A 230,686-nucleotide genomic window follows, 5' to 3' on the forward strand; every position below is an offset into this window, starting at 1 on the left:
CCCCGTGCACGACGTGAACCCGGCGCGACGCACCCCGTGGGTGACGTACGCGCTGATCGCCGCCAACTTCGTCGTCTTCCTCGCCTTCACGCCCGGCGTCGCCGACTCGCTCACCGGCGGCAGCAGCAGCCTGGCCGAGCTGTGTCACCTCCAGGCGTTCCTGGAGCGTTACGCGGCGGTCCCGCAGGAGCTGATCCACCACCGGATGCCGAACCTGGTGCCCACCGGCGACACGGGCGTGGGCCCCCAGGGTCCGGGATGCGTGGTGGACCGGCCGGGCTACGACAAGTCCCCCGAGCTGAGCGTCCTCACGGCGATGTTCCTGCACGGCGGCTGGCTGCACCTGCTGGGCAACATGCTGTTCCTGTGGATCTTCGGCAACAACGTCGAGGACCGCATGGGTCACGTGCGGTACCTGCTGTTCTACCTCGTCTGCGGCTACGCCGCCGCGTACGGCTTCGCCCTCCTCGACGCCGGCTCGGGCGACCCCCTGATCGGCGCCTCCGGAGCCGTCGCCGGGGTCCTGGGCGCCTATCTGGTGCTCTACCCGAAGGCCCGCGTCTGGGTCCTCGTCCCCTTCCTGATCTTCCTGCCGCTGCGGCTGCCGGCCTGGCTCGTCCTGGGCTCCTGGTTCGTGCTGCAGGCGTTCTACTCCGCCGGCCAGGGAGTGTCCGACGCCGGCACCGTCGCCTACGTGGCCCATGTGGCCGGCTTCGTCGTCGGCACGCTCCTCGCCTGGCCGCTCAGACCCGGCACCCCGCCACCACCGGACCCGCACGGCGTCCGCTTCGGCCGGCAGGCGCGGCGGACCTGATAGCTCAACCGGCTAGCCGGGGAGCCCGCCGGACGCCCCCGGACCGCCGGGCACGCGCAGGGCGATCAGGGCGACGTCGTCGTCGTTGTCGACGGTGAGCTGGTCGGTGAGGACCGTGTCGCAGAACGCCTGCAGGGGCCGGGTGACGGCCTCGGCGGCGTGCCGGCGCAGGCGTTCCAGGCCGGCGGTGAGGTCCTCGGTGCGGCGTTCCACGAGGCCGTCGGTGTAGAGCAGCAGGGTCGAGCCGGGCTCGAGCGGCTGCACGGCGCTGTCGTACTCCGGGTGCGGGACCAGGCCGAGCATCGGGGAGCGGGCCGCGGTCAGGAAGCGCGCGGTGCCGTCCGCCCCGACCAGCAGGGGCGGCGGGTGGCCGGCGACGGAGTAGTGGAGCCGGAGGCCGCCGGCGTCCCCGGGTTCGACGCGGGCCAGGACGCAGGTGGCGGTGCATTCGAGGTACAGGGTCTGCACGGCGATGTCCAGCCGGCGCAGGATCGTCCCGGTGGGTTCCTGGCGGTCCAGCGTGAGGCCGCGGAGCATGTTGCGCAGCTGGCTCATGACGACGGCGGCGGGCAGGTCGTGGCCGGCGACGTCGCCGATGGTGAGGACGGTGGCGCCGTCGCGCAGCGTGAAGGAGTCGTACCAGTCGCCGCCGACCTCGGCGGCCGCGGTGCTGGGCCGGTAGCGGACGGCGATGTCCAGGCCGGGCACGTCGGGCGGGTCGGTGAGCAGGCTGCGCTGGAGGGCCAGGGCCACCTGCCGGGTGCGCTGGTACTCCATGGCGTTGCGCAGGGGGGTGTGCGCCTGTTCCAGGAGGGTGCGCAGCAGGCTGATCTCGGCCTGGCCGAGGGGCGGGCGGTCGCCGCTGGCGGAGGCGGTGACCAGGGCGGCCGTGACGCCGTCGACGACGACGGGGAGCAGGACGACGCTGTTGGCGCCGGGGGGCAGCCACGGTGCGGCGCCGGGCGGGGAGAGGTCCGGCGGGGGCTCTCCGGGCGGGAAGACGGCGTGCACGGGGTCGCGTCCGTCGGCGGCGCGGGCGAGCGGACTGCCCGGGCCGAGGTGCTCCTCCTGGTGCGGGGGCAGGTCCGGCAGCCCGGGGCGGCTGACGGCGGCGACCCGTTCGGCGGTGAGCGGGGTGCCCGGCGGGCGGTGCAGGGCGTGCGGCAGGAGGTGGACGGTGCAGTTGTCGGCGATGTCCGGCACGATCACCTCGGAGAGGGCGGCGAGCATGTCGTCCAGCCGTGCGATGCCGGCGGTGACGGTGGTGGCCCGCGCCAGCAGCTCCTCACGGCGGGTCTCCTGCCACTCCTGCTCGACGTCCGTGCAGGTGCCCACCCATTCGATCACCGTGTCGCCGTCGCGCACCGGCGCGGCGTCGACGGCGAAGTGCCGGTACCCGCCCGTGGCCAGCCGCAGCCGGTAGGTGTGGGTCCAGCGCGGCGTCGGTTCGGTCACCGCCCGGTGCCACGATTCCACGGCGGGGGCACGGTCGTCGGGATGGAGCGCGTCGATCCAGCCGTCGCCGCGGAACTCCTCCCAGCTCTGTCCGGTCACCCGCTCCCAGCCGGGGCTCGGCTCGGTCACCCCGCCCTTGGGGCCGGTCACCCACACGATCTGGGACCCGGCGTTCACCAGGCTGCGGTAGCGCTGCAGCGCGCGGCGGCGCTCCTCGGACAGGACGCGGATCCGTTTCGCGGCGGTGACCTGCTCGGTGACCTCGACCAGCACGCCGAGCACCCCGTGCCGTCCGTCGCTCATCGTGGCGTGGGAGATGCTGAAGGTGAAGTACCGCGTCTCCCTGGAGGGCGCGCCGGGATAGATCAGGTCGACGGGTACGGCGGTGAGCACCTCGGCCGTGCCCGTGGCGAAGACGCGGTCGAAGATGTCGAAGTAGCCGGACTGGGCGAGGTCCGGGAACGCGTCGCGGACGGTCCGGCCCAGCGGGCGGTCGCCGAAGGTCCTGCGGTAGACCTGGTTGGTGTACGCGAGCCGGTGGTCCGGCCCCTGGGTGACCACGACGCCGATGGGGGCCGGGTCGAACATCGCGAGCCTCATGGTGCCTCCACCTGCCCGGTCCCGGGAGCGATCGGTGGGCAGCGTAAGGGCCCAGTACCCCGCCCCCGGGGTCCGACGCGCGCGGGGCGCACGCGGTGGCTCGGCGCGCGGTGGCTCAGCGCGCGGTCTGCGTGTGGACGTACTCCACGAGACGGGTCAGGGCGTCCGCGTCGGTGTTCGGCATGACGCCGTGGCCGAGGTTGAAGATGTGGCCCTCCAGGTCCGCGGCCGAGTCCAGCACCTCCCGCGCCTTGGTCTCGACGGCCTCGCGGCCGGCGAAGAGGACGGTCGGGTCGAGGTTGCCCTGGAGCGCCTTGCCGGGTCCGACGCGGCGGGCGGCCTCGTCCATGGGGACGCGCCAGTCGACGCCGACGACGTCCGCGCCGGCCTCGCCCATGAGCCCCAGCAGTTCGCCGGTGCCGACTCCGAAGTGGATGCGCGGGACGCCGAAGCCGGCCACCGCGTCGAACACCTTCGCGGAGGCGGGCAGCACGGAGCGCCGGTAGTCGGCGGGGGCGAGCGCGCCGGCCCAGGAGTCGAAGAGCTGGACGGCCGAGGCGCCGGCCTCGATCTGCACCTTCAGGAACGCGGACGTGATCTCGGCGAGGCGGTCGAGCAGGTCGGCCCAGAGCTCCGGGTCGCCGTACATCATCGCCTTGGCGTTCTCGTACGTGCGGGACGGGCCGCCCTCGACGAGGTAGCTGGCGAGGGTGAACGGGGCGCCGGCGAAACCGATCAGCGGGGTGGGGCCGAGTTCCCGGGTCAACATCCCGATGGCCTCGGTGACGTAGGAGACGTCCTCCGGGGTGAGGTCGCGCAGCCGGGCGAGGTCGGCGCGGGTGCGGACCGGCTGCTCGACGACCGGGCCGATGCCGGGCTTGATGTCGAGGTCGATGCCGATGGCCTTGAGGGGGACGACGATGTCGCTGAAGTAGATCGCCGCGTCGACGCGGTGGCGGCGGACCGGCTGCAGCGTGATCTCGGTGACCAGTTCGGGGCGCATGCAGGAGTCGAGCATCCCGATGCCCTCGCGCACCTTGCGGTACTCCGGCAGTGAGCGCCCGGCCTGCCGCATGAACCACACCGGCGTGTGCGGCACCGGCTCGCGGCGGCACGCCTTGAGGAAGGCTGAATCCTTGACCGCGTCGTTCTTGACCCCGCCGGGGGTCGCTGTCGGCGTCTGGCCCGTCGGGCTCGCGTTGGCACTCACACCGGCCAGTCTCGCACGACCGGCCCGGCCGTCCGGACCCGAGGTCGTCCGGTACGCGGTGCACGTGGGGCGGGATCCGGACACCCCCGGGCGGCACGGGTGTCCCTCCCTGCGCCGGGGGCCCGTTCCGCTTAACCTTCCCCGCATGGCTGCGGCTCAGGGACGACTGTCGGACGGTGCTGGCGGAATGGACGAACCGAAGGACACCGGGGACGACCTCGGGCACGGAGGGGCACCTCCGCCGCCCTTCCGGGCCGCTGTCGACGCGCTGCGGGGCACGCGGCTGCGGCCGCAGATCGAGATCGATCCCGCCCCCGCGCCGAAGCGGCTCGCCCCGTACGCGTACGCGCTGGAGGCCGCGGTCGTGGACGGCGAGGAGGACCTGGCCGACGGGCGGCTGGTGCTGCTGCACGACCCGGCCGGGCACGACGCCTGGCGGGGCACCTTCCGCCTGGTGACGCTGGTGCGCGCGGAACTGGAACCGGAGATGGCCGCGGACCCGCTGCTGCCGGAGGTGTGCTGGTCCTGGCTGACCGGCGCGCTGTCCGCGCGCGGGCTGGCGTACGGCGAGCCGAGCGGCACGGTGACGCGGGCCGGCTCCCACTACTTCGGCGGACTGTCGGCACGGCCCGCCGCCTCGCAGATCGAGATCCGCGCCTCCTGGACGCCCCGGGAGGGGCTGGGCGGGGTACCGGACACCGGCACGCACCTGGTCGCCTGGTGCGATCTGCTGGCGCAGGTCGCCGGGTTGCCGCCGGCCGCTCCGGGGGACGCGTCGGTCGTGACGCTGCCGCAGCGCCGGGGGCCGCAGTCGCGCTGAGCTTCCCGCTCCGGGCTCCACGCAATCATCGATCGGGATCACTTTGTCGATACGGCCACTTTCGGAAGCGTTGCGACGCAGACCGAAACCGTTCGATCTTCGAATGATCGACCGTGCGTCCGAATTGCCCAGATTGTTACTCACTACTTCGTGATCATTCCCTAAAGGACTCCAGGTTTGCTGCCGAAGACGACTGTGACCTTGAAAGCACGGTTCGTCCCCCAGCACCCCCCACGAGCCGGCCCCGTCCCGCCCCCCAGGAGGCCTGGTGTCCGTTCTCCTCGAGCAGCCCGCAAGCCTGGTCGCCTACCGCCCGAACAAGCCGACCGCCATGGTGGTCGTGGCCGACCCCCGCGTGCGTTCCACCGTCACCCGCCACCTGTGGGCGCTCGGTGTACGCGACGTCATCGAGGCCTCGTCCGTCGCGGAGGCTCGTCCCCGCGTCGGCAACCCCCGTGACATCTGTGTCGCCGAAGTCCATCTGCCGGACGGCTCCGGCCTCACCCTTCTCTCCGAGACCCGCGCCGCGGGCTGGCCCAACGGCCTCGCGCTGTCCGCCGCCGACGACATCGGCGCCGTGCGCAACGCGCTGGCCGGCGGAGTGAAGGGATACGTCGTCACCGGCACCCGTACCAACCTCGGGCTCCCCACCCGGCCCGGTGCCGCCCCGATCGGCGCCGCCGCCGCCCGGCTGCACCGCCGCCCCCCGGGTGCCCCGAGCCACCCGGGCGGCTACCGCGAACTGTCCGGCCGCGAGGTCGAGGTGCTGCGCCTGGTGGCGGAGGGCCAGTCGAACAAGGCGATCGGCGTCTCGATGGGCCTGTCCGCACTGACCGTCAAGAGCCACCTCGCGCGCATCGCCCGCAAGCTCGGCACGGGCGACCGCGCCGGGATGGTGGCGGTGGCCCTGCGCACGGGCATCATCCACTGACCCTCCGATTCCCCGCCCGCTCCCCTCACCGGCCCCCCTTAGAAGCCCGCGCAGGGCGCCCGCCGACCGGCACGGTCGGCGGGCGCCTTCGCGCGCGCCGCGCTCCGGCCGTCCGCCGAGGCCTGTTTTCGCTGGCCGGCGTGGACCTCGCGCGCGCGGGCAGATCGGGCGCCGGGCCGTACGGATACTCTTGACAGGTGACCGACGCCCACGACACCGCAGCAGACCGTTCACTGCGAACCACCGGAGGCGCCCCTCCGGACGACGGCGGATCTTCTGTTACGGAGGCGCCGACTCCGTTGCTCGAACCGCGCGAGGGCATTCCCCCCGTGATCGCCGACGAGGCCGCCCTCGCGGAGGCGGTCGCCGCCTTCGCCGCGGGCCGCGGCCCCGTCGCCGTCGACGCCGAGCGCGCCTCCGGCTACCGCTACGGCCAGCGCGCCTACCTCGTCCAGCTGCGCCGCGAGGGCGCGGGCACGGCGCTGATCGACCCCGTCGCCTGTCCCGACCTGTCCGGTCTGGGCGAGGCGCTGTCCGGCGTCGAATGGGTGCTGCACGCCGCCACCCAGGACCTGCCGTGCCTGCGCGAGATAGGCATGCGGCCGAGCCTCCTCTTCGACACCGAGCTGGCCGGACGGCTGGCCGGGTTCCCCCGGGTCGGGCTCGGCGCGATGGTGGAGAACGTGCTCGGTTTCGTCCTGGAGAAGGGCCACTCCGCCGTGGACTGGTCCACCCGTCCGCTGCCCGAGCCCTGGCTGCGCTACGCCGCCCTCGACGTCGAGCTGCTGGTCGACCTGCGGGACGCGCTGGAGAAGGAACTGGACCGGCAGGGCAAGCTGGACTGGGCCCGGCAGGAGTTCGACGCGATCGCCTCCGCGCCGCCGCCGGAGCCCCGCAAGGACCCCTGGAGGCGCACCTCCGGCATGCACAAGGTCCGCCGGCGCCGGCAGATGGCCGTCGTCCGGGAGCTGTGGGAGGCCCGCGACCGGATCGCCCGCCGCCGGGACGTCTCCCCGGGCAAGGTCCTCTCCGACGCGGCCATCGTGGAGGCCGCGCTGGCCATGCCGGCCAACCACCACGCCCTGGGCGCGCTGAACGGTTTCGGGCAGCGCGTGGGGCGGCGCCAGCTGGAGCAGTGGCAGGCCGCCGTCGACCGGGCGCGGTCGCTGAGCGAGGACCGGCTGCCGCAGCCCGGCCAGCAGGTGGCCGGTCCCCCGCCGCCGCGCGCGTGGGCGGACAAGGACCCGGAGGCCGCGGCGCGCCTGACGGCCGCGCGGGCCGGGGTGAACGCGCTCGCCGAGCGGCTCGGGATGCCGGCGGAGAACCTGATCACGCCGGACACGGTGCGCCGGGTGTGCTGGGAGCCTCCGGCGGTGGCCGGCGAGGAGTCCGTGGCGGCGGCGCTGACCGCGCTCGGGGCGCGGGCCTGGCAGGTCGAGCAGGTCACGCCCGTGCTGGTCGCCGCGCTGGCTGCCTAGTCGCCGTCCGGCGGGTGCCGTCCGGCGGGTGCGGCCGCGTCGTGGCCGCCCGCGCGGTTCCCCGCGCCCCTGGGGGTGCTCGACCTGCGGCACGTCTACTTGGTGGCTCCTCTCATGAAGCCGTTGTAGATGAAGCGCTGGAGGAAGAGGAAGACGATCAGGGTGGGGACGATGACCAGGACCGCGCCCGCCGAGATCGTCTCCCAGTGCGCCCCGAAGGGTCCCTTGAAGCGGAACAGGGACGTCGAGATCACGCCAAGATCCTCGGAGGGCATGTAGAGGAAGGGGATGTAGAAGTCGTTGTAGACGTTGATCCCCTTCACGATGACCACCGTCGCGATCGCCGGTTTCAGCAGCGGGAGGATCACCTTGCGGTAGACGGTGAAGGCGTTGGCGCCGTCCAGGCGGGCCGCCTCGTCCAGGGAGACCGGGATGGAGCGGATGAACTGCAGGAAGATGTAGATCGACACGATGTCCGTGCCCATGTAGAGCGCGATCGGCGCCCACAGGCTGTCGAACATGCCGAGGCTGTCGACGATCTGGAAGGTCGCCACCTGGGTGGTCACCCCGGGGACCAGCGCGGCGAGCAGGAACAGGGCGACGACCACCTTCCGGAAGCGGAAGCGGAAGCGGTCGATCGCGTACGCCGTCATCGAGCCGATGAGGATCGTGCCGCCGACGGCGACGACGAGGACGAGGGCCGTGTTGCCGAAGGCGGACAGCATCTGGCCGTCGCGGAAGGCCGTCACGTAGTTGCCGAAGTTCAGCGGGTCGTCGGGCGGGGCCAGCGCCCCGCTGCCGTCCGCCATCTCCTCCGAGGACTTCAGCGAGGTCAGGAGGACGACGGCGAGCGGCAGCAGCACCACCAGCGTCGCCAGCAGCAGCGACAGGTACACCAGGGCGCGGGCCGCGGCGCGGCGGGTCATACGAGGTCCACCTTCTCGTCGGGGACGATGCGCCGCTGCACCCAGGTGACCACCAGGACGATCAGCAGCAGGACGACGGCGGCGGCCGAGGCGAGCCCCGTCTTGTTGAACTGGAAGGCCAGCTTCACCGTCTGGATCACGAAGGTCTCGGTGCCGGTGGCGCCGCCGGTCATGATGTACGGGATCTCGAAGACCGACAGCGAGCCGGAGACGGCCAGGATCACGCTGAGGCTCAGGATCGGTCTGATGCCGGGCGCGATGATGTACCGGAACTGCTGCCACCGGCTCGCGCCGTCGAGCTCGGCCGCCTCGTACAGCTCTCCCGGGACGGACTGGATGGCGCCGAGGAACAGGACGAAGTTGAGCCCCAGGTGGCGCCAGACGGAGACGCCGGCGAGCGAGGTGTTCGCGGAGAACGGCGTGCCCAGCCAGGCGTGGTCGGTCCGCACGCCGAGGAGGCCCAGGACGGAGTCGAGGGTGCCGCCGTCCTGGAAGAAGTAGAGGAAGACGAAGCCGATGGCCACCCCGTTGATCAGGTACGGGAAGAACAGCACGCCCTTGAAGAAGTTCCGGAAGCGGACGTCGAAGCTGAGGACCGTGGCGAAGTACAGCGCGAGGGCGATCTGCGCCACGGACGCCACGAGGTAGTAGCCGCTGACGAAGAAGACCTCGAACAGCTCGGACCGGGTGAGGAGTTCGGTGTAGTTGCCGGCGCCGGTGAAGTCGAGCTGCGGGCTCACACCGTCCCAGTCGGTGAAGCTGTACGCGATCATGTTGGCGATCGGCGCGTAGGTGAAGGTGAGCAGCAGGGCGAGCGGGGCGAGCAGGAAGAGCCAGGGAGTGAGGCGGCGCGCGGGCCGCGCCGCCGTGCCGGTGGTGTCGGTCATCAGGACCCCAGCGAGCCGCGTGCCTCGTTCCAGCGCTTGCCGAGGCCGGCGAGGAAGTCGTCGAGGTTTCCCTTGCGTGCGCCGCGGGCGAGGTCGACGATCTCCTGCCGGTAGTCGGGCTTGAAGATGCCGACCTCGGAGTGGTTGTCGATGGACTTCACCTCGGCGCCCTTGCTGTCGTCGAGGTCGAGGAGCCTGACGCCGGCCTCCTCGTACGGTTCGAGGATGTCGGGCAGCGGGGCGTCCTTCAGCGGGGAGAGGGCGAGATCGGCCGCGGCGTAGCCCGACTCGTCGGTGAACCAGTCGATCCAGGCGCGGGCGGCCTCCTTGTGGTCGGAGTTGACGTTGACGGCCTGCTGGTAGTCCGGGGAGGTCACCGCGCAGAAGACGCCGTCCTTCTGCGCGGGGAAGGGCATGAAGCCGATGTCGGCGGGGTCGGTCCCGGCCTGCTTCGCGGCGTCCCGCATCTGCACGACGGCCCAGGAGCCCAGCCACATGGTGGCGATCTCGCCCTTGGCCAGCTTCGGCTTGGACGCCTCCCAGTTGGTGGTGGTCGGGTCCTTCTCGGCGAGGCCGCCGCGCACGATGTCGTACAGCAGGGTGTCGGCCACGCGGAGGTCGGAGCCCTCGGCCCAGGGGTCGCCCTCGGCGAGTCCGCTGGTGGCCTCCGGGTCGCAGCCGACGGAGCCGTTGACGTTGGTCCACGAGGTGAGCGGCCACATGTCCTTGAAGTTGGTGTAGTAGGGCACCGCGTCCGTCTTGGACTTGACCGCCTTCAGGTCCCGGAGGAACTCCTCCGGCGTGGTGGGCCAGTCGGTGACGCCGGCCTCCCTCCAGACCCTCTTGTTGTAGACGAAGCCGGGGACGGTGCCGATGGGGCTCTGGCCGTAGACCTTGCCGTCGACGGTGGAGTAGTCGGTGAAGCGGTACTTGGCGGCGCGCTCCTCCCGGGTGCCGAGCGAGGCGAAGAACCGGGGGTAGTCCTTCTTCTCGATGACCGCGGGGATCATCAGGACGTCGCCGTAGTTCTCCGTGTTCATGCGGATCTTGACCTCGCCCTCGTAGTCCGTGAGGGCGTCGAACTCGACCTTCACCCCGGGGTGGGTCCTGTTGAACGCGGCGGCGTACTTCTTCATCGTCCCGTCCTGCACCAGGTCGGTCCGGTGGGTGAGGACCGTGATGGAGCCCTTGACCTCGGACGGGTCGTCGGGGGCCTCGGCGTCCGCTCCCTCGCTGGAGCCTCCCGTGCCCGTGCAGGCGGAGGCCAGGAGGGCGAGCAGGGCGATCGATCCGGTGAGTGTCGTGCGGCGGTTCGGGTGCATCACGGCTCCGTTCACGGGCGGACGAGCACGGGTGGGATGGCTGGTTCGGCACTCTGGCAGCACTCACTGAACCGGTAAAGTCTCAATTGCGCCAACGATGCCAGAACCTTGCTGTCACCGACCTCAACCGGTTTAGGGAGTGTGCATGCGTCAGGTCACACCGCTCACCGACGGATGGATCCTGCGACACCCGGACGGCACGGGGGACGCGCTCCCCGCCTCCGTCCCGGGGTGCGTGCACACCGATCTGCTGGCGGCCGGTCTGATCCCCGATCCCTTCCTCGGGCGCAACGAGGCGGAGGTGGCGTGGGTGGGCCGGCGGGACTGGACGTACGAGACGGAACTGCGCGCCGGGCCGGGCGCGTACGAGCAGACGGACCTCGTCTTCGACGGGCTCGACACCGTCGCCGAGATCCTGCTCGACGGCCGGCCGCTGGGCCGGGTGCGGAACATGCACCGCTCGTACCGCTTCGACGTGACCGGGCTGAGCGGGCGGCTCGCCGTGCGGTTCGCCTCGGCCCACGCGGAGGCCGAGGCGGTGCGCGGCAGACTGGGCGAGCGGCCCGGCGCGTACCCCGAGCCGTACCAGTACCTGCGCAAGATGGCCTGTTCGTTCGGCTGGGACTGGGGGCCGACGCTGGTGACGGCCGGGATCTGGCGGCCGGTGCGGCTGGAGCGGTGGTCGACGGCCCGGATCGCCCGGGTGCGCCCGCTGGTCACCGTCGAGGACGGCGCGGGCCGGGTCGAGCTGGCGGTGGAGGTTGAGCGCTCCCGGGTCGAGGCACCGCTCGCCGTCGAGGCGACCGCCGGCGGTGTGAGCGCCCGCGCGGAGCTCGACGGGACGGCCGGGACGGTGCGGCTGCGGGTTCCGGACGCACGCCTGTGGTGGCCCCGGGGGTACGGCGACCAGCCGCTGTACGACGTGCAGCTGACGTTGCTGCACGGCGAGGAGGCGCTGGACTCCTGGCGGCGCCGGATCGGGTTCCGGACCGTGCGGCTGGACACCTCGCCCGACGCGCACGGCACCGGGTTCACCCTGGTGGTCAACGGCGAACGGCTGTTCGCGCGGGGGGTCAACTGGATCCCGGACGACGTCTTCCCCTCCCGGATCACCCGCGACCGCTACCGGCGGCGGCTGGAGCAGGCGGCCGGCGCGGGCGTGGACCTGGTGCGCGTGTGGGGCGGCGGGATCTACGAGAGCGAGGACTTCTACGACGCCTGCGACGAACTGGGGCTGCTGGTCTGGCAGGACTTCCCGTTCGCGTGCGCCGCCTACCCCGAGGAGCAGCCGCTGCGCGGTGAGGTGGAGGCGGAGGCCCGGGAGAACGTCGTACGGCTGATGCCGCACCCCTCGCTGGTGCTGTGGAACGGCAACAACGAGAACCTCTGGGGCTTCCGGGACTGGGACTGGGAACCGGCGCTGGCCGGGGACTCCTGGGGAGAGGGCTACTACCTGGGTGTACTGCCGCGGGTGGTGGCCGAGTCGGATCCGACCCGGCCCTACACGGCGGGCAGCCCGTGGTCGGGTTCCTGGCGGCACCACCCGAACGACCCGGCGCACGGTACGCACCACTCCTGGGAGGTGTGGAACCGCGCCGACTACGCCGACTACCGGCTCGACGTCCCGCGCTTCGTCGCCGAGTTCGGCTGGCAGGCGCCGCCCGCGCACGCCACGCTGCGGCGGGCGCTGCCCGGTGAGGAGCTCGCCCCGGACTCCCCCGGCATGCTGCACCACCAGAAGGCGGACGACGGCAACGGCAAGCTGGAGCGCGGGCTGGCCCGGCACTTCGCCGTGCCGGAGGGCGACTTCGACCGCTGGCACTACCTGACGCAGGTCACCCAGGCGCGCGCGGTCGCCGCCGGCGTCGAGCACTGGCGCTCGCACTGGCCGGTGTGCGCGGGCACGGTGGTGTGGCAGCTCAACGACTGCTGGCCGGTCACCTCGTGGGCGGCGATCGACGGGGACGGGCGGGAGAAGCCGCTCTACCACGAGCTGCGGCGGCTGTACGCGGACCGGCTGCTGACGGTGCGGGCCGACGGGGACGGGCTGGTGGTGGCGGCGGTCAACCAGGCCGCCGGGGACTGGCGGGACACGCTGCGGCTGCGCCGGATGTCCGTGGACGGCACGGTGTTCGCGGAGGCGCGGCCGGAGCTGACCGCGCCGGGGCGGACGGTGGGCACGGTCGCGCTGCCGGCCGGTCTGGTGCCGGCCGGGCCCGGGGAGTTCCTGGTCGCCGACGCGGGAGGGCTGCGGGCGCTGCACTTCCCGGCGGCGGACCGGGACATCCCCTATCCGCGCCCCGAGTTCGAGGTCGCGGTGGTGCCCGAAGGGATCACGGTCACGGCCCGCACCCTGGTACGGGACCTGCTGTTGCAGGCGGACCGGCTGGATCCGGAGGCGACGGCCGACCGGGGGCTGGTGACGCTGCTGCCCGGGGAAGAGGTGACCATCGGGGTGCGGGGCTGGAAGACTCCGGACCCGCAGACCGCCCGTTCCGCCCTGTACTGCGTGGAGCCCACTCGATGACGGCAACGCCGACCCCCCGCGTCACCATCAAGGACGTCGCCGCGCGCGCCGGTGTGTCCAAGGGGGCCGTGTCCCTCGCGTTCAACCGCAAGCCCGGCCTGTCGGAGGCGACCCGGGACCGGATCTTCGCCGCGGCGCGCGAGCTGGGCTGGGCGCCCAGCCCGACCGCGCGCACGCTCGCCGGGTCGCGGGTGGACGTGGTGGGTCTCGCCATATGCCGGCCCGCCCGGCTGCTGGGCCTGGAGCCATTCTACATGGAGTTCGTCTCCGGCGTGGAGAGCGTCCTCGTCGAGCGCTCCTGCTCGTTGCTGCTGCGGCTGCTGCGCAGCCCGGAGGAGGAGTCCGGGCTGCTGGAGTCGTGGTGGAGGGGACGGCAGATCGGCGGGTCGATCCTGGTGGACTTCCGGGACGGCGACCCGCGTCCCGCGGTGGCCGGGCGGCTGGGGGTGCCGGTGGTGGCGGTCGGGCATCCGTCGCTGACGGGCGGGCTGACGTCGGTGTGGACCGACGACGCCTCGGCGGTGGGAGAGGCCGTGCGGTACCTGGCGGCGCTCGGGCACCGGCGGATCGCCCGGGTGGGCGGGGCGGCGGCGCTCGGGCACACGTCGATCCGGACGACGGCGTTCGACGAGGCGGTGCGGGGGCTGGAACCGGCGGGGCGGGCGTGGCAGGTGGCGACGGACTTCTCCGGGGACGCGGGGGCGCGGGCCACGCGCTCGCTGCTGACGGCCGCGCCGGGCGAACGGCCGACGGCGATCGTGTACGACAACGACATCATGGCGGTGGCGGGGCTGTCGGTGGTGGCGGAGATGGGGCTGCGGGTGCCGGACGACGTGTCGCTGCTGGCCTGGGACGACTCGCAGCTGTGCCGGCTGACGCATCCGACGTTGTCGGCGATGAGCCATGATGTGCACGGTTTCGGTGCGGAGGTGGCGCGGACACTGTTCGGTGTGATCTCCGGGGACGATCCGGCGTCGCACCCCGTGCCGACTCCGGTGCTGACCCCGCGGGGGTCCACGGCCCCGCCGTGACGGGTTCCCGCCTGCCGGGCGCCGCCGGACGTGTGATGTTCGCCGCTCCACGCAGCGGGACTGGGCAGTCACGTTACCCGCAAGTAGCATGGGCCGTAAGCAAGCGCTCAGCATCCCGTACCTGGAGGAGAGCCATCGTGCCTCGTACCGTCAGGGACGTCGTCTTCGTCGACGGCGTCCGCACCCCGTTCGGCAAGGCGGGCCCGAAGGGCATCTACCACGAGACCCGTGCCGACGACCTCGTCGTGAAGGCGATCCGGGAGCTGCTGCGCCGCAACCCCGGTCTCGACCCCAAGAAGATCGACGAGGTCGCCGTCGCCGCGACCACGCAGATCGGCGACCAGGGCCTGACCATCGGCCGCACGGCCGGCATCCTCGCGGGCCTGCCCACCTCGGTCCCGGGCTACTCCATCGACCGCATGTGCGCCGGCGCCCTGACCGCCGTCACCACGGTCGCCGGCTCCGTCGCCTTCGGCGCGTACGACGTCGCCATCGCGGGCGGTGTCGAGCACATGGGCCGTCACCCGATGGGCGAGGGCGTGGACCCCAACCCGCGGTTCGTGTCCGAGAAGCTGGTCGACGAGTCCGCCCTGTTCATGGGCATGACCGCGGAGAACCTCCACGACCGCTACCCGACCATCACCAAGCAGCGCGCCGACGAGTACGCGGTGCGCTCGCAGGAGAAGGCCGCCAAGGCGTACGCCAACGGCAAGATCCAGGCCGACCTGGTGCCGGTCTCGGTGCGCCGCACCAACGAGGAGGCCGGTGAGACGGGCTGGGGCCTGGTCACCGCCGACGAGCCGATGCGCCCGGGCACCACGCTCGAGAACCTGGCGAACCTCAAGACCCCGTTCCGCGTGCACGGCCGGGTCACCGCCGGCAACGCGGCCGGTCTGAACGACGGCGCCACCGCCTCCCTCATCGCCTCCGAGGACTTCGCCCGCGAGAACAACCTCCCGGTGAAGATGCGCCTGGTCTCCTACTCCTTCGCGGGTGTGGAGCCGGAGGTCATGGGCTACGGCCCGATCCCGGCGACGGAGAAGGCCCTCGCCCAGGCGGGGCTGTCCATCTCCGACATCGGTCTGTTCGAGATCAACGAGGCCTTCGCCGTCCAGGTCCTCGCCTTCCTGGAGCACTACGGCATCGCCGACGACGACGCCCGCGTCAACCAGTACGGCGGCGCCATCGCGTTCGGCCACCCGCTCGCCTCCTCCGGCGTCCGTCTGATGACGCAGCTGGCCCGCCAGTTCGAGGAGCAGCCCGAGGTCCGTTACGGCCTCACCACCATGTGCGTCGGCTTCGGCATGGGCGCGACGGTCATCTGGGAGAACCCGCACTTCGAGGGGGACAAGTGAGCACCACCGCAGAGCTTCTGAAGGGTGCGGCCGAGCTGTTCCCCGGCGAGGTCGTCACCAGCGCGCACGTACGCCACTTCGACCTGCCGCTCGGCGCGGGCCGGTTCGCGCTGATCACGCTGGACAACGGTCACGACCACACCAAGCCGACCACGCTCGGCCCGCAGTCGCTGGCGAACATCGACGCCGCGATCGACCGGGTCGAGAAGGAGGCCGCGGACGGCGAGATCGTCGGCGTCGGCGTCACGGGCAAGCCGTTCATCTTCGCCGTCGGCGCCGACCTCAAGGGCGTCGAGCTGCTGAAGCGGCACGAGGACGCGCTGGCCATCGGCAAGGGCGGCCACGACGTCTTCAAGCGGCTGTCGCAGCTGGCCGTGCCGACCTTCGCGTACTACAACGGCGCCGCCATGGGCGGTGGCGTCGAGGTCGGCCTGCACTGCACCTACCGCACGGTGTCGGCCGCCCTCCCCGCCTTCTCGCTCCCCGAGGTCTTCCTCGGTCTGGTCCCCGGCTGGGGCGGCTGCACCCTGCTGCCGAACCTGATCGGCGCCGAGAAGGCCGTCACGGTCATCATCGAGAACAGCCTCAACCAGAACAAGCAGCTCAAGGGCGCGCAGGTCTACGAACTCGGCATCGCGGACGCGATCTTCGAGGGCGCGGACTTCCTGGAGCAGTCGCTGATCTGGTCCGCGGCCGTCCTCAAGGGCGAGATCACCATCGAGCGCCCGGCGATCGACCGCGGCGAGGCCTGGGACCAGGCCGTCGCCAAGGGCCGCTTCATCGCCGACTCCAAGGTGCACGGCGCCGCCCCGGCCGCCTACCGCGCCCTGGACATCATCGCCGCCGCCAGGAACGGCGACCTCCAGCAGGGTTACGACGCCGAGGACCAGGCCCTGGCCGACCTCATCATGGGCGGCGAACTGCGCTCCGGCATCTACGCGTTCAACCTGGTGCAGAAGCGCGGCAAGCGTCCCGCGGGCGCCCCCGACAAGTCGCTGGCCCGCCCGGTCACCAAGGTCGGTGTCGTCGGCGCCGGTCTGATGGCCTCGCAGCTCGCGCTGCTGTTCCTGCGCCGCCTGGAGGTGCCGGTCGTCCTGACCGACATCGACCAGGAGCGCGTCGACAAGGGCGTCGGCTACGTCCACGCCGAGATCGACAAGCTGCTCGGCAAGGGCCGGATCAACCAGGACAAGGCCAACCGCCTCAAGGCCCTGGTCTCCGGTGTGCTGGACAAGGCCGAGGGCTTCGCGGACGCCGACTTCGTCATCGAAGCGGTCTTCGAGGAGATGGGCGTCAAGCAGCAGGTGTTCGCCGAGGTCGAGGCGGTCGCCCCGGCGCACGCGATCCTCGCCACCAACACCTCCTCGCTGTCGGTCACCGAGATGGCGTCGAAGCTGAAGCACCCCGAGCGGGTCGTCGGCTTCCACTTCTTCAACCCGGTCGCGATCCTCCCGCTCCTGGAGATCGTCCGCGGTGAGCAGACCGACGACGCCTCGCTGGCCACGGCGTTCGGTGTCGCCAAGAAGCTGAGGAAGACCGCGGTGCTGGTCAAGGACGCCCCGGCGTTCGTCGTGAACCGCATCCTCACCCGCTTCATGGGCGAGATCCAGAACGTCATCGACGAGGGCACCCCGGTCGAGGTCGCCGAGAAGGCCGTCGAGCCGCTCGGTCTGCCGATGTCGCCGCTGGTGCTCCTGGAGCTGGTCGGTCCGGCGATCGGCCTGCACGTCTCCGAGACCCTCAACCGGGCGTTCCCGGAGCGGTTCACCGTCTCCCCGAACCTCAAGAGGGTCGTCGAGGCGGGCAAGCGCGGCTTCTACGTCTACGACAGCGGCAAGCCGGAACTCGACCCCGAGGTCGCCGCGCTGCTCGAGCAGGGCGACACCGTCCTCACCGAGGAGCAGGTGCGGGCGCGGGTGCTGGACGCGGTGGCGCAGGAGATCGGGCTCATGCTCGACGAGGGCGTCGTCGCCGAGGCGCAGGACGTCGACCTGTGCCTGATCACCGGCGCCGGCTGGCCGTTCCACCTGGGCGGCATCACGCCGTACCTGGACCGTGAGGGTGTCTCCGAGCGCGTCAACGGCAAGCGGTTCCTGGAGCCCGGCCTGGCGAGCGTTCCGGCGTAACGGCCGGCGGTCCCCGGACGGGGGGTGGGTCGCACGGATAACGATCCGTGCGACCCACCCTCTTTCGTCCCGGGCGTACCGATAGGATCTCCACACCATCTGACCACTTGTTTACATGCTTGACGTTTTGTTCTGCTGAGGAGTCCCCGTGGCGTCCACCCGCCGCCAGCCGGCCCGCAGTCGGGTGTGGCCCAAGGTCCGGCTGCTGCTGATCGTGGCCGTGATCGCCGCCGGCGCCACGGCGCTCTATCCGGTGTGGAAGAAGGCGAACCCGGATCCGCCGGACCTGCTGGTCCGCTACCGGACCGACACCCCGGCCACCGCCCCGGTCGCCAAGCCGTCGCTGGAGGTCTTCAACAAGACCGACAAGCCCCTGCCGTTGAGCGACGTCTCGCTCCGGTACTGGTTCACCGCCGACGAGGGCGCCTCGTACGCGTTCAACTGCGTCAACGTCACCTTCGGCTGCTCGAATCTCGCCGGGCGCGTGGTCGAGATGGACAAGCCCACCGACACCGCGGACCGCTATCTGGAGATCCGGTTCACGGAGAAGGCCGGCACGCTGGCGCCGGGCGCCAACAGCAAGGGCATCGACCTCCAGCTGTTCCGCACCGACCACAAGGAACTGAAGCAGTCCGACGACCGCTCCTTCGACGCGCGGACGAAGAGCTACAAGGAGGCCGAGCAGGTCACCGCCTACAAGCGGGGCGTGCTCGCCTGGGGCGAGGAACCGGACGGCACGAAGCCGGACCCGGAGAAGAAGGACACGAAGGCGGCCACCGCGCCCGACCCGCTGCCGGCCCCGCCGGAGGGCGTCCTCTTCGACACCTTCGACTACCTCGGCGCCAAGGACCCGGCCCTGTTCAAGCACGGCTGGCTGGTCCGCACCAGCAAGGGCGGCCCCGGCATCGAGAACACCTGGTCGGCGGATGGCGTGACCTTCCCCGGCGACGAGGAGGCACTGGAGAGCGGGCAGGTGCTCCAGCTGCGTGCCAGCACCGACGGCACCGAGGCGGGCACCAAGCAGGCGAGCCTCGGCACCGCGGCGAGCAAGTTCCGCGAGGGAACCTACGCCGCCCGCCTGCACTTCACCGACAAGCCGTCCTCCGGCGACGCGGGCGACCACGTCAACCAGACCTTCTACACCATCGGCGGCAAGGGCTCGACGTACAGCGAGCTGGACAACGAGTACCTGCCGAACGGCGGCTGGGGGCGGCCCGGTCCCAAGCTGGACACCGTGACGTGGTACGACCACGAGACGAACGACCGTCTCTACACCACCACCAACAAGAGCCTCGACGACTGGCACACGGTGATGATCCGCGTGAAGGACGGCGTGGTCGCCTACTGGCTCGACGGCAAGAAGCTCTTCGTCACCAGCGGGAAGTTCTACCCGCGCTCCGACATGTCGGTGAACTTCAACCACTGGTTCATCGACCTGCCCTTCAAGGGTGAGCGCGCCTGGGACATGAAGGTCGACTGGCTTTACTACAACGCGAACGACACCTTGTCGGCCGAGGAGGTCCAGGCCCAGGTCGAGGACTTCACCGGCAAGGGGATGAACTACTTCGACACGGTTCGGGAGTCCTAAGTGGGCAAGAGGCGGTCCACCTCACACAGCCGCGCTGACGCGGGTGAGAAGCCGGTGGTGAGCCGGCGGTCGGCACTGTTGCTGGGCGGCGCGGGAGGCGTCGCCATGGCGGGCGGGGGTGCCTGGCTGGGCAACGTCGTCGCACAGCCCGCGGCGGCCCCGGCGGCCGAGGGCGCCATCGGCGGCCTCTCCACGCCCCCGCCGTACGCGCCGTCGGGCCGCCGGCCGAAGAACCGGCGGGCCACCTGGTCCCAGCAGTTCCAGGCGTCGCACGGCTGGAGCGCGGGCGGTGCGGGCACCCAGTCCGCCGAGGTGAACGACAAGGCGCAGTTCGTGCGCGGCACCCAGGCCGTGCGGGTGACCACCAACGGCAGCGGCAAGCAGTCCTACGTCCGCAGGTCCGGCATGGACGCCATGGACCTCAGCGGCAAGATGATCCGGCTGGTGTTCCGCGTCGACGACGTGACGGACCTGGCCAAGATGGTGTTCTACCTGGGCAGCGGCGGGCTGAAGAACTACTTCTCCTGGACCTTCCACTCCCACTCCAAGACGGCCGCCAACTACGTGCAGTCCGGCGAGTGGGTGACGGTCCACCTCCAGTGGGCGGACGTCAAGAGCGCCGCCGGCACCTACACGGTCTCGGCCGACGGCAAGCCGTCCACCACGACGGACTTCACCGACATGTCGTTCGCCGTGTACGACAACGCGGCCGGGCCGGTGACGTACCGGCTGCAGGCGGTCGAGCTCATACCGGACACCTCCGAGGCCTTCCCCAAGGGCGTCGTCTCCATCACCTTCGACGACTCCCACAAGTCGATCCACGACCTGGCCCGCCCGATCATGGACTCCTTCGGCTTCCCCGGCACGTCGTACAACATCGCCGACGCCATCGGGACCGGGAACTTCATGACGGTCGACCAGATGCGCTCGATGCAGAACTTCTCCGGCTGGGAGATGGGCGGACACGCCTACGCGAACGCCACGCACACCGCCAGCTACCCCAAGCTGACCGCGGAGCAGGCCGACGAGGACTTCCGCAAGCTGCGTGAGTGGCTGGTGTCCAACGGCTTCACCAGCGAGCACTTCGCCTATCCGCACGGGGCGTTCCAGAAGACGTCCGACGGTGTGCCCGTGGACCTGATCGCGAGCCGGCACTTCACCACGGCCCGGTCGATCATCTCCGAGACGATCGAGTCGTTCGCCCCGGCCAACCCGTACCGGCTGAAGTCGCTGACCGGCATCACCGACGGCACGGGCATCGGCGGCGCGCCCCTGGCCCGGCTGACGGGCGAGGGGGGACAGCTGGACCGGTGCAGGGAGAGCGGTGACTGGCTGATCCTGTGCCTGCACAAGATCGTCGAGGGTGCACCGAAGACCAGCACGGAGATCGGCACGGCCGGCCTCACCACGCTGATGCAGGAACTCGCGGACCGGGACATCCCGGTGGTGACCGTCGAAGAGGCGATGGCCTACTACCAGTAGGCCCCGGAACGGGAAAAGGAGGGGGCGGCCCGTGCGGGCCGCCCCCTCCTCTCCTGTCCGCGCCGTCCTGCGCGCCGCTCTACCAGCCGTCGCCCCTGCCGTTCTGCTGCGGGGGCCAGTCGGTGTCCTGGTAGTGGCCCTGGCGGCCGTCACGGCCGGGACCGGGCTGCTGGGGCGGGTACTGCTGCTGCGGGTACGGCTGCTGCTGGTACGGCTGCTGCCGGCCGCCGTACGGGTCGCCCTGGCCGCCCTGCCACTGCTGGGGGGCACCGCCCTGCCACTGCTGCTGCCCGCCGTGGCCGGCCTGCGCCGGTTCGGGCTCGGGCGTGCCCCAGCTGACGGGCTGCTGGGGCACGTTCTGGTGGTGCTCCTCGTCGTAACCGGGCAGCGGCTGCGGCTGGCTGGGCACGTAGGCCGCGCGCGGCCTGGTGCGCAGGGCCACGCCCTCCAGACGCATCAGCTGGAGCGTCTCGGTGACCTTCTTGTCGGAGTAGGGGTCCTCCTCCTCCCAGATCTCCGTCATGTCGGCCTCGTGGTCGCCGCCCACGGACACCTCGACACCGGCCTGGCGGGTGCCCCAGCTGCCCTTGTGCAGGGTGAGCAGGGCGTAGAAGCGCAGCGGCGTCAGCAGGAACAGCTGGATCAGGCCGTACAGGGGGGCCAGCAGGAACATGCCGAAGCGCCTGATGAAGCCCATGCCGCGGCGCGGGAAGTCGAGGTAGCGGACGTTGCGCAGGTAGCCCATGAGGACCATGAACAGCGCGTAGTCGCCGATGTGGTCGACGAACCGGGCCGGCTGCATGATCGGCAGGATGACCATCGAGTAGAACATGGCCGTGCCGAAGACCAGCCACAGGCCGAGCTCCATGCAGGTGAGCCAGAACGCCGGCCGGTACTTCTTCTGGTGCCGGAAGGCCCACAGGGACTCGCGGAAGAAGGACTTGTTCCAGCGGACCTGCTGGCGCAGGAAGTGCGGCAGCTTCTCGGGGACGGCGGTGTAGCCGACGGCGGTCTCCTGGAAGACCACCTGGCCTTCCATCAGGCAGTAGTTGGTCATGCGGCGGTCGTCGCCGAAGACGGCCGGCTTGCCCAGGAACTGCTGGTTGAGGAAGTCCGGCAGGTACTTGCGCACCAGGGTGCCGCGGTACGCCGAGAGGGCGCCGCAGCAGCAGAGCACGGACTTCAGCCGCGAGTAGGCGGCCCGCTCGAAGAGGAAGGAGTTGCCGTAGCGCAGGTCCTGCAGGCGCGTGAAGATGTTGCTGTCGTGGTTGAGGGCGAGCACCATGCCGGTGGAGGCCATGATCTTCTCGTCGGCCAGCGGCAGCAGCAGCTCGCGCACGGTGTCCCGGGAGAGCACGGTGTCGGAGTCGACGCACAGGAAGATGTCGGAGTACGGCGCCGCCTCGAAGCCCAGCGCGAGGGCCTCGCGCTTGCCCTTGTTCTCGGGCTGGACGCTGACGGTGTACTTGACGCCCAGGGCCTCGAACTCGGGCCGCATCCTCTTCGCCGTGCGGATGCCGCCGGGGTCGGCGCTGCAGTCGTCGATGATGTGGATCTCGTTGGGGAGCCGGCTCTGGGCGAGCAGGGAGCGCATGCCCTGCTCGAACATGACCGGGTCCTCGTTGTAGATCGGGATGACCGCGGTGACCCAGCAGTCCTCCAGGTACTCCAGTTCCTCACGGCCCGCCTTGGCCGGCCGGTAGAACAGGGCGCCGAACATCTTCAGGGCCAGCAGGCCCATCGCGCCGATGGAGTACAGGTGCAGCGAGTCCGAGTCGAGCCGGGTCGCGATGACCGCGGCGATCGCGAGGAAGAAGAAGTACGAGACCTTCAGGTGCCGGCGTTTGCGGTGCCCCCGGCCGTCGGAGTCGACGGCCCCCGGTATGTACGTGTCCTCGGTCGTCACAGCTTGACCACCCGGGGGTGATCGGCGGACTTGCCCCGGGTGTCGAACAGCTTGCGGGCGCGGTCGGCCAGCTGGTCGAGGTCTATCTCCCGGTGCGGCTGGAGCAGGATGGTGAGGTCCGCGGCCTCGGCGCCGGCCAGGTAGTCGTCGGCACGCTCGACGGGAACGCCGTCGACGGCCCAGTCGTCGACCTTGGGGTCGAAGTAGACGAGTTCCGCGCCGCGGGCGAGCAGGTTCTCGGCGACCGCCTGGGCCGGGCTCTCCCGCTGGTCGGAGATGTCCGGCTTGTAGGTGACGCCGAGCAGCAGCACGCGGGAGCCGCGGACGGCCTTGCCCTCGTCGTTGAGCAGATCGGCGGCCCGGTTGACCACGTGCACGGGCATGCGCTGGTTGATCTCCTGCGCCAGCTCCACGAACCGGAACGGTATGCCCAGCGAACGCACCTTGTAGGAGAGGTAGTTGGGGTCGATCGGGATGCAGTGCCCGCCGACGCCGGGGCCGGGGTAGAAGGGCGCGAAGCCGAACGGCTTGGTGGAGGCGCAGCTGATCGCGTCCCACAGGTCGACGCCGATCTCGCGGCAGAACATCGACATCTCGTTGACGAGGGCGATGTTGACGTGCCGGTACGTGTTCTCCAGCAGCTTGGCCATCTCGGCCTCGCGGGTGCCCTTGGCCTCGACCACGCGGGACACGAAGCGCTCGTAGAGGGCGCGGGCGGCCTTGGTGCAGTCGGCGGTGACGCCGCCGACGACCTTGGGGGTGTTCTCCAGGCCGTAGGACGGGTTGCCCGGGTCGATCCGCTCGGGCGAGAAGGCCAGGTGGAAGTCCTTGCCGACGGTCAGACCGCCGGCCTCCAGCCGGGGGCGCACGATCTCGTCGGTGGTGCCGGGGTACGTCGTGGACTCCAGCACCACGAGGGTGCCGGGCCGCAGGTGCGTGGCGATGTCCTCCACCGCGGCGTGCACGGCGCCCAGGTCGGGGGCGCCGTACTCGGTGAGCGGGGTCGGCACGCAGATGACGACGGCGGCGGCGTCGGCGATGACCTCGGCGCGGTCGGAGGCGGTGAAGCCCTGGCCGAGCATCGCGCCGACCTCGGCGTCGGAGATGTCGTCGACGTGCGAACGGCCGTTGTTCAGCCCTTCGACGACGGCACCGCTGCGGTCGAGACCCACCACCCTCAATCCGGCGGCAGAGGCGGAGCGGGCCAGTGGCAGCCCCACGTATCCGAGTCCGACAACGACAAGATCCGTCGTGGAGGATCTGCTCACGACACCATTCCCCAACCCCGTTGCACGGCCCCGGGCAGGCCGGACGCGGGCAGCACAAGCCGCCCGAGTAAATCGAACAAGTGCGAGGAGGCTAACAGAACCTTCACCTTTTCACCCTGCTCACAACAAGTGCGGCTTGTCACGCGCACCTCGCTACAACCCTTGGCGCGGCTTGCGTGTCTCCCGTCACCACAACGGAGTTCGCCCGTGTGGGAACCCCGGGCGACCAGCCGATTCACGCGAACCGGAGCGACATGAGTCACACCAGCACCCCGGCGGACGGCCCCCGTCCCGGCAGTCGCCGGCGGGCCCGCACCCGCACCCGTGGCAGCAAGTTCCGCCGCGTCGTCCTGCCGGTGCTGCTCGTGCTCGTCCTCGCGGCCGGCGGGAGCGTCTGGTGGGTCTACCAGGGGCTGGACGACAATCTCAAGGACGGGGCGGTCGACCTGGAGCAGGCGCTCGGCGACGAGAAGAACCGCCCGCGGCGCGAGGCCGTCGCCGGTGACGCGCTGAACCTGCTGCTGCTCGGCTCGGACTCCCGGGCGGGCGCGAACGGCGCGCTCGACGGCGGACGGCCCGGCGGGGCGCGCTCCGACACCGCGCTGCTGGTGCACATAGCCAAGGGGCGCACCGAGGCCGTGGCGGTGAGCATCCCGCGCGACACCCTGGTCACCCGGCCCGAGTGCACGGCCCCCGACGGCACGGTGCTGCCGTCCGCCCGGCGCGTGATGTTCAATTCCGTCTACGCGCAGGCGGGTTCGGCGTGCACCGTAAAAACGGTGGAACAGATGAGTGACGTACGGGTGGACCATCTCGTGGAGGTGGACTTCGCCGGGTTCAAGGGCATCGTGGACGCGATCGGCGGAGTGACCGTACGACTGGACGAGCCGATCACCTCGGGGCTGCGGCTGGACGCCGGGGAGCACCGGCTGGACGGCGACGAGGCGCTGAAGTTCGTGCGTACCCGGCACGGTTACGGCGACGGCAGTGACCTGGGGCGGATCGAGCTCCAGCAGAAGTTCCTGGGCGCGCTGCTCGCCGAGGTCAAACGGCAGGACCTGCTGGGGAGTCCGGCGAAGCTGTACCGGATCGCCGACCGGCTGACCGAGTCGCTGACCACCGACTCCGAACTGGCCTCGCTGACCGCGCTGGCGGAGTTCGGGCGGAGCCTGGAGGGCATCGACCCCGCGGCGATGGACACGGTCATGCTGCCGGTGGCCTACGACAAGGCGGACCCGAACCGGGTGGTGGCGGTGGAGCCGGCTGCGTCCCGGCTGTGGGAGGCGATCCGGACGGACGCCGAGATCCCGGCGTCGGTCCGCGACTCCCCCGCCCGCGGCTGAGGTCCCGGGTGGCTCAGACCTCCTGCCACGCCCTGAGGGCGAGGCCCGGCTCGTCCTTGCGGCGGGTGAGCAGCAGGGTGCCGGTGGCCGGGTCGAGGGAGGCCGCGACGACCTCGCCGTACTCGTCGAGGGCGACGGACACGACGGCGCCCGCGGCCAGTCGGGGACCGGACTCGGTCCACCAGGCCCCCGCGGGCTCCTGCTCGGTGGGGTAGGCGGCGAAGGCGACACGTCCGCTCGCCGAGGGCTGGGCGAGCACGGTGCAGTCGTGTCCCTCGATGACGCAGCGCACCGCGGACACCGGTCCGGGGCCGGCCGCGGCGAGGAGCCGCACCGGATCGCTGCCGGGACGCCAGGCGCACAACTGCCCTTCCTGGTCGGTGAAGAAGAGCGTGGTGTGCTCGGCGGAGGTGGCCAGGGCGCGCAGGGTGCCGGACCGTGCCCGTACGTCGGTGCCCTCCGCCCGGCCGGGCGGCTTGCCGGGCTCCTCCTGACGCCAGCACAGGATGCCGTCCGGGCCGGCCGCGTACAGCTCGACACGGCCCGACCGGCCGGTGACGGCGGCGAGTTGCCCGACGTCCTCGCCGCCGAGGTGCTCCCACGGCGTCCAGCCGCCCTTCTCCTTCTGCGCGACCGTGCCGACCCCGCCGCCGCCGTCGCGGACGAAGACGTGGGCGCGGCCCTCCGCGTCGACGGCGACGGCGGGCGTGCCGGTGCGGTCGCCCTTCTTGTCGGGGTGGCCGATCGGGTTCCAGTCCAGCGGGGCGAGCCGGGGGCGGAAGTGGGTGGAGTGCACCAGGCCGGACTCGCCCTTCACCGTGGGCCGCCAGGCGACCAGGTGGGCGTAGCCGTCGGCGCCCTGGCCGACGGCGGGTCCCGGGTGCAGCCGCTGGTCGCCGCCGATCCTGCGAGGTGCCTCCCAGGGGCCGCCGGGGGCGAGTTCCGCGCGGCACAGGACGGCGTCGTCCGACGGCAGGTAGACGGTCAGGCGGCCGTCGCGGCCGCGGAGGAGCCAGTCGCCGTTCACCACTTCACCTTATGCACTGCGGTTTCGCACGCGCGGGCGGGGCGGCCCCGCCGGTGGTCCCGCGTGGGACGCTGGCGGTATGAACGACACCGCCGCCCTGCTCGTGATCGTCGACGCCGCGAACGTCGTCGGGTCGGTGCCCGACGGGTGGTGGCGGGACCGCCGGGGCGCCGCGGAGCGCCTGCGCGACCGGCTGGCCGCGGACGGTGTGCCGGACCGTCCGGGGCCGCTGGAGATCGTCCTGGTCGTGGAGGGGGCGGCGCGCGGGGTCGAGCCGGTGCCGGGGGTCCGGGTGGAGTCCGCCCCGGGCAGCGGCGACGACCACATGGTCGGGCTGGTGGCCGGGGCGGGCGACCGTCCGGTGCTGGTCGTCACGGCCGACCGCGAGCTGCGCCGCAGGGTGACCGCCCTGGGCGCGGAGGTCACCGGCCCGCGCTCCGTACCCCGCTGACCCCGCCCGTCGGCCGTGTGCCGCCCCGGACGCGGCCACCCCCGGGGGCCCGTGCCCGCCGACCGCGCCCTGCCGGCGGCGGGCACGGGCCCCGGGTCGCGGGAGTGACGGCCCACAAGGGCGTCGCACGGGGAGTGGTGTCGCGTCCGCGTGCCGGACGCCGCCGCCGGTGAGGCGGTGCCGGGCGTCCGGCGGCTGCGCGTCCTGGTCCGGTGGGACCGCGCCCTGGGGCGTGTCGGCCACGGCCGCCGGGGCGCTGGGGGCCCTGGGGCCCTGGGCCCTGGGGGCGCTGGGGCGCTGGGGCGCTGGGGGCCGCCCGCGCCCGGGTCAGCTGGAGTCCGGGCCGGGGCGTCCGAGGGACGCCCCGGGCTCGCTCTCGCCCTTGGCCAGGCGGCTGTGCTTGCGGCTGTAGAGGAAGTAGACGACGACGCCGACCGCCATCCAGACGCCGAAGCGGACCCAGGTCTCGGCCGGCAGGTTCAGCATGAGCCACAGGGAGGCGGCGACCGACACGATCGGCAGCGCGGGCACCCACGGGGTGCGGAACGCCCGGTGCAGGTCGGGCCGGGTCCTGCGGAGGATGACCACACTGATCGCGACGATGACGAAGGCGAATAGGGTGCCGATGTTCACCAGCGCGGCGAGCTCGTTCAGCGGGGTGAAGCCCGCGAGGATCGCGATGACGACACCGAGCAGGATGGTCGGCCGGTGCGGGGTCCGGAACCGGGGGTGGACCCGGGAGAAGAACCTCGGCAGCAGTCCGTCGCGGCTCATCGCGAAGAACACCCGGGTCTGGCCGAGCAGCAGGATCATGCAGACGGTCGTCAGGCCGACGGCGGCCCCGAAGCTGATGAAGCCCGCGAACCACGGATGCCCGGTCGCCTTGAAGGCGTCCGCCAGTGGCGCGTCCACGGACAGTTCGCTGTAGTGCTGCATTCCGGTGACGACGAGCGACACCAGCACGTACAGCACGGTGCAGATGAACAGCGAGCCGAGGATGCCGCGGGGCATGTCGCGCTGCGGGTTCTTGGTCTCCTCCGCGGCCGTGGCGACGATGTCGAACCCGATGAAGGCGAAGAACACCACGGAGGCCGCGGTGAAGATGCCCATCACGCCGAAGTTGGCCGGGGCCCAGCCGAACATCAGCTGGATGAGTGGCGAGTCGAGGCTGTCCCCCGCCGGCACGGGCTTGGCGTCCGGGATGAACGGGTCGTAGTTGTCCGCGGTGATGAAGAAGGCCCCCGCGATGATCACCACGAGGACCACGGTCACCTTGATGGCCACGACCAGTGAGGTGACGCGGGCGGACAGCTTCATGCCGAGGACCAGGATGCCGGTGAGCACCAGCACCAGCACGGCCGCGAGGATGTCGAACCCGAAGACGTCGGATCCCTCCCGGCTGCCCAGCACCGCGGGCATCTGCCAGCCGGCGTTGTCCATCAGCGACTGGATGTAACCCGACCAGCCGACGGCCACCACCGCCGTGCCGAGCGCGAACTCCAGGACCAGGTCCCAGCCGATGATCCACGCGGGCAGTTCACCCAGAGAGGCGTACGAGAACGTGTAGGCGGAGCCCGCCACCGGGACGGTGGAGGCGAACTCGGCATAACAGAGCGCGGCCAGCGCGCAGACGACGCCGGCCACCACGAAGGCCAGGGCGGTGGCCGGTCCGGCATTGTCCTTGGCGACCGTGCCGGTGAGGACGAAGATGCCGGTGCCGATGATGACACCGACGCCGAAGACCGTCAGGTCCAGCGCGGACAGGGATTTCTTGAGCGAATGCTCGGGTTCCTCCGTGTCACGGATGGACTCTTCGACCTTCTTCGTCCGGAAGAGGGGGCTTGTCACGGGTACCTCCCACGCTTGTCGTCCTCGACATGATCGAGAGGGGGCGTAGGTCGTATGCCCCGGCGCGGGCGCTCTCACGCGAACGGGCCGCGCGCGCCACTCTTCACAGTGGCACGGGCGGCCCATCCGGGCGACGCGTGGGCGACGTCAGTCGCGGGCGGGTTGCACCGAGTCGACGGCGTCCGCGGAGGAGTGCTCGTACTTCCCGTCCAGCTTGGCCACCAGACCGGTCACCTGACGGGCGACGTCGGGGGCGGTCAGCCCGATCTCGGCCAGCACCTCGGCGCGCGAGGCGTGGTCGAGGAAGCGCGGCGGGATGCCGAAGTCGCGCAGCGGCACGTCCACACCGGCGTCGCGCAGCGCCTGGGCGATCGTCGAGCCGACGCCGCCGACCCGGGAGTTGTCCTCGACGGTGACGACCACGCGGTGCTTCTCGGCGAGCGGGGCCATCGCCTCGTCGACGGGCTTGACCCAGCGCGGGTCGACGACGGTGGTGGAGATGCCCTGCCGGTCCAGCAGCGAGGCGATCTCCAGGCACATCGGCGCGAGCGCTCCCACGGAGACCAGCAGCACGTCGGGGGTGTCCGTGCCGGGCTCACGCAGGACGTCCATGCCGCCGACGCGGCCCACGGCGGGCACGGCCGGCCCGACGGCGCCCTTGGAGAAGCGCACCACGGTGGGGGCGTCCTCGACGGCGGTGGCCTCGCGCAGCTGGGCGCGGACCTGGTCGGCGTCGCGCGGGGCGGCGAGCCGCAGGCCGGGCACGACCTGGAGGATCGACATGTCCCACATGCCGTTGTGGGAGGCGCCGTCGGTGCCGGTGACGCCGGCCCGGTCGAGGGCGAACGTCACGCCGCACTTGTGCAGGGCCACGTCCATCAGCACCTGGTCGAAGGCGCGGTTGAGGAAGGTGGCGTACACGGCGAAGACGGGGTGCACCCCGGCGTGGGCGAGGCCCGCCGCGGAGACGGCGCCGTGCTGCTCGGCGATGCCGACGTCGTAGACCCGGTCGGGGAAGCGCTTGGCGAACTTGTCGAGGCCGACCGGCTGGAGCATGGCGGCGGTGATGGCGACGATGTCCTCGCGCTCCTCGCCGAGCTTCACCATCTCCTCGCCGAAGACGCTCGTCCAGTCGGCGCCGGAGCTGGCGATCGGCAGGCCCGTGTCGGGGTGGATCTTGCCGACGGCGTGGAAGCGGTCCGCCTCGTCCTGGAGGGCGGGCTGGTAGCCGCGGCCCTTCTCGGTGAGGCAGTGCACGATGACCGGGCCGCCGAAGCGCTTGGCGCGGGTCAGGGCGGACTCCAGGGCCTCGATGTCGTGGCCGTCGATGGGGCCGACGTACTTCAGGCCGAGGTCCTCGAACATGCCCTGCGGGGCGATGAAGTCCTTCAGTCCCTTCTTGGCGCCGTGCAGCGTGTCGAAGAGGGGCTTGCCGACGACCGGGGTGCGCTCCAGGAGGTCCTTGGTGCGGGTCAGGAAGCGCTCGTAGCCGTCGGTGGTGCGCAGGGTCGCGAGGTGGTTCGCCAGGCCGCCGATGGTGGGCGAGTAGGAGCGCTCGTTGTCGTTGACGACGATGACGAGCGGGCGGTCCTTGGCATCGGCGATGTTGTTCAGCGCCTCCCAGGCCATGCCGCCGGTGAGCGCGCCGTCGCCGATGACCGCGACGACGTGGCTGTCGCGCTTCATGATCTGGTTGGCCTTGGCGATGCCGTCGGCCCAGCCGAGGACGGTGGAGGCGTGGCTGTTCTCGATGACGTCGTGCTCGGACTCGGCCTGCGAGGGGTAGCCGGACAGGCCGCCCTTCATCTTCAGCCTGGAGAAGTCCTGCCGGCCGGTCAGCAGCTTGTGCACGTAGGACTGGTGGCCGGTGTCCCAGAGGACCTTGTCCCTGGGCGACTCGAAGACCCGGTGCAGGGCGATGGTGAGCTCCACCACACCGAGGTTGGGGCCGAGGTGGCCGCCGGTCTTGGAGACCGCCTCGACGAGGAAGGTCCGGATCTCCCCGGCCAGCCGGTCGAGCTCCTCCGGGCCGAGCCGGTCCAGATCGCGCGGTCCCCTGATGCGGGTCAGCAGCGGCACCCGTGCCTCCTTGCAGTAGAGCTGATCGAGCTGTTACCGGGCGGGTCGAGTCTAATCTTCCGCTCCGGACGGACGACTCCGGGCGGTGCGTCGTGCGTCACCCGGTCAGCAGTACCCCGAATGCGCCCGTCCTACGACACGGCTGTTGCCCGGCGCCTTCCCAGGCACCGGGCAACAGCGGCGGGAGCGTACCGGGAGCTAGGCGCGCCCGGCCGTCTTCTGCGTCTTGCGGGTGACCGCGTCGATGACGACCGTGGCCAGCAGCACACCACCGGTGATCATGTACTGCACCGGCGAGGCGATGCCCTCGAGCGCCAGGCCGTACGTGATCGAGATGATGACCATCACACCGAGCAGCGCGTCCCACGTGCGGCCGCGGCCACCGAAGAGCGACGTGCCGCCGATGACGGCCGCGGCGATGACGTTCATCAGGAACTCGCCGGTGCCCGCGCCCTGGTTGGCGGAGGCGATCTTCGAGGCGACGAACAGGCCGCCGATCGCGGCGAAGGTGCCGGCGATCGCGAAGACCGAGATCCGGACCATCTCCACGTTGATGCCCGCGCGGCGGGACGCCTCGACGCTGCCGCCGAGTGCGAAGACCTTGCGGCCGTAGGCGGTGCGGCGCAGCACGAAGTCCGTGAGGACCAGGAAGGCCAGGAAGATCACCACGGCCAGCGGCAGGCCCTTGTACTGGTTGAAGACGATCGCGACGGCGAAGGCCAGGACCGCGAGCAGCACGGTCCGCACGATGATCTCGTTCAGCGGGCGGGACGGCACCCCGGCGGCCTCGCGGCGGCGGTTGTCGAAGAACGCGAGGAGGAAGTACCCCACGGTCGCGACGATCGCCAGGCCGTACGCGGCGGCCACGTCGGAGAAGTAGTAACTGGTCAGCTTGACGACCAGGCCCTCGGAGTCGAGGTTGATGGTGCCGTTGCTGCCGAGGATCTGCAGCATGAAGCCCTGCCAGAACAGCAGTCCGGCCAGGGTCACGGCGAAGGCCGGGACGCCGATGCGGGCGAAGATGACGCCGTGGATGGCGCCGGCCACCGTGCCGGTGAGGATCGCCAGCACCAGGGCCAGGATCTCGTTCATCCCGTGGGTGACGCTCATCACCGCGAAGGCGGCGCCGGCGACACCGCTGACCGAACCGACCGACAGGTCGATCTCGCCGAGCAGCAGCACGAAGACGATGCCGACGGCGATCATGCCGGTGCCGACCATGGCGACGGACATGTCGGAGAAGTTGCCGGCGGTGAGGAAGTTGGGGTTCAGGCTGGTGAAGATGGCCCAAATGATCAGCAGGCCGACCACCACGGGGATGGAGCCGAGGTCACCGGCCTTCATCTTCCGCTTGAACTCGTTCCAGTAACCGAGGAAGCCCTGCTCGCGGACCAGCAGCCGGGGGTCGACCACGGTGACCGCGGCGGGGGCCGCCTCGGGGTTCTCCACGGCGTGGTCCTCGGCGGGGGCGGGGGTCTTGTCGATGCTCACTTCTTGATCTCCCCATTGGTGCGCGCCGCACGACGGGTCACGGCGTTGTCCGTGGCGCCCGTGATGGCGGAGATGATCTCTTCCTGCGAGGTCGACTTGACCTCGAAGACGCCGTTGTTGCGCCCGAGGCGCAGAACCGCGACCTTGTCCGCCACGGCCTTCACATCGGCCATGTTGTGGCTGATGAGGATGACCGCGTGACCGCGCTCGCGCAGCCGCTCGACCAGGTCGAGGACCTGCGCGGTCTGCTCGACGCCGAGGGCGGCGGTGGGCTCGTCGAGGATCACCAGCTTCGGCTCGCCGAGCATGGACCGGGCGATGGCCACGACCTGGCGCTGACCGCCGGAGAGCGAGGCGATCGGGATCCGGACGCTGGGGATGCGGATCGAGAGCGTGTCGAGGAGCTCGCGGGAGCGGCGCTCCATCTCCACCTCGTCCAGGACGCCGCGCCTGCGGAGCTCCCGGCCCAGGTAGAGGTTGCCGACGACGTCGATGTTGTCGCACAGCGCGAGGTCCTGGTAGACCGTCGCGATGCCCAGGTTCTGGGCGTCGTGCGGCCGGTTGATCTGGACGGCCTTGCCGTCCCATTCGATGACGCCCTCATCGATGGGGTGCACGCCGGCGATCGTCTTGACCAGCGTGGACTTTCCGGCACCGTTGTCGCCCACCAGGGCGACCACCTCACCGGCGTGGACCTCAAGCTCTACGTCGGTGAGCGCCTGGACGGCACCGAAACGCTTGGAGACCCCGCGCAACGCCAGCACGGGCGTAGCGGACACGTGAACCATCTCCTTCGCCGCCTGACCCGGCGGGAGGTTGTGCAGAGAATTTGGGGGGTGTTCCGTCCGGCGCCCCGCGTAGCTTGCGGGGCTGATGTGTGCGGGGCGCCGGCGGAAGCGCGTGGCAGTCGGTCCCGGGCGGGAGTCCGGGTCACGGACTCCCCGCTGTGTCACGGGACTCGGGGACTGCTTACTTGAGGCCGATCTTGTCGCAGGCGGCCTTGTACTTGTCCGTGCAGATCTCCTGGACGGTGTAGATGCCGTCCTTGATCACGGTGTCGTTGATGTTCTCCTGGGTCAGCGAGATGACCGGGACGAGAACGGACGGGACGGCCTTGGTGGTGGGGCTGTCGACCTTGTCCTTGGCGATGGAGTCCAGCGACTTGCCCTGGGCGAGCAGGACGGCCAGCTCCGCGGCGACGTTCGCCTCCTGCGGGAACGGCTTGTAGACGCTCATGAACTGCTCACCGGTGACGATGCGCTGCACGCCCGCGAGCTCGGCGTCCTGGCCGGTGACCGGGATGTCGGCGATGCCGGCGGCCTTCAGGGCGGTGATGATGCCGCCCGCCATGCCGTCGTTGGCGGAGTAGACGCCGACGATCTTGTCCTTGCCGAGGGCGGAGATGGCGCCCTCCATGTTGGCGTTGGCGTTCTCCGGCTTCCACTCCTTGGTGTCGTACTCGCGGCCGATCTTCACCTTGCCGTCGAGGACGGAGTGCGCGCCCTGCTTGAAGAGGGCGGCGTTCGGGTCGGTGGAGGACCCGTTCATCATGACGATCTGGCCGTCCTTGGCCTTGTCGCCCAGCTTCTCCAGCAGGGCCTCGCCCTGGGTCTTGCCGACGGTCACGTTGTCGAACGAGGTGTAGGCGTCGATCGGGCCCTCGGCGAGGCGGTCGAAGGCGACGACCGGGATGCCGGCGTCCTTGGCCTTCTTCACCGAGCCGGCGATCGCCTTGGCGTCGACCGCGTCCAGGATCAGCACGTCCACCTTGTTGGTGATCATCGTGTCGACCTGCTGGTTCTGCAGGCTGGCGTCCTGCTTGGCGTTGGCGTAGACCACCTCGCCCTTGTTGTTCGTGAGCTCCTTGACCTTCTTCTCGATCAAGGGCTTGTCGAACTTCTCGTACCGCGCGGTCTGGTTCTCCGGAAGGAGCAGGCCGACCTTGATGTCGTCGCCCTTGGCGGCGGAGTCGCCCGAGTCCTTCTTGTCACCGGACTCGGCGGCGCTGCCACAAGCGGCGAGCGAGACGGCCATCGCACCTGCGGCAACGGCAAAGGCAACGCGACGCATACGCGTGTTCATTCAGAAACCTCCCTGACGAGGCCGCGTCGTTGCGGCCGAGGTGGCTGGAAGTCAACTCGGCCACACGTGCGACGTCAAGAAGTAAATCCTTAACGAGATGGCAACGGTGCCATCCGTTCTCTAAGTGAAGGCAGGGCTGGCCGTCTTGAGTGACCGCGTCGCAGTTCCGTCGAGAAGGGTCGAATCGCCCATCTCGCTCAGGGCGAGGGCGAGGGCTCCGAGGACCTCCGCACGGCCGCCAAGTGCCCCGGGAAGGACGGAGAGTTGGCGCGCCGCACTGGGGATCGCGTAGCGGCTCACGGACTCCCTTATCGGCCCCAGCACCAGCTCGCCGGCCTCCGCGAGATCGCCGCCGAGGACCACCCGGCTAGGGTTCAGCAGGTTGCAGAGATTGGCCACTCCACTGCCGATGTGGCGGCCGACGTCGGCGATCACCCGACGGCAGCCCGGGTCACCGTCCCGCGCCAGCCGGACGACGCCTTCCATCGTCAGGTCGGTGCCGTGACTGGGCTGGAGCAGCGGGAGCACGTAGCGCGCGGCCGTGAAGGTCTCCAGGCAGCCGCGGTTGCCGCAGCGGCACACGGGGCCGGATTCGTCGAGTGTAATGTGTCCGATCTCACCCGCGGTGCCGCCCGGTCCGCGGTAGATCTTGCCGCTGATCACCAGACCCGCGCCGACGCCGCTGGCCACCTTGATGTACGCCAGGTCGCGCACGCCGCGGCCGCTCCCCCAGACCATCTCGCCGAGGGCGCCGAGGTTGGCGTCGTTGTCCACGTGCACCGGCACGCCGAGCCGCCCCCGCAGCTCCTCGGCGGGCTTGGTGCCGGTCCAGCCGGGCAGGATCGCGGTCGAGCCCAGGGTGCCGGACTCCACGTCGATCGGACCGGGCACGCCGAGGCCCACGCCGGCGACCTTGGAGCGGTCCACGCCGGTCGCCTCGATCAGCCGGCTGACCAGCTGTTCCGCCCGGTCGAAGCCCTGGGTCGAGGAGGCGTCCACGTCCAGGGGCTCGGACTCCTCGGCCAGCACCTGGTGGGCGAGGTTCCCGACCGCGACCCGCAGGTGGGTGTGCCCGAAGTCGACCCCGATGACGATGCCGGCGTCCCCGCTGAGCGAGACGCTGCGGGCCCGGCGTCCGCCCGACGAGGTCGGGGTGACCTCGACCGTCCCGCCGTCCTTCAGTTCCCGGACGATGTTGGAGACCGTGGCCGCGGACAGGCCGGTCGTCCTCGCGATCTCGGCCTGGGTGAGGGAACCCGCAAGACGTACTGCCCGGACGACCCGCTCCAGGTTGGCTCGGTGCAGCGACGACTGCGACCCCGGAGTCTCCACGACGACCTCCTGCGCGCGGGGCCGCATCGGTGAGGCCCCTCTCATGTCCAACTAGTGAACTCTAAGATGAGCCGTTCGGGTTGCCTCCCGTCAAGAGGTTGAACCGTTTCCGGGTGCATGGACACACGCGGACACGCCGCTCCCTGCGGCGGGAGCGGCGTGTGAAGACCGGGTTCCGTAGCGTTACTTCAAGGTTGCGGAGGTCAGGCCGGCCTGCACCTGGCGCTGGAAGGACAGGTACACGACCAGCATGGGCACCATGGCGATGGTCACACCGGCGAAGAGGACCGGGAGGTCGGAGGCGTAGCCCTGCTGCTGCTGCAGCTGGATGAGCCCCTGGGTCAGCACGTAGCGCTCCGGGTCGTCACCGCTCTGCGGCTGCATCAGCACGGTCGGCAGGATGTACTGGTTCCACTGGCCCAGCGTGTTGAAGATGCCGACGCTCAGCAGGCCGGGCTTGGCCATGGGCATCATCACCTGGAAGAAGGTCCGGGTGTGCGAGGCCCCGTCGAGGATCGCCGCCTCGAAGACCGCCGACGGCAGGGTCCGGAAGAAGGCGTGCATGAAGAACACCGTGAAGGGCAGCGAGTAGGCCACGTAGACCAGGGCCAGGCCGTGGTAGGTGTTCAGCATGTCCAGCCGCTTGACCATGAAGAACAGCGGCACCAGCGCCAGGAAGACGGGGAACATCGCGCCCGCGACGAAGAAGTAGTACAGCAGGCGGTTGCCCCAGAACTCGTAGCGGGCCAGTACGTAGGCGGCCATCGCGCCGAGCAGCATGGTCAGCGGCACGGAGATCACCAGCACGATGACCGTGCTGGTGAAGTAGTCGCCGATGCCCTTCTCCCAGGCGCGGGAGAAGACGCCCAGGTCCCAGTTCTGCGGCCAGCCGAAGGCCGAACCGCCGATCTGGGCGTCGGTGCGGAAGGAGCTGAGCACCAGCCACAGCAGCGGCAGGACGATCATCACCGCCCACACGGCGAGGAAGCCGTGCGAGAAGACGTTCAGCGCGACGCCTTCGCCGCGCCGGTCGCCCGGCCGGACGGTGCCCTTGCCCACCGGCGGCGGGGGCGGGGTGGGGCCCCCGGTGGGGGCGGTTTCCTTGAGAGGTGCGCTCATCGTCGTTGCTCCGCCTCAGAACTCGATGCGCTCGCGACGGGTGGCGCGCAGCATGACCACGGACACGATCAGGGTGAGGACCAGCATGACCACGCCCATGGCGCAGGCGTAGCCGCTCCGGCCGTACAGCAGGAAGTTGCGCATCATCACGGTGGACATGACCTCGCTGTGGTGGTCCGGGCCACCGCCGTAGTCGCCGGCGGTCATGGTGGAGACCAGGATGAACATGTCCATCGCCGCGATGCCGAGGTAGACCCAGGCGGTCTGCACGGAGTCCCACAGCAGCGGCAGGGTGATGCGGAAGAAGGACTGGGTGCGACTGGCCCCGTCGATGAGCGCCGCCTCGTAGATGTCGCGCGGGATGGACTGCATGGCGGCGGAGAAGAGGACCAGGTAGAAGCCGACGCCGTGCCAGACGACGACGGCCATCAGGGCCCACAGCACGACGTTCGGCTCGTTGAGCCATTCCACCGGATTCTGGCTGTCGACCAGTCCGATCCCGATCAGGACGCCGTTGAGCATGCCGCCGCCGTCACTGCGGTAGACGGCTCCGAAGAGCACCGCCAGGATGGCCAGCGACAGGACCTGCGGGAAGAAATAGACGACCCGGTAGTACTTCGATCCGGCGACTCCGGAAACCCCTCCGGAACGTCCGCGTCCGCCCGCGTTCAGCATGAAGGCGAAGAACAGCGCGAGCAGAATGGTGATCACCGGGATGAACACCAGGAACAGGATGTTGTGCCAGATGGCACCCATGAAGACGTCGTCCTCGAACAACGCCGTGTAGTTGTCCAGACCGACGAAATCGAAGCTCTGCGACTGCCCCTTCCAGTCGGTCAGTGAATAACCGAACGTCTGGATGTACGGCCAGATCACGAAGATCAGATAGAGCGCCACGGGAAGGAAGAGGAATCCCGCGACGAACCGGTGCTGCCCTTTGCGCATGACGTCCTGCCCCTGGGTGTGGCCGCCGCGGGCCGGGACTCCTCCCGGCCCGCGGCGGTCGTCGGTCGAGCGAGATCAGTCGCGGCGGTTCTTCTTCGAGGCCGGGTCCTTGGCCTGCTTGTCGACCGCGGCCTGGGCCCGCTTGAGCCACTCCTTGGGCTGGATCCGCTTGGCCATCAGCTCGTTGGAGGCGTTCTCGATGGCGGTGCCCATCTCGCTGTACCACTCGGTGTACAGGAAGCGGAAGGTGTTGTCGCCGGCCGCCCGGGAGGCCTCGACGGTGGACTGGGTGCCCGGCCGCAGCTGGACGTTCGGGTCGACACCGTCCTTCAGGATGGTCAGCGAGTTCGCCTCCTTGGCGAACATGGTCGCCCAGTCCTTGGAGAGCATCATCCGCATGAACTCCTGGGCCGCGGGGAGGTTCTTGGCCTTGGACGGGATGATGAAGGGCTCACCGGAGCCGGCCCGGATCGCCTCGAAGGGCAGCGCGCTGTCCGCCAGCACCGGCATCGGCAGGAACTTCATGTCGAAGTCGTCCGGTGTCGTCTTGAGCTGCTCGTTCTCCAGCCAGGAGCCGCTGGTGATGAAGGCGGCCTTGTACTGGTTCCAGCGGGTCTGCGACTCGGTGTGGGTCAGGCCGTTCGTGCCGGGCATCAGGTAGCCCTTCTCGACGACCTCGTAGATCGCCTCGATGGCCTCGGTCGCGGCGTCGGAGCCGACGAACGCCTTGGGGTCGAGGTTGTCGATCGCCTTCATGGCGTCCAGGCCGCCCTTCTTGGCGATCAGGTCCATGATGGCGACGTTGATGTAGTACGGGAACTTGCCCTGGTGCGCGAGGCCGCCGATGCCCTGGGCCTTGGCGTCCTTGCAGACGGCGAGGAAGTCGTCCCAGGTCTTGGGCGCCTCCCAGCCCTTGTCCTTGAAGAGCTTGCCGGAGTACCACAGGCCCCACACCGTGTAGATGTAGTTGAGGGCGACGACCTTGCCCTCCTGCATGCCGGCGTCGATCGTGCCGGGGATGAGGGTGTCGCGGACCTTCTTGGACGGGTCGTCGACCGACGGGGCGTCCAGCACCTTCGCGAGGTCGAGGAGCTGGCCGTTCTTGTGCAGCACGTCGATCGGGATCTGCTGGGCGCCGGAGTCGTCGACGATGTCCGGCGGGTTGCCGGCGTTGAACCGGGGCTGGAGTTTGCCCGTGATCTCCTGGGTGCCGGTATGCACGGAGGTGACGCCGTGCTTCTTCTCGAAGTCCGCTTCCCACGCCTTGGCGTAGGCGTCGCCGTAACCGCCCTTGAAGATGACGACGTCGAGCTTGGTGCCCTTCTTGACGCCGAAGGGATTGGATTCGGACGTCTTGCCCTCGTTCTGACCGGAGTCGTCGTCCCCGCCCCCGCTGGCACACGCGGACAGGAAACCCATGGCCGGCACCGAAACCAGGCCGAGTGCGGCGGACCGCTTGATCAGTGCGCGGCGCCCCACACCGGTGGTGCCGTTCTCACCGGTGCCGTTGTTCTCGCCGGAAGTGGATCCCATGCTCAAGTCCTCGCCTTCTCCAGGACTCAGGCGGTGAACCGGATCCTTGCCGGCACCGCGTTCGGGTCACGCTGGGTCGTGCAGGAAGTGCGGCCGTGCTGGGGTCGGGTGCGGTGAAGATGCCCCGGAGTGCCGACAGGTATAGTCCACTTCACGCCGACGGAGCAAGATCGAATGCAAGGTTCCCCTCCTGTCTTTTCCGAGTTGAGACCTCGCGGAAATACTGAGCCCCCCAGGCGTCGCCCGGCGGAGAAATCACCGCCGCCGCACTGGAATGCCGCATTCAACCCTCTTGACATCAACGACCACTTGGCGCACTACTGGACCTTGCGCATCTCGACTGACAACGTTGTCCAGCACAGGGAGGGTGCTCGCGCATGCAACGTAGGGTCCGGCACAGATGGGGAACGGCGGTCGTCGCGACGACCGCCTTTGCTTTGGCCGTGGGCTCGCAGGGCGTCGCGGTCGCCCTGCCCGCGGCACCGGAGAAGGCGGACCGGGCGTTCGCCTCGTCCTTCGAGGCCGGTCAGCCGGCCCCGGACTGGCTGAACACCGTGGACACCGCGCCGGGTGGCGGCAAGCGCGCCTCGGGCGTGGACGGCGGCTTCTCGTCCGGCATTCCCGGCAATGTCACCGACCACGTCACCGACGTCCGCGCCAGCGGGGAGAACGCCGGCGCCAAGGAGGTGAAGGGGAACCTCTTCGACGGCGAGCCCGCCACCAAGTGGCTGACGTTCGCACCGACCGGCTGGATCGAGTTCGAGCTGGACGAGCCGACGAAGATCGTCAAGTACGCCCTGACCTCGGCCAACGACCACGACGAACGCGACCCCGTGGACTGGACGCTGAAGGGCTCGGCGGACGGCGAGGACTGGCGGACGCTGGACACCCGCTCCGGACAGTCCTTCGCCGAGCGGTTCCAGACCAAGGCCTACGACCTCGCCGAGGCGGCCGAGTTCCGGTACTGGCGAGTGGAGTTCACCAAGAACAACGGTGCGGGCGACGCGCTCCAGCTGGCCGAGATCCAGCTGTCCACCGGCATCGCGGACCCCATACCGGAGGACATGCTCTCGCTCGTCGACCGGGGCCCGAGCGGCTCACCGACGGCGAAGGCGGACGCCGGCTTCACCGGCAAGCGCGCCCTGCGGTACGCGGGCCGGCACACCGCCGACGGCCGGGCGTACTCGTACAACAAGGTCTTCGACGTGAACGTGAAGGTCGAGCGCCGCACGGAGCTGTCGTACAAGATCTTCCCGTCGATGGCGGACCGGGACCTCGACTACGACGCCACGAACGTCTCCGTCGACCTGGCCTTCACCGACGGCACCCACCTGAGCGACCTGGGCGCGACGGACCAGCACGGCTTCCCGCTGTCGCCGCGCGGCCAGGGCGACTCCAAGGTGCTGTACGTCAACCAGTGGAACAGCGTGCGCTCCGCGATCGGCTCGGTCGCCGCCGGCAAGACCGTCGACCGGATCCTGGTGGCCTACGACTCCCCTAAGGGCCCGGCGAAGTTCCGCGGCTGGCTGGACGACGTGGCGCTGAAGCGGGTGGAGCCCGAGCGGCCGAAGGCCCATCTGTCCGACTACGCGGTGACCACCCGGGGCACCAACTCCAGCGGCGCCTTCTCCCGCGGCAACACCTTCCCCGCGACGGCCGTGCCGCACGGCTTCAACTTCTGGACGCCGGTCACCAACGCCGGTTCCACCAGCTGGCTGTACGACTACGCGAGCGGCAACAACGACGACAACCTGCCGACGGTCCAGGCGTTCAGCGCGAGCCACGAGCCGAGCCCCTGGATGGGCGACCGGCAGACCTTCCAGGTGATGCCGTCGGCCGCCTCCGGCACCCCGGACACCGGCCGTGAGGCGCGCGAGCTGGCCTTCCGGCACGAGAACGAGACCGCCCGGCCGTACTACTACGGGGTGCGGTTCGAGAACGGCGTGAAGGCCGAGATGGCGCCGACGGACCACGCCGCGATGATGCGCTTCACCTTCCCCGGTGACGACGCGAGCGTGCTGTTCGACAACGTCAACGACCAGGCGGGGCTGACCCTCGACAAGGAGAACGGCACCTTCACCGGCTACTCCGACGTCAAGTCCGGGCTGTCCACGGGCGCGACCCGGATGTTCGTGTACGGCGAGTTCGACCGGAAGGTCACCGACGGCGGCGCCGAGGGCATCAAGGGGCACCTGCGTTTCGACGCGGGCGCGAACCGCACGGTCACGCTGCGCCTGGCCACGTCCCTGATCAGTGTCGACCAGGCGAAGGACAACCTGCGCCAGGAGATCGGCCGGACCACCACCTTCGACAAGGTCAAGCGGGACGCGCAGCGCCAGTGGGACCGCATCCTCGGCAAGGTCGAGGTGGAGGGCGCCACACCGGACCAGCTGACCACGCTGTACTCCAGCCTCTACCGGCTGTACCTGTACCCGAACTCGGGCTTCGAGAAGGTCGGCGGGAAGGACCGGTACGCCTCGCCGTTCTCGAAGATGGAGCGTCCCGACACCCCGACGCACACCGGCGCGAAGATCGTGGACGGCAAGGTGTACGTCAACAACGGCTTCTGGGACACCTACCGGACCACCTGGCCGGCGTACTCCTTCCTGACGCCCTCCAAGGCCGGTGAGCTGGTCGACGGGTTCGTGCAGCACTACAAGGACGGCGGCTGGACCTCCCGCTGGTCCTCCCCCGGGTACGCGGACCTGATGACCGGCACCTCCTCGGACGTGGCGTTCGCGGACGCGTACGTCAAGGGGGTCGACGGCTTCGACGCGGAGGCCGCCTACGACGCGGCCGTGAAGAACGCCACCGTGGTGCCGCCGTCGTCCGGTGTGGGCCGCAAGGGCATGGCGACCTCGCCGTTCCTCGGCTACACCGGCACCGAGACGCACGAGGGCCTGTCGTGGGCGCTGGAGGGATACCTCAACGACTACGGCATCGCCAGGATGGGCGAGGCCCTGTACAAGAAGACGGGCGACAAGCGGTACCAGGAGGAGTCCGCCTACTTCCTCGACCGCGCCCGGGACTACGTCAACCTCTTCGACTCCGAGGCCGGGTTCTTCCAGGGCCGCGACGCCAAGGGCGACTGGCGGGTGGAGTCCTCCAAGTACGACCCGCGGGTCTGGGGTTACGACTACACCGAGACCAACGGCTGGGGGTACGCCTTCACCGCGGCGCAGGACAGCCGGGGCCTGGCGAACCTGTACGGCGGCCGGAAGGGACTGGGCGACAAGCTCGACGAGTACCTGTCCACGCCCGAGACGGCCTCACCGGAGCTCAAGGGCTCCTACAACGGGGTCATCCACGAGATGATCGAGGCGCGGGACGTCCGGATGGGCATGTACGGCCACTCCAACCAGGTCGCCCACCACGCCCTGTACATGTACGACGCGGCCGGGCAGCCCTGGAAGACGCAGAAGAACGTGCGCGAGGTGCTGTCCCGCCTCTACACGGGCAGCGAGATCGGCCAGGGCTACCACGGCGACGAGGACAACGGCGAGCAGTCGGCCTGGTACCTGTTCTCCTCGCTCGGCTTCTACCCGCTGGTCATGGGCAGCGGTGAGTACGCCATCGGCTCCCCGCTGTTCACGAAGACGACCGTGCACCTGGAGAACGGCCGCGAACTGGTCGTCAAGGCGCCGAGGAACAGCGCGAAGAACGTGTACGTGCAGGGACTGAAGGTCAACGGCAAGCGGTGGAACTCCACGTCGCTGCCGCACTCGGTGATCGCCCGGGGCGGGGTGCTGGAGTTCGACATGGGTCCGCGCCCGTCGTCGTGGGGAACCGGCAAGGACGCGGCGCCGGTGTCCATCACCCAGGACGACAAGGTGCCCACGCCCCGCAAGGACGCCCTGAAGGGCGCGGGCGCGCTGTTCGACGACACGTCGGCGACCGGCGCCACGGTGACCGCCGTGGACCTTCCCGTCACCGGGGCCACCGAGGCGGTGCAGTACACACTGACCTCCTCGGGCCGTGCCGGGGCCCCGACGGGCTGGACGCTGCAGGGCTCGGCCGACGGGGAGACCTGGACCGACCTGGACAGCCGGACCGGTGAGTCCTTCCGCTGGGACCGGCAGACCCGCGCCTTCTCGGTGGCGAAGCCGGGGTCCTACGCCCACTACCGGCTGGTGCTGAGCGGCGAGGCGACCCTGGCGGAGGTGGAACTGCTGAGCTGATCACGGCTCCCGGTTCCCGGGGCGGGTCCGGACGGCGTCCGGGCCCGCCCCTTCCGGGCGGACGAGGCGGGAGGGTCCCCGCGGCGGGTTCCGGTCCGATCGTGGGAGCGCTCCCACCTCGTCCGAGGGGACGGTATCGCCGCCTGCCGCCGTTGTAAACGGCCGGAGCGCGGCCGTCGCCGCCGGTGCGGCCCTCGTGGCGGGGTGTGCGGGGGGGGGTCGGTCGCCGCGCCGACGGGGTGCGCGCGCGGTCGGTCGCCGCGCCGGCGGGGTGGCGGGCCCCGCTGCCGGGGGACCCGGCGCCGGCCCGGCGCGGGCCGGGGCGGGCGTGTGCTGGGGCGGGCGTGGGCCGGGGCCGGCGTGGGCCGGGTCGGGTGTACGCCCGGGCAGGCGTGTGCCGGGGGGGTGGGTGTAGGCCCGGGAGGGCCTGTGCCGGGTCGGCCGTGTGCCGGGTCGGCCGTGCGCCCGGTCAGCCGTGCGCCCGGTCAGCCGTGTGCCCGGGGGTCTCCGTCCGGACGGAGCCGGTGTTCGATCTCGGTGGCGGTCCGCTGTCCCTCGAAGAGGGCGACGGTCGACAGCAGCGCGCGCTGTCCGTCCGGCCGGCGCAGGGCGGCACGCGCGATCGCGACCACGTCCTCCCGCTGCCGGACGCCCCTCAGGTCGATCCGGCGGTCCAGGAACTGCTCCAGCGCGGTGGCGAACTGCTGACGTCCGGGCGCGTCCTCCATGCACGGCAGCCCGGCGAGCGCCTCGGTGAGCAGCAGGAGCACCGCGGGTGCGGGCGGCGGTGCCGCGGGGACCGGACCGGGCGGCGGAGGGGGCGGCGTGCCGCTCCCGGGGGTGTCCGGCAGGGGCCCGCGGACCGACCGCGCCACCACGACCCGGTGTTCCACCTCGGCCCACAGCTGCGGGCGCTGCCCGGCACCGGCGTCCCGCAGCTCCTCGTAGACGAAGTCGTAGAGTTCGCGCACGTCGATCACGCCGTCCCGGTCGCGGTCCGCCTCGCCGGTGCGCAGGCCCCTGACGAGGGCTCCGGTGAACCGGGAGGGCTCGGGGTCCAGTTCGGTGATCCGCTCGCCCTCCCAGGCGTACTCGGTGCGGTTGGTGGCGGTGAGCACCACGCGGCCGTGTCCGCCGAGTTCGTCCCTGACGTGGACCGCGGTGTCTCCCTTGGTACCGGTCAGGAAGGCGCCGCTGTAGCAGCAGTCCAGGACCAGGACGATCGACCGGGCCCGGCACCGGTTCATCTGCCGGCGCACGAACTGGGCGGTCACCGAGGTGGAGGCGAGCAGCCGGCGGTCGGTGTCGGCGGCGGCGAAGTGCAGTTCGCCGTTGTCGTTCTTGAGGCCGTGGCAGGACAGGTGCAGCAGGAGCAGGTCGTCGCGGCGGCGGTCGAGGAAGAAGCGCTCGACGGCCCGGGTGACCTCTTGGTGGGCCCCGTCGACGATCGTGTCGACCTGGAAGTCGCCGATCCGCGGGTCCCCGAGCACCTCCGCCAGGGCCGGGGCGTCCCTGGCGGGCGACCGCAACTGGCCCAGGGTCCAGTCACGGTAGGTGCCGGTGGCGACGAGCAGGGCGTGGCGGCCTGCGGACATGGCCGGCGCGCCCGTCAGCCGTCCTGGCCGTCGGCCGGTTCCCGCTCCTGGTCGCGTGCGGCCAGGAACGCCTCGATGAGCCGTTGCTGGTCCGCGGGGGAGACGGCCTCCAGTTCCAGGCTGTCCTCGCCCAGCGTGATGCTGACCGTGCGGACCGGGCGGGTCTCGATCCAGGTGCGCACCAGGTCGACCGCCGAGCGCAGCACGAAGGGGGCGGCGGTCACGACGAGCACCCCGACGGCGAGGGCGTCGGCCGGCTTGGCTCCGGCGGGGACCGCCCCGGAGCGGTCCAGTTCGACGCGGTCGACGTCCAGTTCGAGCAGCCGCTCACGCAACTGGAGTGTCAGCGCGTCGAGTTCCTCCTGGTCGCTGTCCCGGCCACCGGCCAGGACAAGATGCATGCGCTGCGTGCGGCTCACCGCCACCCCCGTCGTCCGGCGAGGTTTCAGCGTACCGCCGGGTGCGACGACGGGGGCCGCATCCCCGACAACGGGAATGCGGCCCTCGACTGCCGTGCGCTGCCGCCTACTTGCGGATCAGGCTGCGCAGCACGTACTGCAGGATGCCGCCGTTGCGGTAGTAGTCCGCCTCGCCGGGGGTGTCGATGCGGACGACCGCGTCGAACTCGACGCCGGTGTCGGTGGTGACCTTCACCGTGCGCGGGGTGGTGCCCTCGTTGAGCTCGGTGACGCCGGAGACGGAGAAGCTCTCCTCGCCGGTCAGGCCGAGGGACTCGGCGGTGTGGCCCTCGGGGAACTGCAGCGGCAGGACGCCCATGCCGATGAGGTTCGAGCGGTGGATGCGCTCGTAGGACTCGGCGATGACGGCCTTGACGCCGAGCAGCGCGGTGCCCTTGGCGGCCCAGTCGCGGGAGGAGCCGGAGCCGTACTCCTTGCCGGCCAGGACGACGAGCGGGATGCCCTGCTCGATGTAGTTGCGGGAGGCGTCGTAGATGAACGACACCGGACCGCCGTCCTGGGTGAAGTCGCGGGTGTAGCCGCCCTCGGTGCCCGGCGCGATCTGGTTGCGCAGGCGGATGTTGGCGAACGTACCGCGGATCATGACCTCGTGGTTGCCGCGGCGCGAGCCGTAGCTGTTGAAGTCGCGGCGCTCGATGCCGTGCTCCGTGAGGTACTTGCCGGCCGGGGTGTCGGCCTTGATGGCGCCGGCCGGGGAGATGTGGTCGGTGGTGACCGAGTCGCCCAGCTTGGCGAGCACACGGGCGCCGGTGATGTCCTCGACCGGGGCCGGCTCCATGCCCATGCCCTCGAAGTACGGGGGCTTGCGCACGTAGGTGGACTCGGCGTCCCACTCGAAGGTGTCACCGGTCGGGATGGGCAGCGCCTGCCACTGGGCGTCACCGGCGAAGACGTCGGCGTAGGACTTGGAGAACATGTCCTCGCCGATGGCGTTCGCCACGACGTCGTTGACCTCGGCCTCGGAGGGCCAGATGTCCTTCAGGAAGACCGGGTTGTTGTCCTGGTCGTGGCCGAGGGCCTCGCGGGTGATGTCCACCTTCATGGAGCCGGCGAGCGCGTAGGCGACGACCAGCGGCGGGGACGCCAGGTAGTTCATCTTGACGTCGGGGTTGATCCGGCCCTCGAAGTTGCGGTTGCCGGAGAGCACCGAGGTCACCGCGAGGTCGTGCTCGTTGACCGCCTGGGAGACCTCGTCCGGCAGCGGGCCGGAGTTGCCGATGCAGGTGGTGCAGCCGTAGCCGACCAGGTTGAAGCCGACCTTGTCGAGGTAGGGGGTCAGGCCCGCCTTCTCGAAGTAGTCGGTGACGACCTTGGAGCCCGGGGCGAGGGTGGTCTTGACCCACGGCTTGCGGGTCAGGCCCTTCTCCACCGCCTTCTTGGCCACCAGCGCGGCGGCGACCATGACGTACGGGTTGGAGGTGTTGGTGCAGGAGGTGATGGCCGCGACCGTCACCGCGCCGTGGTCGAGCGTGTAGGTCGTGCCGTCGGGGGCGGTGACCTCGACCGGGTGGGAGGGCGCGCCGTTGGAGATGGCCGGGGCGTCGGAGGCCGGGAAGGACTCCTTGCTGGCCTCGTCGACGTCGCCGCCGTCCTTGACGTAGTTGCGCACGTCCTGGGCGAACTGGGCCTTGGCGTCGGCGAGGACGATGCGGTCCTGCGGGCGCTTCGGGCCGGCGATGGAGGGGACGACCGTGGACAGGTCCAGCTCGAGCTTCTCGGAGAAGTCCGGCTCGGCCTTCGGGTCCAGCCAGAGGCCCTGCTCCTTGGCGTACGCCTCGACGAGGGCGACCTGCTGCGGGGAACGGCCGGTCAGACGCATGTAGTTGAGCGTCTCGTCGTCGATCGGGAAGATCGCGGCGGTGGAGCCGAACTCCGGCGACATGTTGCCGATGGTGGCGCGGTTGGCCAGGGAGGTGGCGGCGACGCCCTCGCCGTAGAACTCGACGAACTTGCCGACGACGCCGTGCTTGCGGAGCATCTCGGTGATGGTGAGCACCAGGTCGGTGGCGGTGGTGCCCGGCTTGAGCTCGCCGGTCAGCTTGAAGCCGACGACACGCGGGATCAGCATGGAGACCGGCTGGCCGAGCATGGCGGCCTCGGCCTCGATGCCGCCGACGCCCCAGCCGAGGACGCCGAGGCCGTTGACCATGGTGGTGTGCGAGTCGGTGCCGACCAGGGTGTCGGGGTAGGCCTTGCCGTCACGGGTCATGACGACGCGGGCCAGGTGCTCGATGTTCACCTGGTGGACGATGCCGGTGCCGGGCGGGACGACCTTGAACTCGTCGAAGGCGGTCTGGCCCCAGCGCAGGAACTGGTAGCGCTCCTTGTTGCGGCCGTACTCCAGGTCGACGTTCACCTTGAAGGCGTCGTTCGTGCCGAACTTGTCGGCGATGACGGAGTGGTCGATGACCAGCTCGGCCGGCGCCAGCGGGTTGATCTTCGCCGCGTCGCCGCCGAGCTCCTTGACGGCCTCACGCATGGTGGCGAGGTCGACGACACAGGGAACGCCGGTGAAGTCCTGCATGATCACGCGCGCCGGCGTGAACTGGATCTCCTGCGACGGCTGCGCCTGGGAGTCCCAGCCCCCCAGGGCACGGATGTGGTCGGCGGTGATGTTGGCGCCGTCCTCGGTGCGGAGCAGGTTCTCCAGCAGCACCTTCAGGCTGTAGGGAAGGCGCGCGGAGCCCTCGACCTTGTCCAGCCGGAAGATCTCGTACGACTCGTCGCCCACCTGCAGCGTGCTGCGGGCGTCGAAGCTGTTCGCCGACACGACAGTCTCCTTCATTGATGTGCGCGTACGTCCCACCGCATCCTGCCGCCACGCCGCCCTGGCCGATCCGCTAAGGTAAGGCTAAGTTAGGTAACCCTCACCAGGGTGGCGGCTGCGGTGCGCCTCGGCAGATATCTCGATGTCGAGATAACTCTAGTACACGTGGACGGAATGGTCATGCCCGGGCCCGGCCGACGGCCCCCGCCGCGCGCGGCCCGGCCCGGTCGTACGGACTGCTGCCGCCAGTCAACCCGCTCGCGGACGTGATCGCACCGGAGTCCGGAGCCCCCGGCCCGCGCACGGCCGGCCCGCGGCGGAGCCGCCTCACCCCTCCGGGTACCCGGAGAGCGCGCGGACATGGTCGCCGCCCTCACGCACGGCGGCGGAAGCCGGTCGCCTGTCACACGTCCGCACCTCCACTCCCCCACCTCCACTCCCGGCGGGAGCCATCCGCCAGCCATCAGTACGCCCGGACGGGGTAAGCGACTGAGACCGAGTCAGTTACCACGCAGAGGAGGCAGGGATGCCGCTCACGTTCCGCAAGAGCTTCCGGATCCTTCCGGGGGTGCGGCTCAACATCAACAAGCGCTCGTGGTCCATCACCACCGGCGGCAAGAACGGCCCCCGCCACACCCGCAGCAGCACGGGACGTCGTACGACATCGATGGATTTGCCCGGACCTTTCGGGTGGCGCCGGACCACGCGGTCCCGCTGAGGCGGGGGCCGCTGACGTCACATCACCCGAACGGACCCCCCAAGAGGCGCCATCTCATATCTGAGATAGCCTCAACCTCATGGCAGACGACTACCTCGTACGCATCGGCAAGCTCATCCGCGACGCCCGGCAACACCGCGGCTGGACGCAGACGCAGCTCGCCGAGGCGCTCGGTACCAGCCAGAGCGCCGTCAACCGCATCGAGCGCGGCAACCAGAACATCAGCCTTGAGATGATCGCCCGTATCGGCGAGGCGCTGGACAGTGAGATCGTCTCCCTGGGCTACGCCGGGCCCATGCATCTGCGGGTGGTGGGCGGCCGCCGGCTCTCCGGCTCCATCGACGTCAAGACGAGCAAGAACGCGTGCGTGGCACTGCTGTGCGCCTCGCTGCTCAACAGCGGGCGCACGGTGCTGCGCCGCGTCGCCCGCATCGAGGAGGTCTACCGCCTGCTCGAGGTGCTGCACTCCATCGGCGTGCGCACCCGCTGGATCAACGACGGCGTCGACCTGGAGATCGTGCCCCCGGCCGAGCTGGACCTCGCCGCCATCGACGCGGACGCCGCCCGGCGCACCCGCTCCATCATCATGTTCCTCGGCCCGCTGCTGCACCGCACGGACCGCTTCATGCTGCCGTACGCCGGCGGCTGCGACCTCGGCACCCGCACCGTCGAGCCGCACATGATCGCGCTGCGCCGCTTCGGCCTGGACATCGCGGCGACCGAGGGCCAGTACCACGCGGTGGTCGACCGCTCCGTCGCCCCCGACCGCCCGATCGTGCTGACCGAGCGCGGGGACACCGTCACGGAGAACGCGCTGCTCGCCGCCGCACGGCACGACGGCACCACCGTCATCCGCAACGCATCCTCCAACTACATGGTCCAGGACCTGTGCTTCTTCCTGGAGGCTCTCGGCGTCAAGGTCGACGGCATCGGCACCACCACGCTCACCGTGCACGGTGTGCCCACCATCGACGTCGACGTCGACTACTCCCCCTCCGAGGACCCGGTCGAGGCGATGAGCCTGGTGGCCGCGGCCGTCGTGACGGAGTCGGAGCTGACCGTCCGCCGGGTCCCGATCGAGTTCCTGGAGATCGAGCTGGCGGTCCTGGAGGAGATGGGCCTCGACCACGACCGCACGCCCGAGTACTTCGCCGACAACGGCCGTACGCGCCTGGTGGACCTCACCGTCCGGCCCTCCAAGCTGGAGGCGCCCATCGACAAGATCCACCCGATGCCGTTCCCCGGCCTGAACATCGACAACGTCCCGTTCTTCGCGGCGATCGCGGCGGTGGCCCAGGGCCAGACCCTCATCCACGACTGGGTCTACGACAACCGCGCCATCTACCTGACCGACCTCAACCGCCTCGGCGGGCGCCTCCAGTTGCTGGACCCGCACCGCGTCCTGGTCGAGGGCCCGACCCGCTGGCGCGCCGCGGAGATGATGTGCCCGCCGGCCCTGCGCCCGGCCGTCGTCGTCCTGCTCGCCATGATGGCGGCGGAGGGCACGTCCGTCCTGCGGAACGTGTACGTCATCAACCGCGGTTACGAGGACCTGGCGGAGCGGCTGAACTCGATCGGGGCGCAGATCGAGATCTTCCGGGACATCTGAGCCGAAGGCGCCGCCGCGGCCATGACGGCGGCCGGCCGCTCGATCAGGACGCTCCGGGGACGTTCCCCGGGGCGCCGCGAGCCAGGCCGCAGGTGTCGGAGTGCGATGCTCCGTCCCGGCCCTCCAGGCGTACGAGGACCTGGCCGTCGGCGTCCCGGTTGTAGGCGATGGTGCAGGTCAACTGGCGCAGGGCGGTGCTGTCCAGGTCTTTCAGGGCGAGGGGCAGGCGGGTGCTGACGCCGCCGTCCGGGGAGGGCTCGACCGCCACGCTCCCGCCGGGGCGGACCGCAGGGAGGGCGGTGCCGAGGCCGGCGGCCCGGTCCTCCTCGTCCGGGCCGGCGAGCAGAGTCGTGACGACCTTCTCCGTGGGCACCGGACCGGCGGTGTACGCGGAGTCCGACCCGGACGCGTAGGCGTCGCCGAACCCGGCCGAGGGCTCGGCCGGCCGGATCACCGGGCTCAGTCCCCCGTCGGGGGCACGGAAGAAGAGGAGCATCTCGGAGTCGAGGTCCAGGAAGGCCTGGACGGAGGCGGGACCGCCCGCCTCGACGACGTCGGTCGCCCGGATGCCGCAGGCGCCGAGCAGCGGTACGGCCGCCGCGAGGACCACCGCCGCACGGCTCCGGGTCCGGGCACGCCTCATCCGCCGGCCTCCTCCGCGTGCAGCGGTATGTCGACGGTGAAGACGGCACCGCCGCCGGGCCGGTTCCCGGCGCTGATCGTGCCGCCGTGCAGCTTCACGTTCTCCAGGGTGATCGCCAGCCCCAGGCCGCTGCCTGCCGAGCGGGTGCGGGCCGCGTCGGCCTTGTAGAAGCGGTCGAAGACGTGCGGGAGGGCCTCCGGGCGGATACCGGGACCGCCGTCCGTGACCTCGGTGATCAGTACGGTCGTGCCCGGGGAGCGTGCCTCGGTGCGCAGGGTCACCGTGACGGGCGCGCCGCCGTGTTTCAGGGCGTTGCCGACGAGGTTGGCGATCACCACGTCGAAGCGGCGCGGGTCGAGCCGGGCCCGGATGCCACCGGGCAGTTCGGCGCGGACCCGGTCGTCGGTCCAGTGGCGCTTCTGCAGGGTCTTGCGGACGGCCTCGCCGACGTCGACCTCGTCGACGTTGAGTTCGGCCGCGCGGGCGTCGAAGCGGGAGATTTCCATCAGGTCCTCGACCAGCACGGCGAGCTTCCCGGTCTCCGCGCTGACCAGCCGGACGGCGCGGGCGGTGTCGGCGTCCAGGCCGTCCGCGTCCTCGTCGAGGACCTCCGTGACGGCGAGCATTCCTGCGAGGGGGGTGCGCAGTTCGTGGGAGACGTCGGAGGCGAAGCGGCGGGCCCGTTCCTCCGCCTCGCGCAGTTCGCGTACGGACCGTTCCAGTTGGCCGGTCGACTCGTTGAAGGTGCTCGCCAGGTCCGCCAGTTCGTCGCTGCCGCGGACCGGGATCCGGGTGTCGAGCCGGCCGCTGCCCAGGCTCCGGGCCGCCCGGCGGAGGTCCCGCACCGGGCGCAGCACGCTCCGGGCCGCGATCAGGCCGGGTATCAGCGCGACGGCGAGGCCGGGCAGTGCGCCGTCCCGGGCGGCGACGAGAAGGGCGTCGACGTTGACCTGCTCGTCCGTCATCCGCATGACGGCGTAGAGGACGAGACCGCTGGGCAGCAGGCTGTCGGGGCTGGTCCTGAAGACGGTGGGCATGGCGATGGTCAGGTAGGGGACGCCGTCCTTGACGACCCGTTCGAAGCTGCCGCGGGGGTTGGCCCGTGCGGCGGCGCGCAGCTCGGGGGTGATGACGGTGGAGACGGGGTTCTCGCCGGAGGAGGCGCGGAGGGAGCCGTACTCGGCGAACACCACCCAGGGGCGCGGCTTGCCCTTGCGGGCGAGGTCGCGCAGGACCTCCTCGATGCCCTCCTCCCGCACGGGCAGGGCGAAGGCCGTCTGCTGGACGTGGTCACGGAACGACGAGACCGCGGTGTCCTGGGCGGTCTTCAACAGCGCGGTGCGGGCCTCGCGGTAGGTCAGCGCCGCCGTCGTCCCGGCGCTGACGGCGGCGACCAGCAGGAAGGCGAGCATCAGGCGGGTGCGCAGCCCGAACGCCCTGATCGGGAACCGCCTGTCGGTGGGCCTGTCACCGCGCCGTCCCCGGTCCTCGGCACGGCGCGCACGGCGGGGACCGGGGCCGGTGGTCACAGGGGTCCGAAGCGGTAGCCGAAGCCCCGCAGTGTCTGCACGTAGCGCGGGCTGCCGGCCTCGTCCTCGATCTTGCCGCGCAGCCGGGCGACACACGCGTCGACCAGCCGGGCGTCGGCGTGGTAGCTGTGCTCCCAGACGTGCTCCAGCAGTTGCTGCCTGCTGAACACCTGCTCGGGGGCGGCGGAGAGGTGCAGCAGCAGCTTGAGCTCCGAGGGGGCGAGCGCGAGCGGCCGGCCGGCTTTGGTGACGGTCAGTCCGGTGCGGTCGATGGTGAGGGCGCCGTGGACCTCGACGGCCGGACGCCCCGTTCCGCCGTCGTCCAGGCGGCGCAGTACGGCACGGATGCGGGCCTCGATCACCTCCGTGCGGGCGGGCTTGACGATGTAGTCGTCGGCACCGGCTTCCAGGCCGATGACGACGTCGAAGTCGTCGCCGCGTGCGGTGAGCATGATGATCGGCAGCTGGCTGCGCTCACGGACCTGCCTGCACACCTGCACGCCGTTCATGCCGGGCAGCATCAGGTCCAGCAGCAGCAGGTCGGGACGGAACGCGGCCAGGGCGGCGAGGCCGGCCTCGCCGGTGGCGGCAGCCCGTACCTCGTGGCCGCGGCGGCGCAGCCCGAGTTCGACCCCCTCGCGTACGGAGGGGTCGTCCTCGATGAGGAGCACGCGGGGCATCGGTGGTTCTCCCTCGGTGGTGGTCAGGTCCGGGTCCGTCTCCGGCGCAGGCGGGTCAGGAGCCCGTGGAGTTCGGCGAGCCGCAGCGGACGGGCGAGCAGGACGAAGGTCAGCGTGACGGCGGTCGCGCCGGCAAGGGAGGAGACCACCACTCCGGCCGGTGCGGTTCCCCGGACCGCGAGGTTGCCCAGCGCGGCGGCCGGGACGGCGGCGAGCACCAGCCGGGCGTGGGCACCGGCGGCGGACGACCGCCATGGGTGGGCGACGGCGAGCCGGCGGCTCAGCTCCCGGCCGGTGACCGCCCAGCCCGCGCACAGTGCCACGGAGTACGCCGCCGCCATGCCCGTCACGGCCCAGCGGGCCGGCAGCAGCTGTGCGGCGGCCACGGACAGTCCCGCGTTGAGGACGACGGTCACCAGGTTGAGCAGGAAGGGCGTGCGGGTGTCGGCGAGCGCGTAGAAGGCGCGGGAGAGGATGTACTGGCCCGACAGGGCGACGAGCCCCGGGGCGAAGGCCATGAGGATGCCGGCCATGGCGGCCGTGTCGGCGGCGCTGGTCCTGCCGTGTCCGAAGACGAGGGCCGTCACCGGCTGGGCCAGGGCGAACAACGCGCAGGCGGCGGGTACGACCGCAGCGGCGCAGACCCGCAGGACGTGGGAGACGTCCCGCCGCAGGGCGGCGGTGTCCCCGTCGGCGGCGGCCGCGCTCATCCGGGGCATCAGCGCGGTCACCACGGAGACCGTGATGATGCCGTGCGGTACGACCCACAGGACATACGCGTTGGTGTACGCACCGTATCCGGGACCGCCGTCGAGGCCGGCGCCGGTGGCCAGCCGGGTGGTGACCCCGTAGGCGGCCTGGTTGGCCAGGACCAGGAGCACCAGCCAGCCGGCCGACCGCAGGGGGCGGGTCAGTCCGCTGCCGCGCCAGTCGAAGCGGGCCCGCCAGCGGAAGCGGGCCGCGCGCAGCGCGGGGATCAGGGCGAGCGTCTGCACGGCGATGCCGGCGGTCGTACCCCATCCGAGCACGGCGGTCTCGGTCGCGGTGAGCGTGTACCGCGAGGTGTGGGTGTCCCCGCCGCCGCCCGTGGCCGACGCCAGATAGAGACCGAAGACGGTGATGACGACGACGTTGTTCAGGGCCGGCGCCCACATCGCCGCGCCGAACCGGCCCCGCGCGTTGAGCACTTGTCCGAGCAGCGTGAACAGACCGAGGAAGAGGATCTGGGGCAGGCAGTAGCGGGCGAACGCGACGGTCATGGCCGCCTGCCGGCCGGTGTAGTCGGTGTACGCGCCGACCAGGACGGGGGCCGCCCACACCGCAGTCGCGGTGATCGACAGCAGGGCGACCACGCAGACGGTGACGAGCCGCTCGGTGTAGGCGGCACCCCCGTCGTCGTGCTCCTTGGCGGCCTTGACCAGTTCGGGGACGAAGACGGCGTTCAGCGCGCCGCCGAGGAGCAGCATGTAGACGACGGCGGGCAGGGCGTTGCCGACCGCGTAGCCGTCGGCGGTCGGCCCGATGGTGCCGAGCGCCGCCGCGACCACGGCGGACCGGGCGAAACCGGTGGCCCGGGAGACGACGGATCCGGCTGCCATGACGGCACTGTGGCGTCCGGTGGAGACCGCCTCGGTCGTTCCGGCGCCGTCCCGGCCCGCCGGGGTGGCCCGCACCGTCCGCACGCTCGGCGTCGAGCCGTTCACCGGCGGTTCAGGTAGGCCTGGAAGGCACGGTGGAGGGTGTGGTTGGCGCTGCCCCCCAGGGCTGTCTCCCACTCCCCCAGCGTCTCGACGACGCGGCCTCCGGTACCGAGCTTCCAGCGCAGCAGTCCGTAGGCACGTTCCGCGGGGTCGAGGGTGGAGGGCACCCCGCGCATGTCGTAAACGTCGGCGCCGAGGGCGTGGGCATCCGACAGCATGCGCCACTGCAGGGCGTTGGAGGGCCGGACCTCGCGGCGGTGGTCGGCCGAGGCGCCGGTCTGGTACCAGGCCCGGCGGCCCACCGTGATCATCGTGTGGGCGGCGAGGACCTCTCCCCCGTGACGGGCCAGGTACAGCGTCATCCGGCCCGGCTCCTCGGCGTTGAGCGCCGCGTACTGACGCTCGTAGTAGGCGAGCGAGCGGCCGAGCCGGAACCCGTCGCGTCGCTCGGTGATGCCGAGCAGCCGGTGGAACTCCGGGAGTTCGGCCGCGCCGCCGACCACCACCTCCACTCCTTCCCTGGCGGCCCGGCGCACGTTGCGGCGCCACTCCTGGTTGAGCCCGGACCACAGGTCCTGCGTGGTGCGTCCCGCGAGCGGCACGCGGAAGACGTGCCGGGGCTGGGCGTCGCCGTCCGCCCCGGTCCCGTCGCCACCCGGGCGACGCCAGCCCCGGGCCCGCAGCCGGTCGGCGACGGCGGTGCCGAGCGGGTCGACCTCACTGGCGAGGACGTCGCCCAGACACCGGCCGGGGGCAGCGAGCGGCTTCAGCAGGGCGGCGTCCCAGCTCCGGTAGGCGGGCGAGGGACCGATGCGTACGGCGAAGGCTCCGGCACTCCGCAGGTGTTCCAGCAGCGGGTCGAGCCAGCCGTCGAGGTCGGGGTCGCTCCAGTCGGCGACGGGCCCTTCGGGCAGGTAGGCGAAGTACTTCCGTGTACCTCGGAGTTGACGGAGCAGCACCAGCGCCACGCCCTCCAGGGCGCCCGCCTCCGGATCCGGCCCCCAGCCGAGCAGCTGGGCCCGCCAGTCCTCCTTGACGTCGGCCCAAGAGGGAAGTTGCAGGAAGCCCGCGCCGAGGGACGCCCCTTCGGGGGACGCGAGGAAGGCGCGGTACGTCCGCGCGGTGATGGTGCGCAGGGTCGTGCCCCGGCCCCGTTCACGACCCACACGGCCGGGCGGAACAAGCAGCGCTGACACAGTCCGAGCCTCTCCTTCTCCCCGGGCCGGGCGGCGGGGACGCACAGGATGCTCACAGCGGTCCGTGACCGCTCCGTGCGGCGAATGTGACCGGACGACGACCGTTCCCCACCAGCCGCCGTCACACTGCCCCGTAGCGGCTGACCTCGGGTTTTCCGGCTCTACAGTCACGACATCGGCGCAACGCCCCGTCCCTTCCCGCCCTCCCCGGAGGTTCCGTTGTCACGCATACCCGTACGCACCCGTGCCCTCGTCGGAGCCGCCGTCGCGGCCGGCATGCTGGCGCCGCTCGCCGCCTGCTCCCCGGGCGGCTCCGCCGACGGCCCGAAGACCTCGGCGCGGCCGGGCGCCGCCGACCGGCCCGTCACGGTCACCGTCACGCCCAGGGGAGAACGGGCCCCGGCGGGCCGGCCCGTGCGCGTCGAAGCCGCGGGCGGCAGGCTCACCTCGGTGACCGTCACCGACACCGACGGGGGCCGGCTCGCCGGCCGGGTCGCCGCCGACGGCCGGTCGTGGGTCTCCCACCGCAAGGCCGTACCCGGCACGTCGTACGCGGTGACGGCCACGACCCGGACCGAGGGCGGCACCGAGGGCAGGAGCAGGGCGCGCTTCACCACGGCTCCGGCGGACAAGGTCAACAAGGTGGACTGGCGACCGGGCGCGCACACCACCGTCGGTGTCGCCCAGCCGGTCTCGCTGGTCTTCGACAACCCGGTCGAGGACAAGGCCGGCGTCGAGCGGCAGCTCAGGATCACCACCTCGAACGGCACCAAGGGCTCCTGGGGCTGGATCCGCGACTGGTCGGGCCGGGACCGGGTGGACTGGCGGCCCGCGACCTACTGGAAGCCCGGCACCCGGGTCACGCTGAACGCCGGGCTGAGCGGCACCGACTCGGGCGCGGACGGCGGCTGGTTCGTGCGCGACTACACGACCACCTTCACCATCGGCGCCCGGCAGATCGTCGAGGTCGACCTCGACACGCACCGGCTCACCCTGGTGCGCGACGGGGAGACGGTCCGGCGCATACCGGTCTCCGGAGGCACGCCCGGCGGTGACAAGCGCTCCTGGCGGGGGACGGCCGTGCTCATGGCCAAGGAGGGCACCATCAACATGAACTCCGAGACGGTGGGACTGGGCGACGCCTACGACAAGATGGTCGACCACTCGATGCGACTCACCTGGTCGGGCATGTACGCGCACGCCGCACCGTGGAACGCCCGCCACTTCGGCAGGGCCAACCGCAGTTCCGGCTGCATCGGAATGAGCGACGCGGACGCGGCCTGGTTCTACCGTCAGGTACGGCCCGGCGACCCGTTCGAGATCACCGGTGAGGACACCAAGGGCGTGGTCGCGCCCGGGAACGGCTTCGGCGCATGGAACCTCTCGTGGGCCGAGTGGCAGCGGAGGAGCGCACTGCGCTGAGAGGCGCTCGCACGGTCCCCCGCCCCCTCCCCGGGCTGTCGCGGCCGGCGGTCGGACAGTGCCCGTTCACCGTCCGCACCGCCCCTCGTTGGGCGGGGGAACAGTCCTGCGTCCGGGACGCCCGGGGCCGCCCCCGGGTCTGGTTGACTCCCCGCCCACCCCCCACCCCGTACGCGCACCCCTCCCGGGGTGCCGGACCGACGTGAGCGGAGCCATCCCATGTCCTTCGGACCGCAGCCCTGGCAGCACGGGCCGCCGCATCCCGGTGAACCCACGGCCCTCGCGCACCCTGCGGCGGAACACGAGCGGCAGGACGCCGACGAGGCGGCGCGGCTGGCCGTCGGACTGCGGCTCGGCCTGCGGATCGCCGCCGTCTGGCTGCTGTGGGTGCTGCCCGCCGCCGTCGCACCGGGCGTGTACGGCACACCCGTCGCCGGACCCGTGAGCCTCGGCGTGCTGCTGGCGGCGGTGCCGCTCGCGGTCGGGGTGCACGCGCTGGTGGCGTACGGGCGACGGGTCGACCGGATCGGGCCGCGGCCGGGCGCCCGGAGGTGGCCGTGACCGCGCTGCTCGATCCCTCCTCCCGGTCCCTGGTGTTCGCCGTGTTCTCGGTGTTCGTCGTGGTCTGCCTGATGCTGTGCGTCGTCACCGGCGCCGACGAGGACGACCGGGCACTCGTACGGTCCGACAGCCGCCGGCTGCGTTCCTGGCAGCAGGGCGTCGCGATGGGCGGCGACACCACCACGGTCGCCACGGTCACCGTGCTGGTGGGCATGGTGGCCACGTTCGGCTTCGACGGCCTCGGCGTCATGCTGGGCAGCCTGGTCGGGGTCATGCTGTTCCTGGTGCTGGTCGCCGAACCGCTGCGCAGGCACGCCTCGCTGACCGGCGCGGACCTGCTGGACGCGCGCGGCAGCGGCGGGCCCGCGGTGCGGGTCTCGTGGGGTCTGGTGACGCTGGTCGTCTGTTTCCCGCTGCTGGTCGTGCAGTTGGTGGTGGTCGGCAACGTCGCCGCGGCGCTCCTCGGCCAGCCGGGGATGCGCGGCGGCTGCATCGTCGTCATCGGCTGTGTGATGACGGCGCTGGCCGTCAGCGGCGGGATCAGGGGCACGGGTGTGGTGATGATCGCGAAGTCGGCGATCGCCCTGCCCGTGCTGGTGCTCGCCGCCGTGCTGGTGCTCGACCGCTTCGGCGGCGACGTCGGGCGGCTGCTCGACGCGGCCGCGCACGGCTCCGGGATGGGCGAGGCGTACCTGCGTCCGGGCGGCTACACCGGTGACGGGTGGGAGGGGGCCGTGAACCGGATCGGGCAGACCGTCGGCATGTCGATGGCCACGCTGGCGATGCCCGCCGTGCTGATGCGGGCGATCTCGACGAAGAGCCCGCGCGGAGCCCGCTCCGGCGGCCGCTGGATGCTGGGCGAACTGGTCCTGCTGTACGGCGCGCTGGCCGTCGTCGGTGTGGGCGCGGCGGCCCTGGCCGGCGAGGCGCTGCGCGAGGCCGGTCCGGCGGCGCAGGTGTTCACGCCGCTGGTGCTCGGGCGGGCGCTCGACAGCGGGGGTCTCCTCGTCGCTGCCCTGGCCTGTGTCCTCTTCCTCACCGCGCTCGCGGCCGTGGTGGACGTGACCCTCGCCGCCGGCATCGCCCTGGGACGGGACGTGCTGGGGGCGTACGGCACGACGGACGGTGCCGCTTCCCGGTGGTCGGCCGCCCTGACCGGGGCGGTGTGCTCGGTCGTGGCGGTCGTCGTCGCCGACTGGAACCTGGTGGTCGTCTCCACGCTCTGGCTCGCCGTCTGCGGCGCCGCCCTCGCACCCGTCCTGCTGTACGCCCTGTACTGGCCGGGGTTCACCGCCCGGGGCGCGCTGTGGTGCCTGTGGGGGGCGACGGCGCTGAGCATCGTGGCGCTCGCCCTGTCGCCGTACGTGTCCGGCGCGCCGGGGTCGATCTTCCCGGAGCGCGACTTCCGGATCTGGGACGTGACGATCCCGGGCCTGGTGACGGTGCCGGCCGCGTTCCTGCTGGGCTGGCTGGGCAGCGTCACGGACCCGCGCCGGGCGGCGGGCGGGGCGGCGGGGCCGGGGCGCCGCGAGGCGCTGGACACCGTCTGAGGCGTTCGTGTGCCGTCCGCCGGTGGCCTCCGGCGGACGGCAGGGCCGTCCGGGCGGTGCCGACGGCTCCGGACACCGGGGGCGCAGTCCGCGTGCCGCCCGCCGATGACTTCCGGCGGGTGGGACGGTCGTATCCGGTACACGCACCCGGATGTGGAGGACACCATGCCGCGGAAGATCACCGCCAGCCTGTTCATCTCGCTCGACGGCGTCGTCGAGGCGCCCGACCAGTGGCACTTCCCGTACTTCAACGACGAGATGGGCGCCACCGTGGACGCGGGCCTGACCACCGCGGACGTCATGCTCTTCGGCCGCCGGACGTACGACAGCTTCGCCGGTGCCTGGCCCGGGCGGGAGGCGGCCGGTGGCGAGGACGCCGGCTTCGCCAAGAAACTCGGCGACATGCGGAAGATCGTGTTCTCCCGTGGCCGGCTCGCCCCGGAGTGGCGGAAGACCGAGCAGGCGCGGGGGGAGGTCGCCGAGGTCGCCGCCGCGCTGAAGGGCGAGCCGGGCGGTGACATCGCGCTGAGCGGCTCCGTCTCCGTCGTCCGGCAGCTGCTGGCCGCGGGCCTCCTCGACGAACTGCACCTCCTCGTCCACCCCGTCGCCGTGCGCAGGGGCATGCGGCTGTTCGACGAGGGCGAGCCGTCGATCCCGCTCCGGCTGTTGATGTCCCGGACGTTCACGACGGGCGTGCTGCACCTGGTGTACGGGCCCGACACCGCGCCGCCGACGGGCGGTTACGAGGAGGCCGTCGCCACGCTCGGGGAGTGAGGGCCGGGGGCGGCTCCGGGGGGCGCCGCCGAAGCGGGGCGCGTCCGGAGGACGAACTCCGGCGTCCCGGGCAGCCGGGAGGAGTGCGGAGCCCCGGGCCCTGGGGACGCGGCGTACGGAGTCGTCCGGTGTACGCCGCTGGGTTCTCGGGCTCGACCGTCGACGACCCGACCAAAGCGCGGCTGACCAGCACCGGCGTCCGCCGGCACGGCCCGTCACCTGGGGGCGGAGCAGTTCCGCGCCGTGCGGGTCGCCGCCCCGGCCGGCCTCCATGCGCTCGGCTGCGTCCTGTACGGACTGCTGACAGGGGGCCACCGTTCTCCGCCCGGACCCCGTGTGGGCTCTCCGAGCACCACCTGCGCGCGACGGCCGCCCCCGCCCGGGCCCATGAGGCAGCACTGGCCCCTCTCACGCTCACGCCGGACGCCGCGGCCACCCTGCTCACTCCGCATCGGCAGGCGACGGACCGAACGCCCCTCGTACCTCGCCCTCGCCCTCGCCGTGGTGACGTGCTCCCCTAACCGCACGGTCCCCGAACCGGCCTGCCCGGTCGCGTAGCCGGCGGGCGGGCGCGCCGTACGGGCCGGATTCCGGTGACGGCCGTTCACCGTGCGCCGACGACCGGCCGTCACGTCCACGGCCTATGCCGTCACCGGGCTCGGGACGCGGGTGTGATGGAGAAGACCTGCTTCGCGCTCCCGTCGCAGGGCTCCGTCACCGCGGGTGCCGCGACGGACCTCCTGGCCCCGCTGATGCCCACGCAGCCACCGCCGACCACGTGGAGCACGTACTGATCGCCTCCGCCGGAATCGGACGGCTCGACGCGGAACCTGCTCGTCTTCTCGCAGGCGGTCCAGGGTTCCAGCAGGGCGGCCCCGGTGCGGGCGGTCACCGCGTTCAGACACCCCTTGTCGTGGTCGGGGTGGAACCACTGCACGCGGAACGTGCCTCCCCCAGCGGGGATCAACTCGGTCTCCTGGGGCGCGACGTCCTCGCACGGACGCTGCACGGCCACCAGCGAGTCGTACCCTTCGGCGAGCCCGTCGGTCAGACACAGGCCGTCCGCCACGACCGGGCGGATCTCCACGGGACCCCGCGGCAGGACGATCCGCTTTCCCGGAGACGCGGACGCGCCCGCTCCGCCCTTCCCCGGACCGTCCGAACCGCCGGGCGGGCCGACGATCCACACGGTGGCGGCCACCAGGGACAGCACGACGAACCCCAGCAGGGGCAACAGGGGCACCCGGCGCCACCCCGGTCCACGAGGGGCGTGCGGGCCCGGTGCCACCGGCTCGTCCCGGTCGCCGGCCGAACCCGCCCCGCGGCTGACGGCTCTCTCCCGGGCCTCCAGCCACTCCCGCTCCCGCTCCCCGTCCCCGCAGGCCCGGACGAACGCGGCCACCAGCTCGGGACGCGGCGTGACCTTCCCGCCGAGGACGTCCGCCAGCGTGCTGCGCGCCAGTGTCTCCCCGCGCTCGGCGGCGCGTTTCTCGAGCTGCCGGTACGTCAGCCCCGACCGCCTCTTGAGGTGCCGCATGGCAGCGGCCAGCTCGTCCGTATCACCGACCCGCTGCGGATGAATCTCCCCCGTGTGCGCCATGCGTCCAGCGTGTGCCGTCCCGCCGCACGCGGACAATACCGATTCCGGTCCTTCGCCGCGCGTGCCGGACAGGATCCGGACAAGCCTCTGACCTGCCCGGACAGCGAAAACTTGTCCGGGACAGATCTTGCTGTTGCCGCGGCCGGCTCCGTACCCACAAGCTCGGATCAGTCCGGCGGCGGGCCCCGACGAGGTCCGCGCACCGACCGATGCCGCGCCGTACGCGGAACGGAACCGAGCCGGGCGATCCCACGCACCACACGAAGGAAACGGAGGACAGGCATGCTCGTACAACTGCGGACGATCTCGGACCGGCTGCTCGACAAGGTGGCCCCGACGACGAGTGCGTCGGCGGCCGACTGCTGGCAGAGCGAGTGCATCTACCGCCGCTGCGAGGGACGCACCACCACGCTGATGTGGTACGAGCTCTGCGAGGACTACCAGCGGGTCGGTTACTGCGGCTGCCGCATGTAACGGGCTCTGCCCATCACGTACCACCGCACCTGCAAGGCACCGGCTCCGCCCGGCCCACACCGGGCGGAGCCGGTCCGCGGGGACCCGCCGGTCCTCCGCCCCAGCGCCCCAGCGCCCCAGGTGCTCAGTCGACGGGAGGGGTTCTCGTTCCGATGAACTACGTGATCGTCAGCGGCCGGGTCCTGCTGGGCCTCGTCTTCCTGTGCTCGGTCGTCGGCAAGGTCCGCTCCGCGGAGGCGTACCAGGCCTTCCGGCTCGCCGTGGCACAACTCGCCCCGCCCCTGCGGCGCGGGACGAAGGCTGTGGCGCCCCTGGTGATCGCCGCCGAGGCAGCCGTGCCGGCGGCGCTCGTCGTCCCCGCGACCGTGAACCTCGGCTTCGCGACGGCCACGGCTCTGCTCCTGGTGTTCACCCTCGCCCTGGCCGGGGTGGTGCGGCGGAAGGGAAGCGCCGCTTGCCACTGCTTCGGCGGCTCGGAACCCGTGGCCCCCCGGCACGTGGCGCGCAACGTGCTGCTGGTGGGCGTGGCCCTCGCCGGACTGGTGGGAGGGTTCACCACGGCGGAGACGGCGGCCGGCTCACCGGCGGGACTGCTCCTGGCCGTCGGCGGCGGGGCACTCCTGGCGCTGTTCACGGTGACCCTCGACGACCTGGCCCACCTGTGGGGCCCGGTGGACATCGAGGAGGCCGGAGCATGACGTGGGCTCCCGCCGTACTCACGGCACTCGGCGTCGGGTGCGCGGTGGCCGGCGCGGTCGCGCTGGTCCGCTGCCGGTACGTCGTCGTCACCGTGGAGGGCGACAGCATGACCCCCACCCTCGCCGACGGGGACCGGGTCGTGGTCCGCCGCACCCGGCTCGCCGCGGTCCGCAGCGGCCAGCTCGTCGTGTCCGGGCCACCCACCGGTGAGCGCTGGAACCACCTCCCCCTGCCCGCGTGGCTGATCAAACGTGCCGCCGCCGTCCCCGGGGACCGCGTGCCGAAGGACGCGGGGCCCGCGCTGCGGGTCCTGGCCGAGGACCGCGTGCCGGACGGACGACTCGTGCTGCTCGGGGACAATCCCCGGCGCAGCCTGGACTCCCGCCACTGCGGCTACTTCACCTCCGGCCAGCTCCTCGGCGTCGTCGTCCGCCGGCTCCCGCGCGCGGCGGCCGGTGACGGCCGTCCCCTCCCACCGCCCGGCCACGACGGCCGGACCGTTCCCGGAAGGATCAACCCGCCATGGCGTACCTGACCGCCGTCGTGACGCTGTTCGGCCTGCTGAGCATCGCCAATCTGATACTGACCCTGGGGGTCGTCCGACGGCTGCGCGCCCAGCGGGACGGCTCCCCGCCCGCCGCGAAGGGCGACCCGTTCCAGGGTTCGGGACTCTCCGTCGGTCAGCGCGTCGGCGGCTTCTCCGCGCACGACACCGAGGGCAGGCCGTTGACCAGGGACAGCCTGCGCGAGGGAATGCTCGTGGCGTTCCTGTCCCCGGGCTGCCTTCCCTGTGAGGAACTCCTGCCGAGCGTGGTGGAGTCGGCCCGGGCGGCGGGACCGGGCCGGGTCCTGGCCGCCGTGGTGCTGAACGAGGACGACGGAGCGCGGCCCGACGCGTTCGTCGCCGCGTTGTCGCCGGTGGCCACGGTCGTCGTGACGCGCCTCGACGGCGAACTGGCCCGGGCCTTCGACATCCAGGGCATGCCGACCGGCGTCCGCATGGGCCGCGAGGGCCGCATCGCGGACAGTGGCCGCGCCCTGCTCCGCGTTCCGCACCCGACGAGGGCCGGTGCATGAGCGGGCGGACCGGCAAGGGACCGGGCCGGCGGACCGGCGGCGACGAGGGGCGTCGCGCGGACGGCGGGAAGGAGCAGCTCGCGCCGCGCGAAGCGGTCGCCGCCGCCCGCGGTGCGGCGGCGCTCGCCTGGCGGTCGGCGCCCGCGCATCTGACGGGCCTCGTGGCCGTCGCCGTGGCTGCCGCCGGGGTGCCCGTGGCCGTGGCCTGGCTCACCCGGCTCGTCCTGGACCGGCTGACCGGTGCCGGCCAGGCGACTCTGCTCGGGCTGGCCCTGGGGCTCGGGGCGCTGGGGCTGATGGCGGCACTGCTGCCGCATGTCAGCCAGTACCTGGGCGCACGGCTCAACCGGGCGGCGGGGACGCGGGCGGTGGACCGGCTCTTCACGGCCGTCAACTCCTTCGGCGGACTGGCCAGGTTCGAGGATCCGCGGTTCCAGGACCGGCTGCGGATGGCCCAGTCCGCGGGCAGTCAGACCGTCGGCCGCGTCGTGGAGACCGGGCTGAGCATCGCCGGCGGGACCCTGGGCGTCGTCGGGTTCGTCGTCGCGCTCTTCGTCATCAGCCCGGCGATGACCGGGCTCGTCGTCGCGGCGGCCGTGCCCGCGCTGGTCGCCGAGCTCCGGCTGTCCCGCCGCCGCGCGAAGAGCGCCTGGCGCATCAGCTCGGCGCAGCGCAGGGAGTTCTTCTACCAGTCCCTCCTGTCGAGCCTGGACGCGGCCAAGGAGATCCGGCTGTTCGCGGCCGGGGACTTCTTCAAGAAGCGGATGCTCGACGAAAGGCGCACGGCCGACGCCGAACGGCAAGCAGTGGAGCGCAGGGAGCTCGTCACCCAGTCCGGTCTCGCCCTGCTCGGCGCGTTCGTCGCCGGCGGCGGACTGGTCTGGGCGGTACTCGCGGCGCGGCAGGGGCGGTTGACGGTCGGCGACGTCTCGATGTTCGTGGCCGCCGTCGTCGGCGTGCAGGGCGCGCTGTCCGGCCTCGTCGGTTCCCTCGCCGACGGGCACCACCAACTCCTGCTGATGAAGCACTACATGGCGGTCCTCCGGGCCGACCCCGATCTCGGGCCGCCGGCCGGCCTCACTCCCCTGGACCGGCTCCCCGCACTGCGCCGGGGCATCGAGTTGCGCGACGTCTGGTTCCGGTACGGCGACGACAGCCCCTGGGTGCTGCGCGGCGTGAACCTGTTCATCCCCGGCGGCACGGCCGTCGCCCTGGTCGGGCACAACGGCGCCGGGAAGAGCACCCTGGTCAAGCTGCTGTGCCGGTTCTACGACCCGACCCGGGGCGAGATCCTGTGGGACGCGGTCGACATCCGCCGGGTACCCGTGGACGCCTTGCGCCGCCGGCTCGGCGCGGTGTTCCAGGACTACATGAACTACGACCTCACCGCCGGGGAGAACATCGCCGTCGGTGACGTGCGGGCGCTCGGTGATCCGGCGAGGCTGGCCACCGCCGCGCGGGAGGCCGGTGCGCACGACGTGGTGGCGAGGCTGCCGCACGGGTACGACACCATGCTGAGCCGCGTCTTCGCCGCCGGCGGCGCCGAGGACGACGCCGGGGCCCTGCTCTCCGGAGGCCAGTGGCAACGCCTCGCCCTGGCCAGGGCGTTCCTGCGCACGGACCCGGACCTGCTCATCCTGGACGAGCCGAGTTCGGGCCTGGACGCGGAGGCCGAGCACGACATCCACCTGCGGCTCCGGCGGTACCGGGCGGGCCGCACCAGTCTCCTGATCTCGCACCGGCTCGGCGCGGTCAGGGACGCCGACCGGATCGTGGTGCTGGCCGGGGGCCGGATCACCGAGGAGGGCTCCCACGCGGAACTGCTCGACGAGGACGGCACGTACGCCCGGCTCTTCACCGTCCAGGCCGACGGCTACCACCGCTGACGCCTCCCGCACCATGGTGGAACCGACGGCGCCCGACCCGGCCCGGTCGGCGCGGGCACGAGGGCGGAGCGGCGGTGCTCACCAGACCTTCGCCGCCTCCTCCACGGACCGCGTCCCCGCCCCCGCCCCCCGCGGACACCGGACCACTCAGCACCACCGGACGCGGCCCGACCCCCGGCACCACATGGGCCGACAGTGGGACTGTGTTGTCCAGCCGCCTGGCGGCAGGACCGTCCGGGCGGACCTGCTCGACACCAGTCCCTGATCACTTCGACGGCCAACCGCGCCGGGTTGAGTCGCGGAACGATATTCAGGGCCTTCGCCCGCGACCGCGCTGGGGCCGCACCCTTACTCCGCTGCCCTTAGGCCTCCACGGGCAGCGCGGGGAACACGACCACCGAGCCGTCCCGGTCGCGGGCGATCTCGATCGCCACGTCCGTCGGGCGGCCGTTGAGTGCGACGCCGTCGCCCAGGCGGCGGATCTGGTATGACGCGCGCAGGAGCCGGTCGACCTCACCGGTCGTGAAGACGGGGCGCTTGCTGTTGGGGCGCGCCAGCTCCAGCGTCGACAGGCGCACCAGCACACTGGCGATGCCCGACTCCAATGCTTCGAGACGCAGTTCGTCATCCTTCAGGGCGCGGGCGAAATTCTCGAACAGGTTGTCGGGCTCGCTCTGGGCTCGCTCCACCGCCTGAAGGACGTTGACGCGCCGCTTCAGCGCGATGGCCAGCGAGGCCAGTTCGAGGTGGGTGCGGAACGTACCGCCCTGGTCGTCCACGCCGGGGAACGAATCGGCCAGCGTGCCGATCTCGACGGGCTCGCCGGCGGGCAGCTTGCCGAGCGCGCTCCGCCAACGGGCCAGACGGATGTCGGCCTTGCTCAGTGCCGTGTCGATGGTGTGTACCGCCGAGTCGAGTCCCAGCGAGACGCCCAGCTTGCCTTGGTCGAGCAGGATGGCCGTGGCCTTGTCGACGGCGGGACGGCAGCCGTTGAGTGCGCTGTGCTCGTCGTCGAGCTTGTCGGCCTGCAGCTGCTCCAGCAGGTCCGTGATGTGCGCGATGGCCTGCTGCCGCTTGCGGTCGGCGTGCGCGCTCACCCCGACGGCCACCGCCATCAGCACGAGCGGAGCGGCCACAGTGAGCACCGCGCCACCCGCGGCCGCGGCGCCGGCGGTCGCACCCGCGCCGCCGACCGTGCCCGCCGCCGCCGCTCCGCTGACCGGCACAAGTGTCGCTTTGGCGGCGATCTGGCCCGTCGCCGCATGCACGAGGGTGCCGTAGAACTCGCCCGTGGACCCCTTCGGCTCCATCCAGCGCACCAGCCCCTGTCCGAACTCGGCGGCGACCTTCGCCGGGACCACCATGCGGCACAGGATTTCGCCGGAGGCCGTGGCCTTGGCCGCCGTGGCGGAGGCCTTCGCCGACTGCGTGAGGAGCTGCGACAGGTGCTGCGCCAATGGGCTGGCGGCATCGAGCGGGATGCCCTTGCTGCGGTCGAGCTTGTCGGGCAGCGGGTGCGCCTCGAGCGTGGCGATCGGCTGGTCGGCCAACGCGGCCAGTACCCCGCGCAGTTCGGCCAGCCGCTCGGTCGTCATCGGCCCGTCCCCGATCACCGCCGGCACCTGGACGTCACCTGTCGCCAGCGTCCAGACCGGAACGTTCGGCGTCTTGCGATAGTCGATCATCGTCCCCCCGACTCATCCCCACGTCAGCCTGCGTCTGACGTCCCAGCAGAACGGTATCGCCGAATCACGACGCCGTGTGTCACTCGGCTGTCCGGCGTCGTCCCCACCGCGGCAGCCATGCTGGACGCCGTTCGTCTTCGGCAATCGCGCGCCACGTCAGGGTGAGGCCTACGCGTACGCCACGGTGCGCATCCGGATGCGATGAGCTACCGGCACGGGGTCGTGGGGAGGGCGGGGCCGGTCAGGCGGTCGGGTGGATGACGAGCTTGAACTCGGCCAGGACGATCTTCCGGGCCACGCTGTCGTCGTGGGTGGCGCGCAGGGCGAGGGGGACGGCCGGGTCGACGAAGATGCCCCACTGCTTCGTCCAGCACTGCATGCCGATGCTCGGCGGCCGGTGCTCCGTCGCGGTCGTGTCGTTGGGGGTGGGGGTGAGACCGAGGGGGTCGCGGACGAACTGGTCGCGCAGTTCGTCGTAGCCGCCCGCCTCCCACTGGATCATCGCGTAGAGGTCGCCCCACCCGGCGGTGCTGGGCCATATCAGCCCGGAGCGGGCGTCGGTGTCCCAGCTGGTGACGGTGTAGCCGTCCGGCTGGTTGACCTGGTGCATGGTGAAGACGTCGTAGGACTCCGCGGTCCCGAAGGGGAACCGGATCACCGTGTAGGGGCTGTTGGCCGGGACCGTCTGCGGGGTGTCCCGCTTCAGGGAGCAGACCTGCACTCCGGCCGACGCCGTGGCATGTGTAGACATGTTGTCAGATATGCCCGTCGCGGACGCGCCCGATGTCGTCCCCCCTCGCCGTTCGGATCCCAATCTCCGTTCGACGTACAACCGTTCGAGGGCCTGGTCCGTCTTCTCCGGTGACCGCCTTGGTCGCATGTACGAGGAGACCGTCATTACCGCCATACGCAAGACCCTGACCGCCACCGCCGTAGCCGCCGCGGTGCTGGCCGGTTCCGCCGCCTGCGGCACCGTGGAGAACCTGTCCGCCGGGCAGAAGCTGGACAACGCCTTCGACAAGCTCGGCGAGGAGCGCTCGCTCTCCTTCGAGCTCGACCTGGACACCGACGTCGCGTCGCTGAAGGCGCTGGACGCGGAGCTGGCGGAGCCGGGCGACAAGATGACCGACGAGGTCGCCGAGCTGCTCAGCGGGGCGAAGATCTCCGTGTCGGTGACGTCGAAGAAGCCGTTGGAGAAGTCCGGCGAGAAGGACTTCAGCGCGATGGCGATGAAGTTCAGCAACGCGGACGGCGACCTGTTCGAGTACCGGCTGGTCGGCGACTACACCTACGCGCGCGTCGACGCGGAGGCGCTCGGCAGGATGTCCGGCGCCCCCATGCCGTCGGCCGACGAACTCCCGGACAGCGCGGGGGCGTTCAAGAAGCTGCTCGCCGGCGAGTGGATCAAGCTGTCGACGAAGGAGCTGGAGAAGGCCGGCGGTCCGGCGGGTCCCGGGGGTGAGGAGCCCTCGGCGGAGCCCACGCTCGACGCCAGGACGCAGAAGAAGCTCACCGAGGCGCTGCGCCAGGTGATCGCCGCCGAGGTCGACTTCAAGACCTCCGGCGGGTCGGACGGCACCGAGCACATCAAGGCCACGGCGCCCTTCCGCACGCTGATGACCGAGCTGTTCGACGAACTCCGGCCGCTGCAGAAGGAGCTGCCGGAGATGGCCGAACTGCCGACGGCCAAGGACTTCGCGGATGCCCCGAACGAGAAGGTCACCGCCGACTTCACGCTGAAGAACGGGGAGCTGACCGAGGTCTCCGTGGACCTGGCGAAGCTGGCGGAGACGGCGAAGGTCAAGAAGCTGGCGCTGGTGCTGCGCGTGGGCACGGGCAAGAAGACCACGGCGCCGGCGGGTGCCACCGAGGTGCGCATCGACGAGCTCATGGAGGGCTTCTTCGGCGGTGCCGCCGGAGCGGCCTTCGGGGAAGAGGAGTTCGAGGGGGAGTTCGAAGAGGACTTCCCGGTCGCGTAGCGGAACCGGCGGTCGGGCGTACGGTCCGGGGCCGCCCCCGGGCCGTCCGGGCCGGGGGCGGCCCGGACCGTACGCCGGATGGGACGGGTGGGACGGGCGGCGGGTGGCGGCCGGGGGTCAGGCGGGTGTCTTCGCCGCGGCCGGCGTCACCGTGTCCCAGTGGACCGTGCGGTCGCACCAGCGGTCGATGAGGGTCTGGTCGTGGCCCACCGCGAGGAGGCCGGCCCCGGTGGCGGTGCGGTAGTCCTCCACGACACGGACCAGCGCGGCCGTGGTCGACGCGTCGAGCATCGCGGTCATCTCGTCGCAGATCAGCCAGCGGGGGCGCAGCACCAGGGCGCGGGCGACGCAGGCGCGCTGGAGCTGGCCGTCGCTGACCTCGTGGGGGCGGCGGGTGAGCAGGTCCGGGGTCAGGCCGACGGTGTCGGCGAGTTCGGCCACGCGGGCCGGGGCCGACGCACGCCGGCCGGTCGCCCGCAGGGGCTCCGCGATCAGGTCGGCGAGGCGCAGGCGGGGGTCGGCCGAGAGTCGGGGCTGCTGGAAGACGACCCCGATGGCGGTGCGCCGGGCGCGGGGCGCGCGGTGGCGGTAGCGGTGGACGGGGGTGCCGTCGAGGACGACCCGGCCGGAGTCGGGCCGGTGCAGGAGCGCGGCGACCCGGGCGAGGGTGGACTTGCCGCAGCCGCTGGGGCCGAGCAGGCCCACGGCCTCACCGGGGGCGACGGTGAGGTTCGCGTCGCGTACGACGGGGGCGCGGCGGTCGTAGCCGGCGGTGATGGCGTGCAGTTCAAGCACGGAGGTCCTCCGGGGTGCGGGCCGGGGCCGGGTGGTGGCAGGCGACCGAATCCGTGAGGGGCGGGAGGGTCGCGCAGATGCCCGTGGCGCGGTCGCAGCGGGGGGCGAAGGCGCAGCCGTCGGGGAGGCTGCCGAGTTCGGGGGGCAGTCCGGGGATGGGCGTGAAGGAGCGGTCGGGGAGGGCCTCCAGCAGGCCCCGGCTGTAGGGGTGGCGGGGACCGGGAGCACCGAAGAAGGCGTCCGCCCCGGTGATCTCGACGATGCGGCCCGCGTACATGACGGCCACCCGGTCGGCGACGCGTTCCGCCGCCGCCAGATCGTGCGTGATGATCAGCAGGGCGCGGTCGGCGTCGACGTGGCGGCGCAGTTCGTCGACGGTGCGGTCCACGAGGTCGCGGTCCAGGCCGGTGGTGGGCTCGTCCGCCAGGAGCAGGGGGGCGTCGCCGATCAGGGCGAGGGCCGTGGCGGCCCGCTGGGCGAGACCGCCGGAGAGTTCGTGGGGGTGGCGGTCGAGGTGGTCCAGGGGGAACCCGGCTCGCCCGGCCGCCTGTTCGGCGGCGGTGCGCAGGGTGGAACGGTTCCGCTCGCCGGTGAGCTGCGCGACCGTCTCCTCCATCTGGGAGCGGATGGTGCGGACGGGGGTGAGGTGGGCGGCGGGGCTCTGCGGGATGAGGCCGATGCGGCGGCCCCGTACGGTGCGGGCGAGGGTGCGTTCACCGGCGGTGAGCAGGTCCAGGTCGCCGAGGTGGGCGCTGCCCGCGGTCTGGGCGTTGGCCGGGAGGAGGCCGAGCAGCGCCGAGGCCAGGACGGACTTGCCGCAGCCGCTCTCGCCGATCAGGGCGAGGCACTCCCCCGGTGCCACGTCGAAGTGGGCGTCGGTGACGGCGGCGATCCGGCGGCCGCCGGGCAGCAGGAAGCGGACGGACAGTTCGCGCACCGACAGCACGGGGGCCCGCCCGGCCGGCCCGGCAGCCGCCGCGGGCGCGGGGAGGTGCCCGGTCACGGCACCGGCCTCCCCGGTCTCGGACACCGGCACAGGACCCGGCCCGGTCACGGCGCCGGACTCCGCGGCACCGGGCGCGGGAACGCGCTCGGTGCCGGCGGCGGGCGTGGTGGCGGTGGCCGGCGGCTCGGGGGGCGGCTCGGTGGTGGTGCCGGACGTCGGGGTGGAGGGTCGCTCGGTCACAGCATCAGCTCCGATCGGCGGCGGGGGTTGATCCGCTCGCGCCAGACCCCGGCGAGGCCGGCGATGGCGAGGGTGGGGATGATCAGGAACAGGCCGGGGAACAGGGTGGGCCACCACTGCCCGGCGAGCAGGGAGCCGCGGGCGCCCTGGATGAGGGTGCCCAGGCTGGCGGTGTGGGTGGGCAGGCCGAGGCCGAGGAAGGACAGGGCCGACTCGTGCCACATGGCGTGCGGGACCATCAGGACGGCGGCAAGGCCGGCCTGCGGCAGCACGCCGGGCAGGAGGTGCCGGACCGTGACCCGCCACCGGGACGCGCCCCCGGAGACCGCCGCGTCGATGTAGGGGCGGGAGCGCAGCGAGAGGACCTCGGCGCGCACGATGCGGGCGGTGGACAGCCAGTGGGTGAGGGCGACGGAGACGATTACCGGCCAGACGCCCGGCCGGAACATGGCGATGATGAAGATGCCGAGCAGCAGGTGCGGCACGGAGGACAGGGTGTCGACCAGGCGCATGATGAGCCGGTCCGCCCAGCCGCCGAGCGCTCCGGCGGCGGCGCCGACGGCCGTGCCGATCACGGTCGCGGTGAGCGCGGCCACCACGCCCACCAGCAGCGAGACCCGGAGCCCGTAGACGCAGCGCAGCAGCAGGTCGCGGCCCACGTCGTCGGTGCCGAAGGGATGGTCCCAGCTCGGCGGCAGGAGTTTGGCGGCCAGGTCGACGGCCTGCTGGTCGAGCTGGACCAGGGGCGGTACGAGCAGGACGGCGAGGGCTGTCACGGCGACCAGGCCGGCGGAGACGCGCAGGCGCAGGGTGTGGGTGGAGCGGCGGGCGGTGCCGTGCGCGTGCCACACCGTGAGGGCTGCGCGCCCGGCCGTGCCCGTCTTGGTGACGGCGGGGTCCGTACCGGCGACGGCGGGGTCCGTCTTCGTGACGGCGGGGTCCGTCTTGGCGACGGTGGGGTCGGCCACGGCGGTCACATCTCCTTCAGCTGCACCCTCGGGTCGACCAGTCCGTAGAGCAGGTCGGCGAGGAGGTTTCCGGCGAGGACGGCGGCGGTGGCGAGGGTGGTGAGCGCGGCCAGCAGCGGGAAGTCGACGGCGGTGGCCGCCTCCACGGTGGCCGCGGCGATGCCGGGCCAGCTGAAGACGCTCTCCACCAGCAGGGCGCCGGTGATGAGTTCGGGGACGCGGGAGCCGATCAGGGTGAGCACGGGCAGCAGCCCGGAGCGCAGGGCGTGTCCGAGCAGGACGGTGCGCTCGCTCAGGCCGCGGGCCCTGGCCCCGCGGACGGGGTCCTCGGCGAGGGCGTCACCGACGCCCTGACGCACGTAGAGCGTGAACCAGGGCAGCTGGGAGACGGCGAGCACGCCGGCGGGCAGGATCAGGTGACGGGTGACCTGCCCGAAGGTGACCCGGTCGGCACCGGTGTCGGTGAGGCCGCCGGCCGGGAGGACGTCCAGTTCGAGGGCGAACAGCCACACGGCGAGCAGGGCGATCCAGAAGACGGGGGCCGCCTCCAGGGAGTACGCGAGGGAGGTGACCGCGCGGTCGAGGAGGGAGCCGGGGCGGCGGGCGGCGAGCACGCCGAGGACGGTGCCGAGCAGCACGGCGACGGCGAACGCGACGGCGCACAGCAGCGCCGACCAGACCAGGCGCTCGCCGATGACCTCGGCCACCGGCTGGCGCATGACGGTGGACTGGCCGAAGTCGCCGCCGAGGGCGGAGGTCAGCCAGTCCCACCAGCGGGCGGTGAACGGCCGGTCCGCACCGAGGTTCTCCCGCAGCCGGTCCAGGGTCTCCTGGTCGGCGCCGAGCGCGGCGGTGCCCGCGTACGCCTTGACGGGGTCGAAGGGGGAGGCGGCGGCCACGGCGAAGACGCCGAAGGTGACGATCAGGAGCACCGGCACGGCGTACAGCGCACGCCGTGCCGTGAGCCGTGCCATCGCTCCCCAGGGAGCACGTCTCATGCCGCGGGCTGCCAGTCCTCGACGTTCCACCAGGGGCCGCTGGCGAAGCCGTGCTCGTGCGGTTCGGTCTGGGTGGTGAGGTCCTTCCAGCGGTCGTCGAGGACGTACAGGTGGTCGATGTGGGTGAGGAAGGTGTAGCCGGGGTTCTTGACGAGCTCGCGCTGGAGACCGTCGTAGGCGGCCTTGCGGGCCTTCGGGTCCTGGCTGCGGCGGCCCGTGTCCAGGGCCTCGTCCACGGCCGGGTTGTCGTAGCGGGCCATGTTGTTGAAGCCGTCCCCGGCGAGGGAGGAGTGCAGCAGCGTGTAGAGGCCGAAGTCGGGGTCGCCGGTGGAGCCGAAGCCGGCGAGGACGGCGTCCTGCTTCATCCGGGGTTCGATGACCTCCCAGGTGGCGCTCTCCACCCGGACGTCGATGCCGGCCTTCTTGGCGTCGGAGGCGTAGGCGAGGGCGTGGTCCTGGCGGACCTTGTCGCCGGAGGGGTAGTACAGGGTGAAGCGGGCGGAGCGGCCGTCCTTGGCGCGGACGCCGTCCTTGCCGGGCTTCCAGCCGGCCTCGTCCAGCAGCCGCCCGGCTTCGGCGAGGTCCTGGGAGCGTTCGACGTCCTCGGCGAACCAGGGGTCGTCGACCGGGAGGGGGCCGTAGGCGGGGCGGCCGGCGCCGTCGAGGATCTTGTCGACCATGGCCTCGCGGTCCACGGCGAGGTCGAGGGCGCGGCGGATCGCGGTGTCGCCGGTGACCGGGTTGCCGGTGGGCAGGGTGACCGCGCGGAAGTCGTACGAGGTCGCCCGGTGGGTCTTCCTGCCGTCGTCGTCCTTGAAGGTGGCGGCGAGGTTCGGCGGCAGGGTCGCGCCGTCGAGGTCGCCGGAGCGCAGCCGGGTGGCGCGGACGTCGTCGTCGGCGATGATCGCCATGGTGAGCTTCTTCACCTTCGGCGCGCCGCCCCAGTAGTCCGGGTTGGCCTTGAAGGTGAGCTTCTCGCCCTTGCTCCAGCCGGTGAGGACGTACGGCCCGGTGCCGACGGGCTCGGTGTTGAAGGCGCCGGTGTTGGGGTCCTGCTCGCCCGCGACGTGCTCGGGGACGACGGGCAGTACCGTGCGGGCGGCGAAGCCCGCGTAGGGGTAGTCGAGGGTGAAGACGACCTTGTCGTCGCCGTCCGCCTTGACCTCCTTGATCGCGTCCAGTTCGCTCTTGGCGGTGTTGTTGGTCCTGTCGTCCAGGACGGTGCGGTACGTGAACACCACGTCGTCGGCGGTCAGCGGCTCGCCGTCGCTGAACTTCACGCCGTCACGGAGGGTGTACGTGTAGGTGCGGCCGCCGTCGGTGATCTCGGGGAGCGCCTTCGCCAGGGCGGGCTTCAGGCTCAGGTCGGCGTCGCGGGCGAGGAGCCCGTCGAAGATCTTCGAGTTGCCGTCCTTGCCGTAGCCGAGCAGCGGGCTGAGGGTGTCCGGTTCGGAGGAGACCCCGATCACCACGGACTCGGCGGCCGTGCCGCCGTCCGCGTCGCCGCTGCCCGGTGCCGAGCACGCGGTGACCGCTCCGGCCATCGCCATCGCGGCGGCGGCGCCCCGTATTCGTCGGGTCGTCATCGAACCTCACATCCATCGTGCCCTGATATCGCTGTTGCATATTAGTTGCAGCAAGGGTCTGCCCAGCACGGCGGTCCCCCAGTCCCCCCTTCTGCCGGACGGCGCCTCCGGTGCCGAGTACGCAGGTGTGCGCGGTGCCGTGAGCCGTCGGGCGCCGCCCGCACGCCCTCGGTGACCGCTTGTCACCCGGCCGGTACGGGCACTACTGTCACCACGCCTTGGTGACGGGAAGTCGGTGCGATACCGGTGCGGCCCTCGCCACTGTGATCGGGAAGTCCGGCTCCGGCCCTCACGGGCAGCCACTGGGTTCTTCGGAACCCGGGAAGGCGGGGCACGGGCGGTGGTACCCGTCAGCCAGGAGACCGGCCAAGGCGCGTCAACCATCCACGAGGTGCTGGAGAGGGTCTGCTGAGCCATGCACATAGCCGAGGGTTTTCTGCCACCGGCGCACGCGGTCGCCTGGGGCGCCGCAGCGGCGCCGTTCGTCGTCCACGGAGCCCGGTCGCTCATCCGTGAAGTGAGGGAACACCCCGAGAGCACCCTGCTGCTGGGCGCCTCGGGAGCGTTCACCTTCGTCCTGTCCGCGCTGAAGCTGCCGTCGGTGACGGGAAGTTGCTCCCACCCCACCGGTACGGGACTCGGCGCCATCCTGTTCCGCCCGCCGGTCATGGCGGTGCTGGGCACCATCACCCTGCTGTTCCAGGCGCTGCTCCTCGCCCACGGCGGGCTCACCACGCTCGGCGCCAACGTCTTCTCGATGGCGGTCGTCGGCCCGTGGGCCGGGTACGGCGTCTACCGGCTGCTGCGCCGCACGGGTGTGCCGCTGATGACCGCCGTGTTCTTCGGCGCGTTCGCCGCCGACCTGTCGACGTACTGCGTGACGAGCGTGCAGCTGGCGCTCGCCTTCCCCGACCCGGGCAGCGGATTCGTGGGCGCGCTCGGCAAGTTCGGCTCCATCTTCGCCGTGACGCAGATCCCGCTGGCGGTGAGCGAGGGCCTGCTGACCGTGCTGGTGATGCGCATGCTGGTGCAGTCGAGCAAGGGCGAGCTGACCCGGCTCGGGGTGCTGGTGACGACGGCGGCCGGGCGGAAGCCGGCGGAGCCGGCCGGGGCGGTGACCCGATGAGCCGCAACGCGAAGATCAACGGCCTGCTGCTGCTCCTGGTGGCCGCCCTCGCCGTGCTGCCGCTGGCGCTCGGGCTCGGTGACCACAAGGAGGAGCCGTTCGCCGGCGCGGACGCCGAGGCGGAGACGGCGATCACCGAGATCGACCCGGACTACGAGCCGTGGTTCTCCCCGCTGTACGAACCGCCCTCCGGCGAGGTCGAGTCGGCCCTGTTCGCCCTCCAGGCGGCGATCGGCACGGGCGTCCTCGCGTACTACTTCGGACTGCGGCGCGGACGGCGGCAGGGCGAGGCGCGGGAGCGCGAACGGGCCGGGACGGACCCGGGCTCCGGTACCGGTGCCGGTGCCGGTGCCGGTGCCGGTGCCGGCCCGGACGACGACGTCGCCGGCGCCGGCGCCGGACGGACGGTCTGACCGGCCGTGCTGCCGATCGACGCGGCGGCGCACAGCAGTCGCTGGCGCCGCCGCCATCCCGTGGACAAGGCCGTACTGGGGCTCGGCCTCACCGTGCTCGCGGTCTCGCTGCCGCCGTGGCCGGGCGCGGCCCTGGTGCTGGTGACCGCGCTGGTGGTGCTGCTCGGCCCGGCGGGAGTGCCGGCGCGGCGGCTGTGGCGGGCGTACCGGGTGCCGCTGGGCTTCTGCGTCACCGGCGCGCTCACCCTGCTGGTGCAGGTGGGCGGGGAGGGCGGCTGGGTGTCGCCGGCCGGGGACGGGCCGCTGCGCGCCGGGGAGTTGCTGCTCCGTACCTCGGCGGCGTCCCTCGGGGTGCTGCTGTTCGCGTTCACCACGCCCCTGTCGGACCTGCTGCCGCGTCTGGTGCGGGCGGGCGTGCCCGCGCCGCTCGTGGACGTGGCGCTGGTGACGTACCGGATGAGTTTCCTGCTGCTGGACTCGGTGCGCCGGGTCCGCCAGGCGCAGGCGGCCCGCCTGGGGCACACCACCCGGGCGGCGACGTGGCGCTCGCTCGGCGGGCTCGGCGCCACGGCGTTCGTGCGGTCCTTCGACCGGGCGGCGCGGCTGCAGTCCGGGCTCGCCGGACGCGGCTACGACGGCACCCTGCGTGTGCTGGTGCCCGAGGCCCGGGTCTCGGTGCGGTTCACGGCGCTGAGTGTGGCGCTCCTGGGGGCGCTGGCCGCCCTCACCCTCGTACTGGAAGGGCCCCTGTCGTGAGCGAGTCCGTGCTGGTGGCGCTGCGGGACGCGTCGTTCGCCTACGAGGAAGGACCGCCCGTGCTCACCGGTCTCGACTTCGAGGTGCGCGAGGGCCGGGCGCTGGCCCTGCTGGGGCGCAACGGCAGCGGCAAGACGACGCTGATGCGGCTGCTGAGCGGCGGACTGCGGCCGGACTCCGGCGAGTTGAGTGTCGAGGGCCGGCCGGTGCGCTACGACCGTAAGGGGCTGACGGCGCTGCGCACCACCGTGCAGTTGGTGGTGCAGGACCCGGACGACCAGTTGTTCGCCGCGTCCGTCGGGCAGGACGTGTCGTTCGGGCCGCTGAACCTGGGCCTGTCCGACGGGGAGGTGCGGGCCCGGGTGGCGGAGGCGCTGGCCGCGCTGGACATCACGGCCCTCGCCGACCGGCCCACGCACCTGCTCTCCTACGGGCAGCGCAAGCGGACGGCGATCGCGGGCGCGGTCGCCATGCGGCCCCGCGTCCTGATCCTGGACGAGCCGACCGCCGGCCTCGACCCGGACGGCCAGGAACGGCTGCTCACCACCCTGGACGGACTGCGCGAGGGCGGCACCACCGTGGTGATGGCCACCCACGACGTGGATCTCGCGCTGCGCTGGGCCGACGACGCGGCCCTGCTGACCCCGGCGGGGGTCGGCCACGGTCCCGTCGCGGACGTGCTGGCCCGCACCGATCTGCTGAGGGCCGCCGGTCTGCGGCTGCCGTGGGGTGTGGCGGCCGGGCTGTTCCTGCGGGCGCGGGGACTGGCGGCCGGGCCGGCCGGCGGTCCCCGCACCCCGGAGGAGCTGGCGGCCCTGGCCGCCCTTCCGGCCGCCGGCCGCCGGACCCCTTAGACGGCCGAGCGGAAGGCGGGCAGGTATCCGCCCGACTGGCCGACGGCCTTCGGGTGGTAGGAGTTGCCGATCGGGAAGGTCACGCTGTGCAGCCACGCGTCGCCCGAGCAGAGTTCGTGCCCGGTGAACTCGTCCACCACGCTGGAGTAGGCGAAGCCGGCGTTCGCCGCGCGCTTGGCGATCACCCCGTTCAGCACGTCGGCGGCGTTGTTGATCGCGCCGCGCTCGGTCTCGCTGAGGCCGGCGATGCAGCTGCCCGACAGCTTGTAGAAGCGCGGGTATCCGAGGACCACGACACGCGCCTGCGGGGAGCGGGAGCGGATGCCGGAGTACAGGGAGTCGAGCCTGCCCGGGAGGGTGTTCTGCATCTGGGAGACGGCGGTGTTGACCCGGGAGACACAGGTGGCCTCGCTCTGCAGCACACAGGTCTGCATGACGTCCGCGAAGCCGACGTCGTTGCCGCCCGCGGTGACGCTGACGAGGGTGGTGGAGGAGGACAGCGCGCTCAGCTGGGTGCCGGCCACGCTCGTCGTCGTGGCGCCCGAGCAGGCGACGAACCTGAACGACGCCGGGGCGTTGGCGTTCTTCCACAGCTGGGGGTACGCAGCGGTGCTGCGCTTGCAGTCACCGCTCTCGGACGTGTAGCTCCCGGCGCCCACTCCGGAGGAGTAGGAGTCGCCGAGCGCCACGTAGCTGTGGCCGGCGGCCGCGGCGGGTTGCGCCAGGCCCAGTACGGTCGCGGCACCCAGGACGAGGGTGGCGAGAGTTGCTCCGAGGGAACGCGTTGACACGTGTTTCCGCCCTTCACGAACGAAACGCACAGCGGTAGTTGAGGAAGCAAGAAGGGTTGTAGCAGGCTTCTGTACCACTCAGTAACTGCCGCGCAGGAAGTCTTCCGGAATGACCCGAATACTGATTTCGCCGCATCGGCTCCGCGCGTAGATAAACCCCCGGCTCGCCGTCCTGACGACGAATTTCCGGCAAGTCCACGGGGCCGCGGCGGGCCGGCCGGGAGGCGTCAGGGGCCGGCGGCGCGGGTGATGGCCGACTCCACGGCGGCGATGCGGTCGCCGAGGAGGGTGAGCGCGGCCACCGCGCGGGCCAGGGCGTCCCCGTCGGCGCCGCCCGGCGTGGTGGCGCGGACGTGGGCGGCCTTCACCTCGTCCCAGCGGGCCGCCTGCGCGGGGGTGAGCGTGCCGCGCAGCCCGGCGAGCTTGAGCAGGCTCGCCTCGGCCCCGGTGGTGAGGGTCTGGGCCTCGGCCGTGTAGTGGTCGTCGACGACGGCGGCCAGCTCGGCGTCGTTCATGACGGGCTGGATGCGCTGGGCGATCCGGTTCATGTTGCGGTAGGAGCCCTGGAGCCGGAACGGCGGCTCGGTGCGGGCTTCGTCCGACTGCGCGGCGGAGGCGATGTAGGCGGCGTTGACCGCGAGGACCGTACGGCGGGCGGTGAGCAGGTGTCGCAACACGGCACGGACCGCGTCCAGTTCGGTGGGCGCGTACGGGTGGGTGAGGCGGTCGGGGCGGGCCGTGGGGTCGTTCGCGGCGAGACGGATCAGCAGGTCCAGGTCGGCGCGGTCACGTCCGGCGAGCGGGGCGAGCACCGCGTTGGCGGTGAGGGCGTTCTCCACGAAGCTGAGCGCGAAGACGTCCTCCTTGCCGGTGAGGACGTCGCCCAGGTTCCACACGTCGGCCCGGTTGGCCAGCATGTCGGGGACGCGGAAGACCTCACCGGACTCGGTGTAGGGGTTGCCGGACATGCAGACGGCGAACCGTTTGCCGCGCAGGTCGTAGGTGCGCGGTCCGCCCTCCCACACACCCTCCATCCGGCGGGTGGCGTCGCACAGCGGGATGAACTTCTGCAGCAGTTCGGGCGAGGTGTGCTGGATGTCGTCCAGGTAGAGGAGGGTGTTGCTGCCCGCGGCCAGCGCGAAGTTGATCTTCTCGACCTCCTGGCGGGCGGTGGCGTCCGGTGCCTCGGCCGGGTCCAGGGAAGTGACCGCGTGGCCGAGCGCCGGGCCGCTGACACGGACCAGGACCAGGCCGAGGCGGTGGGCGACGTACTCCATGAGGGTGGTCTTGCCGTAGCCGGGCGGGGAGACCAGCAGCAGCAGTCCGCCGGTGCCGGCGCGGGCGGACTCCCCGGTGGTGCCGAGCTGCTTGGCGAGGCTGTCGCCGACCAGCGGCAGGTAGACCTCGTCGACCAGCCGGTTGCGGACGAACGACGCCATCACGCGCGGCCGGTGGTCGTCCAGGCGCAGCCGGGTGCGCTCGGCGGCCACCAGGGCGGTGCGGCGGCGCTGGAAGGCGCGGAAGGCCGGTACGTCGTGTGCCCTGAACTCCTCGGTGCGGGCGAGGAACTCGTCGAGGCGGACGGTGAGGCGGCGGTCGGTGATCCGGGGGTGGGTGGCGACCAGGCCCTCGACCGTGGCGGTCAGCGGCGCGTCCGACTCGTGGCGGCGCAGACCGGGGCAGAGTTCGGCGGCCACGGCCTCCGCGAGGTCGCCCGGCGCGACCTCGTCCCCGGTGGCGGTGGCGTACGCGGTCAGCCAGGCCTCGACGAGCTGACGGCGGGCGGTCAGGCCGGCGAGGGCGGGCAGGTCCTCGTCGTAGGCGCCGGTGGCGACCGTGCGGCGGAACTTGTCGAGCAGGGTGCGGGCACGGGTGCTGAGGACGAAGCCGTCGGGGCCGCTGGTCAGTTCGTCGAACAGGTACGCGGCACAGGCCTCGGGACGGGCCGTGGCGTCCGGGTCCCAGTCCCGTACGGCGCGGGCGAGTTCGGCCCGCAGCGCGTCGAGCGCGGGCGGCGGGCCGAAGGCGTCGCGGACCCGGGCCAGGGAGCGGGCCCGGCGGGTGAGGTCCTCGCGCTCCCGGTCCGTGGTGCCGTGCGCCCAGTACAGCAGCGCGTGGGCGCGGGCGGCCGGGGCGTGGCGCAGGGTCCCGGCGCCGGCGTACAGGGGCAGCAGGGCGGTGAGGAGCAGGGTGGCGTCGTGGTCGTGGACGCCCCGCTCGTGGCCCTCGTCGTAGGCCTCCTCGGCGGCGCCCCGGACCAGGGCGGCCAGGTCGTCGGCGCCGGCGAGGGCGTCGGGCCCGTGCTCGTGCAGCAGGCGGGCGGCGAGGTGTTCGGCGCGGCAGACCCCGGGCGACTCCGACGGCAGGTGCCGGTCCCACAGCGGGCGGTCGGCCAGCAGGGCGGGGTCGGTGACGGGGGCGCGGTAGTCGGTGCCGGTGAGGGCGACGGCGAGGCCGTCGCCGTGCGGGACGACGGTGAGGTCGAAGGGCTGGGTGGAGACGGCGAAGCGGTGGCCGCCGAGGCGGATGGTGCGCCCGCCGTCCGCGTAGAGGTCGGTGCGGTCGCGCAGGGCGCGGACGGCTTCCTCGTGGGCGGAGCGCAGCCGCCCCTCCAGTTCCTCCGCCCGTACCCGCTCGCCGAGTTCACGCAGCTCGCCGGCGGTGCGGCGGACCTTGGCGACGAGCGGGTCGGAGGCGAACCAGGTGCTCACCGCGTCCGGGTCGGCGAGCGCCGAGGACCGGCGGGCGATCGTCGTCAGGACGCGTCCCGCGGCGGTGGCGAGCTGTTCGGCGCGGCGGGCGCGGGCGTCGGTGAGGCTCTGCTTGCGGGCGGAGAACGTCTCGTAGATCTCGGTGCGCCGGGCGGCGAGTTCCCCGAGGACGTCGTCGAACTCCGCGAACCGGGACTCCAGCGCCTCCAACTGGGTCAGGACGTTCGTCAGCTGGTCGTCGCAGCTCTCGGGGTCGCCTGCGGCGGCGAGGGCGCCGGTCACGGTCTGGCCGAGCAGGGCGAGTTCGGCGGCGAACCCGGCGCGCGCCTCCCGGTCGAGGAGGCCGCGGCGGTGGCTGTCGAGGGTGGCGCGGGCGCGGTTGACACCGCCGAGGGTCTCGGCGACCCGTTCCAGGACGGCCGTGCGGACGGTGGCGTCGGTGATGTCGAGCCCGGCGACCACCTCGGTCACCGTGCGCAGCCCGTGGGCCAGTTCGTCGAGGCGGGCGGCGACCGGGGCGGCCCCGGCGGTGGTGGTGACCGACTCGATGTCGGCGTGCAGCCGCTCCAGTTCGGCGTGCTGGGCGGCGAAGGCGTCCTCGCGGGCCAAGAAGGCGATCGCGCGCTGCCCGAACGAGGCGAGGTCCGTCCCGGCCTGCTCGGCCAGGGCGTCGATACGGTCGCGGTCGGCGTACCGCATGTCCTTCAGGGTCAGCAGATGGCCCTGGGCGTTGCGCAGTTCGGTGAGGCCGGTGACCCAGGCGGCGGCCTCGCGGGGCTGTTCCCCGCGCAGCCTGCGCACCACCGAGGTGATCCGGTCCGCCGCCTCGTCGAGCGCCCCGGCGGCCCTGCGGCCGAGGTCGCGTACGGTCTCGAACTCGGCGAGGACCTGCGCGGCGGTGGCGCGCACCTCCTCCAGCGGGGTGCGCAGGTCGCCGGTCTCCGGGTCGCCGAGCCAGTGGTGGGTGTCCAGGGCGCGGACGCAGGCGGCCGTCAGGGTGGTGTAGATCTCCGCCGTGGGGGTGGTCTCGACGGCGGAGCGGGCCAGCGACAGACAGTCGGAGATGCCGCGTACGAGGTCGGCGTTGCCGACCCGGGCGAGCGGTCCGTCGCCGGCGGGCTGCGCGGCGGCGAACGTGTCGGAGGCGTAGGGCGAGTCCCAGAGCTGGACGGGGTGGACGCGGGCGGGCTCGTCGCCCTCGGGGCGCAGCAGGACGAGGTGTCCGTCGTCGAACAGGGCCCAGCCGTGGCAGGTCATCGGGGTGGCGACGGCCTCGCGGATCTGGTTGTACGACAGCAGCAGGCCGCGCCCGCGTCCGGGGGCGTGGAAGGCGTACAGCACGTCCTCGCCGTGCGGTGAGCGCACCTCGCGTTCGAACCGCATCCCGTCGGTGTCGAGTTCGTAGGTCTTGTGGGTGCCGGTGGCGAGGCAGTAGCCGCCGGGGAAGACGATGCCCTGGTCCTCGGGCAGCCGGCGGCAGCCCTGTCCGATGCCGTCGAGCCGGACGACCGTGCGGGTGAGGGTGTGGAAGACCAGGTGGCGGTGGGCGGTCTCCTTGTAGGGGAGGATCCGCAGCAGGATCAGGGGGCCGACGCGGGCGTGGGAGATCTCGGCGTCGGCGAGGGACTGCAGGGGCTCGTCGACCGGCTCACTGTGGATGCCGTCGGCGGTGCCGGTGTCGTCGTCGGCCTTCACGGTGAGGGTGCCGCCGAGGGTGTCGACGAAGACCTCGCCCCGGACGGAGACGTGCGGGTGGCGGCCGAGGACGTGGTCCTCGCGGGTGGTGGGCGTCCAGTCGATGCCGTCGGGCTCGGTGAGCGCGTGGTCGCGGTCGCCGCGGGCGTCGAGGAAGACGGCGCGGCCGTCGTCGGCGACCGACCAGCGCAGGACGCGGATGTCGCCGGGCTTCTCGCCGGTCTGGAAGACGGCGAGCAGCTTGCCGGGGACGCGGCGCAGCCGCAGCAGGCGGGCCTGGCGGTAGTAGCGGTGCAGGGCGGCGAACTCGCGGACGAACGCCGGGTCGTCGAGCAGCCCGGGTACGGCGTCGTCGGGCAGGCGGTTGAGGTCGCGGTCGTGCGGGGCGAGGACGTCGCCGACCGCGGTGTCCCCGTCGGGCCGGGGCCGCGCCTCGTAGCCGAAGAGGAGCACGTCGCCGACGGCGACGACGTCGCGGGGGACGGCGGTCCGTCCGGTGCGCAGCCGCTCGGTGCCGGTGAGGCGCAGTCCGGGCGCGCCGAACTCCTCGGCGCGGCGGCGGTTGAGTGCCTCGGCGCGGCGGGCGAGTTCGGTGGCCTGTGCGGTGAGGCGGTCACGCAGTACCCGGTAGGCGCCGCCGTCGACCGTGGCGGGGGCCGCGGTGGGGTCCGGCGCGGGGCCACCCGCGCCGGGGGCGTGACGGACGGCGGACTCGTGGGTGCTGCTCATGGCTGCCTCTCGGGAAGGGAGGGCCGGGAGCCGCCGTCCCCTGCGCGGCGGCTCCCGGCCCGGTGGGTGGGTCAGGCCCTGGCACGGCCGTTCAGCTCGGCCAGCGGTGTGTCCGAGAGGCCCAGCTCACCGGCTTTCTCGATCAGTTCCTTGAACCGGCCGGTGTTCTCGCCGCCCTGCCGCATCAGGCGCATCAGCAGCGCCGAGACCGTGAGGTTCTGCACGTCGGCGGTGGAGACGGAGCCGAGGACGCGGCCCAGGTCGTCGGTGAAGCTCGCGGAGCCGTCCAGCCAGGGCCCGGCGAGTGCCTGCGCGGTCTCGGAGCTGCGGACGAAGCCGTCCACGCTCTTGCCGAGCGCGATGGAGGACACCAGCCGGTCGAGGAACACCGACTCCCCGCCGACGATGTTGATGTCCGCGTTCTCCAGTCCGGTCGCCAGGACCGTGGCCTGCGCCTCGGCGACCTGCCGCTGGACGTCCAGTCCGGCGAGCCGGATGTCCTTCTCGGCCTCCAGCCGCAGCCGGTACTCCTCGTGGCCGCGGGACGCGTCGTCCAGGGCGGCCATCGCCGCCGCCTTCTCGGTGAGGCCGGCCGCCTCCGCGCGGAGCCTGCCGCTGATGGCCTCCGCGTCGGCGAGGGCCTTGGCCCGCGCGCCCTCGGCCTCGGCGCGCAGCCGGGCCTCGGTGGCCCCGGCCTCGGCGCGGCCCGCCTTCTCCAGGACCTCGGCCTCCTTGTCGCGGACCCGCACGGCGGCCAGTCCTTCGGCGGCGGACTCCGCCTGGATGCCCTCGGCGAGGCGCAGCTTGGCCTGGGCGTCCAGGTCCGCCGTCTTCAACCGGGCTTCGGCCAGGGTGAGTTCCTCGGCGGCGCGGTGCGCGGCGGCCTGCTCGGCGGCCTCCGCTGCCTTGATGTCCTTGACCAGCTTCTCCTGCGCCTCCGCCTCCGCGGCGATGACGACCGCCTGCCGCTGCCGCTCCGCCTCCTCGACGGCACGGAGCTTCTTGATGGACTCCTCCTGCTCGGCGACCGTGCGGTCCACCGCGACCCGCTCGCGGACGACCTCGGCGATCTCCCGCTTCTCCGCCTCGACCTCCTTGTCGGCGGCGATCCTGGTCAGCTGGGTCTCCCGCTCCCGGGCGATGACCTCGAGCAGGCGGTCCTTCTCGATGCGCTCGCTTTCGACGGCGATGACCCGTTCGCGGTTCTTGGCGGCGACGGCGACCTCGCGGGCCTGGTTCTCGCGCTGGATGCCGAGCTGTTCCTCCGTGCGCAGGAAGGCGCTCTGCGCGCGCAGCCGCTCCTCCTCCACCACCCGGGCGGTCTCCGCCTCCTCGCGAGCCCGTACCGTCTCGATCTCCCGGCGCTGCTTGATCTCGGCGTCCGCCTGGCGGCGCTCCAGTTCCAGGATGGCCTCGCGCGCGTCGACGTCCTGCCGGGTGATCTCCTTCTGTTCGTTGCGCTGGGCCTCGTTGGTGCGGACGTGCTCCACGGCCGTCAGCTCGGTGATCTTGCGGATGCCCTGTGCGTCGAGGACGTTGCCCGGGTCGAGCTGGGCGAGCGGCGTCTGCTCCAGGTAGTCGATCGCGGCGTCCTCGAGGTGGTAGCCGCTGAGGTCGACCCCGATGACCTCGATGATGCGGTACCGCAGTTCCTCGCGCTTGGTGTAGAGGTCGGTGAAGTCCATCTGCTTGCCGACGGTCTTCAGCGCCTCGGAGAACTTCGCGTGGAACAGCTCCTGGAGCGTGTTGCGGTCGCTGGCCCGCGCGGTGCCGACGGCCTGGGCGACCTTGATGACGTCGTCGACGGTCTTGTTGACCTTGACGAAGAACGTGATGCGGATGTCCGCGCGGATGTTGTCCCGGCAGATCAGGCCTTCCTTGCCGGCCCGGGTGATCTCGATGGTCTTCACCGAGATGTCCATCACCTCGGCCTTGTGCAGGACCGGCAGCACGACCGACCCGGTGAACGTCACGTCGACCCTGCGGACCTTGGAGACGATCAGCGCCTTGCCCTGTTCCACCTTGCGGAACAGCTTGGTGACGAGCAGCAGACCGATGAGCACGAGCAACAGGGCGACGCCGGCGAGTACGGCGATGCCCACGGTGGCGGCATCCATGGGACACGTCCTTCTGGGCTGAAAAACTGGCAGAAGTCAGGTGGGAGAAGGCCTCGTGGGCGAGGCGGGTGAAGGTCCGGTGGAGAGGGAGACGGCTCAGCCGGCGCTGCGGTTCTGCGCCGCGCGCGGACGGATGCCGTCCGCTCCCGGGCGCACCGCGCGCGCCACCCCGTCCCGGTCCGCACCGCGTCCGCGCGGGGACCGGGACGGCCCGGGTTCGTCCGGGCGGGGGTGGTGCAGCGGCCGTACGAAACGGGGGGCGGGGCCCGTGTGGGTGTTCATCTCCGCCCCCTCCCGTCTGGCACGCGTCGTCTCCGGACAGCGCTGCCCCCGGTTCCGGCGCGAGACACCTGCCGGTGCCCGGCACCGGAACCTTTCGCAGTGCTCCCCGCGGCCCATGATGGCCGGGGAGGGCGTGGGCGCGCATTGCCGGTTCCCGGCAAGGTTCATTAGGGTCTGCATGCCGGTGCGTCAACATGAGCGCATCAGGGACGCGTCAAGACCTGGGGACCGCGTGACGGAACGAGAGATTCCGGAGGAGTATCTCGACGGCTGTGCCCAGATCCTCATCGACGTGGCGACCACGGGCCGGCGTCTCACCCGGGACGAGATCGCCTCGCGCCGGGCCCTGGGGGAACGGGCCGCGGAGGCGGGGTTCGGTCTGCGCTCCCTCGTCAGCGCCCATCTGTCGGCGGCCCGTGGGGCGTGGCCGCGCGCCGCGGACTCGGCCGAGGGCGCCCTTGCGGCCGTGCAGCAGGTGGTGGACGCGTTCGCCGAGGGATTCGAACGGGCGCAGCGGCTGGCGGTGCGTCAGGAGGAGGCCGCACGGCGGGAGTTCATCGACGACCTGCTGTACGGACGCAGCGATCTGGGACGGCTCGCGGAGCGCGCCGAGCGCTTCGGTCTGCGGCTGTCCCACGAACACGCGGTCGCCGTCGCCCAGGGGCCGATCGCCTACGACGAGGGCGACCCGGTGCCGCGGCAGGTGGAGCGCGCCCTGATAGCGCGCTTCGGTGACCGCAGCATCCTGCTCACCACCAAGGACGGCCGGCTGCTGTGCATCGCGCCCGGACACCAGGGCGAGGTGCTCACCCACTTCGCCAAACAGGCGCACGCCGCCACCGACGGCGGGCAGGTCGCCATCGGCCGCCCGCAGTACGGCCCCGGCGGGGTCGTGCAGTCGTACGAGGAGGCGCTGAGCTTCCTGGAGATCGCCGAACGGCTGGGGATGGACGATCCGGTGCTGCGCGCCTCCGACCTGCTCGTCTACCCGGTGCTGGCCCGTGACCGGCAGGCCATGGCCGACCTGGTCCACAACACCCTCGGCCCGCTGACCACGGCCCGCGGCGGCGCCGGGCCCCTCCTCGACACGCTCACCGCCTACTTCGACTCCGGCTGTGTCGCCGCGGAGGCGGCACGGCGGCTGTCGCTGAGCGTGCGGGCGCTGACCTACCGGCTGGAGCGCATCCACAAGCTCACCGGGGCCAACCCCTCCGACCCGGCGCACCGTTACATGCTCCAGACGGCGGTCATCGGGGCGCGCCTGCTGGACTGGCCGGACGGCGTCCTGTGAGCCGGTGACCGCCCCCGCGGGCCCCGGCGCCACGAACGCGCGGCGCCGGGAACGGCACCTGGGGCGCGCGGGCGCGGCACCCCGGGGCACGGGCGGGCGGGGGGCCGCACGGCGGCCGGACCCCGACCGCGTCACCGCGGGACCGGCGTTACGGACCGGCCCGGTGCGGCTCCCGCCCGCGCGGCGGCACCGCCGCCGGGGCGTTTCCGGCTCCCGGCGGGGCGCGGGGCCGGCGGCAGGGCAAAGGGCCGGCCCGACAGGGCAAAGGGCCGGCCCGACAGGGCGCGCGGGGCCGGTCAGTCCCGGACCAGGGTGATGTCCTGCTTCCCGACGGCGTGGGGGACGGGCAGCAGGACGATGCCGCTGGGACGCAGCTCCATGATCGTGGCCTCGACGTGCGCCGGTCCGGCCTTCACCCTGTCGCCGGAGACACGGCCGGTGTTCTCCCAGCGGTGCGTCTTCCCGTCGCACACCGCGTGGGTGCCGCCGATGCCGTAGCTGAGGGTGTCCGTGGCGGCGCGGCTCACCGAGGAGCCGACGAAGGCCGCGCCGCCGCCGGCGAGACAGCGGTAGGTGCCGGAGAGGGTGATCGTGCCGTCGTCGGTGATCCGTCCCTTCGCGTCCACCGTCACGACCTCGGCGGGGTCGGCCGGCGCGGCGGCCGAGGGGGCTGCCGCACCGGTGCCGAGCAGCAGGAGAGCGGCGCCGGCCGCCGCGCCGAGAAGGGGTCGTACGGGCATGGGATACCTCCGGGAACGAGCGGGATGGGGCTCTCCACCAGTACCCGGCACCCGGGTCCCCGGCCACTCGGAGTCACCCTTCGGTGGCCGGGCGGTACCGGCGGTCGGGGAACCGTCCCGGGAATGTCCGGGAGCTGTCACGTTCCGCGGCGGGCCGTTCCGGTGGCTCCCCGGCCGGAGCATGGTCGGTGTACGACCCGTTCGGACCGTTCCACCGATGTGGAGGCGCGCCATGTGTGCTCACCCGTCTTCCTGCCCGCGGACCGACTCCCCCGCCCCGCACGTGGTGGCCGCCCACCCCGAGCAGGGCTGGAGCCTGCTGTGCGACGGTGTGATCGTCTTCGACGACACCGGCGCCCTGCTCCCCGACGGCCGGGTGGTGGCCCCGCACCGGACGCCCGCCGGCCGTCTCGTGACCGCCGCCTGACCGCCCCCCGGCCGCGCTCACCCCTCTGCGACGAACCACCGCAGCAGGGAGGCGAGCCGCTCCGGGCGGTCCTCGGCGATCAGCGTCCGGGTGCCGCGGATCTCCGCCAGCCGCCCGCGGGGCAGCAGTTCGGCCAGCCGGCGCCCGTGCTCGCGGGGCATCATCCGGTCCTCGACGGCCCAGACGACCAGCGCGGGCCGGTCGAAGTGCCGCAGGCCCTGCGCGGCTTCGAGGAGTTCGGTGCGCCGGACGTGGGTGCCGTAGTGCCGGAAGTCCCGCCGGATCGCGGGGTCGGTGCGCAGAGGGCGCAGCCAGCGGTCGACGATCTCGTCCGGCACGGGCCGCCTGGTGAGTGCGCCGAGGCCCACCGGCAGTCGGCGCAGCGGTTTCCAGCCCAGGGTGCGGACCATGAGCGGGATGCCGCCGGGGATCCGGCAGGCCGCGCCGATCATCCTGCCGGGCAGGCCCGGCGGGTAGTTGTCGAAGGCCTCGCAGGAGATCAGCACGAGCCGTGCCAGCCGCTCGGGGTGCCGGGACGCGACCGTCTGGGCGCGTCCGCAGTCGCTCTCGACGAGGGTGACGTCCCTGAGGTCCAGCCGGTCGAGGAACTCCGCGATCAGTTCGTTGACCAGGTCGGGCGTCGGCGGCCGGGTCATCGGTCTGCGGTGCGACCCGTAGGGCAGGGTCGGTGCGACGAGCCGGTGGCCGTCCCGCAGTCCTGCGATGACCTTCCGCCAGACGGACGCGTCGTGCAGCAGCCCGTGCAGCAGCACGACGACCGGCCCCTCGCCTCCCGTGTCCTCGTACTCGACGGTGCCCGCGCTCAGCTCGATCTCCGGCATACGGCCACGCTAGGGCCTGTGCCGCCGGTCAGGGCAGCAGGGCGAAGCCGTCGAGCTCGACCAGGGCGCGTTCGTCCCACAGACGGACCACCTGGACGACCGCCATCGCCGGGTAGTCGCGGCCGGCCAGTTCCCGCCAGCGGCGGCCGACTTCGCGGGCGTGGGCGCGGTAGTCGGCGACGTCGGTGGCGTAGACGGTGACGCGGGCCAGGTCGGCGGGGGTGCCGCCGGCGGCGCGCAGGGCGGTGAGGAGGTTGGCGAGGGCCCGGGTGAACTGCTCAGGCAGGGTGTCGCCGACCACCTTGCCGTCCGCGTCGAGGGCGGTCTGGCCGGCCAGGAACACCAGCCGGGAACCGGTGGCGACGACCGCGTGGGAGAAGCCGGCCGGCGGGGAGAGTTCGGGCGGGTTGACGCGCTCGGCGGTCACCGGTCCTCCAGTGTCTTGTACAACTCCTTGGCGATGATGCCCCGTTGCACTTCGCTCGCCCCCTCGTAGATCCGGGGCGCGCGGACTTCCCGGTAGAGGTGTTCGAGCAGGTGCCCGCGTTGCAGGGCGCGCGCGCCGTGCAGCTGGACGGCCCGGTCGACGACGTACTGGGCGGTCTCGGTGGCCAGCAGTTTCGCCATCGCGGCGCGCCGGGGTACGTCACCGGCGCCCTCGTCGTACGCCGTGGCCGCCGCGTACACCATCAGCCGGGCGGCCTCCGTGCGCAGGGCCATCTCGGCGACCTGGTGGGCGACGGACTGGAGGTCCTTCAGCGGGCCGCCGAACGCCTCCCGGCGGGCGGTGTGCACGAGGGTCGCGTCCAGGGCGGCCTGGGCCATGCCGACGGCGAAGGCGCCGACGCTGGGCCGGAACAGGTTGAGGGTGTCCATGGCGACCCGGAAGCCGCCGTCCGGGTCGCCGAGGACGTCGTCGGCGGTCACCGGTACGGCGTCGAAGCGGAGGGTGCCGATCGGGTGCGGGGAGAGCATGTCGAGGCGGCTGCCGGTGAGGCCGGGCCGGTCGGCGGGGACGAGGAAGGCGGTCACGCCCCGGGCGCCGGCGCCGGGGGTGGTGCGGGCGAAGACGGTGCAGAAGTCGGCGTCGGGGGCGTTGGAGATCCAGCACTTCTCCCCGGTGAGCCGCCAGCCGGAGGGGCCGTCCGGACGGGCGGCGAGCGACAGCGCCGCCGCGTCCGACCCGGCGCCCGGCTCGCTGAGCGCGAACGCGGCGACCGCGCTGCCGTCACTCACCCGGGGGAGCCAGCGCTCACGCTGTGCGGGGGTGCCGTGGGCGTGCACCGGGTGGGCGCCCAGGCCCTGGAGGGCGAGCGCGGTCTCCGCCTCGGCACAGCCGCGGGCGAGGGACTCGCGCATCAGGCACAGGTCGAGCGCGCCGGAGGTGAAGAGGCGGGACAGCAGTCCCAGCGTGCCGAGTTCGGCGACCAGGGCGCGGTTGACGCGGCCGGGTTCGCCCTTCTCCGCGAGTGGCCGCAGCCGGTGCTCCGCCAGCGCGCGCAGCTCCGCGCACCAGGCGATCCGTGCCGGTTCGAGCGAGAATGCGGCCATCGCCGGTCCCTTCCCTCGCCGCTGGGGCACTCCCGAGGTTATCGCGGACCGTTGACTGCCGTCACCAACACGATACGCTCCTGGTGCGAGCCCACCACGCCAAGGGGGCGAACCGTCATGAATCCACGGGCCACCGCGCACGTCGACACCTTCGCCCGCGACCACCTCCCGCCACCGGACCAGTGGCCCGAGCTCCGCTTCGACCTGCCGGAGCTGGACTATCCCGAGCGGCTGAACTGCGCCGCCGAGCTGCTGCACGGCCCGCCCGGCGACCGCCCCGTCTTCCGCACGCCCGACGGCACCCCGTGGACGTACGACGAGCTGCGGGCCCGGGTCGACCGGCTCGCGCACCTGCTCAGCGGGGACCTCGGGGTCGTCCCGGGCAACCGGGTACTGCTGCGCGGGCCCACCACGCCGTGGCTGGCCGCGTGCTGGCTGGCGGTGCTGAAGGCGGGCGCGGTCGCGGTCACCGTGCTGGCCCAGCAGCGTCCGCACGAGCTGAGCACGATCTGCAGGATCGCCCGGGTCGGCCACGCCCTGTGCGACGCGCGGTCGGTCGACGACCTCGCCAAGGCCGGGGTCCCGGGCCTGCGCATCGCCACCTACGGCGGCGGCTCCCCGGAGGACCTGCTGAACCGTCCGGCGCCCGGCACGCCGTACGAGGCGGTGCCGACCGCCGCGGACGACGTCGCGCTGATCGCCTTCACCTCCGGCACCACCGGGCGGCCCAAGGGCTGCATGCACGTCCACCGGGACGTGCTGGCGATCGCGGACACCTTCTCCCGGCACGTCCTCAAGCCGGTGGCGGACGACGTGTTCGCGGGCAGTCCGCCGCTCGGCTTCACCTTCGGGCTCGGCGGGCTCGTGGTGTTCCCGATGCGTGCCGGAGCCAGCGCCCTGCTCCTCGAACAAGCCCACCCCGGGCAGCTGTTGCCGGCGATCGCGCAGCACCGGGTGTCGGTGCTGTTCACCGCGCCCACCGCCTACCGGGCGATGCTCGGCGAGGCGGACGGCCACGACCTCTCCTCGCTGCGCCGCTGTGTGTCCGCGGGCGAGAACCTGCCCGCCGCCACCTGGCACGCCTGGCACGAGCGCACGGGGCTGCGCATCATCAACGGCATCGGCGCCACCGAGCTGCTGCACATCTTCGTCTCCGCCGCCGACGAGCACATCCGGCCCGGCACCACCGGGGTCCCGGTGCCCGGGTGGCAGGCGCGCGTGCAGGACGCGGACGGCACCCCCGTGCCGGACGGGGAGCCGGGCCTGCTCGCGGTGCGCGGCCCCGTCGGCTGCCGCTACCTCGCCGACCCGCGCCAGCGGGAGTACGTGCGCGGCGGCTGGAACATCACCGGGGACACCTATGTCCGCGACCCGGACGGCTACTTCCGGTACGTGGCCCGCGCCGACGACATGATCATCTCGGCCGGGTACAACATCGCGGGCCCGGAGGTGGAGGACGCGCTGCTGCGCCACCCGGACGTCGTGGAGGCGGCCGTGGTGGGACGGCCCGACGAGGCGCGCGGCCAGGTCGTGGTGGCGTACACGGTCCTCAGGGAGGGCGCCGGGTGCGACGCCGAAGCCCTGCGGGCCTTCGTGAAGTCGGAGCTGGCGCCGTACAAGTGCCCGCGCGAGATCGTGTTCCTGGACGCGCTGCCCCGCACGGCCACCGGCAAGCTCCAGCGGTTCCGGCTGCGCGCCCCCGCGGGCACCGTGGACGACCAGCGCTGATGCCGGGGAACGGCGCCCGCGGGCACGACTTAAGATGATCAACGTGTCCGACCAGCATGCTCCACGGTCTCTGATCGTCACCTTCTACGGCGCGTACGGCCGCTTCGCGCCGGGCCCGGTGCCCGTCGCCGAGCTGATCCGGCTGCTGGCCGCGGTCGGCGTGGACGCCCCGTCCGTGCGCTCCTCGGTGTCCCGGCTGAAGCGGCGCGGACTGCTCCTCCCCGCGCGCACCGCCCGGGGCGCCGCCGGTTACGCACTGTCGCCCGACGCACGCCAGTTGCTGGACGACGGCGACCGCCGCATCTACACCACCGCGTCGCCGGCGGACGAGGGCTGGGTCCTCGCGGTGTTCTCCGTGCCCGAGTCCGAGCGGCAGAAGCGGCACGTCCTGCGCTCCCGCCTGTCCGGCCTGGGGTTCGGCACGGCGGCGCCCGGTGTGTGGATCGCGCCCGCGCGGCTGTACGAGGAGACCAGGCACACCCTGGAGCGGCTGCGTCTCGACGGATACGTCGACCTCTTCCGCGGCGAGCACCTCGGCTTCGCCCCCACCGCGGAGGCGGTCGCCCGCTGGTGGGACCTGGCGGGGATCGCGGGGCGGCACGAGGCGTTCCTCGGGCGCCACGCGCCGGTGCTGCGGGCCTGGGAGCGGCGCACGGACACCCCGCCCGAGGAGGCGTACCGCGACTACCTCCTCGCCCTGGACTCCTGGCGCCACCTCCCCTACGCCGATCCCGGCCTGCCCGCCGCGCTGCTCCCCGCCGACTGGCCCGGTACCCGCTCGGCGGCCGTCTTCGGCGCGCTGCACGAGCGGCTCCGTGACGCGGGAGCGGTCTACGCGGACCTGGAGACGGACGGCTGACCCCGGCGCCCGCTCCCGCGTGCCCACGCGGTCAGTCGCCCAGCGTGAGCCGGGGTTTGGGGGCGTCGGTGCGTCCGGTCTGCGGCCGTCGGCTGCCCGCCCGGTACGGCAGGGGCCAGACGACGCCCGGGCCCTCGTAGCCCTGTTCGGCCGCCGCGTGCAGCGTCCAGTGCGGGTCGTAGAGGTGGGGCCGGGCCAGCGCGCACAGGTCCGTGCGTCCGGCCAGGAGCAGCGAGTTGACGTCGTCCCAGGAGGAAATGGCACCCACGGCGATCACCGGCACCCCGGCCTCGTTGCGCACCCGGTCGGCGAACGGCGTCTGGTACGAGCGGCCGAACTCCGGCTTCTCGTCGGCGACGACCTGCCCGGTCGACACGTCGATCGCGTCCGCTCCGTGCGCGGCGAAGGCACGGGCGACGGCGACGGCGTCCTCGGCCGTGGTGCCGCCCTCCGCCCAGTCGGTGGCGGAGATGCGGACGGTCATGGGCCGGTCCCCGGGCCACACCGCGCGCACCGCGTCGAAGACCTCCAGCGGGAACCGCAGCCGCTTCTCCGGTGAGCCGCCGTAGGCGTCGGTGCGGTGGTTGGTCAGCGGGGAGAGGAAGCCGGAGAGCAGGTAGCCGTGGGCGCAGTGCAGTTCCAGCAGGTCGAAACCGGCCCGGGCGGCGCGGACGGCGGCGGCCGCGAACTGTTCCCGCAGGTCGGTGAGCTGGGCGCGGGACAGCTCCCGGGGGATCTGGCTGCCCGGCTTGTAGGGCAGCGGGGAGGCGGCGACGAGGGGCCAGTTGCCCTCGTCGAGCGGTTCGTCCATGCCCTCCCACATCGGCTTGGTGGAGCCCTTGCGGCCGCTGTGGCCGAGCTGCACGCCGATCGCGGTGCCGGGTGCCCCGGTGTGCACGAAGTCGGTGACGCGCCGCCACGCCTCGGCCTGCCGGCCGGTGTAGAGGCCCGTGCAGCCGGGGGTGATGCGGCCCTCCGGGCTGACGCAGACCATCTCGGTCATCACCAGCCCGGCACCACCGAGGGCGCGGGAGCCGAGGTGGACGAGGTGGAAGTCGCCGGGGACGCCGTCGACCGCCGAGTACATGTCCATGGGCGAGACGACGACCCGGTTGCGCAGGGTCAGCCCGCGCAGCCGGAACGGGGTGAACATCGGGGGCGTGCCGGGCGGGCAGCCGAACCCGCGCTCCACCGCCTCGGTGAAGCGGGGGTCGCGCAGCCGCAGGTTGCCGTGGGTGACGCGGCGACTGCGGGTGAGCAGGTTGAAGGCGAACCGGCGGGGCGGCTGCGCGAGATGGCGGGACAGGTCCTCGAACCACTCCAGGCTGGCCCGGGCCGCGCGCTGGGTGGAGGCCACCACGGGCCGGCGCTCCTCCTCGTACGCGCTCAACGCGGCCTGCACGGTCGGTTGTTCGCGCAGACAGGCGGCGAGGGCGAGGGCGTCCTCGACGGCGAGCTTGGTGCCGGAGCCGATGGAGAAGTGGGCGGTGTGGGCGGCGTCGCCGAGGAGGACGACGTTGCCGTGCGACCAGCGTGCGTTGACCACCGTGCGGAAGGTGGTCCACGCCGAGTTGTTGGACTTCAGCGGACGTCCGCCGAGCGCGTCGGCGAAGATCTTGGCGCAGCGCCCGACGGACTCCGTCTCGTCCATCGCGTCGAAGCCGGCCGCGCGCCAGACCTCTTCGCGCATCTCGACGATCACGGTGGAGGCGTCGGCGGAATAGGGGTAGCCGTGGAGCTGCATGACGCCGTGCTCGGTCTCGACGATCTCGAAGCGGAAGGCGTCGAGGGCGAAGTCGGCGGCGAGCCAGATGTAGCGGCAGCGGTGCTCGGTGATGCGGGGACGGAACACGTCCGCGAAGGCCTGCCGGGTGGAGCTGTGGACCCCGTCGGCGGCGACGACGAGGTCGTGCGTCCGCGCCAGCCGGGCGGGGTCCGGGGCCTCGGTGCGGAAGCGGAGCTCGACGCCGAGGGAGCGGCAGCGCTCGTGCAGGATCTCCAGCAGGCGGTGCCGGCCCAGCGCGGCGAAACCGTGTCCTCCCGAGGTGTGCAGGACGCCCCGGTGGACGATGTGGATGTCGTCCCAGCGGGTGAAGTCCCGCTGCAGGGCGGCGTGGACGACGGGGTCGGCGTGTTCGATGCCGCCGAGGGTCTCGTCCGAGAGGACGACGCCGAAGCCGAAGGTCTCGTCGGGGGGGTTGCGCTCCCAGAGGGTGATGTCCCGGGCGGGGTCGAGCCGTTTGAGCAGTGCGGCGGTGTAGAGCCCTCCGGGGCCGCCGCCGATGACCGCCACGCCGAGGGGGCGGGCCGGCTCGTCGGACCGCCGCGGGCCGTCCGCCGCCGGGCGCGCCCGCCCGGCGGTGGCCCCGGGCGCGGGCCGGCCCCGCTCCCCCGCGGTCGGCGCGGGCTTCCCGGCCGGGGGCACGGCTACCTCCCCCGCCACTTCGGGGGGCGCTTCTCGGTGAAGGCCGCGTGGAATTCCGCGTAGTCCTCGCCGTTCATCAGGAGGGCCTGGGTGGAGGCGTCCAGTTCGACCGCCGCCGCCAGGGGCATGTCGAGTTCGGCGGTGAGGAGGGCCTTGGTCTGGGCGTGGGCCAGGGCGGGTCCGTCGGCGAGGCGGCGGGCCAGGGACCGGGCGGCCTCGTCGGCGTGGCCCTCGTCCGTCAGCACGCTGATCAGGCCGATGCGCTCGGCCTCCGGTGCGCGGACCGACTCCCCCAGCATGAGCAGCCGGGTCGCGTGGCCGAGGCCCACCACCCGGGGCAGCAGATAGGCCGCGCCCATGTCGCCGCCGGAGAGGCCGACCCGGGTGAAGAGGAAGGCGAAGCGGGCGCCCGCGTCGGCGACCCGGAAGTCGGCGGCCAGGGCGAGGACCGCGCCCGCGCCCGCCGCCACCCCGTGGATCGCGGCGATCACCGGGAACGGGCACTCCCGGACCGCCCGCACCACCTGGCCGGTCATCCGGTTGAAGTCGAGGAGCTGGGCGGTGTCCATGGAGAGGGTCGCGCCGATGATCTCGTCGACGTCGCCGCCGGAGCAGAACCCGCGCCCCTCGCCGGCCAGCACCATGGCCCGTACCGCGCGCTCCCGGGACAGCTCGGCGAGCAGGTCGCGCAGGTCGGCGTAGGCACCGAAGGTGAGCGCGTTGAGCCGGTCGGGGCGGGCGAGGGTGACGGTGGCGACGCCGTCGGTGAGATCGACGCGCAGATGCTCCCAGCGGGCGGTACGGGCGGCGGAACCGGTGAAGGGACTCATGAGGGCGGCCTCCTCGGGCGGGCACTGCGCTGCTCACTGAGGTCTGCCCCACGAAGTTATCACCGATCGGTGACTGTCGTCACGGTCACGCGATACGCCGTTCGCGGCGGGCGGCGCGGACGGGCGGGGACCGCGCGTCCGTCACGAGTCGTCGACACGCCGGTAACGGTGGGGCCGGGCGTGCGCGGCGGGCCCGCCGCGCGGGTAGGCCGCCGGGTGCCGGGGCACGCGCCCCGGACGGCGCCCGGGCAGGGCCCCGGTGCCGCCCCCGAGCGGGGCGGCACCGGGTGCGCCGTACCATTGACCGTTGAATGCAGGAGCACCCGCTCCATGAACGGACCCGCTGTGCACGAACCCTCCGCCGCCTCCTCCTCCTGGCGCGTCGCGCTGCCGCACTCCACCGCGGCAGTGCCCGTGGCCCGTGCCCTGGTCCGTACGGCGCTGGCCGAACGGGAGCACACCGCCGACTGCGACACGGCGGAGCTGCTGACGGCGGAGCTGGTGGCCAACGCCGTGGAGCACACCTCGGGGAGCACCCCGATCGAGCTGGTGCTGCGGCTGCTGCCGGCCGGTTTCCAGGTCGAGGTGCACGACGCCGACCCGGCGCCGCCCGGCGACCTCACCCGTCCGACACCCGGTGCGCCCGACCCCTGGCAGGAACACGGGCGCGGGCTGCTGCTGATCCGCACGCTGAGCTCGTCGTGCGGTCACCGCCCCACCGAGTCCGGCAAGGCGGTGTGGTTCCGGCTGCCGGGCCAGCGCCGCCCGGTCTGAACGGGCTCCTCAGGCGAGGGTGGCCACCAGGACCGCCTTGATCGTGTGCATGCGGTTCTCCGCCTCGTCGAAGACCACCGAGTGCGCCGACTCGAACACCTCGTCGGTCACCTCCAGCGACTCCAGGCCGTGCGCCTCGTACACCTCGCGGCCGACCTCGGTCCCCAGGTCGTGGAAGGCGGGCAGGCAGTGCAGGAACTTCACGCCGGGGTTGCCGGTGGCGCGCAGCACGTCCATCGTCACCGCGTACGGCGCGAGGGCGGCGATCCGCTCGTCCCAGACCGCCTTGGGCTCGCCCATGGAGACCCACACGTCCGTGGCGACGAAGTCGGCGCCCGCGACGCCCTCGGCGATCTCCTCGGTGAGCGTGACACGGGCCCCGCTGGACACGGCGAGCTCACGGGCCCGGTCGACGACCTCCTGGGCGGGCCAGTAGGACTTGGGGGCGACGATGCGCACGTCCATGCCCAGCAGGGCGGCGGTGACGAGGTAGGAGTTGCCCATGTTGAAGCGGGCGTCGCCCAGGTAGGCGAAGGCGATGTCCGTGAGCGGCTTGGCGCTGTGCTCGGTCATCGTGAGCACATCGGCGAGCATCTGCGTGGGGTGCCAGTCGTCGGTGAGGCCGTTGTAGACGGGCACCCCCGCGTGCCGCGCCAGCTCCTCCACCTTGGCCTGGCTGTCCCCGCGGTACTCGATCGCGTCGTACATCCGGCCCAGGACGCGGGCGGTGTCCTTCACGGACTCCTTGTGGCCCATCTGCGAGCCCGACGGATCGAGGTAGGTCGTCGAGGCGCCCTGGTCGGCTGCCGCGACCTCGAAGGCGCAGCGCGTCCGCGTCGAGGTCTTCTCGAAGATCAGCGCGATGTTCCTGCCCCGCAGGTACCGGTGCTCGGTCCCGGCCCGCTTGGCGGCCTTCAGCTCGGCGGCCAGCTCCAGCAGGCCGCGGAACTCCGGCGCGGTGAAGTCCACCTCCTTGAGGAAGTGGCGGCCGGCGAGGGCGGTCGGGACAGTCGCCATGGGGCTCTCCAGGGACGGGGACGCGAACCCTTGGAAGTGTATACGAAGATTTGCATTTCTATACGGCGTCTCGCTCCACGGGACAGCTCATGCAGCGCGGCCCGCCCCTCCCCCGCCCCAGCTCGCTGCCCGGGATCTCTATCACCTCGATGCCCTGCTTGCGCAGGTGGGTGTTGGTGGTCGCGTTGCGCTCGTAGGCGACGACGACACCCGGCTCGACGGCCAGGACGTTGCAGCCGTCGTCCCACTGCTCGCGCTCGGCCGCGTGCACGTCCTGGGTGGCGGTCAGCACCCGGATCTCGCTGAGCCCGAGCGCGGCGGCGATCGCGCGGTGCATGTGCTCCGGCGGGTGGTCGGTGACCTTCAGCTCCTTGTCGTCGGAGCCCGGCTCGATGGTGTACGACCGGAGCATGCCGAGCCCCGCGTACTGGGTGAAGGTGTCCCCGTCGACCATGGTCATCACGGTGTCGAGGTGCATCAGGGCGCGTCTCTTCGGCATGTCGAGGGCGACGATCGTCCGGGCCGAGCCGGCCGCGAACAGCTTGTGCGCGAGCATCTCCACGGCCTGCGGGGTGGTGCGCTCGCTCATCCCGATCAGCACCGCGCCGTTGCCGATGACCAGCACGTCACCGCCCTCGATGGTGGACGGGTAGTCGGCCTGCCCCTCGGACCACAGGTGGAAGGAGTTGCCGCGGAACAGCGGATGGTGCCGGTAGATCGCCTCGAAGTGCACCGTCTCGCGCTGCCGGGCCGGCCACCGCATGGCGTTGATGGACACCCCGTCGTAGATCCAGGCGGAGGTGTCGCGGGTGAAGAGGTGGTTGGGCAGCGGGCGGAGCAGGAAGTCGTCGAGCTCCATGGCGTGGAAGCGCACGGAGACCGGCTCCGCGTGGGAGTCCAGGAACTCCCGCTTGGTCGTCCCGCCGATCAGCACCTCGGCCAGGTCCGGCGCCGGCAGCGTCTCGAAGGCGGCACGGAGGTGGTCGGTGGCCAGCGGGCCGTACTCCTTCTCGTCGAAGACCCGGTCCAGGACGAGCGAGCGTGCCGCCGGGATCTCCAGCGTCTCGGAGAGCAGGTCACCGAAGAGGTGGACGGTGACGCCGCGGTCGCGCAGGACGTCGGCGAACCCGTCGTGCTCGGCGCGCGCCCGGCGCACCCAGAGCACGTCGTCGAAGAGCAGGGCGTCCTTGTTGCTGGGGGTGAGCCTTTTGAGCTCGAGATCGGGCCGGTGCAGGATGACGCGGCGCAGCCGCCCGGCCTCGGAGTCGACGTGGTAGGTCATGCCTTCATCCTGACCACCCGGCCGCCCGTTCACCCCCGGTTCGGCACATCCGCGGCGCGGCTCGCGGTCACCCGGGGGCCGGCGACGCGCAGCAGCAGCTCCGGCCGGGCCAGCGTCCGCCGGGCGTCCCGACCCGGTCGCAGGGCGGCCCGGGCGACGATCCAGCCGGCGAGCAGGTGCGGGTCCCCCGGCTGCCGTTCCAGCCCTGCGGCATACCCGTCGAGGGCGGTCGCCGGGTCGCCCGCGGCGAGGTGCTCGTCGGGGGTGCGGGGGCGGACGGGGGGCACCGCGAGGACGTGGGTGCGCAGGTCGGGCCAGGTCGTGCGGTCGGGGCGCAGACGGAGGTGCCCCGTCCCGTCGTCGGACGGCACCGGGTGCCGCCCGGGTCCGGATCGGACCGGCGCGGCGACGTTGCGCAGCCGCCATTCGGTGCGGTGCAGGGCGGCGGCGGTGCGGGCGCGGGCCAGGGCGGCCGGGGGCACGGGCTCGCGCAGCCAGGCGTCCAGGGTGCGGGCGAGGCCGGAGACCAGGGCCTGCCCGGTCCGCGAGAGGCGACCGCTGTTGCGGAGGGTGCGGACGACGAGTCTGCTCTGCGTCCGGCGCAGGGCGAAGTGGTAGGCGGCCGTCCCGGCGTGCTCCGGCTCGGACATCCGGTCCCGCCAGAACCCGGCGACGCCCGTGAAGGCGTAGGCGCCGTGCAGCAGGCCGGTGAGGTGGCGCGGGTCCGGACGCCAGGGGGCGTAGTAGCGCTCGGCGCGGTCGTCGCGCACGAGCGGGAAGAGGTGGAGCAGCGCGGCGAGCTTGCTGTGCTGGAACTCGTGGACCAGCGCCTCGGCCAGGGCGAGCGGCTCGGAGGGGCGGGAGATGATCATCGCGCCGTAGGCGTCGCCGCTGGACGCGGACACCCGCACCTCGGGGGGAGGCGGGGGCAGCAGACCGGTCCTGGCCCACGGGACGACGGACCGGATCACGGCCGGGTCGAGCCGCCCGGGCCGCGTGGTGTCGGCGGCCGCGAGGATCGCGACGGCCCGGTCGAACATCCGCTGCCAGGCCGTGGCCTCGTCGGCGTCCAGCCGTGCGGGTGGCAGCGGTTCGCCGAGGTCGCGGTACGGGTCCAGGTCCTCCAGCGGGACGGCGGCGGAGCCGGCCCTGAGCGTGCGCAGGGGCAGCCAGCGGGCGTCGTCGGCGGGCGGTGCCGCGTCCACCGGCACGGGCGCGGGGCGGCAGGTCAGCGTCGCGTGCCCGCCGTCGCGTCCCGGCCCCGTGAGGGTCAGTTCTCCGGCACGGGTGCGCGCCGTTCCCGCCGACGGACCGGCCGCTCCCCCGGGAAGCCGGGCCAGCCCCAGTCCCGGCAGGTGCAGCGCCCCGTCCTCCAGCGCCACACGCAGGGACACCTCCATGCCGGCGTGCAGCGCGGCGACCACCGCGAGGGTGTTCAGCCGGGCCGTCTCCACCCACAGGGCCGGTCCGTCCGCGGTGCCGTGCGTCCGGCGCAGCAGGTGCGCGATCCAGGCGCCCGTCGTCGGCGCCTGGATCAGCCGTTCGACCGGCTCGGGCGCCCGGCCCGCCGCCTCCGTGAGGACCCGCCAGGCCTCCCCGGCCGGGGTGAGTGGCGTGGTCACGTCCTCGATCCGCGTCAGCAGCGTGCGCAGCAGCAGCAGCCGGCGCGCCCGCTCACCCCGTTCGAGGAAGGCGACGGCCCTGCCGGAGCCGCCGCCGGCGGCGAGTTCCGCGAAGAGCGGGGCGGGCAGGCGGAGCGTGCCGGGCACGGGTCGCTCGCTGGTCGTCACCGGGACCTCCGGTCGAGGACGGGTGGGCGGGACCCGTACGGGGGCTCCCGCGCACGGAGGGGCGGTTACTCGGCCCGGCCGGGCTCACTGCCGCCGCTGATGCCGCCGCGGGAGCGCAGCACCTCGGCCAGCAGGCGGGTGTCGGAGCGGAGGGGCGCCAGACTCTCGACGGCCGACAGGGGGAACGACGTGAGGTCCGCCAGATCCGACTCCCACCCGGGGGCGTCCGGCACGGTGTGCTCCCGGCGGGCGGACGCCGCCGCCTCGCGCGGAGCGGGTGGCTGATCCACGGTGTGTGTCCCCCTTCTCGCACGGTGACACCCGATGCCCCGTGCCCCCATTCCATCATGGCCGTCGCCGCCGGCCACGGCTTCGCCCGCTCACGCTACTCGATCACCACCGGCGGACCGGGGCACTAACTCGCCGGTGCCGTCGACACGTTCCGACCCGCTCGGCCTACAGCGGCATGGGCGCCAGGTCGCACTCGATACGGCGGTGCAGACGGGCCGCGACGAGCCAGGGGTGGTCCGGGCGGACCACCCGGGTGAATCCCGCGACCGCCGTGCGCTGCGCCTCGTCGGCCTCCGGTCCCCGGGCCAGGCCGCGCAGGTCGAGGGCGAGATTCGCGGTGCAGGCCAGGGTCAGCGGGTGCTCCTGCCCGACGGCGGCGGCGAGCAGCGCCAGGTTGGCCCCGTCCTTGCGCTGGGCCTGTTCGAAGTCCAGGCGCGCGTAGGCCGTGTTGGCCTGCCCGATCGCCACGGTCAGCGTCATCACGTGCCGGGGTCCGAGTGTGGCCGCCATGCGCCGGGCCGCCGTGTCCTCCATGTCCTGTGCGGCGTCCAGGTCGCCCAGGGCGCGCAGGGTGGCGGCCAGGTTGGCCCTGGTCTGGAGCGTGTACGCGTGGTCCTCCCCGAGCCGGGCCGCATAGCGCCGGGCGGTCTCCTCCCCCAGCTCGCGGGAGCGTTCGAGGTCCCCGGCGAGACGCAGGTCGACGGCGAGGTTGGCCGCCGTGGACAGCGAATCGGCGTGCCGGCGGCCGTACCGCGTCACGAAGCGGCGCAGGGTGTCCTCGGACAGGGCCAGGGCCTCGTGCAGGGCCCCGTCGCGGCGGCGGCCGACGGCGAGGTTGCGGGCGATGCGCAGCGTCAGCGGGTTGTCCTCGCCGAGCGCGGCGCGGGCGCGGACGAGGACGTCCTCCTGGAAGTCCCGGGCGCCGGGGTAGTCACCGCTCTCCCGCATGTCCATGCAGAGCGCGTTGAGGCTGTTCAGGGTGAGGAAGCTGGCCGTCCCGAACATGAGCTCGCGCAGCCGGGCGTTCTCCTGGTCCAGCGGCAGCGCCTCGGTGAACTGCCCGCACAGCCGGAGGTCGACGGTCAGGCTGTGGGTGGCGCGCAGGGTGATCGGGTCGTCCGGCCCGAACAGGGTGCGCGCCAGGTCGGTGGCCTCCCGGCTGAGGTCCCGGGCCTCCGTGAACCGTCCCTGGTAGCGACGGGCGTCGGCCATGGCGCACAGCGAGTCGACGAGGTCCTCGGGGTCCGCGTCGATGCGCCGGGAGACCTCCAGGGCCCTCTCGTCCAGCCGGATGGCCTCCTCGATCTGGCCGACCTGGAGCAGGGTGAAGGCGAGCGTCTTCGCCATGCGGATGACGTGGATGTCCTCCTCGCCGGACTCGGCGAGCCAGGCGGTCCAGGCCTGCCGTGCGAGGTCCGCGGCGCCGTCGTGACTTCCCCAGTAGTAGAGGAAGAACACCGTGTCGGAGATGAGCTGCCGCACATAGGTGTCGGAGCTGGTGAACGCCTGGGAGGTGAGCAGGTGCGGCAGCAGCGCCTGGTAGGCGGGCCATTCCCGCGACGAGGCGAAGTGGCCGAGCGGGGCGGCGGACAGCAGCTGGTGGGCGGCTTCCCGCATGTGTGTGCGCTGTTCGGGACCGAGTTTGGCGAGGAGCACCGTCTGCAGCAGGCGGTGCATCTGGAGGGTGTCGGACCGGGGGTCCACCTTGATCAGGGAGAACTGGCTGAGGTCGCGGATCGCGCGGTTCATCCTGATCGACTCGCGCAGCAGCGGGTCGACCTCGGGGGTGATGCTGATGCCGCGGCTGCCCCGCAGGATGGACCTGGGGATGGGTTCGGGGGCCATGCCGGCGCAGATGTCGAGGAGCTGACGGGCGCCGGGGTTGTTCTCCTGGATCCGTTCCAGCGAGATGTCCCAGGCGGCGGCCACGGAGACCGGGTAGTCGGGGGCGGGGTCGAGTTCGAGGATCTCGGGGCTGCGGCGGGCCAGCAGGTCGAGGTACTCGTCGACGAGCATGCCGGTGACCGCGCGCCAGGCGCCCGCCTGTTCGACCGCGAGGGGCAGGTCGCCGAGGGCCTCGGCGAGACGGTCGGCGTCCTCGGTGGAGAGGTCGGGTGACCGCTTGCGGAGCAGCTCGACGGACTCGTCGCGTTCGAAGACGTTGACCGGCAGCGGGGTCGCGACCCGTTCCCAGGCGCGGTTGCGGGACGTGACGATGACCTTGCCCGGCCCGTTGGTGGGGAAGTACCGGCGGGCCACGTCGACGTCCTCGGCGTTGTCGAAGACGAGGAGCCACTTCTCGTGCGGGACACCGGTGCGTAACGCCTCCAGGGCGGCCGGCACGGCCGTGGCCGCCGCCGGGGACCCCATCGACTCCTGACCGGCCGGTGTCACCCCCAGGGCCGTCGCGAGGGAGGTGAGTGCCGTCAGGATGAGGGTCTCGCGTTCGGCGGGGATCCAGCAGATCACGTTGTAGTCGTACTGGTGCCGGTAGATGTACTCGAGGACCAGCTGGGACTTGCCGACGCCGCCCAGCCCGTACAGGGCGTTCGGGAGCACCGCCGCCGTGTCCTGCTCCTCGAGCTGCTCCTCGACCGCCCGCAACAGGGCCGTGCGGCCCACGAACGACGTGTTGCGCAGCGGCACGTTCACCAGCAGGGCGGGCCCGCTCGTCGAGGTCGTCTGCATGCCTGGCCTTGCCTCCGTGTCGTCACCGGACGGTCGCGAGGTCACCGAGTCCGTGTATGCGGATGTTGCCCGGTCCGGCGCCTCGCCACCGGAGCTGCCGGACGCGGGCCGGTCGTCGCCGGCGGTGCCGGCCGCCGGCTCCAGGTCCGCCGCGATCCGGCGGGCACGCTCGGCGTAGGGCCCGGACAGCGCCCGCATGACGGCGAGTTCCGACTGCTGCCATCCCCCGGCGGACGCGTCGGGCAGACCGGCTCCCGCCGGGTCCCGCAGGGCGGCGCGCAGGGCCACGCCGTGGGCTCCCGCGGCCGGCAGGTCGCCCAGGATCGAGACGGTCCTGGCCAGTTGGCCGCGGGTCGTGGTGGCGAGGAGTGCCTCCCGGGCCCCCTCGGCGAACTCGGGCCGGCCCCGGCCGTCGTCGCCCCAGTCGATCAGGCCGCCCATCAGGATCTCCGCCAGGTGCTCGGGTCCGGCCTCCGGGACGGTCCTGCGGCGCACCTGCTCCACCAGGTCGAACTCGAAGGGGACCGCGGCCAGCCGGGTGGCGAGCCGCCGGGCGACCGGGGTGGTCAGCGACAGGAAGCGGTGGACCGCCGCCGCGGCCGCGCGCGGCGACCGCGGAGCGCGCAGCCCGGGTGCCGGCGCGCCCCGCGCGAGGGTTCCCGGCAGGACGACGGGCAGGGCCCGGCGCACCCCCTTCTCCCCCGTGACGAGCGCGGCCCAGGCGGAGATCGACCGGGGTTTCAGGGACAGCACGGGCACGGGCGGGACGTCGTCGCCCGCGGACGGCAGGGGACGCATCGGGTCGGGGCCCTGGGGCGGTGGCCGCAGGGCGACGCGGTCGTTGGCCGCGCCCGGGCCGCCGGCCTCGAGGACGGCGGGGTGCGGGCGGAGCGAGGAGCGGTGCCGCATGTGGGGCGGCAGCAGGTGCGTCACGGCCGTGGGTCCGGCGCGTCCCAGCCGGTCGAGCAGCGCGTCCGCGGCGGGACGGGCCCAGCCGTGGGCGAGGCCGTCGGTGACGACGACGAAGAGGCGGTCCCTCCTGCCGTCCAGGAGCTCGCCGATGCGGGCCGGGGTCCGTGCCCCGCTCCAGCGCAGCGAGGCGGGGCCGGACCGGGGAAGGGTCAGGGCCACGGTCCGCACCCCCCGGAACGCGCCGCTGTGTTCGGCGGCCGCGGCCAGGCTCGCCGCCTCCTCGTGCCAGACGGCCATGGTGGGGGCGTCGTCGACGAGGAGGACCAGGTCGAACGCCCGGACGTGGGCTGGCCGGAACCAGGGCAGCCACAGGCCGTCGGTGATCCCGCGCTCCGCCGTGACCTCCTCGTCGAGCTCCGCCGCGGTGCGGGAGGGCACACGGCGCGCCAGCCGGTGCAGGGCGACCGCCAGACGGGCCGAGCGGCGGCCGGAGACGGGTGCGGGTCTGCCGGGGTCCGGCAGGGCGGGCGGGTTGAGCCGTATCCGGCCCGTCCCCTCGGGGTCGGGCACGGGCAGGGTCACCGGGGCGGCGCCGGACCCGTCCTCCGGCGTCCCGGGCCGCTCGGGACCGGTCGCGGGGGCGCCGGGCGGCGGTGCGTCCCGGGCCGGCCGGTGCTCCCCGTCCGGGTCGGTCACGGACAGCGCGGGGCCCTCACCCGCCCGCGACCGGTACGCGGCCAGCCAGACGGCGTCGGCCAGCTCCTGCCAGTGCGGGACGTACACGCCGTCGGCGTCGTCGGGGGGAGGGGCGGGTCCCGTCCCCGGACGGCCGGGCCCGGCGCCGGGTGCGCCCTCCCCGGGCGACCCGCTCATCAGCGGCCCTTGGCGAGGTCGCGCAGCAGTGTCTCGATCAGTCTCCGGCCCTCCCCGTCGGTCCGGAAGCCGTCGACCGTGGTCAGCCGTGCCGCGTTCAGCAGCTGGTCGAGCGAGTGCGTGCCTCCCTCCCGCACCTTGTGCAGGAACACGTCGACCATGGCCTCCGCGTCCGGCGGCAGACTCCCCAGGTGCCCCGACACGATGGCCAGGAGCTGCTCGCGCGTGGGGGCCTGCATCTCCAGCGGCAGACACCGCCTGCGGAAGGCGGCCGGGAACTCGCGCTCGCCGTTGCTGGTGATCAGCACCACGGGGAACTCACGGCACTCCACCCGCCCCGCGTCCACCCGTGCCGAGCGGCCGGGGTCGTCGGTGTGCACCCGGGCCGAACCGGCCGGGTCACGCACCAGTTCGGGGACGTCGTAGCTGCCGTTCTCCAGGACGTGGAGGAGGTCGTTGGGCAGGTCGATGTCGCTCTTGTCCAGCTCGTCGACGAGGAGGACCCGGGGGCGCTCGTACGGGAGGAGCGCCGTGCCCAGCGGCCCGAGGGTGACGAAGTCCCCCAGGGCCGGCGGACGCCGGTCCTCGTCCCGGCCGGCGGCGGGCGTCCGTTCCGCCGGGGTGCGCTGCTCCACGGCCTGCCACGCCGCGATGGCCTGGGCCCGTCCGATGGCGTCGTAGGCGTACAGGCCGTCGCGCAGCGCCGTGCGGCTGACGATGTTCCACTGCAGGACCCTGCCCAGTCCGAGTTCCCGGGAGAGCAGGTAGGCGAGGGTGGACTTGCCGATGCCGGGCGATCCGGTGATCAGCAGGGGGCGGCGCAGCAGCAGGGCGGCGTTGACCGTGTCGATCTGTTCCGGGCCGAGCTGCGGGACGTGGTCGCCGGGTCCCAGCCGGCGCAGCGCGGCCTCGGGGTCGTCGGGCGGCGCGGGCTGGAGCAGGGTGCCGCCGAACCGCCGCCAGGGCGGGGGCTCGGGCAGCCGGGGCGGCGGCCCGCCCGGGGCGCGGCCCGTCGCCCGGAACACGCGCCAGTCGGTGCCGTCGGTGGCTTCCGGCCCGCTCATCACCAGGTCTCCTCGCTGTCGTGGTCGTCGAAGCCGTAGTCGGCGGCGGTCTGGATGTCGACCAGCCGGTGGGGGTCGTCCCAGAGGAAGGCGATGTGCCGCCCCAGGAGCAGGGGTCCGGCCACGTCGAGGCCGGCCGTGCGCCGCAGCCGGTGGATGGCGACCGGTATCTGGGTGGGCGTGGGCACGGCGGAGAACACCGCGGTCACCACTTCGCGGCGCTCCTCGCTGAACTCGCCGCGGCGGTCCCAGACGGCGAGCCCGATGCCCTCGGCGATGGCGGCCTTCACCGCGTCGGTCGCCGCGCCCCCGTCCGGGGCGTCGAGCACCGCGGCGGTGCGGCTGGGTTCCGAGGCCAGCCGCGCCTGCCAGGCGTCCGCTCCGGTACGGTCCGCCGTGCGCCAGCCGTGGACCGCGACCCCCCGGGTGCGCAGCGTCTCCCACCGCTCCAGCCACTGCGCCCTGACCATCAGGTCGTCGGCCCGCATCCGTTCCAGGCTGCGCAGGTGGACGCCGTACTTCAGTCCGAGGGGCTGGGGCCTGCCGTCCGCCGATCGGACGGTGAGCCCGGCCATGTCGTGGTTGAGCAGGTCGTAGGGGAGCACGAACTCCACGTAGGGCGGCGGCTGTCCGGCTGTCGGGGGGACCGGGGGATGCGCCGTGGGCGACAGCCGTACGACCTGCCGCAGGGCGCGCTCGACGGCCCGGCCGAGGCGGTGCAGACTCGTCGTCTCCGGTTCGGCGGCCCGTGGCTGCCAGCGGCCGGGGACGGTGTTCAGCCACGGACGCACGACGATGTCGTCCGAACCGTCGCGGGCCGGCTCCACGGCCACCACCAGACAGCGCGGGATCGCCGGGTCCACCGTGCTCGCGGCGGCCCGCTCGGCCCGCCGGTGCTCCAGCGCGGTCAGCAGACCGGCCCGCCGGGCCCAGCCGGTCACCCAGGCGGACAGGGCGAGCCGCCGGTCAGGGGACGAGGTCAGCTCCGCGGCGAGGTCGATCAGGAGGACCGCGGGCGGCAGGCCGTCCGGCTGTGCGTTCAGCTCCGTGGCGTAGGTGAGGAGCTGGGCCGGTGACAGGCCGGGCGGCGGGTCGAGGTGCAGGTCGCCGGCCAGCGCGTCGCGCAGCGCCCCGGCCGGGAGCGTGCCCCGCACGGTGCGCAGCAGCGCGGAGGCGGTGTCCAGGTCCTGCTGGTCGAGGGGGCCCGGCAGCACGTCGGACTGCGGGTCGCCGGGACCGATCAGTTCCTCGAACACGCTCGCGGCGGCGACCCCTTCGAAGACGCGCACGACGTCGACGAGCACCCGCTCCCCCGCCTGCACGCTCAACGCCGCGCGCACCAGGGCCACGGCGTCCTCCCGCAGTTTGGTGCCGCGCAGGTCCACGTGCCGGTTGAGCTCCTCGCCCAGCATTCCGGCGAAGTACGTGCGCCCGGCCTGGTCCTCGAGGCAACTCAGCCCGCAGAGTGCCTCGGTCAGACGGAACAGCAGATCCCTGGCCGGCGCGCGTCCCGTCCCGCCTGATTCCGACGCTGTCTCCACCGACCTTCCCCCGTGAGCCGGTTCACCTGACGGACCAGCGAAGCTAGCACGCGAACTGCCGTGAACCAAGGGACCTCGACCCACCCGGCCCCGGTCCCGGCGGGCACCGGGCGGCCCTTCGCGGGCCGGGCCCGGTACCTCGCCCGCCGGTCACAGCCTGGGGTCGACCGGTTCCGACTCCAGGGCCAGGACGGCGAAGACCGGCTCGTGGACGCGCCACAGCGGTTCGCCCTCGGCCAGGCGGTCCAGTGCCTCCAGGCCGAGCGCGTACTCGCGGATCGCGAGGGAGCGCTTGTGGTTGAGGAAGCGGCCGCGCAGCCGGGCCAGGTTCTCCGGGCGGGTGTATTCGGGGCCGTAGATGATGCGCAGGTACTCGCGGCCCCGGCACTTGATGCCGGGCTGCACCAGGCGGCCCGAGGCGTCGCGGACCAGCGCGTCGACCGGCTTGACGACCATGCCCTCGCCGCCGCGTCCGGTCATCTCCAGCCACCAGTCGACGCCGGCCCGCACCGACTCGGGATCGGTGGTGTCGACGTGGAGGCGGCGGGTGGTGCGGAGCAGTCCGGTGGCGTCGTGCTCGGTCATGCGGTCGATGAGGGCGAGCTGCCGGTCGTGCGGCAGGGCGGCCAGGCTGCGGCCCTGGACGGCGAGGAGCTGGAAGGGCGCCAGGCGCACCCCGTCCAGACCGTCGGTGGTCCAGCAGTAACGGCGGTAGGCGTCGGTGAACGCCGCGGCGGAGGCCGCGCGTTCGCGCTGCCGGTCCAGCAGGTCCCCTACCTCCACCCCGCGGGCCGCCGCGCTCTCCAGGGCGGTCAGGGCGCCCGGGAAGACCGCGCCGGAGGCGGCGCCGACCGCGGCGTACTGCGAGCGGAGCAGGCCGGACGCCTTGAGGGACCACGGCATCAGCTCGGCGTCCAGCAGCAGCCAGTCGGTGTCGAGTTCTTCCCACAGACCGGCCTCGGTGACGGCGGTGCGCAGCCGGGCGAGGATCTCCTCCGTGACGGACGCGTCGTCGAAGAAGGGCCGGCCGGTACGGGTGTAGAGGGAGCCGGTCTCGCCGCCGGCGACGCCGAAGCGCCGGGCGGCGACGTCGGCGTCGCGGCAGACCAGGGCGACCGCGCGCGAGCCCATGTGCTTCTCCTCGCACACGACGCGGGTGACGCCGTCCCGCTCGTACTGGGCGAAGGCCTCCACCGGGTGTTCGAGGTAACCGTCGAGGTGCGAGGTGGCGGTGGGTGCCATCGTCGGCGGGAGGTACGGCAGCAGCCGCGGGTCGATCGCGAAGCGGCTCATCACCTCCAGGGCGGCCGCCGCGTTCTCCTCGCGGACGGACACCCGGCCGGTGTGCCGGGTCTCGACGACACGGCGGCCGTGCACGTCCGCCAGGTCCAGGGGGCGTCCCTCGTGGCCGCCGGGGGCCTCGGTGCGCAGCGGGCGGGCCGGCTCGTACCAGACCCGCTCGGCGGGTACGTCGACCAGTTCACGCTCCGGCCAGCGCAGGGCGGTGAGCTTGCCGCCGAAGACCGCGCCGGTGTCCAGGCAGATGGTGTTGTTGAGCCAGGTCGCCTCGGGGACGGGGGTGTGGCCGTAGACGACGGCGGCCCGGCCGCGGTAGTCCTCGGCCCACGGGTAGCGCACGGGCAGGCCGAACTCGTCGGTCTCGCCGGTGGTGTCGCCGTACAGGGCGTGGCTGCGGACCCGGCCGGAGGTGCGGCCGTGGTACTTCTCCGGCAGTCCGGCGTGGCAGACCACGAGCCTGCCCCCGTCGAGGACGTAGTGGCTGACCAGGCCGTCGATGAACTGCCGTACCTCGGCGCGGAACTCCTCGCTCTCCGCGTCCATCTGGGCGACGGTCTCGGCGAGTCCGTGGGTGTGCTGGACGTTCCGGCCCTTGAGGTGGCGGCCGAACTTGTTCTCGTGGTTCCCGGGCACGCAGAGGGCGTTGCCCGACTTCACCATGGTCATCACGCGGCGCAGCACGGCGGGGCTGTCGGGGCCGCGGTCGACGAGGTCGCCGACGAAGACGGCGGTGCGGCCCTCGGGGTGGACGCCGTCGGCGTACCCCAGCTTGCCGAGCAGCGCCTCCAGTTCGGCGGAGCAGCCGTGGACGTCGCCGATGATGTCGAAGGGCCCGGTGAGGTGGGTGAGGTCGTTGTACCGCTTCTCGGTGACGACGACGGCCCGCTCGACCTCCTCCACGCCGCGCAGCACGTGCACCTTGCGGAAGCCCTCGCGCTCCAGGTGGCGCAGGGAGCGGCGCAGTTCGCGGGTGTGCCGCTGGATGACCCGGCGCGGCATGTCGGCGCGGTCGGTGCGGGCCGCGTTGCGTTCGGCGCACACCTGCTCGGGCACGTCGAGGACGATGGCGATGGGCAGCACGTCGTGCCGCTTGGCCAGGTCGACGAGCTGCCGCCGGGCGTCCTGCTGGACGCTGGTGGCGTCGACGACGGTGCGGCGGCCGGCGGCGAGGCGCTTGCCGGCGATGTAGTGCAGCACGTCGAAGGCGTCGCGGGAGGCGCTCTGGTCGTTCTCGTCGTCGGCGACCAGGCCGCGGCAGAAGTCGGAGGAGATGACCTCGGTCGGCTTGAAGTGCCGCCGGGCGAAGGTGGACTTGCCGGAGCCGGAGGCGCCGATCAGCACGACGAGGGAGAGGTCGGTGACGGGCAGGGCGCGAGCGCCCTCGGTGGCGTCGGCGGTGGTGGTGTCGGTGGTGGTCATGCGGCCTTCTCCTCCTTCGCGGACCCGGTGCGGAACACGGCCATCTGGGTGGGCGGACCGACCTCGGGGTCGTCCGGTCCCACGGGCACGAACTCCACGGTGTAGCCGTGCCGTTCGGCGACCTTCCGCGCCCAGGCCCGGAACTCGGCGCGGGTCCACTCGAAGCGGTGGTCACCGTGCCGGACGTGGCCGGCCGGGAGGCTCTCCCAGCGCACGTTGTACTCGACGTTCGGGGTGGTCACGAGAACCGTGCCGGGGCGCGCGGCGCCGAACACGGCGTACTCCAGGGCGGGCAGCCTGGGCGGGTCGAGGTGCTCGATCACCTCGCTGAGCACGGCGGCGTCGTAGCCCTTGAGCCTCTTGTCGGTGTAGGCGAGGGAGCCCTGGAAGAGGCTGACGCGCGCGGACTGCCGCTCCCCCATGCGGTCCAGTCTCAGCCGCCGGGAGGCGATGGTGAGGGCCCGCACCGACACGTCCACGCCGGCGATCTCGGTGAACGAGGGGTCCTTCAGCAGCTGCTGCACCAGCTGGCCCTGTCCGCAGCCGAGGTCCAGCACCCGGGCGGCGCCGCAGGAGCGGAGCGCGGTGAGGATCGCCTCGCGGCGCTGCACGGCGAGCGGGGTCGGCCGCTCCTCCTGCTCGGTCTCCGCCCCGACGGCGTTGTCGATGGCCTCGACGTCGCTGTCGTCCGCCTCCGCCAGCCGGACCAGTTCCAGGCGCTCCCTGGCCTGCCGGGTCAGTGACCAGCGGCGGGAGAGGTAGCGGCTGGTGATCAGCTGCTGTTCCGGGTGTCCGGGGAGCCAGCCCTCGCCGGCCCGCAGCAGCTTGTCGACCTCGTCGGAGGCGACCCAGTAGTGCTTGGCGTCGTCGAGGACGGGGAGCAGGACGTAGAGGTGGCGCAGGGCCTCGGCGAGGGTCAGCGTGTCCGCCTCCAGGCGCAAACTCACGTAGCGCGAGTCGCCCCACTGCGGGAACTCGGTGTCCAGCGGCACGGGTTCGGCGGTGACCGTCCAGCCGAGCGGTGCGAAGAGCCGGCCGACGAGCCCGGGTCCGCCGCGCGCGGGCAGCGCGGGGATCTCGACGCGCAGCGGGCGCGGCTGCGCCGGGAGGTGCGGGCGGGCGTTGCAGACGCCGCGCATGGCGCTGGAGAAGACGCCGCTCAGCGCGACGGCGAGGAGCGAGGAGGCCGCGTAGGGGCGGTCGTTGACGTACTGCGCGAGGGCGGCGTCGGGTGCGCCGCCGCGGCCCTTGCCCTTGCCGCGCCGGACCAGTGCCACCGCGTCCACCTCCAGCAGCAGTGCCGCCGTGCAGCGCTCGGCGTCGGCCTCGGGGTAGAGGACGTGTGCCGTGCCGTAGGAGGTGGAGAACGCCTGCGCCTTCTCGGGATGCTTGTGCAGCAGGAAACCGAGGTCGGTCGCCGGGCTCTCGGCGGAGCCGGTGGTACTGATCGTCAGGAACACGGTGGTTACACCTCGAACACCTTCTGAACTGCGGATACGCGCCGGGATTCCGGCGCGTGCGCTCAACGTACAGGGAAGGTGTCGCGAGGTCGCACGGAATTTCGAGCCCGGTCGCGCGGGTCCGCCGCCGGGCGGGGGCGGACCCGTTCGCCGGGCGGGGGCGTTACGACAGCTGGGAGCCCACCTGGGTGGAGATCAGTTCCAGGTGGTCGAGGTCGGACAGGTCGAGGACCTGGAGGTAGATGCGCCGGGAGCCGGTCCCGGCGTAGCGGCCGATCTTGTCGACGACCTCGGCCGGGGAGCCCGCCAGGCCGTTGGCCTTGAGTTCGCCGACCTCGCGGCCGATGGCGGCGGCGCGGCGGGCGACCTCCCGGTCGTCCTTGCCGACGCAGACGACGAGGGCGTTGGAGTAGACGAGGTCGTCCGGGTCGCGGCCGGCCTCCCGGGCGGCGTCACGGACCCGGCCGAACTGGCGGGCGGTGTCCTCCACGGAGGCGAAGGGCATGTTGAACTCGTCCGCGTACCGGGCCGCCAGGCGGGGGGTGCGGGTCGCGCCGTGGCCGCCGATGAGCACCGGCACCCTGGCCTGGGCGGGCTTGGGCAGCGCGGGGGACCCGGTGAGGTCGTAGTAGGTGCCGTGGTGGTCGAAGGTCTTGCCGGGCTCGGTGGCCCACAGTCCGGTGACGATCTCCAGCTGTTCCTCGAGGCGGCCGAACTTCTCCTTCGGGAAGGGAATGCCGTACGCCTTGTGCTCCTCCTCGAACCAGCCCGCGCCCAGGCCGAGTTCGATGCGGCCGCCGGACATCTGGTCCACCTGGGCGACCTGGATGGCGAGCACGCCGGGGAGGCGGAAGGTGCCGGCCGTCATCAGGGTGCCGAGCCGGATGCGCCTGGTCTCGCGGGCGAGTCCGGCGAGGGTGATCCAGGCGTCGGTCGGGCCGGGCAGCCCGTCGCCGGAGCCCATGCTGAGGTAGTGGTCCGAGCGGAAGAACGCGTCGAAGCCGAGGTCCTCGGTGGCCTTGGCGACGGTGAGCAAGGTGTCGTAGGTGGCCCCCTGCTGGGGCTCGGTGAAGATGCGGAGATCCATGTCTCCATCCTGCACGTTCCCGGCCGGGGACGGCTCCGCCGGCCCTCCGGCGCGCCCCGCCCCGGACCCGCGAACGGGTGGTACCGGGCGGGGCCCGGCGGGTGCGGGAGGCGGTGTGTTCAGCCGGCCTCCCGCACCGGCAGGGCCTCCTCGCGGTCGGCCAGCCTGCGCAGCATCTCCACGACGCGGTCGCGCGACTCGTCGGCCGCGTCGATGGCCTCCATGCACTGCCAGTACGTCGCCTCGTCGTCCACGGAGCAGGCGATGCCGACCAGGGCGATGCCGACCTCGCCGAGCAGTCCGCCCAGGCACAGCAGCGCCTGACGGGCGTCACCCAGTTCGGTCAGCTGGGCCGCGCGCAGTTCCTCCGGGGCGATCTCCGGGGCGTCCAGCACGCCGCAGCCGCGGCCCGCCAGCTCGGTCAGCCCCAGGGCCTCTCCGCGCAGTTCGGGTGGTCCGAGGACCGCGAGCCGGCTGCCCATCGCCTGTGCCAGGGCCTGCGCCTGCCACACCTCGGCCAGCATCTCCGGCACGCCGCCGCTCGCGGCCAGCGCCCTTCTGCTTGTCACGATGAGCCGCACAGCGTCCATGCGCTGCCCCCGTCTGTCCGACGCGCTGCCCACGCGTCCGCATCCGTCGCTCTCTCCTGTTCACTACCCAGAGTGAGGGGGCGTGAGACAAAAAGCCAGAGGAAGACCGAAATCTGCGGACAACAATTCGATCGCGACCCGCTTTTCGTATACGGAGAGTGAAAACGGAGCCGGCGGCTCCCTACGTGCGGGGAGCTTCCCTACGTGCCGGGCGGCTTCCCGGCCGGGAACCTGAGCTCGTTCCGGTCGATCTTCGCCTCCAGGGCGGCCAGCGGATCGACGCCGAGGACCTCGCAGAACTGGAGGAGGTAGGCGAGGACGTCGGCGACCTCGTCGGTGACGCGGTGCGCGGTGCCGGGGTCGTCCATGACCCGGGCGGACTCCTCGGGCGTCAGCCACTGGAAGATCTCCAGGAGTTCGGAGGCCTCCACGCTGAGTGCGGCGGCGAGGTTTTTCGGGGTGTGGTAGGGCTGCCAGTCGCGGGCGGCCGCGAACGCGGCCAGGCGGTGCCGGAGTTCCGTGAGACCGGGCGGGCGCGGGGCGTCGTCGTCGTGCGGATCAGTCACGGTCCAGGTGTACCACCGTCGTCCCGCCCGCCCCGGCGGCCGGCCGGGGAGACCCCGCCCACCGCTCCGGCCGGGCGGATGCGCCGGCACCTCCGCGCCGCCGGACCGTGTGCCCCGCGAGGGCCCCTGGTCGGTCAGGTGCCCGGGAGGCCCATCCCCTCCATCAGCCCCGTGACCTCCGTGCCGGACGGGGTCAGCAGGAAGACGTTGCGGTCGACGCGGTGCATCCCGCTCGCCAGGCCGAAGACGACACCCGTGCTGAAGTCCAGGACGCGTTTGGCGACGTCGGGTTCCGCGCTGGTCAGGTCGAGCAGCACGGGTATGCCGGACATCAGGGTCTCGGCGACGTCGCGGGCGTCCGCGAACACGTTCACGCGCAGGACGACGAAGCGGCGCCGCGCCTCCGTCTCGGCCTCGGGCAGCGCGCGGTGGCCCACCGCGGACGGCCACGCGTCGCGGCCCCGCAGCGGAACGACCTGGGCGAGCCCCTCCCACTGCTCGTCGGTGACGTCGTGGCTGCTCACCGGCATGCTCCATCCCCTGTCGCGCTGGCTTTCTGCATCGGGCAATTCTTACTCATGGTCACCCGATCGGCCGAATACGACACGCTCCGCCATCGCACCGCACCCCCTCCCGCACCCACGCGAGGGAACCCGACTCCCCTGCGTCGCAGCCGCGTTGACCCGGTCCCGCCCAGCATGTCGCATGCACACATGACTGGTGACACGGAGGGTGTGGCGGGGCCGGTGCGCGCCTTCGGGATCCGGGAGGACCGGGAGGCGTACCCGGAGGAGCACCACGAGGACGCCGGCGGGGTGTGGGTGAAGATCCCGCGCAAGGGGTCCGGGATCGCCGGGACCGACTACGCGACCGCGCCGGAGTCGGCGCTGTGCCACGGCTGGATCGACGGCCACGAGAAGGAGCCGGCCGGCACCCACCGGCTCCGGCGCTTCACTCCGCGCCGCCCGCGCAGCAGGTGGTCGGCGGTCAACCGGCGGAAGGCCCTCGACCTGATCGCCCGGGGACGCGTGCGGCCGCCCGGCCTGCGCGAGGTGGAGAGGGCGCGGGCGGACGGCCGCTGGGAGGCCGCGTACGCGAGCCGGAGCAGGGCGACGGTGCCGGACGATCCGCGGGCCGCGCCGGACGCGGTGCCCGGCGCCGCCGCGTTCTCCGGCACCCTCGACAGCCGCAACCGTTACGCGATCCTGCACCGGGTCGGGGAGGCGAAGCGGCCGCGGACCCGCGCGGCCCCGATCGAGAGGTTCGTCGCCGTGCTCGCCGAGGGCAGGAAGCCCCACCCCTGAGCGGTGGCGGGCGGCGGCCGGCGCGGATCAGCCCGCGACGACCGCCTCGGCCGCCGCGACGCCGCAGACGCGTGCCGCGCCGTGGGTGGCGATGTGCGGGGCGCCGCGCGGGGCGGACTGCGGTACGCCCATCTCGACCACCACGGTCCGCGGGTCGGCGGCGAGCAGGGTGTCGACGGCCGTGCGCATCCACGGGTGCCGGTGCTCGTCGCGGACCACGGCGACGACGCGCAGGCCCGCCGCCGCCTTCAGTGCCGCCTCGCCCGCGCCGGGGCCGGTGAAGTGACCGGTGAGGGTGCCGGGCAGCAGCCGCTCCAGTTCCTCGCCGACACCCCACGGGGTCTCGTCGCCCACGGCGATGTTCGGGGCCGGGTTGAAGGTGGCCACGTACACCGGTCCGGTGACCGGCGCCGGGTCCGCGGACCGGGTCACGGTCACCGCGCGGCGGGCCGCCGTCAGGCCGATCTCCGGCCGGGGGTCGGCGGTCGCCGCGGGGGACCGCCGCACACCGGCGGTCCACTCGGCGAGCGCGCGCACCCGGGCGGCCGCGTCGGCGAGCCGCTCCTCCGGCAGCTCACCGGAGCGTACGGCGCTCACCAGCGCGTTCTGCAGGTTCCGCACCGTGTCCTCGTCGCACAGCCCGCCGCCCACGCAGATCGCGTCGGCGCCGGCGGCGATGGCCAGGACGACCCCGTGTTCGAGGCCGTAGGTACCGGAGACGGCGCGCATCTCCATGCCGTCGGTGACGATCAGGCCGTCGTAGCCGAGTTCGCCGCGCAGCAGGTCGGTGAGGATGCGCCGGGACAGTGTGGCCGGGCGGTCCGGGTCGAGGACCGGCACCCGGATGTGGGCGCTCATGACGGCACGCGTGCCGGCCGCGATCGCGGCCCGGAACGGCTGCAGTTCGCGCTCGTGCAGCGTGGTGGAGTCGAGGTCGATCTGCGGCAGCGCGTGGTGGGAGTCGACGCTCGTGTCGCCGTGGCCGGGGAAGTGCTTGGTGCACGCGGCGACGCCGGTGGACTGCAGGCCCTCCACGTAGGCGGCGGTGTGCCGGGCGACCAGGGCGGTGTCCCGGCCGAAGGAGCGCACGCCGATCACCGGGTTGTCGGGGTCGGCGTTGACGTCGGCGGAGGGGGCCCAGTTGAAGTTGACCCCGCACTCGGCGAGCCGGCGGCCCAGTTCGCGGGCGACGCCCCGGGTCAGGTCCGTGTCGTCGACCGCGCCCAGAGCGTGGTTGCCGGGGAAGGAGGAACCGGTGCGCACCTCCAGGCGGGTGACGTCGCCGCTCTCCTCGTCGATGGCCACCAGCAGGTCGTCCCGCTCGGCCCGCAGTTGCGCGGTGAGGGCGGTGACCTGCTCGGCGGTGGCGACGTTGCGGCCGAAGAGGGCGACGGAGGCGAGGCCCTCGCCGAGCCGGCGGCGTACCCAGTCGGGCGCGGTGGTGCCGGCGAAGCCCGGCTGGAGCACGGCGAGCGCGTCCCGGGTGAGGGTGTCGGTGCCGGTGGTGAATGTCGTCATCGGGTGGCGTTATCCCTTCACGGCGCCCGCGGTGAGACCGCTGACGGCCCTGCGCTGCAGGAAGACGAAGAGGATCAGGATCGGGATGGCGAAGAGCGACGAGGCGGCCATCGTGGCACCCCAGTCGTTGCCGAACTGGGTCTGGAAGCTGGACAGCCACAGCGGCAGGGTCTGCGCACCGCCGGATTCCTTGCTGAGCACCAGGACGAGGGGGAACTCGTTCCACGCGGTGATGAAGCCGAACATGGAGGTGGACATCAGACCCGGCGCGAGCAGCGGCAGGATGACCCGGCGGAACGCCTGGGCGCGGGTGCAGCCGTCGACCATCGCCGACTCCTCCAGCTCCTTCGGCACGGCGGCGACGAAGCCGCGGAGCGTCAGGATGGTGAAGGGCAGGATCATCATCATGTAGAAGGCCGTGAGCGGCACCAGGCTGTTCAGCATGGAGGCGTCCCGCACGATCATGTAGATCGCGATGACCATGACCTCCCAGGGCGCCATCTGGGCCAGCATGAAGCCGATGACGAAGCCGCGCCGCCCCTTGAACCGCATGCGGGCCAGGGCGAAGGAGCCGGCCAGCGCGATGAGCAGCGAGAACACGACGGCCAGGCCGGTGACGGTCAGCGAGTTGCGGACGTAGGTCCAGAAGTGGTCGGCGTCCGTCGCGGTCCTGAAGTGCTCGAACGTGATGTTCGTGGGGAACCACACCGGGTTCTCCGCGATGATGTCGCCGGTCGGCTTCAGGGCCGTGGCGAACATCCAGTACACGGGGAAGACGCAGGCGATGAACACGACGACGGCCGTGGCGTTGGGCCACACGCGGCCGAAGAGCGAGCGCTTCACAGCTCGTCCTCCTCTTGCTTGAGCACGATCCTGAGGTAGTAGGCGGTCAGGCCGAGCATGATCAGGATGGTCAGGACGGCGATCGCCGCGCCCATGCCGTAGTGCTGGTTGCCGACGCCCTCGACGTAGGCGTAGACCGGCAGGATCTCGGTGAGCCGGTCGGGGCCTCCGCCGTTGAAGGTGAAGACCTGGACGAACGCCTTGAAGATCCAGATGATCTCCAGGAACGTCGTCGCGTAGAGGAACGGCCGCAGGAACGGCAGGGTGACCGTGGTGAAGCTGCGCCAGGCGCCGGCGCCGTCCAGGGCGGCGGCCTCGTACAGTTCGCCGGGGATGGTGGTGGTCGCCGCGTAGAGGTTGATCGCGACGAACGGGACGGACATCCAGACGATCAGCAGGGTCACGACGAAGAACGTCGACATCTGGCTGCTGGTCCAGCTGTAGTCGGCCATGGAGTGCCAGCCGAGTTTGTCCAGGACCCAGTTGACGACACCGAACCGCTGCGCGAAGAGCCACTGGTACACGGTGGTGGCGGCGACCACGGGCATGGCCCAGGCCAGCACCAGGCCGATCAGCAGGGTCAGCCGCATCCGCTTGCCGAGGCGGGCGAGCAGCAGACCGGTCAGGGCGCCCAGGACCATCGTCAGGACGACGTTGACCGCCGTGAACAGGATGGAGCGGAGGGTGACCCGCCAGAAGTCCTCGCCGGTGAGGACCTCCTTGTAGTTGTCGAAGCCGTTCCACTCCGTGACGTGCTGGATCAGCTGCGCCATGTTGAGGTTCTGGAACGACAGCAGCAGGTCCTTCAGCAGCGGCCAGCCGAGCAGCAGCACGGTGGCCGCGCAGGCGGGCAGCAGCAGGAGGTAGGGGGCGAGCGCGCCGGCGCGCGACGCGGCTCTCGGTTTCGGCCTGCCGGGTCCTGTGTCGTCCGCCTTGCGGACGTCCGCCGGGCCGGAAGGCGGCCGTTCGGTCTGCACGGTCATGCTCGCGATCTCTCTTCTCGGCGTGCTGAACGCGGGGCGGGGGCCGTCGCGTCGGTCGGCCCCCGCCCCGGTCGGAGCGCGTGCGCTCCTACTGCTGCTGCGCCAGGCGCTTGTTGAACTCGCCCTCGACCTGCTTGGCGGCCTCGGCCGGGGACTTGCCGTTCAGCACGGCGGTCAGGTACGTCTTGATCGGGTTGGGCGCGTTCTCGACCGCGGCCCACTCCGGGATCAGCGGCGTGGTGCCGCCGACGGCGGCGGCCGGTGCGGCGGCCTCGGCGGGGGCGTTGCCCTTCAGGTTGCTCTGCAGCGACTCCTTGTTGGGGATGACGCCGTTGAGCTTGGCCAGCTGGCCCTCGAACTGGTCGGAGAGGGCGATCTTCAGGAACTCCTTGGCCAGTTCCTGCTTCTTGCTGCCGGCGGCGACGGCGAGGTTGGAGCCGCCGAGGAAGACGCCCTCGGGCTTGTCGGCCGCGGCACCGGGGATGGTGAAGTAGCCGATGTCCTGCTCGATCTTCGGGTTGGCCTTGATCGCGATGCCGGCTTCCCAGCCCATGCCGATGAACGCGCCGACGTTGCCCTTGGCGAAGACCTCACCCTGCTGCGGGGTGGCCTCGTCCTTGTCCTTGGGCGCCTTCGACAGCGCCTGGAACTTCTTGTACGTCTCCGTGGCGGCGGCGACCTTCGGGTCGTCGAGGTTGGAGACGTACTTGTCGCCGTCCTTCTTGACGAGTTCGCCGCCCTCGCCGATCACGAGGCCGACGAAGTGGTACCAGTTCTGGCCGGGCAGGTAGATCGGCTCGGCGTCGGTCTTGGCACCGATGGTCTTGAGCGCGGCGTAGAACTCGTCGCGGGTCTTGGGGGTGTCCTTGAGGCCGGCGTCCGCCCACACCTTCTTGTTGTAGAGGACGACGCGGTTGGCGAAGTACCAGGGCGCGGCGTACTGCTTGCCCTCGAAGACGGACGACTCGTTGAGCGACTCGGTCCACTCGCCGCCGATCTCGGACTTGAGGTCGGCGAGGTCGGCGAGCCCGCCGGTCTTGGCGTAGGCCGGGGTCTGCGTGTTGCCGATCTCGAAGACGTCCGGCGGGTTCTCCTCGGACAGCGCGGTGGTCAGCTTCTGCTGGATGCCGTTCCACTGCTGGACCTCGAACTTGACCTTCGCCTTGGTCTTCTTCTCGAACTCGGCGGTGAGGTCCTTCTGCCACTGGTCCGGCGACGAGCCGTCCATCACCCACACGGTGAGCGTCTCGCCGGCGTAACCGTCCGCTCCGGCCTTCTTGTCGCCGTCGCCGCTGTCGCCGCCGCACGCAGCGACGGAGAACAACATGCCCGCGACCCCGATCGCGGCTATCAGCTTGCGCTTCACGCGCCACCCCTCCTCAGGAATGCCTTCCACACCCACGCCCTCGGCGGTGACCCTGACAACGGCGCAACGGCTCGGGGGGCTGGGACCCGGCTTCCTCTAAATGGTTTAGACCAGCAAGGGGAGCTTGGCCTAGACCTATGGCTCTGTCAAGGGTCGTGGACTCACGCCTCGGTAACGGCTCGGACACCCCTGACGGGCCGCAGAACTCCACCCAAACGGGGACGGGTTGAGGGTTGGACTAGACCAAAGCGAGAGCACACCGTTATAACGGGATCGCCGAGCGTGCGGCGCCGAACCCGGCCGTCCGCCGACGTGCACCGCGGCCGGCTCCCTGCCGTCCGCGCGCCGGACACCGCAGCCGGAAGGCAGGTCATGAGCACCGACGTCGTTAGCGCCCGGGCCGGAAGGGGGGCGCCGGACCCCATCGGTCGCGTCCCGAAGTACTACCGCATCAAGCAGCGGTTACTGCAGATGACCGACGAGCGGGCGCCGGGCGCCCCGATGCCGGCCGAGCGCCTGCTCGCCGTCGAGTTCCGCACCTCCCGCACCACGATCCGCAGGGCGTTGCAGGAGCTGGTGGGCGAGGGCCGGCTGGACCGGATCCAGGGCAAGGGCACGTTCGTCGCCCGCCCGAAGGTCTACCGGACGCTCCAGCTCACCTCCTACACGGAGGACATGCGGGCCCAGGGGCTCAACCCGACCTCGCAGGTACTGGACATCGGGTACGTCCCCGCCGACGCCGAGCTCGCGGCCCTGCTGGAGGTGGAGCCGGAGGACAGGGTGCTGCGCATCGAGCGGCTGCGGCTGGCCGGCGGGGAGCCGATGGCCATCGAGGCGACCCACCTGTCCGCCCGCCGATTCCCCCACCTGCGCCGCAACCTCTCCCGTTACACCTCGCTCTACACCACCCTCGCCGAGGTGTACGGGGTGCGCCCGGCGGAGGCCGACGAGACGATCGAGACCTCCCCGGCGACCCCGCGGGAGGCCGGACTGCTCGGTACGGACGTGGGGCTGCCGATGCTGCTGCTGTCCCGCCACGCGCGGGACGAGTCCGGAACGCCGGTGGAATGGGTCCGCTCGGTGTACCGCGGCTCGCGCTACAAGTTCACGGCGACCCTGACCCGCCCGACACCCTGACTGGCGCCTTCGTCTTCAACCTCCTTTATATAAACATAAGTTGAAAAAGGTGTTCCTTGACAGGGCACATTGGTCCAGTCCACGATCCCCATGGTCTGAACCACTCGCGGGGCACGGTCGTCACAGCCGCCGCGTGCACAACCCCGCACGGAGGTCCCCGCATGGCCGAGAGCAGCCGCCCGCGACTGCCGCGGTGGACGCACTCCGTGCGCCGGCCCCCTTCCGGGAGGACGCAGGCGCCGGGCCGGATGCCGGCGCGACCGTCCGGTCCGGGGGGCGACATCGATGTCACCCCCGGCCTCCCGCGCCCGGCGTCCGGGGTGCGCTCCCGCTCCCGCGGGGCGCACCCCGGAGTCGTTTCCGGGCGCGCCGCCGTCCGGCCGTAGCGGACCCGTGCGGCGCCGGCCGGTCACCGGCTCCGTCGCCCGCCGCGTCCGCCCCTTCTTCCTTCCTCCTGTCCGCATGCCGTGAGCGATCCCGATCTCCGGAGTACCGCATGACGACGAAGCACCGTTTCTTACACCGCGCCGCCTCCGAGCGCCCCTACTTCAGCGCCGACGGTGAGACGTACCTCGCCGAGACGCAGCTGAGGCACCTGAAGAAGGACCTGCCGCTGCGGGTGCTGACCGAGGAGCAGTTCGCGTCCTGGCAGGACCACGGTCACGTGGTGGTGCCGGAGGCGATCTCCCCCGACGCGGCCAAGCGGCTGCTGGAGTTCGCCTGGGAGTTCCAGGGCCTCGACCCGCAGCGGCCCGACACCTGGTACGAGGAGCGCGCCTTCCGCTCGGACCTCGACCGGGACCTGTACGTGTACGGCTTCGTGGAGGCGTATCACCACCAGCTGATCTGGGACAGCCGGCAGTCGCAGCGGGTTCACGACGCGTTCGTGGACGTGTGGGACTGCGAGGAGCTGTGGGTGACGCTGGACCGCCTCAACCTCAACCCGCCGAATGTGCGGAACCGTTCGCGGTCCCTGATCGACCCCACGGACGAGGGGTTCGACATCGAGCTGCACTGGGACGTGGACACCACGGCGAGCGTGCTGCCGCAGCGGGTGCAGGGCATCATCGCGCTCACCGACACCGAGGACGACCACGGCGGTTTCCAGTGCTCGCCGGAGCTCTTCCGCCGGTTCGACGCGTGGCGGACGGGGCAGCCCGCCGGGCGGGACCCGATCCGGCCGGGCACCGACCCCGCTCAGTTCCCGGTGGTGCGGCCCCGGTTGAAGGCGGGTGACCTGCTGATCTTCAACGGGATGCTGGCGCACGGCGTGGCCGGCAACTCCTCGGCCGACGGGGTGCGGGCGGTGCAGTACCTGTCGATGATGCCCGCCCTGGAGGAGCACGAGGAGCTGCGCCGCTCGCGGGTGGAGTCCTGGCGCACGCTGAGCACGCCCGACTGGAACGCGACCCTGCTCGGCGACGCGGTGAAGCACGAGTCGCTGCGCTACGGGACGGCCGAACTCAACGGTCTGGGCCGCAGGCTGCTGGGCCTCGACGCCTGGCACGAGCGGACGCGATGAGGCGGGGGGACGACGTGCACCGGATATGCCTGGCACTCCCCACCGACCGGGAGTGCTCCGCGACCATCACGGCCGTCGGCGCGGAAGCCGCCTACGCCGTCCGGCACTTCGACGTCGAAGTGCGTCTGCTGGTCCTCGACTCCTCCGACGCGGCGACCCGGGCGGCGCACGCCCGGACGGTCGCCGCGCTGCCCGAGGTGCCGCACGTCGTGGTGCACCACCTCGACGAGTCCGCCCAGCGGGACTTCCTGCGCGGTGCCGTCGAACGGGCCGCGCTCCCGGAGCCGGAGCGGATCCTGCGCCTCATGCTCCCGGACGCGCTGTCGTACGGTGCCTGCACCAACCGGGCGTTCCTGATCGCGGCGGCGCTGGGCTGCCGTTCGGTGCACCGGCGCGACTCCGACTGCGCCTACCAGGTGTTCGGGGGCTCGCCCGTGTACCCGGTGCACCACGAACTGGCCTCCCTGGGCAAGCGGGCCGCCGACGCCTTCTCCGGGGTGTCGGAGGTGGCCCTCGACCCCGCGCTCGCCCACCGGCCCGTGTCCCTGGTGGGTGCCTCCTTCATCGGGGAGCTCTCCGTCGACATCGGCGGGATCCGGGAGCTCGACAAGGAGGTCTACGAGGAGGTCGTCGGCCTGTGGGCGCCCGGCCACTGGACCGACGAACAGCGGCGGGAACTGGCCGAGGAGTCCTTCACGGGCGCCGGACTGCTGCCCTTCACGGGCGACCACTCGACGCTGACGCTGGTCGACCCGATGCGCGTCGACATGTGCAACATCGCCTTCGCCCGGGACGTGTACGAGCGGCTGCCGCTGCCGCCCGCCACCGCGACCATCGGCAGCGACTACTTCCTCATCCACGCCGTGTACGACGCCTCCCTGCCCGGCGTCCTGCACAACCGGCACATCGAGAACTACTACACCGGGGAGCGCCGCACCCGTGCGGGGTTCCTGGCGTACCAGACCCGGTTCGTGAAGTTCCTGCTGTCGATGCTGTACTTCCACCACGTCTACGAGCGGATGGCGGACGCGGGTGACGCGTTGCTGGACGACGACGGCCGGCTGGACCCGGCGCCCTTCGCGTCCTTCCTCGCCGAGAGCGTGGGGCTGGACCGCGCGGAGAACGAGCGGCGGCTGGACACCGTGGCCGAGGCGTACGGCCGGCTGGGCGGGAAGTACGCCGAGTTCGCGCGCGGCATGACGGCCGAGCGGGAACGGCTGCTGGACGAGGCCGCGCGGGACACCGCGGACTTCGTGGCCCTCATCGGCGCCTGGGAGGCCCTCGTGCACGCGGGCCGGGGCGCGCTGCGGTGAGCGGGAACCTGCGCACCGCGCTCGCGGCCGCGACCGAGGACGCGCTCGTCTACGACCTGGACGGGATCGCCGGCCGGCTGGCGGCGCTGACCGGCGAACTGCCCGGCGTCGACGTGCGGTTCGCCATGAAGGCGTGCCCGGTGGACGAGGTCCTCGCACTCCTGGCGGACCGGGGCGCCGGCTTCGACGCGGCGAGCCCGGGGGAGATCGTCCGGGCGCTGGCGACGGGGGTGCCCGCGCACCGCGTGCACTACGGAAACACGGTGAAGTCCGACCGTGACATCGCCGAGGCGTACCGGCTGGGCGTGCGGGACTTCGCCACGGACAGCACCGAGGACGTGGCGGCGCTCGCCGTACACGCTCCGGGCGCGCGCGTGTTCTGCCGGCTGGCGACCACGGGCGAGGGCGCGCTGTGGGGGCTGAGCCGGAAGTTCGGGTGCTCGGCGGACGACGCCGTGCGGGTGCTGGAGACCGCCCGGGACACGGGTCTGGTCCCCGCCGGGCTGTCGGTGCACGTCGGTTCGCAGCAGATGACCGCCGAGGCGTGGCAGCAGGCCTGCGCGGTCCTCGCCGAGGTGCTCACCGCGCTGCACGGCCGCGGGATCGTGCCGGACCACGTCAACCTGGGCGGGGGGCTGCCCGCGCTCGGCTACGCGGACCGGCGGGGCGAGCCGCTCGACCCGCCGCTGGACAAGATCTTCGCCGTGCTGCGCGAGGGCATGGACCGGCTGGCGGAGCTGTCCCCCCGGGGCCTGGACTTCGTCGTGGAGCCGGGCCGCCACCTGGTCGCCGACCACGGCGCGGTCAGGGCCCGGGTGGCCCGGCTGACGTCCCGGCGCCGGCCGGACGGGGAGCGCGAGCACTGGCTGTACCTGAGCTGCGGCAAGTTCAACGGCCTGTACGAGATGGACGGGGTGCAGTATCCGCTCGTCTTCCCCTCCCACCCCGACGTGACCGACGCCGACCTGGTGCCGGCCGTCGTCGCGGGCCCCACCTGCGACAGCGACGACGCCTACGCGTCCGGCCACCGGGTGCGGGTGCCGAGGGCGGCCGCCTCCGGCGACCCGGTCTGGGTGCTGTCCGCGGGCGCCTACGCCGCCAGTTACACGACCGAGGAGTTCAACGGCTTCGGCCCGCTCCCCCGCGTCTGCGTCCGCGCCGCCGCCCCGGAGGTGCGCGTCCGTACCGTCCGCGAGGACGACTGGCCGCGGATCGCCGCCCTCGAGGAGGGGGTGTACGCGCCGGTCTCGCTGTCCGAGGGGATCGACGCGCTGCGCTCCCGGGGCCGGGCGTCCCCCGGGACGTGCTTCGTCCTGGAGACCGGTGACCGCGTCGCGGGCTACGCGCTCGCCCTGCCCTACCCGCGCCACCGCTACGCGGATCTCCACCGGCCCGAGGAGGGGACGTACGACTCGCGCAACCTGCACCTGCACGACCTCGTGATCGCCGACGACCTGCGCGGCCGGGGGCTGGGCAGCCGGCTGCTGCGGCGCCTCACCGACACCGCCCGGCGGTCGTCGTACGAGCGCATCTCGCTGATCGCCGTCGGCGGGACGGAGCGCTTCTGGGCCGGGCACGGCTACCGGCCCGACCCGGGGGCCGAGCTCCACGGGGATTACGGCGACGGTGCCGTCTACATGTCCTGCCCGGTCCGCCGCGACCGCTCCGGCGGTCCCGAAGAGGGGTCCTGACCACTCATGCTGCCCAACCCCGGCGATTTCCGCCGTGACCAACTGGCGACGGCCGCGCTGTTCTGCTTCCTCGGCTTCCAGTACGCCACGTGGGCCTCCCGGCTGCCCGCGCTCAAGTCCCGCTTCGACCTCGGTGAGACGCAGCTGGGGCTGCTGCTGATGATCTGCGGGGTGGGGGCGGCGGTGTCGTTCCCGCTGGTGGCGCCCCTGATGCGGCGGCTCGGCACGCGCGGCCTTGCGGTGTGGTCCGCCCTGGCGCTGGTGGCGGTGCTGCCCGCGCTGGCCGTGGCCGGCAGCTACCCGCTCGCCCTGGCGGTCGTCTTCGTCGATGGTGTGGCGGTCGGCTGTCTGAACGTCGCCATGAACGCGCGGGGCGCCGCCCTGGAGGAGCACTACGGCCGGGCCGCGATGGCCCAGTTGCACGCGATGTTCAGCGGCGGGGCGTTCGGCGGCGCGCTGCTCGCCTCCGCCACGAACGCCGTCACCCACTCCCTGACCGCGCACTTCGCGGTGGCGGCGGCGCTGCTGGTGCTGCTGCTGGCCGCCTCCAGGCCGCGGGTCCTCGCCGAGGGGCAGGCTCCACCGCCCGTGCGGGAGCCGGCGGCCGGCGGCGCGAAGGGGCTCAGGAGCCTGACCGGGGCCTCGCGCACGGCGCTCTGGCTGGGGTGCGCCATGGTGTTCGGCACGGTCACCGAGGGCGCCATGAACGACTGGTCCGCGCTCTACCTGACGGAGGAGACGGGCGCCTCGGGGCGGCTGGCGCCGCTGGGCATCGCGTTCTTCTCGGTGATGATGGTGGTGGCCCGGCTGCTGGGCGACGGCTGGCGGAGCCGGTGGGGTGACGCCCTGCTGGTGCGTGCGGGCAGTGTGCTGGCCGGCACCGGCCTCGCGCTCGCCCTGCTGTCCGGCGGCACCTGGCCCGCGCTCGTCGGCTTCGCCTGTGCGGGCCTGGGCATGGCCGCGGTGACCCCCTGCCTGTACGTGGCCGCCGCGGCCGAGGGACCCGGCGCGCTGGCCCTGGTCGCCGCCATGGGCACCACCGGTCTCCTCGCGGGCCCGGCGGTCATCGGCTTCGTCGCCGGCCACACCGACCTGACCGTCGGCATGGCGGTGGTCGCGGCCTCCGCGGTGCTGGTGGCGGTGTGCTCGTGGCGGGTCGGACACAAGGCCCCGGAGGCGGCGGCCGTACCGCGGTGACGCGGCACCGCGGATCGCACGGTGGGGGGCGGTCGCTCCGTCGCGGCGCGCGGCGGGGGGAGGGCGTGCTCCCGTCGCTCCCGGCCGTCCGGGACGGCCGGGAGTGGCCCGGGTTCAGCCCCGCCGGGGCCGCAGGACCGGGGCGAGCACGATGACGAGGAGCCCGGCGAGGGGCACCACGAGCAGGCCCGCGCGCAGGCTGGTGGCGTCGGCGACGAGTCCGACGACGGGCGGGGAGCACAGGAAGCCCAGGCGCATCAGCCAGGAGACGATGGTGAGCCCCGACCCCGGCTTGAGACCGGGCAGTTCGTCGGCCTCGTGCATCGCCGCCGGTACGAGGGTGGCCACGCCGAACCCGGCGGCGGCGAAGCCGAGGATCGTGCCCGGGACCGTGGGCACGGCCAGGGCCAGGCCCATGCCGGCCAGCACGATGAACCCGCCGGCCCGGGCCACCTGCCGCTGCCCGAACCGGTCCACCAGCCGGTCGCCCATCAGGCGGCCGGCGAACTGTGCCCCGACCAGGGCGATGAACCCGCAGGCCGCCAGCGTGACCGACGCGTCCAGCGACTCGGAGAGGTACAGCGTGGCCCAGGAGTTGCCCGCGTCCTCGACCAGCGTGCCCGCGGTGGCGATGAGGACGAGGGCGGCCAGCACGTACGCGGTGCGCCGCGACCTCACCCCCGCCTCGCCCCGGCGTCCCGGGTCGAGGTCCGTGCCGCCCGCCTCCTCCGCGGCCGGCTCGGTCTCGGGGCCGGGCAGGCAGTAGCGCAGCGCCACGCAGGCGGCGGCGCCGAACAGCACGCCGGAGACGAGCAGGTGCTGTCCCCGGGAGAGGCCGAGGGCGATGGCACCCGCGGCCATGGCGCCGCCGGTGACGGCGCCGATGGACCAGATGGCGTGGAAGGAGTTGATGATGCTGCGTCCGTAGCGGCGCTGCACCCGCAGACCGTGGGCGTTCTGCGCGACGTCCGTGATCGCGTCCATGGCTCCGGCGAGGAAGAGCGCCCCCGCGAAGAGGGCCACCGAGCCGGCGACTCCCGCCGCCAGGACCGCGGCGCCGGTCAGCAGGGTGCCGAGGACGGCCACGCGCGCCGACCCCAGCCTGCGCACGAGGACCCCCGCGGCGAGGCCGGCGACGATGGCGCCGGTGGGGAACGCCGCGACGGCCAGGCCGTAGGCGGCGTTGCCGATGCCGAGGTCGTCCTTGATCTGGGGGTAGCGCGGCAGCAGGTTGGCGAACAGGGCGCCGTTGGTGAGGAACAGCACCGCCACGGCCGCGCGGGCCCGCCGGTCGGCCCGGGTGGGCTCCCGCAGTACGTCGACAGTCATGCGCGGAGCCTACAGCGGGAGCGTACGTTCGTACATTCCAGGTGCTGGAAGGACTCGCGCGGGAAAGGCCACCGCCCGGCTCGCGTGCGGGCCCGACACGGATGTGCGCGAATCGTGGGCGAGGTGCGCCGAGACCGCGTGTGACGCATGAACATCGTGATTCACCTCATGCGGTTTGCCGGAGCGTGGCTGCAAAGAAACACGGCACACTTCGGCGCATACCCCCCACAACGCCCCGCCGATGAGGGGCTCAACCGGTGATCGTCGGCGTTCACATCACCGACGGGAGCAGCGGCTCCGCCCTCCCGGCGGCTTTAGGATCAAGGGACAGGCCGTCCTCCCGTACCGATGTCCTGCTCCCTGCGCTCTTGGCATCCGCGAACACGGCGTGCCCGGCGAGCCGCGGGGAGGCATGGGTGAAGAAAGGTGAACACCATGGTCCTCGGACTGCTGCGCCGCCTGCGTCCGCACGGCGAACCCGACGCCGCGTCCGGCCTCTCGGTCCCCCTGCCCGACGGCGCGGGGGCGTTCGGCTGCGAGGCCGTCGACGTCCTGGGGCAACCGCTGGGCGGAGCCGAGGTGACGGTGACCGCGCTGGACAGCCACCGCGTCGCGGCACGCGGCACCACCGACCCGTACGGCTACTTCATGGCGGTCCTGCCCCCGGGCACGTACAGCGTGATGGTGGCGGCGGAGGGCCTGTCGCCGGTCCGCGAGACGGTCGACATAGCCCCGGGGGTGGCTCTCGCGCCCGCCCGCGTCGTGCTGGAACCCGGACGCCGGCTGGAGCTGCCGCCCGCCGGCACCTGGATGTTCGACCCTCCGCACACCGCGATCCGCTTCATCGCCAAGCACGTCGGCATGGCGCACGTCCACGGCCGCTTCACCCGGTTCGACGGCGGGATCCGGGTCGCGGAGAACATGGCCGACTCGCAGGTCTCGGTGCGCATCGACGCCTCCAGCCTCGACACGGGCAACCAGACCCGCGACAACCACCTGAGGTCGGCCGACTTCCTGGACGTCGAGAACTACCCGTTCATCGATTTCGTCAGCACCCGGTTCGCCTACCGGGGCGGTTCCAGGTGGACCGTGCACGGCACCCTCACCATGCACGGCACCACGCGCTCGGTCGGCCTGGACACCGAGTACCTCGGCACGGTCAACGGCGGTTACGAGCAGGAGCTGCGCTGCGCCGCCCTCGCCAAGGCCGAGCTGCACCGCGAGGACTTCACCCTCAACTGGCGTTCCATGCTGGCGCGCGGGATCGCCGTCGTCGGCCCGACGGTGCAGCTCGCGCTCGACGTCCAGGCCATGTACCGGACCCACGACACGCCGACCCCGCCCCGCTAGGGGTCAGCACCCCCTAGGACGGGCCCTGGGCGTACATCGACTCGACGGTCGCGGCGTGCAGCCGGCCGACGGCCTCGCGCCGCACGCCCAGTACCGGGGTCAGTTCGCCGGACTCCGGGGTCCAGGGTCCGGCGAGCACCCGGTACTTCCTCACCCGTTCGGGGCGGGAGAGTGCCGCGTTGGCCTCCTCGACGGCGGTGTCGAGGGCCGCGAGCACCTCGGGGCGGCGGGCCAGTTCCTCCAGGCCGCCGTCGCCGAGTCCGCGGGCCTTCGCCCAGAGCGGGGCCGCCTCCTCGTCGAGCACCAGCAGCGCGGTGACGTACGGGCGCCGGTCGCCGATCGCGACGGCGTGGGCGACCAGGGGGTGGGACCGCAGCAGGGACTCGATCCGGGCCGGGACGATGCTCTCGCCGCCGTGGGTGAGGACGAGGTCCGTCTTGCGGCCGGTGACGGAGACGATGCCCCCTGCGTCGACCGAGCCGGTGTCGCCGGTGGGCAGCCAGCCGGCGGCGTCGGTGACGGGTTCGATGCCGCCGTCGGCCCGCAGGTACCCGGGGGCGACCACCGGGCCGCGCACGAGCAGCTCCCCGTCGCCGGCGGTCCTGACCTCGATGCCCGGACCGGGGAGGCCGCACGCGCCGGGGGTGAACGCCTCAGGGGTGCCGACCGTGACCGCCCCGGTGGTCTCGCTCAGACCCCACACCTCGTGGACCGGCAGTCCCACGCTCGCCAGGGTCTCCTGGACCGCGGTGGGGAGCGGCGCGGCTCCGCTGCGGGCGCGGTGACAGTCGTCGAACCCGATGGCGGCCCTGACCGGCCGCAGCACCTGCGCGTCGAGCCGGTCCAGGCGTGCGGCCAGGTCCTCCGGGACGTCCTTGCCGTCGGAGCGCAGCCGGAACGCCTCCAGGGCGAGGCGGCGCGCCTGCGCGACCGTCTCGGCCCGCTCCCCCGTGAGGGTGTCGAGCCGCTCCCGCAGACCGGTGGCGAGTCGCTCCCACACCCGGGGCGTGCCGAAGAAGCCGTGCGGGCGCACCCGGAGCAGCGTGGGCAGCAGCAGGGCGGGGTCGGCGCAGAGGGTGACGTGACCGGCGTCGCAGACCGGCAGGTGGATGCCGAGCACCTGCCCGGCGACGTGCGCCACCGGCAACTGGGCCACCGTCCGCGCATGCCGGGGGACGGCGGCGGGCCGGTCGTGCATCAGCGACTGGTGGATCACGTTGCGGTGGGTGAGCACCACGCCCTTGGGCTCGCCGGTGGTGCCCGGGGTGTACACGACGGTCAGCGGCTGGTCGGTGGTGACTCCGTCGGTGAGGGCGTCGAGGGCGGCGTCGTCGAGCGGTCCCGCCCCGCGCACGGCCGGGTAGCTGACGAACCGGGCGTCGCCCTCCGGGGCGGCCCCCCAGTCGAGGAGGACGACGGCGCGCAGGTGCGGCAGGTCGTCCAGGGCCGGCTGCCAGCGCCGCAGTTGTTCCTCCCCCTCCACGACGAGGACGGTGGCCGCGCTGTGCCGGGCGACGGAGCGGATCTGCTCGGTGTCGAGGGTGTCGTAGGTGCTGCAGGGCAGGGCGCCCAGGTGGATCGCGGCCAGGGCGGTGACCCAGTGCTCCGCCCGCTGGGACATCGCGATGAGCATGCGCTCGCCCCGGTTCAGGCCGACGGCGGTGAGACCGCGGGTGACGGCGGCGACCTCGGCACGCAGCTGGAACCAGGTCAGGGTTCCGTCGTCGGGGCCGATGCCGGTGGTGAGCGCGGGCAGGTCCGCGAACTGCCGGGCGTTGCGGCGCAGCAGCCGGGGGATGGTCGATCCCTCGACGGCCTGGTGCGGTTGCTCTGGCGATTCCACGGGCGGGGCTCCCTCCATCGCGGACCACGAGCGGATGCCTCGGGGTTCCTCGGACTCCTCGGGCGGCACACAGTGGACCCGTTGTTGACTGGGTGTCAATAGGCTGTGCGACGGCCACCGGGCGCCGGCCAGGTCACGGGAGGGCGGGCGTCACGGGGGTCAGGGACGCGGCGGTTCGAGCATCGGCACGAGGAACTGCCGGGCCACCGCGCGCAGCCGCTCGTCGTCGTCGAGGTCGACGACATGACTGGGGATGACCAGGAACGACGCGGAGATGCGCACCATCATCTCGGCGACCAGGTCCACGTCGACGTCCGCCGAGACGGTGCCCGCGTGCTGCTCCCGGCGCAGCCTGCCCGCGAGGAACCGCCGGACGGTGGCCAGGGTGCGGCCTCCGTCACTGGTCATGGACGGTACGACGACGTCCGGTTCGGCCGTCATCAGGCCCCCGATGAGCGGGTTGCGGCGGATGGTGCGCAGGGAGCTGACGAAGCCGAGGACGACCCGGTCGGCGACCGTCTCGGCGTCCTGGATGTCGAGGATGAACCGGTCGAAGTACCGCCGGAACTCCCGCCGTACGACCTGCTCGACCAGCACGTCCTTGGTGGCGAACCGGCGGTAGACGGTGATGCGGGAGACACCCGCCAGCCGGGCCACGTCCGCCATGGTGGAGCGTTTGATGCCCATGCGGCAGAACTGCTCGTACGCGGCGTCGAGCAGGCGGGCGGCGATCGCGTCGTCCGGATCCGCGCCCTCGACCGCCTCGGTGAAGGCGATCTCCAGCAGCGACGGGGGGTCGGAGGGCCTCATGAGGGCCGACAGTACCGCCTCCTCGTTCACCTTCCCCGTGTCCACGGGTCCCTCCCTGATGCCGTCGCGCCTCTGGCGTTCATGCCGCGTCTGTGCTCCCCTGGGGGCACAGCGGAGAAACAGCGATACCCGATGTGTTTCACCGTACCAAAACGGCGTGGGCGCGGCAGCGGAGCTCGAGGAGGAGTCCGGGGTCATGGATGTCAGCAGGCGCAGGATGTTGGCCGCGGGTGGCGCGCTGGGGGTGTTCGGCGCGGTGGGCGCGGCGTCACCGGCCCGGGCGCGTTCCGTGTGGACGTGGTCGCCGAGCGGCTCGGTGGCCGGCCGGGGTGCGGGCGTCGACCCGGACTGGGTGTGGGACGAGGAGGCCGACGCACTGGTCGCCTCCGTGATCGACCGGGGCGATGTGCCCCGGGTCAACCGGGAGTTGTCCCAGTGGACGCGCAACGGCCAGCCGTTGCCCAGCGGTCTGCCCGCCGACGTGCGGGAGTGGATGGAGCGGGCCCGCCGGATGCCCTCCTGGGCGGACCGGGGCAAGCTCGAACGGGCGGCCGACTTCAACGAGCGCAGGGGCCTCTACCTGAACCTGCTCAACGGTGTGGGCGGCGGCATGCTCAGCACCGCCATCCCCCGGGAGGCGCGCGCCGTCTACTACTCCAAGGGCGGCGCCGACATGGAGGACCGGGTCGCCAAGACGAGCCTGCTCGGCTTCGCCGTCGGCGATCTGAACGCCTACCGGCCCGACGGCAAGGTCGTCGTGGAGGCCGTCAAGACCCGCATGGTGCACGCGGCCGTGCGGCACCTGCTGCCGCGGTCCCCCGGCTGGTCCCGCACCAGCGGCGGCCAGACCGTCCCGATCAGCCAGGCCGACATGATGGTCACCTGGCACAGCCTCCCCACCTACACCATGCGCAAGCTGCTCGAGTGGAAGGTGCCGGTCCCGGCGGCCGACGCGGAGGCGTACCTGCACCTGTGGCAGGTGAGCGCGCACCTGCTCGGCATCCGCGACGAGTACATCCCCGCCACCTGGGACGAGGCGAACGCCCAGTCCCGGCAGGTCCTCGACCCGGTCCTGGCCCCGACGCCCGAGGGCGTCGAACTCACCGACATCCTGCTGCGCCAGCTCGCCGAGCAGACCAGCCCCGGCGGCATCGACCGGCCCCTGTGCAACGCCCTCGCCCGCTACCTGGTCGGTGACCGGGTCGCCGACTGGGACGGCATCCCGCGCGAGCCGTTCTGGGAGCGGGCCATCGCGACCGCCTGGCCGAAACTCGTGATGTTCCGCGAGAAGTTGATCCCGCTCCCGCTGGTGCCGCCGCTGGCCTGGACGATCGACGAGGCGATCCGCCAGTACATCCTCTTCTACCTGACCAAGGGCCGGGGCACGCAGATCGACATCCCCGACACCAACCGTCCCACCGACCGGTGAGAAGCGAGAAGGAGTGCACACCATGGCAGACATCAACCGGCGCAGATTACTGGTCGCCGGCGGCGCACTGGGCACGTTCGGGGCCCTGGGCCTCGCCTCCCCGGCCCGGGCCCGGTCCCTGTGGACGTGGTCGCCGGCCGGCTCGGTGGCGGGCAAGGGCGCGGGACTCGACCCGGAGTGGGTGTGGGACGACGAGATCGACGCGATCATCGCCCAGGTGATCGAACGGGGACAGGTGCCCCGGGTCAACGACCTGCTGCGCGGCTGGGTCCGCAACGACCAGCCGCTGCCGGACGGACTCCCCGGTGACCTGCGCGCCTGGATGGAGGAGGCCCGCAAGCTGCCCTCCTGGGCGGACCCGAAGAAGCTCCAGGACGCCGTCGACTTCACCAGGAAGAAGGGCCTCTACACCGGGGTCCTGTACGGCCTGGGCAGCGGCCTGCTGAGCACCGCCATCCCCCGGGAGGCGCGCGCCGTGTACTACTCCAAGGGCGGCGCGGACATGAAGGACCGCGTCGCCAAGACCGCCCAGCTCGGCTACGACGTGGGCGACCGGTACGCCTACAAGCCGCAGGGCGGGATGATCGCCACCTCGGTGCGGACCCGGCTGGTGCACGCGGCCGTACGGCACCTGCTGCCGCAGTCCCCCGGCTGGTCCCGCACCAGCGGCGGCCAGACCGTCCCGATCAGCCAGGCCGACATGATGGTCACCTGGCACAGCCTCCCCACCTACGTCATGGGCAAGCTGCGGGACTGGCGGGTGCCGATCACCGCCACCGAGGCGGCGGGCTTCCTGCACGTGTGGCAGGTGAGCGCGCACATGCTCGGCATCCGCGACGAGTACATCCCCGCCACCTGGGACGAGGCGAACGCCCAGTCCCGGCAGGTCCTCGACCCGATCGTCGACCACACCCCCGAGGGCGCCGCCCTGACCGACGCGCTCCTCGGCATCATCGCCGAGGTCGACGCCGGTCTCACCGAGCCGCTGATCAACGCGTTCTCCCGGTACATCGTCGGGGACCGGGTCGGCGACCTGATCGGACTCGACCGGGAGCCCCTCCTCAAACCCGTCATCAGCGGTGCCTGGCCCCTGGTGGTGGCCTTCCGCGAGGGCCTGATCCCGCTGCCGGGGGTCCCGTCGATCGCGTGGGTCCTGGAGGAGGCGCTGCGCAAGTTCGTGCTGCTCTTCATGTCCGAGGGCAGGCCCATCCACCTGGAGATACCGGACGCGAACCGTCCGCTCTGACCGCTCCCGGCGCCTCGGGGACGCGGGCCCCGCCGCCCCACTCGGCGGTGCCCGCGTCCCGGCGCCGGCGCGGGCCGGGGGACACGCCCCCTTGCCGTACCAGCGGGCGCACGGCAGGGTGTGCGCCCCCGAACCCCTATGCCGAGAGGGACACTTGACGAGCATGCGCAGTGACGGGACGCCCCCGACACCGGAATCCGGACCTCCCGCACCGCCCGGCCCCGGGAGGCGCCGCTTCCTCGGATTCGTGCTGGCGGCCCCGACCCTGGTGGCCGCCGCCGAACTCGCCCCCGCGTCCCGGGCCGCGGCCGCCGACATCCCCTCCCCCGAGATCACGGAACTGCTGGACCTCAACGACGTGATGACCGCGGCCGCCCTGCCGACGTCCGGCCTGATCAGGGTCGAGGTGCACGGGGACGGCACCGTGTCCTTCGCGCTGCCGCGCGCCGAGGTCGGGCAGGGCATCACCACCTCGACCGCCATGCTGATCGCCGAGGAGCTGGACGTCCCGGTGGAACGGGTGCGGGTCACCCTGGCCGACGCCCGGCCGGAGCTGCTGTTCAACCAGCTCACCGGCGCGTCCAACACCACCGTCTCCACCTACACCCCGGTCCGGGTCGCCGCCGCGGTCGCCCGGCAGCGGCTGCTGCGGGCCGCCGCCACCGAACTCGGCGCTCCGGTCGACGCGTTGTCGGTGAAGGCGGGAGTGGTGACCGCCCCCGCCGGCCGGAGCGTCGGCATCGGGGCGCTGGCGGCGAAGGCCGCCGTGGCGCGGACCGAGCAGGCGTCCGTGGAACTCAAGCCGCGCGAGCGGTTCACCGTCATCGGCCGCCCGCACGGCCGCGTCGACGCGCTCGCCGCCGTCACCGGACGCAAGAGGTTCACCCTGGACCTCGGCGTCCCGGACGCCCGGCCGACCATGGTGTGCCGCCCGCCGACCATCAACGGCAGGCCCGGCACGGTGGCCAACCTCGCCGCGGTGCGCGCCATGCCGGGGGTCACCGACGTGGTGGTGATCTCCACCGGGGTGGCGGTGCGGGCGGGGACGTTCGGGCAGTGCATCGACGCCGTCCGCGCCCTGCGGGTCTCGTGGCGCCCCGGGACCGCGGAGGGCAAGTCCGACGCCTCCGTCCAGAAGCAGTTGCGGGCCGCCGAACTCCCCATGGGGCTGCCGCCGTTGACCCCGAGCGTGGAGGGCGAGTTCACCTTCGCGTTCCGCAGCAACAGCGCGCTGGAGCCCAACTGCGCGATCGCCGACGTCCGGTCGGACCGTGCCGAGATCTGGTCGTCGCTGAAGTCACCGATCGTCGCCCAGCAGACCATCGCGGCCAAGCTGCGGCTGCCGGTCGGCGCGGTCACCGTCCACGTCACCGAGGGGGGCGGCTCGTTCGGCCGCAAGCTGTTCTTCGACGCGGCGCTGGAGGCGGCGGAGATCTCCCAGAAGGTGGGCAAGCCCGTCAAGCTGATGTGGCACCGCGCCGACGACTCCCGGCAGGGCCGCGCCCACCCGATGGCCCGCTCCCGGGTCCGCATCGCCTACGCCGGTGACACCGTCCTCGGCTACAAGCAACGGCACACCAGCGTCGCCACCGACCTGGGCCACGGACTCGGCGAGCTGTTCACGGCCATGGCCGCCCGACTGCCCGTCGGGGACGCCGCCTTCTCCCAGACGTTCTTCCAGCTCTCCCAGTCGATGCCGTACGACTTCGGCGCGAACAGCCGCCTGCTGAACGAGACCGACAAGGGCTTCAACACCGGCAGCATGCGCAACGTCTACTCCCCCGACGTCACCTGCGCCCGGGAGCTGATGGTGGACCGGCTCGCCGCGAGGACCGGCCGGGACCCGTACGAGCTGCGCCGCCGCTTCCTCCGCGACGACCGCGCCCGGGCCGCCCTGGACAAGGTCGCCGAGGCCGGGGACTGGGGCCGGTCCATGCCGGCCGGCACCGCCCAGGGCATCGCGCTGCACACCGAGTACCACGCGGTCAACGCGGTGCTGGTGGAGATCGACTGCCGCCCCGAAACCGTGAACCGGCCCGTCCGCGACGGGGTGACCGGCCCGCGCGTCACCCGGGCGGTCGTCGCCGTGGACGTCGGCCTCACCGTCAACCCGCGCGGCCTCCAGGCGCAGATGATGGGCTGCCTCATGGACGGCATCGCCCTGACCCTCACCTCCGGCCTGCACCTGCGCGACGGCCACTTCCTCGAGGCGAGCTGGGACAACTACTTCTACACCCGGCAGTGGAACACCCCGCCCGAGCTGGAGATCGTCGTCATGCCGGACACCACCGGCGAGCCCGGCGGGGCCGGGGAACTGGGCGTCGCCGCGTCCATGGCCGCGGTCGCCTGCGCCTACGGCCGGGCCACCGGCACGATGCCCACCAGCTTCCCGATCAACCACGACACGCTGTCCTTCACTCCCAAACCGACCGTCCCGCCCATCCCCGCGTCCCCCACCGACGGCCTGGACCACGTCCGCTGAACCCCCGGGAGAACCCGTGCCCAAGCACACTTTCCGCCTCAACGGCGAACAGGTCACCGTCGACGTCGCGGACGAGGAGCGGCTGCTGTGGGTGCTCCGGGACGTCCTGGGCGTCACCGGACCCAAGTACGGATGCGGCATCAACGTCTGCAAGGCCTGCACCAGCCACCTCAACGGCCGCGCCGTCAACCCGTGCGCGGTCCCGGTGGGCGCTCTGAAGCCCACCGACGAGATCACCACCATCGAGGGCCTCGCCGACACGGCCGGCGCCGAGCTGCACCCCATGCAGCAGGCCTGGCTCGACCTGGACGTGGCCCAGTGCGGCTACTGCCAGCCGGGCCAGATCATGGCCGCGGTCGCCCTGGTCCGCCGGGTCACCGAGGAGGGCCGCGACATCACCGAGGCCGACCTCGACGGCATCCGCAACATCTGCCGCTGCGGCACCTACCCGCGCATCCGCGCGGCGATCAGGGCGGGCGCCGCGAGGATGTGACGGGCGGCGGTCAGCCGAAGCGCAGGATGCGGGGCACGAAGGTGCCCTCGGGGCCGTCGGCCCGGCCGGCCGACCACACCGTGTCCGTGCCGGGCACCGGTGCCAGCGTCAGGGTTCGCGATCCGCCCTCCCCGGCCACGGCCGGTTCGCCGTACTCGGTGAAGGACTGCCCGTCCCGGGCGAGGAAGTCCGGCCCGGGGACCATGGCCGGCCAGGTCTCCGGCGGTCCCCACTTCATCGAGGAGCTCACCGCGACCCAGCCCAGTTCCCCCGTGGGGGTGGGTGTCAGGGCGCTGACGGAGCCGAAGTCGGTGGGGACGGTCACCCTGGTCCACCGTTCACCGTCCCAGCGGGCCAGCAGGGGCGGGATCGGCCTGCCCACCGGGCCGCCGACGAAGCCGGCCGTGCCGCCCGCCCACACCTCCGTCGGCGAGACGGCGAGGACGCTGCCCACGGCCGAGCGCGGGAAGCCGTCCACGACCGTGAGAGTCCAGTCCTGCCCGTCCCAGTGCGACACGGCCGCACCGGAGGCGGTGGCGCCCGCGGCCCAGACGTCGTCGGCTGCCAGGACGTGCAGGCCGTACACGGACTGGTCCGGTACCGGGACGTCCTGCCAGCCGTTGCCCGCCCGGCGCAGCAGCGCCTGCGCGCCGTCCCGGGAGCCGATCAGCCAGGTCTCCCCGCCGCCGGTGACGACCTGGGTCAGCAGGACACCACTCGGCGGCCGGCTCTCCCGCCAGGCGGTCCCGTCGAAGCGGAGCAGCCGGGCGGCGCCCGCCGTGTCACGGCCGACCGCCCACACCTCCTCCGGTGAGACCGCGGCGACGGAGAGCAGTTCCCCCTGCCAGCCCCTGCCGGGCAGGTCCTGCCGGTGCCAGGCGGTGCCGTCCCAGCGCAGGAGCAGCGGGAAGCCCGGCGCCGTGCGGCCGACGGCGTCGGCGCCCACCGCCCAGGCCCGGTCGGGCCCGAGGGCCACGGCCCCGGTGAGCCGGGCCTGCGGACGCACCTCGTCCGGCACGGGGACGTGCTGCCAGGACGCGGTACCGGCGGCGGCCGGCACCATGAGGGCCGTGACGGCCAGGGCGGCGGCGAGGAGCGCGACGAGAAGTCTGCGGGTCATGACCGGCCTCCCAGCCGCTCGCTCATCAGGTTCGGTTGCGAGCCGAAGATCTCGGCGGTCCCGAAGGACAGCAGTGAGGACCCGGCGACCGCCAGGGCCTGCGGCTTCACCTCGATCGCGTTCGGGCGTTCGGGACCGTAGGAGAAGGTGGTGCGGGCGCCGTTCACCCGCGCGTACTTCGACTGGAACGCCCGGTCGCTGACCACCGGCAGCCACAGCGCGCCGTCGGGGCCGCGCGTCAGGGCCTCGGCGGAGGTGTCGCCCAGCGGCGGGTACGTGGTGCGCCAGGTGGAGCCGGTGCGGGTCGTCAGGTACGTGCGGGCCACGCCGTCGGTGTACCGGCTGCCGCCGATGGTGACCCGGCCGGACGGTTCGGGCAGGATCGTGTGGACGTTGCTGTCCGGCGGCAGGGGCACTCCGGCGTCCCGCCAGGCCGTGCCGTCCCAGCGCAGGATGCCCGCCCCGGTGGTGGTGTCCGCCCAGGCCCAGACGTCGGTGGCCGTGCGCGCGGTGATCCCCATCAGGTAGTGCACGCCGTCCGGGACGGACTGCTCGCTCCAGCCGGAGCCGTCGTGGTGCAGCACCGTGAGCCCGGTGTCGTCCTCACCGACCACCCAGGCCGCGCCCGGCACCGCGGCGAAGTCCTGGTACGTCCACAGCGTCCGCGGCAGCGGGAGGGTGCTCCACCCGGCCGCCGACCACCGGAGGATCTGCGCCGCCCCGTCCCTGCCGTGGAGGATCCACACCTCGTCACCGACGAACTGCACCTTGCCCAGGTGGCCGGACTCACCCGCGCCGGGGAAGGAGGTGTCCCTGCTCCACGCCGTGCCGTCCCACCGGTGCAGCACGGGCCGCATGAGACCGTCGACGTACTCGTTCCCGGTGGCCCAGGCGTCCCCGGGCCCCCGGGCGGCGAGGTCGGACACGTACACCGGCGACCGTGCCGCCGGCACCTCCAGCACCGACCAGTCCGGTCGCGCCGCGGCGGCCGGCGCCAGGGCCGCGACACAGGCGATCACCAGACCCACGACGACTGCACGAAGTCCGTTCACGAGCCCCCCAGGACGCGAAGGCCGCACACGCTAGGGGCATGTACCCGCCCCGCACCAGGCGGCATCCGGCCAAGGAGGGATCGCCGGCGCGCCCTGCTCCGCCGGTGCCGTCAGGGGCGCTCCGCGGTCCCGCCCCCGCGGTCACCCGAGCGCGGCTCCAGACGGACGACGATGCCCTTGTACGTCGGCGTGTTGCTGGTGTCGGCCACGCTGTCCAGCGGCACCAGGACGTTGGCCTCCGGGTAGTAGGCGGCCGCGCACCCGGCCGTCGTGGGATAGGAGACGAGCCGGAAGTCCTCGGCACGCCGTTCGGTGCCGTCCGGCCAGACACTGACCACGTCCGCCCGGCAGCCGTCCTCGAGTCCGAGGGCGCGCAGGTCGGCGGGGTGGACGAGCACCACGCGACGCGAGCCGTGGATGCCCCGGTAGCGGTCGTCGGTGGTGTACGGCACCGTGTTCCACTGGTCGTGGGAGCGCAGCGTCTGCAGGAGGAGATGCCCGCGGGGAGCGCGCAGCGACTCGAAGCGGTTGACGGTGAACAGCGCCTTGCCGGCGGGGGTGGGGAAGACGCCCTCGTTCACCGGGTTCGGCAGGGTGAAACCGCCCGGCTTGCGCACCCTGCTGTTGAAGTTCTCGAAGCCGGGGACGACCCGCGCGATGCGGTCCCGGACGGTGCCGTAGTCCGCCTCGAAGTCCTCCCAGGGCACGGGCACCTTGTCGGCCAGGGTCCGGCGGGCCAGCCGGCTGAGGATCGCGACCTCGCTGAGCAGGTGCTCCGAGGCCGGGTCCAGGCGGCCGGACGAGGCGTGCACCTGGCTCATGGAGTCCTCGACGGTGATGAACTGCTCTTCACTGTTCTGGCAGTCCCGCTCGCTGCGGCCGAGGGTGGGCAGGATCAGCGCGGTGTCGCCGCAGACGGTGTGGGAGCGGTTCAGCTTGGTGGAGATGTGCGCGGTGAGGCGGCAGCGGCGCACCGCCTCCTCGGTCAGGTCGCTGTCGGGGGTGGCCCGTACGAAGTTGCCCGCGAGGCCGAGGAAGACCTTGACACGGCCTTCGAGCATGGCCCGGATGGAGTTCACCGCGTCCAGGCCGTGACGGGTGGGCGGCGTGAAGGAGAATTCGCGTTCGAGGGCGTCCAGGAAGCCCTGGGGCATCCGCTCCCAGATGCCCATGGTCCGGTCCCCCTGGACGTTGCTGTGTCCGCGCACCGGGCAGACGCCGGCTCCGGGCCTGCCGATGTTGCCCCGCAGCAGCTGGAAGTTCACCAGCTCGCGGATGGTGGGCACGGCATGCTTGTGCTGGGTGAGTCCCATCGCCCAGCAGACGATGATCCGCTCGCTGGCCAGGACCCGGTCCCGCAGTTCCTCGATCTGGCCGCGGGTCAGGCCGGTGGCGGCCAGGACGTCCGGCCAGGAGACGGTGGAGCGGATGTGGGCGGCGAACTCGTCGAAGCCGCTGGTGCGCCGGTCGATGAAATCCCGGTCCAGCACGGTGCCCGGCGCGGCGTCCTCGGCCTCCAGCAGGAGCAGGTTCAGCGCCTGGAAGAGGGCCAGGTCGCCACCGAGCCGGATCTGCAGGAACTGGTCCGCGATGTTGGTGCCCCGGCCGACGACCCCGCGTGGCTTCTGCGGGTTCTTGAAGCGCATGAGGCCCGCCTCGGGCAGCGGGTTGACGGCGACGATCTGCCCGCCCCCGCGTTTGGTCTCCTCCAGCGCGGAGAGCATGCGGGGGTGGTTGCTGCCCGGGTTCTGCCCCAGGGTGATCACGAGGTCGGCGTGCTGGATGTCCAGCAGGCTCACGTTGCCCTTGCCGGTGCCCAGCGTCTCGTACAGGGCCGCGCCGCTCGACTCGTGGCACAGGTTGGAGCAGTCGGGCAGGTTGTTGGTCCCCAGGGCCCGGGCGAAGAGCTGGAGCACGAAGGCGGGCTCGTTGCCGGCCCGGCCCGAGGTGTAGAAGACCGCCTCGTCGGGTGAGTCCATGGCCCGCAGCTCGCCGGCGATCAGGCCCAGGGCGTCGTGCCAGCTGATCGGCTCGTAGTGATCGGCGCCCGGCCGCTTCACCATGGGCTGGGTGAGCCGCCCCTGCTGGTTCAGCCACCGGTCCGAGCCGCGTGCCAGTTCGGAGACCGGATACCGCCGGAAGAAGTCGGGGGTGACGCGCCGCGTGGTGGCGTCGTCGTTGGCGTGTTTGGCGCCGTTCTCGCAGTACTCGTTCGTGTGGCGCCTGCCCGGCGCGGGGTCCGGCCAGGCGCAGCCCGGGCAGTCGAAGCCCTCGGTCTGGTTGATGTCGAGCAGGTTCAGTGCCGTACGGCGGGGCGACGTCTCGGCGAGGGAGTACCGCACCGCGTGGGCCACCGCGGGCACACCCGCCGCCCATGTCTTCGGCGGAGTGATCTTCGCCCGCTCGCCGCCCGGATCACCGTTCGATGACTCTCGCACCGCGTCCACCTTCCGCTCCGTTCCCCTCGCCCGTTCCGTTGTCCGCCGACCGGGGAACGGACGAGTGTGGGCCTTCCATGACATATCACCTCGGGCGAGGTGGGGCGTCGCGGCGGTTCTCAGCCGACCGGCCAGTTCGGCACCTCGCGCGGCAGCCGGCCGGAGTCCGGTTCGACGTGTCCGCCACTGATCGTTCCGCGCCACTGCCCGCTCTCCCGGCCCTGGCCCTCGATGTACTCCTTGAAGCGCGCGAAGTCCTCCCGCGCCTGCCTGCGGACCAGCCCCAGGGCGTCCCCCACCCGCTCGGCCGCACCCCGCGGGGTGAAGTCGACACGGAAGGCGACGCGGCAGCGGTCCTCCCCCAGCGCCCGGAAGGTCACCTCGCCGATCAGGCGGGGTGTCCCCACGGAGCGCCACACGATGCGCTCGTCGGGACGCTGCTCACTGATCTCCGCGTCGAACTCGCGGGTCACGCCACCGAACCTGGTCACCCAGTGCGTCATGGAGGAGCGCGACCGCTCCACCCGGCGCACACCGCGCATGAAGACGGGGAAGCACTCGAACTGGGTCCACTGGTTGTAGGCCATCCGGACCGGGACGTCGATGTCGGCGGCGCCTTCGATGACGCTCATGGGCGTTCCTCCTCTCCGCCACGGCCCAGGGGCCATGGACGTACGCCCCGTGCGGCCGGGTGCCCTCCTCGCGGGCCCTCAACCGCCGACCGGGCGGAGGGCACCACGGAGGGCGGCGGCGTCGCCCCGCTCCCGGCGGACGGCCGGGCCGGCCGCCCCGGCCTCACAGGGGGCAGCCGGGAGGTCCGCCCCGGGCACGCCCAGGCACCCCCTTCAACAGGCCGGACGCCCATGTCTACGTCAACTATCAGCCCTTGAACACAAATTGCACACAACCCCTCTTCATATCAGCCCCTCATGGTCTAGATTGACCGTGCTTCAGATGTTCGGGCACGAGGCGACCAAAATGATCTATGGGTCCGGCGTTGTGGAAAGCACGTGGTCACATCCCCGACGCCCGGCGTGGGGGTGATCAATTCTTGAGCCCGCCAGGGGCTTCGGGTGCGGGGAGCAGCCGAGGTCTCCAAGGGTTTTCCCGGCACCTCGAACGTTCGGCGGTAAGGCGAGTCGCTGCCGCCGGGGTGGGGTGATCAAGCAGTTCTGCGTCAGTCGGCACGTCATGCGCGGAGGCGGGGGCCTCACGCGGGGAGGAACGGCGCGGCACGGGGGGCGGGGGCCTTCCGTGGGTGGGGAGGAACAGTGCTAGGCGAACACGTCGAACCACTGGGGACCTGGGGGGTTCTGTGCGGCAAGGGGGATTACTCAGCCCGTTTCCGTCGACGCGCGGGCGTCCGGCGGACGGGACCATCAGCCGGCCCGCGACCGACTGGGAACAGCGGTACCGCCGTACGGTGATCACCGGCGATGCCGTGGCCACGGCCTTCGTGGTGGCGGGAATCGGCAACTTCTTCGGGGCGCGGGACGCGGCCGACTGGCACGAGAAATGGGGAATTCTCGCATTCGGCACCTGGCTGCTGGTGCTGGGGGCGCTGGCGGTGAGCCGGTCATGGGCTCCGGCGGTTCTCGGCCAGGGCGCGGAGGAATTCCGCCGGCTCGGCCGCTCCCTGTTCATGGCGACCGTCATCCTGGCACTCGGCGGAATAGCGCTCACCTCGCGCAACATCAAACTGTGGATCTTCGTGGCGATTCCCGCGATCGCGGTCGTCACCATGACGGAGCGGTATCTGCTGCGCCTCCGGCTGCACAGACAACGCAAGGAGGGCCGGTGTCTGAGACCGGTGCTGGCCGCCGGCAGCCCGGCCACCGTGCGCGACCTGATCACCCGGACCCGCAAGTTCCCGCACCTCGGCTGGCGGGTGGACGCCGTGTGCACCACGTACGGCGCGGGGGCCGACGGTGACCGGCTCGACGGAGTGCCGGTCGTCGGCCGGCTGACGGACGTCGCGGGCCACGTCCACCGCGACGGCTACCGCGTCGTCGCCGTCACCCCGGACCCGCACTGGTCGCCGGAGCGGCTCCAGCGGCTGGCCTGGAGCCTGGAGGGCAGCGACACCGAGATGGTGGTGGCCCCCGTGCTGATGGAGGTGGCCGGTCCGCGGCTGCACATCGACGCGGTGCTCGGCATCCCGCTGCTGCGGGTCAGCATGCCGACCTTCAGCGGCGGCCGCCGCGCGGTCAAGGGGGTCGTCGACCGGCTGGGCGCGGCGCTGCTGCTGATCCTGTTCGCGCCGCTGATGGTGTGCGTCGGGCTGCTCGTGGCCACGGACAGCCGGGGCGGGGTGTTCTACCGCCAGCGCCGCGTGGGCAAGGACGGCCGCGAGTTCACCATGCTCAAGTTCCGCACCATGGTCGCCGGGGCCGACCGGGCCCGCGCGGAGCTGATCCACCGCAACGAGGGCGCGGGGCTGCTGTTCAAGCTCCGCAGGGATCCGCGGGTGACCCGGGTGGGGACGGTGCTGCGCCGGTACTCGCTCGACGAGCTGCCGCAGCTGTTCAACGTGCTCACCGGTTCGATGTCGCTCGTCGGTCCGCGGCCCCCGTTGCCGGAGGAGTCCGCGGCCTACGGTCCGGACATCCGCCGGCGGCTGCTGGTCAAGCCCGGCCTCACCGGCCTGTGGCAGATCAGCGGACGCAGCGACCTGTCATGGGAGGAAACGGTCCGCCTGGACCTGCGGTACGTGGAGGACTGGTCGCTCGCCCTGGACACGGTGATCCTGTGGAAGACGCTGCGCGCGGTGATCCACGGGCAGGGGGCCTACTGATGCGGGGCGGCCGAGGACCGGCCGGCGCGCGGACAGCAGGCCGCGAGGGCCTGCCTGGGGGGAGGAACGGGTCATGAGAATCAGCGTGTTCGGGCTCGGCTACGTGGGCTGTGTGTCGGCCGCGTGCCTGGCCGACATGGGGCACAGCGTCGTCGGGGTGGACGTCAACCAGGTCAAGGTCGACCTGGTCAACGACGGCAGGGCCCCGGTGGTCGAGGAGCGGATCGGCGAGCTGATCGAAGGGGTCGTGCGGACCGGGGCGTTACGCGCCACCGGCGACGTCCGCGAGGCGATCCGGGACAGCGAGGTGTCGCTGGTCTGCGTGGGCACCCCCTCGGAGCCCAACGGCAGCCTCTGCACCACCTACCTGGAGCGGGTCACCGAGCAGATCGGCGCGGCGCTCGCCGAGCGGGGCGGGCGGCACACCGTGGTGTTCCGCAGCACCATGCTCCCCGGCACCTGCCTCGACCTGCTGGTGCCGATCCTGGAGAAGTACGTCGGCGGCACGGCCGGCGTGGACATCGGGGTCGCGGTCAACCCGGAGTTCCTGCGCGAGGGCACCAGCGTGCGGGACTTCTTCGACCCGCCCAAGACCGTCATCGGTGAGCTCGACCCGGCGAGCGGCGACGTGGTGGCGGCGCTGTACGACGGTCTGCCCGGCGAGGTGTTCCGGGTGCCGATCCCCACGGCCGAGGCGATCAAGTACGCCGACAACGCCTTCCACGGCCTCAAGATCGGCTTCGCGAACGAGCTGGGCGCGGTGTGCCAGGCCCTCGGGGTGGACTCGCACCAGGTCATGGACGTGTTCCTGGCCGACCGCAAGCTGAACATCAGCCCCGCCTACCTGCGGCCCGGCTTCGCCTTCGGCGGCTCCTGCCTGCCCAAGGACCTGCGCAGCCTGGTCCACGCGGCCCGGCGCGCCGACGTCTCGGTGCCCATCCTCGCCCACGTGCTGCCCTCCAACGCCGACCACCTGCAACGCGCGGTGGAACTGGTGGAGCGCACCGGCAAGCGCCGGGTCGGGATGTTCGGGCTGTCCTTCAAACCCGGCACCGACGACCTCCGCGAGAGCCCGCTCGTCGAACTGGCGGAACGTCTCTTCGGCAAGGGGTACGACCTGCGGATCCACGACGCCAACGTGAGCCTGTCCCGGCTGCTCGGCGCGAACCGCGAGTACATCGAGAACCGGCTGCCGCACCTCGCGCAGCTCCTCGCGGACTCCGTCGACGAGGTGCTCGAACACGCCGAGGTGTGCCTGGTCGGGACCCGGGACCCGGCCGTCCTGTCGGCGCTGCCCCGTGGCGGCGGTGGCCCGGTGATCGTCGATCTCGTCCGCCTTCCCGACGCCGAGGCGCGCCGGACCGAACCGGGGTACATGGGCCTTGCTTGGTGACACATCGTTCACGGACCCGGCCGGCGGCGGCCGCACGGACCGGCGCGCACTGATCCTCGTGGAGAACCTGTCGGTGCCGTTCGACCGGCGGGTGTGGCAGGAGTGCGCCACCCTGCGCGACGCGGGCTGGGAGGTGCACGTCATCTGCCCGCGGGGCACCAAGCGGGACACGGAGCCCGAAGCGGTGATCGACGGGGTGCGGATCCACCGCTACCCGCTGCGCGCGGCCACCGGCGGCCCGGCCGGCTACCTGCGGGAGTACGGATCGGCGCTGTGGCACACCGTACGGCTGGCCCGGAGGGTCGGCCCGGTCGACGTGGTGCACGCCTGCAACCCGCCCGACCTGCTGTTCCTGCCCGCCCTGTGGATGAAGCGGCGCGGCGCGCGGTTCGTCTTCGACCAGCACGACCTGGTACCCGAGCTGTACCTCTCCCGGTTCGGCCGCGGGAAGGACCTGCTGTACCGCGGCGTGTGCGCGCTGGAGCGGATGACCTACCGGGCCGCGGACGTCGTGCTCGCCACGAACGAGAGCTACCGGGACGTCGCGGTGCGCCGCGGCGGGCGGCGGCCCGAGGACGTGTTCGTGGTGCGCAGCGCCCCGGACACCGGCCGCTTCCACCCCGTGCCGCCCGAACCGGAGCTGAAGCGCGGCAAGCCCCATCTGCTGTGCTACCTGGGTGTGATGGGGCCGCAGGACGGCGTCGACTACGCCCTGCGGGCCCTGGCGAAACTGCGTGACGAGGTCGGACGGACCGACTGGCACGCGGTGTTCGTCGGCGGCGGCGACACCTTCGACGCGATGGTGGAGCTGTCCGGGCGGCTCGGACTCGCGGACCAGGTGCAGTTCACCGGCCGTGTCCCGGACGCCGACCTGGTGCGCTACCTGTCCACCGCGGACGTGTGCCTCTCCCCCGACCCGCACAACCCGCTCAATGACGTGTCGACCATGAACAAGGTCCTGGAGTACATGGTGATGGGCCGTCCGGTCGTCTCGTTCGACCTCCGTGAGGCGCGCGTCTCCGCCGCAGACGCCGCCGTCTACGCGCCCGCGAACGACGAGGCGGAGTTCGCCCGGCTCGTCGCGCGGCTGCTGGACGAGCCGGAGACCCGCTCCCGGATGGGCAGGATCGGCCAGGAGCGGATCGGCGGACCGCTCTCCTGGCGCCATTCGCAGGCGTCGCTGCTCGCCGCCTACGCCGCCGCCTGCCGCGACCGGCCTCCGGTGCGGGCGGCCGGTCCGGGCCGGGCAGGGAAGAGGCCGCGTCGTTGAGCGAGGACACGATTCGCCTGGTCACGATCGGGCGGCTGATCCGCCGCCGCCGGCGGCTGCTCGCCGTCCTCACCGTGCTGGGCGCGCTCGTCGGCTACGGCGCCTCCCTGGTGTTCCCGCCGCGCTACACGACGTCGGCGTCGGTGCTGCTGCCGGGGGCGTGGGAGGAACGCGAGCTGCTGACCCAGGTGGAGATCGCGACGAGTTCGGTGGTGGTCGACCGCGCCGCCGCCGAGCTCGACCGGGACGGGGCCGGGGGAGGCGACCTGCGGGACCGGGTGTCCGCCAGGGCCGCCGACGGGAACATCATCGAGATCTCGGGCACCGCCGACACCCCCGGGCGCGCCCAGCGGCTCGCGGACGTGATGGTCGAGCAGTACGTCACCTTCACCGCGCGGGTCGTCGCCGACACCGCCGACCCCGTGGCGGCGGCACGGCCCGAGGAACTCCGGCAGCTCGTGCTGCGGACCAGCCGCCGCATCACCGAACTGGCCGACGCGGCCGACCCGGGGCGGACCGTGGAGAGCGTGCAGACCCGCACCGAGCTCGCGAAGCTGCGCACCGCGCTCCAGGAGGCCGTCACCAAGCTGGACCAGGCCGGCCCCGCCGCGGCCGGGACCGGTCTGGTGGTCATGGGTCCGGCGGCCCGGCCGGACGGCGAGGCACCGCCGACCAGGCCGCACCTCGTCGCCGCCGGAGCCCTGTCGTTCTTCCTCCTCGCGGTCGTCGGCCACCTCACCGCCGCCCGCGTGAACCGCCGGCCGCGCACCGCGCCGGAGATCGCCGCGGCGCTCCGCACGACACCGCTGGGCACCGTCGACGTACCCGGTGAACGCCCCGCGCACCGGCCCGGGGAGCACGGCACACGGGCCCGGATCAGCCGGCTGCTCGGCACCGGCACCCGGTGGGACGCGCCCGCCCCGCGGGCGTCCGGCGACGAGACCGGCCGCCGGCTCCGCTACCGGCGGGTGTGCGCCCGCCTCCGTGACCGGCTGCCCGCCCCCCGGCGGCTGCTGGCCGTGGTCCCCGACGGCGACGTGACCGCCCTGCGGGCCGCCGAGCGGCTCGCCGCCGAGGCCGGGGACGATCCGCGCCTGCGGGTGGTGCGCGTACCGGTGCCCCGGCCGGTCGTGCCGGACCACGACGACGCGTCCGGCGCCCTCGTCGTGCTCGGCGCGGGCGACTGGACCACCGAGGAACTCACCGGCCTCGCCGAGGCGTGCGCGGACGCGGGGCACGAGGTGGTCGGCGTCGTCCTCGCCGACCCGGTGCCCACCCCTGCGGCACGGGCCGCCGACCGCCCCCGGGACGCCGCGGCGCCGGCGCTCGCGGTGGGCGACGGCACGACGGGAGGTCCGGCGTGACGACACCCGCCGCACCGGACGCACCGGTCTCCGCCCCGCTGCTGGACCTGCACTCCCTGGTGGTCGCGGTACGCAGACGGCGGCGCCTGTGGTGTGCCCTGGCCCTGTTCGGGCTGCTCGCCGGCACGGCGGTGGCGGTGCTCCTGCCCCCGCCGCCGACCGCGGTGACCCAGGTGCTGGTCGCCCACCAGCAGGACCAGCCGAACGACCCCGGGACGCTCATCCGCACCGACGCCGCCCTGCTGCACACCACACGGATCGCCGGTGCGGCGCTGAAGTCCCTCGGGTCCCCGGAGAAGCCGGAGGACTTCATGGCGGACTACGAGGGTCTCGGTCTCACCAACAACCTGCTCCGGATCACGGTCACCGGTGACACCGACGCGGAAGCGGTCGCCCGCGCCGGTGCCCTGGCCGACGCGTTCGTCACGGACCACGTGCGGCGCATCAGGGAAGCCGCGAACGCCGAGGCCGAGACGCTGCTCGAACAGCGGGACCGCATGCGGGAGGAGCTCGACCGGGTCAACGAGACGATCGGGGACGGACCTCCCGAGAGCGATCCGCGGGATTCGGCGGACATGGAGTCGCTCTTCGCCCGCCGGGCCGAACTCACCTCCCGCATCACCGACTTCGGCCAGCGCGCCGCGGAAGCACGCGTCGGCACGCCCCGGCTCGTGGCCGGCACCCAGGTCGTGGACGCGCCGCGCGTGGTGCGGCACTCCCTGCCCAGGACGGCCGCCACCGACGGAGCGATCGGTCTCGTCCTCGGGCTCGCCCTCGGACTCGCGGTGGCCGCGGTCACCTCGGTGGTGGCGGACCGCCCCGTGCTGCGCCGGGACATCGCGGCGCACCTCGGTGCCTCGGTCGTCGCCGAACTGCCCCGCCGGACGGCCGCGCCGTGGCGGCGCCGCCGGACCCGGACGGCACGCACCCGCCTCACCACGTCCCTGACCCGCACCGTGCGCTCCTCCGCGGAGCCGCTGTCGCTGCTGGAGCTGGGCTGTGCCCGCGCCGCGGGTGACATCGCCCTGGACCTCGCCCGCGCGCTGGCGGCGGAGGAACCCGTGGCCGTCGTCGACGGTCTGCCGGGCCCGCAGCTCTCGCGCCGCCGCCCGCGGCCCGGGGACCCGGTTGTGATCGACGGCGGACGGGCCGCGGACGTGCCGCCCGGGCAGCGCGGCATCGGCGTCGGCTCGGTGGCGCCCGGCACGGCGTGGACCGACCTGCGGTACCTCGGCACCCGGACCGTGCTGGTCGTGCGGGCGGGGCACGGCAGCACCGCGTGGCTGCACACCGTGGCGCGGCAGCTCGCGGAACAGCGTGTCGCGGTGATCGGCGTGGTGCTGATCGACCCGGACCCGCGGGACCGGACCGACGGCACCCTGTGGGACGGCCCGCCCACCGGCCCGTACCCCGGTCCGCGCGGCCACGGCGAGCGGGCGGCCCGGCGGAACGGTGGGGGTACCTCCCGCGCCGTCCAGGCAGTGGGGGACGGCCCGCGGCGGGCCGAGCGGCAGCCGACGGCGGCGGCCCGGGTCCAGGACAGCGACCAGGAGGCGCGGTAGTACATGTGTGGCATCTCAGGCACGTACCGATGGCCGGACGGGAAGGCCGTCACCGACCGGCTCACCGACACCCTCGCCCACCGCGGGCCCGACGGGGCGGGCCGGTACAGCCACTCCCTGGGGGACGGCGAGGTGCACCTCGGGCACCGCCGGCTGGCCGTGATCGACCTGTCCGGGACCGGCGCCCAGCCGATGGTCTCCGGCGGCCTCGTCCTGACGTACAACGGGGAGCTGTACAACGCGCCCGAGCTGCGCGCCGAACTGGAGTCCGCCGGGGTGCGCTTCCGCGGCACCTCCGACACCGAGGTGCTGCTGGAGGCGTGGCGGCGCTGGGGCACGGACTGCCTTCCCCGGCTGCGCGGCATGTTCGCGTTCGGGGTCTTCGACGAGCGGACCGGTGAGCTGGTGCTCGCCCGCGACCAGCTCGGCGTCAAACCGCTGTTCCTGCTGCGGCGCGGCGAGGGCCTGGTGTTCGCCTCCGAGCTCAAGGCGCTCGCCGCCGTGACCGGCGGGTCGCTGGAGGTGGACCACGCGGCCCTGGTGGCCTCACTGCTCTACTACTGGGTCCCGGACTCGCGGTGCGCGTTCCGCGAGGCGGAGAAGCTGCCGCCGGGCAGCTGGCTGAGGTGCCGGCCCGACGGCCGGGTGGAGCGTGGCCGGTACTGGAACCTGAGGGACGTCGCCGCCGAGGCCCGGGAGCGGTCCCTGGCCGGGGAGCAGCCGGACGTCGCCGCCGTCGTGGAGGAGTCGACCCGGCGTCACCTGCTCTCCGACGTGCCGGTGGCGACCTTCCTCTCCGGCGGCCTGGACTCCAGCTACCTGACCGCGCTGGCGGCCCGCGACCGGCCGGGGATCGCCGCGTACACGATCGGGTTCCGCGCCGAGGACGCGAGATTCGAGGCGATGCCGGACGACCTGCGGTACGCCCGGCAGGTGGCCGAGCGGTTCGGCGTCGACCTGCGCGAGATCGAGATCGCCCCGGACGTGCTCGACCTGCTGCCGCGGATGACGTACCACCTGGACGAGCCGATCGGCGATCCCGCCGCGATCAACACGTTCCTGATCTGCTCGGCCGCCCGGGAGGCCGGGGTGAAGGTGATGCTCTCGGGGATGGGCGCCGACGAGCTGTTCGCCGGATACCGCAAACACCTGGCCAACCTGCTGGCACTGCGCTACCAGCAGGTCCCGGGGCCCCTGCGGCGCGGGGTGTCCGGCGCCGTGGACCGGCTGCCGGTGGCCACCGCCCGCCGGGGGTACCGGTCGGTGCGCTTCGCGAAACGGTTCCTGTCCTTCGCCGGCCTGCCGGAGGAGACCGCCTTCCGGCGCAGCTACACCCTCTACGACCGGCACGAACTGCTCGGCCTGATCGACCCGGACCTCGCCGGGACGGTCGACGACGTACTGACCGAGCACGCGGACGTCTACGCGGACAACGGCCTGGACGACTTCGTCAACCGCATGTGCCTGGCCGACACCCGCATGTTCCTGCCGGGGCTGAACCTCGCGTACACCGACCGCTCCAGCATGGCCGCCTCGACCGAGGTGCGGGTGCCGTACGTGGACGTCGAGGTGGTGAAGGCGGCGTTCGCCGTGCCCGGCCGCCGCAAGATCGCCGGACGGCAGGGGAAGGCCGTCCTCAAGGAGGCGGCCGTCTCGGTCCTGCCCCGGGAGATCGTCCACCGGCCCAAGGGCCTGTTCAGCGCCCCGCTGCGGGCCTGGATGAGCCGGGACCTGGCACCGCTGGTGCGCGAGGTGGTCGACGACGGCGAACTCGTCCGCTCCGGCTTCCTGCGCCGCGACGCCCTCCAGCGGCTCGTCGCCGCGGACGCCGCCGGACAGCAGGACTACTCCAAGCATCTGTGGCACGTGCTGACCCTCGAGTACTGGTACCGCGGCGCGACCTCCGGGTCCGGCCAGAACCCTCCGACGGCGTAGAGAACAAGAGGACTTCGGTGAAACAGGTCGTACAGAACTACAAGACCGGCGAACTGGCGCTGCTCGACGTGCCGGTGCCGGGGTGCAAGCCGGGCGGGGTGCTGGTGCGCACCGCCTACTCGCTGATCTCCACCGGCACCGAGCTGATGAAGGTGTCCGAGGCCGGCATGTCGATGCTGGGCAAGGCCCGCTCCCGCCCGGACCAGGTGGCCAAGGTGGTGCAGAGCGTCGCCGTCAACGGCGTGCCCGCCACCTACCGCAAGGTGATGGGCAAGCTGGACTCCTACACGCCGCTCGGCTACTCGCTGTGCGGGGTGGTGGAGCAGGTCGGTGACGGGATCGACGACGTCAAGGCCGGCGACCTGGTGGCCTGCGCCGGGAACGAGCACGCGCTGCACGCCGAGCTGAACTGGGTACCGAAGAACCTCTACTCCCCGGTGCCGGACGGTCTCGCGCCCGAGCACGCGGCCTTCGGCACCGTCGGGTCGATCGCGCTGCAGGGGGTGCGCCGGGGCGAGCCGCAGCTCGGCGACGTCGCCCTCGTCATCGGCCTCGGGCTGATCGGCCAGTTGGTGGTGCAGCTGCTCGCCGCCTCGGGCGTCCGGGTCGTCGGGGCCGACCCCGACCCGGTGCGCTGCGAGCTCGCCGGGCGGCTCGGCGCGACGGCCTGCGCCGACCCCGGTTCCCCGGCCGTGGAGCAGGCCGTGGCCGAACTCACCGGCGGGCTGGGCGTGGACCAGGTGTACCTGGCCGCCGGCGGCGACAGCAACCAGCCCGTCGAGCTGGCCGCCCGGCTCTCCCGGGACCGGGGCCGGGTGGTCGACATCGGCAAGTGCCGCCTCGACCTGCCGTGGAACGCGTACTACGAGAAGGAACTCGACGTCCGGTTCTCCCGCAGCTACGGCCCCGGGCGCTACGACCCGGAGTACGAACTCCAGGGCCGGGACTACCCGGTGGGCTACGTGCGCTGGACCGAGCGCCGCAACCTGGCGTGCTTCCTCGACCTCGCCGCCCGGGGCCGCGTCGACGTGGGGCCGCTGGTCTCCCGCACGGCCGACTTCGACGACGCCGTCGAGACGTACCGGAGCCTGCAGGACGGCGGCCTGAAGGCCGTGGCCGTGCTGTTCCGTTACCCCGGGCAGGCGGTGGAGGCGCCGGCCCCGGAGGTGGCGGTGCCCGCGGTGCGCCGCGGCGGCCCGGTGTCCGCCCCGGCGCGGGCCGCCGGGACGCCGGTGCGGCTGGCGTTCGTCGGCGCGGGCAACTACGCCACGTCGATGCTGCTGCCGCACCTGGTGGGGCGCGAGGGTGTCGAGCTGTCCGCGGTCGTCACCACGACGGCGCTGTCCGCGGCCAACGCGCAGCGGAAGTTCGGCTTCGCCGGGGCGACCACCGATCTCGACGCCGTGCTCGGCGACCCGGCCGTCGACGCGGTGTTCGTGGTCACCCGGCACAGTTCGCACGCCGGCCTGACCCGCAAGGCGCTGCTGGCCGGCAAGGCGGTGTTCGTGGAGAAGCCGCTGGCGCTCTCCGGGGACGAACTGGCGGGCGTGCTGGCGGCCGTGGAGGAGTCCGGCAACGACCGGCTCCAGGTGGGCTTCAACCGCCGCTTCGCGCCGCTGCTGCGGGAGGCGATGGAGAGGTTCGGCGCCCGGAACGGGCCGGGACACGTCCGCTGCCTGGTCAACGCGGGCCGTCTCGACCACGGCAGCTGGTACCTCCAGCAGGGCACGGAGGGCTCGCGGTTCGTGGGCGAGGGCGGGCACTTCATCGACACGGCGAGCCGGCTGCTCGGGGCCGACCCGGTCTCGGTGTACGCGCTCACCACGCCCGGCGGCGAGGACCTCCAGGTCGTGCTGCGCTACCCGGGCGGGTCCACCGCGAGCATCGGCTACGTCACCACGGGACCGGCGGGCTTCCCCAAGGAGACCATCGACCTGGTCGCGGACGGCCGGGCGCTGCGCCTCGACGACTTCGTCCGTGCCTCGGTCTACGACGGCCGCAAGCGGTGGGTCAGCTCGCGGCTGCCCAAGGCCCGGGACAAGGGCCAGTCGGCGCAACTGGCCGCCTTCGTCAGGGCGGTGCGGACGGGCGGCCCGATGCCGGTGCCGCTGGAGTCGCTGGTCGCCACCACGGCGGCGACCCTCGCCGTGCCGGCCGGCCTGGCCGCGGGCGTGCCGGTGACGCTGGCGGGGGCGCGATGACCGTGCGCGCGGGCAGTCGGGGATGGTACCTGCGGCGGCTGTCCCGGATGGGGCCGCGGGAGGTCGGCGGCCGGGTGGGTGACGCGGTGCGCAGGCGGCGGTGGCGGTCGGCGCCGCCGCCGGACTGCCCGGACGTGACCGGCGCCCGGTTCACCGCCGTCCTGCCCGCCGGGACGGTCGACGCGGTGCCGCCGGACGCCGCGAAACGCCTGGTCGCCGAGGCGGACCGGCTGATGGCCGGGCACGGCGGCTTCTTCGGGGTGGAGCGCGACGACCTCACCGACCCGGACTGGTGGTCCGACCCGAAGACCGGGCGCCGGGCCCCGGGAGGCTACGCCTTCGACGTGCCGTACCGGGACGAGGACGCGGTCGGTGACATCAAGCAGATCTGGGAGCCCTCCCGGCACCAGTACCTCACCGTGCTCGCCGCCGCCCACGCGGTCACCGGGGACGAGCGGTACGCCGAGCGCGTCGCCGGGCACCTGCGGTCGTGGTGGGCGGCCAACCCGCCGCTGCGCGGGGTGCACTGGACCAGCGGCATCGAGCTGGGCATCCGGCTGCTGTCCTGGGTGTGGATCCGGCGGCTGCTGGACGGCTGGCCGGGCGCGGCCGGGCTGTTCGAGGACAACCCGGTGGCACGGAACCAGATCTGGCACCACCAGCGCTGGCTGGCCGCCTTCCCCAGCCGGGGGTCCTCGGCCAACAACCACGCGGTCGCCGAGGCGGCCGGACAGCTCGCCGCCGCCTGCGCGTTCGGCTGGTTCCCCGGCTCGGCGCGGCTGCGGGACGACGCGCTGCGGTCCCTCGACCGGCACCTGCGCGGCAACACCTTCCGCTCCGGCCTCAACCGCGAGCTGGCCACCGAGTACCACGGGCTGGTCCTGGAACTCGGCCTGGCCGCCGTCGCCGAGGCCGACGCCGCGGGCGTGCCGGTGCCGGCGACCGTGCGGCTGGTGCTGCTGCGGATGACGGACGCGCTCGCGGCCGTCGTGGACGACCGGCTGCGGCCTCCGCGCCAGGGGGACGCCGACGACGGGCACGGTCTGGTCCTGGACGGGGCGGGCACCGACCGCTGGGGTTCGCTGCTGGCCACCGGGGAGGCCGTGTTCGGCCGACTCCCGTGGTGGCCGGAGGTGACCGGCACGGACGTGCGCACCCCGCTGCTGGCCGCTCTGGTCCGGCCCGGAACCGGCCCGGACCTCTCCCCCGCTTCCGCGGCCGGCGCGCGCCCCGGCCGCCCGGCGTCCCCGGGCGGGTCGCCGCGCCCCGGGACGGTCCCGCGTGCCGGCCGCGGAGCGCTCCCGGACCGGTGGCTCCGCCGTCCGTCCGGCGCCGCCGGGCTCGTACGGCCGCCGGACGGCGGGACGGTCCGGGCCGGTTCCGCGCCGGCCGTGTCCCGGCCGGCGCGGAGGCCGGACCACTTCGCCGACGCGGGGCTCACCGTCCTGCGCGGCCCCGGAGGGATCTGGTGCCGGTGCGACGGCGGCCCGCACGGGTTCCTGTCCATCGCCGCGCACGCCCACGCGGACGCGCTGTCCGTGGAGGTCCGGCACGACGGGGTCGACGTGCTCGCCGACCCGGGGACCTACTGCTACCACGGGCAGCCCGAGTGGCGGCGGTACTTCCGGTCGACCCTCGGCCACAACACCCTGGAACTGGACGGCACCGACCAGTCCGTCTCCGGCGGCCCGTTCCTGTGGACCCGGCACGCCCGCAGCCGCGTCCTGTCCGTGGACACCTCCGGCGAGGAGGCGGCCCGCTGGTGCGCCGAGCACGACGGGTACGGGACGTCCGTGCACCGCCGCCGGGTGGAACTCACGTACGCGACCAGGGAACTGAGGGTGGTCGACGAGGTGAGCGGCCCCCGCCGGGCCGTCCGGCTGGCGTTCCACCTCGGGCCCGCGGTCACCGCGGACCTGGCGGGCGACCGGGCGGTGCTCACCTGGGCCCGGGACGGCGAGGACCGCTCCGCGGTGCTCGACCTGCCCGCGGCACTGGAGTGGCGGGCGCACCGCGGCGAGAGCGACCCGCCGCTGGGCTGGTACTCCCCCGGCTTCGGCCGCAGGGAGCCCGCCACCACGCTGGTCGGCACCGGCTTCACCGACGGCACGGAGGGCTTCACCACCGTGCTCGGCTTCCAGGACTGAGGGGAGGAGGGCAGGTGGGAGGCACGTGGCGGCGCCGGGCGGCACCGGCGGCACCGCTGGCGCTGGCGCTGGTCCTGCTGGCGGCGACCGGCTGCGACGGCACGCCGGACGCACGGCCGGAGCCGACCGCCGCGCCGTCCGCTCCCGTGCCCCGGGTGTGCGACCGGCCGGCCCCCGGACCGGCGAAGGCGCCGGCGGGCGCGGTGACCGTCGACCCGGCGGTCACCGGCGACCTCGCCGCGAAGACCAGGAGCAGTCCCCCGGGCACCACCTTCTGGCTCCGGCCGGGCACGCACCGGCTCGGCCCGGACCGCTACGCCCAGGTCGTCCCCAAGGAGGGCAACACCTACCTCGGGGCACCGGGCGCGGTGCTCGACGGCCGCACGACCAACCAGTACGCGTTCGGCGGCGCCGCCCGGGACGTCACCCTCCGCCACCTGACGGTGCGCGGGTTCGTCGCGCCGCACGACGAGGGCGTGGTCAACCACGACTCCGCCGACGGGTGGGTGATCGAGCACACGACGATCCGCAACAACACCGGCGCCGGGCTGATGGCCGGCGCCCGCCAGCGGGTCCGCGCCAGCTGCCTGCGCGACAACGGCCAGTACGGCATGAACGCCTACAAGGCCGGTGACCGCATCACCGGCCTGGTGGTCGAGGGCAACGAGATCACCGGCAACAACACCGGCGACTGGGAGCGGAAGCGGCCGGGCTGCGGCTGCACCGGCGGCATCAAGTTCTGGGCCGTGGACGGCGCCGACGTGCGCGGCAACTGGGTGCACGACAACCGCGGGGCCGGGCTGTGGGCGGACACCAACAACAACGACTTCCGCATCGAGGACAACGTGCTGGAGGCCAACGACGGTGCCGCGCTGATCTACGAGACCAGCTACAACGCGGTCGTCCGGGGGAACACGATCCGCCGCAACAACTGGGTCGAGGGCCGCAGGTACGCCGACCGCGGCGACACCTTCCCGTTCGCGACGGTCTACGTGTCCGAGTCCGGCGGCGAACCGCGGGTGCCCGCCCGCACGGACCGGATCGAGATCCACCGGAACGTGCTGGAGGACAACTGGTCCGGCATCACCCTGTGGGAGAACGCCGACCGGTTCTGCAACAGCCCCGCCAACACCTCCTCCGGCGACTGCACGCTGCTGGTGAAGGACACCGCCCGCTGCGCGCAGCCGGGGATCGCCGCCGCGCCCCTGCACTCCGACTGCCGGTGGAAGACCCAGCGGGTGGACATCCACCACAACCGCTTCCTGCTGGACAAGTCCGTCGTCGACTGCGCGGACCGGTGCGACCGCATGGCGGTGCTGGCCAACTACGGCACCTACCCGGACTGGTCGCCGTACCAGGGCGAGCGGGTCGCCGAGGCGATCACCCACGGGCAGGACAACCGCTGGCACGACAACGTCTACGTCGGAGCGTGGAAGTTCGTCGCCCACGACCCGAGCCGGGTGCTGGACCGCGGGCAGTGGCAGGGCGCGCCGTACCGGCAGGACGCGGGCAGCACCTTCCGTACCCGGGACGGTGGCTGACATGGGTGCCGACCGGATGCCGCGGGCCGTCGGGACGGCCTGGGGGCTGCTGGTCCTCAACACGCTGGGCTCCGCCGGGGCGAAGACCATCGTGCCGCTGCCCCGCTCCCTCATCCAGATGGTCACCATGGGCGCGCTGGTCGCCGCGTTCACGCTGGCGCTCGCGGTCAACCTCCGGCTGCGCGTGCGGCCGAGCGCCTTCCTGTTCCTGCTCACCCTGCTGCTGGTGCCGAGCGTGCTCGCCAGCGCGAGCCTGGAGTCGGGACTCGGCGCGCTGTTCCGCTGTGCCCGGCTGACCGTCTTCGTCGCCACGCTGTGGCTGCTCAGCCGCTGGTGGGACGGCGGTACTGCCTTCGTGCGGCTCCACATCCGGATGTACTTCCTGGTGCTGTGCTCGGTGGCCGCCGGGCTCGCCGTCTCCCCGGGCGCCGCCCTGCCCGACCTCTACGGCGGCCGGCTGGTCGGCGCGCTGTGGCCGCTCACCCCGCCGCAGATCGGACAGTACGCCGCCGTGATCACCGGGCTCTGTGTGCTGCTCCTGCTGGGCCGCCGCACCGACCGGCGCGGCGCGGCCCTGGTCGTCGTGCCGGCCCTGGTCCTGCTCGCGCTGACCCACACCCGTACCGCCACGCTCGGTCTCGTCGCCGGGCTGGCGGTGGCGATCGGCTCGCTCGTCCTGACCAGCGCCGCCGCGCGCCGGTTCTTCACCTGGGCGGTGCTGGTGGCCGCCGTGGCCGCGGTGGGGTTCGGCTCCCTGCTGCAGGCGTGGTTCCTGCGCGGGCAGAGCCAGGAGAACTTCACCAGCCTCACCGGCCGGGCCAAGGTGTGGGACGCCCTGCTGGCGGCACCCCGGACGACCTCGGAGTACCTGTTCGGCGCGGGCCTGGGCGACAAGTCGTTCGGCGGGCTGCCCATCGACAACAGCTGGCTGGCCGTCTACCACGAGCAGGGGATGACCGGGGTGACCCTGGTCGCCGCGATGATCGCCGTGCTGGGCGGTGTCGCGCTGCTGCGGCCGCCGTCGCTGTCGAGGGCCTGCGCGCTGTTCCTGATCAGCTACTGCGCGATCGCCTCGTACACCGAGGCCGGGCTGGGCGACGCCTCGCCGTACCTGCTGCACCTGACCGTGGCCGCCTCCCTGCTGGTGGCGCCCGCGGCGGCCCCCTCCCGCCCGGCGCCCGCGGTCCCCCGGCGGCGCGTCCCGCGGTGGGCCCAGCGATCGGAGGTGACCTGACATGCACGTCCTCGTGGTGCACAACCGCTACGCCTCGGCGCAGCCGAGCGGGGAGAACAACGTCGTCGACCAGGAGGTGGCGCTGCTGCGCGGGGCCGGCCACCGGGTGGGGCTGTTCGAGCGGCGCAGCGACGACATCGCCGGCCGGTCCCTGCCCGGCAAGGCCGCGCTGCCGCTGCTGGTGCCGTGGAACCCGGCGGTCCGCAGGGAGCTCGCCGCGCGGCTGCGGGACGAACGGCCGGACGTGGTGCACGTCCACAACGTCTTCCCGCTGCTGTCGCCGGCGGTGCTGGCCGCCTGCGCCGACGCCGGGGTGCCCGCCGTCGCCACGCTGCACAACTACACCCAGGTCTGCCCGCCCGGCACGCTCCAGCGGGACGGCCGGCCGTGCACCGAGTGCGTCGGGAGGACGCCGCTGCCCGCCGTCCGGCACGGCTGCTACCGCGACTCCCGGCTGGCGACGGTGCCGCTCGCGGTCAGCCTGTCGGTGAACCGGCGGCGCTGGTGGTCCGGCGTGGAGCGGTTCTTCTGCATCTCGGCGGCGCAGCGCGAGGTCCTGGTGGGCGCCGGCCTGCCGGCGGGACGGCTGGCCGTGAAGCACAACTTCGTGCCCGACCCGGAGGTCCGCCGGTCGGGTGACGGGGAGCACGTGCTCTTCCTCGGCCGCCTCGCGGAGGCCAAGGGCGTGCGGCTGCTGATGGCCGCCTGGGACGAGATCGCCGCCGGCGGCGGTGCGGGCGTGCCGCTGGTGATCGCCGGCGCGGGGCCGCTGGAGGCGGAGGTGGCCGCCTGGGCGGCGGGCCGGGACGACGTCCGGTACGCCGGCCTGTACGACACCGCCCAGTGCCGGGAGGCCGTCGCGCGGTCGGTCGCCGTGGTGGCCCCCTCGACCTGGCTGGAGACGTTCGGCCTGGTGGTCGTGGAGGCCATGGCGGCGGGGGTCCCGGCCGTCGCCGCCGGGCACGGCGCCTTCACCGAACTCGTCGAGGACGGGCGTACGGGGCTGCTGCACCGTCCGGGCGACGCCGCCTCGCTCGCGGACGGCCTGCGGCGGGTCACCGCCGACCGGGTTCGCAACCGGGAGATGGGGCGGGCGGCCCGGCGCCGCTACGAGCGGGACTTCAGCCCGGCCGTCGGGCTGGAGCGCCTGCTGGAGGGGTACCGCGCCGCGGTCGCGGGGCGGTTCGGCGGCGGGGTCGGCCCGCCGCCGGGGGACGGAGACACGGGCTCGCGGCGGGGTCACCCGCGCGGGCGGGATGGGGGAAGCAGATGACACGATGCCGACTCTGCGGCTCGGCGGCGCTCGCGAGCGTCGTCGACCTGGGGGCGACTCCGCCGTGCGAGAGTTTTCTCGCCGCGGACCAACTGGACCGGCCGGAGCCGGCGTACCCGCTGCACCTGCGGGTGTGCACGGAGTGCTGGCTCGCGCAGATCCCTCCGCTGATCACGCCGGAGGAGACGTTCACCCAGTACGCGTACTTCTCCTCGTACTCGACCTCCTGGGTGGAGCACGCGCGCACGTTCGTCACCGACGCGGCCGCCCGGCTGGGGCTGGGCGCCGGCTCGTTCGTGGTCGAGGTCGCCAGCAACGACGGTTACCTGCTGAAGCACGTGGTGGACCGGGGGATCCGCTGCCTCGGCATCGAGCCGTCGGTGAACGTCGGCGCCGCGGCGCGGGACGCGGGCGTGCCCACGCTCACCGCGTTCCTCGACCCGGCCACCGGCTCGGACGTGCGCGCCGAGCACGGCCCGGCGGACCTGGTCGTGGCGAACAACGTGTACGCGCACATCCCCGACGTGGTCGGCTTCACCCGGGGACTGCGCGCCCTGGTCGCCGACGACGGCTGGGTGTCGATCGAGGTGCAGCACCTGCTGACCCTGATCGAGGAGAACCAGTACGACACGATCTACCACGAGCACTTCCAGTACTACACGGTCGCGGCCGCGGCCCGGGCGCTGGCGAGCGGCGGTCTGACCCTGGTGGACGTGGAGCTGCTGCCGACGCACGGCGGCTCGATCCGGCTGTGGGCCCGGCCGGAGGGCGTGGCCGGTGAGCCGTCCCGGCGGGTGGCCGCGGTGCTGGACCGGGAGAAGGCCGCCGGGCTGCAGGAGCTGTCCGGGTACGCCGAGTTCGCCGCCCGGGTGGCCAAGGTGCGCCGGGACCTGCTGCGGTTCCTCATCGAGGCGGCGGAGCGCGGTGAGACGGTCGTCGGCTACGGCGCGCCGGGCAAGGGCAACACCCTGCTCAACCACTGCGGCATCCGGCCCGACCTGCTGCCGTACACGGTCGACCGCAACCCCTACAAGCACGGCAGGTTCACCCCCGGCACCCGCATCCCGATCCTGGCGCCGGAGCGGATCGCCGCCGACCGGCCGGACTACGTCCTCGTGCTCCCGTGGAACCTGCGGGCCGAGCTGACCGAGCAGCTGTCCTTCGTGCACGAGTGGGGCGGACGGCTGGTCTTCCCCATACCGGAACTGAGCATTGTCGAGGTCGAGCGATGAAGGTCGTACTGTTCTGCGGCGGTTACGGGCTGCGGATGCGCAGCGGGACCTCCGACGACGTGCCCAAGCCGATGGCGATGGTCGGGCCGCGCCCGCTGATCTGGCACGTCATGCGCTACTACGCGTACTACGGGCACACGGAGTTCATCCTGTGCCTCGGCTACGGGGCGCACCACATCAAGGACTTCTTCCTCAACTACGAGGAGACGACGTCCAACGACTTCGTGCTGCGGGGCGGGCGGACCGAGTTGCTGTCCACCGACATCGCCGACTGGACGATCACGTTCGCGCAGACCGGCATCGAGTCCCCGATCGGGGAGCGGCTGCGCCGGGTGCGGCACCACCTGGACGGCGACGAGATGTTCCTCGCCAACTACGCCGACGTCCTCACCGACGCCCCGCTGCCCGAGATGATCGACCGGTTCGCCCGGCGCGACGCCGGCGCGTCGATGATGGTGGTGCCGCCGCAGTCCTCGTTCCACTGCGTGGACCTGGGCGAGGACGGCCTGGTGGGGGGCATCACCCCGGTGAGCGAACTGCCGCTGTGGGAGAACGGCGGCTACTTCGTGCTCCGCCAGGAGGTCCTCGACCACATCCCCGAGGGCGGTGACCTGGTCGCCGACGGGTGCGGCGGGCTGGCCAAGCAGGGGCGGCTGGTGGCCTACCGGCACCGCGGCTTCTGGAAGCCGACCGACACCGTGAAGGAGCGGGCCGCGCTCGACGAGGCCTACGCCCGCGGCGACCGCCCGTGGGCGGTGTGGGAACGGGACGGTGCGGGCGCCGGGGTGAGGGCGTGATCCGGCTGCGCACCGGTGGCCCGGACCGGGTCGTCGCGGTGGGCGCGCACTGCGACGACATCGCCATCGGCGCCGGCGGCACGCTGCTGACGCTGTGCCTCGCCCGGCCGGGGATCCGCGTCGACGCGCTGGTGCTGTCCGGCGGCGGCGGTGAGCGGGAGCAGGAGGAGCGGGCCGCGCTCGCCGCCTTCTGCCCCGGCGCCGACCTGCGGCTGACCGTGCTGAAACTGCCGGACGGCCGGTTGCCCGCGCACTGGGAGGAGGCCAAGGCGGCGGTCGAGGAGCTGCGCGCCCGCACCGAGCCGGACCTCGTGCTGGCCCCGCGCACCGAGGACGCCCACCAGGACCACCGCGGCCTGGCGCGGCTGATGACCACGGCGTTCCGGGACCACCTCGTGCTCGGCTACGAGATCGTCAAGTGGGACGGCGACCTCGGCCGGATGACGGCGTACCAGCCGCTGTCGCCGGAGACCGCCGAGCGGAAGGTGCGGCTGCTCCAGGAGCACTACCCGTCGCAGCGGCACCGGCCCTGGTACGACCGGGAGGCCTTCCTCGGTCTCGCCCGGATCCGCGGCATCGAATGCCACGCTCGCTACGCCGAGGCGTTCGCCGTCACCAAACTCACTCTCGACCTGGGGGAATGAACGTGCGCGTACTGCTGACCGGACACCAGGGGTATTTGGGCACCGTGATGGCCCCGGTCCTCACGGCCGCCGGCCACGAGGTCGTCGGCCTGGACGCCGGCCTGTTCGCCGACTGCGTCCTCGGCCCGGCGCCCGCCGACCCGGCGGGACACCGCGTGGACCTGCGGGACGTCACGGCCGAGCACGTGGCCGGGGTGGACGCCGTGATCCACCTGGCCGCGCTGTCCAACGACCCGCTGGGCTCGCTGGCGCCGGAACTCACCTACGACATCAACCACCACGCCTCGGTGCGGCTGGCCCGGCTGGCCCGCGACGCGGGGGTCCAGCGTTTCCTGTACGCGTCGACCTGCTCGGTGTACGGGGCCGCCGGCGGTGACGACCTGGTGGGCGAGGACGCCCCGCTGCGCCCGGTGACGCCGTACGCGGAGTCCAAGGTGCGGGTGGAGGACGACCTGCGCGCGCTGGCCGACGGCGACTTCAGCCCGGTGTACCTGCGCAACGCCACCGCGTTCGGGTTCTCCCCCCGGCTGCGCGCCGACATCGTGCTGAACAACCTGGTGGGCCACGCCCTGCTGTCCGGGGAGGTGCTCGTGCTCTCCGACGGCACCCCCTGGCGTCCGCTGGTGCACGCCGCCGACATCGCGCGCGCCTTCACCGCCGCGCTGACCGCGCCGCGGGTGGCGGTGCACGACCGGGCCTTCAACATCGGCACCGAGGACAACAACGTCACGGTCGCGGAGATCGCCGGGCAGGTCGCCGAGGCGGTGTCCGGCTCCAAGGTGGTGATCACCGGGGAGACCGGTGCCGACCCGCGCTCCTACCGGGTGGACTTCTCCCGCTTCCGGGCCGCGGTGCCCGGCTTCGCCTGCGAGTGGTCCGTGCGGCGGGGCGCGCTGGAACTCGCCGACGCCTACCGCGCGCACGGGCTGACCCAGGACGACTTCGAGCAGCGCTTCACCCGCCTCGCCGTGCTGCGCGCGCAGTCCGACGCGGGGACCGTCGGCGACACCCTGCGGTGGCGCCGGTGAGCGAGGTCGGCGAGGAGATGCACGCGCTGGTGCGGCGGCTGTACCCGCTGTGCCGGAGCATCACCGGCGACGGGGTGCGCGCCACCCTGGACATCGTCGGTGAGTACGTCCCGCTGGAGGTGCACGAGGTGCCGACGGGGACCGAGGTCCTCGACTGGACGGTGCCGCAGGAGTGGAACATCCGCGACGCGTACGTCGCCGACGCCTCCGGCCGGCGGGTCGTCGACTTCGCCGCGTCCAGCCTGCACGTCCTCGGCTACAGCGTGCCGGTGTCGGCGACCATGCCGCTGGCCGAGCTGCGCCCGCACCTGCACACCCTGCCGGACCACCCGTCCTGGGTGCCGTACCGCACCAGCTACTACACGCCGGAGTGGGGGTTCTGCCTGGCGCAGGAGACCCTGGACGCGATGCCGGACGGCGACTACGAGGTGCGGATCGACTCGACGCTCGCCGACGGCCACCTCACCTACGCCGAGCACGTGGTCCCCGGACGGGTGACCGACGAGGTGATCGTCTCCTGCCACGTCTGCCACCCGTCGCTGGCCAACGACAACCTGGCCGGGATCGCGGTGGCGGTCTTCCTGGCCCGGGCGCTCGCGGAGCGGCAGCCGCACTACACCTACCGGTTCGTCTTCGCCCCCGGCACCATCGGGGCGATCACCTGGCTGGCCCGCAACGCCGAGCGGGTGGAGCGGGTCAGGCACGGTCTGGTGCTGGCCTGCGCCGGCGACCGGGGTGAGCTGACGTACAAGCGGAGCAGGCGCGGCGACGCGGAGATCGACCGGGTGCTGCGGTACGTGCTGGCCGCCTCCGGACGCCCGCACCGCGTCACCGAGTTCACCCCGTACGGCTACGACGAGCGGCAGTACTGCTCCCCCGGGTTCGACCTCGGCGTGGGCTCGCTCAGCCGGACCCCGTACGCCGGGTACCCCGAGTACCACACCTCGGCGGACGACCCGGACTTCGTCTCCCCGGAGGCGATGGCGGACACCCTCGCGGTGTGCCGCGAGGCGTTCGGCGTCCTCGACCGCAACCGGCGGTACGTCAACCTCAGCCCGTACGGGGAGCCGCAGTTGGGCCGGCGCGGGCTGTACGAATCGCTCGGGGGGCGCAGCGACGCGAAGCAGGCGCAGATGGCGATGCTCTGGGTGCTGAGCCTGTCCGACGGGGAGCACGGCCTGCTGGACGTCGCCGAGCGGTCCGGGCTGCCGTTCGACACCGTCGCGGCCGCCGCCGACGCCCTGCACGGTGCCGGGCTGCTCAAGGCATGACGCCGATGACCACCGAGGGGGAGAGGACGAGGCCGCGGGCGGCGTCGGCGAGGCGGGCCGTCGTCGGCCGGCTGTCCTGGGGACTGGCCGACCAGGCGGCCTCCAGCGTGAGCAACTTCGTGGTGGGCGTCTACGTGGCCCGCTCGCTGGGGGTGACCGCGTTCGGCGTGTTCAGCCTCGCCTGGGTGACCTACGGCGTGGTGCTCAACGTCTCGCGCGGGGTGGCCACCGACCCGCTGGTGGTGCGCTTCAGCGGGGTGCCGGAGGCGTCCTGGCGCGGGGCGGTGGCCCGGTCGTCGGGGGTCGCGCTCGGTGTCGGCGCCGCCCTCGGCGCGGCGTCCGTGGCGGTCGGTCTCGCCGCCGGCGGCCCGGTGGGCACCGCGTTCGCCTGCCTCGGCGTCGTCCTGCCGGGGCTGCTGCTCCAGGACGCCTGGCGGTTCGCGTTCTTCGCCGCCGGCGCCGGACGCAAGGCGTTCGTCAACGACGTCGTGTGGGGGGTGGCGCTCGTCCCGGCCCTGGTGGTGGCGGCCCGGGTGGGCAGCGTGTCCGCCTTCGTGCTCGCCTGGGGCGGGTCCGCCGCCGTGGCCGCGGCGTACGGCTGTGTCCAGTCCGGCATCCGGCCCCGCCCGTCGGGCGCGCGCACGTGGGTGCGCGAGCACCGCGACCTCGGCTACCGCTACCTGGTCGAGAACGTCAGCAACAGCGGCGCGAGCCAGCTGCGGGCGTACGGGCTCGGCGCGATCGTCGGGGTCGGCGCGGTGGGGGTGATCCGGGGGGCGGAACTGCTGCTCGGCCCGTTCCTCGCCCTGCTGATGGGCCTGTCGCTGGTCACCGTCGCGGAGGCGGCCCGGGTGCTGCGGCGGGCCCCGCACCGGCTCGGCGCGTTCTGCCTGCTCCTCGGCGGCGGGCAGGCCGTCGCCGCGCTGCTGTGGGGCGGGGCGCTGCTGCTGGTGCCGGACCGGCTCGGCGAACTGGTGCTCGGCGGCGTCTGGGGTGCGGCCGCCGCCCTCGTCGTGCCCGTCACGCTCGGCGTCGCGGGCGCGGGCCTGGGCACCGGCGCGGCGGCCGGCCTGCGCGCGCTCGGGGCGGCCCGGCGCAGCCTGCGCAGCCAGCTGTTCGCCTCCGCCTGCTACGTCGCCGGCGGGCTCGGCGGGGCGGTCCTGGCCGGCACGGCCGGCTCCGCCTGGGGCGTCGCCGCCGCGACCGGGTGCGCTTCGGCCGTGTGGTGGCTGCACCTGCGGTCCGCCCTGCGCGAGCACCACCAGAAGACCATCCGTGAAGTGAGGACCTCATGACCGCGCAACCCAGGCTGAGCATCGGCCTGCCCGTGTACAACGGCGAGGAGTACCTCGCCGAGGCGTTCGACGCGCTGCTCGGACAGACCTACGAGGATTTCGAACTGGTCGTCTCCGACAACGCCTCGACGGACGGCACCCGGGACATCTGCCGCCGGTACGCGGCGAAGGACTCCCGCATCCGCTACCTCCGGCTGACCCGCAACATCGGCGCCGCCCCGAACCACAATCACGTGTTCACCGAGTGCCGGGGCGAGCTGTTCAAGTGGGCCTCCCACGACGACCTGTACGCCCGGGACCTGCTGAGGGCCTGCGTCGAGGCGCTGGACGAGCGGCCGGAGGTGATCCTCGCGCACAGCGGCCAGGCGGTCATCGACGGCGACGGCAAGGTGAAGGTCCCCTACGCGTACGGGCTCGCCACCGACTCCCCGCACGCGCCGGAACGCTTCCGCAGCCTGCTGTTCGAGCCCGGCGGCGACGACTTCTACGGCGTGATGCGGGCCGACGTGCTGCGCCGGGTGAAGCCGCACGACAGCTACCACCACGCGGACCGCACGTTCGTCGCCGAGATCACCCTGCACGGGCCCTTCCACCAGGTGCCGGAGCTGCTGTACTTCCGCCGCGACCACCCCACCCGCGCCGAGCGGGCGAACCCCTCCAAGCGCTCCCGGTGCGTCAACCTGGACCCGCGCCGGGCCGGGCCGCTGCACCCGACGCCCCGGCTGCTCGCCGAGTACGTGTGGGGCTTCGTCTCGGCGATCCGGCGGGCGCCGCTGTCCCCGGCCGACCGGCGCGCCTGCTACCGCCACCTGGCCGCCTGGATGACCTCCCGGGCCCGGCCGGGCTCCGGTGAACGGGTCGAGGACCGGGCCCCGGTCGACCCGGACCGGCTCACCGTCTCCGTCGACGCGCTCGTCGCCGGCCGGGAAGGACGGCGGGCGTGAAACAGGTGCGCGTCGGGGTGTTCGGCCTGCTCGGCTCCGGCAACCTCGGCAACGACGGGTCGCTGGAGGCCGTGCTCGGCCACCTCCGGCGCACCCGGCCCGAGGCGGTCGTGGACGCGCTGTGCGGCGGGCCCGAGGTCGTCACCGCCCGGTACGGCATCCCCGCGACACGGCTGCACTGGTACCGCGGGGAGTACCGGACCGCGTCGCGGGCGGGCGCGATCGCGGGCAAGGGACTGGGCAAGCTCGTCGACGCGGTCCGCACCGCCGCCTGGGTGCGCCGGCACGACGTGGTGATCGTGCCGGGCATGGGCGTCCTGGAGGCCACGCTGCCGCTGCGGCCCTGGGGCTTCCCGTACGCGCTGTTCCTGCTCTGCGCGAGCGGCAGGGTGCTGGGCACGAAGGTGGCGCTGGTCGGTGTCGGGGCGGCCCCCATCGGCAGCCGGCCCACCCGGGCCCTGGTGCGCTGGTCGGCGCGGCTCGCCGCCCAGCGGTCGTACCGGGACACCCTGTCCCGTGACGCGATGCGGGCGATGGGTGTGGACACCACGCGCGACGCGGTCCACCCCGACCTCGCGTTCGCCCTGCCGGCTCCGCCGGCCGGGGAGGGCCGGCGGCCGGGTCTGGTCTGCGTCGGCGTCATGGACTTCCACGGCGGCGACGACGACCGCGCCCGCGCCGGGGAGATCCACCGGCGCTACCTCGACGGGACCACCCGGTTCGTGCGCACGCTGGTCGAGGAGGGCAGACCGGTCCGGCTGCTCACCGGCGACGCCTGCGACGCGCGCGTCGTCGAAGCGATTCTCGACGCGGTGGACTCACCGCTGGTCACCGCCGCCGAAGCGACCTCGCTGACCGAGCTGATGCGGGAGGCGGCGGCCGCCGACACCGTGGTGGCGACCCGCTATCACAACCTGGTCTGCGCCCTGAGGGCCGGAACGCCGACGCTCGCCCTGAGTTACGCGGCGAAGAGCGACGCCCTCATGTCCCGCATGGGCCTGGAGGCGTACTGCCATCCGGCCCGGGAGGTCGACACCGACCGGCTGCTGGAGCAGTTCCGGGAGCTGGAGAAGCACTCCGCCGAACTGCGGCGGACCCTGGCCGAGCGCGGCCGCGACACCACCGGGGAACTCGACCGCCGTCTCGCCGCGTTGACGGCGGCCCTGTTCCCGGCCACCGACCCGACCCACGCCGTACGGGAGACACCTTGAAGGCGACCGAAGTCCCGGCGATCGCCGGCACGTACCTGTTCGAGCCGACACCGCACGGCGACGAACGCGGCTTCTTCTGCCGCACCTTCGACGCCGGCGTGGTCCGCTCGGTGGGCCTCGACCCGGACGCCTTCGTCCAGGACAGCCTGTCCCGCTCGGTGCGGGGCGTGCTGCGCGGCCTGCACCTGCGCTCCGGCGCCGGCGAGGCGAAACTCGTTCGCTGCTCGTACGGGAGGATCTTCGACGTCGTCGTGGACCTGCGGCCGGACTCCCCCACCTATCTGGGCCTGGCCACGTTCGAGCTGTCCGGCGAGACCCAGGCGACCCTGTACGTTCCCGCGGGGTGCGCGCACGGCTTCCAGGCGCTCACGGACACCGCCGACACCTCCTACCGGATCGACCGGCCGCACGACCCGGCCGAGGACGTGACGATCGCCTTCGACGACCCGGACCTCGCCATCGACTGGCCGCTGCCGGTCACCTCGATGTCCGAGCGGGACCGGCAGGCGCCGAGCCTCGCCGAGGTGCTGAAGCAGAGGGAGAACTGAGGCGTGACCACCGAGGAATTCCGCCTGCCCCGCTCGCGGGAGGCGAACGAACGCCTGCACGCCCTGATCCCCGGGGGCGCGCACACCTACGCCAAGGGCGACGACCAGTACCCCGAGGACCTGGCCCCGGTCATCAGCCACGGCCGCGGCGCCCACGTGTGGGACGTCGACGGCAACCGCTACGTCGAGTACGGCTCCGGCCTGCGCTCGGTCAGCCTCGGCCACGCCCACCCGCGCGTGCTGGAGGCGGTGCGGCGCGAACTGGACCGCGGCGGCAACTTCGTCCGCCCGTCCCTCCTGGAGGCCGAGGCCGCGGAACGCTTCCTGGCCACCGTGCCGACCGCCGAGATGGTGAAGTTCGCGAAGAACGGCTCCGACGCCACCACCGCCGCGGTGCGCCTGGCCCGCGCCGCCACCGGCCGCCCCCGGGTGGCCCTCTGCGCCGACCACCCGTTCTTCTCCGTCGACGACTGGTTCATCGGCACCACCCCGATGTCCGCGGGCATCCCGGCGGCGACCACCGACCTCACCGTGCGCTTCCCCTACGGCGACCTGGCCGCCACGGAGGAACTGCTCACCCGGTACGAGGGCGAGGTCGCGTGCCTGATCCTCGAACCCGCCACCCACACCGAGCCACCGCCCGGCTACCTCGCCGGCCTGCGCGCCCTGGCCGACCGGCACGGCTGCGTGCTGGTCTTCGACGAGATGATCACCGGTTTCCGCTGGTCCGAGGCGGGCGCCCAGGGCCTGTACGGCGTCGTCCCCGACCTCTCCACGTTCGGCAAGGCGCTGGGCAACGGGTTCGCCGTCTCCGCGCTCGCCGGGCGCCGCGAGCTGATGGAGCGCGGGGGGCTGCGCCACTCCGGGGAGCGGGTGTTCCTGCTGTCCACCACGCACGGTGCGGAGACGCACTCCCTGGCCGCCGCGATGGCCGTGCAGACCGCCTACGCCGAGGAGGGCGTCACCGCGCGGCTGCACGCCCTCGGCGAGCGGCTGGCCGCCGGGGTCCGGGAGGCCGCGGCCGCGATGGGCGTCGGCGACCACGTCGTCGTCCGGGGCCGGGCGAGCAACCTGGTCTTCGCCACCCTCGACGACGCCCGCCGCCCCTCGCAGGAGTACCGCACCCTGTTCCTGCGCCACCTCCTCACCGGCGGGGTACTCGCCCCCTCCTTCGTGGTGAGCGCCGCCCTCACCGACGCCGACATCGACCACACCGTCGACGTGGTGGCCCAGGCGTGCGCGGTGTACCGCAAGGCCCTGGACGCGGGTGACCCGACACCGTGGCTGGGCGGACGCCCGGTGAAGCCGGTGTTCAGACGGCGGGCGTGACGCGACGTCAGGACGGTCTCGTCCGAACGGCGTCGACCACCCGGTCGACCAGCCACGCGGCCGCCGGTGTCACCGCCGACGCCGTGCACCAGCCGCCGAGGACATCGGTCGGGTAGTGCGCGCCCAGGGCCACCTGCGCCCAGCCCATGGCGGCGCCGGCGGCCAGGGCGGCGCCCAGCACCAGTGCCGTGCCGGCCGTCCTGCCGAGGCCGAGCCGGCCGGCCACGAGCAGCGCCGCGGTGAGGGCGAACGCGGTGAGGAAGGCGGTGTGCCCGCTCGGGTAGGACAGGTTGTCGTCGCCGTGGATGGTGCGTCCCACCAGTGGCTTGAGCAGCGTCGTCGCGGCCACGGCAAGCCCTGGGCCGGCCACGGCCAGCACCGCCGCGCGAGGCCACCGGAGCAGCAGACAGCCTGCCACGGCGGCGCCGACCAGCACCGCCGCACCCACCGGCTCCCCGAGGAAGTCGACGGCCAGGGCGACCTTCCGCCACCACGGCCCCCCGCCTTCCGCCGCCGCGGACACCCGCGCGTCCACCGTGCCGGGCTCGCTGTCGCCCGCGTACAGGATCCCGAGCAGGGCGACCAGGAGCGCGGCCGGCACCGCGCCCCACCCCAAGGGCCCTCGCAGCGGCGGGGACGGCAGTACGCGCCCCGACCGACCGGTCGCCCCGCCACCACGCACGCTTCGGCCGTCCGGTGCCGCGGCCGGGGCGGACGCCCCGCCACCCACCGCCGATCCCCTGCCGCGGCCCATAACTCCCCCGTACGCCGCCCGACTTGGCCGGCCCGGCACGCGGGCCCGCTCCGGCCAGGCGATCGTACGTCACCGGCGCCGCCCGGAAATAAGCACATGATGCCCGCCGGTGCGCGGCCGTAGTGTGGTGACGACGGAGCGGACCCCACCTCACCAGGAGCCGGACGTTGACACCCGATCCCATGGCCCTTCACCCGCTGCCGGCCCACGACAGGGTGGTGTTCCTCAAACCCCTGGTCCGCTCCCCGAAGATCGTCGTCGGCGAGTACACGTACTACGACGACCCCGAAGCCGCCACCGACTTCGAGCACCGCAACGTGCTCTACGCCTACGGACCGGAGCGGCTCGTCATCGGCAGGTACTGCGCCATCGCCATGGGCACCCGGTTCCTGATGGCCGGGGCCGAACACCCGACGATGGGCGCGTCCACCTTCCCGTTCACCATGTTCGGCGGCGAGTGGGCCGAGCGGACCCTCGACGTCGTCACCGGCATGCCCAGCCGGGGCGACACCGTCGTCGGCAACGACGTCTGGCTCGGCCACGGCGTCACCGTCATGCCGGGCGTACGCATCGGTGACGGCGCCATCGTCGCCGCCGGAGCGGTCGTCACCGCGGACGTCCCGCCCTACACGGTCGTCGGCGGCAACCCGGCCCGCCGGATCCGGCAGCGGTTCGACGACGCCGACGTCGACCGGCTTGTGAGGGCCGCCTGGTGGGACTGGCCGGCGGAGCTGGTCACGGAACACGCCCGCACCATCATGGCCGGCACCCCGGCCGACATCGCCCGCATCGCCGCCGACCACGGCCCGGGGAAGGCATGACGAACGTGTCGATCGAGGAACACCCGGTGGGTGGCGGCGGACCGTACGCGATCACCACCGGTCCGGACGGCGCCCTGTGGTACACCCTGGTCCACAGTGGCCGGATCGGCCGGCTCGTACCCGGCGGCGAACCGGACAGCCACCGGCTCGACCCTGACTGCGGGCCGACGGTCATCACCGACGGTCCGGACGGAGCCCTGTGGTTCACCGAGTACCGGGCCCACCGCATCGGCCGCATCACCACCGGGGGCGAGGTCACCGAACACCCCCTGCCCACCGCCGGGTGCGGACCGTTCGGCATCGCGGCAGGGCCCGACGGGGCGCTGTGGTTCACCGAGACCACCGCCGACCGCATCGGCCGCATCACCACCGGCGGTGAGGTCACCGAGTTCCCGCTCCCGGTCACCGGCACGTTCCCGTCCGCGATCACCGCGGGACCGGACGGCGCCCTGTGGTTCACCATGAACCAGGCCGACGCCGTGGGCCGGATCACGACCGACGGCACCGTCACCGTCCACCCGCTGCCCACCCCGGGCTCGGCACCGGTCGGCATCACCCTCGGACCCGACGGTGCCCTCTGGTACGTCGCGATCGCCGCCGGTCACATCGGCCGCGTCACCACCGACGGCGGGATCACGGAGTTCCCGCTGCCCGACCGCGCCGGACGGCCGCACGCCATCACCCCGGGCGCCGACGGTTCACTGTGGTTCACGGAGTGGGGCGGCAACCGTGTCGGCTCCATCACCACCGCAGGCGTGATCGCGGTGCACGACCTGCCCACGCCCGGCTCGGAGCCGCACGGCATCGCCCTCGGCCCCGACGGCGCCGTGTGGGCGGCACTGGAAACCGGCTCCCTCGCCCGCATCACCCCGGCACCCGCCGCCGCCCGGTGAGCACTCCGCTCCGTACGCGTACTCCGCCCACACTGTCTTGCCCGGACCGTCGGGCCGTAGGTACCAGCCCCAGCGGGCGGCGAGCCCCGCGACGAGGAGCAGCCCCCGGCCGCCGGTGTTCTCCGCACCGGGGACGTGCAACTCCGCGGGGTCGGGCGGCGTGCGTTCGCTGCGGGTGTCGGTGACCTCGATCCTGGCCGTACGCGTGGGTGCGCACACGCGCAGGAGCAGGTGGAAGTCCCGGCCGGGGACCTGGCCGTGCCGTACGGCGTTGGCGGTCAACTCGCCGAGGACCAGCACGATCTCCTCGTGCGGGCCGGTGCCGTACGGGATGCCCCAGGTGTCCAGCCGGTGCGCGGCCAGTCGGCGGGCGAGACGCGCGCCACGTGGGGTGGAGGTGAAACGCATCTCGAAGGTGTGCTCCGAGTCATCGGCGGGAGTCGTGGGCTGGGAGGTGCTGACGGTGCTGGGGAGTTGGTTCGTCATGCCGCCAACGGTGCTCCCGGTCGCATAGCGTGACCAGTGGTGACTCAGCGACGCGGTCCGTTGTACGCGCGGCGGCGGTGCCGGTACGAGGCGTGCGGCGTGACGAGGCAGCCGGGGCGGCGTTGAGCCAGGGAGGCGATGGCGATGAACGAAGATGTGGGCGAAGGGGCCGGAGCCGTGACGGCAGACGACGCGGAAGGGTCGACGGCGGACACGACCGGACAGGCTGTCGTCGTCGCGTTCGGGCAGACGATGAAGACGCTGCGGGTGCGGGCGGGTCTGGAGCGCGAGGAGTTCGGACGGCGGATCGGATACTCCGCGTCCACGATCGCGTCGTACGAGCAGGGGCGGCGGATCCCGTCGCCCAGGACCATCGAGCGGGCGGACGAGGTCCTGGACGCGGGCGGATTGCTGACCGTGTGGAAGGAGCAGGTGGAGCGGGCTCAGTATCCGGTGTTCTTCCAGGGGATGGCAGCCCTGGAGAAGGCGGCCATCGAGTTGCTTTCGTACGACACGCTGGTGGTCAAAGGCCTGCTTCAGACCGAGGAGTACATGAGGGCGGTGCTGGCCATGCGACGGCCGCCTCTGGACCAGGAGACGACCGAGCAGCGGGTTGCAGCACGGCTTGCTCGTCAGGACATCTTCGACCGGCAGTCTGCACCGCTGTTGAGCTTCGTGATGGACGAGTCGGTATTGCGGCGTCGGCTCGGCGGAACGGACGTGCTTCGTGGGCAGTTGGAGCACCTGTTGCTCATCGGCCAGAAGCAGAACGTCGAAATTCAGGTCATTCCTCTCGACTGCGAGGAGAGCGCAGGCGTGGACGGGCCGTTCACGGTCGTCACGCGTGACGACGGCAAGAAGTTCGCTTACACCGAAGCCCAGGGAGCAAGCACTCTTCAGACCGACCCGCAGCAGGCAGCGCTCGCTGCCGCCCGTTATGGGATTATCCGATCACAGGCTCTCACTCCGCGAGAGTCCCTGGAGTTCATCGAGAGGTTGCTGGGAGAGCTATGAACACCGCTGAGTCCTCGGCCGTCGCGTCCGGCCTCGCCTGGTTCAAGAGCAGCTACAGCGGAGCGGAGGGCGGCGACTGCGTCGAGGTCGCCGCCAACACGGGAGTCGTGCACATCCGGGACTCCAAGGCCGTGGCCGGACCCATCGTCCGCGTGTCACGTGAAGCGTGGGCCGGGTTCGTCAGGGAGGCCTGACAGTCACGCGTAAAGCAAGAGCCCTGCCGTCCCCTCGGGCGGCAGGGCTCTCGCACACCCCTGCCTGAAGGCCATCCGCCCGGGTAGGACGACATCCTCAGTCCGAGCGCGGACGCTCCGACGTCACTGGCTCCTCGGAGAGGGAGAGAGCGCGGCCCACCGGCCGCTGGGCACGGATCCAGGCCACCCCCGTGAATTGTTTGACCCTGACGTCCGTGCGGAGGAATCCCGCGGGCGACAGGCCCTCGTACCCGTGCACCACCAGGTCCTGGTACGTCCGGTCGGGGAAGGCGACCACGAGGTCGGTGGACGGGTCGTCGGCCAGCAGCGTGCGCAGCGGGTCGCAGTCCAGCACGCGGAAGAGTTCCACGACCGCCGAGCCGGCGTAGCCGCTGTCCCCCTCGTGGACGATGCCGTGGTGGAAGGCCGCGCGCATACGGATGCCGGTGCCGGGTTCCCGGTTCACCGTGGCCAGCGCTTCCGTGAGGCCCGCCAGCAGGAGGGGCACCGCCCGCGTGTCGTCGGTGTCCGGCGGCAGCACCAGGAGGTAGCCGTCCCCCTGGGCCTGGCGGCCGCAGGCGTCCCAGTCGACCGCGGCCCGGGCGCAGGCCGCGCGCACCACGCGCAGCAGGGCACGCTGCGCCCGGATCATGTCCGCGTTGCCGCGGGCGCTGTACCTCTCGATGTCGACCGCCAGGCACAAGTGGCGGCGGCCGGGGGGCAGTCGGTCGTCCGGCGGACCGGCCTCCCCGAGGCCGGCGAGGGCCAGGGCGGCTGGGCCCGGCGTCGGCCGGGCGAGGGGCGCCCCGGTCCAGATGTCCGCACGGGACAGGCGGAAGGGCACGTCGTCGCGTGTCCGTACCTCGCCCTCCGCCCGGGTTCCGCTCAGCAGCGGGTGCTCGATCACCCCGCCCACCCGGACCCGGCCGGAGATCTCCGTGAGCGGGACCGGCGAGGCGAGGACGGCCTGGGCCCAGCGGCCGTCCGGCGCCAGCGTCGCGCCGGTGTGCCGTGCCCGGAAGGTCCAGCGCGGCCGGTTGCCGCCGATCCCGGACGCGGTGGCGCGCGCTCCGTCGGGGCCGGCCCACCCGGCTCCGGGGTGCAGATCCAGCGCTCTCAGGTTCTCGTCGTCGAAGAGGACCTCCAGTCCGACCTGCCGGTAGCCGCACCCGGCGGGCAGTTCCTCCAGGTCGAAGGGGAAGCAGAGCAGCACCGTCGTACCGGCCGTGTGGGCCGGCGGCAGGGTGTACGCCAGGGGGCGGCCGAGGGCGACCCCGGCGCGTGGGGGCCGCCCCCTGGGGCTGAGCGCACCGGCGGTCACCAGGTCCGCGGTGGCCAGCAGGTCGTGCGGCACGGTGCCGGGAGGCACCTCGTGCGGTGCGGGTTCGTCGGCGTCCATCGGCCGGCCCCTTCCTGCGTCTCTCGGTCGGTCCACGGGTCTCGGTCGGTCCACGGGCTTCACGGCGAGGGCGGCCCGGGCGGGGACGGCGGCTCGACGACGGCGTGCCAGCCGAACACCCGGTAGCGCAGCGCCCCGACGGCGTCCGGCAGGCGTGAGTCCCTGACTCCCTCGCACACCTCGTCCAGCAGCGCGCTCAGCGCGGCGGGCTCCGCGCCTCGGCGGCGTGCGGTGCCGCCCAGCGGGCTCAGATCCATCTGGCGGTCACCGACCAGCAGCAGCACGCTCTCCGGGCGGCCGCCGCCCCCGGCCGGCACGTCCTCCGGCCACCACAGGTCCACCGGTCCGGATTCCCAGTGGAGCAGCCCGGGTGTCCCGGCCGACGGTTCCATGGCGACGCCGCCGGGCTGGTCGTGGGTCACCAGCGACGTACGGCCGCTCAGTCCCACGCCCAGCAGCCAGACGTACAGCGGGACGTCGGCGCGGCCGGTCACGGAGACCCGGTAGCGGTCCCCCGCCCGCAGCGCCCCGCCCTGCCGGAACGCACGGAAGTCGAAGCTGTGCGGTGTCGTCTCCACCTCGACGCGGGCTGCCAGGTCCCGTGCCGGGAAGTCGTCCGTTCCGGGATCGAGGGCGAGCCGGCGCAACCGCTCGCCCCGCGCGACCGTCTCCAGCAGCCCGACGATCCTGCGGGCCGCCTCGGACGGGGTCTCCGCCGGGCCGGGCCCGGCCCGGTGACGGCGGTAGGGGCGCCCGTCCCCGTCGGTCACCTCGAGCCGCCCCTCCTCCGCCCGGACCCGGCACAGGGCCTCCCCGCGACGGCCGGTCTCCTCCAGCCTCGGGGACGAAGCGAGCCGCTTGCGGACGGCGTCGGCGGCCGGACCGCGCGCCTCGACGTGGACGGCCTGACGCGTGTGGATCCGCAGGGGCAGCGCGTAGGAGCCCGGGGGCAGCGGGCCGTCGGGGGCGCCGGGCGGCGGCTCCAGGACGGCGTCGGCCAGGTCGACCGCCGTGACCCGTGCCTCCGCCTCGCCCTCGGGCCGCGTGCCGCCGGCGGGAAACACCAGCCGCACGCGGTCCATGGCCCGAAGCCCGAACAGGGCGCCACCGGTGACGCGCAGGCCGCCCGCCTCCGCCCGCAGCGGCAACCGCTCGGACCAGGCGGGTGTCCGGAGCGAGAAGGGCAGCCGCCCCGACGGGCCGCCCGCGTCGGGCCGTTGGAGCGCCCCCGTGAGTCCGACGTGGTCACGGACGCGGGCCATCAGCACGGACCAGGGGACGGGACGGGAGCGGAAGTCCTCCAGGGCCCGCGCCAGCGCGGCGGTGAACAGGCCCTGCCGCTCGTCCTCGTAGGCGACGCCCAGCCGCTGGCAGGCGAAGAGCCGCACGACCCGCGGGTCCGGCAGGCTCACCGCGGTGGTGAGTCCGGCCGACCGGGCCACGCCCGCGTCGGCGGGGACGTCGCTCCTGACGGACCTGATCCGCCGCCTGCCCGGGGCACGGGCCATCCCGCCGGAGTGGCAGCAGTCCAGGACGCAGGTGACGTTCGGGGTGACCGAGGTCAGGCGCCGCAGCACCGCGGTGAGTTCCTCGGCCAGATAGCCGCGGAAGTCGGTGGCGGTGCTGTCGTCGTGGTCGCTGGGCACCAGGTACTGCAGGTGGGCGGGCGTGCCGGGCCGTCGCTCGCGCAGGTCCCGGGGAACGGGGAGGAGTGAGCCGTGCCCCGAGTAGTAGACGACGACCGCGTCGCCCTCCTTCGTCTCCGCGGCCAGTCGCGCCAACGCCTGCTTCATGCCGTCGTAGGTCGTCTCCCCGGCTGTCCGGCGGACGCGCAGGTCGGTGAAGCCCCGGCCGGCGAGCAGCCGTTCCATGACGGCGACGTCCCGGCCCACGCCGCTCAGGCCGTAGGTCTGGGCACCGATCAGCAGGGCACGCTTGGTCACGTCGGTCTCCTCGTCTGTCCGCGGCGGATCTCGGGGCGCCGGGGTGTCCGGGACGCCGGTCCGCCGCTCATGGGCCCACGTGGACGAAGGGCGCCCAGTGGTTCGGGTGGTTCGGGTCGGTCGTTTCCGGGACCGTGCGAGGGCCGCTGTCACGGGCCCGGGTGCGGGTGCGGGGGCCGGTGGCGTCCGCCGCGTGTCCCGCCCGCTCGGCGAGCCGGGCGTACTCCTCCTCCCGCTCGTCGAGGGAGGCCGCGCGGACCTCGCGCTGCGCACGGGCCAGCGCGGTGCCCACCGGCGGGCGGTCCGCCGAGGTCAGGTGCCGGTACATGCGTGTGATCACCAGGCATCCGGTGATGTCGTCGACCGGCCAGAGGGAGACCACCGCGTGGCGGGCCCCGCTGATCACGGCCGTGCGGGTCAGCCCCAGTACGTCGCCGCCGGCCGTCGCGGTGCCGCGTCCGGTGTCGCAGGCGGACATCACGACGAGTGCGGGGTCGAGGTCCGGGCCCAGCAGGTCGTCGACGCCGAGGTGGTCGGGTCCGGCGAGCGCCATACGGCTGAGGTAGGGGGTCAGTTCCCGGACGTCGCCATGGGTCGCCAGGTGCAGTACGGCACAGCCGGCGCCCTGTGCCAGGACGCTCCGCCGGTCGGCGTCCGGCCCGGTGAGCACCCGGTGGCGGGGGAGCATCCGGGCGAGGGCGGTGACCTCCGTCAGGGTGCCGGGCAGAGGGGCGAGTCCGCGTTCGGGGGCGGTGGCGGGGGCGCCGACCAGCAGCGCCGGCGCCTCCCGCCAGTCGGGGTCGGGGTCGGGCGGGCGGTGACCGGGCCGGGTGAGCAGGGAGGCCGCGGGCAGGTAGGAGACGTCGTGGGTCAGGCCGAGGACCTCGCCGTCCCGCAGGGGAAGTGCGTGGAAGGGCACCAGGGCCAGCGGGGCGGGCGGCACGACCAGGACCCGGTGGTGCCGCGACAGCAGCGGGGTGCAGAAACCGAGCAGGGCGTCGGCGAGCACCCGCCCGGCTCGCGTCACGTCGGTGCCGGACGCGCACGCCGCGTGGAAGCGGCGGGCCGTGGCCACCAGGTCGTCCGCCGGACACCGGCGGCGGGCGGCGTGCAGCCCGCCGCCGGTCACCGCCCAGCAGAGCAGGTCCGCGTCGGACAGGTGGTACTGGAGGAGCACGGTGTCCGGTGGCAGAGCCCGCGCCACGGCGTCGGCGTCGGGCACCGCGCGGTGCCCCCATCGGGCGGCGAGGGCGGCCGGGGCGAGCCGGCGCACCCGGTCCTCGGCCGCGCCGAGGTCCTGTTCCGCCTCGGTGAGGTGGGGCCCGTACGGTGCACCGCTCGTGCCCGCCTCGCCCGCCGGCTCCGGGCGGTGCGGTGAGGCGCGGCCCGTCCCCTCGTCACGCAGGGCGTCCGCCGCCTCCTCGAACCGGGCGGCCCAGCGGGCTTCCGCCTGGAGCCAGCCCCGCACCGCCCGTCGCGCGGCGGGCTGTCCGGCGGCGCTGTCCAGGGTGTGCACGGCTTCGAGGAAGCCGGAACGGGTGCGCTCCACGGTGGCGAAGGCCAGGGCCCGCCCGCCGGGGAGGTCCCACTGGGACAGCACGGCCGTGTGGTGGAGGCGGGCCACCACCGGGTCGTCGGCGGACGCCGCCCGCAGGGTGTCCCGGCCCATCCGGGACCGGTGTTCCTCGAAGACGCCGATGGCCTCCGCGGCCCGTCCGGCGGCGCGCCCCGGGTCGCCGAGGGCGAGTGCCGCCTCCGCCTCCACCGCGAGCACTTCCCAGGGCCTGCCGGGTCCGCTGCCGCCGGATCCGGTACCGCCCGGCCCGATGCCGTCGGGTCCGGTACCGCCGTACCCGGCGTCTCTGGGCCCGGTGCCGTCGAGTCGGGTACCTCCGTACCCGGTGCCGCCGCCGTACACGGTGCCGCCGCCGTGCCCGGTGCCGTCCACTCCCGTGCGCCGTCGCGCCGTGGCTGCCCGCTCGGGCTGTCGCAGCCGTAACCGGAGTGCCGCCGACTGCAGTGCCGTGAGCGCCCCCCGGGCCTCCAGCTCGTCCGCTTCGGCGCGCGCCTGCTCCAGCCGGCCCAGCTCCACCAGGAGCGCACAGCGCGCTGACGACGCCGGGGCGCCCCGTGCGACCAGCGCGGCCGCCTCCCGGGCGGTGTGTTCCGCCGCCTCCGCCGGCAGCCCCGCCGCCCGGTGGCGGCGCAGCCGGTGCAGGATCTCGACGGCGTGGGTGGAGTGCAGACCGGTGCGCACCGCCGCGAGGTGCTCACGCACGACCCGCTCCGCCGCCGCGCCCGCGTCCGTTCCGCCCCGCAGCCGCTCGCCGAGATCGATCACCCGCGCGAGGCGGGGCCGCGCGGCCGCCACGAGGTCCGGGTCGCCCAGTCCGACCGCCTCGTGGAGGAACAGTTCGGCCGCGAGCACCGTCGACAGCCAGCTGCTGACCATCGGGACCGTCACCCGGCCGCGCGCGGCGCCCGGCCCGCCGGCGGCCCAGATCTCGTCCTCCAGTTCTCCCTCCCGGCCGCGCAGGGCGAGGTCGGCGTGGACGAGGGAGGCCAGGCGGTGCCGGGCGTCGTGGTACGTCCCCGGCGAGCCGGTCATCGGTCCGCCTCCGAGCGGCCGGCCGTCGGCCGGGGGCCACCCGCGGCGCGGGGGACGGACCGGTCGCGCGCCCGCCGCCGGGACCGCCTCCGCGAGCCGAGCCGCCAGGTCGCCGGCCTCCCGGCCCCGGACGGCGTACCCGTGCCGGGTCCATTCGCGGGCCCGCGCGGCGACCAGGCCGGCCGTCCCCCTCAGCCAGGAACCGCTGCCCGCGGTCCCCGCCCAGTGGCGGACCTCCTCCACGTCCGGGCCGGCGTGCGGCCGGCCGTCCTCCACGGCGTCCAGCACGCGGTGCACCCGGAGCAGTGCCGCGCACGCCCCGTCACCGGCCGCCGCGGCCAGGGTGAGTGCCCGCTCCACGCACGCGGCACGGTCGTCGGGCCGCCGGCGCAGCCGGGCCACATGGGCCAGGCGCAGCGCGGCCGCCGCCCGGCCGCGGGACGCTCCGGCCTCGCGGAACAGGGCGTCGGCCGTCGCGTAGTACCGGGTGGCGCGGTCGAGTGTCCTTCGCCCCGCGGGAACGGGCAGACGGCGTTCCGCCGCTCCGGGCGTCCCGAGTTCCGCGTCGCCCGCCAGCAGCGACGACAGCGCGGCGAAGGCCGGGTCCCCCGGGACGAGCCGCAGCGCCTCCCGGCTGAGCGCCTCGCCCCGGCGCCGGTCCCCGGCCCGTGCCCGCAGGTCTCCCGCGACCAGCAGGTGGTAGGCGACCGGGGCGGCGAGGCCACCCTCGCTGATCTCCACCGGCACCTCGTCGAACCAGCGCGGGGCCTCCTCCGCCTCCGCGGCTCCGCCGACCGCCTCGACCACCTCGGACGGCTGGGCGTCGATGATCCGTCCGTTCTCCACGACGGCACGCGCGACGAACACGTCGGGCAGGTGACGGGTGGCCAGGAACGCGGCGAGCCGCAGTCCCGGATCCCTGGCGAGGACGGCCAGACGGCCACCGGTTCCACCCACCGCCCCCAGCAGGGCCGCCTCGTCCCCGGGCGGCAGGGCCCAGGTGACCGCGCCCCCGGGCGCCCAGTTGACGTCCGTGGCGGTGGCCGCGGTCCGCAGGGCGCGTGTCACCAGGTCGTCGTAGGTCTCCTCGGGGACGGGGTCGTCGAGCGCGGCCAGCGCCCGTTTGGGCTCGCCGGCGGCGAGGGCGGCCCCCGCCGTCAGCCAGCCGCGCACGGGCTCGGCCCAGGCTTCCGGCCGGACGGCGACGGGATCGACGCCGCGCAGGTCGGTCATCAGGAGCTGGACGAGCAGCCGGATGCCGTCCGCGGTGTGCGCGCCCTCGTAGGTCACTTGAGCTTCCTGACGAGGAAGGCGATCAGGGCGCTCAGCACGACCGCTCCGGCGGTTCGCGCCAGCCGCCTCCCCGGTCCTTTTCCGCCTTCGCCAGGCGGTTCAGATGATGATCCAGCCACCTTTCCACCTGCTCCCGGTGCTGCTCCCCGGCGGCCAGCAGGCTGTCGACCAGTGCGCAGACCGAGAGCCGACCGGAGAGCGGACAGCACGGCCGGGACGAGTCGCCGGAGCCACGACGGTCGAGGGGCCCGAAAGGGCGGCAGTGTGCTCACCGCCTTCGGATACGGATCGAGGTCCTCGATCCGCAGGGTCTCCCCGGTCTCCGGGGCCTCGAACGACGGGCAGGGGGTCACCGGACGTGCGGCCGTGTCGGCGTCGAAGAACGCCCGTACGTCGGCCACGCACCGCCGGTGCACTTCGTCGAAGAGCTCCCGCGTGGCCGGCGGACCGGAGGGCGTCCTGCAGACGACGCCCTCGATCAGCGGGGTGCGCCGGGGCCCGCTCATCGCGTACTCGCCGTCCCGGCCCACGTCGGCGGCCTTCAGGTGGACGATCCGGTACAGCAGGAACAGCGGTACCGCCCCCGCTCCCCGGTACTCACGCCGGTAGACCGCGTCCTCCGTGGGCTCACCTTCCGTCACGTCGTGCAGCAGCGCGTGCCGGTGCGCGTCCACCAGGAAGTCCGGGGCGGCCACGACGCGGAAGCCGGTGTTCACCGACCGGGTGATGGCGAACGGCCAGACGTGTACGGGCGCCGAGTGCTTCATGCCGTGCGTGCCGTCGTCCACGACGCCTCCCCCTCGACGATCCGTGAGCCCGGGTACTCGGCCTCGAACGCGGTCAGCCTGGCGTGGAACACGTCGACCAGGCCGTTCAGCGCCTCCTTCTCGGAGGTGGCCCTCAGCAGGTGGTCGCGCAGCTGCGTGATGTCCTGTTCGACCCGTTCGCCGTAGGCGGCCACCTGTGTCTCCACGTAGTGGAGCACCGCGTCGGCCATGTGGTCCCGTACCAGCCGCATCAGGGGCGACCGCATGGCGGCCGTGTGCAGGACCGTCCGTACCAGCGGCATCCTGTCGGCGACCATGCGCACCCACGCGAGCCGCCGGCCGCGCTGGTCGATCTGCTGCGACTCGGGCGGCGCGTGCCGCTCCATCTCCTTCAGCTGGGCCTCGAAGAGGTCCAGCAGCACCGCCATGAACGGGATCTCCACGTTCAGCGGTGCGGGGAATCCTCCCTTCTTGACCATGGTCATGCCGTCGGAGGCGAGTGCGGCGAAGTCGAGCCCCACGGAGCTGACGGGAATGAAGCGCACCGTCCTGGTCCTGTCCAGCGACAGCAGGGTCTCGACGGTGTCCCGGAAGTCGGGGTGCCGCATGAGGCGGTCGCGGACGGTCCGCACCGTGTGGCCCGCCCCCGCGAGGACGTCCCACTTGGTGATGACGAAGTGCACGACGGCCCGGCTCCTGAGCATGTGACTGAAGACGGCGACGAGGTCCTCCATCAGCCGCAGGTCCCCGTCCAGGAAGCGCAGCACCTTGACCCCGTCCAGCAGGACGAGGAGGAACTCGGACTCCTCGATCCGGCCGAGGACCCGGTCCCCGGCTTCCACCCGGCCGTCCGGCTCGGTGAGGTGCTCACCGGAGTAGTCCAGGTAGGTGAGGGAGAACGGGCTGTAGGTCTCGTCGCGGGCGGTGCGCACGGAACAGGTGAACTCCCACTCCGATATGTCCGCACGACGTTGGGGGTCCGGCCAGGCGTCGGGGCTGGTGATCCGCTGGTAGACCTTGTTCAGCCTGGTCGACTGCTCCGGCGGCAGCTGGACGTGGAACCCCAGGTCCGGTCGGGGGATGGCCAGTCTGCGGAACAGACTGGCGAGGTAGACGGTCTTGCCGGACTCGGCCGGGCCGAGCACGGTGACGGGAATGGTCGGCATGCGGTGCCTCGCAGTGGCTTCGCTCGCTCAGTGATCTCGTTGGCGCACCAGCGAATACGGCGAACCGTGCGCGACGCTCCCCCGTACTCCTGGCAGTAGTGAAGCGACCCGGCGGCCGCGCGAACCGGTCGCAGTGCGGGTTCGGGGCGACTCCGTCCGGGAAAACGTTCCGGCCGGGCGTGCCGCACGCTCAGGGCAGGCCCGCGATGCTCCGCAGGGCGGGAACGGAGTGGACGGTGAGGCGGCGGCGTCCGTAGCCGATGGCTCCCGCGGCCCTCAACTCCCGCAGGGCGTGCTGCACACGACGCTCCCGCGCCCCGATGAACTCGCCCCACTCGGCCTGGCTCAGCCCCGGTCTGACCGACGTCCCCTCCGGTGTCGGGACCCCGTACTGCTCCGTCAGGTCCAGTACCGCACGGCACAGCCGGGCGATGACGGGACCACGCGTGAACTGCGTACGGCGACGGACCGCGGTGCGGCTGCGATGGGCCAGGCTCCGGCTGACGGCCGTACCGGCGATCCGGTGCCGGGCCAGCCAAGCCAGCCACTCGTGCTGCGAGACGCGCCGCACGGACACCCGCTCGGCCGCCGTGACCGTGGCCGAGCGGGGCTCGTTGTCGAACGCCGCGGTCTCGCCCGTCACGTCACCGGCGGCTCGTATGTCCACCAGGGAGCTGACCCCGTCGTCGTCGGTCGTCGTCACCTTGGCGAAGCCCTTGAGGAGCACGAGCACGAACGTGTCGGCGGCGCCTTCGAGCAGCATGATCTCGCCGGCCTCGTAGGTGCGTGCGGTGCCGGCCCGCAGCAGGGCCGCCTCCGCACGGCCCGCGGAGCCCTCCCGCGCCCCGTCCGGACCCTGCAGCTCCCCCAGGAGCGTGCCCCGCACATACCCGGCCGGTGCCCGCCCCGTCTCCCACCCGTGCTCCCCGCCCGTCTCCCGCACACCGAGCACAGCGTCCCCCTCCCAGATGGCCGGCTCCGCGAGGAACCGTATCCGGACACCGGGACATACTGCATGAGATGTGAACTTACGTATGAGATGGCGCGGTTCTGTCCGGCTGGGACGCCGAAGCCGACCGGTCCGCGACCGTCCGCCGCACACGTCCGACGCGACGTCGAGCCGGACGGCCGATCTCACCTGCCAGAGCCGACATTTGATGAACTGTCAACATATAGTCTCAGATTCAGCTCAAAATTTGATCTTGCGCTGGTTACGGTGCCGATCATCATGATTATCTGATCTTGCACGGGATGCCGGGGGGCATCGCGCCGCCGCGGCCGACCGGTCGCGGCACCGAACCGTGCCGAATCATCCGGGCCTGAGCCCGAATCCCCTGACCAAGGACCTGATATGAAGCTGTCTCGCCACACCGCGCTCGTGTCCGTCGTCTGCGCCGCGGCCGTCGCCTTCGGCGGCATCGGCACCGCCCATGCCGCCGGCCCGGCCCCCAGCACCGCGGCAGTCGCCACGGAGGAAATCCCTCAGCAGCAGATCGACGAGCTCGCGAAGTACCTCGAGGCGATTCACGAGGGGGAACTGCGCACGGCCGACGGCCAGTTCGACCGCGCCGCCGCTGTCTCGTCGTTCGGCGTCGAGTTCGCGAACGCCGTCGAGGCCGAACTGAAGAACCGGAGCACGGCATCGTCCGCCACGAAGACTCCCACCATGAGCGCGGCCGCCGCCAAGAGCAAGGACAGCTACGGCAAGTGCCTGCTCAAGGCTGTCGGTCTCGGCGGCCTCGGCGGGGCCACGTCGGCCATCATGAACAAGCTGTCCGAGAAGAAGTGGTCGGACGCGGCGCGTCTGATCACCAAGGAGGCCGCCAAGCGCGGCGTCAAGATAGCCGTGAAGGGTGGAGTCGTCGGCCTGGCCGCCACCCTCGCGGCCAGCGGCATCTGGTGCGCCACGCCGTGGGCGTGAGCCCCCTCGCGCTCGCCGCGCCGAGACGCCGTCGACAGCGCGTGGCCTGAGAGCGTGAACGGGTGGACCGGAGCGGGCTCCGGTCCACCCGTCCGGGCGGGACGGCCGTTTCCCACCTCACGCGTACGGGCTCACGCGTACGGGGTCATCGGCCGAGGTCCGACTGCACGACCTTGCGCAGTTCCCCGAGGTACTCCTCGAACCGCTCGCGCCCCGAGGGCGAGAGCCGGACCCTGGTGACCGCGTGCCGGCGTTCCCGGAACTTGGCGATCTCCACGAGACCTTCCTTCTCCAGGATCCCCAGCTGGCGGGACAGCTCCGACGTCGACAGCTCCAAGGCGGCCTGCAACTCGGAGAAGTTGACCTGCTGCACCTGGCGGAGCGCACCGAGAATGGCGAGCCGGTTCGGCGAATGCATCACCGTCGACAGACGGGTGCGCGGCTGCGGTGTCACGCTAGCGCCTCCAGCGCAGGACGAGGTAGACCGCCAGCACGACCGCCGGCACCGCCGCCGACACGAACGCGGCAGTGGTGTCCGCGGGGTTGTCCCACAGCACCTTGAGCCCGGGGATCGCCAGCGTCACCGGCGCGAAGAGGAACACGGCCTCCTCGGCCCTGGTGTGCGGCCTCCGGCCCGGCGCCCTGAGGTGGAACCACCGCCAGCGCAGTACGAGTGCGAGCGCCCCCGCGAGGACGGCGCAGCCGAGCAGTACGGGAACGCGGTTCACGCTCGACACCGCGAGCACCGCAAAGAGTGCGACCGCCGACAGCACCCCGAGCGCGCGTTCGCCCGGTGAGCCGGCCTTCGCCAGCGCCGGAGCCTCGTCGATGACCCGCAACTGCTCTGCGGCGTCCGGTTCCTGCCCCATGGGCGACCTCCATCCATTGCGTTACGTCACCAGAGTACGCATCTAGTTTCCAAAAGTGCAACTGGATGCGTTCAGTGGAACCGGACGAGGTCCGCGCCCTCCGTTCCGCCCGGCGTCACGTACCGCGCGCCACTCGACGCGGGCATGGGCCAACTCCGGCTGCCGGTGCGCACTTTTTGGACAAACTGGGGGCCGTCCGAGCGGGTGGAGTCAACCCGGAGGGCGCCCGCCGCCTCTCACGGTCCGAACGAACGCAGCGGCCTCGTCAGCCAGTTGGGGTCGCAGGGCTCATCCAGGTTCGACATCGCACCCGAAAGCCGGAAGCACGAGGACTGATGACCAGACTCCAGCAGAGCCGCACCAGCCGTCTGACCCGCCCCTCCCTCGCCATCGCCGCGGCCATCGCCGTGACCGCGGGCGTCGTCGCCGCCGCGCCCGACGCGCAGACCGCGGAGCCGACGCCGAAACTCAGCCTGATCGCCGCGTCCACCTCGGTCACGCTCGACTCGTGGAAGGAGGAGCCCGGGGTCTACCTCGACCTCGGGACGTACCTCACCTCCGAGAACGGCGCCTTGGAACTCAAGGTGACCCGCAAGTCCTACAAGGACCCGGTCGTCGCCGCGCAGATCCTCCGCGACGGCAAGAAGACCCGGACCAAGGCGCTCCCGGCCGGGCTCGTGAAGGACTTCACCGGACTGCCGGACTTCACGCGGATCACCCTCACCGACGCGGCCGGCGCGAAGGTGCTGGAGACGACCGAGGCGTTCTGCCCGAACAACGCCTCCGGGCGGGTCCGGCCCGACGCCCCCGCCAACTCGAAGTATCCCGAGAGCTGCCCGACGAACCCCTTCACCCTGGGCTCGGTGTGGGGCGTCGAGAACGGCTGGGCGTCCAACACCTACGCCGGGTACTACACCAAGCCGGTCCAGCTGGCCGCCGGCACCTACACCGCCGAGATCGGCGTGACCGAGAAGTACCGCAAGCTCTTCGGCATCGCCGACAAGCCGCAGACGGTCAAGGTCGTCGTGCGCGAGCGCAGTTGGGAGGACCCCGCCGGTTCCGCGGCCCGTGGTGCGGCGAAGTCCACCACCTCCGGGCACGACGCCCACGCACAGCACGGCGGTCACGCGCAGCACGGCGGTCACGCGCGGCACGACGCGCACGCCCGGCACGGCGCCGCGGCCGACGCCCCGGCCCCCGGTGCCGCGACGAGCGGCGCCGGCCCCTCGTTCAACGCCGGCCACGGGCCCTACCCGTCGGCTCCGCCCGCCCTGCCGTGGGCGCTGAAGCGGAAGTCCCTGGGGCGGCAGGCCCTCACCGCCGCCGAGCCCGGTGACGGTCCCGGAAGGACCGACGGTTCCCGGCAGGCTCCGGGCGCCCTGCCCAACGCGAAGCGCCCCACCGGCAAGGCGTCCGTGCCCGACGTCCCGAAGCCCGACCTGCGCTCGCTGCCCGCGTACGGCATCACCGTCAGCGACGGCTACGAGGAGGTGCCCGGCAGGGACTACCTCGCCTTCAGCGCCAACGTGTGGAACGCGGGTCCGGCCAAGCTCGTGGTGGACGGCTTCCGCTCCCCGGGCAAGGAGGTGATGGACGCCTACCAGTACTTCTACGACGCCGACGGCAAGCAGGTCGGGTACACCCCGACCGGCGGCATGGAGTGGGACCCGCGTCCCGGTCACGAGCACTGGCACTTCCTGGACTTCGCCAGTTACCGGCTGCTGTCGGCCGACCAGAAGGAGACGGTGCGCTCCGGAAAGGAGGCGTTCTGCCTCGCCAACACCGACGCGGTCGACTACACGGTGAAGAACGCCTCCTGGCACCCGGGCAACACGGACCTGTCCACCGCGTGCGGCTCCGAGAACTCCATCTCCGTCCGCGAGGTGCTCGACGTCGGCTCCGGTGACACCTACACCCAGGACCTGCCCGGCCAGTCCTTCGACATCACGGACCTGCCGAACGGCACGTACTACATCCAGGTCCTCGCCAACCCGGAGAACCGGCTCAAGGAGACCGACCACGGCAACAACAGCGCGCTGCGGGAGGTGGTCCTGGGCGGTGAGAAGGGCGCCCGTACGGTGACCGTTCCGCCGCACCACCTGGTGGACGCCAACTGACCCGCCCGTGACGCACCGGGGCGGCTCCGGCCGCCCCGGTGCTGTCCGGGACGGCCGGTGCGGTCCGGGACGGGCCGGTCAGCGCCGCAGGGTGAGGACGCCCGGCCGCCACGGCAGCCGGTTGTACTCGCCGCCCGCGTTGGGGTCCTTGCCCTGGTACAGGAACTGCAGGTTGCAGGGGTCGACGGTCATGGTCTGGTCGGGGTTGTCGCGGACCAGGTCACCGTGGCTGATGTCATTGGTCCAGGTGGCGCCGCTGTTGGCCTTGCCCGCGAAGGGGTTGCTCTCGCTGGCGGCCTGCGGGGTCCACGACCCGTTCAGGCTGGAGGCCGTGAAGGAGCGGAAGTAGCGCCCGTTCGCGCCCATCGCCTCGACGATCATGAGGTACTGGTTCTGGCCCTTGACCTTGTAGACCTGCACGCCCTCGAAGAGGTTGGCCTTCGTGTCGCTCATGATGGTCGTGTACGACGAGCCGAAGTTGCCCGGGAAGTTCCCGATCGGCATGCTCGCCCGGTAGATCTTGCCGTTGTCACCGGCGAAGAACAGGTACATGTTCTGGCCGTCGGCGATCAGGGTCTGGTCGATCGGGCCGGTGTCGGAGCCGGAGATGCTCCCGGTGAACAGCGGCTGCGGTGCGGACCAGCCGTTGGGGTTGGTCGGGTCGCTCGACGTGCGGTAGATGAAGGGCCAGGAACCCCACTGGTACGCCAGCACCCAGATGTTCTTCGGAGCGAAGTAGAACAGCGTGGGCGCCACCGCGGCCTGGTTCATCCCGGTCTGGCGGGCCGACGCCATGTCGGACCAGTTGGTGAAGGGGCTGAACATCATCGAGCCGTAGGTCGATCCCGACACGTTCGACGCGTAGACCAGGTGCCTGCCGTTGTGCGTCACGGTGGTGAAGTCCTTCACGGCGGCCCACCCGTTCGCGGGCTGGGCCAGGACACCCGTCGACGACCACCGGTACGTCGACGGCAGCGCGCACCCGCCGTCGGTCGGCGGGTTCGGCGCCAGACCGGTCCACTTCTGGTGGGCACCGCCGTTGCACGTCCCGAGCTGCACCGCCGTGCCGTTGGCCGTGCCGGAGCCGGCGGCCTCCAGGCACAGCCCGGACTGCACGCCGACGACCGTGCCGTCGGAGTTCACCCGCCACTGCTGGTTGGCGCCGCCCGAGCAGCTCCAGATCTGCACCCGGGTGCCGGGCGTGGTGGCGTGGCCCGGGACGTCCAGGCACTTGATGCCGTACACGGTGAGCCGGCCGTCGTCCGTCGACGTCCACTGCTGGTTCGTGCCGCTCCAGCAGTCGTAGAGCTGCAGGGACGTGCCGTCCGTCTGGCCGGCGCCCGTCACGTCGAGACACCGGTTCGAGCCGGCACCGCGTAAGGCGCCGGTGTCGGCCGCCTGAGCCGGGGTGGAGACGAGCAGCGCCGCCAGCGCCGCGAGGGCGGCGACGACGGCGGCGAGCACCGCGGACGGATGCCTGCGGCGGAAACTTCGACTGGGCATGGGCCTTCCCTACCTCGAGTGGCTGCATTTCTCATGGACATGACATAAACACGTTCGACCTGTCGAACAAAGTCCGATCCATCGAGCAACCCGAGAATAGGGATCCGGCGACCGGCGTCAACCCTTCTCGCAGGATTCGCCTGCACCCTCGAAACATTCGCGCGTCCCGGGGAGCCGCCCGGTCCGGGAAGAGAGAGCGCGCGCCGGCCCCGGCGGACGGTTCACACGCGTCCGCCGGGGCCGGTCCGCCGGCCGGCGGTGTCAGCTCTCGTCACGCACGTCGTCCGGGCCGAGCCCGGCTTCCTCCATCGCCTCGCGCAGGGTGCGTCCGGTGGCGCCGTCGCCCTTCTCCGCGGTCGTCTTCTCGTCCGACGTGTCGATGACCTCGTCGGTGGACGTCGTCTTCGGGCGGTTCTCCTCGGGAACGGTCACGAGTTCTCCTGGTCCGGTGTTCCGCAGGACGGTGCTCAGGCCGGGTGGTCCGGCTGCTGCTCGGGAGGCGTACCGCCGCCCTCGCCTCCGCCCTTGTTCCCGCGGTCCGTGCCGTGGGCGCGGCCGCCGTCCCCCTGGCCGGGCTGTGCCGCCTTGCGGGACTGGCTGTCCTGCGGAGTGCCCGCCCCCTTGTCACTGCGCCGCAGTTCGGGCTGTTGCGGGTTCGACATCGGCTCTCCTCCTTGTTCCACCTGTTCGCCGGAGCGCTTGCCGGTCACCCGGGTACCGCGCCGCCCGCGTCCGATGCGTGCACCGGGGAGTTCCCGGCTCGTTCCCGCTACTTGGGGGTCCTGCCGGTCGCCGGTCCGGCGTCCGGCTCTCCGGTCCCGGGTTCCGCCAGCCGTCGGTGGGCCGCCGCCTTGACCCCGTCGGGCAGCACCTTCCCCGCCAGTTCCTGCGCCTTCGTCTTGAGCGACCCGGTCACGGTCTTCGTCTCGCCCTTCACGATCGCCTCGAACGCCTGCTCGGCCACCTGCGCGGGATCGTCCTTCTTCATGGTGCCGACGCGGGTGTCGTCCGCCATGCCCGCCCGGCGGAAGAAGTCCGTGTCCGTGGGGCCCGGCATGAACGACGTGACCGTCACGCCGGTGCCCTTCACCTCTTCCGCCAGCGCCTGGGCGAAGGACTGCACGAACGCCTTGGAGGCGTTGTAGACGGGCTGGAAGGAGCCGGGCATCGTCGAGGCGACGGACGAGGTGAAGGCGATCCGGCCCACGCCGCGCGTGACCATGGCCCGCAGCAGCGGCTTGGCCAGCCGGACGGTGGCGGTGACGTTGAGGTCGATGACCTCCTGGTCGTCGGCGAGGTCGGTGTCGACGAAGGCGCCGCCCCGGCCCACCCCGGCGTTGAGGGCGGCCACGTCGACCGTCAGACCGTCCAGCGCGTCGAGGAGCCGGAACCGTCCCTCGCCGGACCGCAGGTCGGCCCGCACGGCGCGGACGTCCGCACCTGTCTCCCGCAGTTCCTGCGCGGCGCTCTCCAGCCGCTCGTCCTCGGCGTTCACCACGAGGTCGTAGCCGTGGAGCGCGAACTGCCGTGCCAGTTCACGCCCGATTCCGCTGGACGCACCGGTGATCAGGGCGAGTGGGCGTGTGTCAGTCATGGCGGACGGGTATCCGCCGCACCTCCCGCCACGCCTCCGCGGCGGCGTTTCCCGCGGAGCCGCACGGTTACCCAGGGAGTGTCGTGTCCCCACGCGCCCCGCGCGGGGACGCGTGGCGCACCGGCGGGAACGGAAGCGGAGTCCGCAGACGGGACAGGGAACGGAGCTCGTATGGCCAGCACGAAGGTGTCCGACTACATCCTCCAGCGGCTGCGCGAGTGGGACGTCGACCACGTCTTCGCCTACGCGGGCGACGGCATCAACGGGCTCCTGGCCGCCTGGGGACGGGCGGACAACCGGCCGAAGTTCGTACAGGCCCGGCACGAGGAGATGTCCGCGTTCCAGGCCGTCGGCTACGCGAAGTTCTCCGGCAAGGCCGGCGTGTGCGCGGCGACCTCCGGACCGGGCGCCATCCACCTCCTGAACGGGCTCTACGACGCCAAGCTCGACCACGTCCCGGTCGTGGCGCTGGTCGGGCAGACCAACCGCAGCGCCATGGGCGGCTCCTACCAGCAGGAAGTGGACCTCGCCGGGTTGTTCAAGGACGTCGCCTCGGACTTCTGCGAGACGGCGACGGTGCCCGAGCAGTTGCCGAACCTCATCGACCGGGCCTTCCGCACCGCGTACGCCAGGCGCACCGTCACCGCGGTCATCCTCCCCGGCGACGTGCAGGAGCTGGACTACAGCCCGCCCACGCACGCCTTCAAGATGGTGCCCTCCAGCCTCGGCCTGGGACGGTACGCGCCGGTCCCCGCCGACGAGGACCTCCAGCGGGCCGCCGACGTGCTGAACTCCGGCGAGAGGGTCGCCGTCCTCATCGGCCAGGGTGCCCGCGGCGCCCGCGCCGAGGTCGAACAGCTGGCCGACGTGCTGGGCGCCGGCGTGGCCAAGGCGCTGCTCGGCAAGGACGCCCTGCCCGACGACCTGCCCTACGTCACCGGCGCCATCGGGCTGCTGGGCACCCGCCCCTCCCACGAGCTGATGCAGGAGTGCGACACCCTGCTGATGATCGGCTCCAGCTTCCCGTACACGCAGTTCCTGCCGGAGCTGGACCAGGCGCGGGCGGTGCAGATCGACATCGACCCGCACATGATCGGCCTGCGCTACCCGAACGAGGTCAATCTCGTCGGCGACGCCCGCGAGACCCTGCGGCGACTGCTGCCCCGCCTGCACCGCAAGGACGACCGCGCCTGGCGGGAGAAGATCGAGAAGAACGTCGCCCGCTGGTGGGAGGTCATGCAGCGCCGCGCCGCCGTCGGCGCCGACCCGGTCAATCCCGAGTACGTGGTCCACGCCCTGGACGGCAGGCTGCCCGACGACGTGATCCTGAGCGCCGACTCCGGCTCGGCCGCCAACTGGTACGCCCGGCATCTGCGGCTGCGCGGCCGGATGCGCGGCTCCCTGTCGGGCACCCTGGCGACGATGGGGCCCGGGGTGCCGTACGCCATCGGCGCGAAGTTCGCCCACCCCGACCGTCCCGCCATCGCCCTGGTCGGGGACGGCGCCATGCAGATGAACGGCATGATGGAGATGGTCACCGCCGCGAAGTACTACCGGGAGTGGTCCGACCCGCGGCTGATCGTCGCCGTGCTCAACAACGGCGACCTCAACCAGGTCACCTGGGAGATGCGCGCGATGTCCGGCGCCCCCCAGTTCGAGGAGTCGCAAGCCATCCCCGACCTGCCGTACGCCGACATCGCCCGGAACATCGGCCTGGACGGCGTCCGGGTGGAGAAGCCCAAGCACGTCGAGTCCGCCTGGGACCAGGCCCTCGCCGCCGACCGGCCCTTCGTCATCGACTTCCGCACCGACCCGGCCGTCCCGCCGATCCCACCGCACGCCTCACTCGACCAGATCGAAGCCGCGGCCACCGCGATCCTCAAGGGGGACAGCGACCGCGGCTCCATGGTGAGGCAGGGCTTGAAGGCGAAGGTCCAGGAGATGCTGCCCGGCACCCGCCACCGCGCCGACCGGCCCGGCGCCGGCCCGCACGACAGCGCCGGATAGGACGCGCGACCGGCAAGCGTGGGGTGCCCCCCTTTGTCCGCCGGACAGAGGTCAGCCGCTGACGGTGATGTTCGAGCTTCCGCTGCTCCGGTAACCCTCGGTGGCCATGATCATGTAGTACCTGAACTGGCCCATGTTCATGCCCGCGCGGGACCACGCGTCGAAGTGGTTGCCGGTGGTGATGGTGCCGGAGCCGCTGGTCACCTTCGACTGCCGGACGCTCCAGTACTGGTCGAAGGTACGGGTGCCCTCGACGGAGGGGGCGTTGTACCGCGTCGTCTTGTAGATGTCGTACGTGCCGCCGTCGCTGTGGACGGTGCCCCGGTACTCGCCGGTGGGCCGGTAGCTGCCCCAGTTGTCGACGATGTAGTACTCCACCAGCGGGTTCGAGGTCCAGCCGTAGAGGCAGCCGTAGCCGTTGCCCGACGGGTTGAAGTAGCCGGTGTAGCGGACCGTCCTGCGCCCGCCGGTGTTCCAACCCTTGCCGGCGACGAAGTTGCCGCAGTTGGTCCACCGGGTGCTGTAGCTGCCGCCGCCGTTGAGCGTCATGGAGACGGAGCCGCCGCCGTCGGTCCAGAACGAGTAGTACATGCCGTCGTAACCGGTCTGATTGGTGGTGATGGTGGTGGCGGCGTGGGCGGTACCGGGCAGCAGCAGTCCGGACGCGGTGGCGAGCGCGACGGTGCCGGCGCCGCCAAGGAAGCCTCGCCGGCTCAAGCCGCCGAAGGAAGCCGGGTTCTGCTGGTTCTGGTCACGCTGCATGCGTCCTCCCGATGAAGGCTGGTGGGGGGCGAGCGGCTTGTGCTGCCCGCTGCCTTGCTTGGAACACGGCGGGGTTCACCCGTCGTCGTGCCGCGACGACCGGCCGCCCTCGCCGCTCACCTGACGCGGAAGGAACGACGGTCTCCTGTCGCTCGGTGGCCACAGTTTTCGTAGCACGCCATGCCCCTGTCAACGCTTTCGACAAGCTTTCGGAAACTTCACCCTCACCCCGGAAGCTGTCAGTACGCGCCTCTTCCCTGTTCAGACCACCTGTCACGCCAACCTGTACGAGGGGCGGAGCGAGTGGAGAAAGGGAGACAGCGAAAGCATGGGCATGCCACTCGAATCTTTCGAACGCTCACGAGGGTGACCACGGCAGTCCTCACGGGGAGTCGCACGCATGGCGGGACTCTCGGCGTGTGTTCCGCCGCATGGACCCTCTCGAGGCCGCACACGGGGTGGTGTGGGCGCCCGGCCGTGCTCGTGCCCCCGGCCCGCCCGCGGCCGGATGCTGAACGGAGCTACGGCAGGTGCCCGGACTCAGGCGACATCGGCCTCGGATGTGAGACTGGCGGGAATGCGCCGTCGGTGTCGTGGCTGTGCCGACCATGGTGCCCGGGCCGGGCCGGACATGGCCGTCGTGGCCGGACGGGCCGCCACCTCCGGCTCTGGTCGGTGGCGGACCGGTCCGGTGAGCAACGTCCTCCAGCCCCGGACCGCGGTGCTCACCGCGGTCCGGGCGCAGCTCAGGACCCCTTGGCCGCGGGTTCGAGGATCGCCACGCACTCCACGTGGTGCGTCATCGGGAACAGGTCGAAGACGCGCAGCGTCCGCACCCGGTACCCGCCGTCCCGGAAGTACGCCAGGTCCCGGGCGAGGGCCGCCGGGTCGCAGGCGACGTAGGCGATGCGGCGGGCGCCCAGCGACGACAGGTGCTCCACGGTCTTGCGGCCGGCGCCCGCGCGGGGCGGGTCGAGGACGACGAGGTCGACCTCGGTGATGCCGGTGCGGGGCAGGACCGAGTCGACCTTGCCCTGCTCGATGCGGACGCGGGGGAAGTCCGCGAGGTTGTGGCGGGCGTCCTCCACGGCGCGCTTGCCGGACTCGATGCCGAGGACCGCGCCCGTCTCACCGACGCGGTCGGCCAGGGCGCCCGCGAAGAGGCCGACGCCGCAGTAGAGGTCGAGGGCCATGTCGCCCTTGCGGGGCAGCAGGCCCTGCATGACGGCGGTGACGAGGGTGTCGGCGGCCTTCGGGTGGACCTGCCAGAAGCCGCCGCCGGCGACCCGGTGGGTGCGGCCGTCGGCGCGTTCGCGGACGAAGGGGCGGCCGTGGACGCGGTGCAGCTGCCCGGAGCGCTCGTCGACGCGCATGACCGAGACGGGGCGGTCCAGCTCGACCAGGGGGAGGCGGGCGCCGGGCTTGGGGGTCAGGACGACCTGGCGGTCCTGGGAGCCGGTCGCGGCGATCGCCTCGACGGAGTCCATGCCCGTCCAGTCCCGCTTCTCGATGCCCAGCTCGCTGACGCCCTCCGCGGCGATCATGCAGTGGTCGATCGCCTCGACCTCGTGCGAGCGGTGCCGGCGCAGTCCCGCCCGGCCGTCGGCGGTGACGGCGTACTGGACGCGCGTGCGCCACGCCGGGACCTGGCCGGCGGGGACCTTGTCGCCCTCGGCCGGCATCACGGTGCCGTCCCAGCCGGCCTCCTCCGGAGTGAGCCCGGCCAGGCGCTGGAGCTGCTCGGCGACGACCTCGCCCTTGAGGCGCCGCTGGGCGCCGGGCTTGGCGTGCTGCCAGTCGCAGCCGCCGCAGCGGCCGGGGCCGGCGAACGGGCAGGGGGCGTCGATGCGGTCCTTGGAGGCGTCCAGCACCCGTACCGCGTCGGCGCGCAGGAAGCGGGCCCCCTGCTCACCCTCGGTGACTTGGGCGACGACCCGCTCACCGGGCAGGGCGTGCCGGACGAAGAGGACCTGGCCCTCGGAGGTGCGGGCGATGCAGTGGCCGCCGTGGGCGACGGGGCCGACCTCGACCTCGTACTCCTCCCCCACCAGTGATTTCCTCGGTTCTGCCTGCATGGCGGGGTGACTCCACAACATCGGGAACGGGCGGGCCCCGGGGCGGTGGGCCCCGGGCGGCAACAGCCCACCAGTCTACGTGTGCGGGGAGGAGTCCTTCGCCCGCTCCTTCGGGCCGCGGCGCACCGAGCCGGGGGCGGCCCAGTCCTGCCGCTTGCGGGCCCGCTTCTTGGCGGCCTCGGAGGATTCCAGCTGGTACGGCACCGAGGTCACCATCACCCCGGGCGTGAACAGCAGCCGGCCCTTGAGGCGCAGCGCGCTCTGGTTGTGCAGCAGGTGCTCGTACCAGTGGCCGACCACGTACTCGGGGATGATGACGGACACCACGTCGCGCGGGGCCTCCTTGCGCAGGCTCTTGACGTACTCGATCACCGGGCGGGTGACCTCGCGGTACGGGGAGTCGAGCACCTTCAGGGGCACGTCGATGCCGCGCCGTTCCCACTCCTCGCGCAGGGCCCTGGTCTCGTCCGGGTCCACGTTGACGCTGAGCGCCTCCAGGGTGTCGGAGCGCATCAGCCGGGCGTAGGCCAGCGCGCGCAGCGCGGGGCGGTGGATCTTGGAGATGAGGAGGACCGAGTGGACGCGGGAGGGCCGCACGCTGTCGTCGGTCGGGGTGTCCGGGGCCGCGATCTCCTCGGTGACCCGGTCGTAGTGCCTGCGGATGGCCGTCATCGTCGCGTAGAAGATGCACATCCCGAGCAGCGCGACCCAGGCGCCGTGGGTGAACTTGGTGACGAGGACGACGACCAGGACCAGGCCGGTGAAGAAGGCCCCGAAGGTGTTGATGGCCCGCGACCGGATCATGTGGCGGCGCTTGACCTGGTCCTTCTCGGTGACCAGCAGGCGGTTCCAGTGCCGGACCATGCCGGTCTGGCTGAGGGTGAAGGACACGAAGACGCCGACGATGTAGAGCTGGATCAGCCGGGTGGAGTCGGCTCCGTAGATCCACACCAGCAGTCCGGCGGCGCCCGCGAGCAGCACGATGCCGTTGGAGAAGGCGAGGCGGTCGCCGCGCGTGTGCAGCTGGCGGGGGAGGTAGCGGTCCTGGGCGAGGATCGAGCCGAGCAGCGGGAAGCCGTTGTAGGCGGTGTTCGCGGCGAGGAACAGCACCAGCGCGGTGGCGGCGGCGAGGATCATGAAGAGCAGGCTGCCGTGGCCGAAGACGGCCTCCGCGACCTGGGAGATGACCGGGTCCTGGACGTAGTCGGGGCCGAGCGGGACACCGTCGTGGATCAGGTCCTTGGCGGGGTTCTCTGCCATGCGGACGTCGGTGGCGGCGGCCAGCGCGATGATGCCGCAGAACATGGTGACGGCGAGGGTGCCCATCATGGCGAGCGTGGTCGCCGCGTTGCGCGACTTCGGCTTGCGGAAGGCGGGGACGCCGTTGGAGATCGCCTCGACGCCGGTGAGCGCGGCGCAGCCGGAGGAGAAGGCGCGCAGGAGCAGGAAGACGAGGGCGAAGCCGGCGAGGCCGGGGTGCTCGGGTTTGATCTCGAAGTCCGCGGTCGGTGCCCGCATCTCGTCGCCGAGCACGACCGCGCGGAAGGACCCCCACGCGATCATGAGGAAGACGCCCGTGACGAAGACGTAGGTGGGGATCGCGAAGAGTGTGCCCGACTCCCTGACCCCCCGCAGGTTCATCAGGGTCAGCAGCACGATCACGCCGACGGCGCAGGCCACCTTGTTCTCGACGACGAAGGGGACCGCCGAGCCCAGGTTCTCGATGCCGGCGGAGATCGACACGGCGACGGTGAGGACGTAGTCGACGAGCAGGGCGCTGGCGACGGTCAGGCCGGCCCTGGGGCCGAGGTTGGTGGTAGCCACCTCGTAGTCGCCGCCGCCGCTCGGGTACTCACGGACGTTCTGCCGGTAGGAGGCGACCACGGTGAACATCAGCACGACGACCGCCACGGCGATCCAGGGGCTGAAGTGGTAGGCCGACAGGCCCGCGATGGACAGGACCAGCAGCACTTCGCCGGGGGCGTACGCCACGGAGGACAGCGGGTCGGAGGCGAAGACGGGGAGCGCGACGCGCTTCGGCAGAAGCGTTTCCCCGAGCCGGTCGCTGCGCAGTGCGCGCCCGATGAGAATGCGTTTGGGCACGTCGGTCAGTTTGGACACAAGAGTGGATCGTAGGCCGTCGGACGACGGGCGGCCCACCCGCCACCCAGATCCATACGGGGTCCATACGGCCTCTGCTCTCCGGGTGAATTCACCGGGGCTCGGGGTGCGGATTCCGCAGGTCGCGGAGGTTCCATGCCTATATGACTAACCCGGCCGCAGCGCCACTCCACGTGGAGGTCCCATGCACACGACCGCAGAACTGATCGGCGCGGCGGCCGCGCTCGTCGTCCTCGGTGTCCTCACCGTGGCGAGCGTGCGCAGCTTCACACGGCGCTGACCTCTCCGCTCCTCACGCCCGGCCGGCCCCGGCGAGCAGGTCCTCGGGCCCGATGGCGGCCACCCGGGTCGAGGGCACCGTGCAGGCGTAGGCACCGGCCACCGCCCCGAGGCGGGCGCAGCGCAGGGGCGGCTCGCCGCCGAGCAGGCCGTAGAGGAACGCGGCCGCGAAGGCGTCGCCGGCCCCGTTGGAGTCCACGAGGGGTGCCGGGGGGACGGCGGCGGGGACGTGGGTCAGTTCGCCGTCGGCGAGCAGGAACGCCCCGTCGGCACCCGCGGTGACGACGACGGTCCGGGCCCGGCCCCGTGCGGTGATCCGGCGCATGGTGGTCTCCGGGTCCGGCAGGGCGGCGGCGGAGAGGAACACCAGGTCGGCGGCGAGGGCGAAGGGCTCGTGATACGGGTCGCGGCCGTCCCAGTCGTGCAGGTCGGTGGAGATCGTCACGCCGGGCTCGCGCAGCAGGGGCAGGGCGTCCGCGCAGGGCTGGGTGATGACCACGTGGGCATGGCGGCTGACCGCGGCGAGGTCGCGCACCGTCCGCTCGGGCAGCCGGTCGCTCTCCGCCCAGCGGGTCGCGTCGTACAGGGAGAGCCGCCGGCCGTCGGGGCCGACCAGGTTGACGGCGCGCTTGGTGCCGCGCGGCTGCGGCAGGGCGGTGAGCGCTATGTCGTGGTCCCGGTGCAGGGCGCGGACGAGGTCGCCCTCGTGGTCGTCACCGATCAGATCGAGGTGGTGGGTGCGCAGGCCGAGGGTACGGGTACCGAGGGCGACGAAGTCGCCGCTCTGTCCCGCGCGGGTGACGATGCCCGGCCGGATCATGTGGCTGTCGGCGAGCGGCACGGGCAGTCCGGGCACGTGCACCACGGTGTCCACGCCCGCGCCGCCCAGGACGAGGACGTCGATCTCGGTGGTCATGGCTGGTCGGCTCCTTGTCCCGAACCCCGTGGGTTCGCCGGCGGTGCGGATGCGGGGACCGGGCGCGCGGACGCGGCGGCCGGACCCCGGAGGGCGTCAGGACCGCGATCCCCCGGCATGATGTTGCCTGGCGGCCCGTTCTCCGGCCGCGATGTTCCGCCTGGCGAGCCGAAAGAGAGACATGAGCACGAAGGTCATGAAGGTCGAAGGGCCTGCAGGAAGCACGGTGTGACGCGATGCATATTGTCATCATGGGCTGCGGACGGGTGGGGTCCGCTCTCGCCCAGAACCTGGAGGAACAGGGCCACACGGTCGCCGTGATCGACCAGGACCCCACCGCCTTCCGCCGATTGGGCTCCTCGTTCGGCGGGCGCCGCGTCACCGGCGTCGGCTTCGACCAGGACACCCTGCGTGAGGCGGGCATCGAGGACGCGGGCGCCTTCGCCGCGGTGTCCAGCGGCGACAACTCCAACATCATCGCCGCACGGGTGGCCCGCGAGATGTTCGGCATCGAGAACGTGGCGGCCCGCATCTACGACCCCCGCCGCGCGGAGGTCTACCAGCGCCTCGGCATCCCCACGGTGGCGACCGTGCGCTGGACGGCCGACCAGATGCTGCGCCGGCTGCTGCCCTCGGGCGCCGAACCGCTCTGGCGCGACCCCACCGGCGGCGTCCAGCTCGCGGAGGTGCACACCTCCACGGCCTGGGTGGGCCACCGGATCAGCAGACTGCAGGACCAGACCGGTGTGCGGGTGGCCTTCCTGACCCGGCTCGGTGAGGCCGTACTGCCCAGCTCGCAGACGGTGCTTCAGGAGGGGGACCTGGTGCACGTGATGATGCGCACCGACGAGATCGACCGGGTCGAGGCGGCGTTCGCCAAGGGACCCGAAGAGGAGGGCGGTCACTGATGAGGGTCGCCATTGCCGGAGCCGGCGCGGTCGGCCGCTCGATCGCGGGCGAGCTGCTGGAGAACGGCCACGAGGTCCTGCTGATCGACAAGGCGCCGACCGCCATCTCGGTCGAGCGTGTCCCGATGGCGGAGTGGCTGCTCGCCGACGCGTGCGAGATCACGTCACTGGACGAGGCGGCGCTCCAGCGCTGCAACGTCGTCATCGCCGCGACGGGCGACGACAAGGTCAACCTGGTCGTCTCGCTGCTCGCCAAGACGGAGTACGGCGTGCCGCGGGTCGTCGCCCGGGTGAACAACCCGAAGAACGAGTGGCTGTTCAACGAGTCCTGGGGCGTGGACGTCGCCGTCTCCACGCCGCGTCTGATGTCGGCCCTGGTGGAGGAGGCGGTCAGCGTCGGCGACCTGGTCCGGCTGCTGCGCTTCAGCCACGGCGACGCCAACCTGGTCGAGCTGACCCTGCCGGAGGAGTCGGCGCTGGCCGGGACCCAGGTCGGGGACGTCCAGTGGCCGCAGGACACCTCGCTGGTCACGATCATCCGCGGCACCCGCGTGCTGACGCCGACGCGGGAGGACTCCCTGGAGGCCGGCGACGAGCTCCTCTTCGTGGCCGCCCAGGCCCGCGAGGAGCAGCTGGAGGACCTGCTGTCGGTCCGCAAGGAGTCGTAGGTCCCGGTCCGCGCACGGCGAAGGGCGCCCGGACGGAACTCCGGGCGCCCTCGTGCTCCTCGGGCCGGGACGCGCGTCCCGTACGGGGCTAGGACTCGCGGCGGTGGCGGCCGGCCGGGGCCGCCCCGCCCTCGCCCTGCGCGGCGGCGGCCTTGCGCTCCTCCTCCGCGCGCTCCTCCGCCTCCATCTCGGCGAACACGTCGATCGGCGGCGGCGCCTTCGCCAGGAAGACCCAGGTCAGATAGACCGCGAGCAGGAACGGCGGGATCTTCAGCGCGACCAGCACCCAGCCCAGCTGGGTGGTGTCCGCCCACCAGTACAGCGGGAAGAGGATGGCGCTCTTGCCGAGCAGGATCAGCCCCCAGGCCCAGCTGGCCTTGGTGTAGGCCTTCTTCCGCCCGGGGTTGCGGGTCCGCCAGGAGAGGTTCTCGCGGAAGACCGGGCCCAGCATCAGACCGATCAGCGGGACGCCCGCCATCGCGGTCACGATGTACGCCAGGGCCAGGCCCAGCGTGTAGAGCATGCCCGGCAGGTAGAAGTCCTTGGCGTTGCCGGTCATCATCGCGAAGACCACGCCGAAGCCCACGCCGAAGACACCGCTGAAGGCGTGCTTGACGGTGTCCTTGCGGGCCAGCCGGACCACGACCATCGCCAGCGCCACGGCGAGCGCCGCGATCGCCGACATGTGCAGGTCCTTGTTGACCGTGTAGATGCTGACGAAGAGGAGCCCGGGAAGCACCGTCTCGACCATGCCCCGCACCCCGCCGAACGCCTCGAACAGGGCGGCCTCCGTCACCGCCCGGGCGTCGTCCGCGGATGTGTCTTCGGTTGTCGGCTTGTCGAGCGACGTCACCGGCTACTCCCGTCCGAGGGGTCTCAGTTCGTATTTCGGGTTGAACAGCACCCGGCGGCCCCGGCTCATCGAGATCCGGCCCGATGCGATCAGCCTGCGGCCCGGCTCGATCCCGACGATGGAGCGCCGTCCGAGCCACACCACGTCCAGCGCGGCGGTGCCGTCGAAGAGCTCGGCCTCCAGGGCCGGCACTCCCGCACGCGGCCGCAGCGTGACCGTGCGCAAGGTACCAGTAACCGTCACTATCTGCCGGTCCTGGCAGTCACCTATCCGCGTGCAGCCGGCGGTCTCGGCGTCCTCGCGCAGCTCCTCCGACTCCAGGTCCTCCTGGGACGAGGAGAGCCGGTCGAGCATGCGCCGGAACCGGCCTGCCGGCTTCTCGGAACGGGGAACAGCACTCATATCTGAAGCGTACCGGGGTGCACTGACGGTTACGTACCCCCTGCCGCCCCGGCCCGAACCGGCCGCCGCCGGGGACGGCCGGCCGGGGGACGCCGCCGGCCCCGTCACCTCTCGAAGCGGTAGCCCATACCGGGCTCGGTGATGAGGTGCCGGGGGTGTGACGGATCCGCCTCCAGCTTGCGCCGCAGCTGCGCCATGTACACGCGGAGGTAGTTGGTCTCCGTCCCGTACGACGGGCCCCACACCTCCCGCAGCAGCTGCTTCTGCGCCACCAGCCGCCCGCCGGCCCGCACCAGCACCTCCAGCAGGTGCCATTCGGTGGGCGTCAGCCGTACGTCCCTGCCGTCACGGTTGACCTTCTTGGCGGCCAGGTCGACGGTGAACGCGTCGGTCTCCACCACCGCGTCACCCCCGTCGGCGGGTTCGGCACGCCGCACCGCGGCCCGCAGTCTGGCGAGGAGTTCGTCCATGCCGAAGGGCTTGGTGACGTAGTCGTCGGCGCCCGCGTCGAGGGCCTGCACCTTCTCGTCGGAGGCGTGCCGCGCGGACAGCACCAGGACCGGCACCCGGGACCAGCCGCGCAGCTGCCGGATCACCTCGACGCCGTCCATGTCGGGCAGCCCCAGGTCGAGGACGACCACGTCGGGGTGGTGCGCGGCGGCCACGCGGAGGGCGCCGGCGCCGTCGTGGGCGGAGTCGACCTCGTAGGAGCGGGCCTTGAGGTTGATCACCAGGGCGCGCACGATGGCCGGGTCGTCGTCGACCACCAGTACACGGGTCATGAGGGCTGCCTTTCCGGTTCTGCCGGTGCGGGGGGTGCGCCCGGCCCGGCCGGGACGGGTTCGCGGTGCTTCGCCGCGGCGCGCAGGGTGAGCGTCATGGTGAGACCGCCGCCGGGGGTGTCCTCGGCGTTCAGGGTGCCGCCCATGACCTCGGCGAAACCGCGGGCGACGGCCAGGCCGAGGCCGACACCGGCTCCGCGGGGGGCGTCGCCGTGCCGCTGGAAGGGTTCGAAGATACGGTCCTTGGCCTCGTCGGGCACACCGGGGCCCCGGTCGACGACCCGCACCTCGACCCGGTCGGCGTGGGCGCTGGCCGCGACCAGGACGGGCAGGCCCGCGGGGCTGTACTTGACGGCGTTCTCGATCACGTTGGCCATCGCCCGCTCCAGCAGCCCGGGGTCGACGGCGACCATGGGCAGCGCTTCGGGGACGTCCAGGGCGACACCGGCCTCGGGCACCCCGCCGAGCGCCATCGGCACCACCTCGTCGAGGTCGATCTCGCGGATCAGCGGGGTGACCGTGCCGGTGCGCAGCCGGGACATGTCGAGGAGGTTGCCCACCAGGTGGTCCAGGCGGTCGGCGCCGTCCTCGATGCCCTTCAGCAGTTCGGCCCGGTCCGCGGGCGACCACTCGACGTCCGCGGAGCGCAGCGAGGTGACGGCCGCCTTGATCCCGGCGAGCGGGGTGCGCAGGTCGTGGCTGACGGCGGCCAGCAGGGCGGTGCGGATGCGGTTGCCCTCGGCGAGGGCGAGGGCCCGGTCGGCCTGCTCGCGCAGCCGGCGGCGGTCCAGGACGACGGCGGCCTGCGCGGCGAAGGCGCCGAGCACCCTGCGGTCCTCGGCGGGCGGCACCCGGCCGGTGAGCGCCAGCGCCAGGTGGTCGCCGACCGGCACCTCCACGTCCGCGTCCTCGGGCCGCCCGACGGGCCGGCCGCGGCCCGCGTGGCCGGCGCAGGTCCACGGTTCGACGTCGCCCGCGCGTTCGAGCAGGGCGGCCGACTCCATGCCGAAGGTCTCCCGGACCCTTTCCAGCAGGTCCTCCAGGCCGGTCTCGCCGCGCAGCACGTTGCCGGCGAGGAAGGACAGGATCTCCGACTCGGCACGCAGCCGGGCCGCCTGGTGGGTGCGCCGGGCCGCGAGGTCGACCACGGACGCCACCGACGCGCCGACCCCGACGAAGATCAGGATGGCGATGATGTTCCTCGGGTCGGCGACACTCCAGGTGTGCAGGGGCGGGGTGTGGAAGTAGTTCAGCAGCAGGGAGCCGGCCGCCGCGGAGGCGAGCGCCGGCCACAGTCCGCCGAGCAGGGCGGCCGCCACCGTCAGCGTCAGGAACAGCAGCATGTCGTTGGCCAGACCCAGGTCCACCACGTCGAGCAGCACGGCGAGCACCGCCGGGCCGCCCACGCCGACCGCCCAGCCCCAGGCCCGCCGGGAGCGTCCGAGCCGCGCGCCCCGGGCACCGGGCAGTCCGCGGCCCCGGGCGACCTCCTCGTGGGTGACGATGTGCACGTCCAGGTCGGGTCCGGAGTCGCGGGCGACGGTGGCGCCGACGCCGGGGCCGAAGACGTACTGCCAGGTCCGGCGGCGGGAGGAGCCGAGGACGAGCTGGGTGGCGTTGGCGCCGCGCGCGAAGGCGAGCAGCGCGGCCGGTATGTCGTCGCCGACGACGTGGTGGAAGCTGCCGCCGAGGTCCTCGGCGAGGGTGCGCTGCTCGGCGAGTTCCTTGGGTGAGGCGGCGGTCAGTCCGTCGCTGCGCGAGATGTACACGGCGAGCAGTTCGCCGCCGGCGCCCTTCTCCGCCAGCCGTGCGGCCCGCCGGATCAGGGTGCGGCCCTCGGGCCCGCCGGTCAGGCCGACCACGATCCGCTCACGCGAGCCCCAGATCGCCGAGACCTGGTGCTCACTGCGGTAGCGCTGGAGGTGGGCGTCGACCCGGTCGGCCACCCACAGCAGGGCCAGTTCCCTGAGCGCGGTGAGGTTGCCGGGGCGGAAGTAGTTCGACAGGGCGGCGTCGACCTCGTCCGGCTGGTGGATGTTGCCGTGCGCCATGCGGCGGCGCAGCGCCTCGGGGGTCATGTCGACCAGCTCGACCTGGTCGGCCCGCCGCACCACCTCGTCCGGTACGGTCTCCGGCTCCCGCACTCCGGTGATCGACTCCACCACGTCACCGAGTGACTCCAGGTGCTGGATGTTGACGGTGGAGAGCACGTCGATCCCGGCGGCCAGCAGCTCCTCCACGTCCTGCCAGCGCTTGGCGTTGCGGGAACCGGGCGCGTTGGTGTGGGCGAGCTCGTCGACCAGGGCCACCCGGGGGCGGCGGGCCAGGACGGCGTCGAGGTCCATCTCGGCGACGACCGCCCGGCCGTGCGCCCGCTCCACGTACGGGATCTGTTCCAGGCCCTCCAGCAGCGCCTCGGTGCGGGGCCGGCCGTGCGGCTGGGCGAAGGCGATCACGCAGTCGGTGCCGCGCTCCGCACGCCGGTGCGCCTCGGCGAGCATCGCGTAGGTCTTGCCGACCCCCGGCGCCGCGCCGAGGTGGATCCGAAGCCTGCCGCGTCCCATACCGCCATTGTCCCGTCCCCGAACGGCCGTCCGACCGCCGGGCCCGGGTCAGTGCTCGGTGATCTCGCCGTCACCGAGTTCCAGTACGCGGTCGGCGAGGTCGAGCAGCGTGGCGTCGTGCGTGGCGACGAGGGCGGTGACCCGCTCGCTGCGGACGACGGCGCGCAGCAGCTCCATGACGGCGTGCCCGGTCTCGGCGTCGAGCTGGCCGGTCGGCTCGTCGGCGATGAGGAGGGAGGGGCTGTTGGCCAGGGCGCGGGCGATGGCGACCCGCTGCTGCTGACCGCCGGAGAGTTCGCCGGGCCGCTGTGCGGCGTGGTCGGCGAGGCCGACGAGGGACAGCAGCAGCGCGACCCGCTCCTCGCGCTCGCGCGGATCGGCCCGGCGCAGCCGCAGCGGGACGCCGACGTTCTCGGCGGCGGTGAGGATCGGGATGAGGCCGAAGGACTGGAAGACGAAGCCGACGTGGTCGCGGCGCAGGGCGAGCAGTCCGGCCTCGTCGAGCCCGGCGAGGTCGCTGCCGTCGACGTGGACCCGGCCGTGGTCGGGGGTGTCGAGGCCGCCGACGATGTTCAGCAGGGTCGTCTTGCCCGATCCGGAGCGTCCCTTGAGGGCGACGAGTTCGCCCCGCGGGACCTCGAAGGAGACGCCGCGCAGCGCGTGGACGGCGGCGGCCCCGGTGCCGTACGACTTGTGCACGTCCTCGACGCGCACCATGGTCTCGGTGACCACCCGACTCATCGACGCCCTCCCCCGTGGACCGGCGCAAAGTATCCCTGCCGGGCGCCCTCCCGATCAACGGTCGCGCCGGACCGTCTCCGCGGGTGGGGTCGTGGACCGTCGCGCCGGGGCGGGCCGGGTACGCGGCAGGGCCGCGCCCCTGCCGGGGACGCGGCCCTGCCGGGTCGGGCGCGGTCCGCGCCGCGGCGACGGCCGTCTAGCGGACCTCGGTGATCTCCGGTCCGCGCTGGAGCTGGCCCATGCCGCCGGCGAAGCGGGAGCCGCCCTCCTCCTGCTGCACGTTCTCGGGAACCATCTGCGCGTCGTTCGGCAGCTGGAGCACGATCGGGTCGCGCGGCGCCATCGGGCCCTCCCCGCGGACCACGACCGTGTCCCGGAAGATCTGCTCGAGCAGCCCGGCGGCCTGCGGCTGCACCGCGCCCTGGCCCGAGATGACCCCGCGCAGGAACCAGCGGGGGCCGTCCACGCCGACGAACCGCACGACCTGGTAGCCGCCGGTGCCGTCCGGCAGCTGCACCGGCACCTGCGCGCGCAGTTCCCAGCCCAGCGGGCCCTCGACCTCGTCGATGATGCCGCCCTGCTGGGTGATGCCGGAGGCGATCTCCTCGCGGACCTCGCCCCAGATGCCCTCGCGCTTGGGTGCCGCGAAGGCCTGCAGCTGGATGGCGCTGTCGCGCAGTACGACCGTGGCCGCGACGATCGCGTCGCCCGCGACCTCCACCCGCAGTTCCATGCCGTCGACGCCGGGCACGAACAGCCCGCCCAGGTCGACCCGGCCCTCTCCGGGTTCGCGGATCTCGGTGCTGTCCCAGGGCCCGTCGGGCCGCGGCGCGGGCTCGAGCCTCAGCCGCTCGGCCTCCTCACCGTCCGCCTCAGCGTCGACACCGTCGACGACCTGCTCGGCCTCGCCGGCCGCACCGTCGGCGGCATCCTTCTTCTTGCGACGTCCGAACACGTCACTGTCCTTCCCGGTCGGATACGACCGAAGCGTATCGATTCCCACCCGCTGTACCGCCCACGGCGGCCTGAACGCTTGTGCCGCTCTTACCTTCTTCCACCGCGGCATGGCCGCCGGTGGACCCGAAGCCCCCCTCGGCCCGGGCCGAGGGGGGGAGCTCCGCGACCGACACGAAGCGGACCCTCTCGACCTGCTGGACGACCAGTTGGGCAATCCGGTCGAAGCGCTCGAACCGCACGGACTCGCGCGGGTCGAGATTCACCACGATCACCTTGATCTCCCCACGGTACCCGGCATCAACCGTCCCCGGGGCATTCACCAGGGCGACGCCGCAGCGGGCGGCCAGACCGGATCGCGGGTGCACGAAGGCCGCGTACCCCTCGGGCAGCGCCACAGACACCCCGGTCGGCAGCACGGCCCTTTCCCCGGGGGCCAGTTCGCAGGCTTCGGTGGTCCGCAGATCGGCTCCCGCGTCGCCCGGGTGCTCGTACGCCGGGAGCGGTACGTCGGGGTCGACGCGCCGGAGCAGTACCTCGAGGGCGCCGCGGCCGGATCCGTTCACGGGTTCACCTCGAAGGCACGCGCGCGGCGCACCTGGTCGGGGTCGCTCATCGCGGCCCGGATCTCCTCCTCGCGGCCGTGGTCGATGAAGTGGTCGACCTTGACCTCGATGAACAGGGCGTCGGCGCGGACCGCGACGGGGCCCTCGGGGCCGCCGATGCGGCCGGTGGCGGTGCAGTAGATCTTCCGGCCGGCCACCGCCGTGACCTCCGCCTCCAGGTACAGCACGGTGTCGACCGGGACCGGGCGGACGAAGTCCGTCTCCAGCCTGCCGGTGACCGCGATGGTGCGCAGCAGCCAGTTGAGGGAGCCGAGCGTCTCGTCCAGGGCGGTGGCGAGCACGCCGCCGTGCGCGAGTCCCGGGGCGCCCTGGTGGGCGGCCTGCACGGTGAACTCGGCGGTGATCGTCACGCCTTCGCCGGCGCGGGCCTGGAGGTGCAGCCCGTGGGGCTGTTCGTCACCACAGCCGAAGCACTGGCCGTAGTGGGCGCCGAGGAGTTCGCCGGGGGCGGGGGCGTCGGGGTGGCGCACCGGTTTCGAGGCGTCGGCGGGGGGCTGAAGAGCTGCGGAAGTACCACTCACAGGCGCAGACCTTACCCGCCCGCCCGGTGCCCGCCACCGTCCTGCCCGGCGGGGCCGCGCCCCCGGCCGCCCCTGATGGCGGCCGGGTCCCGGCACCGTGCCAGACTCGGATTCATGCAGCTCTCCGCCGGCCCGTACGAAGAACGCCTCACCGCCCCCCGCTCCTGGTGGCTGCTCTGCATCCTGGCGGGGGTCTCCATGGCGCTGATCCTGCTGCCGTTCGGCACGCTGCCGATGCTCGGCGGCCTGGCCGGCGGCACCGCCGCCGCGGCCGTGGTGGCCAGCTCGTACGGCTCGGTGCGGATCCGGGTCGTGGGCGGTCATCTGATCGCGGGCGAGGCGAGGATCCCGGTGTCGGCGCTTGGCGAGGCGGAGGTCCTCGACGCCGAGGAGGCCCGGGCCTGGCGCACCCACAAGGCCGACCCGCGCTGCTTCATGCTGCTCCGGGCGTACATTCCGGGCGCGCTGCGCGTGGACGTCACCGATCCCGACGACCCGACTCCCTACGTCTTCCTGTCGACGCGGGAGCCGGAGCGGCTGGCGCAGGCGCTGCGGTCGGCGAAGGACGCGGCGGACGCCGCGTAGGGCCCGTCCGGCGGAGGAGGCCGGGGCCGTGGGGCGCGTCGTCCCGCCGCCCGGGCGGGCGGCCGCCGGCCGCGGCAGGTGCGGCGCACCGGCTCCGCCGTTCGTCCGCCGGCGGTCCGGCCGCCCCCGCGCGCGGGCGGCGCTCACGGGGCGTGGGGTCCGCCGTCCTTCTTCCGCGGGTGGCCGCCGAGTTCCTTGAGGGCGTCCTCGGGGAGCACGTCCGCGGGGCGCTCCAGGGCGGGCAGCTCCGGCAGGGCCTCCCAGGGCACCTGGATCCTGCGCAGGTCGTCACGGATGCGGGCGGCGAGCTTTCTGGTGTCGCGGCGGTTCATGACCGCGCCCACCGCGGCTCCGACCAGGAAGGGCATCAGGTTCGGCAGGTTGCGGACCGTGCGCTTCATGATCCGCTGGCGCAGTTCGCGCTTCATGCGGCTGTTGAGGGCCGCGCTCACGGTGGAGGGCTTGGTGGCCTGGACCCCCCGCTCCTCCGACCAGGAGTTCAGGTAGACGGTGCTGCGCTGGGCGAGGGCACCGGCCGGCCGTACGCCGTAGACCTCGTGGAGTTCGGCGATCAGCTTCAGTTCGATCGCGGCGACGCCGGTGATCTCGGCGGCCAGTTCCGCGGGCATCGCGGGCGGCACGGGCATCATCGCCGCTGCGCCGACTCCGGCGCCGACCGTCGCGGTGGCCTTGGCGGCCCCCGACACCAGTCTGTCGGCGAGCTCCTCGGGACCGAGCCCGGGGAACTGCCGGCGCAGTGTCGCGAGGTCGCGTACGGGCACCCGCGGGGCGATCTCGATGATCCGGTCCGCCAGGTGCGCCAGCCCCGCACGGGCGCGGGCGCCGCCCCTGCGGGCGCCTTCCCGGGCCTTCTCGCGGAACACGGCGGCCCGCCGGTGCGCCACGGGCGCGGTGACCTCCAGGGACGCCGGGAGGTCACCCCGGCCGGTTTCTGCTGCGAGCGAGGCCGCCCCGGTACCGGTTGAGCCCCGCTCTTGGTCACGCGTGTCGTGCTGCGGGCCCCGCTGAGGCCCTGTGTCCGCTCCCTTCGAGAAGAGGCGGCGCTTCCGCGGAGGGGTCGAGCCAGTCACGGCCGACCCCGCCTCAGTCGCAGTCGCGGCAGATCGGCTGGCCGTTCTTCTCGCGGGCCAGCTGGCTGCGGTGGTGGACCAGGAAGCAGCTCATGCACGTGAACTCGTCCTGCTGCTTGGGCAGCACCCGGACGGCCAGCTCCTCGTTCGAGAGGTCCGCGCCGGGCAGCTCCAGGCCTTCGGCGGCCTCGAACTCGTCGACGTCCACGGCCGAGGCGGACTTGTCGTTCCGCCGGGCCTTCAGTTCTTCCAGGCTGTCCGAGTCGACGTCGTCGTCGGTCTTGCGTGGAGTGTCGTAGTCGGTGGCCATAGTCGCTCTCCCCCTCTGGGTGTATGCGGTGTCTCCAGCGCACGTAACGCGTGAGAGGCCGGACTTGTGCCCGACCTGAGGCGGAGATTTTGCCTCACATCAAGGTCTGTTACTCAATCGACACCCAACCGGACTCCCCATGAGTGATCGGCTTGGATGGCGATGGGGACCGTACACGGTCCGAACGCCGCACATCAAAGGCGCCTCACCGTGTACTTCCCGTGATCAGGGCCCCTGAAAACCGGGACTTTCCCGACCTTCCGGCCCCATACATGATCACGGAGAGTGGATGACCGGGAAAACGCCCCTGTGATCGATCACACATGGGCGCCCCGGACGCGCGTCCTGAAAATTCCGCGCAAAGCGAACACCCCGTTGTGTCGGGGGCATGATCTCAGATCGGAAGGGTGACGCGCATCACGAGTCCGCCCCCCTCCCGCGGCCGCGCGTAGATGTGTCCGCCGTGCGCCCGGGCGACCGACCGCACGATGGACAGCCCGAGTCCGACGCCCTTGTCGCTGCCCGTCCGCTCGGTGCGCAGCCGGCGGAACGGCTCGAAGAGGTTGTCGATCTCGTACGCCGGGACCACCGGCCCCGTGTTGGACACGACCAGGACCGCCTGGCCGTGCTGCACCTCGGTGGTGACCTCGACCCAGCCGTCCTCGGGCACGTTGTAGCGCACGGCGTTCTGCACCAGGTTCAGGGCGATCCGCTCCAGCAGCACGCCGTTGCCCTGGACGACCGCGGGCCGGCGCTCGCCCCGGATCACCACGTGCCGGCTCTCCGCCTCGGCGTGCACCTGGTCGATGGCCTGGCCGGCCACCTCGGCGAGGTCCACCGGCCCCCGCTCGACGATCTGGTTGTCGCTGCGGGCGAGCAGCAACAGGCCCTCGACGAGCTGTTCGCTGCGCTCGTTGGTGGCCAGCAGCGTCTTGCCCAGCTGCTGGAGCTCCACCGGGGCGTCCGGGTCCGACAGGTGCACCTCGAGCAGGGTGCGGTTGATCGCCAGCGGGGTGCGCAGCTCGTGCGAGGCGTTGCCGACGAACCGCTGCTGGGCGGTGAACGCCCGCTGGAGCCGCTCCAGCATGTCGTCGAAGGTGTCGGCCAGCTCCTTCAACTCGTCGTCCGGGCCGTCCAGCTCGATCCGCCGGGACAGGTCGGAACCCGCCACCGCGCGGGCGGTGCGGGTGATCCGGCCCAGCGGCGACAGGACCCGGCCGGCCATGGCGTAGCCGAAGGCGAAGGCGATCACCGCGAGCCCGAGCAGGGCCAGCAGCGAACGGCTGAGCAGGTCGTCCAGGGCGTGCTGGCGCTGCTCGTTGACGCAGCTGTTCAGCGCCCGGTTGAGCTCGTCCGCGGGCAGCTCGGCGCTGCGCAGGTTGCACACGTCGCTGGAGACCTGGCCCACGAGGATCCGGAAGGGCAGGTCACTGCCCACGTTGAGCGCGTTGGCCGCGAGCAGGTAGATGATCGACAGCAGCATTATCCCGGCGATCAGGAACATGCCGCCGTAGAGCAGGGTGAGCCTTATCCGGATGGTCGGACGCAGCCAGGGGAAGGGCGGGACCGGCCTGCGGGGGTCCCAGGTGGGTTTCGGGGGCGCCTGCGGGGTCGCGGGCGTGGGGCTGGAGGCCACGGTGATCAGATCCGGTAGCCCGAGCCGGGCACGGTCACGATGACCGGCGGCTCGCCCAGCTTGCGGCGCAGGGTCATCACGGTCACCCGCACCACGTTGGTGAACGGGTCGGTGTTCTCGTCCCACGCCTTCTCCAGCAGCTGCTCGGCGGAGACCACCGCGCCCTCGCTGCGCATGAGCACTTCCAGCACGGCGAACTCCTTGGGCGCCAGCTGGACCTCCTTGCCGTCGCGGAAGACCTCGCGGCGGTTGGGGTCGAGCTTGATCCCGGCGCGCTCCAGCACGGGCGGCAGCGGCACGCTGGTGCGCCGCCCGAGGGCGCGCACGCGCGCGATCAGCTCGCTGAACGCGAAGGGCTTGGGCAGGTAGTCGTCGGCGCCGATCTCCAGGCCCTCGACCCGGTCGCTGACGTCGCCGGACGCGGTGAGCATCAGCACGCGCGTGGGCATGCCGAGCTCGACGATCCTGCGGCAGACGTCGTCACCGTGCACGAGCGGGAGGTCGCGGTCGAGGACGACCACGTCGTAGTCGTTGACTCCGATGCGCTCCAGGGCGGCCGCACCGTCGTACACGACGTCGACGGCCATGGCCTCCCGGCGCAGACCGGTGGCCACCGCATCGGCGAGCAGCTGCTCGTCCTCGACGACGAGTACGCGCACGTCGCTTGTCCTTCCTCATGTCCCGCGCCCGCGCAGCGCCTCGGGGCGCACGCGGGCGGGGATGCTGGTGGGTGTTGCCACCATCCTGCCCTTTTCGGCCGTAAGTCGGCTGTAAGACGGCGGGGCGGCCGGTGACCGCCGGCCCCGGGGCCGGGGAACGTACGGGCGAACGGCGCGGGAATACGCAATTTTTCTCGCGTGCTGAGGTTTCCACGGAAGAGAGCGTGGGGAGGACGGGTTTACATCCCGCGATCACGCTCCGCATGTACCGCACCACCATGTGGTGCCACGCGGTCCGCTTCCGCAGAGCGGGCGTGGATGTCCGGCACCGTCGCCGCCCGGCCGGGGTGGCGGTGGGCATCCGCTCCGGACGTGATCGTCCAGTCCTTCCCGACCGGCACACCCCCGTGCCACCGACCCACCGACCCAGGACGAGGGGGCGCAGCATGGACGCATTCACCGCAGGACTTCTGCAGCGCATAAGGGCGACCGAGTCCGACCTGACGCGGGCGCGCGACGAGGGCGACGACTTCCTCGTCGACGTGGAGCAGGGCGAACTCGACGACCTGCGTCGCCTCGCCGCCGAACACGGCGTGGAGGTCGGCGCGTACAGCGTCTGACCGGTCCACAGGCGGGACGGGCCCCGGCGAATCCAGCGCCGGGGCCCGTTCGCGTCGCTCAGGCGCCCCGCGGGTGCGGGGAGGGTCCGTCCCCGTCGTGCCAGGCGCCGAAGTCCTCCAGGAGCCGCTGGAGGGGCTCGAAGACGCCCGGGGAGGCGGCGACGGCCAGCTCGTAGGAGGGCCTCTGCCCGGGGCGGCCTCCGGTCAGCGCGCCCGCCTCGCGGGCGATGAGGTCGCCGGCGGCGAGGTCCCAGGGGTGCAGTCCGCGTTCGAAGTAGCCGTCGAGCCGTCCCGCCGCGACGTCGCACAGGTCGATCGCGGCCGAGCCGCCGCGCCGGATGTCCCGCAGCAGCGGGATCAGCCGCCGTGCCACGTCGGCCTGATGGGTGCGGACCTCGGTGACGTAGTTGAACCCGGTCGACACCAGGGCCTGGTCCAGGGGCGGCGAGGGCCGGCAGGTCAGCCGGCGCTCGCCCGCCCAGGCGCCGGTGGCGTACGCGCCGCCGCCGCGCACCGCGTGGTACGCCTCGCCGCGCATGGGGGCCACCACGGCCCCGGCCACCGTCTCGCCGTCCTGCTCGGCGGCGATGGACACGGACCAGCTGGGCAGGCCGTAGAGGTAGTTCACCGTGCCGTCGAGGGGGTCGATCACCCAGCGGATGCCGCTGCTGCCCTCGGTGGAGGCGCCCTCCTCACCGAGGAAGCCGTCCTCCGGGCGGCGTTCGGCGATCGTCGTGGTGATCAGTTTCTCCGCGGCGATGTCCATCTCGGTGACGACGTCGATCGGGCTGGACTTGGTCGCCGCGACCGCGAGGTCGGCCGGGCGGCCGTCGCGCAGCAGCTCGCCTGCGCGGCGGGCCGCTTCCCGGGCCAGCCACAGCAGTTCCGCGTGCAGGGGGTCGGTCACGGGACTCCTCACGCGTAGGGGCTGTCGGCGCCCGCCGCGGCGGGGCGCGGGGCGCGGGCCGGGCAGCAGCCGACGGGGCAGAGGTTGTGGCTCGCGCCCAGGGCTCCCAGGGCGCACGGGGTGACGTCCTGCCCGCGCTCGGTCCGCGCGCGCTCCACCACCAGCTCGCGGATCGCGGCGGCGAAGCGCGGGTCGGCGCCGACGGTCGCCGAGCGGCGCACCGGCAGGCCCAGCTCCTGCGCCTTGGCGGTGGCCTCGGTGTCGAGGTCGTAGAGGACCTCCATGTGGTCGGAGACGAAGCCGATGGGGGCCATCACCACGGCCGGCGCCCCGGCCGCGTGCCGCTCCTCGAGGTGGTCGCAGATGTCGGGCTCCAGCCAGGGGATGTGCGGGGCGCCCGAGCGGGACTGGTAGACGAGCTGCCAGGGGTGGTCGACGCCGGTGCGCTCCCGGACGGCGTCGGCGATCAGCCGGGCCACGTCCAGGTGCTGGGCGACGTAGGCCCCGCCGTCCCCGTGCTCCTCGACGGGGCCGGAGGTGTCGGCGGCGGTATCGGGGATGGAGTGGGTGCAGAAGGCGATGTGCGCGCCGTCCCGGACGTCCTCGGGGAGGTCGGCGAGCGAGCGGAGCACCCCGTCGACCATGGGTTCGACGAAGCCGGGGTGGTTGAAGTAGTGCCGCAGCTTGTCGACCTGCGGCAGCTGGAGGCCCTCCGCCTCCAGGGCGGCGAGGGAGTCGGCGAGGTTTTCGCGGTACTGGCGGCAGCCGGAGTACGAGGCGTAGGCGCTGGTGGCGAGGACCAGGATGCGGCGGCGGCCGTCCCGGACCATCTCCCGCAGGGTGTCGGTGAGGTAGGGCGCCCAGTTGCGGTTGCCCCAGTAGACGGGCAGGTCCAGGCAGTGGCCGGCGAAGTCCTTCCGCAGCGCGTCCAGCAGGGCGCGGTTCTGGTCGTTGATGGGGCTGACCCCGCCGAAGAGGAAGTAGTGCTGCCCGACTTCCTTGAGGCGTTCCTTCGGGATACCGCGCCCGCGGGTCACGTTCTCCAGGAACGGGACCACGTCGTCCGGGCCTTCGGGCCCGCCGAAGGAGAGCAGGAGCAGGGCGTCGTAGGGGCTGGCATCGAGCACGTCAGGCATGCCTCGATCCTGCCACCTGGTGCCGGCCGCCGGGACGGGGCGGGGGGTGGCGGCGTGCGCGCAGCGGAATTCGGTGGTGCATCGGAGTGACCCCGGCAGTAATCTGTACCGACCGTGGTCGCACCTTACTGAGCCTTCCGGAGCCTTCGTGCCCAGCCCCTATCGCGCCCTGTTCGCCGCCCCCGGCAGCAAGGCCTTCTCCGCCGCGGGGTTCCTCGGCCGGATGCCGCTGTCCATGATGGGCATCGGCGTGGTGACGATGATCTCCCAGCTCACCGGGCGGTACGGGCTGGCGGGCGCCCTGTCGGCCACGATCGCGCTCTCGGCGGCGGTGGCGGGCCCGCAGGTCTCGCGTCTGGTGGACCAGTACGGGCAGCGGCGGGTGCTGCGCCCGGCGACCCTGGTCTCGCTGACCGCGGCGGCGCTGCTGCTGTGCGCCGCGCACTTCGCGTGGCCGGAATGGGTGCTGTTCGTCGCGTGTGTCGGCATCGGCTGCGTGCCGAGCGTCGGCGCGATGATCCGGTCCCGCTGGGCCGCCGTGTACCGGGGCACCCCGAAGCTGCACACCGCGTACTCGTTCGAGTCCGTGGTCGACGAGATCTGCTTCATCTTCGGGCCGATCGTCTCCATCGGGCTGTCCACGGCCTGGTTCCCGGAGGCCGGTCCGCTGCTCGCGGCCTGCTTCCTGGCGGTCGGCGTCTTCTGGCTGACCTCGCAGCGCGCCACGGAGCCTGAGCCGCATCCGCGCGAAAACCGGGGCGGCGGCACGGCGCTGCGGTCCGGAGGGCTCCAGGTCCTGGTCGTGACGTTCGTGGCGACGGGGACGATCTTCGGCGCGGTGGACGTGGTCACCGTGGCCTTCGCCGAGGAGCAGGGGAACAAGACCGCGGCCAGCGTGGTCCTCGCCGTGTACGCGCTGGGCTCGTGCGTGGCGGGGCTGGTCTTCGGGCTGCTGCACTTCGCGGGGGCGCCGGAACGCCGGTGGCTGCTCGGCGTCTGCGCCATGGCCGTGAGTATGATCCCACTCCTACTGGTCGGAAACTTGCCGTTTCTGGCCGTGGCGCTGTTCGTAGCGGGACTGTCCATCGCTCCGACGATGATCACGACGATGTCCCTCATCGAAGAGCACGTACCACGCGCGCAGCTCACCGAGGGCATGACCTGGGTGAGCACCGGGCTCGCGGTCGGGGTCGCGGCGGGCTCCGCCGCGGCCGGCTGGGTGATCGACGCTGCCGGGGCGCGTGCCGGGTACGGGGTTCCGGCAGTGGCCGGGGCCGTCGCGGTCGCGGTCGGTTTCCTCGGTTACCGCCGGCTCAAGCGGCCGGCTCCGGGTCGGGGAGGCTCCGTTGGGCAGCACAGCGAGCGCGAGGAACGGCACATGGCGTAACTGGGGAGGCACCGTCTCCGCCCGCCCCGCGCGGGAGGCGTCGCCGGCCTCGGTCGAGGAGCTGGCCGCCGTGGTGCGCCGGGCCGCCGAGGACGGGCTGCCGGTGAAGGCGGTCGGCAGCGGGCACTCCTTCACGTCCATAGCCGCCACCGACGGGGTGCTGATCCGGCCCGACCTGCTGACGGGCATCCGTGACATCGACCGGGAGGCCGGCACGGTCACGGTCGAGGCCGGAACCCCGCTCCGGAGGCTCAACGTGGCCCTCGCGCGCGAGGGCCTGTCGCTGACCAACATGGGCGACATCATGGAGCAGACGGTTTCCGGGGCCACCAGCACCGGCACGCACGGCACGGGCCGCGACTCCGCCTCCATCGCCGCGCAGATCCGGGGCCTGGAACTGGTCACGGCCGACGGTTCGGTGCTCACCTGCTCCGAGAAGGAGAACCCGGACGTCTTCGCGGCCGCGCGGATCGGCCTCGGCGCGCTCGGCGTCGTCACCGCGGTCACCTTCGCCGTGGAGCCGGTGTTCCTGCTGACGGCCCGCGAGGAGCCGATGCCCTTCGACCGGGTCTGCGCCGAGTTCGACCAACTGCACGCCGAGAACGAACACTTCGAGTTCTACTGGTTTCCGCACACCGGCAGCACCAACACCAAGCGGAACAACCGCAGCGCGGGCCCGGAGCGGCCGGTGCCGCAGCTCAAGGGCTGGATCGAGGACGAGTTCCTCTCCAACGGGGTCTTCCAGGTGGCCAACTGGGTCGGCCGGGCGGTGCCCGCGAGCATTCCGGCCATCGCGCAGATCTCCAGCAAGGCACTGTCCGCGCGGACCTACACCGACATTCCCTACAAGGTGTTCACCTCGCCGCGCCGAGTGCGCTTCGTGGAGATGGAATACGCCGTCCCGCGTGAGGCCCTGGTGGAGACACTGCGCGAATTGAAGGCCATGATCGACCGCTCGCGGCTGCGGGTCAGCTTCCCGGTCGAGGTGCGCACCGCGCCGTCCGACGACATCACGCTGTCCACGGCCTCCGGCCGGGACAGCGCGTACATCGCCGTCCACATGTTCAAGGGCACCCCCTATCAGAGGTATTTCACCGCCGCCGAGCGCCTCTTCACCGCCCATGAGGGCCGGCCGCACTGGGGGAAGATCCACACGCGGGACGCCGAGTACTTCTCCCGGGTGTATCCGCGCTTCGCCGAATTCACGGCTCTCCGGGACCGGCTGGATCCGGAACGCCGGTTCCGCAATGACTACTTGCGGAGGATCCTGGGGACATAGAGGATGCGTTGGGCGGCGCGCCAATCCACGCACGTGGCCCATATGGAGTACTGTTGCGAGCCCTGGGTCCGGTCTCCCGTCAGGGTGCCTGGGACCTTTGAGGACCGCCGGGAGGGGGGCTTGTTGCACAGGGTGACGCGTTTGGTCACTTAGCGTTGCGAATAGGTAACCGTGCCATAACGGCGATCCAGGGCCCGCGCCCGACACGCCGGGCAACTCGGCAAGGTTGTGGCAGGCTGCACCCGGGCAGGCCACACTCGACTAGCGGAAGCAGCGACGCACGTGACGTCGGCAGGCACCACCCGGGAGGTCCCCATGCCCGAACTGCGTGTCGTGGCCGTCTCCAATGACGGCACACGGCTGGTGCTGAAGGCTGCGGACAGCACGGAGTACACGCTTCCGATCGACGAGCGGCTCCGGGCCGCCGTGCGCGGCGACCGTCCGCGTCTCGGCCAGATCGAGATCGAGGTGGAGAGCCATCTCCGCCCCCGCGACATTCAGGCACGTATAAGAGCCGGTGCGACCGCGGAAGAGGTCGCGCAGATGGCCGGCATCCCCGTGGACCGGGTCCGCCGCTTCGAGGGCCCCGTCCTCGCCGAGCGCGCGTTCATGGCCGAGCGGGCCCGCAAGACCCCGGTCCGCCGCCCCGGTGAGAACTCCGGTCCGCCGCTCGGCGAGGCCGTGCAGGAGCGGCTGCTGCTGCGCGGCGCGGAGAAGGACACCGTCCAGTGGGACTCCTGGCGCCGCGACGACGGCACCTGGGAAGTGCTGCTGGTCTACGTGGTCGCGGGGGAACCGCACTCGGCGAGCTGGACGTACGACCCGCCGCGGCGGCTCGTCCAGGCGGTCGACGACGAGGCGCGCTCGCTGATCGGCGAGTCGGACGACCTCGCCGCGCCCGAGCCCAGCTTCCCGTTCGTCCCGCGCATCGCCCGGCTGCCGCGCGACCGTCCCCTGGACCGCCCCGGCGACCGCGAGCGGCCGAGCCTGCCCGCGCAGGCGTCCGAGCCCGCCGAGGAGTCCACGGCGGTCACGGCGTCCGGTGATCGGGACTCGCTGACCAGCCTGCTGGAGGCGGTGCCGAGCTTCCGGGGCGACCTGGTGGTGCCGGAGCGCACGCCGGAGGCCGTACCCGAGGAGCCGGAGTCCGAGCCCGAGGCGGAGGAGCCGCCGGCTCCGGCGGCCTCCGCCGGTGCCGCCTACGCGGACGTGCTGATGCCGCGTTCCGTCACCAGTCACCGGGACCGGCTGATCGGCTCGACCGACCGTCAGGCCGAGGCGGACGGCGTCCGCCCGGGCCGCCGCGCGGCGGTGCCGAGCTGGGACGAGATCGTCTTCGGGACCCGGCGGAAGAAGCAGGAGTAGGCCTTTCGTGCCGTCCGCACGGGCGGACGGTTGACGGAGCAACCGCAGCGCTGAGGGGCGCTCGCCGACCGGCGGGCGCCCCTTGGGCGTGTGCCACGGGCGTGCGGCCGTCCCCTGCGAAACGGGCTCGAGCGGTGTGTGCGTCATGCGCCGACCCGAACGCGTCCTGCCCGCGCCGGCCGGCCCGGCGGTTCGCAGCCGGACCGTGCCTGGGGTACGTCCCGGGCAGACGGAAGCGACGCGGCGCGTGGACGCACCGGGGTCGGCCCGTCGGCGCGCCCACGTCGGGACCGTGGCCGGAGGGGCCGCCCCGTGCCGCGGACGCGGTCGGGGCGCCGCCCTTCCGGCTACTGCGGGTCCGGGCCCACCGCGACCGGCCGCTCCGGGTCCGAGGACCACTCCGACCAGGAACCCACGTAGAGGTCCGCGGGGATGCCCGCGACCGCCAGCGCCAGCACCTCGTGCGCGCCGGAGACACCCGAGCCGCAGTACACGCCCACCGGGGAACTCCCCGACACGCCCAGGCCCTTGAACCGTGCCTCCAGTTCCCCGGCCGTCAGGAACCGGCCGTCGGCGCCGGTGTTCTCCGTGGTGGGCGCCGAGACCGCGCCCGGGATGTGCCCCCCGACCCGGTCGATCGGCTCCACCTCACCGCGGTACCGCTCCCCCGCGCGGGCGTCCAGCAGCACGCCCGAACGCGCCAGCGCCGCCGCGCCGTCGGCGTCCAGCAGCCCGGTCTCCCCCGGCACCGGCGCGAAGTCCCCCTCGGCCGGCCGCGGCACCGACGTCTCCAACGGCCCCTCCCAGGACGGCAACCCGCCGTCGAGGACCCGCACGTCCGGGTGACCCGTCCAGCGCAGCAGCCACCACGCACGGGCGGCACCCCAGCCCATGCCCCCGTCGTACACGACGACCGGTGTCCCGGCCGACACACCCGCCCGCCGCATCGCGGCGCCGAACACCGCGAGGTTCGGCAGCGGATGGCGGCCGCGGCCGCCCGGCGCGGATGCCAACTCCTCGTCCAGGTCGACGAAGACGGCACCGGGAAGGTGTCCGGCCAGGTACGCGGCCCGTCCGTCGAACGGCGGCTCACCGGCCGCCCGGGCCGTGCTGAGCTGCCAGCGGACATCGAGCAGCACCGGCGGATTCCCGCCCGTCAGTTCACTCGCGAGTTCGGATGCGGAGATGATGGCGTTCATGGTCACCCATCCTCGCGCACGGGGTGGCCCTGTCGTCCAGGTCCGGCTACTCTGCTCGGCCGGACTGGACCGGTCACGAGGCGTACGGTACCGGGCACATACCGTGTCGGCACCGGCACGGGAACGATCCGCCGAGCGGACGGGACACGCCCCCGCAGGGCGAGAAGACCACGGCCGGCGCCACGGGCGGCCGGGAAGGCAGCGACAATGACCGACGCACGGGGGAACGCCCGCCCGAACGGTGAGGCACCCGGCCGGCTCACACCCGGTACACCCTGCTGGGTGAGCCTCATGGTCCACGGCTTCGAGGCGACCGAGGAGTTCTACGGGGCGCTGTTCGGCTGGGAGTTCCGCCCCGGCCCCGAGCAACCGGGCCCCTACGTACGCGCCTTACTGAACGGGCACGCGGTGGCCGGCATCGGAGTGTTCCCCGCGGACCGCCGCCTGCCCGTCGCCTGGACGCCCTACTTCGCGTCGGACGACGTCGACGCGACGGCCCACACGGTCCGCTCGTGCGGCGGCACCGTCGGAGTGGGCCCGCTGGACGCCGGCCGCGCGGGGCGCCTGGCCATCGGCTCCGACCCGGGCGGCGCCGTCTTCGGCATCTGGCAGCCGGCCGGGCACACCGGCCACGCGCTCACCGGTGCGCCCGGCACCCCCGCCTGGAACGAGCTGACCACCTACGAGACCACTCACGTGGCCAAGTTCTACGAGACGGTGTTCGGCCACGACGAGGAGCGCACGGTCTCCGCCGACCGCGACCACGTCACCCTCCACCTGGACGGCCGCCCCGTCGCCGCGGTGCACGGCCTGGGCAACGCCCTGCCCCGCGACCGGGGCCCGCACTGGACGACGTACTTCGCCGTGACCGACACCGACGACGCGGTCGACCGGGTCCGGCGCCTGGGCGGCCGGGTCCTCGAACCGCCCCGCGACGGCGACCACGGCCGCGTCGCCGTGGTGGCGGACCCGGAGGGGGCGCGGTTCGCGGTGGTGGAGGTGGTTGGGTGACGAGGGTGCTCAAGTCCGGCTGGAGGTCGGCACACATGTCGGGGGAATAGCCGTGCGGCGGGGGGATGTTGCGGAAGCATGACGACTGAAGCGCCGCGGCCCGAGGTACTGCGCTACACCGCCTTCTCCAGCTCGCCCGACGGCGGTAACCCCGCCGGTGTCGTACTGGACGCCACCGGTATGGACGACGGCGACATGCTGGCCGTCGCCGCCGGACTCGGGTACTCGGAGTCCGCGTTCCTGACCGCGCCCCCGGAGGGACTCGGTGGGCGGGAGGGGCGTGCGTACACCATTCGTTACTTCAGCCCCAAGGCCGAGGTGCCGTTCTGCGGGCACGCCACCGTCGCGACCGCCGTCGCGCTGGCGGAACGCATCGGCCCCGGGGAGCTGGTGTTCGCGACGCGCGCCGGCACCGTGCCGGTGGAGGTGGCCGAGGAGGGCGGGACGCTGCGGGCCACGCTCACCAGCGTCGAGCCGCACGTCGAGGAGATCGCCGGCGCCGACCTCACGGAGGCGCTCGCCGCGCTCGGCTGGCCGGCCGCCGATCTGGATCCGGCCTTCCCGCCCCGGATCGCGTTCGCGGGCGCCCGCCACCTGGTGCTCGCGGCGGCGACCCGCGCCCGCCTCGCCGACCTGGCGTACGACTTCGCGCGTCTGGAGGCTCTCATGCACGGTCTGGACCTGACCACGGTCCAGCTGGTGTGGAGGGAGTCGGCCACCGTGTTCCACGTGCGTGACCCGTTCCCCGTCGGCGGGGTGGTCGAGGACCCGGCGACGGGTGCGGCGGCCGCCGCGTTCGGCGCGTACGCCCGGGACCTCGGCCTGGTGCCGGAGGACGCCGTCCTCACCCTGCACCAGGGCGAGGACCTGGGCCGCCCCGGTGAGCTCACGGTGACGCTGCGCGCCGGGGACGGGCGGGTGCGGGTGGGCGGCGCGGGAGCCCGTATCGGCTGAGCGCGGCCCTCAGGTGGCCGACACCGGCAGCACGTCCGGGGACAGGGCCGCCGCGCGGGCCGTCGCGGCCGTCATGTGGCGGCGGTGGTGGCGCCGGCACAGCACCTCGTAGCCGATCTCGTCGGGGGACTGGGCGACGTCGCCGATGACCACCTGGGCCCCCTCCACCACCATGACGCCCCCCACGGTCCGTGCGTTGTGCGTGGCGCGGGCGCCGCACCAGCACAGGGCCTCGACCTGGAGCACCTCGACCCGGTCGGCGAGTTCGACCAGGCGCTGGGAACCGGGGAAGAGCTTGGAGCGGAAGTCGGTGGTGATGCCGAAGGCGTACACGTCGATGTTCAGGTCGTCCACCACGCGGGCGAGCTGGTCTATCTGGTCCGGTGCGAGGAACTGCGCCTCGTCCGCGATCACGTAGTCGACGCGTCCGCCCTGCGAGAGGTGGTCGACGACGTGGGCGTACAGGTCGTGCCCGTCCACGACCTCCACCGCGTCCGTGACCAGCCCGAGCCGGGAGGAGAGCTTGCCCTCGCCCGCCCGGTCGTCGCGGGTGAAGATCATGCCGGCCAGGCCGCGCGCCGAACGGTTGTGCTCGATCTGGAGAGCCAGCGTCGACTTCCCGCAGTCCATCGTTCCGGAGAAGAACACCAGCTCGGGCATGGAGGGTCGGAAACCTTTCGGCGGGGCGGTCACGGGCGGAACCTCAGGAGCGTACTTCGAGGAGGGGGACGAGCTGCTCGGCAGGGGTCATCGAGCCGTGGTTGCCGACCATCGCCGACTCCCTGGGCTCCCGCTCGGAGGCGATCAGCAGCACGTCGTCCCGCGCGGCGGCGACCACGTCGCCGATGCGGTGGTACACCCGCTCGTCGACGGCCGGCCCGAACCAGCCGCAGTCGATCGCCTCGTCGCGCGAGGCCACCCAGAACTGCTCGCCGAGCACCTCGCGCCAGCAGGTCAGCACGTCGTTCGCCGCGCCGGGGACCGCGTACACGTGCCGGGCGCGGCCCTCGCCGCCGAGGAGGGCGACGCCCGCCTTCAGCTCCCAGTCCTCGTCGAAGTCGATGCGGTGCCGCTCGTCGAAGGGGACGTCGATCATGCCGTGGTCGGCGGTGACGTAGAGGGCGCTGCGCGGCGGGAGCTGCTCGGCGAGGCGCTGGACGAGCCGGTCGACGTGGGCGAGCTGGCCGCGCCAGGTGTCGGAGTCGACGCCGAAGCGGTGACCGGCGCCGTCCACCTCGGCGTAGTAGGTGTAGACCAGGGCGCGGTCCGCGCCGGCCAGCTGCGCGGCGGAGAGGTCCATGCGGTCCTCGCCGGAGAGCCGTCCGTGGAAGGAGCCGCCGCTGAGCGCGACCTTGGTGAGCGGGGTGTTCGCGAAGGTCGGGGAGGACACCTGGGCGGCGTGCACGCCCGCGCGGTGGGCCAGCTCGAAGACGGTCGGGTACGGCTGCCAGGCACCGGGCGCGGTCCACGGCTGCCAGCGCAGCTGGTTCATCAGCTCGCCGGTGTCCGGGTCGCGCACCGTGTAACCGGGCAGGCCGTGGGCGCCGGGGGGCAGTCCGGTGCCGACGGAGGCGAGGGAGGTCGCGGTGGTCGCCGGGTAGCCCGCGGTGATCGGGCGGCCGGTGCCGCCGCGCGAGCTGCCGAGCAGCGACGTCAGGAAGGGGGCGTCCTCCGGGTGGGCGCGCAGCTGCTCCCAGCCGAGACCGTCGATCAGGAAGACGCAGTTCCGGTCGGCGGGGGTCAGCTCCCCGATGCCGGCGGTCATACCGGGGACGCCGAGGCCCGCGGCGAGCGTGGGCAGCAGGTCGGCGAGCGAGCCGGAGCCGTACTCGGGCACGGGGGCGGAGTCGAGGGGAAGGGGTTCCGGATGGGGGTCCCAGACCGCGGAATCGAGAGGTGCGGGCGCGGAGCGCCCTCGGTCATGGGCGGCGGGGGGAGGCGGGTGGGCCATCAGCGGGTGTCCGCGGTCGCCTCGGAGAGGGCCTGCGCGAAGACGAGCGCCTGGCGCACCGTCTCCGGCCCGTCGCCGGCCTCGCTGACGCGCAGGCTCAGGTCGTCGGCGGTCGAGCTGCCCGTGTAGCCGTGGTCGGCCTCGCAGTTGGGGTCGCCGCAGGCGGCCGGCTCGAGGTCGATGCGGGAGACGGCGCCCCAGCCGATGGTGAGCACGATCTCGCGCGGAAGCGTGCCCGGCTTGTACGACTCCGGGTTGGCGACCACACGGCTGACCACGATCGACGAGATCCGGCCGAGCTTGACCGACTCCGTCGACGTGGTGGCGTACGGCGTCGGGGAGGTGCTGTCCTCGGCCTGCTCGTCGGTGTGGCTGACGATGAAGCGGTTGCCGGTGAGGACGAGCACGGTCACGTGCCGCCGCACCTCGTTCTGGTCGAACGTCGTCTCCTGGTGGACCAGGTACGACCGGATGGGCTCGCCGCCCACGGCGGCCTCCACCGCCTCGGCCACGAGGGCCGGGTAGTAGCCGCTGCGCTCGATCGCCGCCCGCAGGCCCTGGGTCGTCGTACTGGTCTTGGCCATGACGCCCATCCTAAGGGTGGCCACTGACCACGAGGCACCGCTCGCCCCACTCCGCCGCCCGGGTGCCCTCAGTACGCCGGGAGGGTGCGCGGGCCGAGGTCGTCGCGGGCGGGCGGCGGGGAGAGCCGTACGGAGGCGTCGAGGACGCTGACGCCGTGCGGGGCGACGACGACCGGTTCCAGGGTGACGGCGACCACCTCCGGATGGTCGTGGACCAGCCGCGACACCCTGAGCATCAGCTCCTCCAGCGCCGGGGTGTCCACCGGCGCCGATCCCCGCCAGCCGAACAGGAGGGGGGCGGTCCGGATCGACCGCACCAGCGAGGTGGCGTCCCGGTCGGTGACCGGGATCAGGCGGTGCGCCATGTCCCCGAGCAGCTGCGAGGGGGCCCCGGCGAGCCCGAAGGACAGCACGGCTCCCGCGGCGGGGTCGATCACCGCGCGCACGAGGGTGTCGACACCGCGGGGTGCCATGCGCTGCACCACCGGGCGCAGTTCCTGCGGGCTGCCGAACAGGTCCGTCAGCTCGGCGTACGCCCGGCGCAGCTGATCCTCGTCCGCGAGGTCGAGGCGGACGCCGCCGAGGTCGGCGCGGTGCCTGAGGTGGGGGGCGGTGGCCTTGAGGACCACCGGGTAGCCGAGGACGCGGGCGGCCTCGGCAGCGGCCCCGGGGGTGGGGGCGGGCAGCGCGCGGTACACGTCGATGCCGTACGCGCCGAGCAGGTCGCAGGTGTCCTCGCTGCCGAGGGTGAGGTCCTCGCCGTGCGCGAGCAGCCTCTCGATGAGCGCGGCGGCGCCCCGCTCGTCGATGTTCTCGTGCTCGGGCACCTTGCCGGGTTCGGCGGCGTCACGCCGCCACTGGGCGTAGGCGACGGCGTGCGCGAGGGCCCGGACGGCGCGCTCGGAGGCGGGGTAGGCGGGGATGAGGTGAGCGTCCTCGGGGGGTTCGGCGGGGGTGGGCCCGCCGGCGGGGGCGCCGTGGCCGGTGGGCGGCGCGGGTGGCGTGCCGCCGGAGGGCCGGGGTGCCGCGCCGGCCGATGTCGCCGGTGGTGCTGCCGCCGGGGGCACGGCGCCGGTCTCCGTCCACCGCGCCGCGTCCGCCGCCGCCCCGGAGGCCGCGGGTCCTGCCGCCCGGGTGCCCACGCCGCCTGCCGTGCCGCTGCCCGCCGGGGTCACCGCGTGACGTCCGTCCCGCGTTCCGGCGGCCGGTGCCGTCCGCGCGGGGGTTCGCCGCCCCGTCCCCGTCGGTGCGTCCGTGCCCTCCGCGGGATACGGCGCCGGCTGGGGCGCCGTGCCGGCCGCGGCCGACAGGGCCTCCGCGAGACCGCCGAGTTCGACGTGGACCACGAGGACCGGCTTGGCCGGGGCAGCGGCGGCGGCCGAGCGCAGGGCGTCCGCCAGGGCCGCGTCGCCCACCGAGCCCTCCCCCACCGCGGGAATCGCGGTCACCACGACCGCGTCGCTCGTGTCGTCGGCCAGCGCGTGCGAGAGCGCCGCGTGGAACTGCGCCGCCGACGCCGCCGTGGTGAGGTCCAGCGGCGGGTGCGGGCGCAGGCCCTCGGCGAGGCACGCCTCGTAGGTCAGCAGTCCCAGCGACTCGGAGTTGCCGAGGATCGCCACCCTGGGTCCGGCCGGCAGGGGCTGGCGGGCCAGCAGCAGCCCGGCGTCGACCAGTTCGGTGATGGTGTCCACCCGGATCACCCCGGCCTGCCGCAGCAGCGCGGACACCGTCTCGTGGGGCAGGCGGGTCGCCCGTACGGCATGCCCCCGGGGCCCGGCGCCGTGGCGTGCGCCCTGGACCACGACCAGCGGCTTCGCCGCAGCGGTCCGGCGTGCCAGGCGGGTGAACTTGCGGGGGTTGCCGATGGACTCGAGGTACATGA

185 protein-coding genes, 2 pseudogenes and 1 riboswitch (2 of these 188 running past the window's edge) are annotated in these 230,686 nt (G+C 72.8%); of the genes and pseudogenes, 83 read left to right on the forward strand and 104 right to left on the reverse strand.

Features of this window, described 5'->3' with window-relative positions:
• A protein-coding gene (locus IE118_RS12430; RefSeq protein ID WP_189557860.1) for a rhomboid family intramembrane serine protease crosses the window boundary here: on the forward strand, positions 1–814 show its 3' portion. The gene continues 8 nt to the left of window position 1, outside the view; 814 of the gene's 822 nt are visible here — the last part of the coding sequence; the start codon falls outside the window, past its left edge; its stop codon occupies positions 812–814.
• Positions 815–826: 12 nt separating this feature from the next.
• On the opposite strand, the gene IE118_RS12435 is transcribed toward IE118_RS12430, so the two are convergent.
• Together IE118_RS12435 and hemE are read right to left on the reverse strand one after the other, a co-directional pair.
• Entirely contained in the window at positions 827–2,869 is a 2,043-nt protein-coding gene (locus IE118_RS12435; RefSeq protein ID WP_189557861.1) for a SpoIIE family protein phosphatase, read from the reverse strand.
• A 115-nt stretch (positions 2,870–2,984) separates the two neighbouring features.
• On the reverse strand, positions 2,985–4,079 hold the full coding sequence (gene hemE / locus IE118_RS12440; protein WP_189557862.1) for a uroporphyrinogen decarboxylase: 1,095 nt from the start codon (positions 4,077–4,079) through the stop codon (positions 2,985–2,987).
• 145 nt (positions 4,080–4,224) lie between these two features.
• Here hemE and IE118_RS12445 point away from each other — a divergent pair, with 145 nt between their 5' ends.
• From IE118_RS12445 to IE118_RS12455, 3 genes are all read left to right on the forward strand, one after another.
• Positions 4,225–4,899, forward strand: coding sequence for a DUF3000 domain-containing protein (locus IE118_RS12445; RefSeq protein WP_189557863.1), 675 nt, complete (start codon positions 4,225–4,227; stop codon positions 4,897–4,899).
• 268 nt (positions 4,900–5,167) lie between these two features.
• A complete protein-coding gene (locus IE118_RS12450) occupies positions 5,168–5,830 on the forward strand; it encodes a helix-turn-helix transcriptional regulator (protein WP_030212648.1) in 663 nt (220 codons plus the stop codon).
• Between the two features lie 197 nt (positions 5,831–6,027).
• Positions 6,028–7,308: an HRDC domain-containing protein gene (locus IE118_RS12455; RefSeq protein WP_189557864.1), complete on the forward strand. Its 1,281-nt coding sequence runs from the start codon at positions 6,028–6,030 to the stop codon at positions 7,306–7,308.
• A gap of 95 nt (positions 7,309–7,403) precedes the next feature.
• On the opposite strand, the gene IE118_RS12460 is transcribed toward IE118_RS12455, so the two are convergent.
• The 3 genes from IE118_RS12460 to IE118_RS12470 are packed head-to-tail and all read right to left on the reverse strand — an operon-like array spanning position 7,404 to position 10,443.
• Positions 7,404–8,234, reverse strand: a complete 831-nt coding sequence (locus IE118_RS12460; RefSeq protein WP_189557865.1) for a carbohydrate ABC transporter permease — start codon at positions 8,232–8,234, stop codon at positions 7,404–7,406.
• Positions 8,231–9,121, reverse strand: a complete 891-nt coding sequence (locus IE118_RS12465; protein ID WP_189557866.1) for a carbohydrate ABC transporter permease — start codon at positions 9,119–9,121, stop codon at positions 8,231–8,233. The genes IE118_RS12460 and IE118_RS12465 overlap by 4 nt, the downstream gene beginning before the upstream one ends.
• Complete coding sequence (locus IE118_RS12470) at positions 9,121–10,443, reverse strand: ABC transporter substrate-binding protein (protein ID WP_189557867.1); 1,323 nt, start codon at positions 10,441–10,443, stop codon at positions 9,121–9,123. Before IE118_RS12470 ends, IE118_RS12465 begins: the two co-directional genes overlap by 1 nt.
• 145 nt (positions 10,444–10,588) lie before the next feature.
• On the opposite strand from IE118_RS12470, the gene IE118_RS12475 reads away from it, so the two are divergent.
• The 6 genes from IE118_RS12475 (at position 10,589) to IE118_RS12500 (ending at position 20,552) form a co-directional block, all read left to right on the forward strand.
• Positions 10,589–12,970: a glycoside hydrolase family 2 protein gene (locus IE118_RS12475; RefSeq protein WP_189557868.1), complete on the forward strand. Its 2,382-nt coding sequence runs from the start codon at positions 10,589–10,591 to the stop codon at positions 12,968–12,970.
• Positions 12,967–14,001 carry a LacI family DNA-binding transcriptional regulator gene (locus IE118_RS12480; protein WP_189557869.1) on the forward strand — a complete coding sequence of 345 codons (1,035 nt, stop codon included), beginning with the start codon at positions 12,967–12,969 and terminating at the stop codon, positions 13,999–14,001. The genes IE118_RS12475 and IE118_RS12480 overlap by 4 nt, the downstream gene beginning before the upstream one ends.
• 137 nt (positions 14,002–14,138) lie before the next feature.
• A complete protein-coding gene (locus IE118_RS12485) occupies positions 14,139–15,356 on the forward strand; it encodes a thiolase family protein (RefSeq protein WP_189557870.1) in 1,218 nt (405 codons plus the stop codon).
• A complete protein-coding gene (locus tag IE118_RS12490) occupies positions 15,353–17,482 on the forward strand; it encodes a 3-hydroxyacyl-CoA dehydrogenase NAD-binding domain-containing protein (RefSeq protein ID WP_189557871.1) in 2,130 nt (709 codons plus the stop codon). Before IE118_RS12485 ends, IE118_RS12490 begins: the two co-directional genes overlap by 4 nt.
• A 148-nt stretch (positions 17,483–17,630) precedes the next feature.
• Positions 17,631–19,070, forward strand: coding sequence for a cellulose binding domain-containing protein (locus IE118_RS12495; RefSeq protein ID WP_189557872.1), 1,440 nt, complete (start codon positions 17,631–17,633; stop codon positions 19,068–19,070).
• Between the two features lie 57 nt (positions 19,071–19,127).
• On the forward strand, positions 19,128–20,552 hold the full coding sequence (locus tag IE118_RS12500; RefSeq protein WP_229846783.1) for a polysaccharide deacetylase family protein: 1,425 nt from the start codon (positions 19,128–19,130) through the stop codon (positions 20,550–20,552).
• Between the two features lie 79 nt (positions 20,553–20,631).
• Here IE118_RS12500 and IE118_RS12505 read toward each other — a convergent pair whose 3' ends face one another.
• Both IE118_RS12505 and IE118_RS12510 read right to left on the reverse strand, forming a co-directional pair.
• Complete coding sequence (locus IE118_RS12505) at positions 20,632–22,458, reverse strand: glycosyltransferase (RefSeq protein ID WP_189557874.1); 1,827 nt, start codon at positions 22,456–22,458, stop codon at positions 20,632–20,634.
• Complete coding sequence (locus IE118_RS12510; protein WP_189557875.1) at positions 22,455–23,726, reverse strand: nucleotide sugar dehydrogenase; 1,272 nt, start codon at positions 23,724–23,726, stop codon at positions 22,455–22,457. Before IE118_RS12510 ends, IE118_RS12505 begins: the two co-directional genes overlap by 4 nt.
• 254 nt (positions 23,727–23,980) lie before the next feature.
• Between IE118_RS12510 and IE118_RS12515 the strand changes: the two genes are divergently transcribed.
• A complete protein-coding gene (locus IE118_RS12515; RefSeq protein WP_189557876.1) occupies positions 23,981–25,069 on the forward strand; it encodes an LCP family protein in 1,089 nt (362 codons plus the stop codon).
• Positions 25,070–25,082: 13 nt separating this feature from the next.
• On the opposite strand, the gene IE118_RS12520 is transcribed toward IE118_RS12515, so the two are convergent.
• Positions 25,083–26,096, reverse strand: a complete 1,014-nt coding sequence (locus IE118_RS12520) for a DUF8189 domain-containing protein (protein WP_189557877.1) — start codon at positions 26,094–26,096, stop codon at positions 25,083–25,085.
• Between the two features lie 79 nt (positions 26,097–26,175).
• Between IE118_RS12520 and IE118_RS12525 the strand changes: the two genes are divergently transcribed.
• Positions 26,176–26,547, forward strand: coding sequence for a PIN domain-containing protein (locus IE118_RS12525; protein WP_189557878.1), 372 nt, complete (start codon positions 26,176–26,178; stop codon positions 26,545–26,547).
• A 327-nt stretch (positions 26,548–26,874) separates the two neighbouring features.
• Here IE118_RS12525 and IE118_RS12530 read toward each other — a convergent pair whose 3' ends face one another.
• The 9 genes from IE118_RS12530 to ngcE form a co-directional block, all read right to left on the reverse strand.
• Positions 26,875–28,395, reverse strand: a complete 1,521-nt coding sequence (locus IE118_RS12530; RefSeq protein ID WP_189557879.1) for an amino acid permease — start codon at positions 28,393–28,395, stop codon at positions 26,875–26,877.
• A gap of 147 nt (positions 28,396–28,542) precedes the next feature.
• Positions 28,543–30,474: a 1-deoxy-D-xylulose-5-phosphate synthase gene (dxs, locus tag IE118_RS12535; protein WP_189557880.1), complete on the reverse strand. Its 1,932-nt coding sequence runs from the start codon at positions 30,472–30,474 to the stop codon at positions 28,543–28,545.
• Between the two features lie 198 nt (positions 30,475–30,672).
• Positions 30,673–31,965 carry a sugar ABC transporter permease gene (locus IE118_RS12540; protein ID WP_189557881.1) on the reverse strand — a complete coding sequence of 431 codons (1,293 nt, stop codon included), beginning with the start codon at positions 31,963–31,965 and terminating at the stop codon, positions 30,673–30,675.
• A complete protein-coding gene (locus tag IE118_RS12545) occupies positions 31,962–32,753 on the reverse strand; it encodes an ATP-binding cassette domain-containing protein (protein WP_037940698.1) in 792 nt (263 codons plus the stop codon). The genes IE118_RS12540 and IE118_RS12545 overlap by 4 nt, the downstream gene beginning before the upstream one ends.
• A gap of 181 nt (positions 32,754–32,934) precedes the next feature.
• The gene (locus IE118_RS12550) at positions 32,935–34,035 is read right to left on the reverse strand and encodes an ABC transporter substrate-binding protein (RefSeq protein WP_189558159.1); all 1,101 of its coding nucleotides are present in this window, start codon (positions 34,033–34,035) and stop codon (positions 32,935–32,937) included.
• A gap of 132 nt (positions 34,036–34,167) precedes the next feature.
• Positions 34,168–35,379, reverse strand: a complete 1,212-nt coding sequence (locus IE118_RS12555) for an ROK family transcriptional regulator (RefSeq protein ID WP_189557882.1) — start codon at positions 35,377–35,379, stop codon at positions 34,168–34,170.
• A gap of 183 nt (positions 35,380–35,562) precedes the next feature.
• A complete protein-coding gene (locus IE118_RS12560) occupies positions 35,563–36,498 on the reverse strand; it encodes a carbohydrate ABC transporter permease (RefSeq protein WP_189557883.1) in 936 nt (311 codons plus the stop codon).
• A 15-nt stretch (positions 36,499–36,513) separates the two neighbouring features.
• Complete coding sequence (locus tag IE118_RS12565; RefSeq protein WP_189557884.1) at positions 36,514–37,443, reverse strand: carbohydrate ABC transporter permease; 930 nt, start codon at positions 37,441–37,443, stop codon at positions 36,514–36,516.
• Positions 37,444–37,518: 75 nt separating this feature from the next.
• A complete protein-coding gene (ngcE, locus tag IE118_RS12570; RefSeq protein ID WP_189557885.1) occupies positions 37,519–38,976 on the reverse strand; it encodes an N-acetylglucosamine/diacetylchitobiose ABC transporter substrate-binding protein in 1,458 nt (485 codons plus the stop codon).
• 377 nt (positions 38,977–39,353) lie between these two features.
• Here ngcE and IE118_RS12575 point away from each other — a divergent pair, with 377 nt between their 5' ends.
• Positions 39,354–43,154, forward strand: a complete 3,801-nt coding sequence (locus tag IE118_RS12575) for a GH92 family glycosyl hydrolase (RefSeq protein WP_189557886.1) — start codon at positions 39,354–39,356, stop codon at positions 43,152–43,154.
• A gap of 485 nt (positions 43,155–43,639) precedes the next feature.
• Here IE118_RS12575 and IE118_RS12580 read toward each other — a convergent pair whose 3' ends face one another.
• The 3 genes from IE118_RS12580 to acnA all read right to left on the reverse strand — a co-directional run bounded on the left by IE118_RS12580 (position 43,640) and on the right by acnA (position 47,998).
• On the reverse strand, positions 43,640–44,749 hold the full coding sequence (locus IE118_RS12580) for a caspase, EACC1-associated type (protein WP_229846784.1): 1,110 nt from the start codon (positions 44,747–44,749) through the stop codon (positions 43,640–43,642).
• 14 nt (positions 44,750–44,763) lie between these two features.
• On the reverse strand, positions 44,764–45,168 hold the full coding sequence (locus IE118_RS12585) for a hypothetical protein (RefSeq protein ID WP_229846785.1): 405 nt from the start codon (positions 45,166–45,168) through the stop codon (positions 44,764–44,766).
• Between the two features lie 106 nt (positions 45,169–45,274).
• Positions 45,275–47,998 (reverse strand): aconitate hydratase AcnA, encoded by a 2,724-nt coding sequence (gene acnA, locus IE118_RS12590; RefSeq protein ID WP_306430361.1) that lies wholly within the window; start codon positions 47,996–47,998, stop codon positions 45,275–45,277.
• Positions 47,999–48,521: 523 nt separating this feature from the next.
• On the opposite strand from acnA, the gene IE118_RS12595 reads away from it, so the two are divergent.
• Positions 48,522–48,713, forward strand: a complete 192-nt coding sequence (locus tag IE118_RS12595) for a DUF4236 domain-containing protein (protein ID WP_189557888.1) — start codon at positions 48,522–48,524, stop codon at positions 48,711–48,713.
• A gap of 79 nt (positions 48,714–48,792) precedes the next feature.
• A complete protein-coding gene (locus IE118_RS12600; protein WP_189557889.1) occupies positions 48,793–50,322 on the forward strand; it encodes a helix-turn-helix domain-containing protein in 1,530 nt (509 codons plus the stop codon).
• Between the two features lie 43 nt (positions 50,323–50,365).
• Here the strand turns inward: IE118_RS12600 and IE118_RS12605 are convergent, their stop codons facing one another.
• From IE118_RS12605 to IE118_RS12625, 5 genes are all read right to left on the reverse strand, one after another.
• A complete protein-coding gene (locus IE118_RS12605) occupies positions 50,366–50,965 on the reverse strand; it encodes a hypothetical protein (RefSeq protein WP_189557890.1) in 600 nt (199 codons plus the stop codon).
• Entirely contained in the window at positions 50,962–52,494 is a 1,533-nt protein-coding gene (locus IE118_RS12610; RefSeq protein WP_373303180.1) for an ATP-binding protein, read from the reverse strand. Before IE118_RS12610 ends, IE118_RS12605 begins: the two co-directional genes overlap by 4 nt.
• Entirely contained in the window at positions 52,491–53,174 is a 684-nt protein-coding gene (locus IE118_RS12615; protein WP_189557891.1) for a response regulator, read from the reverse strand. Before IE118_RS12615 ends, IE118_RS12610 begins: the two co-directional genes overlap by 4 nt.
• Before the next feature lie 23 nt (positions 53,175–53,197).
• Positions 53,198–54,772 (reverse strand): murein biosynthesis integral membrane protein MurJ, encoded by a 1,575-nt coding sequence (murJ, locus tag IE118_RS12620; RefSeq protein ID WP_189557892.1) that lies wholly within the window; start codon positions 54,770–54,772, stop codon positions 53,198–53,200.
• A gap of 101 nt (positions 54,773–54,873) precedes the next feature.
• Entirely contained in the window at positions 54,874–56,070 is a 1,197-nt protein-coding gene (locus IE118_RS12625; protein ID WP_189557893.1) for a lipid II:glycine glycyltransferase FemX, read from the reverse strand.
• Positions 56,071–56,289: 219 nt separating this feature from the next.
• Here IE118_RS12625 and IE118_RS12630 point away from each other — a divergent pair, with 219 nt between their 5' ends.
• The 4 genes from IE118_RS12630 to IE118_RS12645 all read left to right on the forward strand — a co-directional run bounded on the left by IE118_RS12630 (position 56,290) and on the right by IE118_RS12645 (position 60,377).
• On the forward strand, positions 56,290–57,492 hold the full coding sequence (locus IE118_RS12630; RefSeq protein WP_189557894.1) for a L,D-transpeptidase: 1,203 nt from the start codon (positions 56,290–56,292) through the stop codon (positions 57,490–57,492).
• A 219-nt stretch (positions 57,493–57,711) separates the two neighbouring features.
• Positions 57,712–58,053 (forward strand): DUF485 domain-containing protein, encoded by a 342-nt coding sequence (locus tag IE118_RS12635; RefSeq protein WP_189557895.1) that lies wholly within the window; start codon positions 57,712–57,714, stop codon positions 58,051–58,053.
• The gene (locus IE118_RS12640) at positions 58,050–59,603 is read left to right on the forward strand and encodes a sodium:solute symporter family transporter (protein ID WP_189557896.1); all 1,554 of its coding nucleotides are present in this window, start codon (positions 58,050–58,052) and stop codon (positions 59,601–59,603) included. Before IE118_RS12635 ends, IE118_RS12640 begins: the two co-directional genes overlap by 4 nt.
• Positions 59,604–59,768: 165 nt before the next feature.
• Positions 59,769–60,377: a dihydrofolate reductase family protein gene (locus tag IE118_RS12645; RefSeq protein WP_189557897.1), complete on the forward strand. Its 609-nt coding sequence runs from the start codon at positions 59,769–59,771 to the stop codon at positions 60,375–60,377.
• A gap of 649 nt (positions 60,378–61,026) precedes the next feature.
• Here the strand turns inward: IE118_RS12645 and IE118_RS12650 are convergent.
• Positions 61,027–61,977, reverse strand: coding sequence for a helix-turn-helix domain-containing protein (locus IE118_RS12650; protein ID WP_189557898.1), 951 nt, complete (start codon positions 61,975–61,977; stop codon positions 61,027–61,029).
• A 282-nt stretch (positions 61,978–62,259) separates the two neighbouring features.
• On the opposite strand from IE118_RS12650, the gene IE118_RS12655 reads away from it, so the two are divergent.
• The 5 genes from IE118_RS12655 (at position 62,260) to IE118_RS12675 (ending at position 66,113) form a co-directional block, all read left to right on the forward strand.
• Complete coding sequence (locus IE118_RS12655) at positions 62,260–62,451, forward strand: hypothetical protein (protein WP_189557899.1); 192 nt, start codon at positions 62,260–62,262, stop codon at positions 62,449–62,451.
• Between the two features lie 152 nt (positions 62,452–62,603).
• Positions 62,604–63,149, forward strand: coding sequence for a MauE/DoxX family redox-associated membrane protein (locus IE118_RS12660; protein ID WP_189557900.1), 546 nt, complete (start codon positions 62,604–62,606; stop codon positions 63,147–63,149).
• Positions 63,146–63,685, forward strand: a complete 540-nt coding sequence (locus tag IE118_RS12665) for a S26 family signal peptidase (protein ID WP_189557901.1) — start codon at positions 63,146–63,148, stop codon at positions 63,683–63,685. The genes IE118_RS12660 and IE118_RS12665 overlap by 4 nt, the downstream gene beginning before the upstream one ends.
• The gene (locus IE118_RS12670) at positions 63,673–64,227 is read left to right on the forward strand and encodes a TlpA disulfide reductase family protein (protein WP_189557902.1); all 555 of its coding nucleotides are present in this window, start codon (positions 63,673–63,675) and stop codon (positions 64,225–64,227) included. The genes IE118_RS12665 and IE118_RS12670 overlap by 13 nt, the downstream gene beginning before the upstream one ends.
• On the forward strand, positions 64,224–66,113 hold the full coding sequence (locus IE118_RS12675) for an ABC transporter ATP-binding protein (RefSeq protein ID WP_189557903.1): 1,890 nt from the start codon (positions 64,224–64,226) through the stop codon (positions 66,111–66,113). Before IE118_RS12670 ends, IE118_RS12675 begins: the two co-directional genes overlap by 4 nt.
• 362 nt (positions 66,114–66,475) lie before the next feature.
• Here IE118_RS12675 and IE118_RS12680 read toward each other — a convergent pair whose 3' ends face one another.
• Together IE118_RS12680 and IE118_RS12685 are read right to left on the reverse strand one after the other, a co-directional pair.
• The gene (locus IE118_RS12680; protein WP_189557904.1) at positions 66,476–67,798 is read right to left on the reverse strand and encodes a hypothetical protein; all 1,323 of its coding nucleotides are present in this window, start codon (positions 67,796–67,798) and stop codon (positions 66,476–66,478) included.
• A 241-nt stretch (positions 67,799–68,039) separates the two neighbouring features.
• Positions 68,040–68,549 (reverse strand): hypothetical protein, encoded by a 510-nt coding sequence (locus tag IE118_RS12685; protein WP_189557905.1) that lies wholly within the window; start codon positions 68,547–68,549, stop codon positions 68,040–68,042.
• Positions 68,550–68,676: 127 nt separating this feature from the next.
• On the opposite strand from IE118_RS12685, the gene IE118_RS12690 reads away from it, so the two are divergent.
• Positions 68,677–69,777 carry a hypothetical protein gene (locus tag IE118_RS12690; RefSeq protein WP_229846786.1) on the forward strand — a complete coding sequence of 367 codons (1,101 nt, stop codon included), beginning with the start codon at positions 68,677–68,679 and terminating at the stop codon, positions 69,775–69,777.
• Between the two features lie 117 nt (positions 69,778–69,894).
• Here IE118_RS12690 and IE118_RS12695 read toward each other — a convergent pair whose 3' ends face one another.
• From IE118_RS12695 to IE118_RS12715, 5 genes are all read right to left on the reverse strand, one after another.
• Positions 69,895–70,572 carry an ABC transporter ATP-binding protein gene (locus IE118_RS12695; RefSeq protein ID WP_189557906.1) on the reverse strand — a complete coding sequence of 226 codons (678 nt, stop codon included), beginning with the start codon at positions 70,570–70,572 and terminating at the stop codon, positions 69,895–69,897.
• On the reverse strand, positions 70,565–71,575 hold the full coding sequence (locus IE118_RS12700) for an ABC transporter ATP-binding protein (protein WP_229846795.1): 1,011 nt from the start codon (positions 71,573–71,575) through the stop codon (positions 70,565–70,567). Before IE118_RS12700 ends, IE118_RS12695 begins: the two co-directional genes overlap by 8 nt.
• Positions 71,576–71,754: 179 nt before the next feature.
• Positions 71,755–72,609 (reverse strand): ABC transporter permease, encoded by an 855-nt coding sequence (locus tag IE118_RS12705; RefSeq protein WP_189558164.1) that lies wholly within the window; start codon positions 72,607–72,609, stop codon positions 71,755–71,757.
• Between the two features lie 122 nt (positions 72,610–72,731).
• Positions 72,732–73,700: an ABC transporter permease gene (locus tag IE118_RS12710; RefSeq protein ID WP_189557907.1), complete on the reverse strand. Its 969-nt coding sequence runs from the start codon at positions 73,698–73,700 to the stop codon at positions 72,732–72,734.
• 20 nt (positions 73,701–73,720) lie between these two features.
• Positions 73,721–75,310, reverse strand: a complete 1,590-nt coding sequence (locus IE118_RS12715; RefSeq protein WP_189557908.1) for an ABC transporter substrate-binding protein — start codon at positions 75,308–75,310, stop codon at positions 73,721–73,723.
• Positions 75,311–75,512: 202 nt separating this feature from the next.
• Positions 75,513–75,695, forward strand: a riboswitch (cobalamin riboswitch).
• A 30-nt stretch (positions 75,696–75,725) separates the two neighbouring features.
• Here IE118_RS12715 and IE118_RS12720 point away from each other — a divergent pair.
• Genes IE118_RS12720 through IE118_RS12735 form a run of 4 tightly spaced genes read left to right on the forward strand, consistent with a single transcriptional unit; the run spans position 75,726 to position 78,459 of the window.
• Positions 75,726–76,436 (forward strand): energy-coupling factor ABC transporter permease, encoded by a 711-nt coding sequence (locus IE118_RS12720; protein ID WP_189557909.1) that lies wholly within the window; start codon positions 75,726–75,728, stop codon positions 76,434–76,436.
• Positions 76,433–76,849: an energy-coupling factor ABC transporter substrate-binding protein gene (locus IE118_RS12725; RefSeq protein ID WP_189557910.1), complete on the forward strand. Its 417-nt coding sequence runs from the start codon at positions 76,433–76,435 to the stop codon at positions 76,847–76,849. Before IE118_RS12720 ends, IE118_RS12725 begins: the two co-directional genes overlap by 4 nt.
• 6 nt (positions 76,850–76,855) lie before the next feature.
• Positions 76,856–77,605 carry a cobalt ECF transporter T component CbiQ gene (cbiQ, locus tag IE118_RS12730; protein WP_189557911.1) on the forward strand — a complete coding sequence of 250 codons (750 nt, stop codon included), beginning with the start codon at positions 76,856–76,858 and terminating at the stop codon, positions 77,603–77,605.
• Complete coding sequence (locus tag IE118_RS12735) at positions 77,602–78,459, forward strand: energy-coupling factor ABC transporter ATP-binding protein (protein WP_189557912.1); 858 nt, start codon at positions 77,602–77,604, stop codon at positions 78,457–78,459. The genes cbiQ and IE118_RS12735 overlap by 4 nt, the downstream gene beginning before the upstream one ends.
• Here IE118_RS12735 and IE118_RS12740 read toward each other — a convergent pair.
• The 4 genes from IE118_RS12740 to IE118_RS12755 form a co-directional block, all read right to left on the reverse strand.
• On the reverse strand, positions 78,456–79,250 hold the full coding sequence (locus IE118_RS12740; RefSeq protein ID WP_189557913.1) for an SGNH/GDSL hydrolase family protein: 795 nt from the start codon (positions 79,248–79,250) through the stop codon (positions 78,456–78,458). The genes IE118_RS12735 and IE118_RS12740 overlap by 4 nt on opposite strands.
• Before the next feature lie 227 nt (positions 79,251–79,477).
• Positions 79,478–84,385: a DNA repair ATPase gene (locus IE118_RS12745; protein ID WP_189557914.1), complete on the reverse strand. Its 4,908-nt coding sequence runs from the start codon at positions 84,383–84,385 to the stop codon at positions 79,478–79,480.
• Between the two features lie 71 nt (positions 84,386–84,456).
• Positions 84,457–86,502, reverse strand: a complete 2,046-nt coding sequence (locus tag IE118_RS12750; RefSeq protein ID WP_189557915.1) for a flotillin family protein — start codon at positions 86,500–86,502, stop codon at positions 84,457–84,459.
• Between the two features lie 96 nt (positions 86,503–86,598).
• Positions 86,599–86,784, reverse strand: a complete 186-nt coding sequence (locus IE118_RS12755; RefSeq protein WP_189557916.1) for a hypothetical protein — start codon at positions 86,782–86,784, stop codon at positions 86,599–86,601.
• A 232-nt stretch (positions 86,785–87,016) separates the two neighbouring features.
• Between IE118_RS12755 and IE118_RS12760 the strand changes: the two genes are divergently transcribed.
• Positions 87,017–88,075 (forward strand): PucR family transcriptional regulator, encoded by a 1,059-nt coding sequence (locus IE118_RS12760; protein WP_189557917.1) that lies wholly within the window; start codon positions 87,017–87,019, stop codon positions 88,073–88,075.
• Positions 88,076–88,371: 296 nt separating this feature from the next.
• Here IE118_RS12760 and IE118_RS12765 read toward each other — a convergent pair whose 3' ends face one another.
• Positions 88,372–88,815 carry a DUF6299 family protein gene (locus IE118_RS12765; protein ID WP_189557918.1) on the reverse strand — a complete coding sequence of 148 codons (444 nt, stop codon included), beginning with the start codon at positions 88,813–88,815 and terminating at the stop codon, positions 88,372–88,374.
• A 232-nt stretch (positions 88,816–89,047) separates the two neighbouring features.
• On the opposite strand from IE118_RS12765, the gene IE118_RS12770 reads away from it, so the two are divergent.
• A complete protein-coding gene (locus tag IE118_RS12770; protein ID WP_189557919.1) occupies positions 89,048–89,242 on the forward strand; it encodes a DUF5999 family protein in 195 nt (64 codons plus the stop codon).
• Between the two features lie 17 nt (positions 89,243–89,259).
• Here IE118_RS12770 and IE118_RS12775 read toward each other — a convergent pair whose 3' ends face one another.
• Genes IE118_RS12775 through IE118_RS12785 form a run of 3 tightly spaced genes read right to left on the reverse strand, consistent with a single transcriptional unit; the run spans position 89,260 to position 91,635 of the window.
• A complete protein-coding gene (locus IE118_RS12775; RefSeq protein ID WP_189557920.1) occupies positions 89,260–90,084 on the reverse strand; it encodes an alpha/beta fold hydrolase in 825 nt (274 codons plus the stop codon).
• Between the two features lie 28 nt (positions 90,085–90,112).
• Positions 90,113–90,511: a RidA family protein gene (locus IE118_RS12780; protein WP_189557921.1), complete on the reverse strand. Its 399-nt coding sequence runs from the start codon at positions 90,509–90,511 to the stop codon at positions 90,113–90,115.
• The gene (locus IE118_RS12785) at positions 90,508–91,635 is read right to left on the reverse strand and encodes an acyl-CoA dehydrogenase family protein (protein ID WP_189557922.1); all 1,128 of its coding nucleotides are present in this window, start codon (positions 91,633–91,635) and stop codon (positions 90,508–90,510) included. The genes IE118_RS12780 and IE118_RS12785 overlap by 4 nt, the downstream gene beginning before the upstream one ends.
• 117 nt (positions 91,636–91,752) lie before the next feature.
• On the opposite strand from IE118_RS12785, the gene IE118_RS12790 reads away from it, so the two are divergent.
• Both IE118_RS12790 and IE118_RS12795 read left to right on the forward strand, forming a co-directional pair.
• The gene (locus IE118_RS12790; protein ID WP_189557923.1) at positions 91,753–93,363 is read left to right on the forward strand and encodes an AMP-binding protein; all 1,611 of its coding nucleotides are present in this window, start codon (positions 91,753–91,755) and stop codon (positions 93,361–93,363) included.
• 34 nt (positions 93,364–93,397) lie between these two features.
• Positions 93,398–94,222 (forward strand): PaaX family transcriptional regulator, encoded by an 825-nt coding sequence (locus IE118_RS12795; RefSeq protein WP_189557924.1) that lies wholly within the window; start codon positions 93,398–93,400, stop codon positions 94,220–94,222.
• A 31-nt stretch (positions 94,223–94,253) separates the two neighbouring features.
• On the opposite strand, the gene IE118_RS12800 is transcribed toward IE118_RS12795, so the two are convergent.
• Both IE118_RS12800 and IE118_RS12805 read right to left on the reverse strand, forming a co-directional pair.
• Positions 94,254–96,515 carry a bifunctional salicylyl-CoA 5-hydroxylase/oxidoreductase gene (locus IE118_RS12800; RefSeq protein ID WP_229846796.1) on the reverse strand — a complete coding sequence of 754 codons (2,262 nt, stop codon included), beginning with the start codon at positions 96,513–96,515 and terminating at the stop codon, positions 94,254–94,256.
• Positions 96,516–96,649: 134 nt separating this feature from the next.
• Complete coding sequence (locus IE118_RS12805) at positions 96,650–97,477, reverse strand: enoyl-CoA hydratase family protein (protein WP_189557926.1); 828 nt, start codon at positions 97,475–97,477, stop codon at positions 96,650–96,652.
• Positions 97,478–97,807: 330 nt separating this feature from the next.
• On the opposite strand from IE118_RS12805, the gene IE118_RS12810 reads away from it, so the two are divergent.
• Positions 97,808–98,251 (forward strand): ATP-binding protein, encoded by a 444-nt coding sequence (locus tag IE118_RS12810; protein ID WP_189557927.1) that lies wholly within the window; start codon positions 97,808–97,810, stop codon positions 98,249–98,251.
• Between the two features lie 9 nt (positions 98,252–98,260).
• On the opposite strand, the gene argF is transcribed toward IE118_RS12810, so the two are convergent.
• The 13 genes from argF to IE118_RS12875 form a co-directional block, all read right to left on the reverse strand.
• Positions 98,261–99,268 (reverse strand): ornithine carbamoyltransferase, encoded by a 1,008-nt coding sequence (gene argF / locus IE118_RS12815; protein WP_189557928.1) that lies wholly within the window; start codon positions 99,266–99,268, stop codon positions 98,261–98,263.
• Between the two features lie 58 nt (positions 99,269–99,326).
• Complete coding sequence (locus IE118_RS12820; protein WP_189557929.1) at positions 99,327–100,550, reverse strand: arginine deiminase; 1,224 nt, start codon at positions 100,548–100,550, stop codon at positions 99,327–99,329.
• A gap of 29 nt (positions 100,551–100,579) precedes the next feature.
• The gene (locus tag IE118_RS12825; RefSeq protein WP_189557930.1) at positions 100,580–102,340 is read right to left on the reverse strand and encodes an HEXXH motif domain-containing protein; all 1,761 of its coding nucleotides are present in this window, start codon (positions 102,338–102,340) and stop codon (positions 100,580–100,582) included.
• Positions 102,341–102,405: 65 nt separating this feature from the next.
• Positions 102,406–102,630: a hypothetical protein gene (locus tag IE118_RS12830; protein WP_189557931.1), complete on the reverse strand. Its 225-nt coding sequence runs from the start codon at positions 102,628–102,630 to the stop codon at positions 102,406–102,408.
• A gap of 166 nt (positions 102,631–102,796) precedes the next feature.
• Positions 102,797–107,104, reverse strand: coding sequence for an FxSxx-COOH system tetratricopeptide repeat protein (gene fxsT, locus IE118_RS12835; RefSeq protein ID WP_189557932.1), 4,308 nt, complete (start codon positions 107,102–107,104; stop codon positions 102,797–102,799).
• Positions 107,104–108,168, reverse strand: coding sequence for a MoxR family ATPase (locus tag IE118_RS12840; RefSeq protein WP_189557933.1), 1,065 nt, complete (start codon positions 108,166–108,168; stop codon positions 107,104–107,106). The genes fxsT and IE118_RS12840 overlap by 1 nt, the downstream gene beginning before the upstream one ends.
• Positions 108,168–109,709, reverse strand: coding sequence for a VMAP-C domain-containing protein (locus IE118_RS12845; RefSeq protein ID WP_189557934.1), 1,542 nt, complete (start codon positions 109,707–109,709; stop codon positions 108,168–108,170). The genes IE118_RS12840 and IE118_RS12845 overlap by 1 nt, the downstream gene beginning before the upstream one ends.
• A 150-nt stretch (positions 109,710–109,859) precedes the next feature.
• Complete coding sequence (locus IE118_RS12850; protein ID WP_189557935.1) at positions 109,860–112,427, reverse strand: polynucleotide kinase-phosphatase; 2,568 nt, start codon at positions 112,425–112,427, stop codon at positions 109,860–109,862.
• Positions 112,424–113,887 (reverse strand): 3' terminal RNA ribose 2'-O-methyltransferase Hen1, encoded by a 1,464-nt coding sequence (locus IE118_RS12855; protein WP_189557936.1) that lies wholly within the window; start codon positions 113,885–113,887, stop codon positions 112,424–112,426. The genes IE118_RS12850 and IE118_RS12855 overlap by 4 nt, the downstream gene beginning before the upstream one ends.
• Positions 113,888–114,050: 163 nt before the next feature.
• Entirely contained in the window at positions 114,051–114,974 is a 924-nt protein-coding gene (locus IE118_RS12860; protein WP_189557937.1) for an LLM class F420-dependent oxidoreductase, read from the reverse strand.
• A gap of 119 nt (positions 114,975–115,093) precedes the next feature.
• Positions 115,094–115,564 carry a DUF6099 family protein gene (locus tag IE118_RS12865; RefSeq protein WP_189557938.1) on the reverse strand — a complete coding sequence of 157 codons (471 nt, stop codon included), beginning with the start codon at positions 115,562–115,564 and terminating at the stop codon, positions 115,094–115,096.
• Between the two features lie 200 nt (positions 115,565–115,764).
• Complete coding sequence (locus IE118_RS12870; RefSeq protein ID WP_189557939.1) at positions 115,765–116,130, reverse strand: nucleotide pyrophosphohydrolase; 366 nt, start codon at positions 116,128–116,130, stop codon at positions 115,765–115,767.
• Between the two features lie 134 nt (positions 116,131–116,264).
• Positions 116,265–116,660, reverse strand: coding sequence for a cell division protein SepF (locus tag IE118_RS12875; RefSeq protein ID WP_189557940.1), 396 nt, complete (start codon positions 116,658–116,660; stop codon positions 116,265–116,267).
• 183 nt (positions 116,661–116,843) lie between these two features.
• On the opposite strand from IE118_RS12875, the gene IE118_RS12880 reads away from it, so the two are divergent.
• The gene (locus IE118_RS12880) at positions 116,844–117,434 is read left to right on the forward strand and encodes a YdeI/OmpD-associated family protein (RefSeq protein ID WP_189557941.1); all 591 of its coding nucleotides are present in this window, start codon (positions 116,844–116,846) and stop codon (positions 117,432–117,434) included.
• 27 nt (positions 117,435–117,461) lie between these two features.
• On the opposite strand, the gene IE118_RS12885 is transcribed toward IE118_RS12880, so the two are convergent.
• From IE118_RS12885 to IE118_RS12900, 4 genes are all read right to left on the reverse strand, one after another.
• Positions 117,462–118,952 (reverse strand): glycoside hydrolase family 3 protein, encoded by a 1,491-nt coding sequence (locus IE118_RS12885; protein WP_189557942.1) that lies wholly within the window; start codon positions 118,950–118,952, stop codon positions 117,462–117,464.
• 9 nt (positions 118,953–118,961) lie between these two features.
• The gene (locus IE118_RS12890) at positions 118,962–119,795 is read right to left on the reverse strand and encodes a carbohydrate ABC transporter permease (protein WP_189557943.1); all 834 of its coding nucleotides are present in this window, start codon (positions 119,793–119,795) and stop codon (positions 118,962–118,964) included.
• Positions 119,792–120,778 (reverse strand): carbohydrate ABC transporter permease, encoded by a 987-nt coding sequence (locus IE118_RS12895; protein ID WP_189557944.1) that lies wholly within the window; start codon positions 120,776–120,778, stop codon positions 119,792–119,794. Before IE118_RS12895 ends, IE118_RS12890 begins: the two co-directional genes overlap by 4 nt.
• Before the next feature lie 88 nt (positions 120,779–120,866).
• The gene (locus IE118_RS12900; RefSeq protein ID WP_189557945.1) at positions 120,867–122,144 is read right to left on the reverse strand and encodes an extracellular solute-binding protein; all 1,278 of its coding nucleotides are present in this window, start codon (positions 122,142–122,144) and stop codon (positions 120,867–120,869) included.
• Between the two features lie 372 nt (positions 122,145–122,516).
• Between IE118_RS12900 and IE118_RS12905 the strand changes: the two genes are divergently transcribed.
• From IE118_RS12905 to IE118_RS12925, 6 genes and pseudogenes are all read left to right on the forward strand, one after another.
• The gene (locus IE118_RS12905; protein ID WP_189557946.1) at positions 122,517–123,281 is read left to right on the forward strand and encodes a GntR family transcriptional regulator; all 765 of its coding nucleotides are present in this window, start codon (positions 122,517–122,519) and stop codon (positions 123,279–123,281) included.
• A gap of 496 nt (positions 123,282–123,777) precedes the next feature.
• Positions 123,778–124,803 carry a phytanoyl-CoA dioxygenase family protein gene (locus IE118_RS12910; RefSeq protein ID WP_189557947.1) on the forward strand — a complete coding sequence of 342 codons (1,026 nt, stop codon included), beginning with the start codon at positions 123,778–123,780 and terminating at the stop codon, positions 124,801–124,803.
• On the forward strand, positions 124,800–126,116 hold the full coding sequence (locus IE118_RS12915) for a DUF6271 family protein (RefSeq protein WP_229846787.1): 1,317 nt from the start codon (positions 124,800–124,802) through the stop codon (positions 126,114–126,116). Before IE118_RS12910 ends, IE118_RS12915 begins: the two co-directional genes overlap by 4 nt.
• Positions 126,074–127,273, forward strand: a pseudogene (locus IE118_RS12920) (type III PLP-dependent enzyme); the annotation flags it as partial. The gene IE118_RS12915 and the pseudogene IE118_RS12920, both read left to right, overlap by 43 nt.
• A gap of 75 nt (positions 127,274–127,348) precedes the next feature.
• Positions 127,349–127,807 (forward strand): GNAT family N-acetyltransferase, encoded by a 459-nt coding sequence (locus IE118_RS34040; RefSeq protein WP_229846797.1) that lies wholly within the window; start codon positions 127,349–127,351, stop codon positions 127,805–127,807.
• A 6-nt stretch (positions 127,808–127,813) separates the two neighbouring features.
• Complete coding sequence (locus IE118_RS12925) at positions 127,814–129,004, forward strand: MFS transporter (protein ID WP_189557948.1); 1,191 nt, start codon at positions 127,814–127,816, stop codon at positions 129,002–129,004.
• Positions 129,005–129,118: 114 nt separating this feature from the next.
• Here the strand turns inward: IE118_RS12925 and IE118_RS12930 are convergent, their stop codons facing one another.
• Complete coding sequence (locus IE118_RS12930) at positions 129,119–130,333, reverse strand: MFS transporter (protein ID WP_189557949.1); 1,215 nt, start codon at positions 130,331–130,333, stop codon at positions 129,119–129,121.
• Between the two features lie 435 nt (positions 130,334–130,768).
• Between IE118_RS12930 and IE118_RS12935 the strand changes: the two genes are divergently transcribed.
• Positions 130,769–131,683 (forward strand): YceI family protein, encoded by a 915-nt coding sequence (locus IE118_RS12935; protein WP_189558167.1) that lies wholly within the window; start codon positions 130,769–130,771, stop codon positions 131,681–131,683.
• Between the two features lie 13 nt (positions 131,684–131,696).
• On the opposite strand, the gene IE118_RS12940 is transcribed toward IE118_RS12935, so the two are convergent.
• Positions 131,697–133,526, reverse strand: a complete 1,830-nt coding sequence (locus IE118_RS12940; RefSeq protein ID WP_189557950.1) for an AMP-dependent synthetase/ligase — start codon at positions 133,524–133,526, stop codon at positions 131,697–131,699.
• A gap of 159 nt (positions 133,527–133,685) precedes the next feature.
• Entirely contained in the window at positions 133,686–134,381 is a 696-nt protein-coding gene (locus tag IE118_RS12945; protein WP_229846788.1) for a TetR/AcrR family transcriptional regulator, read from the reverse strand.
• Between the two features lie 151 nt (positions 134,382–134,532).
• Here IE118_RS12945 and IE118_RS12950 point away from each other — a divergent pair, with 151 nt between their 5' ends.
• From IE118_RS12950 to IE118_RS12965, 4 genes are all read left to right on the forward strand, one after another.
• Positions 134,533–135,765: an oxygenase MpaB family protein gene (locus IE118_RS12950; protein WP_189557951.1), complete on the forward strand. Its 1,233-nt coding sequence runs from the start codon at positions 134,533–134,535 to the stop codon at positions 135,763–135,765.
• A 22-nt stretch (positions 135,766–135,787) separates the two neighbouring features.
• Positions 135,788–137,011, forward strand: a complete 1,224-nt coding sequence (locus IE118_RS12955; RefSeq protein WP_189557952.1) for an oxygenase MpaB family protein — start codon at positions 135,788–135,790, stop codon at positions 137,009–137,011.
• Between the two features lie 163 nt (positions 137,012–137,174).
• Complete coding sequence (locus IE118_RS12960) at positions 137,175–139,493, forward strand: molybdopterin cofactor-binding domain-containing protein (protein WP_189557953.1); 2,319 nt, start codon at positions 137,175–137,177, stop codon at positions 139,491–139,493.
• A 16-nt stretch (positions 139,494–139,509) separates the two neighbouring features.
• The gene (locus IE118_RS12965; RefSeq protein ID WP_189557954.1) at positions 139,510–139,986 is read left to right on the forward strand and encodes a (2Fe-2S)-binding protein; all 477 of its coding nucleotides are present in this window, start codon (positions 139,510–139,512) and stop codon (positions 139,984–139,986) included.
• A 10-nt stretch (positions 139,987–139,996) separates the two neighbouring features.
• Here IE118_RS12965 and IE118_RS12970 read toward each other — a convergent pair whose 3' ends face one another.
• From IE118_RS12970 to IE118_RS12985, 4 genes are all read right to left on the reverse strand, one after another.
• Positions 139,997–141,106, reverse strand: a complete 1,110-nt coding sequence (locus IE118_RS12970) for a hypothetical protein (RefSeq protein WP_189557955.1) — start codon at positions 141,104–141,106, stop codon at positions 139,997–139,999.
• Complete coding sequence (locus IE118_RS12975) at positions 141,103–142,158, reverse strand: hypothetical protein (protein WP_189557956.1); 1,056 nt, start codon at positions 142,156–142,158, stop codon at positions 141,103–141,105. The genes IE118_RS12970 and IE118_RS12975 overlap by 4 nt, the downstream gene beginning before the upstream one ends.
• A gap of 110 nt (positions 142,159–142,268) precedes the next feature.
• Positions 142,269–144,596: an FdhF/YdeP family oxidoreductase gene (locus tag IE118_RS12980; RefSeq protein ID WP_229846789.1), complete on the reverse strand. Its 2,328-nt coding sequence runs from the start codon at positions 144,594–144,596 to the stop codon at positions 142,269–142,271.
• Positions 144,597–144,715: 119 nt separating this feature from the next.
• Complete coding sequence (locus IE118_RS12985; protein ID WP_189557958.1) at positions 144,716–145,228, reverse strand: SRPBCC family protein; 513 nt, start codon at positions 145,226–145,228, stop codon at positions 144,716–144,718.
• A gap of 683 nt (positions 145,229–145,911) precedes the next feature.
• Between IE118_RS12985 and IE118_RS12990 the strand changes: the two genes are divergently transcribed.
• The 21 genes from IE118_RS12990 to IE118_RS13090 all read left to right on the forward strand — a co-directional run bounded on the left by IE118_RS12990 (position 145,912) and on the right by IE118_RS13090 (position 173,609).
• Positions 145,912–147,390: a sugar transferase gene (locus IE118_RS12990; protein WP_189557959.1), complete on the forward strand. Its 1,479-nt coding sequence runs from the start codon at positions 145,912–145,914 to the stop codon at positions 147,388–147,390.
• Between the two features lie 73 nt (positions 147,391–147,463).
• Entirely contained in the window at positions 147,464–148,783 is a 1,320-nt protein-coding gene (locus IE118_RS12995) for a nucleotide sugar dehydrogenase (protein WP_189557960.1), read from the forward strand.
• On the forward strand, positions 148,773–150,053 hold the full coding sequence (locus IE118_RS13000; protein WP_189557961.1) for a glycosyltransferase family 4 protein: 1,281 nt from the start codon (positions 148,773–148,775) through the stop codon (positions 150,051–150,053). Before IE118_RS12995 ends, IE118_RS13000 begins: the two co-directional genes overlap by 11 nt.
• Positions 150,050–151,417 carry a Wzz/FepE/Etk N-terminal domain-containing protein gene (locus tag IE118_RS13005; protein WP_189557962.1) on the forward strand — a complete coding sequence of 456 codons (1,368 nt, stop codon included), beginning with the start codon at positions 150,050–150,052 and terminating at the stop codon, positions 151,415–151,417. Before IE118_RS13000 ends, IE118_RS13005 begins: the two co-directional genes overlap by 4 nt.
• Positions 151,414–152,979, forward strand: a complete 1,566-nt coding sequence (locus tag IE118_RS13010; RefSeq protein WP_189557963.1) for a Wzz/FepE/Etk N-terminal domain-containing protein — start codon at positions 151,414–151,416, stop codon at positions 152,977–152,979. The genes IE118_RS13005 and IE118_RS13010 overlap by 4 nt, the downstream gene beginning before the upstream one ends.
• A gap of 3 nt (positions 152,980–152,982) precedes the next feature.
• On the forward strand, positions 152,983–154,914 hold the full coding sequence (gene asnB, locus IE118_RS13015; protein WP_189557964.1) for an asparagine synthase (glutamine-hydrolyzing): 1,932 nt from the start codon (positions 152,983–152,985) through the stop codon (positions 154,912–154,914).
• A gap of 17 nt (positions 154,915–154,931) precedes the next feature.
• Entirely contained in the window at positions 154,932–157,115 is a 2,184-nt protein-coding gene (locus IE118_RS13020; protein ID WP_189557965.1) for a bi-domain-containing oxidoreductase, read from the forward strand.
• Complete coding sequence (locus IE118_RS13025; RefSeq protein WP_189557966.1) at positions 157,112–159,262, forward strand: alginate lyase family protein; 2,151 nt, start codon at positions 157,112–157,114, stop codon at positions 159,260–159,262. The genes IE118_RS13020 and IE118_RS13025 overlap by 4 nt, the downstream gene beginning before the upstream one ends.
• 14 nt (positions 159,263–159,276) lie before the next feature.
• Positions 159,277–160,803, forward strand: a complete 1,527-nt coding sequence (locus IE118_RS13030; RefSeq protein WP_189557967.1) for a right-handed parallel beta-helix repeat-containing protein — start codon at positions 159,277–159,279, stop codon at positions 160,801–160,803.
• Between the two features lies 1 nt (position 160,804).
• A complete protein-coding gene (locus IE118_RS13035) occupies positions 160,805–162,037 on the forward strand; it encodes an O-antigen ligase domain-containing protein (protein ID WP_189557968.1) in 1,233 nt (410 codons plus the stop codon).
• Position 162,038: 1 nt separating this feature from the next.
• On the forward strand, positions 162,039–163,310 hold the full coding sequence (locus IE118_RS13040) for a glycosyltransferase (protein ID WP_189557969.1): 1,272 nt from the start codon (positions 162,039–162,041) through the stop codon (positions 163,308–163,310).
• Positions 163,307–164,542, forward strand: a complete 1,236-nt coding sequence (locus IE118_RS13045) for a class I SAM-dependent methyltransferase (RefSeq protein ID WP_189557970.1) — start codon at positions 163,307–163,309, stop codon at positions 164,540–164,542. Before IE118_RS13040 ends, IE118_RS13045 begins: the two co-directional genes overlap by 4 nt.
• The gene (locus tag IE118_RS13050) at positions 164,539–165,339 is read left to right on the forward strand and encodes a glycosyltransferase family protein (RefSeq protein WP_189557971.1); all 801 of its coding nucleotides are present in this window, start codon (positions 164,539–164,541) and stop codon (positions 165,337–165,339) included. Before IE118_RS13045 ends, IE118_RS13050 begins: the two co-directional genes overlap by 4 nt.
• On the forward strand, positions 165,336–165,983 hold the full coding sequence (locus IE118_RS13055; RefSeq protein ID WP_189557972.1) for a PIG-L deacetylase family protein: 648 nt from the start codon (positions 165,336–165,338) through the stop codon (positions 165,981–165,983). Before IE118_RS13050 ends, IE118_RS13055 begins: the two co-directional genes overlap by 4 nt.
• A 2-nt stretch (positions 165,984–165,985) precedes the next feature.
• Entirely contained in the window at positions 165,986–167,011 is a 1,026-nt protein-coding gene (locus tag IE118_RS13060; protein ID WP_189557973.1) for an NAD-dependent epimerase/dehydratase family protein, read from the forward strand.
• Positions 166,999–168,282 (forward strand): DUF4910 domain-containing protein, encoded by a 1,284-nt coding sequence (locus IE118_RS13065; RefSeq protein WP_189557974.1) that lies wholly within the window; start codon positions 166,999–167,001, stop codon positions 168,280–168,282. The genes IE118_RS13060 and IE118_RS13065 overlap by 13 nt, the downstream gene beginning before the upstream one ends.
• A 5-nt stretch (positions 168,283–168,287) precedes the next feature.
• The gene (locus IE118_RS13070; RefSeq protein ID WP_373298314.1) at positions 168,288–169,577 is read left to right on the forward strand and encodes an MATE family efflux transporter; all 1,290 of its coding nucleotides are present in this window, start codon (positions 168,288–168,290) and stop codon (positions 169,575–169,577) included.
• Complete coding sequence (locus IE118_RS13075) at positions 169,574–170,521, forward strand: glycosyltransferase family 2 protein (RefSeq protein WP_189557976.1); 948 nt, start codon at positions 169,574–169,576, stop codon at positions 170,519–170,521. Before IE118_RS13070 ends, IE118_RS13075 begins: the two co-directional genes overlap by 4 nt.
• Positions 170,518–171,732: a polysaccharide pyruvyl transferase family protein gene (locus tag IE118_RS13080; RefSeq protein ID WP_189557977.1), complete on the forward strand. Its 1,215-nt coding sequence runs from the start codon at positions 170,518–170,520 to the stop codon at positions 171,730–171,732. Before IE118_RS13075 ends, IE118_RS13080 begins: the two co-directional genes overlap by 4 nt.
• Positions 171,729–172,280 (forward strand): dTDP-4-dehydrorhamnose 3,5-epimerase, encoded by a 552-nt coding sequence (rfbC, locus tag IE118_RS13085; RefSeq protein ID WP_189557978.1) that lies wholly within the window; start codon positions 171,729–171,731, stop codon positions 172,278–172,280. The genes IE118_RS13080 and rfbC overlap by 4 nt, the downstream gene beginning before the upstream one ends.
• 3 nt (positions 172,281–172,283) lie before the next feature.
• Positions 172,284–173,609 (forward strand): glutamate-1-semialdehyde 2,1-aminomutase, encoded by a 1,326-nt coding sequence (locus IE118_RS13090; protein WP_189557979.1) that lies wholly within the window; start codon positions 172,284–172,286, stop codon positions 173,607–173,609.
• A 7-nt stretch (positions 173,610–173,616) separates the two neighbouring features.
• Here the strand turns inward: IE118_RS13090 and IE118_RS13095 are convergent, their stop codons facing one another.
• Positions 173,617–174,210, reverse strand: a complete 594-nt coding sequence (locus IE118_RS13095; protein ID WP_373298291.1) for a phosphatase PAP2 family protein — start codon at positions 174,208–174,210, stop codon at positions 173,617–173,619.
• Positions 174,211–174,545: 335 nt separating this feature from the next.
• Here IE118_RS13095 and IE118_RS13100 point away from each other — a divergent pair, with 335 nt between their 5' ends.
• Together IE118_RS13100 and IE118_RS13105 are read left to right on the forward strand one after the other, a co-directional pair.
• Positions 174,546–175,184: a CatB-related O-acetyltransferase gene (locus tag IE118_RS13100; protein ID WP_221345291.1), complete on the forward strand. Its 639-nt coding sequence runs from the start codon at positions 174,546–174,548 to the stop codon at positions 175,182–175,184.
• Positions 175,181–176,077, forward strand: coding sequence for a Vgb family protein (locus IE118_RS13105; RefSeq protein ID WP_189557982.1), 897 nt, complete (start codon positions 175,181–175,183; stop codon positions 176,075–176,077). Before IE118_RS13100 ends, IE118_RS13105 begins: the two co-directional genes overlap by 4 nt.
• A 21-nt stretch (positions 176,078–176,098) precedes the next feature.
• On the opposite strand, the pseudogene IE118_RS13110 reads toward IE118_RS13105, so the two are convergent.
• Positions 176,099–176,563, reverse strand: a pseudogene (locus IE118_RS13110) (ATP-binding protein); the annotation flags it as partial.
• Between the two features lie 138 nt (positions 176,564–176,701).
• Between IE118_RS13110 and IE118_RS13115 the strand changes: the two are divergent.
• Positions 176,702–177,577, forward strand: coding sequence for a helix-turn-helix domain-containing protein (locus IE118_RS13115; protein WP_189557983.1), 876 nt, complete (start codon positions 176,702–176,704; stop codon positions 177,575–177,577).
• Positions 177,574–177,771, forward strand: a complete 198-nt coding sequence (locus IE118_RS13120) for a DUF397 domain-containing protein (RefSeq protein WP_189557984.1) — start codon at positions 177,574–177,576, stop codon at positions 177,769–177,771. The genes IE118_RS13115 and IE118_RS13120 overlap by 4 nt, the downstream gene beginning before the upstream one ends.
• A gap of 97 nt (positions 177,772–177,868) precedes the next feature.
• On the opposite strand, the gene IE118_RS13125 is transcribed toward IE118_RS13120, so the two are convergent.
• The 6 genes from IE118_RS13125 to IE118_RS13150 form a co-directional block, all read right to left on the reverse strand.
• Complete coding sequence (locus IE118_RS13125) at positions 177,869–179,170, reverse strand: nucleotidyl cyclase domain-containing protein (RefSeq protein WP_189557985.1); 1,302 nt, start codon at positions 179,168–179,170, stop codon at positions 177,869–177,871.
• A gap of 59 nt (positions 179,171–179,229) precedes the next feature.
• Positions 179,230–181,113: a caspase family protein gene (locus tag IE118_RS13130; RefSeq protein ID WP_189557986.1), complete on the reverse strand. Its 1,884-nt coding sequence runs from the start codon at positions 181,111–181,113 to the stop codon at positions 179,230–179,232.
• A gap of 67 nt (positions 181,114–181,180) precedes the next feature.
• Positions 181,181–185,011: a CHAT domain-containing protein gene (locus IE118_RS13135; protein WP_189557987.1), complete on the reverse strand. Its 3,831-nt coding sequence runs from the start codon at positions 185,009–185,011 to the stop codon at positions 181,181–181,183.
• Entirely contained in the window at positions 185,008–185,802 is a 795-nt protein-coding gene (locus tag IE118_RS13140) for a hypothetical protein (RefSeq protein WP_189557988.1), read from the reverse strand. The genes IE118_RS13135 and IE118_RS13140 overlap by 4 nt, the downstream gene beginning before the upstream one ends.
• Positions 185,778–186,947, reverse strand: a complete 1,170-nt coding sequence (locus IE118_RS13145; RefSeq protein ID WP_189557989.1) for a TRAFAC clade GTPase domain-containing protein — start codon at positions 186,945–186,947, stop codon at positions 185,778–185,780. Before IE118_RS13145 ends, IE118_RS13140 begins: the two co-directional genes overlap by 25 nt.
• A 190-nt stretch (positions 186,948–187,137) precedes the next feature.
• Positions 187,138–187,899 carry a Crp/Fnr family transcriptional regulator gene (locus tag IE118_RS13150; RefSeq protein ID WP_189557990.1) on the reverse strand — a complete coding sequence of 254 codons (762 nt, stop codon included), beginning with the start codon at positions 187,897–187,899 and terminating at the stop codon, positions 187,138–187,140.
• Positions 187,900–188,298: 399 nt separating this feature from the next.
• Here IE118_RS13150 and IE118_RS13155 point away from each other — a divergent pair, with 399 nt between their 5' ends.
• Positions 188,299–188,868: a hypothetical protein gene (locus IE118_RS13155; protein ID WP_189557991.1), complete on the forward strand. Its 570-nt coding sequence runs from the start codon at positions 188,299–188,301 to the stop codon at positions 188,866–188,868.
• A 145-nt stretch (positions 188,869–189,013) separates the two neighbouring features.
• Here IE118_RS13155 and IE118_RS13160 read toward each other — a convergent pair whose 3' ends face one another.
• Both IE118_RS13160 and IE118_RS13165 read right to left on the reverse strand, forming a co-directional pair.
• Positions 189,014–189,322: a transcriptional regulator gene (locus tag IE118_RS13160; protein ID WP_229846790.1), complete on the reverse strand. Its 309-nt coding sequence runs from the start codon at positions 189,320–189,322 to the stop codon at positions 189,014–189,016.
• Position 189,323: 1 nt separating this feature from the next.
• Positions 189,324–189,737: a hypothetical protein gene (locus IE118_RS13165; RefSeq protein ID WP_229846791.1), complete on the reverse strand. Its 414-nt coding sequence runs from the start codon at positions 189,735–189,737 to the stop codon at positions 189,324–189,326.
• 335 nt (positions 189,738–190,072) lie between these two features.
• Here IE118_RS13165 and IE118_RS13170 point away from each other — a divergent pair, with 335 nt between their 5' ends.
• On the forward strand, positions 190,073–191,854 hold the full coding sequence (locus IE118_RS13170; protein ID WP_189557992.1) for a lysyl oxidase family protein: 1,782 nt from the start codon (positions 190,073–190,075) through the stop codon (positions 191,852–191,854).
• Positions 191,855–191,932: 78 nt separating this feature from the next.
• Here IE118_RS13170 and IE118_RS13175 read toward each other — a convergent pair whose 3' ends face one another.
• From IE118_RS13175 to IE118_RS13190, 4 genes are all read right to left on the reverse strand, one after another.
• Positions 191,933–193,357 (reverse strand): non-reducing end alpha-L-arabinofuranosidase family hydrolase, encoded by a 1,425-nt coding sequence (locus tag IE118_RS13175; protein ID WP_189557993.1) that lies wholly within the window; start codon positions 193,355–193,357, stop codon positions 191,933–191,935.
• A 261-nt stretch (positions 193,358–193,618) separates the two neighbouring features.
• Positions 193,619–193,789, reverse strand: coding sequence for a hypothetical protein (locus IE118_RS13180; protein ID WP_189557994.1), 171 nt, complete (start codon positions 193,787–193,789; stop codon positions 193,619–193,621).
• A gap of 35 nt (positions 193,790–193,824) precedes the next feature.
• Entirely contained in the window at positions 193,825–194,019 is a 195-nt protein-coding gene (locus tag IE118_RS13185; protein ID WP_189557995.1) for a hypothetical protein, read from the reverse strand.
• Positions 194,020–194,126: 107 nt separating this feature from the next.
• Entirely contained in the window at positions 194,127–194,951 is an 825-nt protein-coding gene (locus IE118_RS13190) for an SDR family NAD(P)-dependent oxidoreductase (RefSeq protein WP_189557996.1), read from the reverse strand.
• Between the two features lie 171 nt (positions 194,952–195,122).
• Here IE118_RS13190 and IE118_RS13195 point away from each other — a divergent pair, with 171 nt between their 5' ends.
• Positions 195,123–196,958: a thiamine pyrophosphate-requiring protein gene (locus IE118_RS13195; RefSeq protein WP_189557997.1), complete on the forward strand. Its 1,836-nt coding sequence runs from the start codon at positions 195,123–195,125 to the stop codon at positions 196,956–196,958.
• Positions 196,959–197,009: 51 nt separating this feature from the next.
• On the opposite strand, the gene xynA is transcribed toward IE118_RS13195, so the two are convergent.
• The 4 genes from xynA to IE118_RS13215 all read right to left on the reverse strand — a co-directional run bounded on the left by xynA (position 197,010) and on the right by IE118_RS13215 (position 203,111).
• Entirely contained in the window at positions 197,010–197,720 is a 711-nt protein-coding gene (gene xynA, locus IE118_RS13200) for an endo-1,4-beta-xylanase XynA (protein ID WP_189557998.1), read from the reverse strand.
• 746 nt (positions 197,721–198,466) lie between these two features.
• Complete coding sequence (locus IE118_RS13205) at positions 198,467–199,795, reverse strand: class I SAM-dependent RNA methyltransferase (protein WP_189557999.1); 1,329 nt, start codon at positions 199,793–199,795, stop codon at positions 198,467–198,469.
• A 75-nt stretch (positions 199,796–199,870) separates the two neighbouring features.
• Positions 199,871–201,916 (reverse strand): APC family permease, encoded by a 2,046-nt coding sequence (locus IE118_RS13210; RefSeq protein ID WP_189558000.1) that lies wholly within the window; start codon positions 201,914–201,916, stop codon positions 199,871–199,873.
• Positions 201,917–202,208: 292 nt separating this feature from the next.
• Complete coding sequence (locus IE118_RS13215; protein ID WP_189558001.1) at positions 202,209–203,111, reverse strand: adenosine kinase; 903 nt, start codon at positions 203,109–203,111, stop codon at positions 202,209–202,211.
• Between the two features lie 236 nt (positions 203,112–203,347).
• Between IE118_RS13215 and IE118_RS13220 the strand changes: the two genes are divergently transcribed.
• Positions 203,348–204,019, forward strand: a complete 672-nt coding sequence (locus tag IE118_RS13220) for a potassium channel family protein (protein WP_189558002.1) — start codon at positions 203,348–203,350, stop codon at positions 204,017–204,019.
• Complete coding sequence (locus tag IE118_RS13225; RefSeq protein ID WP_189558003.1) at positions 204,019–204,687, forward strand: potassium channel family protein; 669 nt, start codon at positions 204,019–204,021, stop codon at positions 204,685–204,687. The genes IE118_RS13220 and IE118_RS13225 overlap by 1 nt, the downstream gene beginning before the upstream one ends.
• Positions 204,688–204,775: 88 nt before the next feature.
• Here the strand turns inward: IE118_RS13225 and IE118_RS13230 are convergent, their stop codons facing one another.
• The 8 genes from IE118_RS13230 to IE118_RS13265 all read right to left on the reverse strand — a co-directional run bounded on the left by IE118_RS13230 (position 204,776) and on the right by IE118_RS13265 (position 212,130).
• Entirely contained in the window at positions 204,776–205,540 is a 765-nt protein-coding gene (locus IE118_RS13230; RefSeq protein WP_189558004.1) for a DUF3159 domain-containing protein, read from the reverse strand.
• A gap of 3 nt (positions 205,541–205,543) precedes the next feature.
• Positions 205,544–205,942 carry an OB-fold nucleic acid binding domain-containing protein gene (locus IE118_RS13235; RefSeq protein ID WP_189558005.1) on the reverse strand — a complete coding sequence of 133 codons (399 nt, stop codon included), beginning with the start codon at positions 205,940–205,942 and terminating at the stop codon, positions 205,544–205,546.
• A gap of 104 nt (positions 205,943–206,046) precedes the next feature.
• Positions 206,047–206,724 (reverse strand): response regulator, encoded by a 678-nt coding sequence (locus tag IE118_RS13240; RefSeq protein ID WP_189558006.1) that lies wholly within the window; start codon positions 206,722–206,724, stop codon positions 206,047–206,049.
• Positions 206,721–209,288, reverse strand: coding sequence for a DUF4118 domain-containing protein (locus tag IE118_RS13245; protein WP_189558007.1), 2,568 nt, complete (start codon positions 209,286–209,288; stop codon positions 206,721–206,723). Before IE118_RS13245 ends, IE118_RS13240 begins: the two co-directional genes overlap by 4 nt.
• A gap of 48 nt (positions 209,289–209,336) precedes the next feature.
• On the reverse strand, positions 209,337–210,029 hold the full coding sequence (locus IE118_RS13250) for an ABC transporter ATP-binding protein (RefSeq protein ID WP_189558008.1): 693 nt from the start codon (positions 210,027–210,029) through the stop codon (positions 209,337–209,339).
• Positions 210,030–210,225: 196 nt separating this feature from the next.
• Complete coding sequence (locus tag IE118_RS13255) at positions 210,226–210,984, reverse strand: DUF3710 domain-containing protein (RefSeq protein ID WP_189558009.1); 759 nt, start codon at positions 210,982–210,984, stop codon at positions 210,226–210,228.
• Position 210,985: 1 nt separating this feature from the next.
• The gene (dut, locus tag IE118_RS13260) at positions 210,986–211,549 is read right to left on the reverse strand and encodes a dUTP diphosphatase (protein ID WP_189558010.1); all 564 of its coding nucleotides are present in this window, start codon (positions 211,547–211,549) and stop codon (positions 210,986–210,988) included.
• Positions 211,546–212,130, reverse strand: a complete 585-nt coding sequence (locus IE118_RS13265) for a PaaI family thioesterase (protein ID WP_189558011.1) — start codon at positions 212,128–212,130, stop codon at positions 211,546–211,548. Before IE118_RS13265 ends, dut begins: the two co-directional genes overlap by 4 nt.
• Positions 212,131–212,244: 114 nt before the next feature.
• Between IE118_RS13265 and IE118_RS13270 the strand changes: the two genes are divergently transcribed.
• The gene (locus tag IE118_RS13270; RefSeq protein ID WP_189558012.1) at positions 212,245–212,715 is read left to right on the forward strand and encodes a DUF3093 domain-containing protein; all 471 of its coding nucleotides are present in this window, start codon (positions 212,245–212,247) and stop codon (positions 212,713–212,715) included.
• A gap of 143 nt (positions 212,716–212,858) precedes the next feature.
• On the opposite strand, the gene IE118_RS13275 is transcribed toward IE118_RS13270, so the two are convergent.
• The 4 genes from IE118_RS13275 to IE118_RS13290 all read right to left on the reverse strand — a co-directional run bounded on the left by IE118_RS13275 (position 212,859) and on the right by IE118_RS13290 (position 216,411).
• Entirely contained in the window at positions 212,859–213,806 is a 948-nt protein-coding gene (locus IE118_RS13275) for a hypothetical protein (protein WP_189558013.1), read from the reverse strand.
• A 13-nt stretch (positions 213,807–213,819) separates the two neighbouring features.
• A complete protein-coding gene (locus tag IE118_RS13280; RefSeq protein WP_003993510.1) occupies positions 213,820–214,116 on the reverse strand; it encodes a DUF4193 domain-containing protein in 297 nt (98 codons plus the stop codon).
• Positions 214,117–214,510: 394 nt separating this feature from the next.
• Positions 214,511–215,752, reverse strand: coding sequence for a sensor histidine kinase (locus IE118_RS13285; RefSeq protein ID WP_189558014.1), 1,242 nt, complete (start codon positions 215,750–215,752; stop codon positions 214,511–214,513).
• A gap of 5 nt (positions 215,753–215,757) precedes the next feature.
• Positions 215,758–216,411 carry a response regulator transcription factor gene (locus IE118_RS13290; protein WP_007387794.1) on the reverse strand — a complete coding sequence of 218 codons (654 nt, stop codon included), beginning with the start codon at positions 216,409–216,411 and terminating at the stop codon, positions 215,758–215,760.
• Positions 216,412–216,857: 446 nt separating this feature from the next.
• Here IE118_RS13290 and IE118_RS13295 point away from each other — a divergent pair, with 446 nt between their 5' ends.
• Entirely contained in the window at positions 216,858–217,031 is a 174-nt protein-coding gene (locus IE118_RS13295; protein WP_181007333.1) for a hypothetical protein, read from the forward strand.
• 58 nt (positions 217,032–217,089) lie between these two features.
• On the opposite strand, the gene IE118_RS13300 is transcribed toward IE118_RS13295, so the two are convergent.
• Both IE118_RS13300 and IE118_RS13305 read right to left on the reverse strand, forming a co-directional pair.
• On the reverse strand, positions 217,090–217,938 hold the full coding sequence (locus IE118_RS13300) for an inositol monophosphatase family protein (protein WP_189558015.1): 849 nt from the start codon (positions 217,936–217,938) through the stop codon (positions 217,090–217,092).
• A gap of 8 nt (positions 217,939–217,946) precedes the next feature.
• Complete coding sequence (locus IE118_RS13305) at positions 217,947–219,074, reverse strand: ferrochelatase (protein WP_189558016.1); 1,128 nt, start codon at positions 219,072–219,074, stop codon at positions 217,947–217,949.
• A 148-nt stretch (positions 219,075–219,222) separates the two neighbouring features.
• On the opposite strand from IE118_RS13305, the gene IE118_RS13310 reads away from it, so the two are divergent.
• The 3 genes from IE118_RS13310 to sepH all read left to right on the forward strand — a co-directional run bounded on the left by IE118_RS13310 (position 219,223) and on the right by sepH (position 223,105).
• A complete protein-coding gene (locus tag IE118_RS13310; RefSeq protein WP_189558017.1) occupies positions 219,223–220,461 on the forward strand; it encodes an MFS transporter in 1,239 nt (412 codons plus the stop codon).
• The gene (locus tag IE118_RS13315; RefSeq protein ID WP_189558018.1) at positions 220,421–221,740 is read left to right on the forward strand and encodes a D-arabinono-1,4-lactone oxidase; all 1,320 of its coding nucleotides are present in this window, start codon (positions 220,421–220,423) and stop codon (positions 221,738–221,740) included. Before IE118_RS13310 ends, IE118_RS13315 begins: the two co-directional genes overlap by 41 nt.
• A gap of 315 nt (positions 221,741–222,055) precedes the next feature.
• Positions 222,056–223,105, forward strand: a complete 1,050-nt coding sequence (gene sepH / locus IE118_RS13320) for a septation protein SepH (RefSeq protein ID WP_189558019.1) — start codon at positions 222,056–222,058, stop codon at positions 223,103–223,105.
• A gap of 347 nt (positions 223,106–223,452) precedes the next feature.
• On the opposite strand, the gene IE118_RS13325 is transcribed toward sepH, so the two are convergent.
• Positions 223,453–224,304, reverse strand: a complete 852-nt coding sequence (locus IE118_RS13325) for a sulfurtransferase (RefSeq protein WP_189558020.1) — start codon at positions 224,302–224,304, stop codon at positions 223,453–223,455.
• A 207-nt stretch (positions 224,305–224,511) separates the two neighbouring features.
• On the opposite strand from IE118_RS13325, the gene IE118_RS13330 reads away from it, so the two are divergent.
• Together IE118_RS13330 and IE118_RS13335 are read left to right on the forward strand one after the other, a co-directional pair.
• Complete coding sequence (locus IE118_RS13330; RefSeq protein ID WP_189558021.1) at positions 224,512–225,315, forward strand: VOC family protein; 804 nt, start codon at positions 224,512–224,514, stop codon at positions 225,313–225,315.
• A 78-nt stretch (positions 225,316–225,393) separates the two neighbouring features.
• A complete protein-coding gene (locus IE118_RS13335; RefSeq protein WP_189558022.1) occupies positions 225,394–226,269 on the forward strand; it encodes a PhzF family phenazine biosynthesis protein in 876 nt (291 codons plus the stop codon).
• 9 nt (positions 226,270–226,278) lie between these two features.
• Here the strand turns inward: IE118_RS13335 and IE118_RS13340 are convergent, their stop codons facing one another.
• The 4 genes from IE118_RS13340 to IE118_RS13355 all read right to left on the reverse strand — a co-directional run.
• Complete coding sequence (locus IE118_RS13340) at positions 226,279–226,929, reverse strand: thymidine kinase (protein WP_189558023.1); 651 nt, start codon at positions 226,927–226,929, stop codon at positions 226,279–226,281.
• A gap of 43 nt (positions 226,930–226,972) precedes the next feature.
• A complete protein-coding gene (locus IE118_RS13345) occupies positions 226,973–228,220 on the reverse strand; it encodes an alkaline phosphatase family protein (RefSeq protein WP_189558024.1) in 1,248 nt (415 codons plus the stop codon).
• The gene (locus IE118_RS13350; protein WP_189558025.1) at positions 228,220–228,804 is read right to left on the reverse strand and encodes a DUF5998 family protein; all 585 of its coding nucleotides are present in this window, start codon (positions 228,802–228,804) and stop codon (positions 228,220–228,222) included. Before IE118_RS13350 ends, IE118_RS13345 begins: the two co-directional genes overlap by 1 nt.
• Before the next feature lie 68 nt (positions 228,805–228,872).
• Positions 228,873–230,686, reverse strand: partial view of a bifunctional acetate--CoA ligase family protein/GNAT family N-acetyltransferase gene (locus IE118_RS13355; RefSeq protein WP_189558026.1) — the 3' portion only. Its footprint extends 1,273 nt past the window's final position; only the last 1,814 of its 3,087 coding nucleotides appear in the window; its start codon lies off the right edge, out of view — the gene reads right to left on this strand; it ends in the stop codon at positions 228,873–228,875.

This window comes from Streptomyces pilosus (assembly GCF_014649835.1).
In the GTDB taxonomy this organism is placed as follows: domain Bacteria; phylum Actinomycetota; class Actinomycetes; order Streptomycetales; family Streptomycetaceae; genus Streptomyces; species Streptomyces pilosus.

Coding starts and splice junctions, on each gene's coding strand:
- IE118_RS13240 (WP_189558006.1), bottom strand. CDS start 206,724: ATGACCCGTGTACTGGTGGTCGACGACGACCCGGCCATCGTGCGCGCC.
- IE118_RS12480 (WP_189557869.1), top strand. CDS start 12,967: ATGACGGCAACGCCGACCCCCCGCGTCACCATCAAGGACGTCGCCGCG.
- IE118_RS13245 (WP_189558007.1), bottom strand. CDS start 209,288: ATGGGACGCGGCAGGCTTCGGATCCACCTCGGCGCGGCGCCGGGGGTC.
- IE118_RS13045 (WP_189557970.1), top strand. CDS start 163,307: ATGACACGATGCCGACTCTGCGGCTCGGCGGCGCTCGCGAGCGTCGTC.
- IE118_RS13155 (WP_189557991.1), top strand. CDS start 188,299: ATGAAGCTGTCTCGCCACACCGCGCTCGTGTCCGTCGTCTGCGCCGCG.
- IE118_RS12515 (WP_189557876.1), top strand. CDS start 23,981: ATGAGTCACACCAGCACCCCGGCGGACGGCCCCCGTCCCGGCAGTCGC.
- IE118_RS12550 (WP_189558159.1), bottom strand. CDS start 34,035: ATGCGTCGCGTTGCCTTTGCCGTTGCCGCAGGTGCGATGGCCGTCTCG.
- IE118_RS13220 (WP_189558002.1), top strand. CDS start 203,348: ATGCATATTGTCATCATGGGCTGCGGACGGGTGGGGTCCGCTCTCGCC.
- IE118_RS13165 (WP_229846791.1), bottom strand. CDS start 189,737: ATGGGGCAGGAACCGGACGCCGCAGAGCAGTTGCGGGTCATCGACGAG.
- IE118_RS12445 (WP_189557863.1), top strand. CDS start 4,225: ATGGCTGCGGCTCAGGGACGACTGTCGGACGGTGCTGGCGGAATGGAC.
- IE118_RS13280 (WP_003993510.1), bottom strand. CDS start 214,116: ATGGCCACCGACTACGACACTCCACGCAAGACCGACGACGACGTCGAC.
- IE118_RS12655 (WP_189557899.1), top strand. CDS start 62,260: ATGCTCGTACAACTGCGGACGATCTCGGACCGGCTGCTCGACAAGGTG.
- IE118_RS13235 (WP_189558005.1), bottom strand. CDS start 205,942: ATGAGTGCTGTTCCCCGTTCCGAGAAGCCGGCAGGCCGGTTCCGGCGC.
- IE118_RS13215 (WP_189558001.1), bottom strand. CDS start 203,111: ATGACCACCGAGATCGACGTCCTCGTCCTGGGCGGCGCGGGCGTGGAC.
- IE118_RS12950 (WP_189557951.1), top strand. CDS start 134,533: ATGGATGTCAGCAGGCGCAGGATGTTGGCCGCGGGTGGCGCGCTGGGG.
- IE118_RS13305 (WP_189558016.1), bottom strand. CDS start 219,074: ATGCCTGACGTGCTCGATGCCAGCCCCTACGACGCCCTGCTCCTGCTC.
- IE118_RS13100 (WP_221345291.1), top strand. CDS start 174,546: ATGGCCCTTCACCCGCTGCCGGCCCACGACAGGGTGGTGTTCCTCAAA.
- IE118_RS13115 (WP_189557983.1), top strand. CDS start 176,702: ATGGCGATGAACGAAGATGTGGGCGAAGGGGCCGGAGCCGTGACGGCA.
- IE118_RS12910 (WP_189557947.1), top strand. CDS start 123,778: ATGACGACGAAGCACCGTTTCTTACACCGCGCCGCCTCCGAGCGCCCC.
- IE118_RS12955 (WP_189557952.1), top strand. CDS start 135,788: ATGGCAGACATCAACCGGCGCAGATTACTGGTCGCCGGCGGCGCACTG.
- murJ (WP_189557892.1), bottom strand. CDS start 54,772: ATGGCAGCCGGATCCGTCGTCTCCCGGGCCACCGGTTTCGCCCGGTCC.
- IE118_RS12935 (WP_189558167.1), top strand. CDS start 130,769: ATGGTCCTCGGACTGCTGCGCCGCCTGCGTCCGCACGGCGAACCCGAC.
- IE118_RS12985 (WP_189557958.1), bottom strand. CDS start 145,228: ATGAGCGTCATCGAAGGCGCCGCCGACATCGACGTCCCGGTCCGGATG.
- IE118_RS12765 (WP_189557918.1), bottom strand. CDS start 88,815: ATGCCCGTACGACCCCTTCTCGGCGCGGCGGCCGGCGCCGCTCTCCTG.
- IE118_RS13335 (WP_189558022.1), top strand. CDS start 225,394: ATGACGACTGAAGCGCCGCGGCCCGAGGTACTGCGCTACACCGCCTTC.
- IE118_RS12725 (WP_189557910.1), top strand. CDS start 76,433: ATGAGCCGCAACGCGAAGATCAACGGCCTGCTGCTGCTCCTGGTGGCC.
- IE118_RS13350 (WP_189558025.1), bottom strand. CDS start 228,804: ATGGCCAAGACCAGTACGACGACCCAGGGCCTGCGGGCGGCGATCGAG.
- argF (WP_189557928.1), bottom strand. CDS start 99,268: ATGGCGACTGTCCCGACCGCCCTCGCCGGCCGCCACTTCCTCAAGGAG.
- IE118_RS12670 (WP_189557902.1), top strand. CDS start 63,673: ATGGCGTACCTGACCGCCGTCGTGACGCTGTTCGGCCTGCTGAGCATC.
- IE118_RS12745 (WP_189557914.1), bottom strand. CDS start 84,385: ATGAGCAGCACCCACGAGTCCGCCGTCCGTCACGCCCCCGGCGCGGGT.
- IE118_RS12710 (WP_189557907.1), bottom strand. CDS start 73,700: ATGGCACGGCTCACGGCACGGCGTGCGCTGTACGCCGTGCCGGTGCTC.
- sepH (WP_189558019.1), top strand. CDS start 222,056: ATGCCCGAACTGCGTGTCGTGGCCGTCTCCAATGACGGCACACGGCTG.
- IE118_RS13225 (WP_189558003.1), top strand. CDS start 204,019: ATGAGGGTCGCCATTGCCGGAGCCGGCGCGGTCGGCCGCTCGATCGCG.
- IE118_RS12645 (WP_189557897.1), top strand. CDS start 59,769: ATGCCGCGGAAGATCACCGCCAGCCTGTTCATCTCGCTCGACGGCGTC.
- IE118_RS13270 (WP_189558012.1), top strand. CDS start 212,245: ATGCAGCTCTCCGCCGGCCCGTACGAAGAACGCCTCACCGCCCCCCGC.
- IE118_RS12860 (WP_189557937.1), bottom strand. CDS start 114,974: ATGGATCTCCGCATCTTCACCGAGCCCCAGCAGGGGGCCACCTACGAC.
- IE118_RS12885 (WP_189557942.1), bottom strand. CDS start 118,952: ATGACGACATTCACCACCGGCACCGACACCCTCACCCGGGACGCGCTC.
- IE118_RS13120 (WP_189557984.1), top strand. CDS start 177,574: ATGAACACCGCTGAGTCCTCGGCCGTCGCGTCCGGCCTCGCCTGGTTC.
- IE118_RS12605 (WP_189557890.1), bottom strand. CDS start 50,965: ATGAGGCGTGCCCGGACCCGGAGCCGTGCGGCGGTGGTCCTCGCGGCG.
- IE118_RS12545 (WP_037940698.1), bottom strand. CDS start 32,753: ATGGTTCACGTGTCCGCTACGCCCGTGCTGGCGTTGCGCGGGGTCTCC.
- IE118_RS12460 (WP_189557865.1), bottom strand. CDS start 8,234: ATGACCCGCCGCGCCGCGGCCCGCGCCCTGGTGTACCTGTCGCTGCTG.
- IE118_RS12595 (WP_189557888.1), top strand. CDS start 48,522: ATGCCGCTCACGTTCCGCAAGAGCTTCCGGATCCTTCCGGGGGTGCGG.
- IE118_RS13025 (WP_189557966.1), top strand. CDS start 157,112: ATGACCGTGCGCGCGGGCAGTCGGGGATGGTACCTGCGGCGGCTGTCC.
- xynA (WP_189557998.1), bottom strand. CDS start 197,720: ATGCAGCGTGACCAGAACCAGCAGAACCCGGCTTCCTTCGGCGGCTTG.
- IE118_RS12785 (WP_189557922.1), bottom strand. CDS start 91,635: ATGGCCGCATTCTCGCTCGAACCGGCACGGATCGCCTGGTGCGCGGAG.
- IE118_RS12720 (WP_189557909.1), top strand. CDS start 75,726: ATGCACATAGCCGAGGGTTTTCTGCCACCGGCGCACGCGGTCGCCTGG.
- IE118_RS12875 (WP_189557940.1), bottom strand. CDS start 116,660: ATGCCGGTGAGCAGCCACGACGTCACCGACGAGCAGTGGGAGGGGCTC.
- IE118_RS12560 (WP_189557883.1), bottom strand. CDS start 36,498: ATGAGCGCACCTCTCAAGGAAACCGCCCCCACCGGGGGCCCCACCCCG.
- IE118_RS12915 (WP_229846787.1), top strand. CDS start 124,800: ATGAGGCGGGGGGACGACGTGCACCGGATATGCCTGGCACTCCCCACC.
- IE118_RS12465 (WP_189557866.1), bottom strand. CDS start 9,121: ATGACCGACACCACCGGCACGGCGGCGCGGCCCGCGCGCCGCCTCACT.
- IE118_RS12675 (WP_189557903.1), top strand. CDS start 64,224: ATGAGCGGGCGGACCGGCAAGGGACCGGGCCGGCGGACCGGCGGCGAC.
- IE118_RS13325 (WP_189558020.1), bottom strand. CDS start 224,304: ATGAACGCCATCATCTCCGCATCCGAACTCGCGAGTGAACTGACGGGC.
- IE118_RS12685 (WP_189557905.1), bottom strand. CDS start 68,549: ATGTCTACACATGCCACGGCGTCGGCCGGAGTGCAGGTCTGCTCCCTG.
- IE118_RS12810 (WP_189557927.1), top strand. CDS start 97,808: ATGAACGGACCCGCTGTGCACGAACCCTCCGCCGCCTCCTCCTCCTGG.
- IE118_RS13330 (WP_189558021.1), top strand. CDS start 224,512: ATGACCGACGCACGGGGGAACGCCCGCCCGAACGGTGAGGCACCCGGC.
- IE118_RS13340 (WP_189558023.1), bottom strand. CDS start 226,929: ATGCCCGAGCTGGTGTTCTTCTCCGGAACGATGGACTGCGGGAAGTCG.
- IE118_RS12635 (WP_189557895.1), top strand. CDS start 57,712: ATGTCCTTCGGACCGCAGCCCTGGCAGCACGGGCCGCCGCATCCCGGT.
- IE118_RS12925 (WP_189557948.1), top strand. CDS start 127,814: ATGCTGCCCAACCCCGGCGATTTCCGCCGTGACCAACTGGCGACGGCC.
- IE118_RS12820 (WP_189557929.1), bottom strand. CDS start 100,550: ATGACCTACCACGTCGACTCCGAGGCCGGGCGGCTGCGCCGCGTCATC.
- IE118_RS12795 (WP_189557924.1), top strand. CDS start 93,398: ATGATCAACGTGTCCGACCAGCATGCTCCACGGTCTCTGATCGTCACC.
- IE118_RS12970 (WP_189557955.1), bottom strand. CDS start 141,106: ATGACCCGCAGACTTCTCGTCGCGCTCCTCGCCGCCGCCCTGGCCGTC.
- IE118_RS12680 (WP_189557904.1), bottom strand. CDS start 67,798: ATGATCGACTATCGCAAGACGCCGAACGTTCCGGTCTGGACGCTGGCG.
- IE118_RS12615 (WP_189557891.1), bottom strand. CDS start 53,174: ATGCCCCGCGTGCTCCTCATCGAGGACGACCCCTCCGTACGCGAGGGG.
- IE118_RS13185 (WP_189557995.1), bottom strand. CDS start 194,019: ATGTCGAACCCGCAACAGCCCGAACTGCGGCGCAGTGACAAGGGGGCG.
- asnB (WP_189557964.1), top strand. CDS start 152,983: ATGTGTGGCATCTCAGGCACGTACCGATGGCCGGACGGGAAGGCCGTC.
- IE118_RS12665 (WP_189557901.1), top strand. CDS start 63,146: ATGACGTGGGCTCCCGCCGTACTCACGGCACTCGGCGTCGGGTGCGCG.
- IE118_RS12960 (WP_189557953.1), top strand. CDS start 137,175: ATGCGCAGTGACGGGACGCCCCCGACACCGGAATCCGGACCTCCCGCA.
- IE118_RS13050 (WP_189557971.1), top strand. CDS start 164,539: ATGAAGGTCGTACTGTTCTGCGGCGGTTACGGGCTGCGGATGCGCAGC.
- IE118_RS12775 (WP_189557920.1), bottom strand. CDS start 90,084: ATGCCGGAGATCGAGCTGAGCGCGGGCACCGTCGAGTACGAGGACACG.
- IE118_RS12895 (WP_189557944.1), bottom strand. CDS start 120,778: ATGACCGTGCAGACCGAACGGCCGCCTTCCGGCCCGGCGGACGTCCGC.
- IE118_RS13170 (WP_189557992.1), top strand. CDS start 190,073: ATGACCAGACTCCAGCAGAGCCGCACCAGCCGTCTGACCCGCCCCTCC.
- IE118_RS12790 (WP_189557923.1), top strand. CDS start 91,753: ATGAATCCACGGGCCACCGCGCACGTCGACACCTTCGCCCGCGACCAC.
- IE118_RS12575 (WP_189557886.1), top strand. CDS start 39,354: ATGCAACGTAGGGTCCGGCACAGATGGGGAACGGCGGTCGTCGCGACG.
- ngcE (WP_189557885.1), bottom strand. CDS start 38,976: ATGGGATCCACTTCCGGCGAGAACAACGGCACCGGTGAGAACGGCACC.
- IE118_RS13105 (WP_189557982.1), top strand. CDS start 175,181: ATGACGAACGTGTCGATCGAGGAACACCCGGTGGGTGGCGGCGGACCG.
- IE118_RS13070 (WP_373298314.1), top strand. CDS start 168,288: ATGACCACCGAGGGGGAGAGGACGAGGCCGCGGGCGGCGTCGGCGAGG.
- IE118_RS12690 (WP_229846786.1), top strand. CDS start 68,677: ATGTACGAGGAGACCGTCATTACCGCCATACGCAAGACCCTGACCGCC.
- IE118_RS12580 (WP_229846784.1), bottom strand. CDS start 44,749: ATGTCCGCAGGCCGCCACGCCCTGCTCGTCGCCACCGGCACCTACCGT.
- IE118_RS12750 (WP_189557915.1), bottom strand. CDS start 86,502: ATGGATGCCGCCACCGTGGGCATCGCCGTACTCGCCGGCGTCGCCCTG.
- IE118_RS12650 (WP_189557898.1), bottom strand. CDS start 61,977: ATGGCGCACACGGGGGAGATTCATCCGCAGCGGGTCGGTGATACGGAC.
- IE118_RS12525 (WP_189557878.1), top strand. CDS start 26,176: ATGAACGACACCGCCGCCCTGCTCGTGATCGTCGACGCCGCGAACGTC.
- IE118_RS12435 (WP_189557861.1), bottom strand. CDS start 2,869: ATGAGGCTCGCGATGTTCGACCCGGCCCCCATCGGCGTCGTGGTCACC.
- IE118_RS12880 (WP_189557941.1), top strand. CDS start 116,844: ATGACTGGTGACACGGAGGGTGTGGCGGGGCCGGTGCGCGCCTTCGGG.
- IE118_RS12865 (WP_189557938.1), bottom strand. CDS start 115,564: ATGGACGCTGTGCGGCTCATCGTGACAAGCAGAAGGGCGCTGGCCGCG.
- IE118_RS12755 (WP_189557916.1), bottom strand. CDS start 86,784: ATGAACACCCACACGGGCCCCGCCCCCCGTTTCGTACGGCCGCTGCAC.
- IE118_RS13295 (WP_181007333.1), top strand. CDS start 216,858: ATGGACGCATTCACCGCAGGACTTCTGCAGCGCATAAGGGCGACCGAG.
- IE118_RS12840 (WP_189557933.1), bottom strand. CDS start 108,168: ATGAGCGGGCCGGAAGCCACCGACGGCACCGACTGGCGCGTGTTCCGG.
- IE118_RS12565 (WP_189557884.1), bottom strand. CDS start 37,443: ATGCGCAAAGGGCAGCACCGGTTCGTCGCGGGATTCCTCTTCCTTCCC.
- IE118_RS12850 (WP_189557935.1), bottom strand. CDS start 112,427: ATGACCACCACCGACACCACCACCGCCGACGCCACCGAGGGCGCTCGC.
- IE118_RS13190 (WP_189557996.1), bottom strand. CDS start 194,951: ATGACTGACACACGCCCACTCGCCCTGATCACCGGTGCGTCCAGCGGA.
- IE118_RS12770 (WP_189557919.1), top strand. CDS start 89,048: ATGTGTGCTCACCCGTCTTCCTGCCCGCGGACCGACTCCCCCGCCCCG.
- IE118_RS12905 (WP_189557946.1), top strand. CDS start 122,517: ATGAGCACCGACGTCGTTAGCGCCCGGGCCGGAAGGGGGGCGCCGGAC.
- IE118_RS13125 (WP_189557985.1), bottom strand. CDS start 179,170: ATGGACGCCGACGAACCCGCACCGCACGAGGTGCCTCCCGGCACCGTG.
- IE118_RS12995 (WP_189557960.1), top strand. CDS start 147,464: ATGAGAATCAGCGTGTTCGGGCTCGGCTACGTGGGCTGTGTGTCGGCC.
- IE118_RS12600 (WP_189557889.1), top strand. CDS start 48,793: ATGGCAGACGACTACCTCGTACGCATCGGCAAGCTCATCCGCGACGCC.
- IE118_RS13175 (WP_189557993.1), bottom strand. CDS start 193,357: ATGCCCAGTCGAAGTTTCCGCCGCAGGCATCCGTCCGCGGTGCTCGCC.
- IE118_RS12475 (WP_189557868.1), top strand. CDS start 10,589: ATGCGTCAGGTCACACCGCTCACCGACGGATGGATCCTGCGACACCCG.
- IE118_RS13195 (WP_189557997.1), top strand. CDS start 195,123: ATGGCCAGCACGAAGGTGTCCGACTACATCCTCCAGCGGCTGCGCGAG.
- IE118_RS12660 (WP_189557900.1), top strand. CDS start 62,604: ATGAACTACGTGATCGTCAGCGGCCGGGTCCTGCTGGGCCTCGTCTTC.
- IE118_RS13145 (WP_189557989.1), bottom strand. CDS start 186,947: ATGCCGACCATTCCCGTCACCGTGCTCGGCCCGGCCGAGTCCGGCAAG.
- IE118_RS12805 (WP_189557926.1), bottom strand. CDS start 97,477: ATGAGTCCCTTCACCGGTTCCGCCGCCCGTACCGCCCGCTGGGAGCAT.
- IE118_RS13250 (WP_189558008.1), bottom strand. CDS start 210,029: ATGAGTCGGGTGGTCACCGAGACCATGGTGCGCGTCGAGGACGTGCAC.
- IE118_RS12930 (WP_189557949.1), bottom strand. CDS start 130,333: ATGACTGTCGACGTACTGCGGGAGCCCACCCGGGCCGACCGGCGGGCC.
- IE118_RS13075 (WP_189557976.1), top strand. CDS start 169,574: ATGACCGCGCAACCCAGGCTGAGCATCGGCCTGCCCGTGTACAACGGC.
- IE118_RS13035 (WP_189557968.1), top strand. CDS start 160,805: ATGGGTGCCGACCGGATGCCGCGGGCCGTCGGGACGGCCTGGGGGCTG.
- IE118_RS13345 (WP_189558024.1), bottom strand. CDS start 228,220: ATGGCCCACCCGCCTCCCCCCGCCGCCCATGACCGAGGGCGCTCCGCG.
- IE118_RS12715 (WP_189557908.1), bottom strand. CDS start 75,310: ATGACGACCCGACGAATACGGGGCGCCGCCGCCGCGATGGCGATGGCC.
- IE118_RS13205 (WP_189557999.1), bottom strand. CDS start 199,795: ATGCAGGCAGAACCGAGGAAATCACTGGTGGGGGAGGAGTACGAGGTC.
- fxsT (WP_189557932.1), bottom strand. CDS start 107,104: ATGAGCGGGTCGCCCGGGGAGGGCGCACCCGGCGCCGGGCCCGGCCGT.
- IE118_RS12470 (WP_189557867.1), bottom strand. CDS start 10,443: ATGCACCCGAACCGCCGCACGACACTCACCGGATCGATCGCCCTGCTC.
- IE118_RS13040 (WP_189557969.1), top strand. CDS start 162,039: ATGCACGTCCTCGTGGTGCACAACCGCTACGCCTCGGCGCAGCCGAGC.